The organism is Cucumibacter marinus DSM 18995 (assembly GCF_000429865.1).
Lineage (GTDB): Bacteria > Pseudomonadota > Alphaproteobacteria > Rhizobiales > Devosiaceae > Cucumibacter > Cucumibacter marinus.
Genome location: NZ_KE386977.1, coordinates 119393 through 350078 on the forward strand (window position 1 = coordinate 119393; position 230686 = coordinate 350078).

Sequence of the window (230686 nt, forward strand, 5' to 3'; positions counted from 1 at the left end):
TTCAGGTGAGAAGGCCATGAGAGCTACGCTCGAATGGCGGAAACACCACCCCCACCCGTTCCAGCACTACCAAGGTTCCACCGGAACCTCGGTTTGGGCTTCGCCCAACCGCTTGTCACCCCCCGTCAAGGGGGAGGTGACATTGGGGCCACTCATTGTTCCTTCAACTCCATTGGTGAAGCGGGCACCGCCCAAACCCTCCCCCCTTGCGGGGAGGGTGGACCGGCTAGCCGGGCCGGGTGGGGGTCCCAAGAGAGACTCAGTCACGTCTCGCGCGGAGTATGCAGGGTCACCCCCACCCTGTCTCGCGACGGATTTGGCAAGCCAAATCCTGCTCAACGTCCCTCCCCGCAAGGGGGAGGGAAAGGCAGATCACAGACGCTGTCACATTCAGCCCTCGCCCTTCGAGGCTCGGCTTCGTCTCTCACCTCAGGGTGAGGGCTTGGGGTCGCATCCTCCCGGGCCGCCCCGGCCTCCTTTCGCCTCGCGCCGGCTGGATGTGGGGCGAAGGGCGAGCCCGAGCATGACGGAGGTTGGCGCCTGCGCCACTTGCACGCGCTCGCGCTACTGCAACCGGTCGAGCAGCGGTGGCAGATCGCCAAGATGCGGAATTTCGTGAAAGCGGGGGTGGCCGGAGGGCGCATCGGCGTGTTCGGCCGCCCAGGTGAGGTCATGCGGCACGAAGACCCCCCATGCCCCGGCTTCGATTGCCGGAACGACGTCGGATTTGAGCGAATTCCCAACCATCATGCCGTGTTCGGGACCATCGCCATGCCGGGCAAAGACCGCATGATAGGTCTCGACGGTCTTGGCGGAGACGATCTCGACCCCGTCGAAATAGTCGCCAAGGCCTGACTGGGCGAGCTTGCGTTCCTGGTCGAGCAGATCGCCCTTGGTGACAAGGACGATGCGATAATTGTCGCGCACAGCTTCGAGCGCCGAGACCGCATGCGGCAGCGGTTCGACCGGATGGGTCATCAATTCGCGGCCTGCCGCGAGAATCTCGCTGATCACCCGGGTTGGCACATTGCCGCCGGTGATCGTCAGGGCGGTTTCGATCATCGAGAGAGTGAAGCTTTTGATGCCGAAGCCGTAGAATTCGAGATTGCGCAGATTGATCTTCATCAGCTCCGAACTGATGGTTTCCTCGGAGGCGTGATCGGCCAGGAGCGCGGCGAATTGTGCCTCGGTGAGCCGGTAGAATTCCTCGTTCTGCCACAAGGTATCATCGGCATCGAAGCCGATCGTGGTCAGCCTTGCCATTGGGTGCTCCTACTGGCTGGCCCAAAGGATACGGGCAATCCAGTCGATCTCGCTCATCGCCAGCACGCGCGGACCATGCTCGGGATTGAGCGAATGCAATTCGACAGTCTTGGCGGTTTGCCGGTGAAGGATCTTGGCCATCACTTCCCCTTCGAGCGTGCGCACCACCACACGGTCGCCCCGCCGCGGCGCATCTGAGGGGGAGACAATCAGAATGTCCCCGTCGCGGTAAAGCGGGAGCATGGATTCTCCGCTGACCTCGAGCGCATAGCTTGCTCCGTCAACACCGGAAGGAAAGCTGACTTCATCCCAACCCTGGCCGGCCGGGAAGCCGCCGGAATCGAAAAAGCCGCCGGCGCCGGCTTGCGCAAAACCCAGAAGCGGCACCAGCCGGCTGCCCGTGGCGTGACGAAAGACGCCGCCATGGGACAGGAAGGTCTCGAAGTCTTCCCCGGTCGCCGCCAGCACCTTGGCCAGGCTCTCTGTCGAAGGCCAGCGCTCGCGCCCAAGCTTGGAAACCCGTTTCGAGGGATTGAAGGCAGTGGGGTCGAGATGCGCCAGCCGGGCCAGCCCGGATGTCGACAGGCCATGCCGTACCGCCAGCGAATCAATCGCCTCCCAGATGGCCCGATGTGAAATCATGCGATTGGCCTAAGTGGGCTAGGAATATCATCCGATAAATCGGATAATCGTCCCATACTTCCTAATTTGCCTTAACCGTGTTGTAAAGCGTCTCTATAAGGAAAAACACTTATGGGTCAAAACCCTGAGGTGCCTGATAGGCAGAATGAGGTGGCAGTCGCCGATAATCCGCATTGGCGGCCACCGGAAGGAGCGGGGCGTGAACGCGCAGGAAAAACTGATCTACAAGGTCTGTGGCGAGGCAGACTGGGAAGAGGCTTTGGCAAAGGGCGAATTTTCAGGCGCCCCCGTCGACCTCTCGGATGGCTTTATCCATTTTTCGACCGGCGAGCAGCTTGCAGAAACCTTGAGGCGCCATTTCGCCGGCAAGAGCGAATTGATGCTGGTGGCGGTCGACCCTGGCGCGCTTGGTCCCTTGCTGCGCTGGGAGCCGTCGCGCGGCGGCGCATTGTTTCCTCACCTCTATGGGGCCTTGCCCCTGTCCGCCGTTCGGTGGCAAAAGCCCCTCAGCGCCGATGAGAAAGGCGAGTTCGTTTTACCCGAGGGCCTCTGAATGATCCGACAAGGACTGTCGAACTTCCTGCGTCTCGATGGCCCGCAGCGGCTGGCGCGGGAGCTTCTTCTGTCCATGGATCCGGAGCGCGCCCACGCCGCGACCCTGACCGCGCTCAAGCTCGGAGCCGTCCCGGCGCAGGCCGAACCCGATCCGCCGAGCCTTGCGGTGACCCTGGCCGGGCTTGAACTCCCCAATCCCGTCGGCATGGCCGCCGGTTTCGACAAGAATGCGGAAGTCCCCCGCCAGCTCTGCACTATCGGTTTCGGCTTCGCCGAGGTCGGCACCATCACCCCGCAGCCCCAGCCCGGCAATCCCAAGCCGCGCATCTTCCGGCTCGAAGACGATGAAGGGGTGATCAACCGCTATGGCTTCAACTCCGAAGGCCATGACGCTGCGCTCAAACGCCTTGAGGCCCCGCGTCACGGCGCCACCATCGGGGTCAATATCGGCGCCAACAAGCTGAGCGAAGATTTCGTCGCCGACTATGTGCTGGGCGTAAAGCGGTTCGCGCCGGTCGCCGATTACCTGACGGTCAACATATCCTCTCCCAACACGCCCGGCCTCAGGGATCTGCAGACCGACGAGGCGCTCAGGCGCTTGCTCGGTGAGGTGCTGGCCGAGCGCAGCCGCGCCGTAACCCGTGTGCCGTTGTTCCTGAAACTCGCCCCTGACCTTGACCGGAACGAGCTCGATGCCATCGCGGCGGTGGTCGCCTCGGTCGATCTCGACGGGCTGATCATGTCGAACACAACTCTGAGCCGGGAGACGGTCAAGGGGCATCGCCATGCGCATGAAGCGGGCGGGCTTTCGGGCGCACCGCTGTTCAATCTCGCAACGCAACGCCTTGCCCAGCTCCGGCAGCGGGTCGGCGACACCATGCCGATCATCGGTGTGGGTGGGGTGCATTCACCCGCTTCGGCAGTGGCCAAGCTCGCCGCGGGTGCCAACGCCATCCAGCTCTACACGGCGCTGGTCTATCGCGGCATGGAATTGATGACGACCATCAAGCAGGGGCTCGATGTCGCCGCGCGCGAAGCGGGGGCGAACTCTGTCACCGCCTTGACCGGCACCGCGGTCGAGGACTGGGCTGAAGGCAAGGCCCAGATTTAGCAAAGCCAGGGTCTAGGCCGTGGCGCCCGCTGTTCGGGCGCCGGGATCGGATGGAAACAGGTCTGGCTCACGCCGCTTCAAGAGCCAGTAGAAGACGACGCCGCGCAACACGAAGAAAAGGTTGAGCGCCACCCAGAGCCCGTGCACGCCCCACAAGGCCTGAAGCGGGAAGGTGAGGGCGAAAAAGGCTGCCGAGCAGATCAGCATGCCGTTGCGGATCTCGCGGCCCATGGTGGCACCGGCGGCCACCCCGTCAAAGACAAAGGCCGCGACCCCGGTGACGGGCGCAATCGCTGCCAGCACCAGGAACTCGCGCGCGGTAGCCCGGACGTCAGGAGCCGTCGTCATCAGGTCGACCAGCCAGCCGCCGGCAAGAAGAAAGAGCAGCGAAAGCCCGCCGGCAAGTACGAACCCCCCGGCCATCGCCTTGGCGACTGCCTGCCGGTAGGCGGGGCGGTAACGCGCACCCACGGCCTTGCCGCACAGGCGCTCGGAGGCGGTCGCCATGCCGTCGAGGAAGAAGGCGGTGACCATCATGAAATTGAGCAACACGGCGTTGGCGGCAAGCACTGCATCACCGGCCCGCGACCCGGCGGCTGTGAAATAGGCGAATACCGCCATCAACAAGACGGAGCGGATGGTCAGACCGGCAGAGAGGGAATAGAGCGCTTTAAGCGCATCGCGCGCGACCAGCAGGTCGAACGGCACGATCCGCGCAAAGGCGCGCCAGCCCTTGAAATGATACCAGACGAGTGCCAGCCCGGTGAGCGACGCGACGATCTGGGCACCAAGCGTGCCATAGGCGACCCCTTCAACGCCCATGCCCGCGCCATAGACCAGCGCGACGCTGAGACCGACATTGCCGAGATTGGCAACCACGGTCAGCACCAGGCTGGTGCGCGCCGCCCCGCGCCCATAGAGCCAGCCCAGAAGCGCGAAGTTGAGGAACACAAACGGCGTCGAGAGCATCCGGATGCCGAAATAGGCCTCGAACGGCGCGCGCACCGCCCCATCGACCGAGAACAGGGTAACCCCTGCCGATCTCAGCGGCACGGTCAGCGCGATGCAGGCGACGCCGAACAGTACGGCCAGAATGAAGGCCCGCATGGCATGGGCCGCGCTGGCCGGCGCATCCTCCGCCCCTTCGGCCTGCGCCACCAGTCCCGCGGTTGAAAGGCGCAGGAAAAAGAAGACCGACAGCAACGCCTCGAAGGCGACAGAGCCCACGACCACGCCACCGAGCAAGCCCGTCTCCCCGAGCCGGCCGATGACCGTGATGTCGGTGATCCCCACCAGCGGCTCGGTGATCAGCGCGATTGAGGCGGGAAGCGCAATGCGCCACACATCGGCATGAGAAACGGTGAAGGGACGAATGGGTTTGTTCATGGCGGGTCTGCCCGGAACGGGCGCTGGAAGGGGAAGCGGTGACCGCTGGGAGGGTTCTTTCATCCGGGATCGAGCCCGATTGATACGCGCCATACCGGCAAGCGGCAACGCACTAACGCGCATGGGGACCATGTTTTTCCGAATAGCCGGCTTGCGAAGATTCCCGATTTGTTCAGGATACACCGAAACGGGATTCCCTCATGCATGACGCGCCACCGCTGGATCGGGAGAACTGGGATCTGCCGCCCGTGGTGGCCGAATGGTTCCGCGACCGCGGCTGGGCGCCGCGCGAGCACCAGCTCGGCGTTTTGCGGGCCAGCCGCGCCGGCTCCTCGGCCCTGTTGATTGCCCCGACCGGCGCAGGCAAGACGCTCGCCGGGTTCCTGCCCTCGATCGACCAACTCATCTCGGAACCGCAAAAGGGCCTGCACACCCTTTACCTGTCGCCGCTGAAGGCGCTGGCCGTCGATGTGGCGCGCAACCTTACTGGCCCGATCAACGATATGGGGCTCGATATCCGGGTCGAAACCCGAACCGGCGACACGCCCTCCCACCGGCGCCAGCGCCAGCGTTACGACCCGCCCAATATCCTGATGACCACGCCCGAACAGCTCGCCCTGCTGCTTGCCCACCGCGATGCGCCGCGCCTGTTCGGCAATCTCAAACGCGTGGTGCTCGATGAATTGCATGCGCTGGTCACCTCAAAGCGCGGCGAATTGCTTTCGCTGGGTCTTGCACGGCTATCGACCCTGGCGCCCGATCTGACGGTCACCGCACTGTCGGCAACCGTCGCACAGCCGGACATGCTGGCCGACTGGATCAGGGCGCCGGCCCCCGAACGTACGGTCGAGATGGTGGTGATGAAGGGCGGGGCAAAGCCGGAGGTCGATATCCTTGCCAGCGAAGACCGGGTGCCCTGGGCCGGGCATTCGGCGGCTTATGCCATCCCCGAACTTTACGACATCATCAAGCAGAACGGCACGACCCTTCTTTTCGTCAACACGCGCTCACAGGCCGAGATGCTGTTCCAGCTTCTTTGGGCCGCGAATGACGACGCGCTGCCGATTGCGCTTCATCATGGCTCTTTGAGCGTTGAACAGCGGCGCAAGGTCGAAAGCGCCATGGTGGCGGGCAAGCTGCGCGCGGTCGTTTGCACCTCGACCCTTGATCTGGGCATCGACTGGGGCGATGTCGATCTCGTCGTGCAGATCGGGGCCCCGAAAGGCGCGAGCCGGCTGCTGCAGAGAATCGGGCGCGCCAATCACCGGCTCGACGATCCCTCCCGCGCGCTGCTGGTGCCCGCCAACCGCTTCGAGGTCCTCGAATGCGAGGCCGCCCAGCAGGCGGTCTTTGAAGGCGCACAGGACAGCGAGGACCCGGTCTCGGGCGGGCTCGACGTGCTCGCCCAGCATGTTCTCGGCATGGCCTGTGCCGAGCCATTCGATGCCACAAAACTCCATGACGAAATCCGCCGCGCCTGGCCCTATCGCGATCTCGACTGGGAGACCTTCGAGCGGGTGGTCGATTTCGTCGCGACCGGCGGCTATGCCCTGCGCGCCTATGAGCGCTACGCCCGGCTGCGGCTGACCAAGGAAGGGCTGTGGCGCATCGCCAACCCCCAGGTCGCCCAGCAATACCGGCTCAATATCGGCACCATCATCGAGGAGCCGATGGTCAAGGTGCGGCTCGTGAGGGGCAGGGGGCACCGGCGTGGTGCGACCACCGGGCCGATCAGCCGCGGCGGGCGGGTGCTCGGGGAGATGGAGGAATATTTCTTCACGACCCTGGTGCCCGGCGACACCTTTCTGTTCGGCGGCGAGATCGTCGCCTTCGAGGCCATGCGCGAGAACGAAGCCTATGTGTCGCGCGCCCAATCGACCTCGCCCAAGATCCCGAGCTATATGGGCGGCAAATTCCCGCTTTCGACCTATCTGGCCGAACGCGTGCGCGGCACCCTCGCCAATCCGCAAGAGTGGCGATTGCTGCCCGACCAGGTGCGCGAATGGCTGACGCTGCAACGCGATGTCTCGACCTTGCCGGGCGCGGACAGCCTGTTGGTCGAAACCTTCCCGCGCGCCGACAAGCACTACCTTGTCTGCTATCCGTTCGAGGGGCGGCTGGCCCACCAGACCCTCGGCATGCTGATGACCCGGCGGCTCGAGCGCATGCGCGCCAAGCCATTGGGGTTCGTGGCCTCGGAATACGCGCTGGCGATATGGTGCGCCGCCGATCTCAATCTGCTGATTGGCGGCAACAAGCTCTCTCTCGACCGCCTGTTCGACGAGGACATGCTGGGCGACGACCTTGAAAGCTGGCTGCTCGAATCGAGCCTGATGAAACGCACTTTCAGGAACTGCGCCATCATCGCCGGGCTGATCGAGCGCCGCCACCCGGGCAAGGAGAAGTCGGGCCGCCAGCTCACCATGTCCGCCGACCTGATCTACGACGTGCTTTATGAGCACGAGCCCGATCACATTCTGATCCAGGCGACGCGGCGCGATGCGGCGCGCGGGCTGCTTGATATCGAGCGGTTGGGGGAGTGCCTGAGACGTGTCTCACGGCATATTCAGCACAAACCCCTCGACCGAATCTCGCCCCTCGCGGTACCAGTTATGCTGGAGATCGGAAAAGAACCGGTCTTTGGCGAAGGGCGCGAAAGCGTCATGGCCGAAGCCGCAGACGATCTGATCCGCGAAGCGATGCAGAGATAGGCAACCCAGAACAGTGACCGGCGCGGCGCTCAGGCACATCGAAGAAGACCCGGCCCGGATCGGGCTCGATTTCGGTGGCCAGCATTTCGAGGCGCTACTTTCCGGCGCCCTTTACTGGCCCGAAGAAGAAACGCTGCTCGTCGCCGATTTACACCTCGAGAAGATGTCCAGCTTTGCCCGCTCGCGCCAGTTCCTGCCGCCCTATGATACCAGGGCGACCCTCAAGCGCCTTGCGGCCGATATCGCGGAAACACGCGCAAAGCGGGTGATTTGTCTCGGTGACAGCTTTCACCGCGACGAAGGCACCGAGACCCTGCTCGAACCCGACCGCGAAGCGCTGGATGATCTGACATCGGGCATCGACTGGGTCTGGCTCGCCGGCAATCACGACCCGGCTGCCCATGAGCTCGGCGGCACCTGCTGCGAGAACCTCGCCATGGCCGGGTTGACGCTCAGCCATATCCCGGAAGCGGCCACACCCAACCAGATCGCCGGGCATTTGCACCCGGCGGCCCGCATCCGTCGCAATGGCCGCTCGGTCAGGCGCGCCTGTTTCGCCTTCGATACGACCCGCCTGATCCTGCCCGCCTATGGCGTCTCGACAGGCTCGCTGAACATTTTGAGCCCGGCCTTTGACGGCTTGCTGAAACGCTCGGCGCTCAATGTGGTGATGCTCGGCCAGGGCCGCGTCTATGCCGTGGCCCCGCGATATCTGGTCGGGGGCTAGAGCGGTTCCAGGTGAAGCGGGCACCGGTTCACCGTTCGGAAACGCGACAAAACAAAAAACAGGCCCGATCGACGGCTCTGCTTAATGCGAAACGGGTTTAGAGCGCGGCCTGAATGCCCTTGATGGCAATGATGGCGATCAGCAGGATGCAAACGAGCCAGGTCAGCGTTGACCGTAGCCGCGCATAAGGTTTGGGCACCGTGCCGCGGAACCCGCCCCACACATCCCAGGCGCCCTGTGCGCCGAACCCTACCGTCAGCACGGCGAGCGCCAGCACATAGGGCATGAGCAGGGTGAAGAACCCCACAATCGCCCCGGCAATACCAACAAGATAGGTGAGATCGGACCCGGCGCCACCCTGCATGCGGATGCCCCACCTTACCCCGCCGAGAAAACCGAGGATCAGCGCGCCATAGCCGATGGTCGCGCGTTCGAGCACAACCGGATCCAGCAGGGCCGCGTCCGGAAACAGCGTCAGGATCAACGCCCCGGCAAACGGGATCAGTCCGGCAATGGCGGCAAAGGTGATGGTGCGTGACCAGAAGACGGGAACCTGACTCATGGCGAAGAGTCTATCTCAGCAAGCAGTGCTGTGAAAACGGCAATCTGCTCGTCCAAAGCATGGTGTGAAGTTGGACGGGAAAGCAAACGATCCCGTGAACCGTGTGCCCGCAAACCGGATACCGGTTCTTCGCCAGGCACAATGGGTCCGCAAAATAAATGGAGCGCCATCGCGATCTGGTGAAAACGCACAGCGCTCTAGCGCTTGAAAGCGACACCGCCGAGCCAGCCGGTGAACACCGCCAGCAGGACGCAAAACGCCCCATAGACCAGCGGATAGTCGCGCGCCGCATCGCCGACAAACCGCTCGAACCCTGCCGTGCGCACCACGAAACGGTCGACCCGGCGGGCAATCAGTTCCCCGTTCTGGAACAGATGGGTCTGGGCGAGATAAGTGCCGTTCGGTGCAAAGGCTGGCAAATCGATGCGTGTCGAGTAAAAACGCGGGGACAGGAAGGACACTCCGCCTTCATTGAGCGCGAACAGTCCGCGCTGCTCCTTGAGGCGCACAAGATTCTCGGAGAACACCGGCTGCACCGCGGCGGGTTCATCGATCCGGGCGAGCTCGGTCTGGGATTCGAAGGTCAGATAGAGGCTTTTGAGAAGCTCTTCGTCGGCAATCTTGTCGAGCGGGGCGCTGGAAACAATTGAAAAGAAATTCGGGAAATTCCGGTATTCCTGCTGTTCCCGGTTGATCCAGATGCCGAACACGCTGTCCTTGCGGCGCACGACGTGATTGGCCACGGGCCCGCGCACGGCAATGACCATGTCGTAGCGCTGGGGCGCCAACGGCTCGGTGGCGCCGGTCTCCGGCTCGATGGTGCCGAACAGGGTGATCGTATCCCCGGCAAAAGTCGAGGTGATCGAGACCTCCGGGTCCGAGGTCGAGGCGACGAGCCGCTGCGCCTTGGCTGCGGACAGGCCCAGAAGGCAAAGCGCCAGCACGGACAGGGCGAGGCGAACCATCATGCGCCCCTCCCCAGAATGGCCACCGAAAAGGGATCGGCAGGAGTAAGGAAAAGCGACAGTCCGAACCGAATTGCAACGGCCAGCACCAGGATGCCGAGCAGTGCGCGCAGTTGATCGCCGCGCAGCCGCCGGCCCGCCGACGCGCCGAACTGTGCCCCGACGACCGAACCGATCATCAGCGTGAAGGCGAGAAGGATATCGACGGTCTGGCTGTTGACCGCATGCAGCACCGTGGTCGCGGCCATGATGCACAGCACCTGCAGAAGCGAGGTGCCGATGACGATCGAGCCGGGAACCCGCAGCAGATAGACCAGCGCCGGCACCAGGATGAAGCCGCCGCCGACCCCGAGCAGCGAGCCCAGAAACCCGATGGAAGAACCGATCATGACGACGGGAATGATCGACACATAGAGCCGGGACCGTTTGAACCGGACACGAAGCGGCAAACCGTGCACCCAGTTGTGCTGGCCGGGGAGGCGGGTCGGCACGGCCTGGCCCGAGCGGTGGCGCATCATGGTGCGGGCCGCCTCGATCAACATCAGCGAACCGATCGACCCCAGAAAGATCAGATAACCGAGCGAAATCGTGAGATCGAGTTGGCCCGCCGCGCGCAGCAGCCCGAAGGTCCATACCCCGGCAAAGGCGCCGAGCACCCCTGAAACGATCAGGAAGGAGGCAAGCTTGAGGTCGATCCCGCCGCGCCGGTAATAGCTCAGAGCGCCGGAGGTCGAGGCCGCCACGACCTGTCCGGTGACCGAGGCGACGGCGACCGGTGCGGGGATGCCGGAGAAGATCAACAGAGGGGTAAGAAGGAAACCGCCGCCGACCCCGAAAAGACCGGACAGAAAACCCACCGCGCCGCCCATTCCGATCAGGAGAAACAGATTGAGCGAAAGCTCGGCGATGGGCAGATAAAGCTGCACGGCTGTGCGTCCATATGGTGGGTTCGTGGGCAGTGCTTACGCCCCGCCCCCGAGGAGAGTCAATTCGCCCTGCCGGGCTAAATCTCTAAACCGGCTGACTGCCCAGAACCGCCAACAGCCGCGGATTGATCGCGCCGCTCGGATTCATGCCGATCGATTGCTCGAATGAAGAGATGGCATCGGCGGTTTTCGGGCCGATCAGCCCGTCCGCCTGGCCGGCATCATAGCCGAGCTTGTTGAGGATATCCTGCACCTGGGAGACGATGGTCGGCTCCTTGATGTTCGGGCCGGGATCGAAGCTCTCGTTCCAGGTGCCGATCGGCGCGTAATTGGCCGCCATGTCGAGCCCGGCCATGCCCCAGGCATCGACCAGGGTCTGGACATTCTGCAGTGCCTCGGGGTCGAGCGAACGGGCGATGTCGTCCCGAGCCTGTTCGGCATCCTTGTCGCCATCAAGCGCGGCAATGGCAAACCATTGATACGACTTGGAGAAATCCTGTTCGACACCCAAGCCGCGCGCATAAAGCATGCCGAGGTTGAACTGGCTGTCCTTGACCCCGAGCTGGGCGGCGGATTCGAACCAGTGGGCGGCCTTGGTGAAGTCCTGGCTGTCGAGCGCACCGCTGGCGAACAGCGACGCCAGATTGTGCATGGCCATGCGGTTGCCGGCTTCGGCGGCCCGTTCGTACCAGAGCCGGGCCTGTTCGAGGTCCTTGGCAACGCCGCGACCGTTTTCATAAAGCGAACCGAGGCGGTACTGGGCCGGGGCAAAGCCCGCGGTTGCGGCCCGCTCATACCATTTGAAGGCTTCGTCGAGATCCTGCTCGACAGTCTGGCCCTCGGTATAGATGGCGCCGATTTCAAACTGCGCGCGCGCATCGCCCGAAGCGGCCGCCTGCCGCAGCGCCTCGGGGCCGGTATCGACCGGGGGCGGCGGCACTTCGGCCGATGCGGTAATCATCGGGGCCGCACGGTTCGGCACCGGAGCCGCGGCATCGGCGGCATCATCGGGAATGCTGGCGGTGGTGATCGTGCGGTCGATGCCGAGATCCTGCGTGCCGGCTTCAGGCGCGGTGAAGGGATCGGCGATCATGTCCGCGATCGGGGTCGAAGCGTAAGTCGCCTCATTCATCACTTCGCCATCCATCACCATGTCCGGGCCGACGGCGCGGGCATTGCGCGGCGCGGGCTGCGCTTCGGTCGAGAGCTGGCTGATGTTTTCGGCTTCCGGCGTGGTGGAGGCGCGCTGGACGCCGCTGCGGCTCGCGCCGATACGTTCGTCGATCAGATTAAGCGTCATCAGCGAGATCGCGATGACAGAAGCCCCCAGCAGCAGCGCCTTGCGGTGCCGCATCAGGAAGCTTTCTTTTTCGCCTTCCTCGTCCGAATGCTCTTCGAATTCGAGCGGCTCTTCGTCGTCAGCGTTGAAAATGCTGTCAGGCTCGGGCGGCACATCGTGCTCGTCCACATGCGGTGCGCTGTGTTCTGGCTGTTCGGCTTCGCCCCTGTCGGCGGCGGCTTCAAATGCCGCGTCGTCGTCTTCCTCGACCCTTTTCTTGCCCCTCAGTCGCGAGAGCGCGCGCCCGAACAGCCCGCCTGCGGCCTGTTCTTCCTGTTCTTCGCCTGCCCGTTGCGCCGCGCGGCGCGCGGCGGCGATGAAGCTTTCGCGGCTGAAGGCGGTCGAAGACCCTTCGTCATCCTCGTCATCTTCATGATCGGAGAGCACCGACCGACGGCGCGGTTCGGATTCAGGCGCCCATTGGGTGGCGCGCTGGAGGATGTCTTCGGCCTCCCGGCCAAGCGAGGAGACCGGCTTGGGCGGGCGTTCACCGGCAAGATCGGGCGCGGGCATATCATCGCCCTCGGCGGATGCGGTCTCCCAGTCATCCTGCGCGTTCATATCGGAATAGGCGGATTGCGGCTCCGGGTCGGGCAGCCGATCGGAGGGACGCGAGGCCCCTGCGGCATAACCGCTATCCTCGGCGTTTTCCGCAGCCCAATCATCGCCTGCATGGGCGGTGGTGCCGAGACCCGCAGCGGCAAAACTGGGGGCGGGGCCTGCCTGGCCATGATCGTCCTGGTCATGATCGTCGCCAGCCGGATCGTCCTGCGCGTCATCTTCACCGAAGGCGTGAAGGTCAAGGTCGGCGGGGTCGTCGTTCAATGCGCCGGTCTGCCAGTCTGACGCAGCGCCAAGCTCGGCATGCGCCGGGGCGTCCTCGCCAGTAAGGGGCTGGCTGGCGGGCGATACGGCAAGGCCATGCGCGGTGGGCTCATCTTCCCAGCCGGTGTCGCTGTGGGCCGAGGAGGAGCCGGCGGCATCCGCAACCGGGCCCGAGGCGATCCGCGACAGGCTTTGTTCGAGCCGTTCGAGGCGGGTGTCGACCTGATCAATGCCCGAGCGCATAGCGTCGAGAGCATCATGATCGATGATCGTTGGCTGCCGGTCTTCGGTCAGCGCCGCGATCCGGCCCTCAAGGGCGGAGAGCGCATTGCGCAGGGCGCCGGTGCCTTCGCCGCCTTCAGCCAGAACGGCACCGTCGGCGCCGCCAATGCCGCGAACTTCTGCCGCCGTGCGGGTGGCGATCAGGTCGACGAGCCCGGTCAGGTCAGGGATTTCGAGTGTTTCGCGCACTTCAACGGCAGTGCGATGGGCGATCTCGCCCGCGAGGCCCTCAATATCGCGGTCGAGGCCGCTGGGCTGGTTGGCAGCCAGGGTGTCGATCCGCTCGGCAATAGCGTTGAGCCGGTCTTCGAGTGCCGGCGGCAGGCCGACCCCGGCATCGTCCAACCGGTCGCCCAGCGTGGCGATCTGTGCCTGTACCGCATCGAGGCGGCCGTCGACGATCCCGGCCAGATGACTGCGCATCGCTTCCACATCGGCGCGGATGCTGTCGGACTGGTTGGCTTCGCCTGCGATCAGCGCGACCCGCTCTGACAATTCGTCGAGCCGGTTCATCAGTGCGGCGCCGTCCAGGCCCGAATCCCGGCTCTGGTCGACACCCCGCGCCAGGGCGGCGATGGCATCGAGTACCCGCTCCATGTCCTGGGCGGAGGCGGTGCCTTCCATGCGGTCGATCTTGTCATAGAGCGCGCGCACGGATTTCTCGATCTGGCGCGTCGCGTCGCGCTGTTCGAGCGTTGCTTCGCGCACACCGTTGCGTTCGTCTTCGCGCGCCTGGTTGACCTGGAAATCCGCCAGCTTGCGAATCGTGGTGTTGAGCAGTTCCACCCGCTCGGTCAGGGCGTGAAAATCCTGGGATGCTTCGCCGGGGCGTTTCTCGCTGAGCTGCGCCAGCCGCTCCATGGCACTCCCGAGCGCATCGAGCTTGTCGCCGACAGCTGCAATCGCCGCATCGGCCGACCGGCCGGAGCGTTCCGCGATCTCGGCGACCCGGCGTTCAAGCGTGGAAGTGTCGCCGGCGCGGCTCACGACCCGGGCGAGCTGGTCGACCGTGTCGGTCAACGCCTCGATCTGGCGATGGGTCGAGACGCTGCTGCCCGCTTCGCGCGAATGGCGTTCGATATCGTTGAGCCGCTGAGACATGCGGTCGGTCATCGCCACGATCTCGGTGAGGTCGTGATCGTGCGGACGGCTGTCGCGCCGGGTGACCCCGGCCCGGATCTGCGCAATTGCATCCTCAAGCGGATCACCGGCGCGGCGGTCACTCCGGCTTGGGCGCCCGGCTTCGCGGTCGCGGATGTTCCGGGGGGCGGCATCGCGGCTGCCATGGCGGTCGAGCGCATCCTGTACATTGCGCAGCGCCTGGCGGCGGCGGGCGCTCATGCGCGGGGCCGGTGCTTCCTCGACGCGTGAAGCGGAGGAAAGGCGGGCCTTGAGCGCGTCGATCTGGTCGATGAAGTCGTCAGTGTCCCCGGTCTGGCGCCGGCTTACGCTGTCACTGTCCATATACGCGTCGATCTGGTCCTGAATCTGGTTGAGAAGCACCTCAAGGTCTTCACGCACATCCAGCCAGTCATCCGGCCGTCCCGCGCCCTGATGGAGCTGGGGCGCTGAAGATGCGGGGGAGGCTGAGCGGCGATAGGGCATGGCTGGTGTCCATATCCGGCGCGTCGCCAAGGCCTGAGGCGGTCGCGCCCATAAGGGTTCGAACCGGTCCAATCTCCGATGAACATAGTAAAGAAGCCGTTAATAGCGTTGCAAAATGGGGCAGGCAGAGTGCCCTTTTGCTTGTGCTGCACGGCCCGCCATGGCCTGATAATCGCTGGTGGAACCCGGCCAGGCCAGGCCGGTGCCGGGGGCTGCTGTTCCACAATCGGGAGTCCCGTTCATGTTCAAGGAATTCAAGGAATTCGCCATCAAGGGCAATATGGTCGACATGGCGATCGGTATCATTATCGGCGCTGCGTTCGGTGCCATCGTCTCATCACTGGTCGATGATATTTTCATGCCGGTGATCGGGCTGCTCTTGGGCGGCCTCGATTTTTCCAACTGGTTCATCCTCCTGTCCGACGCTGGAGGGCAGACCTTCGCCTCGGTCGCCGCGGCCAAGGAAGCGGGCATCGCCACGCTCAATATCGGCTTGTTCATCAATGCGATCGTCAAGTTCGTGATTATCGCTTTCGCCTTGTTCCTCGTGGTCAAGGGCATCAACTCGATGCGCCGCAAGCAAGAGGAAAAGCCCGCCGCGCCGCCGGCGCCGCCCAAGGAAGAAGTGCTGCTCACCGAGATTCGCGATCTGCTGGCCAAGCGCCCTGCCTGATCAAGGCTTCTTGCCAAGCAAAGCATAAGTAAAACGAGTAATCGGGTCGTGTCGTCCGCCAGGCGGATGCGCGGCCCTTTTTGTGTGCTGGATGGGGAGATGACCGGATCCGGGTAGCAAATGCAGCTTGCAAAATGCAACTTATAGTTGTAGAAAGCTACCTAAGTGAGAACACCTGGATTCTACGTTCAATTGCCTAGAGTTCAATACGCTGTACGAAAAATCGCCAATCAATCCATAATGTTCGTGAACTTGCGGCGGGCCCTAGAGGCAAACACAGACCAGCGAAATGCAACTCTGACGTGCTGGAAACGGACGGATTCGAGGTTGGCGCGCCAACCCGCATTGCGGGCCGGCGTTCCGGGGTGGATACGATGGCGATCGGGGAACAGGACCATCATGAACGGGATATACTATCACAATGCTTTCAATCGTGACCGGCTTGTTTATATCGTTGATTCAGAGCGCGCCAATTGTGATGCGCTCAGCGTGTTGTTCCGGCTCGAAGGCTTTCAGACAGCCTATTTCCTGACCATCGACGAACTTCTTGCCGGGCTCGAGTTCCGGCGCCCGGATGTGGTGATTGCGGATCTGACCGTTGATGGTGAGGACAGCCTGCCCGCCATCCGCCGGGTCAAGAACCTCCGGCTCGGCATTCCCATCTTCATGACGACCGGCGAAGCCGATTTGCATCGGGCCGTGGAGGCGATGCGCGAGGGCGTGCATGACGTGCTGCACAAGCCCGTCGATACAGAAAAGCTTCTGGGCGGGGTGCGCGATGCACTCCGCCGCGACGTTCATATCGGCGCGGTGCAGGGTGGGCGCCGTCCCATCGAAATCCGTGGCTTCAACCAGCTCACCCCTCGCGAACGCGAAGTTCTGCAGCTGATCACCAATGGCCAGTCGAACAAGGAAGCCGGTCGCGTGCTGGGGATTTCTCCACGGACAATCGAGGTGCACCGCGCCCGGGTGATGGAAAAGCTCGGTGCGCGTAACACGGCCGATCTGGTGAGGATTGTTCTGACCAGTTGATTGCGGGTCGCAGGGCAGCCCCGGCAACAGTGATCGGTCGTTATGATATAACGTAACCCATTGTAATGATGTAACTTATTGACTTCAGCTGCTGACGCGCCGACATAAGGGGCACCTTCCCGGCGCATACCGATCTGCGCCTGAACCCGATTTTTGGAGGCGCAGATGAGCGCCGATCATTCTCACAGTCATTCGGATCATGATCACGCGGATCATGACCATGCGGGACACGATCATTCGAGCCACAACCATGCTGCCCACGCCAGTGGCGCGCGCCTCGGCATTGCAGCGCTGCTCACCGGTGGCTTCATGGTCGCAGAAATCGTCGGTGGCCTGATCTCCGGATCGCTGGCCCTGCTGGCCGATGCGGGGCACATGTTCACCGACTTTGCATCGCTTGCACTGGCCTGGTTCGCGGTCCGGGTCGCAGCGCGCCCGGCGGACTGGAAACGCACCTACGGATTTGACCGCTTCTCCGTGCTCGTGGCCTTCGTCAACGGGTTGGCGCTTTTCGTGATTGCCGCCTTCATCATGTGGGAGGCAGTCGATCGGCTGATGAGCCCGGTCGAGGTGATGGGCCCGGTCATGCTTGGGGTGGCCATAGCAGGCCTTCTGGTCAATATCCTCGCCTTCCGGGTGCTGCATGGTGCAGACAACGACAACCTGAACGTGAAGGGCGCCATGCTGCATGTCATGGGCGATTTGCTGGGGTCGGTCGCGGCGATCGCCGGCGCGCTGATCATCATGGCAACCGGCTGGACCATCGCAGACCCGATCCTGTCAGTGCTGGTGGTGTTGCTGATCCTGCGAAGCGCCTGGTTCGTCGTGAAAGAATCCGGCCATATCCTTCTCGAAGGGGCGCCGCGCGACATCGATAATCGTGAAGTCGCTGCCGATCTGGTCGAAAACATCGAGGCCCTCGAAGATGTGCACCACGTACATGCCTGGTCGATCTCCCAGGAACGCCGGATGATGACCTTGCATGCCTGCCTTGGTGCGGCTGCGGAAGCGGACCCGCAATCGGTCATCACCGCGATCAAGGCGCGGGTGAAGGACGAGTTCGGAATCGGACATGTGACGGTCGAAATCGAGACTGGTCGGTGCGCGGATGAAGAGGCGGGGCACGGCCATGCGCATTGATGCGGCTGGATGGGGTCCGGCGTTTTGCCTCACGCAGGCGGGCTGGTCGGGAACGACGAGGGATTTGAGAAGGCGGGAGCCCCAATCTCTGGCCTCATCCTGAGCTCGTCGAAGGATGGCCACGTTCTTCGCCCTCGTGGTTCGACAAGCTCACCATGAGGGCTCAGGGTGAGGGGGCTTTCACATCCGGGCCGGGACGGCACGGTGGATGTGGCAACCGGTATCCACAACCACCGACGTCATTCCCGCGCAGGCGGGAATCCAACTGAATATGCTCAGAAATACTGGTGACCATGTTTCACATGCACTGTCGACACCATTGCCACCAGCTCTAATCCGCTGATTCACATGGATTCCCGATCAGGTCGGGAATGACGGGGGAGGGTGGGCGAGGCCCCGCCTCAATCTCTGACCTCATCCTGGGCCTCCAGAGCTTGTCGAAGGGCGAAGGATACTTACCCTCAACGCAAAAAGGGCGCCCCTGGGACGCCCTTTTTCATTCTATTGCGGTTCTGACCAGCCCTAGCCGCCGGTGGTCGGCAGGGTCAAATCCCCGGACGACAGGGCATCGACCGTCAGCCGCTCGGCGGGAATGTGGGTCGGCAGACCCAGCGTTTCCCAAACACTCAGCAGCGCGTCGCGCAGCGCGAAGATCATCTCTTCATCGTGCAACGGCGTTGGGGTGATCCGCAGTCGCTCGGTCCCCTTCGGCACGGTCGGGTAGTTGATCGGCTGAATGTAGATATTGTGCTTTTCCAAAAGCAGGTCGCTCGCCGCCTTGCAGGCGCGTGCATCGCCCACGATGACGGGCACGATATGGGTCTCGGTCGGCATCACCGGCAGGCCGGCCTCTTGCAGCACTTCCTTGGTGCGTGCGGCCTGGGCCTGGTGGGCGCGGCGTTCAACATCCGAAGATTTGAGGTGCTCGATCGAGGCCCGCGCCGCAGCGCAAAGGGCCGGGGGGAGGGCGGTTGTAAAGATGAACTCGGGCGCGTAGGAGCGGATCGCGTCGATGATCGGACGCGAGGCGGTCACATAGCCGCCCATCACGCCGAACCCCTTGGCGAGCGTGCCTTCGATGATGTCGATACGGTCCATCAGGCCGTCGCGTTCACAAATTCCACCGCCACGCGGGCCATACATGCCCACCGCATGCACTTCGTCGATATAGGTGAGCGCATTGTACTCGTCAGCGAGATCGGCGATTTCCTCGATCGGCGCCTGGTCGCCGTCCATCGAATAGACCGATTCGAAAATGATCAGCTTCGGCCGCTGCTTGCCTGCCGCTTCAAGCAGCTCGCGCAGATGCGCCATATCGTTGTGGCGGAAGATCTTCTTTTCCATGCCAGAATGCCGGACCCCGGCAATCATCGAGGCATGGTTGAGCTGGTCCGACAGGATAAGGCAATTCGGAATCAGGCGCGCAATGGTCGAGATCGCGGCTTCGTTCGAAACGAACCCGGACGTGAAGACCAGCGCGGCCTCCTTGCGGTGCAAATCGGCGAGCGAACGCTCGAGCCTGACCAGCGGGCGGTTGGTGCCCGAAATATTACGCGTGCCGCCGGCGCCGGTGCCCAGCGCGCCCGCGGTTTCCTGCATGGCGGCGACGACCTTGTCGTTCTGCCCCATGCCCAGATAGTCGTTCGAACACCAGATGGTGATTTCACGCGCATTGTCGGCGTCGTCACGATAGACTGCGCGCGGGAACTTCCCCGCAATCCGTTCGAGGTCGGCAAAAACGCGATAGCGCTTTTCCTGCCGCAAAACATCGACCGCGTCTTCGAAGATGCCGCGATAATCCATTATGCCAGTCCTGTTTCTGAAGCGGGGAGGGCGTCAGCTGATGTGCAAACTAGGCTGATCATACGCAAGGGGCGACCCGGCAACATGACGCAGATCAATTCGTGCAACATCAATGCTATCCTTTTGACAGCGGACAGGGTCTGCGCGCTAACATCACTTTAAGCATGGGGAGCGCATGCGCCAAGCGATGGACGTTTCAACATCGATAACAGACCTTCAAAGTCTGGTCACCAGCGGGCGGTTGCGCATCGCCTATGTCCTTGCCGTACCCCGGTCGAATTCGACCCTGGTGTGCCGGCTTCTGGGCGCCAGGCTCGACGGTGCCGTTTATGAACCCGCCATGCCCAATTCGCGCGATCCCATGGAGCATTACGGGCGCACCATCCTGACTGCCTATGAACAGGCGCGCGCGCGGATCGAAGAGGACCGCCCGGTAACCCTGGTGGTCAAGGATCTCGACGGCTTCATCGAGCAGGGCCATCTCGATTTCATCGCCGAGAACGCGCATGAGGTGATCTTCACCATCCGCGATCCGGGACCCCAGCACCTTTCGCTGGTCAACCAGTTCATTCATGAATTCTCGCCGCTGCAGCGGCTCTATGCCCACACCCGTTATCCGGTCGAGCATTTCTGGTTCACCATTCACACCCTGTCCTGGGTCAAGCGGTATTGGCGGCTTGCCGGGCGTGAACTGGGCAATATCTGGCGCCACCCCTGGCGTGCCGCGGTGGCCGGGTTCAACTTTTCCTCATGGCGGAATCAGTCGAACCATCTCGAGACATTGCGCGAGCGGCTCGGCAAGGATCGCATCACCATCTTCGATGCAGGCGTGATGCGGCTGATGCCAAAGGAAACCGAGCAGATGATCGATGATATCGCTCACCGGTTGTCCAACCATGCCCATCCCCCCGGCGAAATACTCGAAGTGGCGGGACATTCGCGCATGAAACGCGGCTCGAAATGGGCCGCCGAGGCGCGCTCTGCCCATGCGGTCAAACCGTTCCGGCCCGACAGGCAGGGCGTTGGCCGGGCGCGGCCCAACGCCTATGCATTGGCGGTCGCCGATGCGCTTTACCCGCAATATCTCGACACCTTTTTCGATCCGGCCCACACCCAGCGGCGTATCGCCCATGAGCGCGAATTCTCGGGCACTATCCAGCCCGAGCTGGCGCGGCTGATCGAGGCCGACCGGGCCGAGGACATCGCCGGGGACATCCACAGCCCTGCGGGACAGCCCGGGGAGCCCGCCGGCGCTTGAACCGGGTGGCACGCGCCACTAGCATGGCGGGCCGGCCAGAAGGGATCATTTGTGAAGAGCTTTTCCACCAAGACCTACACCATCGGCGACAATGCGGTGCGCGAACACGCGCCCGATCCGCTCCAGTCCTTCTCGGCGATGCAGTGGTATTTCCACTCGGCACGCAACACGGTCTATTACACCGCCTTTCTGACCAAGGAATACACGCCCCAGGTGCTCGCCGAGACGGTGCGCGAACTGGTGGCGCTCGCCCCCCAGCTCACCGAAGGCTATCGCGGCGCCATGCCCGGCCACCTCTCGGATGCCCAGCTCGAGGCGGTGACCGATCTGACCGAAGTCGACGAGTTTGACGGCTACCCGCACGCCTGGCTGCAATCTGGCATCGAGATGTATGACGAGGTCGGGGTGCCCCTGTTCCGGGTCAAGGCCCTCAGGCGCAAAGGCGGCCCGGACAGCGAGGGCCGCACCTCGATGGTGCTGGTGATTTGTTCGCACGCGCTGATGGAGGGGTCGGATTCGGCGCTTTTGGCCAGCTCGCGCGATTCGAGCCATGGTGCCATGCGCGCCGAGGAAAGGCGGTTGCCCTTTTTCGAGGCGGCGCTGGTCAAGCTTGGCGGCGTCGGCATGGCCGTTGGCCATCTCGCGCTTGCCCATGTCATGGCGCCCTCGAAGACCACCATGGCTTTCGATGCCCAGGTCTTCGCCCGGCATGATCTCAGAAAGATCGCCAATTCACTGGGCGTGGGACAGAAGGCGGTGATGTTCGGGGTCGTTCTCTATGCCCTGTTCGCCGACAAGCAGCGCAAGATCCCCGCGCTCTACACGATGCTGGGCGGATCGCGCTCGGAGGCCGACGACAACTTCTTTCGCGTTCGTTCGATCTACGCCAAGTTCCGCGCCAGCAAGGATGTCGGCGAGTTCATCAAGCATGTCGAGACCGAATCCAAACGCCTGGAATCCCTGAGCGACACCCGCAACCAGTTCGTGCTCAATGCCATGCTGGAAGTGCATCGCTCGCTGTCCAAGGTCTTTCCCTGGCTCTATTCGCGGCGGTTCTTCCGCTTCAAGGGTCAGTATGACGCGGTCCTCACCATGACCCCGCCGCACCGGATGTATGGCCCGTTGATGGATGGTGTGCTCGAGCCGGTTTATTGCGGCTCCTATCACGAAGGCACGACGCTGATCACTTATGTGCCGGCGCGCAAGACGGTGACCTTCAACTACACCATGCCGGCCGAGCATATGCCCCAGGCCGGACGTGTGCCCGAGTTGATCGCCGAATTGCTCGACAAGACCGGGAGTTAACCGCCCCGGCTTTAACTGCAAGCTGCATTGCTCAGTTGCGCCTCTTTTTCATCGCCGCTAGGCTTTACTTGCGGGGAGTGGGAGAGAGGACGAGGGTACAGTGAAGAGTTTGCCGTCGGCCGCCGCACTGGCGGACCAGACCAAGGTCGTTGAGGGAACGACCCCACCGAAGCGCGGAATCCTGGCGCGGTTCACCGATTTTCAGTGGTTTTTGTACCGGGCGCGGAACACGGTGTATTTCACGGCCTTTTCCAAGCGCCGGTTCGACGAAGAGGGGTTGATGGCGCTGGTCGAGCGGCTGGTGCTGCTCGCGCCTCAGCTTGGCGACGGGTATCAGGGCGCACGCCCCGGCGAGCCGCTGCCACGCCATATCCTCGAAGCGATTACAGACATCAAATATGTCGATGAGCTCGACAATTATCCCGATGCTTTCATGGATCCGGGGGAGGATCTGTTTGAAACTCCCGATCTGCCGCTGTTCCGCGTGTATGCGGTGGTGCGAAAGGACGGGCCTGATGCCGAGGGCCGGCAGTCCGCCGTAATGGTGCGCTCGTCCCACGCCCTGATGGAAGGCGCGGATTCGGCCTTGCTGACGCGTTCGCAGTCGGCAGCGCACACCGCCCCGCAGGTCAAGCGCAAGGTCTCGAAGCTCAAGAAACTCAGCTACGCCATGATCGCGGCGACGGCGGCACCGTTCCATCTCACGGCGGCCCATATCCTTGCGCCCGATGTGCGGGAAATGGCCTTCAAGACCACCCAGTTCAGCCGTGACCGCATCCGATCGATCGCGACCGCGCTCGGGGTCCGGCAACGGTCCTTGATGTTCGGGCTGGTGGTCTATGCCCTCTATCGGGACCATCCGCCCAAGGGCAAGGTCCGCAGCGCCTACACAACCCTTGGCGACGACAAGACCGATGCCGATGATGCCTTTTTCAGGGTCAGGACGCTCGACGCCAGTTACGTTTTCGATCCCGACCCGATCCGGTTCGTACAGCATGTCGATTCGATCATCGAGGATGCGGAAAGCCAGGATCTTTATCGACGGCAGTCGATCCTCAACGCTATGTTCGGCGCCCACCGGTTCATGTCACGCATCCTGCCCTTCGCCTATAGCCGGCGTTTCTTCCGCTATGCCGGCCCATATGATCTGGTGCTGACGCTGGTGCCGCCGCACCGGCTTTATGGCAATCTGACCGCGATGATGAAGGAACCGATCTATTGCGGCTCCTATCATTCGGGCACCAGCCTCTGTACCTTCGTGCCGGCCCGGCGCAGCGTGACCTTCAACTTCGTCATGCCGGCGCCGATGATCGAACGGCTCGAGGAAATCGAAGCGCTGATGGACCGGATCGAGGCCGATGCGCCGGCCCGGACCGGAGGCGACGAGGCCGATCTCTAGCCGGACCCGCCGGCAAGTGATCTCCGGTGCCGGTTGCCGCCATCCGAGGGAGGAGCCGTGGACGCGTTGAACGAGCAGATTGCCGAGTTCTGGACCGGGCTTCTCGCCGCGCTTGAAAGCCAGGGATTGCGGTTCGACGGCAGTTTTCTCGGCTGGACCATCGTCCAGCTCGCCATCATCGTTCTTTGCGTCGCGCTTGCGCTGGTGGCGTCGCGCCTGTTCACCCCGCGTTTCGAGACCTGGATCCGGTCGCTCACCCTCGGCCCGCGGCGGCTGCGGTTTCTCGCCACCGTGCTCAGACGGGTGCACCTCATCTTCCTGACCGTCTTCTTGTGGCTCGGCGTTGTCGCGATGCAGGCCTACACCTGGTCCTCACGCAGCTATTTTCTGTCGCTGGTGACGAGCCTCGTCACCGCCTGGCTCGTGATCTCGATCTCCTCGCGCATCATCCGCTCGCGCACGCTCGCGCGGCTGGTAGCGGTGGTCGCATGGACGCTCGCCGCGCTCAACATTCTGGGGATCTACCCCCAGACCATGGTCTTCCTTGATTCCCTCGCCATCCAGTTCAACGAGTTCCGTCTCTCCGCCCTGATGGCCATCCAGGCGGCGATCGTCTTCTCGCTTCTGGCCTGGCTTGCAACGCTGTTGAGCCGCTTTGTCGAGCAGCAGATCCAGGGCATCGACGAACTCACCCCGACCATGCGCGTGTTGCTGGGCAAGCTCGTGCGCGTGGCGATCCTCATCCTGGCCGGGCTTATCGGGCTCAGCCTGATCGGGCTCGACTTCACCGTCTTGACCGTGCTTTCGGGCGCCATCGGTCTCGGGCTCGGCTTCGGCCTGCAAAAGGTCGTCTCGAACCTTGTCTCCGGCGTCATCCTGTTGCTCGACAAGTCGATCAAGCCCGGCGACGTCATCTCGGTCGGCGACACCTTTGGCTGGATCACCTCGCTCAATGCCCGCTACGTCTCGGTGACCATGCGGGACGGGCGCGAATTCCTGATCCCCAATGAAGACCTGATCACTCAGCAGGTGCAGAACTGGTCCTTCGCCAACCAGTATGTCCGCCTCGATATCAATTTCGGCGTCAGCTATGAGGCCGACCCGCATGAGGTCAAACGCCTGGCGGTTGAAGCGGCCCGCAAGCACAAGCGCGTGGTGTCGATCGAAGGCCGCTACAATGCGGTCTGCCACGTGGTGGGTTTTGGCGATTCCTCGGTCGATTTCGTCCTGAGGTTCTGGATCAAGGACCCGGCGGGCGGGCTCACCAATGTGCGCGGCGACATTTTCCTGAACCTGTGGGACACCTTCAAGGAGAACGGGATCGCCATTCCCTATCCGCATCGCGAGGTGTTCGTGCATCAGGCCGCGGACAAATCGTCGGGACCAATCGACTAGCCTGCCACACTTAGCCTGCCACACTGTCACTTTGTGACCGGCTTGGCCGCTGCATCCGCGCGCGACTGTTTGCGTTCGCGATAAAAGACGTAGAGCCCCGAGCCCAGGATAATGGCTGTGCCGAGCCAGGTCATCGCGTCAGGGAAATCGCCAAACAGCACGAAGCCGAGCACCGTGGCGCCAATGATCTCGAGATATTGGAACGGCGCCAGAATGCCCGCCGGCGCGCGCAGGAACGCTTCCGAGATGAACAGGAAGGTGCCGACGGCGACGATGGCCAGCAGGCCGAACAGGCTCCAGCCCCACAAGGGCATTGTCTCGATGGTCGACGGCAGCAGGCCCAGCGGCTTGCCGATCACGAAGGCAAGGCCCAGAAAAATCGCTGCGAACCCGCTCGACCAGCCCTGGATTGACAGGCCCGGCAGGGAGCGACCGAGCCAGCGCATATTGATGAGATAGCCCGAAAACGAGAAGGCTGCGATCAGCGGCAGGATCGAAACCGGCCCGAAAGTCTCCCAACTCGGCCGGATGACGATCAGCGCACCGATCAGGCCGACAAAGACCGCCACATAGCGCCGCCAGCCGGTCGGTTCCTTCAGGATCACCGCGGCCATGACGGTCAGGATCAGCGGCTCGACGAAAAAGATCGCGATGGCGGTGGCGATCGGCATGACAGACACGGCTCCGATGATCCCCACCAGGGTGATCGAGACCAAAAGGCCCGCCAGCGCCAGGCGCGGCAATTGTCCCTTGTGCCCCAGCGGCATGCCGCGCAGTGTCATCACCGCGAACAGGATTGCTGTCTGCAGGATGAACCGGCCGGCACCGACTTCCACCGGATGCAGCCATTCGGTGAGTATCTTCGACAGGCTGTCGCTGACCGGAGCGAACATCACCCCGATCGCCATCATCGCCATGCCCATTTGGACATTATCCTGACGAACGCCGGCCGAAGCCTGGGTGGATGCGGTGGTGTCGGAAGTGCTGGTCATGGTGGCAACGCGGAAAACGGGGCGGAACGGAAACAGGAGCAAAGAAAATGAAGTAACGCTAAACGCTTATCACGACATGACCTTTGCGTCATCACCGTGCGGAACCGGAACGCGGTGTCTGGCGTTAGGCTTTCACCAGCCACTTTCCGGGAGACTTCAAGTCATGCTGAAATGGATCCTGATCCTTCTGATTGTTGCCGCGATCGCCAGTCTTCTCGGTTTTCGCGGCGTTGCCGGCGCAGCCGCCATGGGCGCGCGCATTCTCATTTTCATCGTCCTTCTGGGGCTGGCCCTGCTGTTGCTGTTCGGGGTGTTGGCTATCGCCTGACCGCTCAAACCGGTATCGGGCCCGGCGTGATGCGCATGCTGTCGCACCCGTTTACCCCCAGGCAGTGAATCCCCATATTGTATCGAGGCGAGGCGGCTCCGTCCCGGAGCCGCCCGCAATCAGCGGAGGGTCCCATGGAAAAGCCCGACTTCAAGCTTGAGCATGATTGCTGGGTTCTGGTTGCCGATGGCCAGAAAGCCCTGATCCTGACCAATGAGGGTGACGAGCGCTTCTTGAATCTCAAGGTGGTTCGCGAACTCGAGCAGGAAAATCCCCCCACCCGTGAGCAGGGCACCGACCGGCCCGGACGCTTCAATGATGGCGGGGGTGCGCATCGCTCGGCGGTGGCGGAAACAGACTGGCACCAATTGGCCGAAGAGCGCTTTGCCAAGGATGCCGCGGATCTGTTGTACCGCAATGTTCATCGCGGCGATTTCAAACAGGTGGTTCTGGTCGCGGCGCCGGAAGTCCTGGGTGAAATCCGCAAGAATCTTCACAAGGAGGTTGCGGCAAAGGTGGTGGGCGAAATCCCCAAGACCCTCACCAATCACCCCATTGGCGAGATCGAAAAGCATCTGGGCAGCCGCTGACGCGGCCGCCCCGGGCCTTCAAGGCCTAGTGCAAGGCTTACTGACTGCCATATCCGCCCAGATACTGCGCGACCAGCAGGATGAAGATCAGCACCCCGAGAGCCACAAGGCCCATGCGCCGCCAGCGCATGGGCGACCAGCTTTCAAGCTCGTGCTCGATTTCCTTTTCAAGAGAATCATTGCCTTTCGACGGCCCGGCGGCCTGTGTGTCCTCGTCAGTCGGCTTCTTGTCTTCTGCCATGGCCGATGCCTCCCTTTCATGCTTGCCGGGGGCAGCCTGCCCCATCGGGTTGCGAAACAGTGTAACGTATTCTCGAAATTGATGTTCCCCGATTGACCGGCCTGTGCGCAAGGGGCGCAGGGCCGGCTGCAATCTTGTGGCGCGGGTCTCGAGCGCCTGCTAGCGTTTGCAGGCGGGCGAGAGGAGAGGACGGATGCCGGGGACGATGATCTTGAAACTGAAGGGCCTTCTGGCCGCAGCGGCGTTTCTGGCGCTTGGCGGATGCTATACCGCCGATACCCCAATTCTGACCGCCGAGAATGGGGAACGGCACCCGACGCTCTCCGAGGGCGTCTATTGCCATGCGGAAAATCGCCTGCTGCCGCCAACGGTCAGCGTCTCACCCCAGATCTCCGAGGCACTGGGCGCCAATAAATGCAGGGACATCAGCTTCGATTCTGCCGAAGGCCGCTATGTCGATGCAAGGTCGTCGAGCACGGTGATGCGCTACGCACCCTTTGCCGATCTGCCGCTCGGAATCCTGCAATACCAGACCGGGCGCACTGCCCCGGCGCGATATTTGCCCGTGGCGGCGGTCGAGGGCATGGTGCTGGCCTATGACGGGCAGGGCACCTGGCCTGGCGATCTGGTCGCCGATCTCGGCCTGACGCTGAGCGATGACGGCACCTTGACCGGTGCCTCGCCCAAACAGGTCCGGGCGCTGCTATATGCGCTCAACAAGCGCCTGATCGAGACGGTGCGCGCCGATGTGGCCTTTGTCGAGGACGCGGATGGGCCGCGGCTCGAATTCCGCAACATCGATGCGTCCTATCGCTATCTCGTGCATTTCCGCGAGGACTGGTCGGGCGACACGGAAAAAATGCGCGGCGCCATGCTGGCGCTGACCGAACTGCTCGGTCTCTCAAGGCACACCGAGATGTGGACCGAAGCGCGGCCGGACTGACCGGCCAAAGGCCCATGGGGCTTGCCTTTTGTCCGGTTGCGTCCCATATCGGGCGCAGCCAGAAGGAGGCTCTAATGACACGGAAAACAAGTCGGCGAACGCCAAAACGTCCGCCCAATCCAGAAGCCCGCGCCCTGCGCTCAGGCGCCTATCGCGCAACCCGCATCAGTGACAAGAAGCGCGAAACCAGCCGCAACTGGTGCCGGGACAAACCGCGATACCGCCGGGTTCTTGCCGCCTAAATCAGGTGCGAACGAGAATCCCGCCGTGTCGCGGCTTTGGCATTCAAACGGCGATGTCGATGAAAAATGGTGCTGCCGGTCGAGCCGCTTTGGCTCGGCAGCACTAACCGTGACTGCCCGCCCCCACGGAGGCATGGAGCGAAGCGAAACTGGCGTGAACGAAAAGATGGTGCTGCTGGAGTGATTTGAACACTCGACCTCTCCCTTACCAAGGGAGTGCTCTACCCCTGAGCTACAGCAGCATACTGTGCCTTGATGGCGCCGGTCACCGTCGGGTTGACGGCTTGCGCCGGCGCGGCGCTGGCGTTACTGCCACAGGGTCATGACCGACGCAAGGCCAAACATGCCCTGCCGGTGCAAAATCGATGGGTGGCCGCCTGAGCGGGGCAAAAGTGGAGGGTCGCATGGGCACGATGAAAGGCAAATCCGAGGATCGCGCCGCCCGGCTGGCGGCGCGTCTGCGCGACAATCTCAAGCGCCGCAAGCAGCAGGCCCGTGCCCGCGCCGACGACGCCAAAGACACGGGCGCACATTCGGATAGCGCCGATTCGCCCGAAGGGGAGGCCGGGGACAAGTCCCGGCCATAACCGTGCCGCAATAGACCGTATCGTAAAACAAAAGGGCTGCGATCGAGGCCCCGCGTGCCCGCCTTTGCGGGCCTTCTTGCGGGGCGTCTCCGCTTGAGATACCAACGCTGCGCCGGGCGGCCCACGCCGCACCGGGCTCCAGAAAGGAAACCGGCATGGACCGCATCCGTCTCGTCGGCGGTAATCCGCTCAATGGCGAACTGCCCATCTCCGGCGCCAAGAACGCCGCGCTGCCCTTGATGATCGCCTCGCTGCTGACCGACGAGCCGTTGACGCTGACCAATGTGCCGCGCCTGGCCGATGTCACCCAGCTCCAGCGCATCCTCGTCAATCACGGGGTCGGCGTGGCGCTTGAAGGCCGCCGCCGTGGCGAGGACGACATGCTCGGTCAGCGCATCACCTTCACCGCAACCGACATCGTCGATACCCGTGCGCCCTATGAACTGGTGTCCAAGATGCGCGCCAGCTTCTGGGTCATCGGCCCGCTTCTCTCCCGGGAAGGGCAGGCGCAAGTTTCCTTGCCCGGCGGCTGCGCCATCGGCACGCGCCCGGTCGATTTCTATCTCGACGGGCTGCGCGCGCTTGGCGCCGACATCGAGATCGATGCTGGCTATGTCCATGCCCGCGCGCCGGGCGGCCGCCTCAAGGGCGCGACCGTCCATTTCCCCCGCGTCTCGGTGGGTGCCACCCACACCATCCTGATGGCCGCCGTGTTGGCTGAAGGGCGCACCGTGATCGAGAACGCGGCCTGCGAACCCGAAGTCGGCGATCTGGCCCGCTGCCTCGTCGCCATGGGCGCGAAGATCGAAGGCATCGACACCCATACATTGACCGTTGACGGGGTCGAAAAGCTGCATGGCGCCAAGCACGCCGTGCTGCCTGACCGTATCGAAACCGGAACCTACGCCATGGCGACCGCCATGGCGGGCGGCAATGTGCTCTTGAAGGGTGGCCGCGCCGATCTGTTGCAGGCCGCGCTCGATGTGCTCGGCGAAACCGGAGCGCATATCACCCAGGAAGAGGCGGGCATCCGCGTCACCCAGAACGGCAATGGCATCCGCCCCGTCGATGTCGAGACCGATCCGTTCCCTGGCTTCCCGACGGATCTGCAGGCGCAATACATGGCGCTGATGACCCGCGCCGAAGGGGTGACCCATATCCGCGAGACGATTTTCGAGAACCGCTTCATGCATGTGGGCGAGCTCGCCCGTTTTGGCGCCGACATCAAGATCGACGGGCAGGTGGCGACCGTGACAGGTGTGCCCGAACTGACCGGCGCCGAGGTGATGGCGACCGATCTGCGCGCTTCCGTCTCGCTGGTGATTGCCGGGCTTGTGGCCAAGGGCGAAACCCTTGTCTCGCGCATCTACCATCTCGACCGCGGTTTCGAACGCCTTGAGGACAAGCTCGGGCGCTGCGGCGCCGAGATCGAGCGCCTCGCCGGCTGACGATATTCGGGCAGGGCTATTGTGTCCGGCTCCCGGGCGCATTAGGTAGCTGAGGCACCGGGGCAGCTTCGCTGCCCGAATGTTACTCAGTTCCGGATCGAGAATGAGCGAACTCAAACTCCTCGCAATGGACGCCGAAGACCTCGAAGTGGTCTCCGCCTACACCCAGGATGCGGTTGTCCGCGTCGGCGATATGGGCTTCGTCCCCGCCGACCGCCGCTTCGCCTTTTTGATGAACCGCTATGCCTGGGAGGGCGAAAAGCCCGGCAGCCGGCCCGGCAAGGGCGAGCGCCACCGCGCGGCGATGCATTTCGACAGGGTGCTCTCGGCCAAGGTGTCCGGCATCGACCAGAACGCCAAGGACGGCGTATTGAACCTGCTCTCGATCACCTTCGATGAAGGCGAGGCGCCGGCCGGCACCGTGTTGCTGTCCTTTGCGGGCGGTGGCACCGTTCAGCTCGAAGTCGAATGTATCGAGGCTCGGTTGCAGGATCTCGGCGCCGCCTGGCGCGCCAAGGGCCGCCCGGCACACGACATTGATCAAAAGGACGCCTGACCGTGCCGGTGACCCTGTCGACCCGCGAGGCGGATTTTGCCGCCCGCTTTGAATCGCTGTTGGGCGCCAAGCGCGAATCCTCGGTCGAAGTCGGCGAAACCGTTGCCGCCATCATCGACCGGGTGAAGACCGAAGGCGATGCCGCGCTGATCGCGCTGTCGAAACAGTTCGACCGGCTCGATCTGACGCCCCAGACCCTGGCCTTCTCGCAAGACGAGATCGAAGCCGGGTATCGCGACACCGACCCGGCCATCGTTAAGGCGCTGGAGGTCGCGGCCAGCCGCATCCGCGCCTACCACGAGAAGCAGAAGCCCGCGGACCAGCTCTATACCGATGCGACCGGGGTGACGCTCGGCGCCAAATGGACCGCGGTCGAAGGCGCCGGCATCTATGTGCCCGGCGGCACCGCGAGCTACCCGTCCTCCGTCTTGATGAACGCCATCCCCGCCCGCGTGGCTGGGGTCGAGCGCATCGCCATGGTCGTGCCGACCCCCGATGGCGCGGTGAACCCCGCCGTGCTGGCGGCCGCCAAAATCGCCGGCATCACCGAGATCTATCGCATTGGCGGGGCGCAGGCGATTGCCGCGCTCGCCTTTGGCACCCAGACGGTGAAACCGGTGACCAAGATTGTCGGTCCGGGCAATGCCTATGTCGCCGCCGCCAAGCGCCAGGTCTATGGCCAGGTCGGTATCGACATGATCGCCGGCCCTTCCGAAGTGCTGGTGATCGCTGACAGCTCCGCCAACCCGGCCTGGATCGCGGCGGACCTTTTGGCGCAGGCCGAGCATGACGCCGCCGCCCAGTCGGTGCTGGTGACGCCCGATGCCGATCTCGCTGACGCCGTGGCGAGGGAAGTCGAACGCCAATTGGCGCTGTTGCCCCGCGCACAGATCGCGGGCGCGAGCTGGGCCGATTTCGGTGCCCTGATCGTAACCAGCGATCTTGACGAGGCACTTGCCATCGCCAATCGCATGGCGCCCGAACACCTTGAACTCTCGGTTGAGAATCCCGAAGCGCTGCTGGCTGGCGTACGCCATGCCGGCGCGGTGTTTATGGGACATCATACGCCCGAGGCGATCGGGGACTATGTCGGGGGCACCAATCATGTGCTCCCCACCGCCCGTTCGGCGCGCTTTGCCTCCGGGCTCGGGGTCTATGATTTCCTCAAGCGGGTTTCGATCCTGGGGTGCACGCCCTCGGCGCTTGCCGAACTGGCCGGCCCCGCGGAGACGCTGGCCGCCGCCGAAGGGCTCGATGCCCATGGCCGTTCGGTCGCGATCCGGCGGAACTGACCAAGCCCTGTGCACCACGCGCCTTGATGCTTTCACTGAAGGCAAAAACCAAGCACACTGCACCCGCCGGGGTTCCCCGTAACGAGCGGGCCGGCAAACCGTGCTGGTGGATCCCGGAGGGCCGATGACGGAGTTCGACCCGAAAACCGACAAGGTGGTGGCGGTCACCCTCGACCCCAACACCATCACGACCATTGACCCCGACGAGGTGCATGAGCGCCGCGTCGCGATCTATGACCTTCTCGAGGAAAATGCGCTGGTCCCCTATAAGGGCGGGGAACGCGGCAAGGGTCCCTTCGCACTTCACCTGTCGATTCTGGGTAATCACCTGGTTCTCGAAATTCGCGATCCCAGGAACTACGCCCCGCTGGTGGCACATCTCCTTTCGCTGGGGCCGTTCCGCGCGCTGATCCGCGATTATTTCCGCGTTCGGGAAAGCTACTATGAGGCCATCCGCTCGGCCTCACCCTACCAGATCGAAGCCGTTGATATGGGCCGGCGCGGCCTGCACAACCAGGCCGCCGAACTGCTGCGCGACCGGCTCAAGGGTAAGCTGGAGATGGACGCGAATACCGCGAGGCGGCTGTTCACCCTCATCTGCGCTATCCAGCCCAACGCGGTGAGAACCGCCGAAGGGGAGGGCGATGTCCTCACTGTCCTGTTCGTGTGTTCGATGAACTCGGTGCGCTCTCCAATCGCCGCCGCGCTGGCGCGCAAGATGTTTCCCGGCCGTATCATCGCCCGCTCTGCCGGGGTGCGCGCCGGCAAGGTGGATGCGTTCGCCCAGGAGGTGATGGAGGAGATCGGCATCGATATGTCGGTGCATTCGCCTCACTCCCTTTCCGAGCTCATCGCGTCGAGATTCGATCTTGTCGTCACCCTCTCGGATGATGCGCCCGAAGCGCTCGAAAAATGCAACTTTGCCATTGGTGCTCAGGAGCATTGGGAGATCGACGACCCGACCGAAACCGAAGGCAATCGCGACCAGCGGCGCGCCGCTTATGTGCGGGTTCGCGACGAGCTGGAAGGTCGGGTGCGGAATTCGCTTGAAGCCCTCATCGCCAAAGGTTCACAAGTCAATTGAATTTGTATAGGTTGCGCGCCGTTCCGGCCTCTGCCGTCACGCCGGCGCAGCAATGGCGCGCGGGCGGCGCAGGCCCAATTCAGGAGAAAGAATGGCAAAGGAAGAAGTGCTCGAATTTCCGGGCGTGGTCATGGAATTGCTGCCGAATGCGACCTTCCGCGTGAAACTGGAAAACGACCACGAAATCATCGCACACACCGCCGGGCGCATGCGCAAGAACCGCATTCGCGTGCTGGCTGGTGACAAGGTTCTGGTCGAAATGACCCCTTATGATCTGACCAAAGGCCGGATCACTTACCGTTTTCGCTGATCGGCCGTACCGGGCCGCGCCCTTTCCCGGAGTTATCCTTCGATCATGGCACGCCGTCCCGAACTGATCCTCGCCTCCGCATCGCCGCGCCGGCTGGCCCTTTTGAACCAGATCGGTATCGAGCCGGAACACATGGTGCCGGCCCAGATCGACGAGACCCCGGAGAAAGGCGAGCTGCCGCGCAAGCTGGCGGTGCGTCTCGCCCAGACCAAGGCGCTGACCGCCGCCCACAAGGCGCGGCAGATGGGCATTGAGGAAAACGCGCTGGTGCTCGCCGCCGACACGGTGGTGGCTGTCGGCCGCCGTATTCAGCCCAAGGCCGAGACCATGGAAGAGGCGGCGGACTGTCTGCGTCTTCTGTCGGGGCGCAATCACCGCGTCTTCACGGGGGTTTGCCTGCTTTCGGTCAATGGCCACGCCAAAAAACGCCTGGTGGAAAGCCGCGTCCGGTTCAAGCGCCTGTCGACCCAGGATATCGAGGCCTATCTCGCCAGCGCCGAATGGCGCGGCAAGGCGGGCGGCTATGGCATTCAGGGTATTGCCGGGGCGTTTGTGGTCAAACTGCAGGGGTCCTATTCTTCTGTTGTCGGCCTGCCGCTTTATGAGACCGCCAATCTCTTGCAGGCGGAGCATTATCCGCTGCATTTCAATTGGCTTAACCAGGCCAATGCCGGGAGTGCCTGATGAATGACGACAAGGTCACACCCCTAAGGCCGACCAAACCCTGCCCGATTTGCTCCAAGCCCTCGGTGAGGGCGTTCCATCCCTTCTGCTCCAAGCGCTGCGCGGATATCGATCTCAACCGCTGGCTGACCGGCGCCTATGCCATTCCCGCCAGCAGCGACGAGGATGACGAGGAAACCCCCGATTTCTCCGGTGGAGAGAACTGATATAGGTTTTTCCTAAAGCTCAATCGATTGGCTAAGCGCCGGGGTAAGCCCTGGCTGTCAGCCTGCCCGAATGAGCATGGGAGAACTGCCATGAAGTCGCCCGCCCCGCGCCGCCTTGTGCTGGCCGACCGCTTGCCTGACAAATCACTGGGGCGGCTGCTCTATCGCCCCTATACCCCGCACAAGGCCGCCCGCGGCGGCACCCAGCCCGCGCTTCTTGGCCGAATGCCGGATGGCGGGTTCACTACCCTCGGTATCGGCGGAACCAGTTTTGATGGGCAACCCATCACTCGCCGACTCGCCAAATCCCTGGTGAAGGGCGAACTGCTCGGCTGGGGTCCGCTCGCCTCCGGTGAAACCCGGGGCCGGGTTCCCGTCTATCTCGACGGCTATATCTGGATTGCCGAACAGAAGGGCGAGACCGTCAGGCTTCTGTTCATTTCCGAGGCGCGCACGGAAAGACAGCGCGGCAACCGCAAGGGCTATACCGTGTTCCTGCGCCTCAACACCGTCAGCGCCACGAGCTGGACCGAGGCCAGGGGGCTAAGGACCGAAGTTGTCACCCGCATCAATGGCGATATGGCCATGCTGATGACCGGCCGGCCTGCGGCCGTCCCCGCCGGGCGGCATGCACGGGCCGACGGACCCGGCATTGGTGTCGAGCTTGCACCTGCCGGTTTCACTCATCTCGGCCGCATCGAGCAATGGGTGCGCTACAAGCCGCGTCACGGCGATACCCCCACCCTGTTCAGAGGCGGCATAAGGTCCTACGACCGGGCCGGGGAACTGATCGAAAGCGAGGTCTATCCCCTTGAACTGCCGGTCGTCCCCTATGCCAGCACTGCCGCGCAGCAATTCGGTCGGTCCGTGGAGAGCTATATCGCGGGCAATTTCGTCGCCTCGAGCCAGCCGCCGAAATTCCTCCTGACATTTCTCGGCATTGTTCTGGGAGTTGGTGCCGCTTTCCCCAAGGATCCGTTCGCAACCGGCCTGCTGGCTGTTCTGAGCGGCGTGTCTTTCCTGATGGCATTGCTGATCGATGTGGCCCAGTGGCTGATGACCACTTACATCGCACCCGGAATTGGCTATCTGGCTCAGGAGGCTTATGACTGGTACTACCCGCCCAACGCTCCGAGCCCGCCGGGCCAGGGACCCGGCGCCCCGGCGGGATCGCTCAACAATATTCTCGACACGGTATCGGAAGCCGAGGGCGCCGGATTCGGTCAGAGCGAGTTGTGGGAGTTCATGGAAGACGCGATGAGCGATGACGGCCTGCCCTCGCTGGAATGGCCGATGAGCGGCGAGCCGAAACAGCCTCCGCCCCATCCATATCCCTGGCCCTGGCCGTCGCCGGGACCTGACGATGGGGGAGACGGGGATGGAGACGACGGCGGTGGAGATGAGCAGGAGCCGCCCCCCGATGATGACGGTGACGGTCCGATCACGGTCAGCGCGGGCCGTCGCCCGGCCATTGTGATGCTCGGCCCGGACCCGGCGCTACGGCGCTGATCCGGGGCCTGAACCCGCGCCCGGGAAAAGCTTGTGAGGAATGGGAGAAATCCTCGCAGATTTTTGCGCTTACCCGCTGGACAGCCCTCAACCATCGCCCTATAAACCCGCCACCAGATCGCCGCGTCCGCGGCAGCGCCCAGGTAGCTCAGTTGGTAGAGCAGCGGATTGAAAATCCGCGTGTCGGTGGTTCGATTCCGCCCCTGGGCACCACTTCCCTCCGCGCATTGCAGATTGATGTCCCTCGTGACCTCACGGGCGCCGGCCGGTCTTCCCTGTGATCTTGCGCAAAAGGTCCGAGGGGACTTCGCTGCCGTCATAGAGTCCCAAAAACACACCCTTGCCGAAGGCCTTGCCGCGCATGGCCTTGATCTCAGCTTCGGACAGCGCGGTGCGCTGGGACATCCGGCGCGCCCATCGGCCCAGCCGCTCATACATCAGCTCGATGATCTGCTCGTGTCCCGGTTGACCGCCGAGATCGTGCAGTTCGTCCGGATCGTTGGCGAGGTCGAACAGCATGGGCCTGAAGCCGCCTTCGGCGTGCACCAATTTCCAGTTCCGGTCCGCGACCATGAACAACCGGCACTGCCGCGGTTCGAGGCCTAATGTCTGGGCGGCACCGGTGGTTGAATAATCGTATTCGGAGATGACGAAGTCGCGCCCGGTGTCTCTGGCTTCGCCACGAAGCAGGGGCAGGAGCGAATGGCCTTCAAGAATGTGATCGGGCACATCCCCGCCCAGCCATTCGAGGAAGGTGGGTGCCAGGTCGATCGCCTCGATGAGCGCATCCGACACAGTGCCGCGCGTCGCGTCGGCAGCCGAGTCCGGATCATGGACGATCAGCGGAATCTTGACCGAGCAATCGTGGAACAAATCCTTTTCGCCCATCCAGTGATCGCCGAGATAATCGCCGTGATCGGACGTGACCACGATAAGGGTATTCTCCATCTGCCCGGTCGCTTCGAGATGGGCGAACAGGCGTCCGAGCTGGTCGTCGGCCTGCTTGATGAGCCCCATATAGGCCGGGATCACCTTTTCGCGGACCTCGTCGCGCGAGAAGGTTTTCGAAACCAGGCTGTCCATATAGGCGCCATAGACCGGATGAGGGTCGTCGCGTTCCTTCGGGTCCCGATTGACGGGCAGAATGTCGTCAGGTCCGTAAAGGGCGTGGTAGGGCGCCGGCACGATATAGGGCCAGTGGGGCTTGATGTAGGAGAGATGGCACAGCCAGGGGCGGGCGGCATCCTTGTGCGCATCGAGAAATTCGATGCAGCGCGTGGTCAGCCAGACTGTTTCCGAATCTTCGTCTTCGATATTGGCTGGCTGGTCGGCATTGGCCATCAGCCAGCCCGACGCGATCTCCCCGTCGTCGGTCGCTGCCGCATTGGCATAGACGTGCCAGGGATTGTCGGCCTCGTAGCCGCGCTGCTTGAGGTATTCATTATAGGGCGAGCGGCGGGTGTCGTAGATTCCCTCATTGCCTTCCGCCCATAATCCGTCATCGCGCAGCACGACATCGAAGCCGCACTCGGCCTGGCGCGCGCCGATGACGCTGTCAGGGGCAATGCCGAGCCGTTCGAGCCCTTTGGCGTCGGCCTGCATATGCGTCTTGCCGATCAGGTAGCAATCGGCGCCGATGGCGCGCAGATGATCGCCCAGCGTGTGTTCGCCGACCTTGAGCGGGAAATTGTTGCGCTGGGCGCCGTGGCTATGGACGTAGCGGCCGGTGTAAAAACTCATGCGCGACGACCCGCAAATCGGGGATTGCACATAGGCACGGTCAAAACGGACGCCCTTCTGGGCCAGCCGGTCGATATTGGGGGTGTGCAGCGCCGGGTGGCCGGCGCAGCTCAAGTAATCAAACCGCAGCTGGTCGAACATGATGAACAGGATGTTCTTGCGCGCGGCGGTCACGAGGCATCTCCAGCAGCTGCGCGGCGGCGGGACAGGCCAAACCGCCACAGGGAAATCAGGGATACAAGAATCAACAGGATCGCCACCGGGTGATCGATGAGGGCCGAGGGTTCGCCATTGGTGATCACCAGGGCCTGCGACAGGGAGCGCTCGAACCGGTCGCCGAGGAAGAAGGCGATGATGAAGATCACCACCGAATAGCCGAAACTCGTCATCGCATAGCCTAATGCGGCAAAGATCAGCATGATCGCCACGCCGAACAGCCCGCCGGTCGAAAGCGCCACCCCTGCGATGCACAACAGGATGGCCGAGGAAAAGACCACGGCTTCGGGGGCCCGAACCACCCGGGTCCACAGCCGCAGGCCGAGCTGGCCGACGATGAGGTTCATCACATTGGCCATGATCATCGCGCCGAACAGCCCATAGACCAGCCGGCCCTGTTGCTCGAACAGCAAGGGCCCGGGCTGAATGCCGTGAATGACCAGGGCGCTGATGATCAGCGCGGCGCCGATGCTGCCGGGAATGCCAAGGGTCAGAAGCGGAATGAGATTGGCACCCATCACCGCCGAGTTGGCGCTTTCGGCGGCGGCAATGCCCTTGAGATTGCCTTTGCCGAAGCTGTCGGGGTCCTTGTCGGCGCGTTTGGCCGCCGCATAGGACATGAAGGCCGCCGCGGTCGAGCCGATGCCTGGCAGTGCGCCCAGCGCCGTGCCGATGGCTGCGCCACGCGCCATGACGTAGCGGCAGGCCCAGTATTCGGCAAAGCTGACCCGCCGGTCAGCCCGATCCTGATCCCTCGGGATCTCGATGGCCGGGCGTGCAATGCCGCGGCTGGCAATAATCCGCCGGATGATCTCGGAAAAGGCCAGCATCCCGATGGCCACCGCGGCGAGGGGCAACCCGTCATAGAGTTCGAACCAGCCGAAATAAAAGCGTGGCGTGGCGTGTTCCGGGTCGAGCCCGACGGTTGCGCAAAGCAGGCCAAGCGCTGCAGCGATAACCCCCTTGGTCACCGAATTGCCGATGAGACCGGCAATCACGGTGAAGGCAAAAATCATCAGGGCCAGCACTTCGACCGGTCCCATGCGCAAGGCCAGCACAGCCAGCGGCGCGGAGACGGTGATCAGGACGATATCGCTGACCGTGTCACCGGTCACCGAGGCAAACAGGGCCATCTTGGTGGCTTTTTCGGGCTTGCCCTGCTTGGCGAGCGGATGCCCGTCCAGTGCGGTGGCAGCGGCATCGGGCGTGCCGGGCGTGTTGATCAGCACGGCTGGTACTGCACCGCCGACCAGCCCGCCCTTGTTGATACCCATCAGGAACGCGATGGCGGCGAGCGGCGACAGCGCAAAGGTGAAGGGGATGGCGATCGCCATAGCCATGACCGGTCCGATACCGGGAATGGCGCCCACCAACTGCCCCAACGCCACGCCGGCGAAAACGAACAGCAGATTGGTCAGGGTGAACGCATCGGCAAAGCCGGCAAGAATAACGGACAAATCAACCATGACGAAGCCTCACGGCAGGGGGCGGCCCAGAAGGACCTCAGCCGCGAGCCAGATGACAAACGGAACGCCGAGCGCTCCTACCGCCAGCCAGAGCCATGATCGCATGCCCATCCAGAGCATGACAGCAAGCGCCAGAACCGGCGCCACGATGACAAAGCCGGTCCAGTCGATGGCAAGGCAGCCAAGGGCAACCAGAGCGAATAACAGGGCAGCGCGTACGAAGGCCGGGCCGTCGGGCGCGATCCCTTCCTCGGGGCGCAGCGCGATCCCCAACCCGCCGATCAGGATCACCCAGGCCATGGCGGTGGGGACGGTTTGCGGCTTCACCCAGCCATAACTCACCTGTTCGGTGGCGGTTGGAATGATCCAGAAAAGCAGCGCGGCACCGAAAGCGGCGCAGGCCAGCCCGGATAGCCGGTTGGCAGAACGATCAAGTAAAATCATGGTCCACCCTGAATGGGAGGCCCGCAGCGTCTGGACGCTGCGGGCAGGCTCTGCCTAGTTGGCGCCGAACAGCGTGCCGACATTCACAAGGCCTTCGTCGAGCATGGTCGCAGTCCCTTCGGGCCCCAGATTGTTCACCGAGGTGATAAGCGCGTTCTCGACAATCTCGCGGACCGGGTCGGAGGCGATGGCATTGGCCAACGCTTCGGACAGGGCGGCGCGGGCATCCTCTGGCAGGCCGGCAGGCGCGGCGAAGTAGAAATAAGGGTCAACATAGAGGTTGTAACCCTGTTCGCGCAGAGTGGGGACATCCGGCGCGTAGGAATGGCGGTCGGCATTCGCACTCGCCAAAAGCTTCAGATCACCGGATTCGAGATAGGGCAGATGCGCCCCGGCCGAGAACGATGCCAGCACCTGGTCACCCAACACGAATTGAACCATTTCCGCCGAGCTTTCGGTGGAGACAGGCCTCAGACCCGCATCGTCCTGCGCGTTGATGGCCAGCACCAACAGCTCCTGCGGTTTGGCATCAAAGGCAATGGCCGCGCCGTCATTGGCCTTGGCGTAGTCGACCAGGCCCGGAATGTCGTCGAAAGGCTGGTCGGCCTTGGCGACGATGGCGAGCTGGGCGCGGGTAACCGTTCCGAGATAGTCGAAGCTGTCGAGATCGAAGGGCAGCTCGTCGCCGCGCAAGACCAGATTGATCAGAACCGGCATCGACACGCCGAGACCGATGACCGACCCGTCCGCCGGGGCGTTGACCAGACCCGTAAACATGGCGATGCCGCCGCCGCCCGGCTTGTTTTGCGGGACCACGGTCCAGCCGGTCTGCTCTTCCATCTGGTTGGCGATGACACGGCCGAGCGTGTCTGTTTCACCGCCGGCCCCGAAGCCGATCTGCAATTCGATCGAGCCGGGCGGGCTCCAGTCCTGTGCGGTGGCCGAAACGGTGAGCAAGGCGGTGGCGGCCAATGCGCCGGCGAGATGTTTGATGGTCATGGTTTCCTCCCTTTTGGGCTTTGCCGGCGTCCTCCTGTCCGGCAGCCCGGTTTATCCGGCCCGCTCCTTATCGTTTTCGAGCGGTTGACCGGCTTGACTGGCCGCAGCGGTGATGCGGCCGAGCATATCGAGAAACTGGCGTTGTTCGTCCGGGGTGAGCGCCGCGTCGATCCGCGCGCCATAAGCGCTGACAACGGGCCGCAGCGCTTCGAACCAGGCACGGCCCTGCCCGGTCATGGCAAAAAGCCGGACGCGGCGATCTTTGTCGCTCTGGCGTGCCGTCAACAGGCCCCGGTCTTCCATGCGTGCAAGGGCGCGGCTGACCTGCCCCTGTTCCATGCCCGAAAAGTCCACCAGCGCCTTTTGAGTCTGTTCTTCGTCACGCGCCAGGCACAGGCAGATGCGCCAATCCACGAGGCTGAGGGTGCCGGCCCCGGCAAGCACTTCAGCCAGCCGACCGCGCAACAGCCGCGCGGCGCGCTGGGTTGCGACCGAGACCAGGCTGGCACCAGGCGGCACCGTGTGAAGCCGCAGCAGCGCCAGACCTTCCTGGCCGGCAGCGGTGGGTTCAGTGCGTACATGCGAGCGGGATGCCGCGCTGGCATGGCGCGTTGGTGTGTGTCCGGCAGTCAGTTGATCTCTGGCGCCCATTCCACCCTCATTCCATGACCAAACATAGAATGACTAGTCATATAACTCAAGAGGAGGAAAGGGGCGCTCTGCGCATGGGCGAAGCGGGACCGTCGAACAGGGTCGGCGCGTGAAAGCGGAACGCGGGCAAGTGGCTGCCGCTCAGCCTTGCAGATCCTCGGGCAACAGGCTCTCCGGCATGTTCTGATAGCTGACGGGCCGCAGAAACCGCCGGATCGCCATGGTGCCAACCGAGGTGGCGCCAAAATTGGTCGAGGCCGGGTAGGGTCCGCCATGGACCATGGCGTCACACACCTCGACACCGGTCGGATAGCCATTGACCAGCAAACGCCCGGCCTTGCGTTCGACGATCGGCATCAGCCTTCGCGCCATGGCGGTGTCGCCTTCATCAAGATGCAGCGTACAGGTCAGCTGACCTTCGAGCGAACGCGCGACCGCCAGCATCTCATCTACGCCGGAGACCCGAACGATCAGGCCCAGCGGCCCGAACACCTCGTCACCAAGTGCCTTGTTGCCCAACCAGTCAGCCCCGCTGGTCTCGAACAGATAGGGCGTGGCCTGGCGCAGATCGCAGGTGCTGGTTAGCAATTGACGGACGCCTTGCGAACCGGCGACACGGTCGCGCCCGTTGCGGTAAGCTTTAGCGATCCCGTCGGTCAGCATGGTCTGGGGCCCGGTCGTCGAAAGCGCGTCCGTTGCGGCTCTGGAAAAACCATCGGCTTCCGGTCCGTCGACGAGAATGGCGATGCCGGGATTGGTGCAGAACTGCCCGGCTCCCATGGTGAGGGACGCGGCCCAGCCCTTCGCAATGGTGTCGCCCCGCGCAGCCACGGCTTCGGGCAGCAGGAACATCGGATTGACCGACCCCAGCTCCCCGAAAAACGGTATCGGCTGGTCCCGGCCCGAGCAGAGATCGAACAGGGCACGTCCGGCGCGGAACGAGCCGGTGAACCCGACAGCCCGGATCAGTTCATGGGTCACGAGGGCCTCGCCGACCTCGATGCCGTCCGACTGGATGAGCGAGAACACGCCCGGGTGCTGGCTGGTCGCCCTGATCGCGGCGTCTATCGCCTGGGCGACGATTTCGCCAGTGCCGGGATGAGCGGGGTGGCCTTTGACAACGACTGGGCAACCCGCGGCAAGCGCGCTGGCGGTGTCACCGCCGGCTGTCGAGAAGGCGAGCGGAAAATTCGAGGCGCCGAAAACCGCAACCGGCCCGATCGGGCGCTGCATCAGACGAATGTCCGGCCGGGGCAAGGGGCTGCGGTCGGGCAGGGCCTTGTCATGCCGCTGGTCCAGATAGGCGCCGTAAAGGATATGGCTGGCAAACAGGCGCAGTTGGCCGGTGGTGCGGCCGCGTTCGCCGTCAAGCCGCGCCTCGGGCAGGCCGGTTTCAGCGGCGCCGATACGGGTAATGGCAGCGCCGCGCTGCTCGATCTCGTCTGCAATCGCGTTGAGGAACGCAGCCCTGTCCGCACGGCTCGAATAGCCGTAGGACCAGAAGGCCTCCTCGGCGGCACGCACCGCAGCGTCCACATCCGCGGGCGTGCCGGCGGAGAAAGTCTGAGTTTCTCCGCGGGCCGGGGCGTTCGAGAACTGTTTGCCGCCTGCAACCCAGTCCCCGGCGATCAGGTGTTTTCCTGTCAGCATGAAGTCTCTCTCCTGTTCGCGGTGTCAGTATCCGGCGGGCAGCCGGAATTCGGGCTCGGCCTTGCCTTCGAAGGCGCCATCGATCAGGTAGCAAAATCCTGCACCCGGATCGGCGGCCCGCGCGGCCTCGTCCTGCCCTTCCCAGGCAGTGGTAACGGCCAGCCGGTCAAGCCGAGGCCCGACAAAGGCCGGGCAGCTGGTCTGCGCGGCAGGCACTTCATAGGTGGCGATCAATTGGCCGCCTGGCGAAAATCCCGAAACGGATCCGCCGCCCCAGGCCGCGTTCCACAGGTTTCCCTCCGCGTCGGTGACCGAACCGTCGAAGCGCCCGCCCAGCGGCAGATCATCCCCGGTCAGAAAGATGTCGCGTTCTTCAAGCGGAAGGCCGGTCTGCGGATCGAGCCGCACCCGCCACAGGATATTGAGCGCCGTGTCGGCGAAATAGCCCCATCGCCCATCGGGGGAAAAGCAGATCGAATTCGGAATGGTGATCCGGTCGAACAGGGCGCGCGCCCTGCCACCGGCGCAGTGATAGATCGCACCCGCCTGATGCTGCGCCGACTTCCCCATCGTGCCCACCCACATCGCACCCGAAGGATGGACCCGTGCATCATTCGAGCGCGTATCGGGGCGGGCGGCCTCAATCGGGGTCAGGCGTGTGAGGGTTCCGGTGGCGATGCGGCGCAGATAGAGCCCGTCCTCCATGACCAGCACGTGCCGGTCGCCATCGACCAACGCCAGCGCCGAGGCCATGCGAGGAAGGGTGTGGTGCCGCGTCGTCGCGGTCGCAAAGCGGTGCTCGAACAGGGTGTGGCCCAGAATGTCGAACCACCATAGCGTGTCGCTGTCCGGGTCATAGACCGGACCTTCGCCGAGCTCGCAGCATTCCGCGCTCAGTCTCTGGGGCGTTGCCATGGCTATCGACACCGGGGTCACCATTTTGCCTATTGGCCCCAGCGCAGGGCGAGAATGTCGAGCTCGCGCGCAAGCTGCAGGAGCCGGGTCCGAGTACGGTCCGTGATGGGCTTGAGCGGGTGGCGCACGGTGTCGCTGCCGATCACGCCGCCCTCCATCATCACGGTCTTGGCCGCCCGCAATCCGCATTGGCGGTTTTCGTGGTTGATCAGCGGCAGGCATCGCCGCCAGTGCTCGAGGGCGGCATCGGTGTTCCCGGCGCGGTATTCGGTGACAATCGGCCGGATCTGGTCGGGAAACAGGGCCGAGGTCATGGTGCCGGTCGCCCCGGCATCCAGATCGGCCAACAGCGTGACGGCTTCCTCGCCATCGAACGGGCCGACAATGTCGGGGCCGCCTGCTTCGATCAGCGCCGCTATCTTGTCGGCGGCAAAGGGGACCTCGATCTTGAAATAGGAGACCTGTTCGAGTTCACGCGCCATGCGCACCAGCAGATCGATTGGCAAGGAAATCCCGGAAAGGGGGGCGTCCTGTACCATGATCGGAATCGAGATCGTTTCGCTGACGGCCGCAAAATGCTCGAAAATGCCCTCGTGTGCCGGCACCAGACCCACGCCGTGATAGGGCGCCATCATCATCACCATGGCGGCCCCCATCGCCTCGGCAGCCCGGGCTCTGGCAGTCACCACGCCGGTCGAGAAATGGCTGATCGTCACAATCACCGGCACCCGCCCCGCCGCGTGTTCGAGGCTCAGCCGCATGAGTGTGGCGCGCTCCTCGTCCGACAGCAGGAATTGCTCTGAATAGTTCGCGAGGATGCAGATCGCGTCCACCCCCTGATCGATCATGCAATCGATCACCCGCCGCATGCCGTCTTCATCCACGGTGCCATCGGTATGAAACGGGGTCGGCGCCACGGGCAGGATGCCGGTAAGCGGAAATTTCATGGCTTGTCCTTTCAGTGGATCGCGCGGCGCGCGCCAAACTGGAATTCGCTCACCTGGCGATAAGTCTCGCCGGGGCGCAGGGTGATCGAGGGAAAATCGGTGTGGTGGGGCGCGTCGGGCCAGTGCTGGGGTTCGAGGGCGACCCCGGCATGCGCACCGAAAGGCGTCACCGCTTCCATGGCACCGTCATAGACCTGCAGGCCCGGCGCCGTCGTCAAAACCCCGAGGGAGAGGTTGCCCGCCTCAAGCCGTGCCACCTCGCGCAGATCTGTGGGCGCGTCTGACAGGCAGAAATTATGGTCGAGCGGTTCCTGGCCCGGCGCCAGAAGGGGCCGGGGAGCGCGCAGATCGAACCGCGTGCTCCCGACCGGCTCAGGCCCGCCGCAGGGAATCCGGTGTGCATCGACCGGCAGATACCGATCGGTGTGAACGCAAAGCGTGTGACCGGAAAGATCCGGTGCGCCGTCGAGCGTCCAATAGGCGTGATGGGCAAAATTGCACAGGGTCGGCGCGTCGGTCACGGCCTCGATCTCGAGCCGGAGCGCCTCATCGCCGGTTACGCAATAGGTGGCCGTAATATCAAGCGTGCCGGGAAAGCCGTCCGCACGGTGGGGGAGGCGAAGGCCGAACCGGCACGCAGATGCTGTTGCCTCGATCAGCGCCCAGTTCCGGGCGGCGCTGCCCGTCGTGCCGCCATGCAGGGTGGTGCGATTGTTTTCGTTGCGGTCGAGCGCATACACTTCGCCATCGATCTCGACACTGCCGCCGGCGATCCGGTTGGCGACGCGGCCGACAATCGCGCCGTAATAGCGTAGCGGGCCGAGATAAGCCTTTAAATCCGAACTGCCCAGAACCAACGAATGATCATGGCCTTCAATGCGTAAATCGCACAGGCTCGCACCCCAGCTCATCAGCCTTGCGCTGAGAGCGCCGCGCCCGATCTGCACCAGCGCGATCGCGCTGCCATCGGGCGCAGGTCCGAAGCTGTCGGTCGCGGCGGCAGCCGGCATAGCGCGCTCCTATTCGATGAAGGGCTCGACGCTGACCCGGCGGCCGAGCATGAAGGCGTCGGCGACATGCAGGAGAGGCGAGAGATCCATATCGGTTTCGCCACTCGCCAGCAGCCGGGCGAAATTGGCATAGAGCCGGTGATATTCGCCACCCAGCGGCGCCTTGTCCTCCCCGCCCTCATCTGCCGTTTCGTGCAGTACGGCATCGCTGGCAAGCGTTTCGCCATCGATGGCAAGCCTTGCCCCGCCATCCGAGAGCACGAGATCACCCTCGGTGGTCCGAATGTCCATCGACCAGGTCTGCTCGCCTTCCTGGCGGAAATCGAAATCGGCGGAGACCGCAGCTCCATCGGGATGGGCAAAGGTGAGGTCCGCCGCGATCGGTGTGTCGCAATTCTCGGGCACGAACAGGGTCGCCGCGCGCATATGCACCGGCACCGGCAGGATTTCGGTCAGTATCGACAGGGCATTGATCCCGGGATCGAACACGCCGAGCCCGCCCGACTTCCAGATCCAGGTCTGACCCGGGTGCCAGCGCCGCACATCCTCTTTCCAGGTGATGGTCAGCGAGGTGAGACGCTTGTTGCGCAGCCACGCCCTGGCATTGGCCACTTGTGCGGCCTCACGCGAATGCCAGGTGGCATAGATCGACAGGTCGGCCTGTTTCGCCATCGCCTCGAGTTCGCGGCATTCGCTCACCGACGCACCGGGGGGCTTTTCGAGCATGACATGACGGCCCGACCTCAGCGCCTGGGCCGCGACTTCGAAACGGGGAACCGGCGGAATACAGATGGAGACGGCGGTGACTTCGGGATGGGCGGCAAACAGCGCGTCAAGGGATTGAAAGCCCGGCACCCCCTCGACAGCACCCTCGAGCGAGGCGGTGGCCACCAGTTCGAAATCCGGTGATGCGCTGAGGGCGGGGACATGCTGGTCACGGGCGATCTTGCCGACCCCCACCAGGGCGATTTTCGTGGTCATCAGTGCGAATCCCGGCCTACGGGCGCACCTCGGCACCCTTTGAGAAAGCTCAGATCTGCCCCTGTATCCGCGCCCTCGACATATTGCTGATGCAACCAGGGATAACCCGATTGCGCCAGTTCGACCGCCGGCTTGTAGTCTGCGAGGCGCCTGGCGATCTCTTCCTCGGAAACGTCGAGCCGGATGCTGCGCGCCTCGACATCGATCTCGATCATGTCGCCATTGCGCACTGCCGCCAGCGGACCGCCGACTGCCGCCTCGGGTGAAGTGTGCAGGATCACGGTGCCATAGGCGGTGCCGGACATGCGTGCATCGGAAATCCGCACCATGTCGGTAATGCCCTTTTTGAGGATCTTGGGCGGCAGGCCCATATTGCCCACCTCGGCCATGCCCGGATAGCCGCGCGGGCCGCAATTCTTCAGCACCATCACGCAGTTCTCATCGATGTCGAGACTGTCGTCGGTGATCAGCGCCTTGTACTCGTCGATGCTTTCGAACACGACAGCCCGGCCCCGGTGCTTCATCAGATGTGCCGAGGCCGCGGAGGGTTTGATCACCGCGCCATTGGGCGCAAGATTGCCCTTGAGAACCGCGATGCCGCCATTCTGGGTGAGCGCCTTTTCGACCGGCAGGATGACGTCTTCATTGTGGTTGACCGCATCGCGGACCTCGTCCCAGATCGGGCCGCCGGAGACTGTCAGGGCATCCTTGTTCAGCAATCCCGCTTCGCCAAGATGGCGCAACACCACCGGCAACCCGCCGGCATAAAAGAACTCTTCCATCAGGTATTTGCCTGAGGGCATCAGGTTGACGATGGTCGCCACATCGCGCCCGCAGCGGTCCCAGTCGTCGAGCGTGAGATCGATGCCGACCCGGCCCGCAATGGCGAGCAGATGCACCACGGCATTGGTCGACCCGCCAATCGCCCCGTTTGTACGGATGGCATTCTCGAAGGCGGATTTGGTCAGGATGTCGGAAGGCTTGAGGTCGTCTTTGACCATCTGCACGATCCGCCGGCCTGACATCTGCGCCATGGCCCGGCGACGGCTGTCGACCGCGGGAATGGCCGCATTGCCTGACAGCGCCATGCCAAGCGCCTCGACCATCGAGGCCATGCTGGAGGCGGTGCCCATGGTGTTGCACGAACCCGCCGAGCGCGACATCGAGGCCTCGGCCTCAACGAATTCCTCGGGTTTCATCTCGCCGGCTTTTACCGCCTCGGAGAACTTCCACAAATGGGTTCCCGAGCCGACCCGCTCTCCCCGGAAATAGCCATTGAGCATCGGGCCGCCGGTCACAACGATCGAGGGCATGTCGGTCGATGCGGCGCCCATCAGCAGGCTCGGCGTGGTCTTGTCGCAACCGACCAGCAGCACCGCGCCGTCCATGGGTTGGCCCCGCATGGCTTCTTCCACCGCCATGGCGGCGAGGTTTCGGAACATCATCGCCGTCGGCCGGAACGAGCTCTCCGCCGCCGAGAACACGGGCACCTCGACGGGGAATCCGCCAGCCTCATAGATCCCGTTCTTCACCCGGTCGGCCAGTTCGCGCAGATGCGCATTGCAGGGGGTCAGTTCCGACCATGTGTTGAGGATACCGATCACCGGCCGCCCGTCGAACATGTCGTGCGGGAAACCCTGGTTCTTCATCCAGCCACGGTGATAGATCTGATCACGACCGGTACCGCCGAACCACTCCTGGGATCGCAATTTGCGGGGCCATTTGGCCGGCTGGAAACTCATGACACTTCCTCGGGTTGGAGGGCGCCGGCGAGGGCTCTTAGCCCTGCTTGCGCTTGTTGTAGACGTCGAACACCACGGCTGCGAGCAGCACCAGGCCCTTGATCATCTGCTGGTAGTCGATGCCGATGCCCATGATCGACATGCCGTTGTTGAGAACCCCCATCAGGAAGGCCCCGACCACGGCACCGATGATGCGACCGACCCCGCCCGACATCGACGCGCCGCCGATGAACACCGCTGCGATGACGTCGAGTTCGAGCGCGAAGCCGGCCTTGGGCGTGGCTGTGTTGAGCCGCGCGGCAAACACGAGGCCGGCAGCGGCGGCGAGGAAGCCCATATTCATGAAGGCAAGGAAGGTCAGCCGCTCGGTCTTGATGCCGGAAAGCTTGGCCGCCTTCTCATTCCCCCCGAGGGCATAGACCCGCCGGCCGATGGTCGTGTTCTGGGTCAGGAACGCATAGACGACAGTCAGGACACCCATGGTGATCAGCACATTGGGCAGGCCGCGGAAGGTCGAAAGCTTGTAGGTGATGAAGATGATGGCGGCGGCAACGATCGCATTGCGGGCGATAAAAAAGCCGCGCGGCTCATCGACGATGCCATAGGCGCGGTTGCGAGCTCGCTGGCGAAGACCGATCCAGACCAGCGAGGCCGCGGCCAGGATCCCGGCGGCGAGCGCCAGCGTGTTGACCTGCCGTTCGGCAAAGATCCCTGCAATCGTCTCCCCGATCACGGGCGGGAAGATGTCCGGCACGAAGCCGTTGGCGATGACCTGGAACTCGCGCGGGAAGGGGCCGACCGACTGACCTTCAAGCAGCCACAAGGAGAGGCCGCGGAACACCAGCATGCCGGCAAGGGTGACGATGAAGGACGGGATTTTCCAGTAAGCGACCCAATAACCCTGCGCCGCCCCGATCAGCGCGCCCGTGATCAGGCACACCACCACGGTCACATACATGGGTTGGTCGAAATGCACCATCATCACCGCCGCCAGGGCGCCGATGAAGCCCATCACCGAGCCGACCGAGAGGTCGATATTGCCCGAGACGATGACCACCAGCATGCCCAGCGCCATAATGATGATGTAGCTGTTCTGCAGGAGGAGGTTGGTGATGTTGACCGCGCGCAGCAGCGTGCCATCCGTCACAACCTGGAAGAACACCATGATCGCGATCAGGGCGAACAGGAGGCCGTATTCGCGAAGGTGCGAAGACAGGTATTCCCTTACGCTTTTGCCCGAATCGGACTGTTTTTCAGCGATGTCATCGCTTTGAGCCAATGCCACCGTTCCTCTCCCTATTCATTGACGATGAGCGACATGATCTTTTCCTGACTGGCCTCGCCGGCGGCGAGTTCGCCCACCAGCGCGCCTTCGTTCATGACGTAGATCCGGTCACACATGCCGATCAGCTCGGGCATTTCCGATGAGATCATGACGACCCCTTTTCCCTCTGCCGCGAGCTCGTTGATGATGGTGTAGATTTCGTATTTCGCCCCCACATCGATGCCGCGCGTCGGCTCATCGAGAATGAGGACCTCGGGGGCCGTGTTCAGCCATTTGGCCAGAACGACCTTTTGCTGGTTTCCGCCCGACAGATTGATCGTCTTCTGGAAAACCGATGGTGTGCGGATGTTCAACGCGTCCCGGTATCGCTCGGCGACCCGGGTTTCTTCATTGCGGTTGAGAATGCCGCCCGAGGACACCCCCTCGAGATGGGCGAGGGTGGTGTTGAATCGGATGGTTTCATCGAGCACCAGTCCGAGCGACTTGCGGTCCTCTGTGACATAGGAGATGCCCGCATGGATCGCCTTGTCGACGCTGCTGACATCGACCGGCTTGCCGCCGAGCTTCACCTCGCCGGAAATGTTGCGGCCATAGCTCTGCCCGAAGATCGACATGGCGAGCTCGGTGCGGCCCGACCCCATGACCCCGGCAATACCGACAACCTCGCCCCGCCGGACAGTGAAACTGGCGTTCTTGATCACCTGCCGTTCCGCGTGTTGGGGATGCCAGGCATTCCAGCCGGAGACCTCCATCAGCACTTCGGCCGGCTTGCGATGGTGTTCGGGGAAGCGGTGGGTCATATCGCGGCCCACCATATCGCGCACGATCCGGTCCTCGCTCAGCCCCTCAGAGGCATCAAGGGTCGAAACGGTCATGCCGTCGCGGATCACGGTCACGGTGTCGGCGACATAGCGCACCTCGCCCAGCTTGTGAGAGATGATGATGCAGGTGACGCCTTGCGCCTTGAGTTCGAGCATCAGGTCCAAAAGCTTGCGGCTGTCATTTTCCTGCAGCGCCGCGGTCGGCTCATCGAGGATGAGCAGCTTCACGTCCTTCGACAGCGCCTTGGCGATCTCGACGAGCTGCTGTTTGCCCACACCGATGGCATCGACCTTGGTCGTCGGCGGTTCCTTGAGACCAACCTTGGCCAGAAGCTCTTCGGTGCGTGTGTTCGTTTCGCGCCAGTCGATCACCCCGCGCTTGGCGCGCTCATTGCCCAGAAAGATGTTCTCGGCAATGGAGAGCTGGGGCACGAGGGCCAGCTCCTGGTGGATGATGATGATGCCGCGCGCCTCGCTGTCCGAGATGTCGCGGAAGGCGATGGGTTCGCCCTCGAAGGTCATTTCACCTTCATAGCTGCCGGTGGGGTAAACGCCGGAAAGAACCTTCATCAGCGTCGATTTGCCGGCGCCGTTCTCCCCGCAAATGGCGTGGATTTCGCCCTGTTTGACCGCGATGCTCACCCGGTCGAGCGCCCGGACCCCGGGAAACTCCTTGGTGATTTCGCGCATTTCGAGAAGCGTTGTCATGACGACGATCCGTTACCGGTCCCGGTTTGGTGTGCTCCTCCCCGCACTATAGCGCAGCGGGGAGGAACAGGCTTTGTCGGGAGGAGTTACTGGATCTGGTCCATGGTGTAGTAGCCGCTGCCAATCAGGATCTCTTCCCAATTGGAGGCATCCACCGACACAGGCTCGAGCAGGTAGGACGGCACAACCTTGACACCATTGTCATAGGTCGAGGTGTCGTTGATTTCCGGCTCGCTGCCTTGGAGCAGCGCATCGACCATGCCCACGGTGACTCGGGCAAGTTCACGGGTGTCCTTGAACACGGTCGAATATTGCTCGCCCGCCAGGATCGACTTGACCGAGGGGACTTCCGCGTCCTGGCCGGTCACGATCGGCATCTTCAGGTCGCCCGAGCCATAACCGACGCCTTTCAGCGAGGACAGAATGCCGATGGACAGCCCGTCATAAGGCGACAGCACACCATGCACGTTCTGGTCGGTGTAATGGGCCGACAGAAGGTTGTCCATGCGGGCCTGGGCCACAGCACCGTCCCAGCGCAGGGTTCCGACTGTGTCCATGCCCATCTGGCCGGAGGCCACATTGATCGAACCATCATCGATCAGCGGCTGCAGCACGCTCATGGCGCCGTCATAGAAGAAGTAGGCATTGTTGTCGTCCGGCGAACCGCCGAACAGTTCGACATTCCAGGTGTCCGCATCGGGGAAGCGCTCCTTGAGGCCTGCCACGAGCGAGCTGGCCTGCTGAACGCCAACCTTGAAATTGTCGAAGGTCGCATAATAGTCGACATTGCCGCTGTCGCGGATCAGGCGGTCATAGGCGATGACGCGGATGCCCGAGGCGGCTGCATTTTCGAGCGCATTCGACAGCGTCGTGCCATCGATTGCGGCGATCACCAGCACATCTACGCCCTTGGTGATCATGTTTTCGATCTGGGCCAGCTGGTTGGGAATGTCGTCTTCGGCATATTGCAGGTCGGTGCCATAACCGGCAGCCTCGAACTGCTCGACCATCGAGTTGCCGTCGGAAATCCAGCGCGCCGAGGATTTGGTCGGCATGGCGATGCCGACGGTGCCTTTTTCCTGCGCCGCAGCGGGCACGGTTGCGAGACCGGCGCCAAGGGCGAGCACGGCCATCAGGGAAACAAGTTTCTTCATGAATTCCTCCCATTGAAGCCGCACCGTCACTTCCGTTCCCTGTGACCGCACGGCAGATAAGGGCCTGAAGGACCCGGCGAGACGTTAGGGGGCGCCGAACATGCCGTTCAATTAATTAAATTGACAATCTGCATATCAGGATTGATATGTCGTCAATGCCCAATCTGGCCAACCGATTGCAGTTGCGCGACTTCCGGCTGATCCAGGCTATTGCCGAGACCGGCCAGCTGGCCCTGGCCGCCGAACGGCTGGCGATTTCCCAGCCCGCAGCATCACGCTTACTCACAGGCATCGAGCGCCAGGTCGGCGTGCCGCTGTTCGACCGGCATCCCAAGGGCATGACCCCGACCAATATCGGGCAAACGCTGGCCCGCAACGCGGCCAACCTGCTGCATGGTTATGATCATGCCATCGCGGAAACCGAGGCCACCATGTCGGGCCGCGCCGGCTCGGTCCGCGTCGGGGCCGTAACCGGCGGGGCGGTGGGTTTTGTCGTGCCCGCGGTTCAGGCGCTCAAGAAGGAGACTTCGGGTGCCGACATCCATATTGATGTCGCGCCCAGCGATATGCTGATCCCGGGTCTGCAGCGTGGCGACTACGAGTTTGTTCTCTCGCGTATCCCGCCGGGGGTCGATGCCCGCCAGTTCGACGTGCGCCGGGGGCGGGTGGAAGTGATCCGCTTTCTGGTGCGCAAGGGACACCCGCTGATCGGCAAGTCGCCCATCAGTCCGCAGGAGCTGGCGCAGTTCGAATGGGTGATCCAGGCGCCGCACACCCCGTTGCGTCAGGCGGTGGACGAGGCGTTCTTCACTTTTGGTGTCGAATTGCCGGGGGAAATCGTCAACACCACCTCGCTTCTGGTGATGATGGCGTACCTCGATTCAACAGACGCGATTGCCCCGGCCAGCCACGAGGTGGCCGACCTTGTCGCACCTGAAGGCGGTGAAAGTCAGCTCGTTGCGCTCGAACTGGCAGATCCGATCATCGTCAATCCCTATCACCTGATATCGATGCGCCATCAGGCTCTGAGCCCGCTGGCCATCAGGCTGCGCGACCTCATCCACAAAGGTCTTTCGGATTTCGGCTGAGAGCGGTGCCTATGCGCCCGGTGCTTGTGCGCCTTCGTCGGGCACCACGATGATATGGGCGTTGGCCGCGGCCCAGCGCTGGTCGCGCAAGGGACGATAGGCTTCCGAATTGTACCAGGCGAGCGCCGCCGACTTGTCTGGAAACTCGAGGATCACAACGCGCTCATAATCCGCTTCACCTTCCAGCGCCTCGAAGCTGCCTGTGCGAGCGAGATATTTTCCACCATGGGCGAACACCGTTTCCGGCGCGCCGGCCATGTAGTCGGCCATCGATTGAGCGTCTTCGATGGTTACCCGCGACACGATATAAGCAGGCATTCTCTCCTCCTTGTGCCCGGGAAACCGGACCTTGTCAGCGTTTCAAAATGTCAGCGATGGCCGCCAGAACGGCGTCATTGTCATCTTCGAGCCCGATGGTGATCCGAAACGCCGGCGTGCCGTCAGCCATGGCAAAGCCCGTCACCAGGATGCCCCGTTGAGCCAGGGCGGTCTTCATGTCGGGCACGGCCGAGGGGCTCGGCATGGCGATGAAATTGGCCGCTGTATCGAAAGGCGTGAGGCCGAGCGCACTCAACCCTCGGGCCAGCCTGTCGCGTTCGCGGGCGATGGCCGCGACATTCGCTTCCATGATTTCGCGATGTTGCAGCGCCGCGATGCCTGCGGCCTGCGCGGCAGCATTGACCGAGAAATTGGGGCGCCTGAGCCGGCAGTGCTCGGCCAGTGCTTCATCGCTGGCAATGCCATAGCCGAGCCGCAACCCCGCCAGCCCGAAGGCCTTGGAGAAGCTGCGCGTCGTCAGCCAGTTGCCCGGACGCTTTTCGAGAAGCGGCAGGGTCTCCGGACCACCGGCTTCGCGCCCGAACTCGTAATAGGCCTCATCGAGATGCAGGAGAATGTGTGCAGGCACACCGGCGATCAGTTTCTCGAGCGCGTCGGCGGAGAGCAGCCCGCCGGTGGGGTTATTGGGGCTCGGCACGCAGACCATCTTCGTCCTGGGCCCGATCGCGGCAAGCACCCCGTCGATATCCGGCACGCCATTGGCCAGCACCGGCACTGTGACGACCTTGAACCCCACATGCCTGGCGACCTTCTGATAGGTCGGGAAGCTGGGGTCCGGCACGACGATCTCATCGTCTGGCCGTAAAACGTCGCCGATCACCGGGATCAGATGTAGGATCTCATTGGTGCCTGCTGAGACGAAGACCCGGCTTTCCGGTGCCCCGGCATAGGCTGCGATTTCGGTTACGAGGGCCGGCCCGAAATCGGAAGGATACCGATTGACCGTCGCTGCCGCCTGGGCGATGGCGGCCTGCACGGGTTCGGGCACCGGAAAGGGGCTTTCATTGAGATGCATCCGCCGCGGCGCGGCGGCACGGGCCTTATCTGTGGGACCAGTCATCGGGGTCGTCCGAATTATTGGGCGAAAGCCCCAGAACATCACCATCCGTATTCACACCCAGCCCGAGCACCGTGCGGTTGGCATAGGAGAAATAGGCCGCCACCTGATTGATTTCGAGGATCTGGCCGTCATCGAACCCGGCCTCGCGGAGCGCATCGATATGCTTGGGGCCGATGGCGGAGGGATCGCGGGTCAGCCAGCGGGCATAATCGAGGGCTGCGGCCTGGCTTTCATCGAAAGCGGTGTCGAACTCACCCGAAACCAGCGCTCGGCGCATATTGTTGGCCCGCAGATCGTCGCCCAGCAGCCGTTTCATCCCGGCGAAATGATGCTCGACGCAATAAGCGCAGGCATTGAGATGGCTGACCAGCACGCCAATGGCTTCGAGGAACCATTTCGGTACGGTGTTGGCCGAATGGTGCAGCACATATTTGTAGATCGCCATGTGGCCATCCATGGTGTGCGGCCTCAGGCTATGCGCCATCATGATATTGTCGACATTGTCGTCCGGCCCCTTCACCCGGTCATAGAGCTGCTTCAGCCGGCCGGTGGCCTCGGCGTAGGGAACGGTCTTGATATAGGTCATGAGGCATCCTGTGGGGCATGAGTGGAGCCGATGGGCGAGGTGACGAGACCGGACAGCGCGCCGTCTCGCACAAGTGTCCGGGCTGTCTCGATATCGGGGGCAAAGAACCGATCCTTGTCAAAGGCCGGGACAGCATCGCGCAGGCGTGTCATGGCGGCTTCGAGCGGGGCTGAGCTTTGCATCGGGCGGTGGAATTCAAGACCCTGCGCCGCGGCCAGCCATTCGATCGCAAGGACCGCCTCGAGATTGCCGGCCATCTGGGTGAGGCGCCGGGCCGCGTAAGTTGCCATCGACACATGGTCTTCCTGATTGGCGGACGTCGGAATGGAATCGACCGAGGAGGGCGTCGCCAGCGCCTTGTTCTCCGAGACCAGCGCAGCAGCGGTCACCTGCGGCATCATGAAACCGGAATTGAGCCCCGAATTGACGATCAGAAAGGGCGGCAGGCCCGACTGGTTGGTGTCGACCAGCAAGGCTTGCCGCCTTTCCGACAGGGAACCGGTTTCAGCAATGGCAAGGGCGATGATATCGGCGGCAAAAGCCACCGGCTGGGCGTGGAAATTTCCACCCGACAGCACGTCACCGTCCTCGGGGAAGATCAGCGGATTGTCCGAGACCGAATTGGCCTCGTTTTCAAGGATTTGCGCCGCATGGGTGAGCTGGTCGAGGCATGCGCCCATGACCTGGGGCTGGCATCTGAGGCAATAGGGGTCCTGCACCCGGGTACATTCGCGATGGCTTTCACGGATCGTCGAACCGGCCATCAGGGCCCTGAGCGCACCGGCTACCGCGATCTGGCCAGGCTGGCGGCGAATGGCCGAGATCCGAGCATCGAACGGGGTGTCGGAACCCTTGGCGGCGTCGGTGGTCAACGCGCCGGCCACCAGCGATGTGCGCAAAAGGTCCTCGGCGAGGAACAGCCCCTTGAGCGCCAGCGCCGTCGAGACCTGGGTGCCGTTGATCAGCGCCACGCCTTCCTTCGCCGCGAGTTCGAACGGCGGGATGCCGGCGCGCGACAGCGCCTCGGCTGCATCGAGCGTTTCGCCATCGAGTCGGGCCTTGCCGATCCCCATCATCCCGGCAGCCATGTGAGACAGCGGGGCGAGATCACCCGAAGCACCGACCGAGCCTTTCTCGGGGATGACCGGGGTCACCCCGGCTTCGATCATCTTCATCAGTGTGTCGACAACCACCCAGCGCACCCCGGAATGGCCTTGCGCCAGCGAGGCGGCCTTGAGCGCCATCACGAGACGCACGACATCGTCGGGCAACGGGTCGCCCGTGCCGACCGAATGCGAGGCAATGAGATTGCGCTGCAGGGTGACGAGATCGGCGGGGTCGATGCGGACCGAGGCCAGTTTGCCGAACCCGGTATTGACCGCATACATCACGCGGCCATCCTCGATCATACCTTCAAGCGCCGTGCGGCAGGTCTCGACCGCCTCGCGCGCGCCGTCTGCCAGGACAACCGGCGCGCCCTCAAAGACACGCTGCCAGTCTGCAAGGCCGGTTTCACCGGGCGCAATGATTACGGTATCGCTCATAAGATCCTCGACAACGGGGAGAAACGCGGGCGGCGGAGAGAGCCGTCCGCGCGGTCCTCAGGACAGCAACAGGCTGTCGTCGGCGAGTTCTTCGCCCTGGGTCTTCTGGAACAGATCGAGCAGGTCCTTGACTTCCATGCCCTCGCGTTCCGAGCCGGCCACATCGAAGATGATCCGCCCGCGGTGGAACATGATCGTTCGCTCGCCCGTATCGAGGGCCTGCGCCATCGAATGGGTCACCATCAGCGCCGTCAGCCCGAGGCTTTCGACGATCTCCTTGGTGAGCGAAAGCACGAAGTCGGCTGTCTTGGGGTCGAGCGCTGCGGTGTGCTCGTCAAGCAGCAGGATGCGGGATTCGCCCGTCGTCGCCATCAATAGCGAAACCGCCTGACGCTGGCCGCCCGAAAGCAGGCCGACCTTGTCATCGAGCCGGTTTTCGAGCCCGAGCCCGAGCACCTTGAGCCGCTCGGCGGTGGCCTCGCGCATCGAGCGGTCGATCGCCGACCCGAAGCCGCGCGGCTTGGTGCGGCCATGGGCGAGGGCGAAGTTCTCGATGATCGTCAGGTCTTCGCAGGTGCCCATTTTGGGATCCTGGAAGACGCGGGAAACAAGCTTTGCGCGCTTGTGAACCGGCCATCTGGTGACATCGGTTTCGTGCAGCTTGACCGAGCCCTGCTCGGTGGGCGCGAGGCCTGCCAGCACGTTGAGGGCGGTGGATTTGCCGGCCCCGTTCGACCCGATCACGGTGAGGAATTCGCCCTTGGGCACCGACAGGGTGACCCCGCGCAGGGCCTCGGTCTCGAGTGGCGTACCCTTGTTGAAGGTGACGTGAATGTCGTTGAGTTCGATCATTTCTTGTCTCCCTCGCTCTTGTCTCCCTCACTCTTGGCGCCCTTGCGGCGCGACCGTCCGAAAGACGAGCCCGAATACTGGGCGATCAGCGCCAGCGCGACGATGATGGCGGTGACGAGCTGCACGTCGGAGGCCTGCAGGCCGAGTTGGTCGGCATTGAGGGCCAGTGCCACGGCGGCGCGATAGAGGATCGCCCCGATCACACAGGCGATGGTGGCGATCAGGATGGTGCGCGAGGGAATGAGGCTCATGCCGACGATCACCGAGGCGAGCCCGACAATGATCACCCCGATGCCCATATAGGCGTCGGCGGCACCGAAGATCTGGGCGAACAGCGCGCCCGCGAGGGCGGTCAGGGCATTGGCCAGCCCCACGCCCATCAGCCGCTGGCGGCCAACATTGATGCCATTGGCCTCCGCCATGGCCGGGTTGGCGCCGGCAGCCCGCATCGAAATGCCATTGCCCGTGTTGAGGAACCAGTTGACCGCCGCCAAGACCGCAACGATCACGAGGCCCAGGAAGATCGGGTTGAGCCAGATGCCGGGCAGGGGCACGAAGTCGAGCGTGTCGAAAACGGTGTCGACGCGCAGCAGCGGCTTGTTCGGCCCACCCATGATTCGAAGGTTGATCGAATAAAGCGCGATGGCGACCAGGATACCGGCAAGGATGTGCAGGATCTTGAACTGGACATTGAGGAGCGCGGTCACGAATCCGGCACCAAAGCCGACAATCGCGGCGCACACCGTGGCCAGCCAGGGGTTCATGCCGAGCCCGACCATCAGGCTCGCGGCAACGGCCGCGCCCAGCGGAAAACTGCCTTCGACCGTGAGGTCGGGAAAATCGAGAATGCGGAAGGTGAGATAGGCGCCGAGCGCGACCAGACCGAAGATGAAGCCGGTTTCGAACGTGCCGCCCAACTCGTAGGGAGAGAGGGGGAACCAGCCGAAGAACCAGGCAAAGAAGCTATCGAGAGACATTGAAGTGTTCGCCATTTCCGGTGGGCATGAGTGCCGGGATGATGGAGCAGGGGCGAGGCACCAGCGCGATTGGCCGGTGCACCGCGCCCGGAGTGTGCCCAGGCGCGGCGAAAGTTGCGATTATTCGATGACCGAGGTTGCCCGGTCGATCACCGACTGCGGCACGGTCACGCCCATCTCGGCAGCGGCGTCGAGATTGATGAGGACGTTGAAGTCGGTAAGGACTTCATAGCCGATCACCGCGTCGATCTCGCCGGGGTTCTCGCCATTGAGGATGCGCGCGGCCATTTCGCCCGCGATCCGGCCAATGCCGACATAGTCAAGTCCGACCGAGCCGATCACGCCACGTTCCACGGCGCCGGTTTCACCGGCAAACACCGGCGTGTCAGTGTCCTGTGCGATCTTCACGATCGCTTCGAGTGCGGCCACGATGGTGGTGTCGTTCGGCACATAGATCGCATCGACTTCGCCGATCAGCTTCTGTGTCGCCAGCACCACCTCATTGGTCGTGGGCGAGGGGCTTTCGACCACGGTGATGCCGCGAGCTTCCGCCTCTTCCTTGATCCAGCCCAGGGTCGCGAGCGCATTGTCGAGCCCCGGATTGTAGATGAAGCCGATGGTCTTCATGTCCGGCAGGATTTCCTGGAACAGGTCCATCTGCTGCTTGATCGGTGCCGCATCGGACACGCCGGTGACATTCCCGCCGGGCTGCTTGTATTGCGGGATCAGGCTCGCCTTGATCGGGTCGGTCACGGTCGCGAACACCACCGGAATGGTGTCAGTCGCCCCGATAATGGCCTGCGAGGTCGGGGTGGTGATCGGAATGATCACGGCCGGATCGTCACCAATGAATTTCTTCGCGATCTGCTGCTGGGTCGGCATGTTGCCGTTGGCGTTCTGGTAATCGATGGTGATGTTCTCCCCATCGACGAAGCCGGCATCTGCCAGCCCTTCAATGATGCCGCGCTTGGTGTCGAGCAGAGCCGGCACCTCGACAATGGTCGAAATCGCGACGTGCTTCATGTCCTGCGCCTGGACCGCGGAGACAGCGCCAAGGCTGCCGGCGGTCGCAAGGAGGGCGAAGCCCAGACGGGTAATCGAGTTCATGTTCTTTCTCCCTGTGCGCGCCTTTGCGGCGCTGTGAACCGTCATTTGCGGTGCACCCGGGCTGGCCATCTCTCCATCTTCAAAGACCCTTGACGGAGACCCGGTCAGTCCGGATAGTAGCTCCTACATTGTAGGACACTATGCCACATTATGAGAACATGACCACCGAGCTTGTCAATACCGAGAATGATCCTGCGCTGCGCGGCGTTGGCCTCCTGCACAAGGCGATGACCGTGCTTGAGCTGTTCTCGGCCGAACGCCCGACCTGGACCCAGGGCGAAATCGTGCGGGCAGCGGATCTGCCGCGCTCGACCGTCAGCCGGTTGGTGAGATATTTCGTGTCCCGCGGCTATCTCACCCTCAATGAACGCACCGCCCGATACTCGCTTGGCTTTGCAGCCATCGAGCTCGGGCGGCGGGCGCAGCTGCAGTTTGACCTGTCGGCCATCGCCATGGATGTGGTTGAGGATCTTGCCCGCCGCACCAGGGAAACGGTGATGCTCACCGGCTTCAATCCCGCGGCGTTGGAGGTTGTCTGCCTCGACCAGATTCCCGCCCAGCATGGCGGCCTGCGCGTCTATGAGAATATCGGCGCCACCTTCCCGCTCTATTCGGGCGCCTCGGCCAAGCCCGTGCTCGCCCATTTGCCCGACACCATGGCCCAGCGGGTGATCGATGCGCCGATGCCCCCGATCAATCCTGCTGTGCCCATGCGCCCGGCGGCGCTGGTCGAGGATCTCGATGCGATTCGGGCTCGCGGTTATGCCACATCGCGGGAAGAAACCTATCCCGGTGTGGCCGGTGTCGGTGCCGCCATTCTCGATCCCGGCGGATTTCCGCTTGGTTCGATCGCCATTGCCGCCCCCATCCAGCGCATGGGCGAAGAGGCCATGGCCGGCTACGGCACCATGGTTGCCGAGGCGGTCAAGCGCCTGACCGAAAGACTGACCGGCGAGAACGCCGACGCCATCGACCGGGAGGCGCGGGCGTGAGTGAAACGACGATCACGCGTTGGCAGTCCGACAAACCGGGTCGCGATGCGATCGGGCTCGTGACGGTGCAAGCGCCGACGCCTGGACCGGGCGAATTGCTGGTGGGCGTGAAGGCTGCAGCGCTCAACTTCTCGGACCTCTTAATGCTCGAGGACAAATACCAGGTGCGCCCGCCGCGCCCCTTCACGCCGGGGCAGGAGATTGCCGGTGAAGTGATCGCTGCAGGCGAAGGAACCGGCTTCAGAACCGGCGACCGCATCGCCGCCAAGGTCGATTGGGGCGGGTTCGCTGAAGAGGCCATTGTGCGCGCCGATATGGCGCTGAGGCTGCCTGCCGATATCGGTTTCGTCACAGGCGCGGCGATCCCGGTCTCTTTCACTACCGCCATGGTCGCGCTGACCGAATGCACAAGGCTAAAGCCCGGCGAACATATCGTCATCCATGCGGCCGCCGGCGGCGTGGGGCTGGCGGCGGTTCAGCTTGCCAAATCCATGGGTGCTGTCGTGATCGGCACTGCCGGTTCTGAGGAAAAGCGCGATCTGGTGCGTGCCAGCGGGGCGGACTACTGCCTCGATTACCGCGATGAGGGCTGGCTCGACGAACTCTTCGCCATTACCGGGCCCGACCGGGCTCAGGTTGTGCTCGACCCGGTGGGGGGCGAGACGACGCTGCAAAGCCTCAGAGCCCTCGGACTCGATGGCCGGCTGCTGATTGTCGGCTTTGCCTCGGGCACCATTCCGCAAATCCCGGCCCATCGTCTGCTGCTGCGGCGCATCGCAGCGATCGGGGTCTATTGGAACCACGACAAGGACGCCGCCATGCTGCGCCGCGTGGCCCAGCGGATTACCGATGGGCTCGAGGCCGGCACCATCAAACCGGTTGTCGAAACCCGGGCGGGGCTCACCGCGCTCCCCGCCGCGCTCGACGATCTCGCCAATCGCCGCTCCCGCGGCAAACTCGTTCTCGATCTGACGGCAAGGGAGGCTGCGCATGGCTGATCGCAACCTGCTTGAAGGTGTCCGCATTCTCGATCTGACGCGCGTGATGTCGGGACCCTATTGCACGGCCATGCTGGGCGATCTCGGCGCCGAGATCACCAAGATCGAGATGCCTGGTTTTGGCGAGGAAGGCCGCCATTTCGCGCCTTACAAAGAGGGCGAGAGCACCTATTTCATGCTGCTCAATCGCGGCAAGCGCTCGATTGCGATCGACCTCAAATCGGAAGAAGGCGTGGCGCTTGTCAAAAAGCTCGCCCGCGACAGCGATGTGGTGGTCGAGAATTTCCGCCCCGGCGTCGCGAAAAGGCTGGGTCTCGACCATGAGACGTTGCGCGCAGAGAACCCCAAGCTGATCTACGCCTCGATTTCCGGCTTCGGCCAGGACGGGCCCTACGCCAAGTGGCCGGCTTTCGACCTTGTCATTCAGGCGATGAGCGGATTGATGTCGATCACCGGCGAGCCCGAGGGCCGCGCCAACGCCGTGGGCGAGAGCATCGCCGATGTCGCCACCGGCATGTTCGCGAGCTGGGGCATTCTGGCTGCCCTGTTCGACCGCGAAAAGACCGGCGAAGGGCGCTATCTCGAAGTCGCCATGCTCGATGCGGTCTTTTCGATGCTGCTGACGGGGCTCAGCCGGGAGATGTTCACCGACAAGCCGGTGCGCCGGGTCGGCAATCGCCACCCCGAGACCTATCCGGTCGACAGTTTCGCCACCCGCGACGGCGATGTGGTGCTGGTCGGGTTCACCGACCGCATCTTTGCCGGTATCTGCGCTGCCATCGGGCGGCCCGAACTGGCTCAAGACCCGCGCTTCATCGACAATCAGGCGCGCAACGACCACGAAAACGAACTGCGTGGGATCATCGCCGACTGGGCCAAGGCCCAAACCCGTGCCGAGGCTGTCGAAGCCCTGCAACAGGCCGGCGTGCCTGCCGGACCGGTCTGGTCGCTCGGCGATGTGTTGGCCTCCGACCACAGCGCTGCGCGCGGCCTCGTTGCTTCGGGCACCAATGCGGTGCTGGGCGACATTCCCCTCATCCCCCAACCGGTGCATTTCGCCGGCGCGCCAAGGCCCCACGGCCAGCGCGCACCCACCCTTGGCGAAGACACCGATGCCGTGCTGGCCGAAAGACTGGGTCTGACGGCAGACGACATCGCGTCCCTGCGCGAAAAAAAGGTAATTGCATGAGTAACAGATCCAATACCCGCACTGTCCGGTCGCCGACCGGTTCGGACCTGAATGCACAGTCCTGGGCGACCGAAGCGCCCATGCGGCTCCTCATGAACAATCTCGATCCCGACGTGGCCGAACGTCCGGGCGAACTCGTCGTCTATGGCGGCATTGGCCGCGCCGCCCGCAACTGGGAGAGCTTCGACAAGATCGTCGAGGTTCTCAAAAAACTCACTGACGAGCAGACGCTTCTGGTGCAGTCCGGCAAGCCTGTCGGTGTCTTCCCCACCCACAAGGGTGCCCCTCGCGTGATCATCGCCAACGGCAATCTCGTGCCCAAATGGGCCGACTGGACGAATTTCAATGCCCTGGAGCGGCGCGGCCTGATGATGTATGGCCAGATGACTGCCGGGTCCTGGATCTACATCGGGTCCCAGGGGATCGTGCAGGGCACCTATGAAACCTTCTCCGAGATCGGTCGCCGGCATTTTGGCGGCAAGCTGGGCGGGCACTGGATCCTGACGGCGGGCCTTGGCGGGATGGGCGGCGCCCAGCCGCTCGCCGCAACCATGGCCGGCGCGTCGATCCTGGCGGTGGAGTGCGATCCCGACCGCATCGCTTTCCGCCAGCGCACGGGCTATCTCGACCTCTCCGCCCGCACCCTCGACGAGGCGCTGGAGATCATCGCCGAGGCGACAAGGAATCGCCGCGCGGTCTCGGTGGGCCTGTTGGGCAATGCCGCCGAAATCTTTCCCGAAATCGAGGCGCGCGGACTGGTGCCCGATGTGGTGACCGACCAGACCTCGGCCCATGACCCGGTCAATGGATATCTGCCGGCAGGCTGGTCCGTCCGAGAATGGGAAGAGCGGCGCGAGACCGATCCCGAAGGGGTCGCCGAGGCTGCCAAGCGTTCCATGGCGACCGAGGTTCGCGCCATTCTCGATTTCAAGGAGAAAGGCTCGATCGTCCTCGACTACGGCAACAATATCCGCGCCATGGCCAAGGAAAAGGGCGTCAAGGACGCCTTCTCCTATCCCGGCTTCGTCGAGGCCTATGTCCGGCCCCTGTTCTGCACCGGCAAGGGGCCCTTCCGCTGGGTGGCGCTTTCGGGCGACCCCGAGGACATCTACAAGACCGATGCCAAGGTCCGCGAACTGATCCCCGACGATCCCTATCTGCACAACTGGCTCGACAAGGCGCGCGAACACATCCGCTTCCAGGGCCTGCCCGCCCGCATCTGCTGGATCGGACTGGGGTTGCGTGACAAGATTGGCCTCGCCTTTAATGAGATGGTCGCCAATGGCGAGCTTTCCGCACCCGTCGTCATCGGTCGTGACCATATGGATTCGGGTTCTGTCGCCAGCCCCAATCGCGAGACCGAAGGCATGGCCGACGGCTCGGATGCGGTCTCCGACTGGCCGATCCTCAACGCCATGCTCAACTCCGCATGCGGCGCGACCTGGGTCTCCTTCCATCACGGGGGCGGGGTCGGTATGGGTTACTCTCAGCACTCGGGCATCGCGCTCATCGCCGACGGGTCCCCTGAAGCGGCCGAAAAGATCGGCCGCGTGCTGTGGAACGACCCGGCGACAGGCGTCATGCGCCATGCCGATGCGGGATATGAAACGGCCATCGACTGCGCCCGTGAGAACGGGCTGTGGTTGCCCATGCTCGACGGCGCGTGAGCCGCGATCAGGCGAATCGACCTGACTTTGGTGAGCGTGCTAAAGAGGGGAGGTCCAACTCCCTTTCGGCCCTTTTTATGCTCGATCCCACACCCCCGGCCAAGCGCTTCGCTGCCCTCGCGCAGCAGGCCCGGCCACAGATGCGGCTCCATACCGACGCCTTCACGCGTTTTGCCTATTCCGCCGATGCGAGCTTTTTCCGGCTGGTGCCGGCGGCCATCGCCTTCGTCAATGACGAGGACGATGTGCGCGCCGCTTTGACCGCGGCGCGGGACGCCGGATTGCCGGTCACGTTCAGGGCTGCAGGGACATCGTTATCGGGCCAGGCCGTGACCGAAGGCGTGCTGGCGGTGCTGGGCGATGGCTGGCGCCATTGGCGGATAGACGATGAGCGCGGCGAGCAAATTACGCTCGGGCCGGGCATGATCGTCGCCGAGGTCAATCGGCATCTTGCGCCCTATCACCGGCGGCTGGGCCCGGACCCGGCCAGCCAGGCAAGCTGCAAGATCGGCGGCGTTGTCGCCAATAATTCCTCCGGCATGTGCTGCGGGGTTGCCCAGAACACCTATCACACCATGAGCCGGCTCAAACTGGTGCTGGCAGACGGCAAGACGCTTGATTCCGGCGATCCCGCCTCGCGCGCAGCCTTCGCTTCATCGCGCGCGGACCTGCTGGAAGGGCTCGATGCCCTGGCCGCCAAGGTCAAGGCCGACAAGGTGCTGACCGATCTGATCCGGCGTAAATACGCGATCAAGAACACCGTCGGATATGCGCTGAACGCCCTGGTCGATTTCACCGACCCCATCGACATTCTGACCCATCTGGTCGTGGGCTCCGAGGGCACGCTCGGCTTCGTTTCGGAAGTCACCTATGAGACCGTCCCCGATTACCCCCACAAGGCCACGGCGCTGATTGTGTTCCCCGATGCGCATAGCGCGGCCACGGGGGTGATGGCGCTTGAAAGGCTGGGTGTCGCGGCCGCCGAATTCATGGAGCGGTTGGCGCTGCGCGCGGTCGAGGCCAAGCCGGCCATGGCCCCGTTCCGCCCGGTGCTGACCGACACCTCGCCCGCCGTGCTGGTCGAGATCGTGGCCGAGAGCGCCGAGGCGCTGGATATTGCGATCGCCGGCGCCGGAGAAACGCTCGATGGTCTGGGGGAGGGGGCACCGCTTTCCGGGGTCGAATTCAGCCGCGACGCCGAAGTCCAGGCCGCGTTGTGGGACGTCCGCAAGGGTCTGATCCCGGCTGCCGGTGGCATGCGGCCCGCCGGCACATCGATGCTGACCGAAGACGTGGCGGTGCCCATCGACCGGCTCGCCGATGCGGTGGGCGATCTGCGTGCCCTGCTGGACCGGCATGGCTATACCGAAGCGATCATCTTCGGCCACGCGCTTGCGGGAAACCTGCATTTCCAGATGGCCGAGGACTTTTCCCGGCCCGGTGCTGCCGAAACCTTCGATGCCTTCAACAATGACCTCGCCCAGATGGTCTCGGTCGATTACGCCGGTTCGCTCAAGGCCGAGCACGGCACGGGACGCGCGATCTCGGCCTTTGTCGAGAAGGAGTGGGGCGAGGCGGCCTATCAGGTGATGCGCCGCATCAAGGATCTGTTCGATCCAGAAGACCTGCTTAACCCGGGCGTCCTTTTGAACAGCGACGCCAAAGCGCATGCCCACGATCTCAAACCCATGCCGGTCACCGATACGGCCATGGATCTTTGCATTGAATGCGGGTTCTGCGAGCCGGCCTGTCCTTCGGCAGGACTGACCCTGTCACCGCGCCAGCGCATTGTGCTGGCCCGCGAAATCGAGCGGCTCGAACGCACGGGCGACGATCCGGTCCGGCTGGCGGACTTTGAGCGCAATTATGCCTATGCCGGTCTCGATACCTGCGCCGCCTGCAATCTGTGCGCGCTGCGTTGCCCGGTCGGCATTGAGACCGGCACAAACATGATCGCCAAGCGGGGGGAGGTTCATTCCGGCTTTGCGAACGGTGTTGCCAACACCCTGTCTGGCCACACCGGCATCGTGGAATCGGGGTTGAAGCTTGGTCTGGGTGCTGCTGCGGCGGCGCGGTCGGTGTTGGGCGACGACCTCGTCGACAGCCTCAACAAGACAGCCCGCAAGGTCAGTGGCAACCGGCTGCCCATGACCAGCCCTTCCGTGCGGCCTGGCCCCGGCCGGCCCAGGCGCGGCCGCAAGCGGGCCCCAGGCGCGCCGCGAGGCCGCATCGTCTATTTCCCGTCCTGCCCGTCGCGCATGTTTGCCGAACCGCGAACGCCTGACGATCTGTTGCCATTGCCCGAGGCCATGGCGGCCCTGCTTCGCCGCGCCGGTTTTGACGTGGTCCTCCCGGAAAAGAGCGGGCTGTGCTGTGGCCGTGCCTTTTCCTCTCAGGGCTATGCTGACGCCGCGGAGAACGTGCGGACCCGTTGGTACAGCGAAATGCGCGCCCTTTCACGCGATGGCGAATTGCCGATCGTGGCGGACACCTCGTCGTGTGTCGTCGGCTCGGCGAAGCAGGAGGGGTTGCCCCTCGACCTTGCCGACAGTGCCGAGTTTCTCGCCGCACAGGTTCTGCCGCATCTGGAGATCACCGCCCGCCTGCCGGTTCTGGCTGTGCATCACAATTGCTCGGCGCAGCGCATGGGCGAGCAAAAGGCAACCGAAGCGGTGGCCCGTGCCTGCGCGGATGACATCGCGGTTCTGACTTCGGTGACGTGTTGCGGCTATGCCGGCGATCGCGGCATGGTGGTGCCTGAACTCAACACCCACGCGCTGCGCTTCGCCGGTCAGGACCTGCCGACAGGGTGCACGCGCGGGGTGACGACGGTGACCACATGCGGTATCGGGCTCACCGATCATCTCGGCATTCCCTTTGTGCATCTGGCAAGCCAGCTCGAATGGGCGAGCCGCCCGCGTTGATCCGGTTCGGGAACTAGAGGCTCGAGAGCGACAGCCGGCTCAACAGCAGCAGCAATTCGCTTTGCCGGCGAGTGCCGGTCTTGCGCATGACGCCGACAAGCTGGTTGCGGACGGTCTGCTTGGAGACCTCGCGCTCCTTGGCAAAATCCCCAAGCGTGGCGCCGCTCAGCAGTGCCTCAGCCAGATTGGCCTCGGCATCGGTAAATCCGAAAAGCCGCCACAGCATGTCGCTCGAGATGACCGCGTCGTCGTGATCGTGATGCAGCGCCAGGATGACAAGCGGGCCGGTGCCCAGCACCGCGTCATGCAATCCGCCGGCATGCGCTTCGGAATCGGCACGGCGGGCAATGGCAAAACTGCGGCCCCCGGACGGCTCGGAAAGCTGCAACGCGGCGCTGACCGGACGTTTCGAACCGGCGGCTCTGCTGATGAGCTGCCGCAGGGCATCGTCGCCTTCCTGTTCGCAGATCCGCAGTGAATTATCCGCCGTCAAAAAGTAGTTGCTGGCCGATATCGAACGGGCAGGACCGTTCGCATACTGAATGCGCATATCCTCGGTCAGGGTGAAAACGGCGAAAGGCAAGGTTTCGACGAGGTCCTCAAGCGGTCCCGGCCGGTCGCTGCGGTGCCGCCGGACGATCTCGAAGGCGCGGGCAAAATGCGCAGTCGCTTCCGAGAGCAGACGTGTTGCCCGGTCGCGCAACTCAGGGTTGGCCTGGGAATCGAAACGGATATCGATGGTCAACTGGCGCGATCCCTCGCGCAGGATTACGGCGCCGACGCCGGCATCAAAGCGTCCCTGCTTGCCGAGCCAGTCCTTGTAGAAGGCCGAAGCAGCGAGTTCGGCCCGCTCGAGTATCTGCTCGTCCTGATAGACTTGGCAGACCGGCATTTCTGCCTGCGCGTCGTGCCAGGGGTTCTGCGCTGAATAAGTGCTCATATAAGCGGGGATCGCCTGGCTGGCCAAACCGCGATGGGCGAAAGCCAGATTGCGGCCGCTTGCAAGATCGTCGCCCGAGACCATGACAAGGCATTCCGGGCAGGTGGCCGACAATGTATCGAGAATTGAGTCCCAGCTCGCCCGGCCCAATGCCAGGTCGTAGATGCTTCCGATCAGGGCATTGTGACTGCCCACAAAGCTGCTCAGATTGATACCCATGCCTGTCAACTCCTCCCGCCGGACACATGCCGGCCGGTACTTGATCTGCCCCCTGTCTGAAAACCAAAACACCGCCCTGTCAGGCAGACGCCGTCCACGGATCCGGCATTCGCTGGGCTGTCATCCATGAATAGTCCGAATGGACTAGCCGGATGAACATGCCCGCAGCTGAACTTTTGTTCTTTTTCCCGACATGCTGCGTGCGCGCCGATCCACGATTAACAAAATACTAATTGATCGGCGCCGAAGCAATGTAAACCGTTGGAATTCAGGGCCTTGATTGCGCGTAAGGTTAACTCGCAGGTCCTTGTGATGTGGTGCTGACTGCCGCCTATTCGCGCTAGTGACAAGTAAAACCACGTATCTTTGGCTTTTTGCATTTCACCCGGACGCGCAAGGCGCGCGAAACGGCGCTGGCGCCGAATTTTGACTCAGCGCCGGATGACGTCCTCGGGAAAGGCGGAGCAGCGATGGTGCGTATATACCGGAATATGTCGCAAATTCCGTTTTGCTGTGATGCAAATGGATCGGCAAGCACCATAATCAGCAACTACATTAGTTAATGTCACTCAATTGTTGGTCAATGGGTGGAAAATTCAATTATGTTAGAGCTGTGTATGGTTAATGCTTTATTAATTCGCGCTGTTGACAACAATAAACCTACACATATTCATTTGCCGCTTTGCTTAAATAATATTTCCCTAAGCACTGGAAGGACGTGTTGTTTCTTCCTCGAGACAAGTCATTGTGCACGGGGAGTATCATGTACAAGAAAGTTTTCGTCGCTGCGGTTGCAGCAACTGCCATCGCCTTCGCTGCCGCGCCTGCCCAGGCCGGCATGTGGAACTACGCCAAGATCTACCAGGGCGGTCACGGCCATCAGGTCGCCGGTATCGATCAGGAGCACGCTTACAAGAGCAGCTCGGTTATCCGTCAGCACGGCAAGAAGCAGATCGCTGGCAGCTTCCAGGCTGGCGTCCACAACCGCCAGTACACCAGCCAGAAAGGCTACAAGCAGATCACCGGTACGGCTCAGCTCGGCCACGGCAACAGCGCCCGCACCAAGCAGAAGGGTGCGTTCCAGGCTGCTGGCACTCTGCAGCTCGGCCACAAGAACTCGTCTGACATCCATCAGCACGGCAAGTTCCAGGCTGCTGGTGTCGTTCAGGCTGGTAGCCACAACGACGCCGAAGTAACCCAGCATGGCCATGAGCAGCTCGCCATTGTGGTTCAGGACGGTCATGGCAACACTGCCGGCATCAGCCAGAACGGCCATGAGCAGGTTGCGATCATCAAGCAGTAAGTACTGCCGACCTCTAGGTCCTGAGGGCGCCTCCGGGCGCCCTTTTTTGTGTCTCCTCCCTCCCAGTGGCGACCGGAAGAGGTCTGCCTCGTGCGGGCGGGCTGGTCGGGACGGCACAATGGGTTGAGCACCAGATCATCAACTCCTTCCGTCACCAGCCGACTTGTTCGGGTGGTCCATCTGGCCACCTCACATGGATCAACCGGACGCTTTTTGCCTCGCGCCGGCGGGCTGAACCGGTTGATGACGAAGGAGAGTGTGGCAGCGCACCAGCTCGAGGCTCAAACCTCATCATGAGTATCCTGAGCTTGTCGAAGGGCAAAGGATGGGCCACTTAGGTTTGCCGTGCCCAAGCCGACCGCCCACGCCCTTCGACAAGCTCAGGGTGAGGGCTTGGGAAGTGTTGCAGGGAGCGATCCCTCTCCCCGGGGGAAGAGGTGGGCGCCGCGCCCAAGAGAGGGCACTCCTTGCCCCGCGCCGGTGGCTTGGTCGGGAATGGCACGAAGGGCAGAGGAGTGAGTTGACCAATTAATCGATGTCTTTCCCGCGGAGGCGGGAGTCTGTGTGGATCGATTCTTTGGGGTTAGGTAGCGATGCGGCCTATTGCGTCCACAAACACAAAAACGCCGGGCACGTGGGGCCCGGCGCATAAGTCATCAACGGGTACTGTCGATCAGAACTGGCCGGTCCAGGACACGGTACCCGACACATTGAACATTTCGCCGAAGCTGAGCATCGGCGTGTCGCTGGTTTCGGGGCCGGTGTAGTCGGCATCGTCAGTGGTGCCGCCGAAGTTCGAGCCAAGATAGCTGCGAGTCAAAGTCGGGACGCTCGAAAGATACTCACCGCCCAGACCGAAGCTGATCTGGCGGTTTTCAGCCGTCGGCTTGGTCCAAACTGCCTGACCGCGCAGGGCATAGGCAATGCCGCTGTCGCTGTCGGTGAGCGTGGTCGAGTTTGTCACCGTCTGATCGCCTTCGACCAGCGCGGGAACCCCGCCCGAAAGCGTGTAGCTCTGCATGCCTTCGAAGTCCGTCATCCGATTGTAGACGCCGACTTCACCCCCGAAAGAGAAGGTGTTGCCATCCTCGCTTGCAGCGACATAGCTGATGCCTGCCGCACCGCCGAGATAGTGCGAAGTCATCACTTCGTTGGTGGACTGCGTGTAGTCTGCAAAGGTTGTATCGGGCGGGACATCCGTCTCAAGCATGTTGATCATGATGTCGGAGGTGTAATCCTGTTTCAGGTAACGGTAGCTCGGCCCGACATAACCCTGGATATTGCCTTCGCCAGCCCGGGCAATACTCAAGTCGATCCCGCCATAAACGACGGTAGAATCGAGTGAGGAAGTAATCTCAACGCCCGTCAGGTCGCCGGTCGCGAGGAATACGCCGCCTTCGGTCGACGCAATCGCACCGAATGCAAACGCGAGGTCGTCAATGTCGGCGGGGTCGTTAAAGGTACCGCCACCAAACAGTGTGAATGCACTCCCTGATTGATTGGCGCCCCAACCGTCCTGAGCACCGCTGCCAGCGTTATCCAGATCTGAGCTGCCGTCGCCACCTGTGCCCGAAATAACTGCGTCCGAAGTCACGGTGCCGCCACCCGTGTAGCTCGCATTCACCTCAATCGTGCCGGTGGGGGTGGTGTAGCCCGGCAGGAAAAGGGTGCCTTGACCATCAAGCGTCACATTCATCGTGGAATTGCCGACGCCAATGGCCATGAAACCGGACTTGCCCAGGAGGGTGCGGCCATCATCACTAAGCGGGGTTGCCCAGCTGCCTGCCAGCACGCCGCCAAAAAGCATGACCTGATGGGTTGCTTCGACACCGCCGACACCGTCGGTGATCACGCCTGGCGCCTCATAGTCCGGCATCAGGAACCCTATGCCGCCTACAGTGAAACCGGCGCTATATCCCGAACCGTCCTGTGCCACCGCAGCGGTGCTGCACATCAGACCGGCGACAAGACCGCCGATGACTGCTCCGTGAAGTCTCATGAACCACCCCTCATAGACCAAATCCCGACCTGTCCCTCAGGTAGGATATTATGGTTAACGTCTCGTTAGTCGAAAGTTGGCGTGATTCACAAACAAAGTCTAGGTCGATGTGGTGTGGTCGGATTACTTGAGAGGCCCGGATTGCAAGGGGTTGGCCGCAAGAATTGCTTGCGCTTCGCGGGTAAGCGGCTGCAATTTAAAGAAAATTTGAAATGCAGTGTGTCACTGCTCTGGCCGAGCGTGCCGGAATTTCGTCACAATTTCCACAGGCTGTGACGAAATAACCACACAGGATTCAAGCGTTTCCCGGGGATTGAGCGTTTAAGGCGCGAATGTGGCAAAGTCGTTTGGCGCCGGCGGGTAGGCGGGGACCCCGCGCCAGAAGTTAAGCGCGGGATTGCCAGAGGTAACCCCCTGGACGTTTTTCTTGCGCTTCTCTTAGATGAATTCTTGGAATTCCCGAGTAAAAAGAGGCTATTCCGGGCCCGTCGCGGTCAAGCGAGGTTCGGCCACGTATCGGCGATCCGATAGCCGCCGGGCCAGGGGTCATCCGGATCGAGAAGCAAGGTTGAACGCCCGGTAATCCACGCCCGTCCCGAGATTTGCGGTACGATGGCGGGCTTGCCGCCGAGGGCAGTCAGCCCCGCGATCCGGCAGTCGAACCGAGATCCGATGATCGACAGCCCCGCAAAGGCCTCGCCCTCGGCCAGTTCGCCCTTTGCGTGCAGCACCGCCATGCGCGCCGAGCAGCCGGTGCCTGTCGGCGAGCGGTCGAGCTTGCCAGGCCGGATGGCAACGGTGTTGCGACCGGTCTTGACCCCGTCGATTTCTTCGATGGGCAGGGTGAACTGGCAAAAGGAGATATGGTCCCATTCCGGATTTTCGGGATGGGTGAAGCCAAGCTGTTCATTCGCCGCGCGGGTGATTTTCACGCCCGTCTCGGCCAGCTCGCGCGCCTCATCAGGCGAAAGCGCAAAGCCCAGTGTCCGGGCGTCCGTGAGGACAAAACTGTCCCCGCCATACGCCGTATCGACGGCCAGTGTGCCGAGGCCTTCCACCTCGAGATTGGCGTCGAGCCGGTCGGCAAAGCTCGGCACATTGGTGACCGTGATCCGCTCGGCCTTGCCGTGCCGGCAGTCGGCCAGAACCTCGATCAGCCCGCCCGGCGCTTCAAGTGTCATCCGGGTCTGCGGTTCGGACATCGGGACGATGCCGGTATCGAGCAACACCGTTGAAACACATATGGAATTCGAGCCCGACATGGGCGGCGTGTCCGCCGGTTCCATGATGATGAACCCCATCTGCGCGCGCGGGTCTTTCGGCGGCACCAACAGGTTCACATGCCGGAATACCCCGCCGCGCGGTTCGTTGAGGACAAGGTTTCGAAGGGTCTCGTCCTCGGCGATGAAGCTGCGTTGCGCCCACACCGTGTCTCCGGGAGGCGGCGCGACGCCACCAATGATCACATCGCCCACTTCACCTTCGGCATGGCATTGCACGATCTCGATATTGACGCTCGAACGCATGATCGGCCTCAGGCAAAAGTGAGAACAGGGTCGCCCAGCGCAGCCATATCCGGCGTGACGCCAAGACCGGGGCCGGTGGGGGCCTTCATGGCCCCGTTTTCCCGTTTCGGCGCGCCGCTCGCAATGTCCCGGGTGACATAGGAATTGAAGTCGGTCGCCGAGAACACGAACTCGCTTGGGGTCGATTGCGCCAGATGCGCGATAGTGGCGGTCACGATATCCCCGCCCCAGGTGTCTTCAATGGTCATCGGAATGCCGGCATTGACGCAGACATCACGCATTGTCCGGGCCTTGGTCAGCCCGCCGACCTTGGAGATCTTGAGGTTGATCACGTCCATCGCGTCTTCGGCGAGCCCGCGCACCAGCATGTCGAGCCCGTCGATATTCTCGTCCATCACGAAGGGCCGCGCGGTGCGCCGCCGGATCGAAAGGCATTCTTCATAAGTCATGCAGGGCTGCTCGATATAGACGTCGAGATTACCGACCGCATCGACCACCCGCGCCGCCTCATGCCGCGTCCAGCCGGTATTGGCATCGGCAACCAGAATGTCGCTTGGCTCGAGAATGTCACGGCAGGCGCGGATACGGGCGATATCGTCATCCGCATCCCCGCCCACCTTGAGCTGGAACTTGGTGTAGCCCTCGGCCTTGTAGCCGGCGATCTTTTTCGCCATCGCCTCCGGGTCTTCCTGGGAGATCGCGCGATAGAGCTTCACGTCCGGCTGCGCCAGTCCGCCCAAGAGCTTATGGACCGGCATCCCCGCCGCCTTGCCCAACAGGTCCCAGCACGCAATATCGATCGGTGCCTTCACATAGGGGTGCCCGCGCAAGGCGGCATCCATGGCCCGATTGATGGCACCCAGATCGGTGGGATCCATGCCGATGAGGTGAGGGGCGATCTCCTCGAGCCCTGCGCGAACGCCCCGCGCATAGGCCGGCAAATAGGCCGAACCAAGCGGGCAGCATTCGGCCACGCCCTGCAAGCCCTTGTCGGTGTCGATGATCACCACTGTTGAATCAAAGACTTCGACAAAATTGCCGTTCGACCAGGAATATCGGCCTTCCTTCAGCGGAAGATCGACCTGATAGACAGTAATGCCTGTGATTTTCATCTGGCGTTCCTCCCGCCTCAAATTACGACAAAGCCATGCGCGAACGGGTCGCGGTCATCGATCAGAATGGTGTTGTAGCCGGTCACCCGCGCCCAGCCGGCAACCGAGGGGATAATGGCGGGGGTGTCGCCCACCGTGGTCTCAGCCTCGACCCGGCCTTCGAACAGCGACCCGATAATGCTTTCGTGCACGAACGGATCGCCGGGTTTGAGATCGCCGCGCGCCGCCAGATGCGCCATACGGGCCGAGGTGCCGGTGCCGCAAGGCGAGCGATCGATCGCCTTGTCGCCATAATAGACGGCGTTGCGGGCATGGGCGCCGGCTTGTGTCGGTGCGCCGGTCCACTGGATATGGCTGATCCCCTTGATCTCCGGGTGCTCGGGGTGGGCCACCGTATACTTTTCGTTGAGCGCCGTCCGCAGCTTGCGCGCCATCCCGATCAGCTCGCCCGCGGTGAAGTCGGCCATGTCGCGATAGCCGGCCTGCGGCTCGACAATGGCATAGAAATTCCCGCCATAGGCGACATCGACCGTGACCTCTCCCAGTTCCGGGATTTCGGCGGTGAGCCCGCGCGCCGCAACGAATGAGGGCACATTGGTCAGTTTGACTTTTTCGACGAACCGGTCGCGTTGCTCATATTCGACCACAACCAGCCCTGCCGGCGTGTCGAGCCGCACCGTGCCGGGCACCCTGGGGCGGATGAGCCCGTTCTCGATGCCGATGGTGATCGCGCCGATGGTTCCATGTCCGCACATGGGCAGGCAGCCCGATGTCTCGATGAACAGGATTGCGATATCGCAATCTTCCCGCGTCGGCGGATAGAAGATGGCGCCGCTCATCATGTCGTGTCCGCGCGGCTCGAACATCAGTCCGGTGCGGATCCAGTCATAGTCGGCCAGAAAATGGGCGCGCAGCTCCAGCATAGTCGCGCCGTCGAGCAACGGTCCGCCGCCGGCAACGACCCGAACCGGATTGCCGCAAGTGTGTCCATCGATACAGGTGAAGGTACTGACAGCCATGATCCGCAAAACTCCTAGAACCGGTCTGCGCGGAAAGGGTTGATATCGATTTCGAGCGCGCCCCCGGTGATGAGCCCGGCGATGAGCTCCGCCGTGCCACTCGACTGGGTGAGGCCGAGATGACCGTGCCCGAACCCATAGACCACGCGGCGCGACGCATTTGATCGAGAAATCACGGGTAGCGTGTCGGGCAGGGAAGGGCGAAAGCCCATCCATTGCCGGCCGCCCTCGGTCACCAGCCCCGGCATATAACGCTGCGCCTGCTTCAGCATGGCGTTGGCCCGGCGGAAATCCGGCTTGCGCTTGAGCCCGCCCAGTTCCACCGCGCCGCCGATCCGCACGCCATCATCAAGCGGGCTGATGACAAACCCGTGCCCGACCGGGATCAGCATCGTCCTGAGGTCAAAAGCGGTTTTGGGCAGGGTGGTGTTGTATCCGCGCTCGGTCTCGAGCGGGATCGTGTCGCCAAGCGCCGTCGCCAGCGGCTTCGACCACGCGCCGCAGGCAATAACGGCGTGCTCGGCCGTGAGCGCTCGCCCGTCGGACAAGGTGAGCGTCACGCGATGATCGTCGGCATCGATCCCTTCGACCGCACCGGTTTCCAGTACGCCGCCCTTTTTCACAAACGCCTCGCCGAGCGCCAGCGCGTAATCAAGCGGATCGGAAATCGTCGCCCAGTCCCGGGTGAAGGTCGCCGCGACGACGTTTTCGCCGAGCCCGGGCTGGTATTTGGCGACCTCCGCCGGGTTGTCGAGATGCTGGCCGCGATACCCGTATTTTTCCTTTTCGAGCCAGGCCTTCTTGCCGCGCTCGAAAAGTGCCTTGCTTTCATAGGCTTCGAGTTGGCCCGACCAGCGCAACATGCGCTTGGTTCCGGTGTTTGCCATCAAGTCGGCCAGTGTTTCCCGGCTGAGCGCCATCAGGTTGGCTTGTGCGCGGGTCCCGGCTTCGAACTTCGAGCGGCTGGCCGAAAGAAAGAAGCGCCACAGCCACGGCGCGATTTTGAGTGAATAAGAGGGCGGTACCGACAGGGGGCCGAGCGGGTCGAACAGCCATTTCGGCGCCTGCAGGATGATGCCTGGCGAGGCGAGGGGTTCGATATCGGCGAAGGCGAAGGCCGCCGCATTGCCTGAGGAGGCTTCCGCGGCGACGCCTTTGCGGTCGATGATTGTCACCCCGCGCCCGCGTTTGAGTAGCGCGAGCCCCGCCGTGATCCCGATAATGCCGGCCCCGACGATGACAACATCATGAGGGCTTTTCGCATCGCGCGTCATAAGCGTCCTAAGGCTGGGTGTAGGCGGTCTTGACCACGGTATAGAACTCGGCGGCGTAACGCCCCTGTTCGCGCGAGCCGAAACTCGAGGCCTTGGTGCCGCCGAACGGCACGTGATAGTCGACCCCCGCAGTTGGCAGATTGACCATCACCATGCCGGCCTGTGCGTGGGCGCGAAAATGGCTCGCATGCTTGAGCGAAGTCGTGGCGATCCCCGCCGACAGGCCGAACTCGGTATCGTTGGCAACACTGAGCGCTTCCTCGTAGTCGCGCACCCGGATAACCGAGGCAACGGGCCCGAAAACCTCTTCGCGGTTGATCCGCATATGGTTGGTGGTTTCGGTCACCAGCGCCGGGCTGAGATAATGGCCCGGCGTCTGCCGGTTGAGCCGCTGCCCGCCACTCACCGCCCCGCCTTCGCGGGCAGCGATGTCGATATAGTCGAGGTCCTTGTTGAGCTGCGCCTCGTTGATCACCGGTCCCATCTGGGTCGCTTCATCGAGCGCATCGCCGACAACAAGCGCGGATGCCTTCTCGGCGAGCGCGGCAACGAAACGGTCATGAATGCCCTCGGTCACGATCAGCCGCGAACTCGCGGTACAGCGCTGCCCGGTCGAAAAGAATGCCCCATTGAGGGCTGCGCCCACGGCCACATCGAGATCGGCATCGTCGAGCACGACAAAGGGGTTCTTCCCACCCATCTCGAGCTGCAGTTTCTTGAGCGATCTCCCGCATTCCGCAGCGATCAGGCGCCCCGTCGCCACCGACCCGGTGAACGAGATTGCCTTGACGTCGTCATGCGCCACCAGCGCCGCACCCACATCGGGCCCGGTGCCGATCACCATGTTGAAAACGCCTTCGGGCAGGCCGGAGCGGGCAATGATTTCGGCAAGAGCATGGGCAGACGCCGGCACGATCTCGCTCGGCTTGAGGATCACCGCATTGCCGCAGGCGAGCGCCGGCGCGGTTTTCCAGGCCGGGATCGCGATGGGGAAGTTCCATGGCGTGATCAGACCGACGATCCCGACAGGGCTGCGGGTCACCTCGATTTCGACACCCGGGCGCACCGAGGCCAGCCGGTCGCCGGTCTGGCGCAGGGCCTCGCCGGCAAAGAACTTGAAGATCTGACCGGCCCGCGCTGCTTCGCCGATCCCCTCGGCCAGCGTTTTGCCTTCCTCACGCGACAACAGCCGCCCCAGCTCGGCCTTGCGGGCGAGAATCTCGGTGCCGATGAAATCGAGAACGTCAAAACGCTGTTGCGGGGTCGAATTGGCCCAACCCGGCGCGGCAGCTTTCGCTGCCGCCACCGCGTCGTTCACATCCTCTGCCGTTCCGAGCGCCGCCTCGCCGACAATGTCGCCGGTGTTCGAGGGGTTGATATCGGCAATCGCCTCATCGGCCCCGCGCCACTCACCGGCGATCCAGTTCCTGAAATCCATCAGGCAGCACCCTTGAGCGCCTTGAGGTCGGGACGGTTGGCAATCGCATCACGCACGACTTTTTCGACCCGCGCGCGGTGTTCGCCCGCCAGCGGCAGCCGCGGCCCGCGGACCCGGTCGTTGGATTTGAGTTCGATTGCCTCGGCCAGTTTGATCTGCTGAACGAGATAGGTCGAAACATCGAGATCGAGCACCGGGCGGAACCACCGATAGATGTCGAGGGCGTCTTCGAACCGGCCGTCCTGCACCGCTTCATAGATCGCTACCGTCTCGCGTGGGAAGGCGACGACCAGCCCCGCGACCCAGCCGACGGCGCCCATCATCAGCGCTTCGAGGCCGAGATTGTCGACCCCGGTGAAGATGTCGAACCGGTCGCCGCATTCATTGACCATCTCGGTCGTGCGTCGAATGTCGTCCGAGCTTTCCTTGATCGCCACGATCCGCTTCTCGTCGGCCATCTCGTTCATCATCGCCGGGGTCACATCGACCCGGTATCCGATCCGGTTCGAATAGATCATCACCGGCAGATCGGCGGCCTCGGTGATCGCACGGATATTGGCGATGGTTTCGCGCTCATCGGTGAAATAGATCGGGGAGGGGACGACCATCAGCCCGTCCGCGCCTGCACCGGCGGCCTTTTTCGCCAGTTCGCAGGCTTCTCGCGTTCCGGCTTCGGAGATCGTCAGCAACGCCGGCTTGTTGCCGGTCGCGCCCTTGACGAGCTTCAGCACGTCGAGCCGTTCCTCGGGCGAAAGCATATTGCCTTCCCCCAGCGTGCCGCAGGCGATCAGCCCGTGGCAGCCCGCCTCCATCTGGTAGGCGAAGCACCGTTCCATCTCGGCGTGATCAAGGCTGCCATCTTCTTTGAACTTGGTCGTGACGGCGGGGAATACACCTTGCCACATCGTAAAACTTCCTTTCTGCCGCTCAGCGGACATTGGCCAAAAATTTCTTTGTGTTGTCGGAATGGGGCGCGTCGAAAATCTGTTCGGGTGGCCCGATCTCTTCCATCTTGCCCTGGTTGAAGAACGCCACGCGGTCCGAAACCTCGCGGGCGAACTGCATCTCATGGGTGACCACGATCATGGTCATGCCTTCCTCAGCAAGCAACCGCATGGTGTCGAGAACTTCGCCGACGAGCTGCGGGTCGAGCGCCGAGGTGACCTCGTCGAACAGCATGTAGCGCGGGGACATGGCGAGCGCCCGGGCGATGGCCATGCGTTGCTGCTGCCCGCCCGATAGCTTGCCCGGATAGGTGGTCAACTTGTCGCCGAGCCCCACATGTTTGAGCTGCTTGACCGCGATGTCCTCGGCCTCGGACCTGGATTTCTTGAGCACCTTGCGCAACGCTAGGGTGACATTTTCAAGCACGGTGAGGTGCGGAAACGCGTTCCATTGCTGGAAGACGATGCCGATATTGCGCCGCAAGGCATTGAGGTCGGTGCCCTTGGCATGCACTTCTGTGCCATCGATGAGGATGCGCCCGCCCTGGATCGGTTCGAGCCCGTTAATGCACATCAGCAAGGTCGACTTGCCCGAACCCGAGCCGCCGATGATCGACAGCACTTCGCCGGTGTTCACCGTCAGGCTGACATCGTCGAGCACCTTGAGCGAGCCAAAGGATTTGTGAACGTGTTCGATCTCGATCATAGGTCCTGCCACTTCTTTTCGAGATGCCGGCCGAGCCGCGAAATCGGGAAACTCATCAAAAAGTAGATGAGGCCGGCGATGCTCAGCACGAAGAGGGGTTCCTGGATGCGGGTCACGATGATCTGCGAAGAGCGCAGCAATTCGATGATCCCCAGCCAGGTGATGAGGGCGGTGTCTTTCATCACACCGAGGGTGAGCCCGATCCAGCTCGGCAGCATGACCCTGAGCGCCAGCGGAAACACGATTTCGCGCATATCCTGGCCCCAGGTCATGCCGAGCGAGCGGGCCGCCCGGCGGGTTGTCACCGGCACCGCGTCGATGCCACCGCGCACGATCTCCGAGCAATAGGAGGACGTGTAGAGCGCCAGCACCACACAGCTCACCACGAAGGCCGACATTTGCAGGCCCGCGATCGCCTGGAAGGCATTGGCGAGAATGAGCTGGATCAGCAGCGGCACCGAGCGGAAGATGTCGAGCACGAACGCCAACGGCCAACCGACCCAGCGTGGAGCCGTGGCACGGATCGTGCCGAACACGACACCCATCAGCGTGCCGCCGGCCATCGCCCAGAACGTAACCAGCAGCGTCACCCCGGCGCCCTTGAGCAGAAAGATGATGTCGTTGAATGACAAGGCTGTTTCAAACATCGCTCACCCCCCTCAATACTTGAACAGGCGCCAGGCGATGCCTCGCGCGCCGAGAGTGACGATCTTCGCGATGATGTAATAGAGCACAGCCGCGATGGCGAAATATTCAAAGGTCCTGAAGGTGCGGACATTGAGTTCCTGCGTGACACCCGTCAGATCGGTATTGAGCCCCACAATCACCCCGAGCGAGGTCATCAGGATCGCCCAGACCATCTGGTTGGTCATCGGGTGGAACACGGCCCGGAACATTTGCGGCATCACGATCAGCCGGAATGCATCGAATGCCCCAAAGCCGAGCGAACGTGCCGCGCGCACCTGGGTCCGGGGCACCGCGCGCAACCCGCCGCGGAAGGTCTCGGCAAGGTAACCCGCATTGTTGAAGGTGATGCCGGCGAGCAGCGCCACAAAACTGTCGAGATGGATGCCGAGCTGGCCGAGCCCGAAATAGGCCATGTAAATCTGAAAAAGCGCCGGCGTGTTGCGTGCGACTTCGACCCAGGCCGAGGCGATGCCGCGAAACACCCTGAAACGCGAACCCTGCATCACCGCCAGCACCACCCCGATGGCGATGCCGATGATCATCGAGAGGACGGCGATCTGCAGGGTAACGACCGCGCCTTCGAGCATTTGCGGCAGCGCGTTGAGCGCCGGCCGCCAATGAAAAGTGTAATTGAACATTGCCGCCTCTGTCCCTGTGTTGAGGCCGGACGGGGCGCTGGCGCCCCGCCCGTCAGTTCAGCGGTACCGGCTTAGTAGTAGACGCCGGGTACGGTGAGGTTCGGCAATTCGCCTTCGCCGATCCACTTGCGGTAGAGCTCTTCATAGCGCCCGGTGCGGATCTGCTGGTTGACGAACAGATTGAGGTAGTTGAGCAGGCCGTATTCGTTGCGCAGCGTGATCAGCCCCACATAGTCGACGAGATAGGGGGCATCGCCACCAACCTTGAGCCCGTCATAGGCCCCCGATTTGACGGTTGCCGAAGCCACGGTCGAAGTCACGACGGTCGCGTCGATCTGGCCCTGGGCAAGGGCGAGGAACACATCGGCCTGGCTCTGGTAGGAGCGGAAGGACCCGTCGGGGTCGTTCCATTCGTTCACGCTGGCCTCGAGCGCGATGCCTTCGAACACGCCGGCAACCGAGCCGACCTTGTGGCCCTTGAGGCTCTCATAGCTGTCGATGCCGGTGCCTTCGCGGGTCAGCACCACATTGGTGAAGGCGAAATAGGGGATCGAGAAGCCCACGGTCTTGGCCCGCTCGAGCGTGTCCGATGTCGAGGCGACACCCACATCCACACGGCCCGAAACCAGCGCCGGGATACGGTCGGGGAAGGGGGTCTCGACGATTTCCGCCTCAACACCCAGCACACCGGCAAGGTCGTTACAAACATCGACATCGTAGCCGATCGGCTCGTTGTTCTCGTCCCGCGAGCCCATGGGCGGGAAGTCGAGCACAACCGCACAACGCAGTTTGCCCGAGGCGATGATGTCGTCGAGTTTGTCGGCGAAGGCGGGGGTGGTGAGCGGTGCTGCCATCACGGCAAAAGCCAGCCCGGCGAGCGCAAGTTTTCTGATCATGGATAGTCCTCCCTGTAGACCGGTCCGGCGGCCGTACACCGGCGCGCCTTCTGGAACCGCGTCAGATCGTCCGTTCCGGGATGACTCCTGGCTCGGCCGCATTAGGCCGGCACTTCGCGATCACCACCGGTTGGCCGTAGCGGCCCGGCAGGCACGCCTCGCGAAGGGGTGTAGCGGATGAAGCCCTGTCGAACCGCCCCGGAAACTCCGCTGGCGGCGATCGACCGTCCGTTGGAGCACAAGGACCATAATCAGTATTGTATCCAATATGCAATATAAAATATGCTTGCGGTGAAATCGGCTAATCTCACCGCCTGCCCTTGTGGGTTGGCGGGGGATTGACTAGGCATTCAGCGCCGGAGGCATGCGTGAAACTACGGGCCGTTGACATCTCCAAGACCGCGTCCGCGTCCTCGATCGTTTTCGAGGCGCTGCGCAAGGCGATCATCGAAGGTGAACTCAAGGACGGCGAACCGCTGCGCCAGGACGAGATCGCCCAGATTTTTAACACCAGCCGCATACCGGTGCGCGAGGCGATCACCCGGCTGGAGCAGCAAGGCCTCGTCACCCAGCAGCGTTACAAGGGGGCCGTGGTCGCGGCCATGGAGCCCGATGATGTCGGGGAAATCTTCGATTTCCGCGCGCTGGTCGAGGGCGAGGTGATCGCGCAGGCCGTGCCCAAAATGCGTCCGGAAACCCTCAAAAAGGCCCGGAAATACTGCGAGAGCTTCTCTGAATCCGACGACCCGATGGATTGGGGGACGCTTAACCGCGACTTCCACTTCACGCTGTATCGCGATTCAAGTCTCGAGTTTCATCTCTCCATTGTCTCGAATACGCTCGACCGGATCGACCGCTATCTGCGCGCCCAACTCGTCCTGTCCAACGGCATGCCGCGGGCCAATACCGAGCATTTCGCGATTCTCGAAGCCTGCGAGGCAGGCGACGCGCAAAAGGCCGCCGAACTGACCCGGGCCCATATCCTGGGCGCCAAGTCGAGCCTGATCGAACATCTGAAGTCCGACTGACGGCGGGTGGTCTCAGCCTCGCGCACTGTCCCTGAACCGGCCCGGTGCCTCACCGGTTGCGCGGGCGAAGACCCGCGAGAAATAAGCCGGATCGTCATAGCCGAGGACGATTGCGATCTGTTTGACGGTGAGCGGTGAAAACATCAGGTAGCGCTTGGCCTCCAGCATCACCCGCCGCTCGATGGCCTCGCGCGCCGACATGCCCAGCACCTGCCGGCACACCCGGTTTAGATGCGCCGCAGTGATTCCGAGCGCGCTGGCATAATCGCCGACCGGCAGATGCTCGCGATAATCCTGGTCGATTTTTTGCAGGAAACCGAGCGTATGGCGCATAGCCGGATCGCGGGGCAGTGTCGGCGCCAGCTTCTCAGCCTGTACCGCACGGTGCAGCGTGACCATCAGCAACAGGATGCGCGCCCGCATCGCTGCGGCATGGCCGGGGCTTTGCCACCGGCTTTCCGCGATCAACGCCTCGATTTCCGTGCTCACCGCCGTCAGCGCCCGTCCGCGCTCGGTCAACACGAAGGCGCCGCGCAATGCCGCGCTGATCTCGGGTTCATCCGCCAGGGCATCACGCACATCGCGTTCGAACAGGGTAACGACGACACCCTCGACATCCGGCGAGAACGAAAAGCCGTGCACGATCGGGGCGGGGACGACGATCACGGCCGGCGGATAGACAAGCCTTGATTGTCCATCAAGGGTGACTTCTGCCTCTCCCCCGGAGAGCATCAACACTTGAAATAGCTGGTCATGCCGGTGCGGAGCGATCCGGTAATCGTAGAGCCGTGAGCGCGACAGCAGAGTCTCCCAATGCAGCCAGCCCGGCGCAGCATCGAGCTCGTTCTCCCCGTAAAGCGCAAAGATCGGAATCGTGGTGGCGGTGCTCTCCATGTTCGGATTGTCCAATCTATTGCCAGCCATGTCCATTGGCGGATGACGCTGTGGTCGCCATGATCGCTTCGTCACTGGAGACGTTGGGAAAGGCGAAGTCACCGTCATGCGGACACAGATCGCCATCATCGGTGCCGGCCCGGCAGGCCTCCTGCTCGGTCATTTGCTCCACCGGGCCGGCATCGACACCATCATCATCGAACGTCAGAGCGCGGACTACGTGCTCGGGCGTATTCGCGCCGGCGTCATCGAACAGGAAGCAGCCGAACTGCTCGACGCATCCGGGCTCGGCAAGCGCATGCATGCCGAAGGCCTGGTCCATCACGGCATCGAACTGGCCTTTGACGGGGATACCTACCGCGTCGACTTCAAAAAGCTCATCGGCAAGCATGTCGTGGTCTATGGCCAGACCGAGGTGACCCGCGACCTGATGGAGGCCCGGGAGGGTTTTGGGGGTCAGTCTGTCTACAGCGCCGCTAATGTGGCCATCCACGATATCGACGGCGCCAGCCCTTCCATCACCTATGAGAAGGATGGCGTCACCCACACCGTCGAGTGCGACTACATCGCCGGCTGCGACGGCTATCACGGCGTGTCGCGCAAATCCGTTTCCAAATCCGCTATCACCGAGTTCGAGCGAGTCTACCCCTTCGGGTGGCTGGGGCTACTGGTCGATCAGCCGCCCGTGACCGAAGAGATCCACTACGCCCATCACGAGCGCGGCTTTGCCCTGTGCTCCCTGCGCTCGCCCAGCCGGGCCCGCTATTATGTGCAGGTCGAAAACGGTGAAAAGGTCGAAGACTGGTCCGATGAACGCTTCTGGGACGAGCTGCGCGCCAGGCTCGATCCCGAAATCGCCGGGAACCTCAAGACCGGCCCTTCGCTCGAAAAGTCCATTGCGCCCTTGCGCAGTTTCGTCGCCGAGCCCTTGCGCTTCGGCCGGCTGTTCCTGGCCGGTGACGCGGCCCATATCGTGCCGCCCACCGGTGCCAAGGGACTGAACCTCGCCATCGGCGACGTCAAGCTCCTGTCAGAGGCGATGATCGAGCACTATGCCGACAAATCCGAGGCAAGCCTCGGGGTCTATTCCGAAAAGGCGCTCGAGCGGATCTGGAAGGCAGAACGCTTCTCCTGGTGGATGACCTCGTTCCTGCATACCTTCCCCGAAACCGGTCCCTTTGGCCGACGCATCCAGCGCGCGGATTTCGAATATCTGATCGGCTCGACCGCCGCCCAGCAATCACTGGCCGAGAACTATGTCGGTCTGCCCTTCGCCTGATCGCACCGGTCAATCAATCGGTCGCCGCAACATCGTCTTCGAACAGTTCGGGGAAATAGGCCTTGGCTCGATAGCAGGCGTCATCGCGCTCGCTCTGCTCTGCCGTCTCGTCCTTGCAGGTCCTGACATAGGCATTGGTCGATGAGCCTTCGCGCAGTGTCGCAAACATCTCGAGCGGTAGACCGGCGGCAAGCATGTTTTCAGGATGGTCGGTGCCGGCCTCCCGTATTCCGAGCATGGTCATCCCGTATTCGGGGGAATAGGCAAGCACGCCGAGATCGTCGTCGCTGCCAAGGTCACCCATGGGCAACTCGGCCACCAACGCGCCGGAACGATCGAACTGGGCCAGCCAGACATCCTGATCGCCGGTGGAGCCGTCGCGTGCCATGATCCGTCCGCCGACCATGGCTCCCCCATCTGGCAGCGCAGCGACTTTGGTCGCCCATTCGAGGTCGAGCAGATCATGGGTGACACTGGCGATGAGTTCACCCTGCGGGCTGACGCGAGCGACCCAGAAATCGACATTGCCGGGATCGTCCGATTGCGCCCCGGCGATCACGAGATCGCCATTGGCGGCCACAGCCATGCTTTCGGCACCATGGCTCGATCCTTCCGGTGAGATCTGGCGATTGCCCAAGAACTGGCCGTCATGGTCATAGCTTGCGAGCCATGTTGTCCAATTGCCGACCTCCTCGTCGGACTTGGAGTAGGTCACAAAAACGCGGTCGGCGCTAACCGCCATGTCGGCCAGTCGCACTGTTGGGCCGCCGTCGACGCCCTGAGCCCAGATCGACCTGCCGGCACCATCGAAGCGGAAGACCGACATATAGGCGCTTGATTTGTCCAAAAGGTCGCTGGCGGCGAGCGCAGTAAAGAAGAAACCGCCACCCGCTGCGGGTTGAATGACAGCCTTGGCTTCCCGATCGCCGGTCGCGGCCATTTCCCACTGGATAATAGGATTGCCGTCCCCATCGACAACCCATATCCAGAACGACCGAATGAAGGTCTCACCATCATTACTGGGCTCTTCAGATCCCAGGAGATAGAACCCGCCTTCCTCTCGCTTAATGGCGGAAATGCCGTCGCTGTGGCCTTCATCGGCCGCGAATGTCCGGCTCCATTGCAAGTTACCCTTCGGGTCGAGCTGCCCGATCCAGGCCTTTCGGTTTCCTTTCTCGGGCCCTTCGGTCCCGCTGAGAATGAACCCACCCTCGGGCAGCGCGGTAGCACTACTCACTTGCAGGGCGGTGCCTTCAAGCGTCTTGTCGAAAGGCTCGAACCGGGGTTCGGGCACCCGTTGACCGGGCAGAGCCGGCGGGTCGGCGAGGTTGATAATCGGTTCCGGCGCCTCCGGCAGCAGATAGACATCGCTGCGCAGGGACGACTGCACCCAGGGGATCTGCTGGCCGCCAGTGGCTTCCTCGACATCGACCAGCACCCGGCGGAAGACCTGTTCGATCACAAGCCCGGGCTCCTGCATCGCCTCGGCGAGCGCGATGGCATAGGGCGAATTGACCCCGGTGCCGTCGGCGGCGGTCTGTCCGGGCGCCGCGGCAAAGGCGATAATCGCCCCGCCTTCGGCGCGGGCCGGCGCCAGCCCGCGGCTTGCAGAACGCGTGGTGCCAGCGAGCGGATTGTTCCGGCAGGCATCGAGGATCAGGATATTGGTGGCATTCCCCGCATCCTGCATTTGCCGCAGAATGCTGGCGAGGGTTATCGCCTCGAACTCGAGATCGGATTCCACTTCGATCTGCGCTTCGAGGGGAATGAGGTAGTTTTCGCCGCGCGACTGGACGCCGTGCCCGGCATAATAGAACAGCCCCATCGCGGCCTCGCCGGCGCCGCGCAGCCGCGAACCGAACTCCTGCACCGCCCGGCTCATGCCGCGACGGTCGGCATCGATGGCCTCCACCACCTCGAAACCCAGTTTTTCAAGCGTCTCGCGCATCAGCCGGGCGTCGTTGCGCGTGTTGCGCAGGGCCGTCATCGAGCTGTAATTGCCATTGCCGATGATCAGCGCCAGGCGCGCCTCGGCGCGCGCAGGCGCGATACCCACAATAACGCTCAACAGCGCCGCGATCAGAACCGTCGGCCAGATGATGGTGCGGTGGGTCAAGCTGCGTCTCCTCCCCCTGCACGACAAGATTAGCGCCTGCCTGGTGGCCGATCAATGTTGGCTGGGGAACTGGACCTGTGGGAGAGGGGAGTGAAGGCGGTCATTCCGCCGCGCGGGCGACATAGATTTCGGTGACGGCATCGCTGTCCTCCTGCCGGTCATGCCCGCTGACATAAACCTCCCAGGCCACGCCGCCGCTTTCGAAGCCGCGCTCGGCGGTTTCCTTCTGCAGCCCGGCATAGGCGTCAGGCATCTGATCATAGGGGCCGACAACCACCGCCCTGAGCGCCGGACCGCCCGGCGCATAGTCGGCCTGCATCTCGCCGCCGCTCTTGGCATGGTCGGCAGCTGTGACCGGGAACGCTGCCGCAAAGGTGATTTCCGCCACGCTCCAGTTCTTGAAGATGGTCAGGGGCGGGCCCGCCGCCTCGATCCGGCGTTCATCCATCAACGCCCGCAGATCCTCGAATGCGCGCTCTATGGACCGGGCCACAACACTCGGCACCAGCGCGCACTGGTTGACCACCGTGACAATGGGATAGGGACGGGTTTCAACCTCCTCGATATCAATCCGCAATCTCTGCCCGTCCTCCGGTTATGCTGCGTTGATTGGGCGCATTCCGGTAAACAAGGCGGTCCCCGGGCGTCCGTATCGTTTTGGATTGAAGGGCACCGGGGTGCGTCATGCCTTGATTCAGGTCAATCAAGGCATTTGCGTTTACCCCCGTAAAACAATCCCGACACCCTTCTGTCCGCATGGAGGCACGCCCCGCCAAAGGGCAAGGAAAGGTCCCGCGCGGGGTGACAGCGGGGGCTGAGGGGCATGCCCCGCCAAGAACCAGGAAAAGGTCCCGCAAGACGGGCAGGCGTGTGACAGCGGGGCAAAGAACCAAAACCCTGGGGCATGCCCCGCCAAAGGGCAAGGAAAGGTCCCGCGCGGGGTGACAGCGGGGGCTGAGGGGCATGCCCCGCGCGGGCAGCCGCATTGAGCGACCGATTCATTGTCGTTCCGCGCGGCTTTTTTGTCCATCCGGTAAAAATTGCGCTTCACAGGGACGTTTGCATTGCCCATTGTGTCATCCGGCAACGCACAGAGGGAGGATGAGCGTGGTCGATAAAACCCGCCCCGGCCGGCTGACGACACATGTGCTCGACACCATGAACGGGCATCCCGCATCCGGCATGCGGATCGATCTCAAAAGGCTCACGCCGGAGCCCGGCGAAACCGTCACCTTTGTCACCAATCATGACGGGCGGGTGGACACCCCGCTGCTCGAAGGCGCGGCATTTTCCGCCGGCTCCTATGAACTCACCTTCCATGTCGGCAGCTATTTCGCGGGCCATGAAGCCAGCGGAGCCGGGACTTTTCTCGATCTGGTGCCGGTGCGCTTCGTGATCGCGGATGAGGGCGCGCATTACCATGTGCCCTTGCTGGTCTCGCCCTTTGCCTATTCAACCTATCGGGGGAGCTGATGGCGAGCGGTGACACGATCCGGTTCCTTCTCAATGGCGAAACCGTCGAGCACCGTCCCGGTGCCGCGCATGAGACCCTGCTCGATTTCTTGCGCCTCAATCGCCGCCTGACCGGCACCAAGGAGGGCTGTGCCGAAGGCGATTGCGGCGCCTGCACCGTGCTGATCGGCCGGCTCAGCCGCGGCGAACTGGTTTATGAAACCGTCAACGCCTGCATCCGTTTTCTGGCGTCGGTTCACGGTTGCCATGTGGTGACCATCGAACATCTGCGCGGCGCCGATGGCGGCCCGCACCCGGTGCAACAGGCCATGGTCGCCCATCATGGCGCGCAATGCGGCTTTTGCACCCCGGGCATCGTCATGTCGCTCTATGGCTTGCTGATGCAGAACCCCGCACCCACCGACATCGATATCGACCGGGCCCTGCAGGGCAATCTGTGCCGCTGCACCGGCTACGCCCCCATCGCCCGCGCCGCCAAGGCCGCCGGTGCCGAAATGACAAAGGACGATCCGCTGGCATCAGAGCGCGCCGCGGTGACCGAGGCCCTGGCGGGGATGCAGACGGACGAAACGCTGTCGGTCGAGACACCGGAAGGCACGATCCATATTCCCGCAAATGCCGACGGGCTTGCCGACATCCTCGCCGACAACCCGGACGCCACCATCGTCGCCGGGGCGACAGATGTTGGGCTGTGGGTCACCAAGTTCATGCGCGATATCTCTCCGGTCGTATTCATCGGCCATCTCGACGATCTCAAGATGATCGAGGAAACCGGCGACGCCATCACATTCGGGGCAGGGGTCTCGTACACCGATGCCGCCCCGGTTCTGGCCCGGCGTATTCCGGCGTTGACCGAACTCTGGGACCGGATCGGCGGCACGCAGATCCGCAATATGGGCACCATTGGCGGCAACATCGCCAACGGGTCACCGATCGGCGACACGCCGCCGCCCTTCATCGCGCTCGGGGCCGAACTGACGCTTCGAAAGGGTGGCGACCGCCGCACCATTCCGCTCGAAAGCTTCTTCATCGACTATGGCAAGCAGGATCGGTCGCCCGGCGAGTTCGTCGAGAGCATCACCGTTCCGGTGCCGGCAGAGGGCACACATCTGGCGGCTTACAAGATCTCCAAGCGCTTCGATGAGGATATCTCTGCCCTGCTCGGCGCCTTCGCGCTCGCCCTTGCCGGCGACGGGACGGTCGAGGATATCCGCATCGCTTTTGGCGGCATGGCCGCGACCCCGAAGCGCGCCAGTTCGGTCGAGGATGCCTTGCGCGGCAAGCCCTGGACCGAGGCCTCCGTGATGGCTGCGCTATCGGCCTTTGAAACCGACTTCACCCCGATCTCGGATATGCGCGCCTCCGCCGACTATCGCATGCGCAGCGCCAAAAACCTCTTGCGGCGTCTTTGGCACGAGACCGAAGGCACGCCGGTCCGCATCGACAGGGGCGTGGCATGACCATCGAGAAGCGGCGCATCGCCGGTTCACCCGAATGGCAGGCCCGCATCAGCCCGCATGACTCCGCGCTCAAGCACGTTTCGGGCCTGGCCGAATACACCGACGATATCGTCAGCCCCGAGGGTACGCTTCACGCCTATCTTGGCCTCGCCGAACGCGCCCATGCGCGGATCACCGCGATGGATCTCGACGCGGTGCGTGCAGCGTCCGGTGTCGTCGGCGTCCTGACCGCCAGCGACATTCCTGGCGCCAATGATGTCTCCTCGACCGGTGCTCATGACGAGCCGGTGTTTGCCGAAACCGAAGTGCTGTTCCACGGCATGCCGGTCTTCGCCGTCATCGCCACGACCCGGGACGCGGCCCGCCGCGCTGCCCGCCTGGCCAGGATCGAATATGAAGACCTCCCCGCCGACCTTACGGTTGAGGCTGCCAGGGCTTCTGGCGGCGATCTCGTCACCGAACCGCTGACTCTCGAACGCGGCAAGGTCGAAGCGGCGCTCGCCTCGGCCCCGCGCCGTCTCTCAGGCTCCATGCAGATCGGCGGGCAGGACCATTTCTACCTTGAAGGCCAGATTTCGCTCGCCATCCCCGGTGAAGACGACGATGTCACGGTCTTCGCCTCCACCCAGCATCCAAGCGAAATCCAGCACATTGTCGGCCATGTGCTGGGCGTGCCCTCCAACGCCGTCACCGTGAATGTGCGGCGCATGGGCGGCGGCTTCGGCGGCAAGGAGACGCAGGGCAATCTCTTTGCCGCCGTAGCCGCTGTTGCGGCCAAGCGCTTCAACCGCGCCGTCAAGATCAGGCCGGACCGCGATGACGACATGATCGCGACGGGCAAGCGCCATGATTTCCGCGCCGACTATGAGGTCGGGTTCGATGATCAGGGCCGTATCCATGCGCTCGATGCGGTCTTTGCCGCGCGTTGCGGCTTTGCGGCCGACCTCTCGGGCCCGGTCACCGACCGCGCGCTGTTTCACGCCGACAATTGCTACTTTCTGCCCGCTGTCCGGCTGAAATCCGAGCCCTTGCGGACCCACACTGTCTCCAACACCGCCTTTCGCGGTTTCGGCGGCCCGCAGGGCATGATCGGCGGCGAACGGGTGATCGAGGAGATCGCTTATGCGCTCGGTCTCGATCCGCTCGAGGTGCGAAAACGCAACCTTTACGGCGGGGAAGGGCGGAACCTCACGCCTTACCACCAGACCGTCACCGACAATATCGCGCTTAGGATCATCGAGGAGCTGGAAGAGACCGCCGACTATCAGGCGCGCCGCAAGGCCGTGCTTGATTTCAATACCAAAAGTCCGGTCCTCAAGCGCGGCATCGCCCTGACCCCAGTCAAATTCGGCATCTCCTTCACCGCTACCTGGTTCAATCAGGCGGGCGCGTTGCTGCATATCTACCGGGACGGGTCGATCCACCTCAATCATGGTGGCACCGAGATGGGGCAGGGGCTCAATATCAAGGTTGCCCAGGTCGTCGCGGCGGAGTTCGGCGTGCCGCTCGACACCATCAAGATCACTGCCACCTCGACAGGCAAGGTGCCCAACACCTCGGCCACGGCTGCGTCGTCGGGCTCCGATCTCAACGGCATGGCCGCAGCCAATGCCGCCGACCAGATCAAGGACCGGCTGATCGACTTCGCAATCGAAACCTATGATGTCCCCAGGGACCAGATCGCCTTCGAGGAAGGCGAGGTCCGGGTCGGCAATCAGCGCTTCGTGTTCGCGGATTTCGTCGAACAGGCCTATCAGGCCCGGATCCAGCTTTCCGCCGCCGGCTTCTACAAGACCCCGGACATCTCCTGGGACCGCAAGGCCGGCAAGGGCAGCCCGTTCTATTATTTCGCCTATGGTGCCGCGGTCTCCGAGGTCGAAATCGACACCCTGACCGGCGAGTATGTCGTCAGGCGCGTTGATATCCTCCATGATGTCGGCTCCTCGCTCAATCCGGCCATCGACCTCGGCCAGGTCGAAGGCGGCTTCATTCAGGGCATGGGCTGGCTGACCACCGAAGAGCTGGTCTGGGACGACAAGGGTAGGCTGAGAACCCACGCGCCTTCGACCTACAAGATCCCCGTCTCCTCGGACCGCCCCAGGGAGTTCAACGTCACCCTCGCGGAATGGTCGAAGAACACCCGGCCCACCATCCGCCGGTCCAAGGCCGTGGGCGAGCCGCCTTTCATGCTGGCCATCTCGGTCCTCGAAGCACTGTCCATGGCTGTGGCTTCGGTGGCGGACTACAGCATTTGCCCGCGCCTTGACGCCCCGGCCACGCCTGAGCGCATCCTGATGGCGGTCGAACGGCTTCAGGCGGAGCAGGCCTTGAAATGACAGCCACCCCGCGCGAGATCGAGACGATATTGTCGGAAGACCCCGGCGCCATCCTCATCGAGATCACCCGGGCCGACGGCTCCACCCCGCGCGAAGTCGGCGCCTTCATGCTGGTCTCCGAAAACCGTGTCTGTGGCACGATCGGTGGCGGGCAGCTCGAATATCTCGCCATCGACGAGGCGCGCCGCCTGATCCGCAACGGCGATCCGGCCGCGGACCTGACCATCCCCTTGGGACCCGACATCGGCCAGTGCTGCGGTGGGCGCGTGACCTTGGGGCTGCGTCGCATGGATGCGCGGCGCGCCGGAGATCTCAAGGCCCGGGCCATGCGCATCGAAGCGGAATATCCCTCTGTTCTGATCTTTGGGGCAGGGCATACCGGCCGGGCACTGGCTGAAGCGCTGGTTCCTCTGCCGCTCAAGACCTGCCTGATCGACACACGCCGCGCCGAACTCGAAAGCGCCACCAGACAGATCCGCCGTGTCGAGACCCCGATTCCCGAAGCCTCGGTGCGCGAGGCGCCTTCGGGCAGCGCCTTTGTCGTCATGACCCATGATCACGCGCTCGATTTCCTGATTACCGCTGAAGCGCTCAATCGCGGCGATGCCGCCTATGTCGGCATGATCGGTTCGGCAACCAAGCGGGCCAAATTCGCCAGCTGGTACCGCGAGGAAGGTTTCGATCCGTCGCACCTTCCCGCGCTGGTCTGCCCGATCGGAGGCAATATGGTCAGGGACAAGCGTCCACCGATAATTGCGGCTTTGGTTGCCGCCGAGCTTGTCGCCGCCCTTGCGGGCGTTAATCTGGCAGCTGACAACGCTCACCGTCTGGGGGATACGGATTGAACGAGCCAATCACGTCAGATGCCGCTCCACCGCGCCTCGAGCTTCAGGGGATCACCAAGCAGTTTCCCGGCGTGCTCGCCAATGACCGGGTCACCTTTGCTGTCAAACCCGGCGAAATTCACGCCCTGCTGGGCGAGAATGGTGCCGGCAAATCGACCCTCGTCAAGATGATCTACGGCATCATGGCGCCAGATTCCGGCGCCATGCGGTTCGACGGCGAGGTGATGGAAAACACCAGTCCCCGTGCCGCCCGACGCCGCGGTATCGGCATGGTTTTCCAGCATTTTTCGCTGTTCGAGGCGCTCTCGGTGCTCGAGAATATCGCGCTCGGCCTCGACGAAAAACTCTCGCATCAGCGGCTTGAGGCGCGCATCCGCGAGGTGCTCGATCAATACGGGCTGACGCTCGATCCGCACCGCATCGTCTCGACCTTGTCGGTGGGCGAGCGCCAGCGCATCGAGATCGTGCGGGCGCTGCTGCTCAATCCACGGCTCCTGATCATGGACGAGCCGACCTCGGTGCTCACACCGCAAGAGGTCGAGGCGCTGTTCGAAGTGTTGCGCCAGCTCGCTGCCGAAGGCTGTTCGATTCTCTACATTTCCCACAAGCTTGATGAGATCAAAGCGCTTTGCCAGACCGCCACCATCCTGCGCGGCGGGCAGGTCGTTGGCGAATGCGATCCGCGTCAGGAAACCAAGCGCTCCATGGCCGAGAAGATGATCGGCGCAGGCCTGCGCGACGTCGACAAGGACCGCAATCGCTCCTTCGGCGAACCGCGTCTGGTGGTGAAAGGCCTCTCGACACGCGCAGAGGACGAATTCGGGGTGGCAATCACCGATATTGGCTTCACCGTCCGCGCCGGCGAATTCTTCGGTGTTGCGGGGGTGGCCGGCAATGGCCAGAACGCGCTCGTGGAAGCCCTTTCCGGTGAGGTCGCCGGCACCAGCGCCGAAGCGATCATGCTCAACGGTGAGCCGATTGGCCTCCTCTCGCCCAGTGCCCGCCGCCGGGCCGGACTGTGTACCGTTCCCGAGGAACGCAATGGCCATGCAGCGATCAGCGATTTCACTTTGTCCGACAACACGGTCCTCACGGCCCGCGACCGCATGCACCTGGCCGGGGGCGGATTGCTGCGGCCCGCCGCCGCCCGCGACTACGCGGCCCGGGTAATCGGCGAGTTCTCGGTCAAGGCGCTGGGTCCCGGCGCAGTCGCGGGGGCCCTTTCGGGCGGTAATCTGCAGAAGTTCATCATGGGCCGCGAGATCTTGCAGCGGCCCGACGTTCTGGTCGTCTCCCAGCCCACCTGGGGGGTCGATGCGGGTGCCGCCGCCGCCATCCATCGGGCCCTGGTGGAGCTCGCTGCGGCCGGTTCGGCCGTGGTGCTGATTTCTCAGGATCTCGATGAACTGCTGGCGCTCAGCGATACGCTCGCCGTGATCAATCTCGGCCGGTTGTCGGATCCGCGGCCGGTTTCAGAATTCTCGATCGAGGAGATCGGGCTGTTGATGGGCGGGGTGCATGGCGACCCCGAGGCGACCCGTGAGATGACGGAGGTGCTCCATGCTCATCAAGCTTGAGAAGCGCCCCACACCCAGCCGGCGGATGCTCTACATCACGCCGGTTCTCGCGGTGATCGTCACCATGGCGCTGGGCGCCATCATTTTCTCTCTCATCGGGTTCGACGGCCTGCGCGCCGTCCGCGAGATCTTTCTGACCCCGCTCCTCAATCCGCTCAAATGGCAGGATCTGGCGGTCAAGGCTTCGCCGCTGATCATCATCGCGGTGGGCCTGTCGATCGGCTATCGCGGCAATGTCTGGAACATCGGCGCCGAGGGGCAATATGTTCTCGGGGGACTGGCCGCAACCGGCGTCGCGCTTTGGACCCATCAGATGTCGGGGCCCTGGATCCTGCCATTGATGGGCCTTGCGGGCATCCTCGGCGGCATGGCCTGGGCGGTGATCCCGGCCTTTTTGCGCACCCGCTACAAGGTCAACGAGATCCTGACCACGCTGATGCTGACCTATGTGTCGGTCTATCTGCTCAACTTTCTCGTCTTCGGCCCATGGAAAAGTCCGACCTCCTTCGGTCAGCCGCAGACAGTGCGCTTCTCCGCCGATCAGAGCCTGCCCGATATCATCCCCGGCACCATCGTCCATGGCGGCACACTGGTGGCGGTCGTGGTCGCGGTGCTGGCCTGGTTCGTGATGAGCCGGACAATCTTCGGCTATCAGGTCAAGACCGTCGGCACGGCGCCCGCCGCTGCACGCTATGGCGGCTTCTCGGGCAATCGCACCATCTGGCTGGTGCTGATGACCAGTGCGGGCCTTGCCGGTCTCGCCGGCATGCTGGAGGTTTCGGGGCCCTATGGCCGCATGGTTCCGCAGTTCCCGGTCAATTACGGTTTCACTGCCATCATCGTTGCCTTCCTCGGGCGGCTGCATCCCATCGGCATCGTGTTTGCAGGGCTGGTTCTTTCGATCGTGGTCGTCGGCGGTGAAGTGGCCCAGACCACCATCGGCCTGCCCTTTCCGGCGGTCGGCATCTTCCAGTCGATGATGCTGTTCTTCCTGCTCGCCTCCGATGTGCTGGTGCGCTATCGCGTCCGCAGGGTCAACACCAGTCCGCCGGCGGCACCTGCTCCCGCGCGCACCGAGGCAGCGCCCGACGCGGGAGCGGCCTCATGAGCATCGAACTCACCATCGCCATCATCATCACCCTGGTCGGGGCATCGACCCCGATCCTGTTCGCTGCCCTTGGTGAACTGGTGGTCGAAAAATCGGGCGTTCTCAATCTCGGGGTCGAAGGCATGATGCTGACCGGCGCCGTGGTCGGCTTTGCGGTCACCTTCGAGACCGGCAGCCCCTGGCTCGGGGTTGTCGCCGCTGCCTTCGCCGGGGCTGCGGCCTCGATGATCTTTGCCGTCGTCACCCTCACCCTGTCCGCCAACCAGGTGGCCACGGGCCTGGCGCTGACAATTTTCGGCACCGGGTTCTCGGCCCTGTTCGGCAAGGCGTATACCGGCAAGCCGCTGGCCTTGTTCCGTTCGGTGTTTCCCCCTGAACTCGCCACCCACCCCTACCTCAAGGTGATCTTCGGCTATTCGCCGCTGGTCTATTTTTCCTTCATCATGGTGGTCGCGGTCTGGTGGTTATTGCGGCGGACGCGCCCCGGTTTGATCCTGCGCGCCGTGGGTGAGAACGATCTTTCCGCTCATTCCATTGGCTATCCGGTAATCGCCGTCCGTTATGCGGCTGTGGCATTCGGTGGCGCCATGGCCGGCATTGGCGGCGCCTGTTTCCCGCTGGTCCTCACCCCGCAATGGGTCGAGGGTCTGACCGCGGGGCGCGGCTGGATCGCACTGGCGCTGGTCGTTTTCGCCGCCTGGCGGCCCTATCGCCTTCTGGCCGGCGCCTATCTGTTCGGGCTAGTCGGCACCATGGAGCTTTATGCCAAGGCGGCGGGCGGCCCCTTCCGGATTTTGCCGTCCGAACTCTGGGCGTCCATGCCCTATCTCGCTACAATATTGGTGCTCGTGCTGATCTCGATCCGCCGTAACTCGAATACGAGTGCGCCGGCCTGTCTCGGCAAGCCCTTTGTCCCCACCAGCTAACCCGTTCACAGGAGACTTCGTCATGACCCTCAAGAACACAAGACCCATGATTTCCCGCCGCGGTGCCCTCAAGCTCGGCGCCGGCGCCGCCGCTCTGCCACTGCTTGGCAGCCGCGCCTTTGCCCAGAAGGAAAAGGTCAAGGTCGGCTTCGTGCTGATCGGCACGCCCGACGACAATGGCTGGAATTACGGCCATGATCAGGGCCGCCTCTACATGCTCGACGAGCTGGGGGCAGACCGTGTGGAGACCACCGTGGTCACCAATGTCGAGGAAGGCCCGGACGCCGAACGTGTCTTCCGCGAACTCGCCCAGCAGGGTCACGACATCATCTACGGCACCAGCTTCGGCTTCGGCGAATACATGATGAACGTTGCCCCGCAATTCCCGGACATCAAGTTCGAATGGGCAACCGGCTATACCACCCTGCCTAACATGTCGATCTACAACGCCAAGTTCCACGAGGGACGGACGGTCATCGGTACCATTGCCGGCATGATGTCCGAGACCGGCATCGGCGCCTATATCGGCTCCATTCCCGTGCCCGAAGTGTTCATGGGCGCCAATGCCTTCCATCTTGCCGCCCGCAAGCAGAACCCGGACTTCATCACCAAGGTGGTCTATGTGGATTCCTGGTTCGATCCGGCCAAGGAAGCCGACGCGGCCCGGGCGCTGATCGACCAGGGTGTCGACATCATCACCCAGCACACCGATGGCCCGGCAGCCCTGCAGGTGGCAGAGGAACGCGGCATCATCGGCGGCTTCGGCCAGGGTGCGGATATGAGCGCCTTCGCCCCCAATGCTCATCTGAGCGCGATCATCGACCATTGGGGTCCGTACTATACCAAGTCTGTCAAGAGCGTGCTCGACGGTACCTGGGAAGAGTCGAGCTTCTGGGGTGGTATCGCTGATGGCGAAGTCATCATCGGCGACTATAACGAAAAGATCCCGGCCGATGTGGTGGCCGAGGCCGAGCGTGTCCGCAAGGGCATCATCGACGGTTCGATCCACCCCTATGCCGGCCCGATTGTAGACACCAATGGCAATGTCCAGGCCGAGGAAGGCGACATTATCGATGATGGCGAGTTCTGGGCCCAGGAAGCCTGGTACGCCGAAGGCATCGAGGCCTGACCTGACGGTCACACCGTGATTGAGGGGGCGGGCCGCACCGGCGGACCCGCCCTTCTCATGCCAACCGGGCAACGGGCAGAGAAAAGGAGCCGCAATGTTCGCTGAAGACCTCGCAGTCATGTGGGAGTGGCTCGCCTTCGGTGTGCGCTGGCTGCATGTCATCGTCGGCATCGCCTGGATCGGATCGAGCTTTTATTTCATTGCCCTCGATCTCGGGCTGAAGAAGCGTCCCGGCCTGCCCGAAGGCGTCTCCGGCGAGGAATGGCAGGTGCATGGCGGTGGCTTCTACCGCATGCAGAAATACCTGGTCGCGCCGCCCGAGCTGCCCGAGCACATGACCTGGTTCAAATGGGAGAGCTATTCGACCTGGCTAACCGGCTTCGCCATGCTCGCCATCGTCTACTACGCCGGTGCCAATCTCTACCTTATCGACCCCAATGTCATGGACCTGCCGGTCTGGGGCGGCATTGCCCTGTCGATGGCCTCGATCGGGGTCGGCTGGGTGCTCTACGACCTGTTGTGCAAATCCCCGGTCGGCAAGTCCCAGAACGGATTGATGATCGTTCTGTTCGCCATCCTGGTGGCCATGGCCTGGGGCTACACCCAGGTCTTTACCGGCCGCGCCGCGCTCCTGCACCTCGGCGCCTTCACCGCCACGATCATGACGGCGAACGTCTTTTTCATCATCATCCCGAACCAGAAGATCGTCGTCGCCGATCTGCTGGCGGGCAAGACCCCTGACCCCAGGCTCGGTCAACAGGCCAAGCAGCGCTCGCTGCACAACAACTACCTGACCCTGCCAGTCCTGTTCCTGATGCTGTCGAACCACTATCCGCTGGCCTTCGCCACCGAATACAACTGGGTCATCGCCGCGCTGATCTTCCTGATCGGCGTTCTCATCCGGCACTATTTCAATACCCTGCATGGCGGCGGCGGACATCTGGCCTGGCCCTGGGCTTTGTCGGCGGCGCTGTTCATTGCCATCATGTGGCTGTCGACCGCCGGGCGCGTGCCCGCCAGCGGGGAAGGGGATCAGGCCAGCCTTGCCGCCGCGCAACCCATGATGGCCGTCGAGAGCTTTGCCGAGGCGCGCGATGTTGTGCTGACCCGATGCTCCATGTGCCACACTGCCGAGCCAGTCTGGGAAGGTGTGCACAGGACCCCGAAAAACGTGGTGCTCGACAATGACGCCACCATCGCGCTCAACGCCCGCCGGATTGTCATGCAGGCCGGGCTCAGCCACGCCATGCCGCCGGCAAATGTCACCGAAATCACCGACACGGAGCGCCAGGCCCTTGTGCGCTGGTATGACGAGGCGCGCGCCGCCTCTGGATTGGCACTATGACCACAAAGACGCTTTTGCGCGGCCGCGTTCTGACGTTCGATCGCCGCCCCGAAACGGATGAAGACACGAGCGCCTATACCTATCTCACCGATGGCGGCATCCTGATCGGCGCTGACGGCCTGGTGGAGACGGTCGGTGATTTCGACAGCATCGACGCCGGCGATGCGAAGATTGTCGACCACCGTCCGCACCTCATCATACCTGGGCTGATCGATCCGCATCTGCATTTCGTGCAGATGCAGGTGGTCGGGTCCTATGCTGCCAACCTGCTCGAATGGCTGACCAACTACACCTTTGTCGAAGAACAGAAATTCGCCGATCCGTTCCACGCGGCGCGCATCGCGGCGTCCTTCTTCGATGAATTGATCCGGCACGGCACCACCACTGCCGGCGCCTATTGCTCGGTGCATCCTGCCTCCGCCGAAGCGTTTTTCGCGGAAGCGGAAGAGCGCAACATGCTCATGGTAGGCGGCAAGGTGATGATGGACCGCAATGCGCCCTCCGCACTGACCGACACGCCGCAATCGGGCTACGATGAGTCAAAGGCTTTGATCGAGGAGTGGCACAACAAGGGGCGTTGCCGATACGCCATCACCCCTCGCTTCGCGATCACTTCGAGCGACGAACAGCTCGAAATGGCGGATGCGCTGGCGAGCGAATACCCCGATTGCCCGATCCAGACTCATCTGTCCGAAAACCATGGCGAGATCGAATTCACCCGTGAACTCTATCCGCGGCACGAGGACTATACCTCGATCTATGCCCATTACGGTCTGTTGCGGCCCGGCGCGCTGATGGGGCACGCGATCCATCTCTCGGACCGCGAACTGGGGCTCCTTGCCGAAACGGGTGCGGCGGCGGTTTCCTGCCCGACATCGAACCTGTTTCTCGGCTCCGGGTTGTTCGATCTCGATCGCACCGAAGGGGCGGGCGTACTGCCTGCGGTCGCCACCGATATCGGCGGTGGCACGTCCTATTCGATGTTCGAGACCATGGACGAATTCTACAAGATCCAGCAGCTGCACGCGAACCGGCTCGATCCGCTCCTGTCCTTCTATCTGATGACCCTCGGCAATGCCCGGGCCATGCGGCTCGATGCCGAGATCGGGCGCATCGCGCCGGGCTACGCCGCCGACTTCGCGGTTCTCAATGCCGGCGCAACCCCGGCCATGCTGTTGCGGATGGAGACCGTCGAGACCCTCGCCGAGGAGCTTTTTTTGCTGCAGACCATGGGCGATGACCGGGCCGTATCTGCGGTCTATGTTGCTGGCACGGAACGCAAATCCGAGATCACGCGTTGATCCGTCATGCGCCTCGCGCATCGCCTCTTCCCGCGTGAGGTGATTGACGCGCGCGGCGCTCCCCGCGCTATAGTCCACCGAACCCGCCTCAACCGGAATACCTTATGCCTGCTGCAACAGCCTCCTTCGACCTCGCGATCATCGGCGGCGGCGTCAATGGTTGCGGCATTGCCCGCGACGCTGCCGGGCGGGGCCTCAAGGTCCTGCTCGCCGAACAGGCCGATCTCGGCGGCGCCACATCCTCCTCCTCGACAAAACTGATTCATGGCGGATTGCGCTATCTCGAGCAGTTCGAGTTTTCTCTCGTCAGGGAATCGCTCGAAGAGCGTGAGCGGCTATGGTCCATCGCTCCTCACATCATCTGGCCTTTGCGTTTCGTGTTGCCGGTCACCAGGGGGCAACGTCCCGGCTGGATGCTGCGCGCCGGCCTGTTCCTTTACGATCACATCGGCGGGCGTGATCGCCTGCCGCCGACCCGCGCCTTCGATCTGGGCGACGACCCCGCCGGCAAGCCCCTCAAGCAAGGCAAGGGGCAGGCCTTCGAATACTCGGATTGCTGGGTGCAGGATAATCGCCTTGTCGTGCTCAACGCCCGCGACGCTGCCGCCCGCGGCGCCGATATCCGCGTGCGCACCAAGGTCGAAAAGGCGCGCCGGACAGATGACGGCTGGGAGGTGCAGCTTTCAGACGGCTCGACGATAAACGCCCGGATCCTTGTGAATGCCGCCGGTCCCTGGGTCGATATCGTCGAGGACGAATCCGTTTCCATCGACATGCCCGGCACGGTGCGCCTCGTCAAAGGCAGCCACATCGTCGTGCCGCGCCTTTATGGCCATACGCGCTGCTACTTCTTCCAGAACCCCGACAAGCGCATCTTTTTCGCCATTCCCTATGAGCGCGATTACACGCTGATCGGCACGACCGAGGAAGACTACACCGGCGACCCTGCCACCCCGCATGCGAGCAGCGAAGAGATTGCCTATCTCTGCCAGTCGGCGAACCGGTATTTCGAAAAATCGCTGACACCCGAAGACGTCGTCTGGACCTATTCCGGCGTGCGGCCGCTCTACAGCGATGGGCGTGCCAATGCCCGCGAGACCTCGCGCGATTTCGAACTCCAGCTTGATGCTGGACCGGGCAAGGCGCCTTTCCTTTCGATCTATGGCGGCAAGATCACCACCTATCGCCGTTTGGCCGAAGCGGTGCTCGAAAGGCTTGCCGATCATCTGCCGGCAACCCAGAAGCAACGGGGCTGGACCGCCAGGGAGCCTTTGCCGGGTGGCGAATTCGGCGTCGATGAGGTCGAAAAAATGCGCGGGCGGCTCGCCGGCGACTTCCCCTTTCTCGATGCGCCGGCGGTCGATCATTTCCTGCGCCACTATGGAACCAAGGCCTGGCATATCCTCGAGGGTGCGAAGGACTGGAGTGATCTCGGACGCGATTTCGGCGGCGGGCTGACCGAGGCCGAGGCTGCCTATCTGCGCGACTGGGAATGGGCTCGCACCGCCGAAGATATCGTCTGGCACCGCACCAAATACGGCCTGCGCATGAGCGAGGCCGCGATCACAGAACTCAACCAGTGGCTCGGCAACTGATCGCCTGCCACCCGCCCGTCCGGGGTCACCAATGATCTTTCTTCTCGGCGTCGTGGCGCCGGTCTTCGCTATTGTGGCACTCGGCTATGGCGCGGTGCGCTTCAAGCTCTATCCGGCGGCCGGGGTGGGCGGGATCATCGCCTTCGTCAACAATTTCGCCGCGCCGTGCCTGTTGTTCCGGGCCATGCAGCGGGTCGATTTCCGCGAAACCTTCGACCCGGTGCTGATCGCGCCCTATTACATCGCGGCGTTCACCTGCTTTGCTCTTGGCATCATCCTGGCGCGCATGTGGTTCAAGCGGCGTCCCGGCGAATCCGTGGTCTTCGGCTTCGCCGCCTTCTTCTCGAACACGGTACTGCTGGGCATTCCGATCATCAACCGCGCCTATGGCGATGCGGCCATGCCGCTGGTCTTCTCGATCATTTCGATCCACGGGCTGATCCTGTTCAACACCGGCCTGATCTCGATGGAAGTGGCGCGGCGTGACGGCGCTTCGTTCGGGCAGACCGCCAAGCGCGCCGTCAATTCGATCATCCACAACCCGCTTTTATGGGGCGTGTTCCTGGGACTGATGGTCAACATCTTCGCTGTACCGATCCCCGAGGTCGTCGATACCACGACCGAGATGATGGCCGCCGCGGTCATTCCCGCGGCCCTGTTCGGCCTCGGTGGGGCGCTCAACGAATACAAGGTCTCCGAGAACTGGCAGGCCGCGCTGCCGATCTCGATGATCAAGGCTTTCGGCCTGCCGGCGCTTGTCTATCTGATGATGGTCCCGCTGCTCGGCATCGCCGTCGAGGTGGCCCGGCCCGCCATATTGCTGGCGGCGATGCCGGCGGGCATCAACGCCTATATCTTTTCCACCTTCTACAAGCGCGCGACCGGGGTGGCGGCGAATACCGTGCTGTTCACCACCTTTGGCGGTATCGTCTCAATCTCGTTCTGGCTCTGGTTCCTCGGAACCGTCTGACACGCAAGGGGCTGAAAATGGCCATCACCGTCCTGACCAACGCGCCGCTCATTCCCTGGCTCGAGACCTGGCTCGACGAGACCTACGAAGTGATCCGTCTGCATCAAGCCGATGATCCTGCCACCGTGTTGGCCGAACGCGCGGGAGACATACGCGCGGTTGTCAGCGGGGCGGTCGATGCGGCGCTGATCGAGGCACTGCCCGGGCTCGAGATCATCGCCATTCCCGGCGTCGGTCATGACGGAATCGACCTCGGTGCCGCCAAGCACAGAGAAATCCGCGTCGGGAACACGGCGGATGTGCTCAACGATGCCGTGGCTGAACTCGCCATCGGGCTGATGATCGCGCTCGCCCGCCGCATTCCACAGGCCGATGTCTATGTCCGGGAAGGCCGCTGGGCCGCGGAAGGCAATTATCCCCTGACCGGTGAGTTGACCGGTTCAACCGTCGGCATTATCGGGCTCGGGCGGATCGGCAAGGAGATCGCCGCGCGCTGCCTCGCCATGAAGATGCGCGTGATCTATCACGGCCGCACCCGGCAGGATCACGTCCCCTACGTGCATTATGACAAGCTCGGGGACATGGCGCGCGATGCCAACTGGCTCGTCAATGTCGCGCCGGGCGGGGCGGGGACCGAGAAGCTGATTTCACGGCCCGTGCTGGAGGCGCTCGGACCCGAAGGGTGTCTTGTCAATCTTGGCCGAGGCACCACTGTCGACGAGGCCGCGATGATCGAACTCCTGCAATCGGGCGGTCTCGGCGGCGCCGCGCTCGATGTGTTCGAGGACGAGCCCGATGTCCCCGACCTTCTGCGCACGCTCGACAATGTCGTGCTGTCTCCGCATCAGGGCAGCGCGACCGTCAAGACCCGCCGCGCCATGGGGTGGCGGGTGATGGAAAACCTGGCCGCCCATTTCGAGGGCCGTCCGCTTTTGAGTTCGGTGCTTTAATCCGTTTCCGGTGATGCCGCGCGGCCTATGCGTCGCCGGACCATGGCCACCAGCAGCGGCACCGTGACACCCAGCAGGAATAGCCTTGTGGCGTGATGCGCCATGAAGAAGGCGGGGTCATAACCAAGCGCCAGCCCCATCACGGCCATGGCTTCAAGGCCGCCGGGCGCCAGCGCAATCCAGATCTGGCCATAGGGAAAGCCCAAGAACCAGGAGGCGATCAGGGCCGCCAGCGCCGAGACCCCGATGGCAATCGCGGTCAGCGCCACCCCGCCCAGCGCCGAGCGCCGCAGCGTTTCGGCCCGGATCCCCGAAAAGCGCGACCCGATCAGCGTGCCCATGATGATGAAACTCGGAATGACCAGCACCGTCGGCACGCTGCCTTCGGTATAGCCCATCAGCCGCATCACGGTTGCCGCCGCCATCGCGCCAATGATGAATCCAGCTGGCACCTTCAGTCGCAGCATCACCCAGCCGACAAGCGCGCAGAACCCCGCCAGCCAGCCGACCGTGATCCAGTCCATTTGCACCTGGCCTTCGATGGCGTGGATCGCCTCCGGTGCCGCGACCTGGATAACAAGCGGCACCACCATTGTCAGGAAAAGCACCCGGATCGACTGGGCGACCGCGATTTGAGCCGGATCGCCGAGCCCCGACATCGCCAACCCCTGGATGAAGGAAGCGTGGCCGGGCGTCGCGGCCAGCACCGCGGTCGAGGCGTCGAACCCGAACCAGCGGTAAAGCACCTGCGTCGTCACATAAATCATCACGATCAGCGAGACGACGAGCGCGGCAATCGTCACCGGCCATTGCGCGATCAGGTTGAGCGTATCACGGGCGACCGAACTGCCCATGCTCATGCCGATGACCACAAAGGCGTAATTGCGCAGCGGGCCGGGCACATCGATCGGCAGGCCCGCGAGGGCGGCGACCGTGACGAAGAAGACTCCGCCCACCAGGAACGGCGCGGGCAGGCCGGCCAGCAGGGCGAGTGTGCCTCCAAGTGCCGACAGGGCCAGCGCGATCGCGGCGCCCGCAAGCGGATTGGTGCCGAACCGCGCCAAAGGCCTCATCTCAAGCGCCTCATTGGCGAGGCCTCATTTCAGCGGCATCGCCGTTTCAACAAGGGTCGCCCAATAAGAGCAGCCATGGGGAATGACCTCGTCGTTGAAGTCATAGGTGTCCTGATGCAGGTCTGCAGTGTCGCCCTGACCCAGAAACACGAAGGCGCCCGGCCGTGCCTGCAGCATATAGGAGAAATCTTCGCCCCCCATCGATGGGGGATAGTTGGCATCGACCCGGTCTTCGCCCGCCACCTTGGCGGCGATCGATGCCGCGAACGCGGTCTGCTCGGTCCAGTTCGAAGTCACGGGATAGCCGCGGTGATAGGTGACCTTGGCGGTTGCACCGAAGCTTTGCGCCATGGCCGGAACCAGTTCGGCGATGCGCTTTTCCACCTGGTCCCGGATGTTCTCGTCGAGCGTGCGGACCGTGCCGCCCAGCTTGGCGGTGCGTGCGATGACGTTGAACGCGTCGCCGGCATTGATCGTTGTGACCGTCAGCACTGCGGATTCAACCGGATCGACATTGCGTGAGACGATGGTCTGCAATCCGATCACCAGATGCGCGGCAACGACCACCGGATCGACCGCCACATGCGGCCGCGCGGCATGCCCGCCAACGCCTTCAATCTCGATGGTGAACTCGTCCGTCGCCGCCATCAGCCCGCCGGGCCGGGTCTGGAACGAGCCCAGTTCCTCGCCGGGGAAATTGTGCATCCCGTAGACTTCCTGAATGCCGAAGCGGTCCATCAGCCCGTCTTCGACCATCGCCTTGCCACCGGCCCCGCCTTCCTCGGCGGGCTGGAAGATCACAACGACCGTGCCGTCGAAATTCCGCGTCTCTGCCAGATAGCGGGCCGCACCCAGCAGCATGGCCATGTGCCCGTCATGGCCACAGGCATGCATCTTGCCGGTATTGGTCGAGGCCCAGGGCTTGTTGGTCTGTTCATGGATCGGCAGCGCGTCCATGTCCGAGCGCAGCCCGATCACCTTGCCGGAGCCGTTCTTGTTGCCTTTGATCACCCCGACAACACCGGTGCGCCCGATTCCGGTCACCACTTCGTCGACCCCGAATCCGCGCAGCAATTCGGCGACCTTGTCCGCCGTGCGATGCACCTCGTACATCAGTTCGGGATGGGCATGGAAATCGCGTCGCCATTCGGCGATCTCGTCGTGGAATTCGGCAAAGCGGTTGATGACGGGCATGAGACATCCTTCGCAAAGAAAACGGACACACCCGGCGTCCGGCGCGCAGTAAGGCTGTGCTGGGGCGGGGTGCGGGCCTAGGGGGAGAACCCCTCTAGCGTGAGGACGCCAACCTGTCCGTTTTGAAAGGGCACGTCAAGCCGGTAGCCATCCCCCGCACGGCGGAGCCGGAAGTCGCCTGCAGCAGGCGATTTGAGTGCAAAATGCGCCGCCTCCTGCAAGGTTCCACCGCGATAGGTCAACACGCGGATGGTCCGCCGGTCGCCTGACGGAACGATCAGCTTCGCCCGCCCGTCCTGGTCGAGATCGGCACTCGCCGCCATGCCCAGGAACCGCATCCCGAAGCCATGGTTCGAGACGCCGCCGATCTGGGCGATCCGGGCCAGCCGCCCGCCCCGATAGCGATAGACATCGAGCCGTTTGACCAGATGTGGCATGGCGACAAATGCGATCTCGAGCCGTCCGTCCCCTGTCATATCGGCAATGGCCGCCGGCGCCAGCCAGCGATTGGGCCGGCCGATATGGGCGGTTTGCGCCAATGCCGCGATCGCCCCGTCGCGAACGCCGTATACGGCCAGTGCCGCACCTGTATCGAGCCGGGTTAGCACCAGAACGATTTCGTCGCGCCCGTCACCATCAAGATCGGCAAGCCGCGGCTGCCGATCCTCGAACACATGCAGCGGGCCGAGCGTGAGGGTCAGCAACGTCCCGTCTCGCAGCCGCACCGCCAGCCCGCCGGCCTCATAGGGCTGGCCGAACACCCCGTGCCGGTATCGCGTCACCGGTTCGGTCAGCCAGGCTTCGGCAATATCGTGGTCGCCCTTGGCAACGCGAAGATCGCCGATCGCGTTCGGATACGGGGCGGTCTGCGCCCATGCGGGTGAGGCAAGGGTGCCGGCCACCAGTGTGTTGGCCATCAGGATGATGAGGATCAATCGTGCCATGAGGATCAAACGTGCCATGAGGATCAATTGTGCCATTCGGTTCGACGGGCGAGAGCCCTTAGATTGCCCGGGCTTCGGGGGCGCTCCAACCAACGCTTCATCACAATCGGGTGCGGTCGGCGCCCGGTTTGGTTGAAAGCCGACTTGCCGCATCGCACATGCCTGTGAGACAACAACGCGCAAACGAGATTCCCGTCCAGGTTGTTTCCGATCGGGCGGACCAAGGAGAGGCGAAATGAAGTTTTTCGTAGATACCGCAGAAGTCGATGAGATCCGGGCGCTGAATGAGACCGGCATGCTCGACGGGGTGACCACCAACCCCTCGCTGATTGCCAAGTCGGGCCGTGATTTCAAGGAAGCGGTCGCCGAGATCTGCGAAGTTGTCGACGGCCCCGTTTCCGCCGAAGTCGCTGCCACCGATTACGAAACCATGAGCAAGGAAGCCAAAGTTCTTGCCAAGATCGCCGACAATATCGCGGTCAAGGTGCCGCTGACCGTCGACGGGCTCAAGGTCTGCCGCGAACTGCGTGCGCAGGGCACCATGGTCAATGTCACCTTGTGCTTCTCGGCCAATCAGGCGCTTCTCGCTGCCAAGGCTGGTGCCAGCTTCATCTCGCCCTTTATCGGCCGGCTCGACGACATCAATCTCGAGGGCTCCGACCTGATCGCCGATATCCGCACCATCTATGACAATTTCGATTTCGACACCGAGATCCTCGCCGCCTCGATCCGCTCTGTGAACCACGTATCCCAGGCCGCCCTGATCGGCGCCGATGTAGCGACCGTGCCCTCGAGTGTGTTGTGGAAGCTTTACGAGCATCCGCTGACCGACAAGGGCCTCGCGGCCTTCGTCAAGGATTGGAAATCGACCGGCCAGTCGATCCTCTAAAAGGGGCCGGATATGGCGGATAAAGCCCTCGCAGACGAGGTGCGCGCGGCGCTCGCCGGGATATCCATTCCCGGCGGCGGCATGCTCGATACCTATCAGGGTCTGAGTGAGATCATCGTTACAGAGAACGCGGTCGCCTTTGCCATCGCGGTGCAGCCGGGCATGGAGGCCGCCTTCGGCCCCGTGCGCGATGCAGCAGTTCAGAAGATCAACGAGATCGCACCGGCAAAGAAGGCGCTCGTCTCGCTGACCGGCGACCGCCCACAGGGCCAGGGACAATCAGCCGACGCTTCCACCCCGCCTCCCGGCGCAGGTGGCATGCCCGGCCGCAACCCGGGCCCGCCGCCCAAGGAAGCGGTGAAGGGCATTCGCCACATCATCACAGTAGCCTCGGGCAAGGGCGGCGTCGGCAAATCGACGACTGCCGTCAACCTGGCGCTCGCGCTCGCCGCAACCGGCAAGCGGGTCGGCATTCTCGATGCCGATATTTACGGTCCTTCGCTGCCCAAGCTGATGGGAATCGAGGGTAAGCCCGCCATGCGCGAAGATGGCATCTTCCAGCCGCATGAGGCGCACGGGCTCAAGATCATGTCGATCGGCTCGATGCTCGAAGGCGATCAGGCCGTCGTCTGGCGTGGGCCCATGGCAACCTCGGCGCTCCGGCAATTGCTGCGGGAGACCGATTGGGGCGAGCTCGACATTCTCGTTGTTGACCTGCCGCCCGGCACCGGCGACGTGCATATCTCGATCTGCCAGCAGGTGCCTCTCACCGGCGCCGTGGTCGTCTCGACCCCACAGGATCTGGCGCTCATCGATGCACGCAAGGCCGTCGACATGTTCGCTCGGCTGCAGATTCCGATCCTCGGCCTGATCGAGAATATGAGCACATTTGTCTGCCCGCATTGCGGGGAAACCACCGATATCTTCGGGCATGGGGGCGCCGAGCGCACTGCGCCCGAGATCGGCGCGCCGTTCCTTGGCGCGGTTCCCCTGCATATGGACATCCGCTTGACCTCGGACGCGGGGACCCCCGTTATGGTGTCCGCGCCTGATGGTCCGCATGCCGAAGCCTATCGGCACATCGCCAGCGGCGTACTGGCCCACCCCGCCTTCACCTGAGCCGGGGTGGCCTTCAAACAGGGAGAAGGCCATGTTCACTCACAAGCGCGCCGATTTCGGCGACGGGTTCGTGTTCGGAACCGCAACCGCCAGCTACCAGATTGAAGGCGGGCAGACCGATGGCCGCGGCCCTTCCATCTGGGACAGTTTCTCGCGCACGCCGGGCAATGTTCATAACGGCGAGACCGGCGAGATTGCCTGCGATCATTACAATCGCTGGGCCGAGGACCTCGACCTGCTGCGCGAAGGCGGGTTTGATGCCTATCGCTTTTCTTTCGCCTGGCCACGCCTGATTCCCGAAGGCACGGGCCGCGTCAATCAGGCCGGTATCGACTATTATGACCGGGTGATCGACGGCATGCTGGCTCGCGGGCTCAAGCCCTTTGCCACGCTTTATCACTGGGATCTGCCCAGCGCCCTGCAGGACGAGGGCGGCTGGATGAACCGCGATATCGCGGACTGGTTCACCGACTACGCGCTGCTGATCCACAAGCATTTCGGCGATCGACTGCACGCCGTCGCCACCATCAACGAACCCTGGTGCGTGGCCTGGCTCAGTCATTTCTGGGGTGCGCATGCACCAGGCTATCGCGACATCCGCGCCACCGCCCGCGCCATGCATCACGTTCTTTTGTCCCATGGTCGCGCCGTCAATGCGCTGCGTGCCGAGGGGCAAGGCAATCTCGGCATTGTGGTCAATCTGCAAAAGGCCGAACCGGCCACCGACAGCCCCGAGGACGTGGCCGCCAATCACCTGTTCGACGGGATCTTCAACCGCTGGTATCTCGGCGGCGTGACCCAGGGCGAATACCCCGCCGATGTCGTCGAATGGCTGGGCGCAAACCTGCCCGATTCGGTCCCTGGCGACATGAATACCGTTGGGGCCGATCTCGACTGGCTGGGCATCAACTATTATTCGCGTTCCTTGATGGCTCATGACCCGCAAAGCCCCTATTTCCCGGTGAAGGACGTGCCCGGGCCGCTCGAAAAGACCGAGATGGGCTGGGAAATCTATCCCAAGGGCCTGACCGACCTCGTGACCCGGGTGGCGAACGACTATTTCAAGGGGCCGATCTACATCACCGAGAACGGCATGGCCGAGGTGAGGGGGACCGACGACCCGCGCCGCATCAAATTCTATGACGAGCATTTTGCCGCCTTGTTGAAGGCAAAGCAGAACGGTGCCGATATCCGGGGCTATTTCGCCTGGTCGCTTCTCGATAACTACGAATGGGCGGAAGGCTACGCCAAGCGTTTCGGGATCGTCGATGTCGACTACAGAACCCAGAAAAGAGCGCCAAAACAGTCCTTTAACGCGTTCAAGGCGATGCTTTCCGATTGACCGCCCCATGTGAGCGGTCGATACGCAAAGCTCCGTATCCGCCGCGCGAAACACTCTTGGCAAGCTTTCAGCTTTGTGCCACGGTCAAAATCGTCAACGCACTCAAAACGTTTTGGAACCCGATGGGGCCTGAAAGTTCCGCTGTTTCCGAAAACGTTTTGGAGAGGAGGCGTTGATCACCGTTTCACACTGGGAACCGTCCTTGGCCGGTGACCCCGTGTACTGACGAGCAAGACCGGAGCGATGAACGCTCCACATGCGATGGGAGGAATGCATGCGTAAACTCATGATGGCGGGAATCTCCGCCAGCATTCTCACTGCGGTGGCCGCCTCTGGCGCGTCGGCGCAGGACTTGATTTTTCCAAAAGGCGAAGGCGCGTTCAGCTGGGATGCGCTTGAAGAATTCGCGGCCGCCCATCAGGGCATGGAAGGCCAGTCGCTTTCCATCTGGGGTCCCTGGCGCGAAGGCGGTGACCAGGAGCAGTTCGTGACTGTGCTCGCCTATTTCGAGGACGCCACCGGCATTGACGTGCAATACGGCTCCTCGGAAAACTACGAGCAGCAGGCTCAGATCGACGCTGCTGCGGGCAGCCCGGCCAACATCACCATTCTGCCCCAGCCCGGCCTTCTGGCCGATATGGCTTCCAAGGGCTATCTGGTGCCGCTTGGCGACGATATGCGCCAGTTCGTGTCCGAAGCCCACGCAGCAGGCGACAGCCTTGTGTCGCTCGGCACCTATGACGATCCTGACGGCAATGCGACCTTCTATGCCGTGCCCTACAAGTCGGACCTGAAGTCCCTCGTCTGGTATTCCCCGGACAATTTCGCCGATGCCGGCTATGAAGTGCCGACCACCCTTGAAGAGCTTTTCGCGCTTCAGGACCAGATGGTCGCTGACGGGAACACCCCGTGGTGCATCGGGCTCGGTTCGGGCGGTGCGACCGGCTGGCCGGCCACCGACTGGATGGAAGACCTGATGCTGCGCACCCATTCGCCCGAAGACTATGACGCCTGGGTGTCCAACGATCTTAAGTTCAACGATCCCAAGATCATCGAGGTGATGGAACTGTTCGGTTCGATCGCAAAGAACGACGAGATGGTTGCCGGCGGCGCCGCCGCTGTGGGCACCACCGACTTCCGCGAAAGCCCGCTCGGGCTCTTCTCGGTCCCGGCCGAGTGCTACATGCACCACCAGGCTTCGTTCATTCCCTCCTTCTTCCCCGAAGGCACGGAACTGGGCGTTGATGCCGACTTCTTCTACTTCCCGGCCTATGAAGGCAAGGACCTCGGCAAGCCGGTGCTTGGCGCTGGTACCCTCGCCACCATCACCAAGGACAGCGAAGCGGCACGTGCCTTTATCGAGTTCCTGGGGAACCCGATCTCGAACGAGATCTGGATGGCGCAGTCGGGCTTCCTGTCCACGCTGAAGGCCGCCAACACCGAAACCTACGGCAACGAAACGCTCAAGGGTGAAGGTGAAATCCTCCTGCAGGCGACCACCTTCCGCTTCGACGCATCCGATCTGATGCCCGCCGCGGTTGGTCAGGGCAGCTTCTGGTCTGGTATGGTCGACTTTGTCGGCGGTGCCTCGGCTGAGGAAGTGGCCAACGACATCCAGAACAGCTGGGACGCGATCCGCTAACCTGCTGAGGCCGGGGCGCGCTGCGCCCCCGCCAACCGGATTACCGCCGGCGCCTGGGGTGAAAGCCTTCAGGCGCCGGGGGAACCAAGGACTGGAACACCAAGATCAAGACTTCCGCCACAAGGAAGCACAGATACTGACCCGTCACCGGGTCCCCGGGGGAAATCGGCACCAAGACACGAACTCCGGGTTGAGAACGGCAGTAGCGACGCTTGGAGGAGGCGCTGATGACCGATGTTCTGCAACAGATACTGGGAGCCGCAGTGGCGGTGGCCGTCGCCCTTTTGGCCGCTGTCGCCTATTTCTGGGTTTCGAACTGGCTGCTCGACAAGACTTTCGGAACCGCGGCGGATACCGGTACGGGCTCGGCGCGGAACGATGCCATCCGTGGCCACATCCGGCCCTGGCTGTTCATGTTTCCCGCGCTTCTGTTTCTCTCGATCTACCTGGTTTATCCGGTGATCGAGACGGTCAGGCTCAGCCTGCTCGACAATGCCAGCGTCGGGTTCGTCGGGCTCGACAACTACATCTGGGCCATCGGTGACGATGGTTTCCAGCGCTCGGTGTTTAACAACATCATGTGGCTGATCATCGTGCCCTCGCTGTCGACCGGCTTCGGGCTGGTGATCGCGGTGCTTGCCGACAGGCTGTGGTGGGGCCAGATCGCCAAGTCGCTGGTGTTCATGCCCATGGCGATCTCGTTCGTCGGTGCCTCGGTGATCTGGAAATTCGTTTATGACTTCCGCTCCGAAGGCTCCGAACAGATCGGTGCGCTCAACGCCATCGTCACCGGCCTCGGCTTGCCGCCACAGGCCTGGATCACGCTGCCGGTGTGGAACTCGATCTTCTTGATGGTCATCCTCATCTGGATCCAGACGGGTTTCGCGATGGTGATCCTCTCGGCCGCCCTGCGCGGCATCCCCGAGGAAACCCTCGAGGCCGCCCGCATCGACGGCGCCAACGATGTCCGTATCTTCTTTGACATCATGATCCCCCAGATCTGGGGCACCATCGTTGTCGTGTGGACCACCATCACCATCGTGGTGCTCAAGGTCTTCGACATCATCTTCGCCATGACCAACGGGCAGTGGGACACCGAGGTGCTCGCCAACCTCATGTTCAAGTGGATGTTCGTCAATTTCGACTATGGCCGCGGCTCGGCCATCGCCGTGGTGATCATGCTCTCCGTGCTGCCGATCATGATCTGGAACATTCGCCGCGCTAATGCCGAGGAGGGGACACGCTGATGACCGATGTTGCTGACACCCGCGTCGAGGCCCGCCCGCAATCGGGCATCCCCGAATTTCTCTCGCGCATCAATACCGGCAAGCTGCTGACCCATGCGGCCCTGCTGTTCCTGGTGATCCTGTGGACCTTTCCCACTGCAGGGCTGTTGATTTCGTCGCTGCGCGACAAGGACCAACTCGCCGTCTCCGGCTGGTGGACGGCGCTCACCACCGCCACCGTGCAGGAGGTGACCCGGCTCGGCACCGCCGAAGACCAGATTGAGGAGAACGGTCAGTTCGTCATCCGCGGCAATCTGTTCGGTGAAGGGGACAACAAGACCCTTCAGAACTTCGGGCTGACCGCCAACACCCTGGCCGAAGCCTCCCCGGGCGACTCCCTCGAAATGCGCGATGGCGGGGCGATCACGGTTGAGGCCTCTGGCGATTTCGCCTGGGTCTCGGACACCGAATTCACCCACACCCGTGGGCCGCGCGTCTTCTATATCGCGGCCATTCCGCCCCGTTTCACCCTTGAGAACTACGCCGAGGTGTTGAGCGCCAACGGGGTCGGGCGGTCCTTCATCAACTCGCTGACGGTGACGATCCCCGCCACTATCATCCCGATCCTGATGGCGGCCTTCGCCGCCTATGCGCTGGCCTGGATGCGGTTCCCCTTCCGGGGGCTGATCGTGGCGCTGGTGGTCGGGTTGCTGGTCGTGCCCCTGCAGATGTCGCTCATTCCGCTGCTCAGAATGTATAATGGCATCGCCAATGTGTTCGGCGCCGAGGACGGCAAGACCTATCTCGGCATCTGGCTTGCCCATACCGCCTTCGGCCTGCCGCTCGCCATCTATCTGCTGCGCAACTATATGGCCGGCCTGCCCAAGGAAGTGATGGAATCCGCCCGCATGGACGGGGCCTCCCACTTCAAGATCTTCACCACCATGGTGTTGCCGCTGAGCTTCCCGGCACTCGCCTCCTTCTCGATCTTCCAGTTCCTCTGGGTCTGGAACGATCTGCTGGTGGCGATGGTGTTCCTGGGCGCGCAGGAGGACAAGCTGGTCCTGACCGGCAAACTCGTCAGCCTGCTCGGCTCGCGCGGCAATAACTGGGAGATCCTGACATCGGGTGCCTTCATCACCATTGTGGTGCCGCTGATCGTGTTCTTCTCCCTTCAGCGCTACTTCGTGCGCGGCCTTCTGGCCGGCTCGGTCAAGGGCGGCTGATCACTCCGACTTCATGACGCAGAGGTCGAGGGGCGCGGGTCACACCGCGCCCTTTCGCTTGCTGACCTGGATGAACGGCTCGGAGCCGCGGGGCCATACTCCTCAGGCCCTCGCCCTTCGAGGCTCAGCTTCGCTTCGCGCCTCAGGGTGAGGGCATCGATTTAGTCTCACGGCGCGCACCGCTCCGGTCACGACGCTGGTCGCTGTGACCTCCGCTGCGCCTGCGACGCCGCGGCGCAAAAGTGCGCCGGGGTCCTCATTCGGGCTGCGCCCTCTCTCGTCCTCCTTTTCCCTCGCCAGGTATTTCGGGCCGCCCCGGACTTGATCCGGGGCCCAGACATTGCACGAGGTCCCGGCTCTCTCTTTGTCTCACGGCGGAGGACTGGCCGGGACAGCGCGGTATGGGTGCAAGCGTTCACCCGAACACGCCCGGCAGGCTTTCACCTCCAGGGTTTGCGATAGAGCGGGAGAGAGGCGCAGGGCGTCTCGTCGCAAAACTAAAACAATGAGACGGCCAGCGCCTCTCTCACCCGGGGTTTTGGGCTTGGACTGCGTCAACGGGCTGGGGTCAATCCCCGCCACCTTTCCAAAGTACACCGCCGCCTTGACGGCAGCCGGCTCCGGCGCAGTTTTGGCCTTCCCTGAGGCGACCCTCAAGGAACCCGGACCCTTTCCGGCAGAAGGCTCGTATGCATCCTCGCTCCGTGCCGGCAGGTGAGTGGATGATAATCGGGTGGGAGGGGGCGGGGATAAGTTTTTCGAAAGAGGCTGCTCCAACTCGCTCGTCACCCTCGGACTTGATCCGAGGGTCCATGAGGCGCTGCAGCAGGTTCAGCGGTCGCGAACCATCCATACCGTTTGCTGAATGGCACCTCGTCATGGATTCTCGGGTCGAGCCCGAGAATGACGAAGGAGAAACAGGCTAGACTGTGGCCGGATAGCTGGCTTCAGCCCCACCCGTTCCAGCACTACCAAGGTTCCACCGGAACCTCGGTTTGGGCTTCGCCCAACCGCTTCTCACTCCCTCACGCCGCTTTTGCCGGCCGCCACTTCTTGGGCAACCCGGCCGAATCGAGGCCTTGAGCGATGTGAAAGGTCACATCCATCTCCTTGCCGCTGGGCGGTTCGTCCCGCTCGCAGCGCGCGACCAGGGCATCCACCAGCCTTTCACCGGCATCGCGCAAAGGCGAACGCGCAAAGGTGAAGAGGTCCTCATAAGGGCTGAGATCGACGTGCCGCAGCCCGTCATCCATGGTGGCAACGGCAAGGTCGCCGCCGGCCACGCGTCCGGCGCGGGAGACGGCGGCCTGACCCTCCATCGCCATGATCGACGATGAATAAAGGATCGCGGTGACGCTCGGGTCGGCCAGCGCCTGTTCGGTGAGCTGATAGCCGGCCAGCCCCATCGGGTGGGTTGTCGACAGATAGGTCACGCAATCGGCGGGCAGACCGCGCTGCCGGATGGCGGCGTTTACACCCTTGCGCCGCTCGATCGCATAGGCGAAATGCTCATCGCCATTCACGAGTGCGATACGCCGATGGCCATTGTCGAACATCAGCCCAGCCAGCGCCTTGAAGATCCCGGCATTATCGATATCGACCCAGCTGTACTGGCTGCTGCGGCTCTCCCGGCCATGCACCACAAAGGGCACGTCGGCATCGAGCAGAAACGAAATGCGTGGATCGCGCGGCTGCGGCAGATCGACGATGAACCCGTCGACGCTGTGCTCGCGGATAGACCGGTCATAAGCGCTGGTCTGGGAAGAATGGTGTCCGGCGGCAAAGACGAGGTCGTAATTTTCGGTCCGGCAGGCGCGCAGAACCCCGGCAAACACCTCGACGAAGTGCGGATCCGCGATCGCGCCGGCACGCTCATCCTTGATCCAGCCGAGCGAATGGGTGCGCTGGGTCACCAGCCGCTGGGCGCTGCGATTGGGCTGATAACCGGATTCGCGCACGGCTTCGACAACGCGCAGCCGGGTCTTCTCGCTGACATCGGAATATCCGTTCAACGCCCGGGAGATCGTTGTGATCGACAAACCGAGATCGCGCGCCAGATCCTTGATCGTGACCCGATTTTCCCTCCGGCCGCCCCTCGCCTTGCTTCTTCTTATTCTCGTTTGTTTTTCAAGCATTTGCTGTCGCGCATTGGTTGCGCATAACGACTACAATCTATTGACCTGATCAAGCCGTCTCGGCTAACTTTAGCCAGCCAAAACGTTTTGGTAAACAGTTTCGGGCCGCTTCGGCCCTCGCGGGCCGGACACCGGAACTGTCGAGGCGCCGGTGACGCGGTTACGGCAGGGTGATGCGCGTCACCGCGCTTTTCTCTGTGACGGGCTGGAACCCGACCGCATGATGGATTGCGAGGCGGGCCGTCGAACACAACGCGAATTACTGGCGCCGGGAAAACCGCGCCGGGGAGGGGATATGAGCTCGAGCACCATGACCACAGCGCCGCAGGGCGTATCGGATCGCGCCACCGATCCGGACTGGTGGCGCGGGGCGGTAATCTACCAGATCTATCCCCGCTCGTTTCAGGATTCCAATGGCGACGGGATCGGTGATCTCGTCGGCATCACACAGCGGCTCGATTATGTCGCCGATCTCGGGGTCGATGCCATCTGGCTGTCGCCATTCTTTACCTCGCCGATGAAGGATTTCGGCTACGACGTGTCCGACTATCGCGGCGTCGACCCGATCTTCGGCACGCTCGATGATTTCGACCGGCTGACCGAGCGTGCCCATTCCCTCGGTCTCAAGGTGGTCATCGACCAGGTCATTTCCCACACCTCGGATCAGCATGCCTGGTTTGCCGAAAGCCGGCACTCGCGCACCAATGAGCGCTCTGACTGGTATTGCTGGTCGGATCCGCGGCCAGATGGCTCACCACCCAACAATTGGTTGTCGATCTTTGGCGGTTCGGCCTGGACCTGGGATCCCCGGCGTTGCCAGTACTACCTTCACAACTTCCTGGCCAGCCAGCCGGACCTCAACTTCCACAATGCGGATGTGCGCAAGGCGCTGCTGTCCGAATGCCGCTTCTGGCTCGAGCGCGGCGTAGATGGCTTCCGCCTCGACACGGTGAATTTCTATTATCATTCACAAGGGCTGGAATCGAACCCGCCCGTCGACCCCGAGGAATACAACGCCTCGATCGCGCCGGCGGTGAATCCCTACAATCTGCAGGATCATCTCTACGACAAGAGCCAGCCCGAGAATCTGCCTTTCCTGATGCAGCTCAGGGCCCTGCTCGACGAATATCCGGGCACCACCACGGTCGGCGAGGTGGGCGATGCACAGCGCCAGCTCGAGATCATGTCGGCCTATACCTCGGGCCACAACAAGCTGCACATGGCGTATACCTTCGACTTTCTCGGTGGTGAATATGACGCCGGCTATTTTCATGACCGCATCGCCGATCTCGAAGAGATGGTGGGCGATGGCTGGCCGTGCTGGGCGTTTTCCAACCACGACGTCATGCGCCATATTTCGCGCTGGCAGGTTGCCCATGGTTACGAGCTGCGCTTCGCCAAACAGGCCGCCATGCTGATGCTGTGCCTGCGCGGCTCGGTCTGCGTTTATCAGGGTGAGGAACTCGGTCTCACCGAGGCCGAATTGTCATTCGACGATCTCGTCGATCCCTATGGCATTGAGTTCTGGCCCAATTACAAGGGCCGCGATGGCTGCCGAACCCCGATGGTCTGGCAGGCCGCATCTCATCTCGGGGCGTTCTCCGCCGCACCCAAGGCGTGGCTGCCGGTGCCGGCAGACCACCTGGTGCATGCGGTCGACCGCCTCGAGGAAGACCCGGAATCCATTCTCAATTTCTATCGCGCCTTCATCGCCGAGCGCCGCCAGCGCCCGGAACTGGTGAAAGGCGATATCGAACTGCTCGATTCAGGCACCGGTGTGCTGGCCTTTATCCGCCGTCACGGTAATGCGGAAACACTATGCGTGTTCAACATGACGTCAGATGAACGGGACTTTGAGTTGCCGTCCGGCCTCGATATCGAGCAGAATGACTGGCACGGTGATCTTGTCCCGCGGCAAGGCGGCCATCTCAATCTGGACGCTTATATCGGGCTAATGGTACGCATTGTGTAGAAAATATGTAGTAACACTGCAAATCTGATTGTGGCATAGGCCTGCATCGCAGGCGCCAGAATGGCAGACGCAGCGTGGCAACGGTTAGGGGAGGAACCATGGCTGACCTCAAGATATCAAATCTCTACAAGCGTTACGGGCCTGTGGAGGTGCTCAAGGACATCAATCTCGACATCAGGTCGGGCGAGTTCATCGTTTTTGTCGGGCCATCTGGTTGCGGCAAGTCGACCCTGCTCCGCACGATCTCGGGGCTCGAGTCGATTTCGAGCGGCTCGCTCGAGATTGATGGCCGCGTGGTCAATGACGTGGCACCGTCGAAGCGCGGCATCGCCATGGTGTTCCAGTCCTATGCGCTCTATCCGCATATGACCGTGTTCGACAACATGGCCTATTCGCTCAAGCTGCTGAACACACCAAAGGACGAGATCCGCAAGAAGGTCGAAGCAGCCGCCGAGAAGCTGCAATTGACCCAATATCTCGATCGCCTGCCCAAGGCGCTGTCCGGCGGTCAGCGTCAGCGCGTCGCCATCGGCCGGGCCATCGTGCGCGATCCGCGCGTCTTCCTGTTCGATGAGCCGCTCTCCAACCTCGATGCAGCCCTGCGCGTGCAGATGCGCATCGAGATCGCCGAGCTGCATGAATCCCTGCCCAACACCACCATGATCTATGTGACGCACGACCAGGTCGAGGCCATGACCATGGCCGACCGCATCGTTGTGCTCAAGGATGGTGAAGTGCAGCAGGTCGGCACGCCGATCGAACTTTATGAGCGCCCCAACTCGCTCTTCGTCGCCGGTTTTATCGGCTCGCCGAAGATGAACTTCCTCACCGGGCAGTTCGCCGAGAAGTACAAGGCCCACACCGTCGGCGTACGCCCTGAGCATATCGAGCTCGCCAATGGCGATGCCGTCTGGCACGGCAAGGTCATCCATACCGAGGCGCTGGGATCGGATACCTTTATCTATGCCGATATCGGTTCTGGCGAACCCATTGTCGTGCGCCAGCGCGGCAATGCGCCGATCACGCCGGGGTCGGAGATCGGCTTCTCTCCGGAAGGCGACCACTTCCACCGGTTCGACCAGAACGGCCGGCCCATGGCTAACTGAGGATGGCCAACTGAGGATGGCCAACTGAGGATGGCCAATGAGGAACGGTCACCAAGGTTCAGCACTGAATACGAGGCCGGGCATTGCCCGGCCTTTTTGCTATCGGCTGCTCGCCTGCAGCCGGCCCGCTAGCAAGACGGGCACCAGTCCGACCATGACGATCAGCACCGCGGGCACGGCCGCGGCTTCGAACAGTTCGGCGCTGGCCTGCGAATAGACATAGGTCGCCAGCGTCTCGACCCCGAGCGGGCGTAACAACAGCGTGGCCGGCAATTCCTTGATGCACTCGACAAAGACCAGCACCCCTGCGGCCGCCAGCGCCGGGCGCAGGGTCGGCAATTCGACCCGGAAGAAGATCTGGGCCCGGCTGGCGCCCAGCACCTTGCCGGCATCGATGATGCTGTCGCCGCGCTTCTTGAGCGCGCTGTCGAGGCCGTTATGGCTCACCGCCAGGAACCGGACCGCATAGGCATAGATCAGCGCGAACACCGAGCCCGAAAGCACCAGGCCCACCGAGCCGCCCCATAAGGCGCGGCTCGCATCGTTGAGCCAGCCATCCATGACGCCGAGCGGTAGCGCCAGCCCGAGCGCCAGCACCGTGCCGGGCACGGCATAGCCGAGAACCGCGAGCCGGATCAGTGGTGCCCCGCCAGACCGCGCGCGCCGGGCGGTGAAATAGCCCAGCATCACGCAGACCAGCGCGCCGGCCAGGGCCAGCCAGACGGTCTGAATGAGTGCGGCCCACACCCCTTCTGGCACCGAACCGCGCACAAACCGGCCGAAGGCGGTCGACATCAGTTCCCCGAACGGCACCGCGAAGCCAAGCCCGATAACCAGCACCGAGAACAGGACCGCCAGCGCCGCCCGGCCACCCGACAGCGGGGTGCGCGGCGGAGGCGTGCGGCTGTCCCGCGGCATCAGATAGCCCCGGCGCCGGCGCGCATGCTGTTCGAGCCAGATCAGCACCCCGATCACCAGCACCAGGGTCAGGGCCATCTGCGCGGCGCCCGGCAGATCGGCCCGGTTGATCCAGGTGGCGTAGATCACGGCGGTCAGGCTCTTCACCCCGAAGAATTCGACGGCGCCGAGATCGTTGACCACTTCCATCATTGCGAGCGTCGCCCCCACGATCACCGCCGGCCGCGCCAGCGGCAGGATGACAGCGAAGAACGTTCGGCTTCCCGAAGCCCCCAGCGCCCGCGAGGCGGCGGTCACCGTCCCCGATTGCATCAGGAAGAATGCCCGGCAGCTGAGATAGACATAAGGGTAGAGCACAAGGCTCATCACAAAAGCCGCGCCCGGCACGTTGCGGATATCGGGGAACCAGTAATCCCTGAGCGTTTGTGCGCCGGTTGCGGCGCGCACCATTTCCTGCACCGGTCCGGTGAAGCTCATGAACTCGACCCAGGCATAGGCCGACAGATAGGTCGGAATAGCGAGCGGCAGGATGAACGCCCATTCGAAGACCCGCCGCAGCGGAAATTCGAAATTGGAGACGAGCCAGGCCGCGACAAGGCCCATCAGCGATGTGGCGATGCCCACCAGCAAAAGCAGCGAACCCGTCTCCCGGAGGGCCGCCGGCAGGATCGTGGCGCCGAACCCGCCACTCGGACTGCCCGTCAGGGCGACCGCCAGCAGCGCCAGGATCGGCAGCCCCGCAAGCAGCGCCAGAACGAGATTGGCCGCCGGCGGCATACGCCACCGGCGGCTTGTCGGTTCACTGATCTCGCTGGATCTCGCGCCGGCGATGGCCGTTCTCCGTCAAAAGGGGATTACCCCTAGTTTTGCGGTCCTTCGTCGAACCGTGTTTCGTCCACCAGCCGGCTGGCGGCGTCGCGCAACGCGGCAATCTCGGTCAGTGGCGTGTCGTCTGCCTTGAGCTCACCCCAGCTTGCCACCGTCTCGGATAGCGGAACACCCGGCACAACGGGGAATTCGTGGTTGGTGCTGGCATAAATCTCCTGCGCTTCCTCGGAAAGCAGGAATTCGATGAGTTTCTCCGCGTTGTCCTTGTTCGGTGCGTGCTTGGCAAGGATAGCGCCGGATACGTTCACATGCGTGCCGGTGCCATCGGCATCTGGATAGATGATCCGCACCGAGGCGGCCCAGTCCTTCTGCTCGGGCTCTTCCTCATTATTGAGCATCAGCCCCATATAATAGGTATTGCCGATGGCGAGGTCGCATTCACCCGAATAGATCGACTTCACCTGCGCCCGGTCATTGCCGGTCGGGGCGCCGGTCAGATTGTCCCGCACACCTTCGAGCCAGGTCCGCGCGCCGTCTTCGCCCATATGCGCGATCCGCGAGGCGATCAGACCGATATTGTAGACATGCTGGCCCGATCGGGTGCACACGCGGCCCTTCCATTCGGGATCGGCAATGTCGGCATAGCTCAGCGCCTGGGCATCGACCCGGTCCTTGGAGACATAGAAGACCCGGGCGCGCAGCGACAGCGCGGTCCAGTGCCCTTCGGCATCGCGATAGGCATCCGGCACATTCTCCAGCGCGGCTTCGGGGATCGGCTGGGTCACACCTTCGGATTTGGCAAGCGCCAGGTTGCCGATATCGACGGTCAGGATCAGGTCGGCGGGCGAATTCTCGCCTTCCGCCGCGGCCCGTTCGATCAGGCCGTTATTGGCGAACAGCACCACCGGCTTGATGCCGGTTTCTTCTTCGAACCGGTCGAGAAGCGGGGCGATCAGGTCGGGCGAGCGATAGCTGTAGATGTTGACGCTGCCATTCTGGGCGGCGGCAAATCCGGTGAGTGAAAGGCCGAAAAGCGCGGCGAGTGCCGCGCGGCGAAGCGCTGTGGGCATGAAGGTCTCCTTTCAGCGGGGTCAAATTCCCGGATAGGGCTGACCTGTTCTCACCATTTGCAGCCGCCAAGTCAAATAGCGTTACAAAAACAGCGCGTTAGTTACATTTCGCAGTTTACACCCGTTCCAAACTCCCGAAAAAACCCTTTGTTTTCCGGGCCAGTAGATGGATCTCGGTGTCTGGGTTGATGCGACAGTCTGCCACACAGGGCCAGGCCGGCCTGCGCCAGCGTCAGCCCTGCGACAGGCGGCGGATGACCTTGTTTGCGGGCACGATCAGCGACATCAGCGTCCCGGCGTCGTCCTGCCGGTCGATGCTCAGCGTCAGGGCGTTGGCCCGCGCCATCGAGCGTGTTACCGCCAGCCCCATATGCGAACGGGGCACGCCGCCATCGAGCCCTTCGCCGTCGCTGTCCTTGTAGACCACGAAGCCTTCTTCGGCACTGCGCGAGCCACTGGGCCGGCCATGGTCGCGGATATGGATCAGCACCCCGCCGGTCGCCTCGCTCTGCGCGCTGAGAACCACATTGCCGCCGTCGGTGGAGATCGCCACGGCGCTCGCCAGCATGTTCATCACGGTCTGGTCCAGAAGCGTCTTGTCGGCGCGGATGACGGGCAGGGTCTGCGATACGGCACTGCGCAACACGATTCGGCGCGCATTGGCACGCGGGCGGATACGGCGGGCACAGCTTTCAAGCAGGGCGTTGAGCTCGATCTCGGTTTCCTCGAGCGTGAACGTGCCGCCCTCGAAGCGGGAAAGATCCGCGATCTCGTCGATCATGGCCTGGATTTCGCGCCCGGCCCGGTGAATGTCGCGACCATATTCGTTCAGCCGGTCAATGGTAAAATTGCCGAGCTCCTGCGAGGCGATGAGCTCGGAAAACCCGAGGATCGTATTGAGCGGCCCACGCAGTTCATGGCTGAGATGGGCGAGCAGCGGCGCCATATCGTCATGAGTGGGCACGACCGCCGAACCGGCCGCGGCGGCTTCCCGCGCGGGGCTGATCCGCACCAGCCCCAGATAGCCGTGATGGCGCAAGTTCTTGCGCCGATCACCACGGTCGACAAATAGGGAAACGTCCGCCGGTCCCGCACCCGCTTCCGCGGTGATCGTGAGCGTGTCCTCTCCGGCAAAATGCCCGGCCAGGAAACCCGCCAGCTTCTGCCGGCCCTTCTCGTCGAGATAGTCGAACAGCGGGCGGCCCAGCAGCACCGAACGCGCCGGACCGATGATCTGTGCCCCGAGGTCGGAGATGCCGGCGATCCGGCCTTCGCTCGTCAACTGGATGAAACCGCAATTCGACTGCGCCGCGATCAGTTCGACCGTCGCGCGCGTGGTCATGCCACCTTCGTCTTCTTCCTCGACCGGCGCGGCGTCGGCGGCGCGGGCGGAAAGCAGATAGGCGGGCCGCCCCTGCCAGGCGATCGTCTGCAGCCTTGCGACCACCGCCACCTTGTGCCCGTTGCGATGGGTGAGGTGGGTCACCGGTCCCACCGCATCGTCGTCATCGCTGACCTCGGGGAAGAGCGTGTCAAATCCGGCTTCCCTCAGCGCGGTGGAGGATCCGTAGCCGGTCAGTTCCGCCATGGCGCGGTTGGCGAACAACAGGGCCTGATCGCGGAAAACCAGCAGCCCCAGCGGCAACCGGTTGAGCACAAGTGTTTCGTCGCTCAGCGGCACCAGGTCGGCCCCGCCAGTCTCAGGCTCGCTTGCCGAATTGCGCTCGGTTACCGGCGGCTCGGTCTCGCCGCCTCCGATCCGGTCGTTCAACAGGCGGGACAGTTCGGTGAAATTGTACCGGCTCTTTTCATCGATCGGCCCGGTGTCGCCTGCGGGCTCTTCGCCAGCAGCGTTGTCCGCCGGTGTCTCTTCGCGTGGCGCCGCGTCTTCAGGAGCATCATCGGCCTCCGCCGCGCCGGCATCCGCTTCGGTCTGCGCGTCTTCCGAAGCTTCAGGCGAGTATTTTTCGATTTCCGCGTCGTAGCTGCCGCCATTTTCAACGGGCTCACGGGGCTCTGCTTCGCGGCGATCGGGCTCTGAATAAACATGCCAGCCATCAAAACCGCCCAGCCGCTCGAACAGCGGCACCATGCGCACCGGGCGTCCATCCGCCAGCGTCACCGAAAGCGGTTGCAGGCTCACACCCGCCATGGCTGCCTCGGCGAGGTCTTGGTCGAGCGGATCGATCATTTCGAGCACGGCATCGATGGTGTCACTTGCCGAAAAGCGATAGGGGCCGCCGCTCGTGCCATGCGGCCGGCCATGCCGGTCGAGCGAAAACAGGGCGCGGCCGCCCGAATCCGGCGCGCTGGGCGCGGGCGGGTTCAGCGGCACGGGCGGACCGAAATCCTCGCTGTCTTCATCAAGCGGCGCGAACAGCGCATCACTTCCGCCCAGCCGATCGATCAGCCCGGTTAACACCTGCGGTCCGGGGCCCGCTTCTTCGATCGGGGCCTGTTCGACCGGCTGTTCGCTTTCTGCGAAGTCCGCCGGCGCGCCATCATGCTCGGTCGCCCCGGCTTCGGTGTCGTCCCGGTTTTCGTTCGCCGGATCATCGACGGTTTCCGGCGCGGCGGTCACCGGCTCGGCAACCACTTCCACCGGCGTTTCATCAATCGGTATCTCCTGGCCTTCGACCGCGGTCTTCTCGACCTCGGCGTCCCCGGACACCGGCGGTGCAAGTTTTGCTGTTTCGGTTTTGGGCGTTTCGTTTTCGGGTGTCTCGGTGTCGTCTGGCGTGGCGGGCGGCTGGTCAGCCGCCGCGGAGGGCGGCGTCATGCCATAGGCCGGATCTTCGACATTCGGTGCGGGCGTGGCGTCGGTCTCGCGCCGCCAGATGACCATCAGCGTCTCGCCATCCGGCCCTGCGGGCAGGGCGGTACTCCCGACACCGCTGTCGGCTTCGATCGTGGCGCGATTGACCCCGCCATAGGGCTCGCTCAGCAGCGCCCGCGCCGCATCGGAGAGCGCGATCACTTCACCATGCCGGTCGGTCACGGCCTGGGCGGGGCTGTCTTCGAATTGCGGCAGCGCCAGCGCTTGCCGGAAGCTCTCGGGATCGGCATCGAGTTCCTGGGTGTCGATGATCAGCAGCACCCGCTGACCGTCGAGCACTTGCGGAATGCACAGGCAAGTGGCCGCCAGGGGCTTGCTACCGGCGAGAAACCGGAGCCGCGACAGCGAACCACGGCCATTGACGCCGATGCGCACCAGCCGGGCCACCTGGCCCTTGATCGGCACGGGCAGGGCGGCAGGCTTCAGCGCGCCATCCTTCTCCTTCGCCCGGTACAGCCATGCCGCAGCGTTGCGCCAGATCAGCGTTTCACCGTCACCCGACCACAACCAGGCGGGCCGCGGATCAAGCGCAAAGGCGCTGACCTCGCCTGCCGCTTCGCTGTTCATCCAGTCCCGCCCCATCAATACTCCGCGTCCGGGCACTTCGCGCGCACTTCACTCGATCCGCCGTCCCGCTCTGACACGAAGCGGCGTACCTGTTTAATCCTTTCTTAAATATAAGGCCGGGGCGTGACGGTCCAGCGCAACGGGCTTTCGCCCAACGATCTCGCCATTCATGGTTAAGGGGAAACCCTGATGGTGCAGCGTTCGGGCAGAAAGGTGAACGCGGCCTGAGGCGGCGCAGGCGCTGTGAGACAAGGTAACCTCTCGTGAGAGCGCCAAAGCCCTCTTGCGTTCAGCAAGGTGTTTGCATATGGTCCGCCCGCATTCGGGCAGCGTCCCGAACAGCCATGCCGGCTGGCATATGTCACAGGGCTCCCGGAGCCGGACAGCAAGCCGCAGCCGTGCCGCCTTAGCTCAGTAGGTTAGAGCGCTAGATTGTGGATCTAGAGGTCCCCCGTTCGATCCGGGGAGGCGGTACCATTTTCCCCCACCTCACCGATTCGAAACCGTTCGCCGCAGGCGTCTCGGCCTGTGCGGGTTACTGAGCAAGCCGCAGGTCGGTCAGCCGGTCGGCGATATCCTGGAACACGCTTGTCAATTCGCTGGGCGAATTCGGGAAATAGGCGTGTGAAGCATCGGTCGCGCAGGCCGTCAGCATGTTCTTGGTCGTATTGTTGGGCGGCTGCAGGCCGATCGTATAGATCTCGATGCCTGCATTCTTGGCATTGTTGCAGGTGGTGACCGTGCGGTTGTTCATCTCGGTTTCGAGCGCCGATTTGCCCCAGCCCGCTTCGCCCAGGCGTTCATTATACGGGAACCCGTAGGAGAGGTAGTACTGGGCACCATTCATGTTGCCTGAAGGGTAGTGGGTGTTTTCACCGTCTGTCATCACGATCAGCACCTTGCTGGCACCCTGGTCGTAATCGACGCCTTCGGTATAGGGCACGCCAGGCGACAGAGTGCGCCAGCCCCATGCCGTGCCGATGTGGATATTGGTGCCGCCATCCGCGACCATTGCGGTGATCGAGGACTTTGCCGTCGTCGCATTGTTGGTCAGCGGCAGGATCTCGGCGTTGAGGCATTCGCCATTCGGGGAGTCCTCACCCGAATAATAGCCGGTAACCCCGTCATATTTACACGCCCGTTCCTGCAATTGCCGGTCTGTCAGCGGCACATAACCGTCTTCGTAGTCGGTGCAGGACTGGCGGGTGATGTAGCCGTAGCGCCAGTCATACCAGGAGCTGGTGTAGACGGGCGATTCCCCGGCGCAGGAGCACACATTGGGGCCGGTCTGGTTCCAGCCGGTCGGCGGGTCCAGTTCGCAGGTCCCCCCTGCGCCATAGTAATACCCGCCGGTCCAGCTTGAGCACTCGCATTCGCCGAGGTTGCCGTCCGGCGGGCAGCTCCCGCCATAATCGTTGAGATAGCTGCTGCCAAACCCGGAATCGGGCTCGTCCGGCCGGAACACCGGCTGGAACAGCGTCACCGGATTGCTGGTCGTCGGGGTATCGTCGGTAGTGTCGTAGGGCGGCTCACGCGATTCGACACACCCTTCCCAGCTTTCATTGGTCATGCCGTCATACAGATCGAACCGCGAGAAATTACCCGTGAGGGGATTGCCCTCGTCGTCCGCGAAATTGTCTTTGGCGGTCGGCGACAGGCCGTTCTTGTCCATCCAGTTCGCTGTCTTCTTGTCCGATCCGACATTGACGAAAAACGCGAAGGGCACCACCGAGACGAAAACGTCCGGCTGGGTCGATTTGTTGTCGAACAGCACGTTGATGGCGTTGGTCGCAGCGGTCTTGAGGTTCGACATCCGCGAGTAGCTGCCCATCGACCCCGAATTGTCGAGCACGAAGGCGACTTCGAGCCGCTTTTTCTTCTGCGTCGCCTGGGAGACGATACGCACCTGCATTTCGGGAATATTGATGAGCCCGATAAACGGGGTCGGAATCGTCAACTGCGCCCGGAAGAACAGGCTGCCTTCATCTTCGTCTTTGGAGGCGATCTCCAGATTGACGGTGACGTCATCGTCGCCCAGCCGGTCGATGACCAGCGCCTGGGCTTCGGTTTTCAGCGTCGATTCGGATTTCGAATAGATGTCGGGCTGCAGCGCCAGCACCGCGGCATCGAGCGCGGTCTGTGCAGTGGCACGTTTTTGCTGAATGGTGACATAGTCGATGACCGCGCCGGCCATGGCGACCAGCACGATAGCCATCACGCCGAACAGCACCGCGAACGCGCCGCGGTCGTCGCGCGCAAAACGCCGGAACAAGGATAAACCTTTCGTCACGACAAACCCGTGCCAAACATGAACGTTCGGCACGGATTATGTCGATGAAAGGTAAACTAAAGCACAATCACCTTCGCACCAATTGTGACGCGACCGTAAAGGTCTATGACATCCTGATTGGTCAGTCTGATGCAGCCCGAGGACACATTGTGCCCGATGGTTTGCGGTTCGGTGGTGCCGTGAATGCGATAGAGCGTCGCGCCGATATAGAGCGCCCGCGCGCCCAGAGGATTATTGATCCCGCCCGGCATGAATGTGGGTAGTTCGGGCTGGCGCTGGCGCATCTCCGCCGGCGGCGTCCAGCCCGGCCATTCCTTCTTGGCCGAAATCTTGTGGGTGCCCGACCATTCGAACCCGTCGCGCGCCACTCCGATACCGTAGCGCAGGGCCTTGCCCTCTGGCAGCACCAGGTAGAGGAAGTGCTCGCCCGTATTGATGATGATCGTGCCTGCCGCTTCCGAGGTGCGGAACGGCACCACCTGGCGCAGCAGCGCCGGGTGCTGACGATAGGTGTTCTGCACCGCAAGCCCGTTTTGCGGGCGATTGGTGGTCACCGTCATCCCCGGCGGCACCAGCAGTGTCTGGCCCCAGCGGTCCTGCACCCGCACAAGGTTCTGCCCGGCCATGGCCTGAGCCATGGGCACAAGGGCGAACACGGTGGCGGCAAGTGCTGTCATCAGCGCGCCACGGGCGGCTTTCTTGAAATCCCGATTCATGGAAAAACCTACTCCGAACTCAGTACCGAACGCGGGTGCCGCCATTGGCGGCGTGGTTATGCTTTCCCAAGGGTAACCAGAACCCACCAAATTTCAGTGAAACGGCATGGTTAGCGCCGCCTCAACAAGCGCGGTTAACCGCCGGTAAAATCGAGCGAGGGCAAGCATGGCTGACGGCGGGGAACAGGTGCGCTGCGCATGGGCGGGCGATGACGCCCTCTACCAGCACTATCACGACACCGAATGGGGCTGGCCGGTCGACAGTGACCGGACCCTTTTCGAAAAGATCTGCCTCGAAGGCTTCCAGTCGGGCCTGTCCTGGCTGACGATCTTGAGAAAGCGGGAAAACTTCCGCGCCGCCTTCGCCAATTTCGAACCGGCAAAGGTCGCGCTGTTCGACGAGGGCGATGTCGAGCGGCTATTGGGCGACGCCGGTATTATCCGTCATCGCGGCAAGATCGAAGCCACCATCAACAATGCCCGGCGCGCCCTCGAAATGCAGGCCGAGTTCGGCTCCATTGCGGCTTATGTCTGGCAATATGAGCCGGGCAGGGAGGAGCGCCCGGACGATCTGTCATGGGAACATCTCAAGACGGTCGCCACCGTGCCCAGTTCCCACCGGCTCTCGAAAGACCTCAAGAAGCGGGGCTGGAAATTCGTCGGTCCCACCACCTGTTACGCCTTCATGCAGGCCATGGGCATGGTCAACGATCACACCGAGGATTGTTTCTGCCGCGGGGAAGTGGAAACGGCGCGGGCCGGTTTTCGCCGGCCCGGCGCCTGAGGGAGATCACCGGTAATCCCAGTGGTTCCGCCGGTCCTGCTCGGGCGGCAGCCCGAGATCGCGGCGCATGTGGTCGGTCAGGTCGGGCAGGCCCTGAAGCCCCGATGCACCGCTCATCAACGAACGGAAGCTGGCGCCGGCCTGCCAGAAGTGAATAAAGAACCGCCAATAGGCATTGGGCCTGCGGGCGGAGAAACCGGCGTGGTCACCACGCCGGCTCCGGGGTGCAAGAAGAGTCATCTTTACAGCCCGGCGTCAGTAAGAACGCCGGTCCCTGAAGTATAATGAGAGTGATGGTCGCAATCCGCACGCCAAATGACGCCGGAAACGGCCGATTACGTTAGGTATGAAAGGAAGCCGAAAGACCTTCGGCAGGTGGGAATTTCAGCGCTTAAGAAACGCTATCGCGCAAGGCGATGAAATCCGACACGCGCCATGGAACGGCTGGAAACGAATTCTGATACTGTCATGTAATACGCCTCCTGTTAGTGTGTCGGACGGTGGCCTTCTATGCCGATTTGCGTGAAGCGGCAACAGCCTATGTCGGGGGATTGCGTCAGCCTGTCGCATCTGTTGCAAAAATGCCACATCGCGATCCCGCGCCCTTCAACCATAGCGGCAGGCAAACGCCCGCGCTGCCTTGTTTCCCATAGGGTGATCGGCTAACAACGCCACGGCGCGAACGCGCCTGCTATCCCAGTTTCCAACTCGAAATACCGGCCGCGACATGTCCAAGAAAAAACCGTCTCGAATCACCGCCCGCCTGCCGCGCGGATTCGTCGATCGCGGCCCGGGCGAAATCCGCGCCTTTGACGGCATGATTGCCAAGATCCGCGAAGTCTATGATCAATACGGCTTCGATCCGGTCGAAACCCCGCTGTTCGAATATACCGAGGCGCTCGGCAAGTTCCTGCCCGATACCGACCGGCCCAATGCCGGCGTGTTCTCGCTGCAGGACGATGATGAGCAGTGGATGAGCCTGCGCTACGATCTCACCGCGCCGCTCGCCCGCTATTTCGCCGAAAACTACAATGATCTGCCCAAGCCCTACCGCTCCTATCGCGTGGGCTATGTGTTCCGGAACGAAAAGCCCGGGCCGGGCCGCTTCCGCCAGTTCATGCAGTTCGATGCCGATACGGTCGGCGCGCCGGGTCCCGCCGCCGACGCCGAAATGTGCATGATGATGGCCGATGTCATGGATGCGCTGGGGCTTGAGGGCAAATACGTCATCCGCGTCAACAACCGCAAGGTGCTCGACGGGGTGCTGGAAGTGACGGGCGTTGAAGGCGGCGATCAAAGACTGACGGTGATGAGAGCCTTAGACAAGCTCGACAAGTTTGGAATTGCTGGGGTTGAAGAACTCTTGGGTGCCGGGCGGAAAGACCAAAGTGGCGACTTCACGCCTGGAGCGGCCCTGAAGCCCTGGCAGATATCAACGATCATCAAGTTCATTGGCGTAAAGCCCGGCGAGAAGTTGGGTGAATTTGTCGGCGGGTTTCTGTCTGAGATGGTTGAGAAGTCTGAACTCCTTAGATCGGGATTTAGTGAGTTGGGAGAGATGCAGGCGCTATTCGATGCCGCCGGCTATGGCGCCGATCGCATCAAGATCGACCCCTCGGTCGTGCGCGGGCTGGAATACTACACCGGCCCGGTCTTTGAGGCCGAACTGACCTTCCCGGTCACCAACGAAAAGGGCCAGGAAGTGGTCTTCGGCTCGGTCGGCGGGGGTGGCCGCTATGACGGCCTTGTCTCCCGCTTCCGTCCCGAACCCGTGCCCGCCACCGGCTTTTCCATCGGCGTCAGCCGTCTCGCCCAGGCGCTCAAGCTGACCGGCAATCTTGATACCGGCACCGATCGCGGCCCCGTGGTCGTCGTGGTGCAGGACAAGGACCAGATCGCCTCCTACCAGGCCATGGTCGCCGAGTTGCGCCAGGCCGGCATCCGCGCCGAGATGTTCCTGGGCAATCCCAAGAACATGGGCAAGCAATTCGCCTATGCCGACCAGCGCAACGCCCCGGCGGTGATCATCGAAGGCTCGGACGAGCGCGAGAAGGGCGAGATCCAGATCAAGGATCTGATCGCCGGCAAACGCGCCTCCGAGGAAATCGAAGACAACGCCGCCTGGCGCGCAGAGCGCCCCGGCCAGTTCGCGGTCAAGCGCACCGAGCTTGTCGCGGCCATTGAAAAGCTCATCGCCGAGCAGGAAGCGGAAGGCAACTGAGATGGACGCCCGGGCCCGGCGCGACGCGCTCGACAGGCTGATCGATCAGGCGACCGACCGGCGCGTCAGCCCCGGCATCCTGCAGCCGGCCGAACTCTATTTCGACCTGGCGGGTGAAGAGATTGGCCGCCGCCTGATGCTGACCGCAGCCGACGATGGCACCGAATACTGCCTGAGGCCCGAATTCACCCTCGCGGTTGCCGCCGATTTCCTCGCCGATGACGACGCAACCCCCATGCGCGCGGGCTATCTCGGCCCGGTTTTCCGCAAGCGCCAGGCCGGCCCCGCCGAGTTTGACCAGGGCGGCATCGAAATTCTCTCTCCCGAAGACGGGGAGGCGGCCTTTTCCGAAATCGTCGCCTTCGCGCTTGAAGCCGCGAAGATCTACGGCGTTGAGGCCCCGCGCCTGCATCTTGGTGCCGTCGATCTGTTCGAGGCGTTGATCGACCGGCTCGACATGCCCGATGTCTGGCGCCCGCGCATCCGCCACCGGCTCGGTCATCCCGATGCCATGGCGCAATTGCTCGACCGGCTGACTTCGCCCGAGGGCGTCTCTCGCGCCGCGACCTTTCCGAGCCAGCGCGTAAAGCTGATCGAGGTCGTGGCCGCCGAGATGTCCGCTGCCGGTCTCAGCCCAATCTCCGGCCGCCAGGCCGAGGAGGTCGCCGACCGCTATCTCGAAAAGCGCGCGCTGGCCGAGGCCCGGGTACCAGAAGAGACCGTGGCCTGTCTGCGCCGCTATCTTGCGATGGCCGGTCCCGCCGCCGAGCAGCTTGAGGCTATCGGCGCCTTTGCCAGCGAGATCGGCATCGATCTCGGGGCCGGGATCGACCGGCTGGCCGCCCGCATCGCGGCGGCAAACGCCGCCAATGGCCAAATCGGTATCAGCTTCGATGCCGGGTTTTCCCCGCGCCTCGATTATTACACCGGCCATGTCTTCGAATTGTTGGCGCCGGGCTCCGGCGATGTGCTTGCGTCGGGCGGGCGCTATGACCGGTTGCTCGAGCGCCTTGGTGCGCCCGAACCGATGAAAGCCGTTGGCTGCGCGGTCTGGGTCGACCGGCTTGAGGGGGCCGTTCAATGAGTGATGTGTTGCTCGCCGTGCCTTCCAAGGGCCGGCTTGAACAGGCCACGCGTGAAACGCTGGCCGAATTCGGCCTCGTCATCACCCGGCCGGGCGGCGACCGCTCTTATCTCGGCGCCATCGAAGGGCTCGACGGCGTCACCGTCCGCTTCATCTCCGCCTCCGAGATTGCCCGCGAGCTCGTGCGTGGCCGCATCGATATCGGGGTCACCGGGCTCGACGTGCTGCACGAGGCAGCCCCCGCCGCCCCCGATCAGGTGATCACCGCCAAAGCCCTTGGCTTCGGCCATGCCGATGTCGTGGTGGCAGCGCCCGCGAGCTGGATCGATGTCGAAACCATGAGCGATCTCGCCGACGTCGCTTCCGACTTCCGCCACCGGCACGGCCGCTGGCTGCGGGTGGCGACCAAGTTCGTCAATCTGACCCGGCGCTTCTTTGCCGATCACGGCATTGCCGAATACCGCATTGTCGAAAGCCTCGGTTCGACCGAGGCTGCGCCCTCGGCAGGCGCGGCGGACCTGATCGTCGATATCACCTCGACCGGCTCGACGCTCAAGGCCAATGGCCTGCGGGTGCCGTCGGACGGGCTGATCCTGCCGTCCCAGGCGAGCCTCATCGTTTCCAGACAGGCCGCATGGGATGCCGGCCGCCGCGCCATCGTCGAGGCCTTCCTCGACAAGGTCGAACAGGGCCTCGGCGCCTCCGTCGCCGCCGAGCTGCGCTGAACCTAGTTTCCACCCATCCTCCCCCGTCAAGGGGAGGTGACATTGGTGCCGGCTCAACGTTCCTCGTCTCCGTCACCACCCGGTTTACCCGGGTGGTCCATGCTGGATTGCCCGAACAAGTCGGGCAATGACGTCAAGTCGGGCAATGACGTGGAGACTGTCTCTGGGCGGCACCCCCACCCTCCGCCGTCACCCCGTTGTCACGGGAATGACCTGGAGCTTGTGGCACGACCCGAACCCTCACCCTTGCGGGGAGGGACGTCGAGCAGGATTTGGTCCAGGCCAAATCCGTTGCGAGACAGGGTGGGGGTTCTGCGGGGTTTAGGCATCCCGAGCAGGCGAATTGCCTTCAACCCCTGCCCTTCGACAAGCTCAGGACGAGGGCCTGAGAGCGTGCCCCCAACTCGGGCCGCCCCGGCCTTGATCCGGGGCCTCTTCGTGTGGGCTATCGGGTCCCGGCTCAAGGCCGGGACAGCGCGGAGGATATGGCACCACCCATTTCCCCCAGCCCGCCCCTATGCCGAAGCGCGCTTGTCGAGGGCGAATGCGCCTGCACCATTCGCGGTGACCAGCAACAGCCCGCCGGCAACCGCGAGGTTCTTGAGGAACATCGTCATCTGCATCTGGTCGGCGAAATTGTTGTGCGCCAGCAGTGCGGCGGCGATTGAAAAGACCGCCAGCGCGATGGCGGCGATCCGGGCCTGGAACCCGGCAATCAGCGCCAGCCCGCCGATCAGCTCGAACAGGCCGACGACATAGACCAGGATACCCGGTGCGGGCAGGCCGAGGAATTCGAAATACCCGGCATTGCTCGCCGGGTCCATCAGCTTGGCCACGCCCGCAAGCACGAACATGAGGGCGAGAAGAATGCGCGCAACCAGCGGCGCGGCTTTGGTGATTGTGTCCATTATGACTCTCTCCAGATCATCGAATGGCGGCCATATGGGCGTTTCCCCGGGTGTGAGAAACACTTCATGTTTCGACAGACTGTTGAAAGATTCCGACCGATTGGGCTGAATTCGCCTTCTTTGTTGAGGAATTGGAGACAAAGTGCGCAGCGGCCATAAACCCGCTGGCAATCTCTGGCGCCTATTTTGCCTTTGAAACAAAAGCGGTCTTTCTCTGCCAAAGGCGCCCCGCGTGACCGAGCTGACCATTCTCATGCCCTGCCTCAACGAGGCCGAAACCCTTGCGGTTTGCATCCGCAAGGCGCGTGGCTTCCTCGCCGAACACGATGTCCAGGGCGAAGTGCTGATCGCCGATAATGGCTCGACCGACGGGTCGCAGCAGATTGCCGAGGCCGAGGGTGCACGCGTGGTGCCGGTTCCGCGAAAGGGTTATGGCGCCGCCCTCGCCGGTGGCATCGCCGCCGCGAAAGGCCGCTTCGTGATCATGGGCGACGCCGATGATTCCTATGATTTCTCGGATCTGATGCCGTTCCTGGAAAAGCTGAGGGAAGGGGCGCAGCTCGTCATGGGCAACCGCTTCGATGGCGGCATTGCCCCGGGCGCCATGCCGCCGCTTCACCGCTTTCTCGGCAATCCGGTGCTCTCCTTTGCGGGACGCTTGTTCTTCCGCACTGATATCGGTGATTTCCACTGCGGGCTGCGCGGCTTCGACCGGGATGCGATCCGCGCTCTCAATCTGCGCACCTCGGGCATGGAGTTCGCATCCGAGATGGTGGTCAAGGCTACGCTCGAGAAGCTGCGCATTGCCGAGGTGCCGACCACGCTGTCTCCTGATGGCCGCACCCGCGCACCGCATCTGCGTTCCTGGCGCGATGGCTGGCGGCATTTGCGCTTCCTGCTGCTCTACAGCCCGCGCTGGCTGTTCCTCTATCCCGGCCTCATCCTGATGGCCCTGGGCACGGTATCGACGCTCTATTTGCTGCCTGGGCCTGTCCAGATTGCGCCGGATGTCGAGATCGATATCCATACCCTGCTGGTCGGCGCCATGTGCGTCATTGTCGGCCTGCAGGCGATTTCGTTCGCCATCATCGCCCGGTCCTTTGCCACCCGCTACGGCTTCATCCCGCGTTCGGCCACTTTCGGGCGCCTGCTCGATGCGATCAGCCTCGAGCGCATCCTGTTCGTCGCCGTACCGATCGCCGTGCTCGGCATAGGCGGGATCGCCTGGTCGGTCATCAACTGGGCATCGACCGGATTCGGGCCGCTCAGCTATTCCGGCACCATGCGCGTCATGATCATATCCATGACGGCGGTGGTCGCGGGTATCCAGCTTGCCATGACCGGTTTTCTGTCCTCTATGATGAACATTCCCATGCGCGAATCCGGGTCGAGCGAAACCTGATCCGGTCTCACCCGCGCGACCCAGCTGCTGCGCGGACCGCCCATGCTCGTCACACCGGACCTGTTTCTGTCTGTTGAAGTTCTGGCCCTGCTGGCCTTTGTCGGCCTGGCCGCGGGCTTTGTCGATGCCATCGCCGGGGGCGGAGGGCTCATTGCCCTGCCGGCCATGCTCGCGGTCGGCATCCCGCCTGTCGGGGCGTTGGCCACCAACAAGGCGCAGGGTGTCATCGGCACCCTGATGGCCGTGTGGACTTATGCCCGGGGCGGTTATGTACGCTTTGGCGCCCTGGTGATCGCCATCGCCACGACATTTGCCGGTTCCTACACCGGGGCCTTCGTCGTCAAGCAGCTCGACACCAGCGTGCTCGAGATTGGCGTGCCTGTGTTGCTGATCGGCGTTGCCACCTATTTTACCCTCGCCCCACGCCTGTCCGATGTCGACCGCGCCGCGCGCCTTTCCTTCGCCGCCTTCGTGCCGGTCATGGGCTTTCTGCTCGGCTTTTACGACGGCATTTTCGGGCCGGGCACGGGTTCCTTCTTCACCATGGGGTTCATCGTTCTGTTCGGCCTCGGGGTCACCCGCGCCGCCGCCAATACCAAGGTGCTCAATGCCGCCTCCAATCTTGGAGCACTGGCGCTGTTCATGCTGGCGGGCGACGTGTTGTGGCCGGTCGTCATCGTGATGGCCATCGGCCAGATCGCCGGCGGCTATCTCGGCGCGCGCACCGGCATCCGTTTCGGTGCCCGCCTCATCAAGCCCATGGTGGTGGTGATCTCAGTCGTCCTCGCCCTCAAACTCCTTTGGGACCAGATCGGCGCTTTCTGATCCCGCATAGAAAAGGCGGCCCGAGCGGGCCGCCTTCACGGGGAGGGGAGTATCGAGAAGTCTTATTTGGGCAGCAGAACCGTGTCGATCACATGGATCACACCATTGTCCGCCTGGATGTCGGCAGAGACCACATTCGCGGTGGTCGAACCGGCGACGGTCACGGCCTGGGTCGAGGCGGTCTTGGTCACGGCCAGCATCTGGTCGCCATTGAGCGTCTTGACGTGGATCGAGCGGCCCGGCAGCTCATTCGACATCAGTTCGCGCGGCAGCACATGCATGGTCAGGATCGCGATCAGCTGATCCTTGTTTTCAGGCTTCAAAAGGCTTTCGACCGTTCCTTCGGGCAGGGCGGCAAAGGCATCGTCGGTCGGCGCGAAAACGGTGATGTTGTCGGTGGTGGCGAGCGTGTCGGCAAGACCCGCCGCTTCGGCGGCCGCCAGCAGCGTGCCGAACGAGCCGGCGCCTGCAGCCGTCTCGACGATATTGTCGGCAAAGGCCGGCGTGGCCATGAGGGTGGCACCGAGAACGGCAGCACCAATGAACTTTTTCCCGCGATTGAACATTTGTTCCTCCAACTGTGTTTGGGGCCGTCAGGCGACGGCTTGAAAAATGAACGGGGCTGGAGGTGAACCGGATGACGGTAATCGGCCGCGGAAAAAACCTTGCCGGGCGGGTGATCCGAAATTGACGCGTCTTTTAAAGGGGTTGACCACGATTGAGGGTGTGAATCCCGGTATATAAACAAAAAGTGAAGCGCGGCCCGGATGCTGAACTTCACCTCAAAGGGCAATAAAAAAAAGGGCGGTCCGGGGACCGCCCTCTTCGTCGATGAGACCGTGTGGTCGGGTCGGCTGGCTTAGAAGCCCATGCCGCCCATGCCACCCATGCCGCCCATATCGGGGGCGCCGGCAGCCGGAGCTTCTTCCTTCGGAATCTCGGCAACCATGGCTTCGGTGGTGATCAGCAGCGATGCGACCGAGGCGGCGTCCTGCAGCGCAGTGCGCACGACCTTGACCGGGTCGACAATGCCCATTTCGATCATGTCGCCATATTCGCCGGTCTGGGCGTTGTAGCCGTAAAGCACCGAGCTTTCGTCGAGGATCTTGCCAACGACCACGGAGCCTTCGGCACCCGCGTTCTGAGCAATCTGGCGAACCGGGGCCTGCAGCGCGCGGCGCACGATGGCGATGCCCGCTTCCTGGTCGGCGTTTTCGCCCTTGACAGTCAGCGAGGCAGAAGCGCGCAGCAGCGACACGCCGCCGCCGGCCACGATGCCTTCTTCAACCGCGGCGCGGGTCGCGTTGAGCGCGTCCTCGACGCGGTCCTTGCGTTCCTTCACCTCGACTTCGGTGGCGCCGCCGACCTTGATCACGGCAACACCGCCAGCCAGCTTGGCCAGGCGTTCCTGCAGCTTCTCGCGGTCGTAGTCCGAGGTGGTTTCCTCGATCTGCGCCTTGATCTGGCCGACACGGCCTTCGATGTCTTCCTTGGAACCCGCACCATCGACGATGGTGGTGTTTTCCTTGGTGATCTCGACCTTCTTGGCGGTGCCCAGCATGTCGAGGGTGACATTTTCGAGCTTGATGCCGAGGTCTTCGGAGATGACCTGGCCGCCGGTCAGGATGGCGATGTCTTCGAGCATGGCCTTGCGGCGATCGCCGAAGCCCGGTGCCTTGACGGCAGCAACCTTGAGGCCGCCGCGCAGACGGTTGACCACCAGGGTCGCCAGCGCTTCGCCTTCAACGTCTTCCGCGATGATCATCAGCGGACGGTTGGACTGCACGACCGATTCGAGAACCGGCAGCATGGCCTGAAGGTTGGAGAGCTTCTTTTCGTGCAGAAGGATGTAGGGATCTTCGAGATCCGCAATCATCTTCTCGGTGTTGGTCACAAAATAGGGCGAGAGGTAGCCGCGGTCGAACTGCATGCCTTCGACGACTTCCAGCTCGGTGTCGAGGGACTTGGCTTCCTCGACGGTGATCACGCCTTCATTGCCGACCTTCTGCATGGCTTCGGCAATCTGGTCGCCGATCGACTTTTCGCCGTTCGCCGAGATGGTGCCGACCTGGGCGACTTCGCCGGAGGTCGAGATCTTCTTGGCCGACTTGGCGAGATTGCTGACGACTTCGGTCACGGCGGAATCGATGCCGCGCTTCAGGTCCATCGGGTTCATGCCGGCCGCAACGGCCTTCACGCCTTCATTGACGATCGACTGGGCCAGCACGGTGGCCGAAGTGGTGCCGTCGCCGGCAATGTCGTTGGTCTTGGAGGCAACCGAGCGCACCATCTGCGCGCCCATGTTCTCGAACTTGTCTTCGAGTTCGATTTCCTTGGCGACGGTCACGCCGTCCTTGGTGATGCGCGGGGCGCCGAACGACTTGTCGATCACCACATTGCGGCCCTTCGGACCGAGCGTCACCTTCACCGCATTGGCGAGGATGTTGACGCCGCGCACCATCTTGTCGCGCGCATCGGTCGAGAACTTGACTTCCTTGGCAGCCATTTAAATGCTCCTTGAATGACTTGGATGGGCTGATGTGCGAGGCTGGTTAGCCTTCGATCACGCCCATGATGTCGGACTCTTTCATGATCAACAGGTCTTTGCCGTCGACCTTGACTTCGGTGCCCGACCACTTGCCGAACAGCACACGGTCACCGGCCTTCACGTCGAGCGCGCGGACATTGCCGCTGTCGTCGCGGGCGCCAGGGCCAACCGAGACCACGAGGCCTTCAGAGGGCTTTTCCTTGGCGGTGTCGGGAATGATGATGCCGCCGGCGGTCTTTTCTTCGGAATCGACGCGCTCGACAACGACGCGGTCGTGCAGGGGACGAAAGCTCATTGCTTCATACCTTCATCTGTCTGGTGAATTTGCCCCATGTTAGCACTCCCTGAATGTGAGTGCTAACACTCGAAGGGGAGATTTAGGGAAGGGGGTGACGGGAGTCAAGAAATCAGCCGTCGGGTATGACGAAAAAATCTTGTCCCCGCCATGTTTCCCTATGATCGGGGCACTTGATCGGGCCAAGCGCCGTGAAGATTGCCAAGCCGATCCCGAGCCGGTAAGGGGGACGCACACCAATTCCGGGCCGGCAAATGGATCACCCCGCCAACACCGTGCAAGACGCACCTCAGAAGCAGGCCGCTTCCGCCGGGCCGATCCTTTCGATCGTGATCCCGACGCTTGATGAGGCGGGCAATATACTGGGGCTGATCGACAAGCTCGATGCCGCCCTTGTCGGTATTCCCTTCGAGATCATCGTGGTTGACGATGACAGCCGCGACGGCACCGCCGAGCTCGTCAAACAGGCAGCGCTCGCCCGCGCGGACCTGCGCTGCATCCATCGCTTCGGCCGCCGGGGCCTGTCCTCGGCCTGCATCGAAGGCATGGCCGCCAGCGCCGCCCCTTATGTCGCCGTGATCGATGCCGATCATCAACATGACGAGACGGTTCTCCCGCGCATGCTGGAAAAGGCGCGCAGCGAAGGCCTCGACATCGTCGTTGCCAGCCGCTTTGCCGAAGCCGGCAGCGCCGAGGGCGGTCTTTCCTCGATCCGCCAGAAGGGCTCGAAGCTCGCCAACGCCATCGCCGGACTGGTTGCCGGCACGAGACTTTCCGATCCGATGAGCGGCTTCTTTGTCGTGCGCCGCGCGCTGTTCGACAAGGTCGCACGCGAACTCTCGCCGGACGGGTTCAAGATCCTGCTCGATATCGTCGTCTCGGCCAATTCCGCGGCCGAGCGGATCGGCGGTAAACCCAGGATCGGCGAGGTCGGCTTCGAGTTCCGTGAGCGCAATGCCGGCGAGAGCAAGATGAGCCTCACCGTCGCGGTGCATTTCCTGGGGCTGGTTCTGTCAAAGCTCACTGGTGGACTGTTGCCGTCGAGCTTCCTCATGTTCGCCATGATCGGCTTTACCGGCGTCTTCGTGCACCTGATCGCGCTCGGGCTGATCCACGCGCTGCCCGATTTCAATTTCACCAACTCCCAGCTTCTGGCCACCATCGTCGCGATGACCTGGAACTTTGTGTTGAACAACCGTCTGACCTACGCGGCCCAGCGCTTGAAGGGCCTCAGCTTCTGGCTGGGCCTGTTCACGTTCTATGTGGTGTGCAGTTTCGGCACGCTGGCCAATATCTCGGTGGCGAGCTGGATCTATGACTGGCAGCCCCAGCTCTATCTTGCCGGATTTGCAGGTGCCTTGATGAGCGTGGTGTTCAATTACGCGGTCACCCGCGTGGTCACCTGGCGGAAGCGCTAGCCAGGAGCGCGCCCAAGAAAGCGTGTTCCCGGCTTGAACGGGGATGTGAAGCGGTTTTCCGGTTCGGGCGCGTGACCACTGGAAACAAGGCGGCGAAGCGTGCTCGACGCGCTCGGAGCAAGAGCCTCCGCCGTCGACATAGGCCCGTCTGTGCTTGACCGGTCACTTCACTGTCCCGTTTAATTCCTTGAACACAGAGGGAATATGATGGCTCAGGTTGCGGCAACCGTTTTCACTGCATTCACCATCGGCCTGGCGCTGTTTCAGGCTGCCTTGGCAGCCGGTATGCCACTCGGGCGTTTCGCCTGGGGTGGCGAGCATGAACGGCTTCCGATGCGGTTGCGCATCTCCAGCCTGGTGGTCATTCCGGTTTATGCGTTTCTTGCTCTTATCGTCCTGGACAAGGCGGGCCTGACGGCAATCTTCGGCGGGGCTGGATGGATCGGCCCGGCAAGCTGGGTTGTGGCAGTGCTTTGCGGCCTGGGCGTTGTCCCCAACGCGATGTCGCGGAGCCGTGCAGAGCGCTTCACCATGACACCGGTTTCCGCGGTGCTTTTCGTTTCGGCTGTGATCGTGGCGCTGGCGGGCTAGCTGGCCTCCGCCATCTCCAGCGTCTCCCAGCTCTGCTTCTTGCGGTAGATCGTCGAGGGTGAGATTTCGAGCGCGGCAGCGGCTTGCGAAATATTGCCGTTGAACGCAGCAAGTGCGCTTTCGATGATCCGCTTCTCTTCGAGCCAGAGCGGCCTGATCCGGGGTTCTGCGCTGCGGAAGCGCTTGGGTGTGTTCGCCGAGAGAATGCTCGCCCGGCCCGAGGCGCTCTCATGGTCGGCCTCGGCCACCACTTCGGGCACAACCAGCCCGCCATCCTGCATCACAACGATGCGGCGGATGAGGTTCTGGAGCTGGCGCACATTGCCCGGCCAGTCGTGATTGAGGAACAGCGCCGCCGTCCGCGGGTCGAACCCGTCGAACCGCTTGCCTTCCTCGCTGGCATATTGATGCAGAAAGCTTTCGGCCAGCGACAGGATGTCCGCCGGGCGCTGCCGCAGGGGCGGCAGATGGATCGGCAGCACATGCAGCCGATAGAACAGGTCTTCGCGGAAATGGCCCTTGGCCGTGAGTTCGATCGGGTTGCGGTTGGTGGCGCAGATGATGCGCACATTGACGGGCCGCGACACGGTCTCACCGATGCGGGTAATGGTGCCGGTCTGCAGGAACCGCAACAGCTTGGCCTGCAGCGAGAGGTCGAGTTCGCCGATCTCGTCAAGGAACAGCGTGCCCCCTTCGGCCGCTTCCGCCGCCCCCTTGCGATCATCGACAGCGCCCGTATAGGCACCGCGCACCGCACCGAACAATTCGGCTTCCATCAAATCGCGCGGGATCGCCCCGCAATTGATTGCGATGAAGGGCGCATCGCCCCGGGGCGAGCGCGCATGCACCGCTTCGGCACACAGTTCCTTGCCGGTGCCGCTTTGCCCGGTGATGAAGACCGGCGCCGCTGACGGCGCGATCCGTTCGATCTGTTCATAGACAACCCGCATTTGCGGCGAGCTGCCGATAAAGCTGGCGAAGTCCCGTCCGCCCGCACCAAGGCTTGCCGGCTCATGCGGCCGCGCCAGCCCGTGCCGGGCGCTCAATTCGTTGAGCCGTTCGATCAGCGCGTCTATGCCGACCGGCAGCGCCACATAGTCATGCGCTCCGGCCTGCATGGCGGTCACCGCGGCGGAAACCGATCCGCCCTCGGACAAGGCCAGCACCAGCGCGCCTTCGGCCAGCTTCACCAGACGCGATAGCCCATGCTCGACGGAAACCCGGTCATCGCCCAGTGCGTTCAGTCCGGCCAGGACCACATTGTATCCGCCCTCGCGCACGGTTTGCACGGCCTCTCCATAGCTGGCGGCCGCATGATGGCTGGCAAGGGTGCCGTCTTTTTCGGCGGCGCACAGGGTGCCGGTCAATACCGGGCCTGCTCCGACCGACAGGACGCGATAGCGCGCTTGCAGATCCCTTTCGGACGTCATCGGGCAGGACTCCCTGTTCTCGGGGGGTGATAACCGTTCTGGTTGACCTGATTGTTGGGCAATTAGGGTAAACAAACGGTTTGCAGCCCTTGCCTATTTCGCCAAACGGTTGGATTCTGTTCCCAACTCTGCGTCACATCGGGCGTAGAATTGTATTTGCACCGAGGCCGCGGGGAGCATGCATTGCGCTCCATAATCTACCTGTTCATCGCCATCGTCAGCGTTTGCCTTGGCATCGCGGCCTATTTTCTGGTGGCCTTCACGCCCATCGAGGCGGGGCTTCTGGGCCTGTCGATCGCGCTGGCCTGCCTGCTCGCCTTCGAGGTCGGCACTCGCCGCCGCGAGATCGCCCGGCTCGATCAGGAAATCTCTGACCTGTCCCGGCTCCATGCCCGCGAGGCCGCGTCCAACCAGGATCTCTGGGTCCGGGTCGACAAGATCACCGATCTCGACCTCGGTAACCGCACCGAGGTGATCGAAGCCGACATGTCGGTTTTAGGCACGGTCGTGCGCCAGGTCGCCGAGGCGACTGCCGACATGGAAGAGCGTCTGGCGCGGCAGGACCAGATGCCCGAAACCTTCATCGACGAACGCGAAGCGGGGCAAAAGCCCGAAACCTACCGTCCCGAGCCGGTGATACCGCCCGAAATGGTGCGCCAGGCGGTGGAGGAGGGTCGGCTGGTCTTCCACCTGCAACCCATCGTCACCCTGCCGCAGCGCCGCACCGAGTGCTACGATCTCGTGCCCCGCCTGGTGCTTGAGGACGGGGAATGGGCCGACATGCCCGATTTCCTGCCGCGCCGTGGAGAGACCCAGCTTGTCTGCCGCATCGAACGGCTGATCATGCAGGCCGCCATTGCCATCGTGCGCCGCGCCAGCACCCGCGAACAGCCGATGACGCTTCTGGTGCCACTCACCCGGGCCTCGCTGACCGACCGCGACGCCCGCGCCGAACTCGTGGCGGCGCTCGACGCCAATCGCATCGTTGCCCAGAACATCGTCTTCGCCATCGATCACCAGCAATTCGTCGCGATCGAGCCGGATGAGCGCGACGCGCTCGATGCACTGGTCGCCAAGGGCGCGCATCTGTGTATCGACAATGCCTATTCGCTCAGGCTCGAAATCCCCGCGCTTGCCGGCATCGGCGTGCGCTTCGTCAAGGTGCCGGCCCGCACCTTTATCAACGATCCCGGCGCGCTCACCGATTTCCACACCGGCGATGTCGCCGCCTATCTTGAGCGGGGCGGCATCTCGCTGATTGCTCGTGACATCACCGCTGAAGACCAGATTCTTGCCTTGCTTGACGACGGCGTTCCTTTGGCGCAAGGGGACCACATTGCGCCGCCGGCCCCCACCGAAACCGATATCGGGGATGGGGAGAGCGACCCTGCCAATTCAGAGACCGTGCATCAGTTGCGCCGCTGATCCCCGTCCGGTCGATCCCTGCCCGAGGAGTTCTTTGTGACCGATCTTGTCCCCGCCTTGCAGGGCCTCTCACCCATTGCGTCGGAATACGACGTCATCCTGTCCGATGTCTGGGGCGTTTTGCATGACGGCCGCCGCGCCCGGCCTCGGGCCGGCGAAGCGCTGACGAAATATCGCGAAGCCGGCGGCAAGGTGGTGCTGATCACCAATTCCCCGCGACCGTCCCCCCCGATCCATGAGGAACTGGCTGCCCTTGGCGTCCCGCGCAGCGCCTATGACGACATGGTGACGTCGGGAGACGTCACCCGCATGGCGATCGCCGAGCATGCCGGCACGGATGTGCACTGGGTCGGTCCGCGGGGCGATGCTCCCCTGTTCGAAGGGCTCGATGTCGGGTTCTCCGATGCCGATACCGCCACCGCGATCGTTGTCACCGACATGAATGACGACGATGACGAGCCCGGCGACTATGAAGACGAAATGGCGCTCTGGCTCGAGCGCAAGCTGCCGCTGATCTGCGCCAATCCCGATCTCATCGTCGAACAGGGCGACCGCATCATTTATTGCGCCGGCGCGCTGGCCGAGGCCTATCGCGCCAAGGGTGGCGAGGTGATCATGGCCGGCAAGCCCTACCGTCCGATCTATCGCGATGCCTTGCGGCTGGCCGGGCGCGATCCGGGGGAGGGGGCGGACCGTTCCCGCATCCTCGCCATCGGCGATTCGGCCCGCACCGATGCCGCGGGCGCGGCCCGGATCGGTATCGAGTTCCTGTTCATCACCGGGGCCATCCATGCCGCCGAGCTGGGACCGGTCGACGAACCCGATCCGGCACTGGTGACCCGGCTGCTGGGACAGAGCGCTTCTGCGGCGCGCGGCTTCATGCCCCGGCTGTTCTGGTGATGTGAGGCCCACCAATCGCCCGCCGCTTCCCCCGTCTTGCCAATCGCTGGCGATCAAGGCAGGTTGCGCCACCGCGGGTTTCGATGCCCTTCAACACTGAGGCTCATCATGGCATTTCACGTTCTTGACGGATTGGGGCCGGTTCCGGACGCCGTGAAGGGTGCCGTCATTGCCATCGGCAATTTCGATGGCTGTCATCGTGGCCATCAGACCGTGTTCCGTCACGCTATCGACCGCGCAAAGGCACTCGGTGCCCCGGCGCTGATGCTGACCTTCGAGCCGCATCCGCGCGATGTCTTTGCGCCCGAGCCATTCATGTTCCGCCTGACAGAAGGCGGTATGAAAGCCCGGTTGGCCGAGGCATTGGGCTTCAACGGCATCGTCGTCATGCCCTTCACCCGCGACCTGTCCCAGGTCTCTGCCGAAGACTTCGTCGATCAGCGATTGGTGGGCGCGTTGGCGCTCAAGGGCGCGGTGGTCGGTGCCGATTTCCATTTCGGCCGCAAGCGCGCCGGCACCCCGCAATTCCTGAAAGAGAGCGGCGACGCCAAGGGCTTCGAAGTCACCATCATGGACATGCTCGATGAAGGCGATGCACCGGTCTCTTCTTCGCGCATCCGCGAGGCGCTGACCGAGGGCCGGGTGGAAGATGCCAACGCCCTGCTGGGCTATCATCATCTGCTCGCCGGCCGCGTCATTCACGGCGACAAGCGGGGCCGCGAACTCGGCTATCCCACGGCCAATATCGCCCAGTCCCTGCGCTGCAATATGAAACACGGGGTCTATGCGGTGAAGGTCCGTCACGCCGGACGGATCCATGACGCGGTCGCCAGCTATGGCCGCCGGCCGATGTTCGACAATGGCGAGGCCCTGCTCGAAGTGCATGTCTTCGACTTCAAGGGCGACCTTTACGGCTCGACTCTCGAAGTGGCGCTGATCGATTATCTGCGCGACGAAGAGAAGTTTGCCTCGCTCGAAGACCTGATCGCAGCCATGGACCGTGACAGCGCCAATGCCAGGGCTGCGATCGCGGCGGCGCGACCGATTTCGCCGCTGGACGAAAAGCTCGGTATCATTACCACCTGATTCATCCCTGGCACGTCGCCGGGGCATCGGCCAAAAGGCGCTGGTCATGCGCTTTTGCCCTTGCTACAAGCCGTGCCGAACGCGACAGCCTGGCGGTTGCGGCCGCGAACAACCGATTGATTGCCCCATGAGCGACAAGTCCAACGGCGCCGATAACGCCGCCGAGACCGACTATACCGATACCCTTTACATGCCGCGCACCGATTTCCCGATGCGCGCCGGCCTGCCGCAGCGCGAGCCCGAATGGCTCGAGCGCTGGGCCAAAATGGACATCTACAAGCGGCAGCGCGAGATCGCGAAGGGCCGGGACAAGTTCATCCTGCATGACGGCCCGCCCTATGCGAACGGCAACATCCATATCGGTCATGCGCTCAACAAGGTGATCAAGGACTTCATCGTCCGCTCGGCCCAGATGCGCGGCTATGATGCGCCCTATATCCCGGGCTGGGACTGTCACGGCCTGCCCATCGAGTGGAAGGTCGAGGAACAGTACCGCGCCAAGGGCAAGAACAAGGACGACGTGCCGATCAACGAGTTCCGGCGCGAATGCCGCGACTTTGCCGACAAGTGGATCGACACCCAGCGCACCGAGTTCAAGCGGTTGGGCGTCAATGGCGACTGGGACAATCCCTATACCACCATGGCCTATTCAGCTGAGGCGACGATTGCCGCCGAACTGATGAAATTTGCCACCTCCGGCCAGCTCTATCGCGGCTCGAAGCCCGTCATGTGGTCGGTCGTCGAACGCACCGCGCTGGCCGAAGCCGAGATCGAATATCACGACCATGAATCGGACGTGATCTGGGTGAAGTTTCCTCTGAGGAACTACGGTTCCTCCGGTGGAACGGGCGACGAACAGGAAAGAATGAACGACCTGCTCCAAGGCGCCTCCGTTCTGATCTGGACGACGACTCCCTGGACGATCCCCGCCAACCGGGCGATCTCCTTTTCTTCGCGCATCGAATACGGGCTCTACGAGGTCACCCAGCCGGACGACGCGGAAGCCCCGCGCTGGGCGTCCCAGGGCCAGAAATACATCATTGCCGACAAGCTCGCTGCCGAGGTCTTCGCCAAGGCCAAGGTTGCCGAGAATGGCTATACCCGCCTCGGTGGCGTCTCTGCTGACGAGCTGGCCGCGATCACCTGCGCCCACCCGCTCAAGGGGTTTGGCGGCGGCTACGAGTTCGATGTTCCCTTGTTCGACGGCGAACATGTCACCGACGATGCGGGCACAGGCTTCGTGCATACCGCGCCGGGCCATGGCCGGGACGACTTCGAGGTCTGGATGGCCAATGGCCGCAATCTCGAATCCCGCGGCATCGACACCACCATCCCCTTCTGCGTCGATGGTGACGGCTATTACACCGAGGATGCCGCCGGTTTCGGCCCGTCATCCGAAGGCGGCGCCGCCCGCGTGATCGACGACAAGGGCAAGAAGGGCGACGCCAACAAGCGCGTCATCGATGCGCTGGTCGCTGCCGGCGCCATGGTCGCCCGTGGCCGGGTCAAGCACCAGTACCCCCATTCCTGGCGCTCGAAAAAGCCGATCATCTTCCGCAACACCCCGCAATGGTTCGTTTATATGGACCGCGATATCGAGGGGAAAGAGGGCGACACCCTGCGCACCCGCGCGCTGAATTCGATCGATGCGACGCGCTTCGTGCCCGAACAGGGCCGCAACCGCCTGCGCGCAATGATCGAGGATCGGCCCGACTGGGTGCTGTCGCGCCAGCGCGCCTGGGGCGTGCCGATCACCGTCTTCGTTCACAATGAGACCGGCATTGTTCTTTGCAATCCCGCCGTCAATAAACGCATTGTCGAGGCCTTCCGGGAGGAGGGCGCCGATGCCTGGTTCGACGATGGCGCGAAGGCCCGCTTCCTTGGCTCAGACTATGATCCGGCTGACTATGAGAAGGTCACCGACATTCTCGATGTCTGGTTCGATTCCGGATCGACCCACGCTTATGTGCTCGAACAGAACCCGGACATGAAATGGCCGGCAGATGTCTATTTCGAAGGCTCCGACCAGCATCGCGGCTGGTTCCAGTCCTCGCTTCTCGAAGGTTCGGGCACACGTGGTCGTGCGCCCTATGATGCGGTGGTGACCCACGGCTTCACGCTCGACGAGAAGGGCTACAAGATGTCCAAATCCCTGGGCAACACCATCGTGCCCCAGGAATTGATCAAGCAATATGGCGCCGACATCGTCCGGCTCTGGGCCGCCTCCGTCGATTTCACCGAAGACCAGCGGCTGGGCGACAAGGTCATCAAGTCGACCGTCGACAGCTACCGCAAGATGCGCAACACCCTGCGCTGGCTGTTGGGCAGTCTCGCTCACTACCAGCCTGCCGAGGCCGTCGATTTCGCCGACATGCCCGAGCTCGAGCGCTATGTCTTGCACCGGCTGACCGAGCTCGATGCGCTGGTCAAGAAGAGCTACGAGGATTTCGACTACAAGCGGATCGTCTCGGCCCTGTTCAACTTCATGACCGTCGATCTCTCCGCCATCTATTTCGACATCCGCAAGGACGCGCTTTACTGCGATCCGGCCTCGAGCGTGCGCCGCCGCGCCGCCCTGACCGTGCTCGACAAGCTGTTCGATTGCCTCACCGCCTGGCTCGCCCCGATCCTGTGCTTCACCATGGAAGAAGTCTGGACCTCGCGGCACCCCGAGGCTGACTCTTCGGTCCATCTGCGCACCTTCCCTCAGGTGCCGGCCGAATGGCGCAATGACGAGCTGGCCGACAAATGGCACAAGATCCGCACCGTCCGCCGTGTCGTCACCGGCGCGCTCGAGATCGAGCGGCGGGAGAAAACCATAGGCTCCTCGCTTGAGGCGGCGCCCGACATCTATGTCGCCGACACCGATCTCTATGTTGCCCTGCACGGTGAGGACATGGCCGAGATCGCCATCACCTCGGCGGCCAATGTCATCCAGGGCGAAGGCCCTGCCGAGGCCTTCCGTCTCGATGAGGTCAAGGGCGTCTCGGTGGTGTTCAAGAAAGCCGAGGGCAAGCGCTGCGCCCGCTCCTGGAAGATTCTGCCCGAGGTCGGTTCTGACCCCGATTACCCCGATCTCAGCCCGCGCGACGCCCAGGCCATGCGCGAACTGACCGCCAAAGCGGCCGAATAGATCATGACCGGGGCCGGGATGGCACGCGTGAACTCGACGGGGCGCTGGCTGCCGGCCCTGGTGCTGCTGCTCGTGTTCGCCATCGACCGGGCGCACAAGACCATCATGCTGCATGTGCTCGATTGGCAGGGCGGCGAGGCGATCATCGTCACTCCCAATTTCGACTATGTGTTGGTGTGGAACACCGGGGTGTCCTACGGGCTGTTGTCCACCATTCCGGCCATCTGGCTGAGCGTTGCCATGATCATGGTCATCCTGGCGCTGGCGATCTGGTGGTGGCGGGCCGATAATGGCCTTACCCGCTGGGGGCTGTCCCTGGCGCTCGGGGGGGCGCTGGGCAATGTTTTCGACCGCCTTGCCTATGGCGCGGTGGCCGACTTCTTTTCCCTTCATGCGGGGAATTATTACTTCTACATTTTCAATATCGCCGATGTCGGGATCACCTTTGGCGTGATATTTCTCATCGCCGATATGGTCCTGCCGAGAAGGCGGATCGCAAAATAGCCGAATTCTGGCCTTACCCGGCTGAATTCGTTAGTGTGACGCCACTGCCGGTGAGCGGGCATCGGACAGAAGCGTTTCCAGGTGAAGTGGATGCCGGTTCACCGTCCGGAAACGCGGCAAAACAAGAGCGTTTCCAGGTGAAGTGGATGCCGGTTCACCGTCCGGAAACGCGGTAAAACAAGAGCTTGAATCGGGTCAGCGATTCCGTGAAACGCTGAACTGGTTTAAAAGGTCACTTTCCGGACGGGAAGAGCCGAGCGCGGAGTAGGTCATTGCGTATGAAATTCCTCATGGGAGGCGCGCCCAGCATGCGCCTTTTTGCCCTTGCGGGCGGTCTGGCAGCTGCCATGGCGGTCTCAGCCTGCACCACCACCGAAGGCACCAATGCCTTCTCCCAGAGCCTTGTGCCCGGGGAAGACGTGCTGCTCGAAACCCTTGAGGGAATCGGCATCATCGAAGAGCGCTCGACCAAGGATCCGATCCGGTCGGCCCGTGGCCCGCTGGTCATGCCGCGCGATCCCAACAATCTGCCGCCCCCGTCTCAGAGCCTGGCCGCCGGCCTGCCTGAGGATTCCAACGTGCCCGAGGTCGACGGCACCGGTCTTTCGCGCAGGGATATCGACCGCATCCGCGTCGCCCGTGTTATCGACCAGCGTTCCGGCAAAATCCGCGACCTGACGATGGAAGAGCAGTCCAAACAGCTTCTGTCGCCGCCGAAACGGCTTTTGACCCGTGTGGGCAACCGCGACTATGTCTGCCTCGCCAATAATGGCGATCTCGTCTCGCTCGATGATCCGGCCTGCCCGCCGGCGATTCGCGAGGCGCTGCTCGCCGCCCAGTAAGCGGGCACACAGTAACATTGCGGGCGATTTCGCCCGCAAAACACATATCGAGATAAAATGGCTGAACCCAATTCGGGCCCGATGAGCGGCGACCGCCTTGCAAAGGTGATGTCCCGCTACGGGCTTTGTTCGCGTCGTACTGCCGAAAGCTGGATCGCTGCCGGCCGCGTGGCGGTCAACGGCAAGATCGTGCGCACGCCCGCCTTCACTGTCACCCCCAGGGACCGCGTCGAAGTCGATGGAACCCCGCTTGGTCCCAAGGGCGCAACCCGCCTCTGGCTCTATCACAAGCCGGCCGGCAAGGTCGTCACCGAGAGCGATCCTGAAGGGCGCCCGACCGTCTTTGACGCCTTTGACGAAATGGGCCTGCCCCGCGTCGTTACCGTTGGCCGTCTCGACATCAACACTGAGGGCTTGCTGCTTCTGACCAATGATGGCGGGCTCAAGCGCGTGCTCGAACTGCCGGAGACCGGCTGGGCCCGGCGCTATCGCGTGCGGGCCTATGGTTCGGTCGATCAGGTCACGCTTGACGAGCTCAAGCACGGCATCACCATCGACAAGGTCCATTATGGCCCCATCGAGGCGACGCTTGAGCGCGTGCAGGGCGGCAATGTCTGGCTGCTGGTTTCGCTGCGCGAAGGCAAGAACCGCGAAGTGAAGAACGTTCTCGGCGCGCTGGGTCTCGAGGTCAACCGCCTGATCCGCGTGTCCTACGGTCCCTTCCAACTCGGCGACATCAAGCCGGGCGAAGCCGAACTCGTCAAACAAAAGGTCCTCAAGGACCAGCTTGGCGCCCGCCTCGCGGCCGCCGCCCAGGTCGATTTCGATGGCCCGCTACCCGATCAGGAGCAGGCCCCTGCGCCCCGCCATTCGCAAGATCGCGGACAAGATCGCGGGCACGACCGGGGACAAGATCGCAATCAGGACCGGCCCCGCCGCGACGGCCCACCCCGTTCCGCGTCCGACCGGCCCCGCCGCTTTGAAGATGATGACCGCCGTGGCGGTCCGCGCCGAGATGACCGAGGCGGCCGACCGGAAAGAGGTGGCCGCGATGGCGGCAAGCGCCCCTTCGACAAGGACAAGCGGCCCGCCCGCACGGCCCGTATCCATTTCACCGATGGCCGTGAAACCGAGACTTTCGCACCCGGCACCAAATCATCCCGTGCCATCGAGTCAGAACCGGATACGCGCCCTTCCCGAGACGGTGATCGTCCGCGCTTCCGAAAGGATGGCGAGGGGCCGCGCTTCCGCAAGGATGGGGACCGGGACACTCGTCGCGACGACCGTCAAGCCGGTGATCGTCCTCGTTTCCGCAAGGACGGGGACCGACCTTCCCGTGATGGCGATCGCCCGCGCTTCCGTCGAGACGACGATCGCGGCGCCCGCGATGACCGTGGTGCAAGACCTGACCGTGGTGCAAGACCTGACCGTGGGGACCGGCCGAACCGCGGCGAGCGTTCGGAGAGGGGCGACCGGCCGTTCAGAAGCGACCGTCCGCAGCGGCGCGACGATAGATCAAGTGGGCCGTCCAGGCCCCACGATAGACAGAGTGGGCCGTCCAGGCCCCACGGCAAAGAAAGTGGGCCGTCCAGGCCCCACGACAGATCAAGTGGACCGTCCAGGCCCCACGACCAAAAATCCGGACCAGACAGGTCCGGCGATAGGCCGTTCAGAAGTGATCGTCCCTCTGGCCCGCGCGGCCCGCGTTCGGGTCCCGGTGGACGATCCTCCAGCGCCGGCGCACCGCGTGGCGGCAAGCCGGGTGGTGGGTTCGGTGCAAAACCCGGTCCTCGTGGTACAAAACCCGGAGGGCGCCCCGCAGGCAAGTTTGGCGGCAAACCCGGGAGTAAACCCGGCGGCAAGCCTGCCGGCAGGCCATCTGGCCCGAAAAAGCGGACCTGATCGGCCATGCGCGTCGTGGCCGGCCGCTTTCGCGGCAAGACCCTTCATACCCCTCCTGACGGCAGCATTCGGCCCACAAGCGATCGGGTGCGCGAGGCGGTGTTCTCTTCGCTGGCGAGCCGCCTCGGTCCGGATCTTGGCGGCGCGCAGGTGCTCGATCTCTTCGCCGGCACCGGCGCCATGGGCATCGAGGCCCTGTCGCGTGGCGCCACCCACTGTGCCTTTGTCGATAATGGCATCGCCGCCCGCGCCGTGCTGCGGGAGAACACCCAGACCTTCGGTATTGCCGGGCAGATGAAGATGCTCAAGCGCGATGCCACCGATCTTGGCCCCCGCCTCCGCATTGAGCCTGCCGATCTCGTCTTCCTTGATCCGCCCTATGGCAAGGGCTTGGGAGAGAAGGCCCTCATCGCCGCCCGCGATGGCGACTGGCTTGCCCCCGGCGCCGTCGTGGTGTTCGAAGAGGCGAAATCCGCCGCCGTCGAAATCCCCGCAGGCTTCGACCTGCTCGATGAACGTCACTATGGCGACACCACTATCCGCTATCTGGAATTCGTCGGGGGTTGAGCGGCTTGTCAGATTGGGGTCCGATCCAATCACTCCCCGTCATTCCCGCGCAGGCGGGAATCCAACCGAACCCGCACAGCGGGACTGCTGGAAATGATAGAAACGCAAATGGCGGAACCGCCACCACCAGTACTAAACGGCTGATTCACATAGATTCCCGCCTGCGCGGGAATAACAATCGGGCATGTTTCCAGCGCCGCACAAATCTCGCGCCCGCGTCCTGAGCGCCCCGATGCCCTCACCCTGAGGTGCGAGGTGAAACCGAGCCTCGAAGGGCGAGGGCAAAGAGTTCTGCACCCGCCTCACACCACTCCACCCCAATCCCTCACCGCCGGCCAAACAGCTTCTCGATATCGGCCTTGCTCAATTCGACATAGGTCGGGCGGCCGTGGATGCATTGGCCCGAATGGGGGGTCGCCTCCATCTGCCGCAAAAGCTGGTTCATCTCCTCGGCGCGCAATCGCCGCCCCGAGCGCACCGACCCGTGGCACGCCATACGTGCAGCGACCGCCTCGAGCCGGTGCGAGATGGTCTCGATACTGTCCCACTCGGCCAGTTCATCGGCGATGTCCTTGACGAGCCCGATCACGTCCGGCTTGCCCAGCAGCGCCGGGGTCTCATGCACGGCCACGGCGCGCGGTCCGAACCGCTCGATACCCAGCCCCAGCGGCGAGAGCGCGTCTGCCGCAGCTTCGAGCCGCGAGCAATCCTCTTCCGACAGGTCAACGACAACCGGGATCAGATGCCGTTGTGCCGCCACTTGACCCGCGCCGATTTCGGCCTTGAATTTCTCATAGACGAGGCGCTCATGGGCCGCATGCTGATCGACCAGGATCAGCGCTTCCCCGCTCTGTGCGACGATATAGTTCTCGAACATCTGCGCCCGGGCTACCCCGAGCGGATAGTCCCCGACGGGAGCATCTTGATCGATTTCCTCAACCCGCCCGCTGGGCGTCACCCCGGCAAATCCGCCCTGGCTGGGCATGGCAGGAGCAGGTGAGGGCGCATAGCCGGACTGTGCCTGCTCGGCAAAGCCCGGCGGCGCGGAATAGCGATAGGCATCCTGCGCTGCGGCGGTACCACCGGCGGGGTAGGGGGCGTGCCCGTGCCCGCCATAGCCCGGTCCCGGTTGCGGTGCGCCCCCGCCAAACCCGCCCGGCTTGAAGGCGGCAAGGGTGGCTTCCCCGACCGTCGCCGAGGCGCGATATCCCGCCTCCGCCAAGGCTTCGGCAATCGCCTTGATCAAGGCGGCGCGCACATTGCCCCCGTCCCGGAACCGCACTTCGGCCTTGGCCGGGTGCACATTCACATCGAGATCTTCGGACGGCACATCGATAAAGGCCACCACCACCGGGTAACGGTCGCGATGAAGGAAATCGGCATAGGCCGCGCGCAGCGCGCCCATCAACACCTTGTCGCGCACCGGGCGGCCATTGACGAAATAGAACTGGTTGAGCGAATTCGCCTTGGTATAGGTCGGCAGACCGGCAAGCCCGGTCACCGTAACCGGTCCGCGCCGATGCGAGAGCGATACGGCATTGTCCGCGAAGTCCCGGCCAAGGATCTGCGCCAGCCGTTTGGCCGTCGCGCCGTCCCCCGTCTGGGCCGGCCAGTTGCTGGTCGAGCGGTCCGACCCTGACAGGATGAAATGCACCTGCGGTTCGGCCATCGCCAGCCGTTTGACCACATCGGTGATCGCATTGGCTTCGGCCCGGTCGGTCTTGAGGAATTTGCGCCGCGCCGGCACCTTGTCGAACAAATCGCGCACCTCAACGACCGTGCCTTGCGGCACCCCGGCCGGCGTCACCTCGCTCACACGGCCATTGTCGACCGCAATCCCGTGCCCGATCTCAGAGCCCTTTTCCCGCGACGTGATCGCAAGCTGTGCCACCGAGCCGATCGAAGCCAGTGCCTCACCACGGAACCCCAGCGTTCCGATCATGTCGAGCCGGTCTGCGTCGAGTTTCGAGGTCGCGTGCCGCTCGACACTCAGCCGCAAATCCCCGGGGCCCATTCCTGTGCCATTATCTTCGATCCGGATCAGCGCCTTGCCGCCCGACGCGGTCGTGATCGCGATTCGGGTGGCGCCGGCATCGATGGCGTTCTCGACCAATTCCTTGACGACACTCGCCGGCCGCTCGACGACTTCGCCGGCAGCGATCTGATTGGCAAGATTTTCAGGCAGGCGGCGAATAGGCATAAATGAACGCGCTGGATTTACGGCTGATTCTGGGGTGATTCTGACCCCGCGTCACTCTATCGGGCAATCCGGCGCTTTGCATCCGCGCCGCCTTGTGGCACCCAGTAACCCACACGCAAAATGCCGGAACCGACATGACCGAGACTCCCATGCAGCGCGCGCTGGCCCTGGCGCAAAAGGCCGCCGAGGCCGGCGAAGTCCCTGTGGGTGCTGTCATTTTTCGCGATGGTGAGCTGATCGCCGAAGCCGAAAACGAGATGCGGCGGCTCGGCGATCCGACCGCTCATGCCGAGATGGTGGCCATCCGCCGCGCCATCGCCGCAACCGGGCAGGAGCGGCTAACTGATTGTGATCTCTACGTAACTCTGGAACCCTGCACCATGTGCGCCGGTGCCATCGCCCATGCAAGGCTGCGCCGGCTCTACTACGCGGCGGAGGATTTGAAGGGCGGAGCGGTCGATAATGGCGTGCGTTTCTTCGCTCAGCCAACCTGCCATCACGCGCCAGAAGTCATTGGTGGTATTGAAGAAAATCGGGCTGCCGAGATGCTCAGGCAGTTCTTTCTTTCCCGGCGATGAACCCTTCGACCGCCACATCGACCTGGCGCTTGAACGCGTCTTTTTCCTTGTCGGCGGCGTCGAGCATCTCGCGCACCCGCCAATATTCGAAGGCACCGAATCCGCCCACCGGCATCCGCGCATAAACATCTGGTGGATAAGCAGCAATCGTATTGACGATCAGCGCATGCATCATGATCTGCGCCGACCCGAACCCTACATCGATCGCTGTCGGCGTGCGCGCCGGATCATAGTCCGAGGGGTCGCCATTCACATCGAGCCCGATCAACAGATCCGTGTTCGTCGAGGCTACGTCCAGCGGCAGCGGATTGACCACCCCGCCATCGACCAGCAGCCGGTCGGAATGCTTCACCGGTCGGAAGAAGCTCGGAATCGCCACGGAACCGGCGATAGCCGGGATCAGCGGCCCGGCATGGAACACGATCTGGTGCCAGGAATTGAAGTCGGTCGCGATGACATAGAGCGGGATCTTCAATCCCTCGAATTCAAGCGGCAGTTCATCCGGCGAAAAAGCCTCGATGACACGCACGGCATCGAACTGCACCGCTAGCCCTTCGCGGAAGATGTTCTTGAGCCCCTCCATCTGGGTCGACCACAACCGGCTCATGATCGCATTCATCGAACCGAGCACGGCAATGGAATGCTCCCGGATTTCCGCGCCGGTCATGCCCGCGGCCCATCCCGCGCCGATAAACGAGCCGATCGAGGACCCCGCGATCACGGAAGGCTTGAGTCCCAGTTCGTCGATCGCCTCGATATAGGGAATAAGGGTCAGCCCGCGCGCGGAACCGCTGCCCATCGCCACCCCGATACGGGGTGCGTCGGTCGGTTTCGGCTGTGTCTCCATGGGCTTGTTCATCGTCAGGCGTCCCGTGGCCCGGCAGTGGCCATCAGGTCAAGTCTAGGACACGCGCGCGGTGATTTGAAGCGTTGCGGCGCTCTAGTCGTTCTCGCGTGCCAGCGCACGCCAGCCGATATCGCGGCGGCAAAACCCTTCCGGCCAGTCAATCGCATCGACCGCCGCATAAGCCCTTGCCTGCGCCTCTGCGACCGTGTTGCCGAGCGCGGTAACGTTCAGCACACGCCCGCCATTGGCGACAAGCTGGGTACCATTCCGTTTCGTACCGGCATGAAAGACATGCAAGTCTTCAGTGTTGAGATCGTCGGCCCCGTTAATCGGTGTTCCCTTCTCATAGGACCCCGGATAGCCCTTGGCCGCCATCACGACGGTGAGGGCAGGGCGGGAGTCCCAGCGCGGCGAAGCATTTGAAAGATCCCCGAGCGCTGCCCCTTCGAGCAGGTCGAGAACGTCCGAGGTCAGCCGCATCATCAGCACCTGGCATTCGGGGTCGCCGAACCGCACATTGTGTTCGATGAGCTTCGGGCCGGAGGCGGTGATCATCAGCCCGGCGAACAGCACGCCCTTGAACGGGGTGCCGGCCTCGGCCATGCCGGCAATGGTGGGGATGATGATCTCGGTCTCGACCCGCGCCATCATCGCCGGATCCATCACCGGTGCGGGCGAGTAGGCGCCCATGCCGCCGGTGTTCGGGCCGGTATCGCCATCACCGACACGCTTGTGGTCCTGCGCCGAGGCCAGCAGCACGGCGCGATGACCGTCGCTGATCGCAAAGACGCTCGCTTCCTCGCCGACCAGGCATTCTTCGATCACAACCGAGGAGCCCGCCGCTCCAAACGCGCCCGAAAAACACTCGCGCACGGCGGCCTCGGCATCCGGCAAAGACTCGGCGACAGTCACGCCCTTGCCGGCGGCCAGCCCGTCCGCCTTGATGACGATCGGCGCGCCCTGTGAGCGCACATACGCTATGGCCTCGTCTTCATTCTCGAACCGGCCATAGGCGGCGGTGGGAATGCCCATGCGATCGCACAGCGCCTTGGTGAAGGCCTTCGACCCTTCGAGCTGGGCTGCGGCCGCGGACGGACCGAACGTGGGGATCCCGGCAGCTTCAAGAGCATCGGCAATGCCGTCGACCAGCGGCGCCTCGGGGCCGACAACCACCAGGCCGATGGCCTTGTCCCGGCAAAACGCGATTACCGCGTCATGATCGGCAATTTCGAGATCGGCGATATCTGCGACAGCGGCGATACCGGCGTTGCCCGGCGCGGCATAAAGGGTTTCGCAACGCGGCGACTTCGCAATGGCCCAGCCAAGGGCGTGCTCGCGCCCGCCACTGCCGATCAGAAGAATGTTCATGGATGTGTCCTGGCCCCGGTTATCCGATGTTTGCGCCCCGATTGGCGCGGCTTCTAGCACCCCCTTGCGCGATCGTCACCCTTGACGGCGCGCGCCTGCCGGGGCACGGCTTTGCCAACACATCAAGGCATGACTATGAGCCAGCAATGAGCAACGAACCCCCGCGCACCAACGCCGCTGAATATACGGTCTCCGAAATCTCCCAGGCGGTCAAACGTACCATGGAGGACACCTTCGGTTTTGTGCGGGTGCGCGGCGAGGTGTCCAAGGTCGCCCGGCCCGGATCGGGGCATGTCTATTTCGATCTTAAGGATGAACGCGCCGTCCTCGCCGCGGTTGCCTGGAAGGGCACGGTCGGACGCTGGCGGTTCCAGCCCGAACAGGGGCTCGAGGTCATCGTCACCGGACGGATGACCACCTTCCCCGGCCAGTCGAAATACCAGATCGTTGTCGACAATGTGGAGCCGGCAGGCGTTGGCGCGCTCATGGCGCTCATCGAAGAGCGCCGCAAGAAACTGCTCGCAGAGGGCCTGTTCGATCCGGCCCGCAAACAGGAACTGCCATACCTGCCACAGGTCATCGGGGTCATCACTTCGCCGACCGGCGCGGTAATCCGCGACATCCTGCACCGGCTCGATGATCGCTTTCCGACCCATGTCATGGTCTGGCCGGTGCGGGTGCAGGGCGAGAACTGCGCGCCTGAAGTAACGGCCGCCATCGAAGGCTTCAACGCCTTGCCGTTGGACGGCCCCATGCCGCGGCCCGACCTGCTGATCGTCGCGCGCGGCGGGGGGTCGATCGAGGATTTGTGGGGCTTCAACGAGGAATCGGTGGTCCGCGCCGCGGCTGCCAGCAACATACCGCTGATCTCGGCGGTGGGGCACGAGACTGATATCACCCTCATCGACTATGCCGCCGACAAGCGCGCACCCACGCCGACCGGTGCCGCCGAAATGGCCGTGCCGGTACGCGGCGAGCTGATCGCTTATGTCGATGATCTCGGCCAGCGCGTGCGGAACGCCGAGCGCCGCCTGATCGGGGGCAATCGCGACCGCTTCCGCGCTGTCTCCGCCGGCCTGCCGCGTCCTGCTGAACTGCTCAATCAGGCGCGCCAGCGACAGGACCTGGCGGCCATGCGGCTGACGTCGGGACTTGTTTCTCTCGCCCGCGCCAAACGCGCCGGGTTCGACGGCATCGCACCGCGCCTTTCCCGCGGGGCGCTTGTCCGCCGGCTCAGTGCCGATGCTGACCGGCTGGGCAATGCCGGAGAACGGCTCGCAGCGGGCAGGGGGCAGCATCTGCGCGCTCTGCGGCGCGAGCTCGACAGTGTCGGAAACCGCCTCTTGCCCGTCTCCCTGAAGCATCGCATTGCCGACCGGCAGGACCGCCTCGACCGCACGGCCGAACGGCTGGTGCCCGGCTTCGGGCGTCGGCTCGAAAAGGCGGCCAGCCGGCTCGATGCGGTCGGCAAGCTGCTCGATGCCTTGAGTTACAAGGCCGTGCTCGAGCGCGGTTTTGCGCTGGTCCTGGATGAGGACGAGCGTCTTGTGCGGTCGGCATCGGGGGTTGAAACTGGCCAGCCTCTTGCGGTCCGGCTGGCTGATGGCGATATTCAGGTGCGTGTCGAGAATGGCGACGCGCCCAAGCGCAAGCCGAAAAAGGCGCCAGCCAAAACCTCGCCCAAAAAGCCTGGCCCCACGGGTCAGGAAAGCTTGTTTTGATTTTCTCAGCGATCGGGCATAGACAGGACCGATGAATATCTTCGACCAGAAATTCGGCTCTTCAGAAGCGGTGGTCCGTTATCTTGATGCGGACTTCGTGATCCTTCGTCCGGGCAATTTCGTGCGTTGCGCCGTCACCGGCAAACCGATCCCGATCGACGAGTTGACTTATTGGAGCGTCGACCGGCAGGAGCCCTATTTCGACGCCCAGACTGCCTTCGAGGCTTATTCCGCCCATCGCGGCTGAGGCGTCGATGCGCCTTTTGTTCATCTCCAACGGCCATGGCGAAGACTCGATGGCCCGCGAGATGATCGCCCGTCTTCCCGGTTCTGTCACAGCTCATGCCTATCCAACGCTCGGCGATGGCCATGCCTTTGCGGGCGTGTGCGATGTCGTCGGCCCGCGTGCCCATATTGCCAGCGAGGGCTGGCGCACCGAGGGGTCGATCCGCGCCGACCTCAAGGGCGGCATCGTCGCGACCTTCTGGCCGGCCCTTTCTTTCCTGCGCCGGGCTCGGCACGACTATGATCACGTCGTGGTCGTCGGCGATCTGGTCGGTGTGGGGGCCTGTTTCCTCTCGGGCATTCGCGGCATCACCTGGGTCGATGCCTACCGCACTGGCCATGGCCGGCTCTATGCCGCGCCCGAGCGCTGGCTGATCAAGGCGACATGCAGACGCGTTTTCTGCCGCAGCGAGAAACTGGCAAAGGCGCTTGCCGCGAGTGGCATCGATGCGCGGGCCGCGGGCAACGTCCTCATCGATACCGTCACTTATGGCGACTTTGATCCCCAACCCGATCGGCATCGGGCTCAGGCAATCACGCTTCTGCCCGGCAGTCGCAAGTCGGCCTCGGAGAACTTTGCGCTGCAAGTGTCCGCGCTACGCCAACTGCCGCCAGACCGAAGACCCGACCTGTTCCTGGCGCTGGCGCCGGGTCTCGATCCTGCCGCTCTTGCCGAGGCGGCAGACCTGACATTCGATCTTGCGGAGGCAAGCGATTTGCGGCTCGGTCACCTGTCTGGCGACGGTTTCATCATCGTCGTCGTGCGCGGGGCGACGGGCAATCTGATCGAGGCTGCTGACATCGTCCTGTCCCAGGCCGGCACCGCGACTATTCAGGCATTGGGGCTCGGCAAGCCGGTTGTCTCGTTCCGGATGAGCCAGGAGCGCGAAAGCCGGGTAAAGGCGGAATCGGCCCTGTTCGGTGACGGCAGGATGATGACCGAAGCTGACCCGGCGGCGCTCGCCACGGCCGTCACCGCATTGTTGAACGATCCTGATGAAATCAGGCGTCGCGGCGCAGCAGGGCAGGCGAGGGTCGGTGGGCCTGGTGCCATCGAGGCGATCCTCGCTTCGGTTCTGGACGGGAGCTAGTCTTCCGCCTTCGCAGGCTCTGCCTTGCCGTCGGCCAGCGCAAAGGCGCGTTCCAACGCCCCGTCAAGTCGCCGCGCGAACTCTTCCGCATACTCCTCATCGCTGATCGCATCATCATTGAGCACCAGTGGCTCGCCGAGCACATAGGCGATGCGTGAGAAGGGGAAGTTGATCTGCATCTTGTCCCAATTATCGAGCATCTTGCGGCGCGAACTTGCCGTTGCGAGCGGAACAAGGGGACAGCCTGTGCGCCGGGCCGCGGCCATCAGGCCGGGGCTGACCTTGCGGCCGGGGATCGGCGGTGTGTCGGCGGTCAGAAACAGCGAATGCCCGTCCTTGACCGCGCGCAGCATTGCCCTGAAGGCGGCGAGCCCGCCCGTGCCGCGGCGCTGCCGCTCGCTGCTGCCCGACCCGTCGATAATCGTATAGCCGAACCCCTTGGCCATTGCCGCGGCCATGCGCCCGTCGGGGTGGTTCGAGGCGAGGATCGCGTAATGCGGGCGGATCGGGGTGTAGAGATAGGCGAGATTGCTCTGGCCGTGCCAGGAGGCATAGATCTCCGGCGTCTTCGAGGACAGCCGCTCCATCACGTCGGGCGGATCGACCACCAGACGCGATGTCAGCCGGATCAGGCGCAGATAGCCGCCGATGACTACGGCGCCCAGAAACCAGCGAATCCACGGCTTGTCGATGAACCAGCCGCGTTCTGTCTCGTCGTCCTGGGCGTTGGTGTCCCCGCTCACCGGGCTCAGCCGTCCGGGTCGAGCATCCGGTGCAGGTGGACGATGAAATAGCGCATATGCGCATTATCGACCGTTTCCTGCGCCTTCTTCTTCCACACCGCGTAGGCGCTGGCGTAGTTCGGGTAGATTCCGACAATGTCGACCTCTTGGAGGTCGCGGAAGGTCACATCGTCCAGATCTTCAAGCTCGCCGCCAATGACGAGATGAAGAAGCTGTTTGGACTTGTGCTCGGTGGGGGGCTGATCGCTCATATGATGTCCTTGTCCGCCTTGGCATGAATACTGGCATCAACAGCACTGTCGTCAGGGCACCCATAGACCTGTTTGAGCGCTTCGCGCAATGGCCCGGCGAGACCATCGACGGCGCTTACCATCAGGGCGCCATGACGCGGGTCCGCTCCGTTGAACCGCAACGGTCCGGCGCAGACGTCTTCCATGATGACTCCGCTTTCCGACAGGATCAAAGCTGCCGCCGCGATATCCCAGTCCTGCGCGCCACGTCTTGCGGCGGTGGCGTCGAACACGCCGGTCGCGACCTGAACCAGCCGGTAGGCGAGGGAGGGGGTGTGCGGTCCGCGCACATAGTCGAGTCCGGCTTCGGCAAGCGCCCGGTGCACGGCGCCCGGCGCAGGGATAACGGGTTCGGTCACGTGATGCTGGCGCCGCTCGAGCGGGTGCCCGTTGATCAAGACGCCATCGCCGATGATCGCCTCATAAAGTTCGTCGCGGATCGGGACATAGACAAGCCCGGCGATGGGTTCGCCGTTCTCGACCACCGCCATCGAGATGCTCCAGTTGTCGTCCCCGCGCATGAAGCCGCGCGTTCCGTCGATCGGATCGACGATGAAAACCCGCTCCGCGTCGAGCCGCTGCGGGTCGTCCGCGGTCTCTTCGCTCAACCAGCCATAATCGGGCCGCGCATGGGTCAGGGTCTTTTCAAGGTAACGATCGACCGCCAGATCCGCCTCGGTCACCGGGGAGGCATTGTCCTTGGTCCAGTGCTTGACGTCGCGCCGGAAGAAGCTGGTCGCCAGAATGCCTGCTGCGACTGCCGCATTGCGCATCAGTTCCATGTCTTCGCGTGGATCGGGCAGCGGCATTGTCTCGGGCTTGCGTTGCGGGCGTTTTCGCCCCGTTTGCGTATTGGTTCTGCGCTCTATCGGAGCGGACGGGTGGGCGCAAGCACCCCCATGAGGTTAATTGCCTCTTACGCCCGGTGACTCACTGCTAACCCTCTTCAAAACAACAAAAACTTAACCCAGTTTTTTAAGCCGATCCCAAACGGCCCGCGCCTAGATTGCGATCAACACGAGAGACAAAGAAGCTCTCAGAAGTGAGCAGTGAGGCTAAGGTTATGTTGCGCAACGAGGCGTTTGAGCGATTGGGGGTCAGTATCCTGAACGCGAAAGCGGGCACATTCGGTTCACCCCCCAAAGCGGCGAATGACAATCGCTCGGGGGACTTCAAGACCGTCACTGTGCGCAAGACGCTGAAAAAGAGCGGCGTGACCATCAAGATCAAGGTGCCGGTGGCCGACTATCACGGTGTCGCCATCGCCACCACGATCAATGACGAGGGGATGTTGTTCAGCACCATCGAACTCGTGCATTCCGACGAGGCGCTCAACTACCGGGTGTTCTCCGAGGAGGGCAACAACACCGTTGTCGCCGAATGGCAGAACTGGGGCCGGCATCTGGGGCTGCCGCTCTACATTCGGGCCGGCAATGGCGAACTGATTTCCTATTCGCAGCAGGTTGGCGGCGTTCTTCTGGGCGACACTACCATGCGTCGCAAACTCGGCCCCGATGCCGACCGGCGCCCGCGCTTCCTCAACCGGCGCAAGCTGGGGCTGGTCTCCAACGACAGGCCCTAGAAACTGGTTTGAGCCAGATAGGCGATCCACAGACTGAGCGTGAAGGCAAGGCCAACCCAGTGGTTGGCCTTGAACCGTTTGAGGCACCCCGGATGATCGGCAGGGTCGAGGGTGGCGAGCTGCCAGACGAGGATTGCCGGCGCCACCCACGCGGTGGCGAAGAACGCCCAGCCCGCGCCTGACAAGAAGGCCGCGGCGAGCCAAAGCGCTATCCCCACGGCATAGAAACCGGCAACGATCGGGCGGGCCCTGTCGCCGAACAGCCGCGCGGTGGACTTCACCCCGATCAGCACATCGTCCTCGATATCCTGCAGCGCATAGATCGTGTCGTAGCCGATCACCCAGCAGATCGAACCGAGATACAGCAGCACCGGCGGCCAGCCCAGGCTGCCCATATGGGCGGCCCAGCCCATCAGCGCCCCCCAGGAGAAGGCGAGGCCGAGAAACAGCTGCGGCCAGTAGGTGATCCGCTTCATGAACGGGTAGATCGCCACCAGGACGAGTGAGGCGATGCCGAGCCCGATGGTGAAGGGATTGAACTGGACGAGAACCAGCAGCCCGACCAGCGCCAGCAGCACCATGAAACCGGCAGCCTGCGTCACCGACACCCGGCCCGAGGGGATGGGACGTGATCTTGTACGGGCGACCTTGCCGTCGATATCGCGGTCGACAATGTCATTGAAAACGCATCCCGCCCCGCGCATCACATAGGCGCCGATGAAGAACAGGATAATCGCCAGATAGGGAAAGGGCGCTTCGGGCCGGGCAATCGCTGCCATGGCCGAAGAGATGGCGCAGGGCCAGAACAACAGCTGATAGCCGATCGGCCGGTCGAACCGTGCCATGCGGAAATAGGGCTTGAGCGCCTCGGGGGCATACCGGTCGACCCAATTACCTTTGGGCGCATCCGCAACCCGTCCGTCGCCGGCGTCCTGCTTCGGTGGTGTTTGCATTCGCGCCCATCCTCATTTATGCGGCGTCACACGATCATTTGCGCCGGACCCCGTCATGCCGCGAAGCCACCAGCACCTGCCGCGCCTGTTCGTCAATCACGATCTCGGCCCGGGCACAACCGTCACCCTCGACAAACCCCAGGCGCATTACCTCGTCAATGTCATGCGGCGGCGGCCTGGTGACGCGGTGATCCTTTTCAATGGCCGCGATGGTGCCTGGCGAACCGAACTGGTGGCCGCGGACCGCAAGCGTGCCGAGCTCGAGCCGGTCGAGCAGATCGCGGCCCAGCCAGAGCACCCGGACCTTTGGTACCTGTTCGCGCCACTCAAGACGGGCCGGCTCGACTATATGGTGCAAAAGGCGGTGGAAATGGGGGTTGGCCACATCCAGCCGGTCAAGACCCAGCACACCCAGTTCCCCAAGCTCAACAAAGACAAGCTGGCCGCCAATACCGTGGAGGCTGCCGAGCAATGCGAAGTGCTGGCAGTGCCTGAACTGCACCCCATCATCCCGCTCGAGACCCTGATTGCAAACTGGGCCGAGGATCATCCCGGCCGGCAGATCATCTTCGCGGATGAAAGCGAGGCTTCCGGCTCGCCGCAGGCTGTATTCGAAACATTGGCTGGTCGGCCCTTGGCCCTGTTGATCGGGCCGGAGGGTGGATTTTCCGAGGAGGAGCGCAGGATGCTGCACGGCTGCGAATTTGTGCATCCCGTCTCGCTCGGGCCGCGAATCCTGCGTGCGGACACGGCGGCGGTGGCCGCTCTGGGGGCTCTGCAATCAATCATCGGCGATTGGCGATAAAGCGTTTGAACTTCGCTTTGAAGCGGCTATGGTCGCGCCGAGTCCAAAATCGGGTTGACGCGCAGCCCGTCCGTTTCACGAAAGGCTGAGCCATGGCTGATAGTGGCACATCCGCACCGATCGAGTCGAAAGCCGACCTCATCGAGGCGCTGTCTTCCGGCTCGAAGCCCAAATCGGATTGGCGCGTGGGCACCGAGCACGAGAAGTTCGTGTTCTATGCGGACAGCCTCGGGCCCGTCCCCTATGAAGGCGAGAACGGCATTGGTGCGCTGCTCGACGGTGTGGCGAAAAAGACCGGTTGGTCACCCCTCTACGACCGCGACAAGGTCATCGGGCTGACCGACACGCGCACCGGCGCTTCAATCTCGCTCGAACCGGGGGGCCAGTTCGAACTGTCCGGCGCTGCCCTGTCCAACCTGCACGACACCTGTTCGGAAACCCATCGCCACCTCACCGTTCTACGTGAAGTCGCCGATCCCATGGGCATCAAGTTTCTCGGTATCGGTGTGACCCCGGATTGGGCTGTCACCGATATCCCGGTCATGCCCAAGTCCCGCTACGGCATCATGGCGCCTTATATGCGCGAGGTCGGTACGCTGGGCACCTCAATGATGTTCCGCTCCTGCACCGTTCAGGCCAATCTCGATTTTTCGAGCGAAGCGGACATGGTCAAGAAACTGCGCGTGTCCCTGGCCCTGCAACCCATCGCCACGGCCCTGTTCGCCAATTCACCCTTTGTCGACGGCAAGCCTTCGGGCTTTTTGTCCTTCCGCTCGCAGATCTGGCTGCACACCGACCCTGACCGCACCGGCATGCTGCCCTTTGCCTTTGAAGAGGGCATGAGCTTCGAGCGCTATGTCGATTATGCCCTCGATGTGCCGATGTATTTCGTCATCCGCAACGGTCAGTACGTCAATTGTGCCGGCGAGAGCTTCCGCGCCTTTTTGAGGGGCGAACTGCCCCAGTTGCCCGGAGAAAAGCCGCTCAAGCGCGACTGGGAAGATCATCTCTCCACCATCTTCCCCGAAGTGCGCCTCAAGCGCTTCCTGGAGATGCGCGGCGCCGATTGCGGCCCATGGGAAGAGATCTGCGCGCTGCCCGCGCTATGGACCGGCCTGCTTTATGACGAGGACAGCCTTGAAGGCGCATGGGACCTCGTCAAGGACTGGACGGCGGAAGAGCGCTGGCAGTTGCGAAAGGACGTGCCGGTCAAGGCGCTCGAGACCGAATTCCGGGACGGCACTGTCCATGATCTGACCCGCCTTGTCCTGCCGCTTGCCCAGGCAGGCCTCGAACGCCGCAATCTGCGAAATTGGGAAGACATGGACGAAACCATGCACCTGGCGCCTCTCCGCCGCGTGGTCGAAACCGGCAAGACCCAGGCCGAGCGCCTTCTGGATTGCTATCACGGTCCCTGGGAAGGCGACATCAAGCGCGTTTACGCCGTCGCTGCCTATTAGTGCCGTTCCGGGTGAAGTGGATGCCGGTTCACCCTTCGGAAATGCAAAAAGGCAAAAAAGCTAGATCTGTTCAGTATTTGTTTGGCGCCGAACCCATCTGAAGGACGCCGAGCCCATAGCCCGGCGCCGCCATTGCTTGTGAAGCGGACCAGCTTGGTCTTTCAGTCCTACTTGGTCTGGTTGGCAAAGCTTCTGGTGCCGACAAAGGCAGCAATCAGTACCAGCGCGATCGCAATCCCGACGCCAAGACCCACTTCGCCTGTCACGATCTCATTGCGGAACACCGCTCGGATCGCCGTCACCACATGCTTGAATGGATTGATGTCGGACAGGGTCTGCAGCCAGACCGGCGCCAGCGACATCGGCAGCAAGATGCCGGACAGCAAGAGGATCGGCAGCGCGATCGAATTGACGATCGGGGCAAAGGCGTCTTCGCTTTTGACCGCCAGGGCCATCGCATAGGAGAAGAACGAGGCCGACGCCCCGAGCATGGCAATAATGATCAGCCCCAGGACAATGGCGATGAAAGGCACGCTGAGCCCGAAAAACATTGCGCAAACAACCAGAATGATAGCCTGAACGATCAGCACGATGACGTCGCGCAGCACCCGCCCGGCAATCAGTGCCGTCCGGCTGGCCGGTGAGACCAGCATGCGCTCGATCACCCCGGCACGCCACTCCGCGATAATGCCGAAGCCGACGAAGAAGCCGCCGAAGACGCCGAGTTGGACCAAGAGGCCGGGTACGAAGATCTGCCAGGCATCGCCGGGCGGAAAGCCGGGTGCACCGGCAATGGCCTGCAAGAGCGGTCCGAACAGGGCGAGATAGAGAATTGGCTGGGAAATCCCGATGATCACCCAAAGGGGGTTCTGCAACGAGAGCCGCATCGCCCGGGAAAAAACGATCCAGGTGTCTTTGAAGAACGTCATGATGAAACCTCTTGAATGAATGCTGTTCAGTCGCGCAGCGACCGGCCGGTCAGGGTCAGGAAAACGTCATCCAGCGTGGGACGGGCAACTTCGAGACCGATCGCGTCGACCCCGGCCTTGTCGAGTGCCCTCAGAAGCTGGGGCAGGGCGGTGCTGCCATCCGGCAGATGGGCCCGCACCACGTTGCCGTCGACATTCGGCGTATCGGCGCCTTCGAACCCGCCAATGATTTCGCTGGCCTGGGCCGTGTCCTTGCGCCCGCGCAGGGTGAGGGTGATCGCATCGCCCGAAACGCGTTGCTTGAGCTCCTGCGGCGTGCCTTGGGCCACCACCTTGCCGCCATCAACGATCAGGATGCGATCGGAGAGCGAATCCGCTTCGTCCATATAATGGGTGGTCAGGAATATCGTGGTGCCGAGCCGATCCCTCAGATCACGGATATGATGCCACAGATTGGCACGCGCCTGCGGGTCGAGCCCCGTCGTCGGTTCATCGAGAAATACCAGCTTGGGCTCATGCACCAACCCCATCACGATATCGAGCCGCCGGCGCTGGCCGCCGGAGAGCGAGCCGCATTTGCGGTCCCAGATGCCGTCGAGATCGAGCGACTTCAACAGCGCCTTGCCGCGCTCGGTCGCCGTTTTCCGATCTATGCCGTAAAGCTGGGCCTGCGAGACGATCTCCTGCCCGGCGACGGCCTCCCCGGTGGTGGTACCTGATTGGGCGACATAGCCGATGCGGCGGCGCACGCCCACCGGGTCGTCCCTGAGATCGCAGCCCACGACCGTCGCGGTGCCGTCGGTCGGTGCCAGCAGGGTGCACAACATTCTCAGCGTTGTCGTCTTGCCGGCCCCGTTCGGGCCGAGAAACCCGACGATCTCGCCCGGCTGAACCGTGAGGTCGATGCCCTTGACGGCCTCGACTGTACCTTTTCGGATTTTGAATGTGCGCTTGAGGCCCCTGGCTTCGATAATCGGGCCGTCTGCAATCGCTGGCATGCTGAAATTCCTTGACAATATGAGGGTATTTCGATATTCAAATATCTTATGAATCAAGATAATGAATTGTCAAGCGAAAATCGCGGACGGCTGATTGCACGGCTTGTAGCGGCGCAGCGTTCCTCCCAGAATGCATCGGATATGCTCGATGAGGCTTACGCCCGTCTTCTGGGTGTCAATCGCACCGATGCACTCTGCCTCGATATCATTCAGCGCTTCGGCAAGGTGACCGCCGGTCAGTTGGCCGAGCGCTCAGGATTAACGACCGGCGCCGTAACGACCCTGGTCGACAGGCTCGAAAAGCGGGGTTATGTCCGCCGCGAACGCGACCCCGTGGACCGCCGGCGGGTGTTCATTGAACTCAGCGAATCCTCGAAAGAGTTCGGCGCAATGGTCTACTCACCGATCGGCGAGCTGTTCGAACCCTATTGTTCGCGCATGACCGATGCGGAATTCGCCATCGTCGCTGGCTATCTCGAAGCATCCGACCGCATCAATCGTGAACTTGCGGCTGTGATCGCCGGCTTCGTGCCGGCGAGCGACGCTGGCGCCGAAGAGCGCTGGGCGCAGGCCGAAGCCATGAACAGGGCCGCCTCGGGGCTGATCGAGATGTTCCGCACCGACCCCGACGCCTACCGCATGCGCGACGAGGATCTCGTGCCGGGCAAGGGGGCCGTTGAAGTCGAAACCTGCAGGGACGATGAGCCGGCCTGATCAGGCTGCGGTGATCACCAGCTTGTCTTCGCCGTAGAGGTTCCCCAACTCATCAAGAATATGACAGGCGAGCGCATCATAGATGCCGCCATAGCCATGCGACGCGCGCATCAGCGCAATCTCGGCATTTGGAAGCCGCGGAAATCCGTCATCCACACCCAGCACCCGCATGTCTGGCATGATCGCGCTTTCGGGCAGCACGCCGACCGCCAGACCTGCCATCACCGCGCTGGTGACGGCCATCGCCGAGGATGAGGTATAGGCGACCCGGAAATCACGCCCGATCGAATTGAGCGCGGCCTCCGCGCTCGCCCGCCAGCAGCACACATGTGATCCGCAGGCGAGGGGAAGCTGTTCGCAATCGAGCACCCTGATCTCGGGTCCAGCCACGAAATGCATGGGCTCGGTCCTGAACATTTCACCAAACTCATGGCTTGTGCCCTGGGTGAACACGATCATGTCGAACCGGCCCTGCTGAATGCCTTCAAGCAGCAGTTCGGAAGGCTGGCAGGTCACCTCGACGAGGATCTTGGGGTGCGATTCCTGAAATGATGTCAGGATCTTGGGCAGGAGCCGAACGGCATAGTCATCCGGCACGCCGAAGCGCACGGTACCCGACAGGTCCTCCTGGGAGAAATAGTCGAGGATCTCGGCGTTGATCCGCAACAGCCGCCGCGAGCGCGAATAGAGCTCATCACCTTCCGGCGTCAGCGTGATGCGCCGGCCCTCGCGCACGAATAGCGGATGTCCGAGCCGTTCTTCCAGCCGTTTGATCTGCATCGAGACGGCGGACTGGGTCTTGTGCACCCGTCGGGCGGCTTCCGTGAAGCTGCCGCAATCGGCAATGGCGGCAAAAGTCTGGAGCTGATCGAGGTCGAGAGGCGCGGGCATAGCGATCACTGGAATTGATGGGGTAGATAAAATCTATTTGTTTGATTGATTGATGGCAACCCCCTAACTCTGGTCATGGCCGGCAACGACGCGGCCGCCCTGCCTTCCCTCGGGGCCCGCGTCCTCCTCCCATTTGCCGGCTGCTGAAACAGGAGCATGAAGATGGCTTACGTGCATTCAGGCGCGCGCCCCGCCGGCGCGGCTTTTGACCGGTTCTTGACGATTATCGCTCGCTGGCGCGATGGGCGCCACGATCGCGCCACCATGCGGCGCACGCTCAAAAGTCTTGATTGCCTCGATGCTGAGCAGCTTGCGGATCTGGGGCTGGAGCGCCAGGACCTCAAGGACGCGCGCGGCCTGCAGTCAGGAATCGGCATCGGTCTTCTTTATCGCCGCCGCTTCCGCGCGGCCGATCTCGAACTGGGCTGAGGGGTTTATGGTCTAACCCTGACGGAACTGAACTCCCCAAATCGGTTCCGCGACTGGCCGGGCGAAAGCCCGGCCTTTTTGCGTCCGCTCAGCAGGCGTCCTTCGCTCAGGCTGTGGCGGGAGCGACGGCCTGCTGGGCCCGGGTCAACCGGCCCACCAGCCAGAACGCGGTGGCCACCGCGGTCACGCCGAAAAACACGCTGCCGGCTGTAACGCCCCAGGCAATCCCTTCGAGTCCGCCCCAGGCAGCCCCAATTGTGATGAAGGGCAGAACGCCGATGGTCTGGCGCGACCAGTTGAAGGCCGTTGCCATCAGCGGCCAGCCGAGATTGTTGAACGCGGCATTGGTGACGAAGATCAGCCCGTTGAAGATGAACGAGGCGGCAATGATCGTGCAGAACAGCCGGATCATCAGCGCCATGTCACCATCGGCATTGTAGAGGGCGACCAGCCCGTCCTGGAACACGAACAGCAGCGCCCACACGAGGCTGACATAGCCGAGCGCGAAGATTACGCCGTCGATCAAGGTGCGTCTGACGCGATCCATTTGCCCGGCACCAAAATTCTGACCGATCACCGGACCGACAGCACCGGACAGTGCGAACACCACGCCGAAGGCGACCGGGATCAGCCGGTCGACAACCGCTTGGCCCGCAATTGCCGAATCCCCGTAATTCGCCACGGCCTGCGCGATCAGGATCGCGCCGACCGGCGTCGCCAGATTGGTGAGAACCGTGGGCACGGTCTGCTTGGCCAGCGCCCGCAAATGGCCACCGACAGCCGACATGTCGGGCATGTGGAACAGCCCGTGCACGCCGATCACGTAATAGAGACCGAGCGCGGCCACGCTGACCCGGACAATCAACTGGACGATCGCGGCACCGGTAACTTCAAGTCCGAATGTGAAGATGAACAAGGGGTCGAGCAGGGCCGTCGCTATCCCGCCAACCAGCGTGATCATCATCGAGCGCCGGGCATCGCCCCGGGCGCGGATCAGGCCGATCGAGGCGACGCCGATAACGAAGAACGGTGTCGAGGGCAGGATGATGTAGAGATAGAGTCGGGCCTGGTTGAGCGCTTCGCCTTCGGCTTCGAGCAGCGAAAGCACGGGTTCTGTCACCGCAAAGGCGGTGATCGCCAAAACCGTTCCCCCGAGCGCGGCAATGATCAACGCAATGGTTGAGAGTTCCTGCGCCCTTTGTTCTTCGCGGGCGCCGATGGCCCGCGCCACCAGCGCGGACGTGCCGACCATGAAGCCGACCGAGATGCCGATGATGAAGCCGATGATATAGCTGGCGCGGCCAACTGCGGCCGTCATCGCCGCATCGTTGAGCTGGCTGATATAGAACAGCGAAATGGCATCGACCAGGAACATCGCCATCAGCCCGATGGCGGCGGCGACCGTCATGATCGCCACATGGCGCATGGTCGAACCGCTGAGAAAAACCGGATCGCGGCCCTGGGCCGGCATATGGCGCGACATCTGAACTCCCGTCATGACCCGCTATTAACGGCGGCGGGCGCTCGGACGGCAGCGGTATAGGGCGAAGCGCCCGGCTTGGAAAGCCCACACTGTGTCACAGCGCCGGGCAAAGCCTCGGCAATCAGGGGAGGGCGTCGAACCCGGCTTTGAACCCTTCGAGCGAAACAGGAATGCCGATGCCCTCTTCGGGTGTCTTGAACACTACGAACAGCGCGGTGTCGCCATTCGAAAGCGTGTTGATCAGGTTTTCGTCCATCACCACTTCCGCCACGCAGCCATTGGGCAGACAACGCACGAAACCGACTTTGCCGAGATCCTGCTGATCGACGAACAGCCCGAGCCCGTTGGGCAGCAATACCCCGAGCGGGGCGAGAACGCGCAAGAGTTGTGCCTGCCGGTCCGCGGTTTTCAGAACGATGACGCTGAGCGCCACATTGGGCTGGTCTTCCGCGGTCACGTTCTGGATCAGCGCACACTGCTCGAAACTGGCGCCCGGCGGCGTGTCGCAGGACATCTGCCAGTCGCCATGCTCGGATTTCACCACCCCTTGCGCATGTGCGGCGGCACCGAACCCGGTCGCAAACAGGATACCGCCAAGGGCGGCGAGGAAAAGACGCTTCATACTATGCACCGGGCGAATCTCCGCGGTTCGGATCGAGTGGGTTTATCTTGTGGCCCGCTGCCCGAGTCCAAGTCAAATCTCGTTGGTGGAATGTCAAATCTCCACGGTCGAGTGACGGCCCTTCACAGGCGGGCAAGAAGCCCTTCTGCTAGACATTGTCAAACAATGGCGAGGTTATGGCGAGGAGGCCTGGCCGGGCTCCCAGTCGCATAATTCCGCGCACATTTGCCGCATGTGGGGGGCCTGCGGGTGAATTGCCTAAACCGGCAGGATGTGGTTTAGGTCTGAGCAACAAAAATGCCTGGCCGTGAGTCGCCGGAACCTCCGGGGGCGGGCCGCTGGGCATTTTGGTCATGATCTCAGGGGGAACGTGGTGACCTCACTTCTAAAGCGGTTTTTGATTATCCTTTCGGCGCTCGGCGCGACCTTCGGTTTGGGGGCGCTTCCTGCCCTCGCACAGGCCGGTCAACCGGTTGACGGGCAGATCCATTTCCAAGAGTCCGTGACCCCCGTCATGGACTCAATCGTGGCCTTCCATGATGGGCTGCTCCTTTGGATCATCACGATTATCACGCTTTTCGTGCTTGCTCTCTTGATCTGGGTCATTGTCCGCTACAATGCGAAGGCCAATCCGACCCCGTCCAAGACCACGCACAACACGATTGTCGAGTTCGTCTGGACCGTGGTGCCGATCATCATTCTGATCGTCATCGCCATCCCCTCTTTCGGGGTGCTGTCGGATGAAATGCTGGTCCCCGATGGGGAGCGCGCCTATCTCGGTTCCTCGATTTTCGACCGCAATGGCGGCGAAAAGGTCCCGGCGCCGGAACTGACCGTCAAGGCCACCGGTGCCCAGTGGTACTGGGATTACGAATATGTCGACACCGAAGAATCGGTGAGCTTCTCCTCAGTTATGCTGACCGACGAACAGATTGCCGAACAGAAGCCTGACCAGCCGCGCCTTCTGGCCGTTGACAACGAGCTCGTTGTCCCGGTCGACACCACGGTGCGCATGCAGGTGACCGCCGCTGACGTGATCCACGCCTTTGCGGTGCCCTCCTTCGGCATCAAGACGGATGCGGTGCCCGGCCGGCTGTCCGAAACCTGGTTCCATGCCCGCAAGACCGGCATGTATTATGGCCAGTGCTCGGAGCTGTGCGGCAAGGACCATGCCTTCATGCCGATCGCCGTCCGCGTCGTCACCAAGGACGAGTTCGCCGCATGGCTGGCAAAGCTCGAGGAAACCGGCGGCGACGCTGCCACCGCCAGCCTCGAATTGGCGGACCTCTAGGAACGCCCGACCGGGCAGGAGTGATTGTTCGCGCCGGATACTGGCCGCTGAACAAGGGTTGAGACTTAAGGAACCGAGCAATGGCAAACGCAGACGCCGCCCATAACCACGAGGCTCACGACCACCCCACAGGGTGGAAGCGATACGCGTATTCGACCAACCACAAGGACATCGGCATGATGTACCTTGTCTTCGCGATCTTCGCGGGGTTTGTGGGCGGTATCCTTTCCGGCCTGATGCGCTGGGAACTGGCTGAGCCCGGTATCCAGATCTTCCACGGTCTGGCCGCCATGGTTTACGGCGTCGATGCAGGCTCTCAGGCGGCCCTCGATGCGGGCAAGCACATGTACAATGTGTTCACCACCGCTCACGGGCTGATCATGATCTTCTTCATGGTCATGCCGGCCATGATCGGTGGTTTCGCCAACTGGTTCGTGCCGATCATGATCGGTGCGCCGGACATGGCGTTCCCGCGTATGAACAACATCTCGTTCTGGCTGCTGCCTCCGGCATTCCTGCTGCTCGTGATTTCCATGTTTGTTGAAGGCCAGGCCGGCTTCCTCGGTCTCGGCGGCGGCTGGACGATCTATCCGCCCCTGTCTGCGCAGGGCGGCACGTCGACCACCTTCGCCATTCTGGCCCTGCACATCGCGGGTGCATCCTCGATCCTCGGGGCGATCAACTTCATCACCACAATCTTCAACATGCGGGCGCCGGGCATGACCCTGCACAAGATGCCGCTGTTCCCCTGGTCGGTGCTCGTGACCGCCTTCTTGCTGCTGCTGTCGCTGCCCGTTCTGGCCGGCGCCATCACCATGCTGCTGACAGACGTCAACTTCGGCACCACTTTCTTCGCACCTGAAGGCGGCGGCGATCCGCTTCTGTTCCAGCACCTGTTCTGGTTCTTCGGCCATCCCGAAGTGTACATTCTGATCCTGCCGGGCTTCGGCATCGTCTCGCACATCGTGTCGACCTTCTCCAGGAAGCCGATCTTCGGTTATCTGGGCATGGTCTACGCCATGGTCGCCATCGGGTTTGTCGGCTTCATCGTGTGGGCGCACCACATGTACACCACCGGCATTTCGCTCGATACGCAGCGCTACTTCGTGGCCGCCACCATGGTCATCGCGGTGCCCACCGGTGTGAAGATCTTCTCCTGGATCGCCACCATGTGGGGTGGGTCGATCACCTTCCGTACCCCGATGCTTTGGGCGCTGGGCTTCATCTTCCTGTTCACCGTCGGCGGTGTGACAGGCGTGGTGCTGGCCAATGCCGGCGTCGACCGCTCGCTGCATGACACCTATTACGTCGTGGCGCACTTCCACTACGTGCTGTCGCTCGGTGCCGTGTTCGCCATCTTCGCGGGCTGGTACTTCTGGTACCCGAAAATGTTCGGCTACATGTATTCGAGCGTGATCGCCAAGACCCACTTCTGGATGACCTTCATCGGCGTGAACCTGATCTTCTTCCCGCAGCACTTCCTAGGTCTGGCCGGCATGCCGCGCCGTTACATCGACTACCCGGATGCGTTCGCGACCTGGAACATGGTTTCCTCGATCGGCTACGCCATTACCGGTCTCGCAACCCTGGTGTTCCTGTGGGGCGTTTTCGAAGGCTTCTCGCGCAAGCGTGTCGCCGGCGACAATCCCTGGGGCGAAGGCGCCACCACTCTCGAGTGGACCCTGCCGTCCCCGCCGCCGTTCCACCAGTTCGAAACCCTGCCGCGCATCAAGTAAGCGGACAGGATCAAAGGCAAACCCATGGCACTGGCCGCGGATACCGATCACGAAGCGCTCGAGCGCACGCCTTCTCAGGTGGGTGACTATGTCACCCTCCTGAAGCCGCGCGTCATGTCGCTGGTGATTTTCACCGCTCTGGTCGGTCTGTTCGTGGCACCGGGTGGTCTTCACCCGGTTCTTGCGGGCACGGCCATCCTTGCCATTGCCATCGGGGCCGGCGCGTCCGGCGCGCTCAACATGTGGTACGATCGCGATATCGACCGCATCATGAGCCGGACCCAGAACCGTCCGCTGCCGCGCGGCCGGATCACGGAAGAAGAAGTGCTGGTTTTCGGCCTCACGCTCTCCGCGATGTCGGTGGCAACGCTCGGGCTGGCCACCAACTGGCTGGCCGCCGGACTTCTGGCCTTCACGATCTTTTTCTATGCCGTCATCTACACGGTCTGGCTCAAGCGCTCTACGCCGCAAAACATCGTCATTGGCGGTGCTGCCGGCGCGTTTCCGCCGATGATCGGATGGGCGGCTGTGACTGGCCAGGTCGGCATCGAAGCCTGGGTCATGTTCGCGATTATCTTCCTCTGGACGCCGCCCCATTTCTGGGCGCTGGCGCTGTTCAAGAAGAGTGACTACGAGGCGGCCGGCGTGCCGATGCTGCCCAATGTCGCCGGTGAGCGCGCAACCCAGAACCACATCCTCATCTATTCCGTGGTCCTGGTGGCCTCGGGCATCGCCCCGCTGATTGTGGGCATGGCCGGCTGGCTGTATGGCGCGGTGGCTGTCGGGCTCGGCGCCTGGTTCCTCTGGCTCGCCTTCGATCTCTGGCGCACCAGCGAAAAGGACCAGATGAAGAAGGTCGCCCGGTCGCTATTCCGCTTCTCGCTCTATTATCTGTTCGTTCTGTTCGTGGCCCTGGCTGCCGATCATGCGCTCGGACTTTACCTCGGAGCTGCCCAGTGACCGCCGAACGCGATGAAGACGAAATGAAACGCATCCGCCGCCGGCGTTCGGTCGCCCTCGGCATTGCCCTCGCGGTTTTTGCCGCGCTGTTCTATGCGATCACCATCGTCAAGATGGGCCCCGCCATCATGAACCGGCCGTTGTGAGGGTGCGATGACGTTTGCCGATTTCGCCGATCGCCATCTGCCGGGCAATCCCAATGCGCGCCTCGCCGTGATCCTTCTGGGGATCGTCATCGGCATGGTCGGCATGTCCTTTGCCGCGGTGCCGCTCTACCAGATCTTCTGCCAGGTCACCGGCTATGGTGGCACCACCCAGCGCGCTGCAGCCAATGGTTCGCAGATTATCGACCGTGTGGTCACCGTCCGCTTCGATTCCAACATCGCCAGCGGACTGCCCTGGAAGGTCAAGCCGGCCCACGCCATCGAGCAGAATATCGGCGAGACCTCGCTGATCAATTTCACGGCGACCAATCTGGCCGACAAGACCGTGAAAGGGCAGGCGGGCTTCAATGTGACCCCCGAACGCGCCGCGCTCTACTTCAACAAGATCGAATGTTTTTGCTTCACCGAGCAGACGCTGGCACCGGGTGAGACGGTTGAAATGCCGGTCACCTTCTTTGTGGATCCCGAGATCGACGACGATCCCGAGCTCGACACGGTGCGCGAAATCACGCTCTCTTACACCTTCTATCCTCTTAACTAGGGAGAGGCCCGAACCATGGCTGCCCACGCCAAGAACCACGATTACCATCTCGTCGATCCGAGCCCCTGGCCGTTCATCGGCTCGATCTCGGCCTTCATCATGGCCGTTGGCGGCGCGATCTTCATGCGCGGCGGCACCTACTGGATCCTGCTGATCGGCCTGGTCGGTGTGCTCTACACCATGTTCGGCTGGTGGCGCGACGTCGTGCGCGAATCCTCCGCCGGTGACCACACCCCGGTCGTGCAGATGCACCACCGTTACGGCATGATCCTGTTCATCGCTTCGGAAGTGATGTTCTTCGTGGCGTGGTTCTGGGCCTATTTCGATGCCTTCTTCTATTATGACGAGGCCGTTCAGGTTGCCCGTGCCGCCCATACCGGCGGTGTCTGGCCGCCTGCCGGCGTCGAGGTGTTCAATCCTTGGCATCTGCCGATTTTCAACACCATCATCCTTCTGACCTCCGGCACTACGGTGACCTGGGCGCACCACGCGCTGCTGCACAATGACCGTGAGGGCCTCAAATGGGGTCTGTTGCTGACCATTCTGCTTGGTGCGCTGTTCACCACTGTCCAGATCATCGAATACGCCTCGGCCGGCTTCTCCTTCTCGGGCAACATCTACGGCGCCACCTTCTTCATGGCGACCGGCTTCCACGGCTTCCACGTGTTTGTCGGCACCGTGTTCCTGATCGTCTGCCTGTTCCGCGCCCTGGCCGGTCAGTTCACCCCGGACAAGCATCTCGGTTTCGAGTTTGCCGCCTGGTATTGGCACTTCGTCGACGTGGTGTGGTTGTTCCTGTTTGCCTGCATTTATGTGTGGGGCAGCTGGGGCGTCGTCTACACCCACTAAGTCTACGGCGCGGCCCATCGGGCCGCGCCTTTTCCTTTCGGGGGACCCATGAGCGAACCCCAGGCCTCTCCTTTCGCCGCCGGTCTCAAATGCCGGTGCCCGCGCTGCGGGGAAGGGGACCTCTACGCCGGCTATCTCAAACTTGCTGACCGCTGCCAGAGCTGCGGCCTCGACTACGACTTCGCCGATGCGGGCGACGGCCCTGCCATTTTCATCATGCTGATCGTGGGCTTCATCGTGGTGGGCATGGCGCTGATCGTCGAGGTGGCTTTCTCGCCTGCCATCTGGGTGCATCTCATCCTCTGGATCCCGGCGGCGGTCCTTTTGTCCCTTTGGCTCCTCAGGCCGTTCAAGGCGACCATGATCGCGCTTCAGTTCGCCAATGATGCCCGTGAGGGGCGGCGCTAGGAATTGTCCAACACCCCCAAAAAATCATCCTCGGCCCGTTTGGGCCGCGCGGCCATCGGGTTCATCGTCTTCATGGCGCTGCTGACGGCGTTGTTTGCAACGCTCGGCTTCTGGCAGCTCGACCGTCTGCACTGGAAGACCGGCCTGCTCGATGCCATCGAACAGCGGGCCGAGAACCCGCCTGTCCCATTGCCATCCGCCGGAGAATGGGATGCATTCGATGCCGATGCGCTTGACTACACCCCGGTTGCCTTCACCGCGCGGTATCTCGATCAGCCGCCCGTCCTGGTTTTCGATTCCCTGGCAGACCCGCGTGGCGTACTCAGCGGTCCGGGCTATTGGGTCATGCAGACCGCCGCTGTCGATGGCGGTGTGGTCTGGATCAATCGCGGCTTCATCACCCAGGCCATGGCGGATGCGGGCGAGGTGCCCGTGGCGCCGCCCGGCAACGTCGAACTCGACGGCCTGCTGCGCCGCCCGGAACGCGCCGGTGCCTTTACGCCGGAGGCCGATCTGTCTTCAGGCCGTGCATGGGTTCGCGACCCCGCCACTTTGCCAGCGCCCGAGGCGGGGCAGGGGCCGCTCGCGCCCTTCTATGTCGATCTCAGCGCAACAGCAGAGACCGGCGACCTGCCACAAGGCGGCGAGACCCATCTGGCGATCACCAACAACCACCTCGATTATGCCCTGACCTGGTTCGGTCTGGCCGTTCTCACCCCCGTCATGGTCGTCATCTGGCTGTGGCGTCGCCGCCGCGCCACCTCAACGGTTGCGCCGCCAAAACCCTAGGCTTAGGGTGCGCCCCACCATCACACCGGAAACCCTCCATGCGTTACGTCAGCACCCGTTCTTCCGCGCCGTCGCTCGGCTTCTGCGACGCGCTTCTGGCCGGCCTTGCCCGCGATGGCGGCCTGTATTTGCCGGAGAGCTGGCCGACATTCACAGCGGATGAGATCGCGGATTTCGCCAATCGGCCTTTCGCCGATATCGCCTTTGCTGTGATTTCGAAATTCACCGGCGACGAAGTGCCTGACACCGTGCTGCGGGAGATCGTCGACAGTGCTTACGCCACCTTCCGGCATCCAAGCACGGCACCGGTCACCGAGCTCGAGCCCGGACATTTCGTCCTTGAGCTTTTCCATGGTCCCACGCTCGCTTTCAAGGACGTGGCCATGCAGTTTCTCGCACGGATGATGGATCACATCCTCGCCGAACGCGGCCAGCGCGCGACCATTGTCGGCGCGACCTCCGGCGACACCGGCTCCGCCGCCATCGAGGCGTTCAGGGGCCGGGACAACATCGATATCTTCATCCTGCATCCGCATGGCCGGGTGTCGCCCGTCCAGCGCCGCCAGATGACGACGGTCCTCGATGCCAATGTCCACAATATCGCGCTCGAAGGCACCTTTGATGACTGCCAGGCGGCGGTCAAACAGATGTTCAACAATCACCGGTTCCGCGACGAGGTGGCGCTTTCGGGCGTCAACTCGATCAATTGGGGCCGGATCGTCGCCCAGATCACCTACTACTTTACGGCGGCCGCTGCGCTCGGTGCACCGCACCGCAAGCTGTCCTTCACGGTGCCGACCGGCAATTTCGGCGACATCTTCGCAGGCTATGCCGCGGCCCGCATGGGCCTGCCCATCGAAAAACTGATCATCGCCACCAATGAGAACGACATTCTGCGGCGCACGCTCGAGTCCGGTCATTACGAGACCCGCGGCGTCTCCGCCACCCAGAGCCCCTCGATGGACATCCAGATTTCCTCGAATTTCGAGCGGCTGCTGTTCGAGGCTTTGGAGCGCGACGGCGAACAGGTGACCCAGCTCATGGAGCGGCTCAAGCAATCCGGTTCTTTCACCGTGCCTGAAAACGCACTTGCCGCCATGAAGGGTCAGTTCGCCGCCGGCACCACCGATGAGGACGCCACCGCAGCCACCATTGCTGATGCCTGGGCGCGCTCGGGCTATCTGGCCGATCCGCATACCGCGGTCGGCCTGTCGGTCGCCCGCAAGCTGAAGACCGAGGATGCCGCCATGATCACGCTGTCGACCGCCCATCCCGCCAAGTTCCCGGCGGCGGTGAAAGCGGCATCCGGCGTCGATCCGGCTCTGCCCGAATGGCTGGCCGATTTACACGAACGCGAAGAGCGCGTTACCGTTCTGAACAACGATCAAGACGCGGTAGAGGCCTTTGTCAGGGCACATAGCCGCGCCGGGGAGGTTTGAGTGAGCGTACAATCGACGACACTGTCCAACGGCATGACCGTATTGAGCCATGCCATGCCGCATCTCGAAAGCGCCTCTTTGGGTGTCTGGGTCAAGGCCGGCTCGCGCTGCGAATATGAGCACGAACACGGCATCTCGCATCTGCTCGAGCATATGGCGTTCAAGGGCACCAAGACCCGCACCGCGCGGCGCATTGCCGAAGAGGTCGAGACCGTCGGCGGCGACATGAATGCCGCAACCTCGATCGAACAGACCGGCTATTTCGTCCGCGTGCTCAAGGAGGACGTGCCGCTCGCTGCCGACATTCTCTCCGACATCCTGTTGAATTCCCTGTTCGATGAAAACGAGCTGCGCCGCGAACAGCAGGTGATCGTTCAGGAGATCGGCGCCTCCCACGACGATCCCGACAGCTATGTCTTCGATCTGTTCCAGGATGCGGCCTATCCCGGCCAGCCGATCGGGCGCACCATTCTGGGCACCGTCGATTCCGTGCGTGGCTTCGATTCCGAGGCGTTGCGGAGCTATATGGACCGCAATTATGTCGGCGATCGCATGGTGTTGGCCGCGGCCGGCAATGTGAACCACGACGAACTGGTCAGCATGGTCTCGGACAAATTCGGTGGCCTCAAGGCCAACGGCGCCCCCGAGCCGGTGCAGGCCACCTTCCATGGCGGCGAACAGCGCCTGGTGCGCGACCATGAACAGGCTCATCTGGTGATGGGCATCGAAGGCCGGCCCTATAATTCGGACGGCTTCTACGCCACCCAGATTCTCGCCTCGATCCTGGGCGGGGGCATGTCCTCGCGCCTGTTCCAGGAAGTGCGCGAAAAACGTGGCCTTTGCTATTCCATCTACGCCTTCCACTTCGCCTTTGCCGATAGTGGCCTGTTCGGCGTTGCGGCGGCGACCGGCGGCGACGAGCTCACCGATCTCGTCCCGGTGATCCTCGATGAGCTGCGCAAGGCAACACAAGACATCACCGAGGAAGAAGTGGTTCGCGTCCGTAACCAGATACGGGCCGGGCTGTTGATGTCGCTTGAAAGCCCCTCCGCCCGCGCCGGCCAGCTCGCGCGCCAGCAGATCCTGTGGGGTCGCCCGATCGCGCTCGAGGAAACCGTCGAGCGTATCAACCGGATCGACGCGGAACGCGTGAAACATGTCGCCGCCCAGCTCTTCTCCGACGCCAAGCCGGCCATCGCCGGCATCGGCCCGGTTGCCGACCTGCCTGATCACGCGGAAATCGCATCCCGGTTGCGGGGCTGAGGACGGCCATGCTCGGTCCGTTCTTCGGTCGCGAACACATTCTCGAACTGTCCGACGGCGCCCTGCTGCTGCGCCCGCCGCGCCAGGCCGATTTCAACGAGTGGCGCAGGGTCCGGCTCGCAAGCCGTGCCTTTCTGAAGCCTTTTGAGCCGGTCTGGGCCGAAACCGAACTGACCCAGGGCTCCTTCCGCGCCCGCATCCGGCGCTATGCCCGTGAAATCGCCGAAGAAACCGGCTTCACCTTTTTCCTCTACGCGCTTGAGGAAGATGAAGATCCGCGCCTCATCGGTGGCATCACCCTGTCGAACATCCGCCGCCGCGTGGCCCAGGCAGGTACCATCGGCTACTGGATGGCAGCGGACGAGGCCGGCAAGGGCTGGATGACACGCGCAGTCGGGCTGCTCCTGCCTTTCTCCTTCCATAAACTCGGTCTACATCGCGTCGAGGCGGCATGCCTGCCGCACAACAAAGCCTCAATCCGTGTGCTAGAAAAGAATGGGTTCCGACAGGAAGGCCTGGCGGAGAAATACCTGTTGATCGACGGCAAATGGCAGGACCACCTGCTGTTCGGATTGACGGTCGAGCGATATGAGGACGGATGGTCCAATTAACAACGCACGCCATCAGTGCTTGTGACAGTGCATTTACCCGGCTAGGACAGATCGCCGGGGAGTTAGACCTATGATGTCATTGCGCCTGCGCCGCGGTCTCGTTGCCGCGATCATGATGCTGCTGACCCTTGTGGCCGGCGGCAGCGCCATGGCGTTCGAGGTCATAACCGTTCCTGAAAACGTCAATGCGGTCAATTTGAGCTCGGCCATCGAGGTGCGCCAGGGCGAGGGCGGCCGTATCCAGCTCTCCACGGCCCCCGGCGAAGACGGCATTATCCGCCGCATCGAGGTGCAGGCCTCGGAAGACGGCACAAATCCCCATTGGGCCCTGTTCGCGCTCTCCAATCCCGGTGACGTTCAGATCGAACGCCTGCTGGTCGCCCCCTATTTCCGCTTGCCCGGTTCCGGCGTGTTCGCCCCCGATCTCGGCTCGCAGCGCATCGGCTTCCTCACGCCCAACCAGGGTTTCCGCCCCCAGCGCGTTCAGGATGCCGAAGCGGACGTGTTCTCCGTCACCCTCGACCCCGGTGCGACCATTACCTTTGTGGCGGAGCTGACGGGCGACAAGCTACCCGAACTCTATATGTGGGAGCCCTCGGCCTATCGGGACTATGTGAACTCCTTCACCCTGTTCCGGGGCACCGTGCTTGGCGTGTCGAGCCTGCTGGCAGTGTTTCTCACCATCATGTTCGTGGTGAAGGGCAGGGGCGTCTTTCCCGCAACCGCGGCGCTGGCCTGGGCTGTGTTGTTCTATCTCACCGTCGATTTCGGCCTGTTGGGCACGCTGCTGGGCATTTCGAACACCTCATTGCAGAATTTCCGGGCCGCAGCGGAGGCGGCGCTGGCGACCACGCTGTTCGGCTTCCTGTTCGTCTATCTCAACCTGCACCGATGGCATCTGCGTTTCGTCCATCTTGCGCTCGCGCTCGGCGCGGTACTGCTGGCGTTGCTCGTGCTCGCCTTCGTGCAGCCGGTGATCGCTGCCGGCATCGGGCGCACAATGCTGGCCATGATCGGCATTTTCGGTGTCGTCATCATTCTCATGCTGGCCTTGCGCGGCTATGACCGCGCGGTGATGATCCTGCCGACCGCCGTCATCTTCCTCGCCTGGCTGGTCTACGCCTTCCTCGTTATCATCGGGCAGGTTTCCAATGACATCGCTCAATCCGCTGTTGCCGGCGGGCTCGTGCTGATCGTGATGTTGTTGGGCTTCACCGCCATTCAGCAGGCTTTTTCCGAGGGACAGGTGTCCATCGGCGCCCTGTCCGAAGTCGAGCGCCGCGCGCTCGCCATGACCGGTTCGGGCGATTTCGTCTTCGACTGGAATATCGACCGCGACCGCGTCACCGTCTCCGAAGAATTGAACGCCCGCCTGGGCGAGCGAAGGGGGCACCTGCGCGGTTCGATCAAATCATGGCTCGACCGCATCCACCCCGAAGACGCAGACCGGTTCCGAACCGGGCTCGACACGCTCATTGAGCTCAGGCGTGGCAAGATCAACGCCGATTACCGCATCGCCGCGCGCGATGGCAGCTACCGCAGTTTCCGCATGCGCATCAAACCGGTCCTGTCGGGCGACGGGCAGGTCTCGCGCTGCGTCGGCACCCTGCAGGATGTCACGGACGACCGTGCCGCCCGGGAACGCCTGCTGCATGACGCGGTCGGCGACAGCCTCACCGGCCTGCCCGGCAAGGCACTGTTCCTCGACCGGCTCGAGCGTGCCCTGGTGCGCTCGCGCGAATACAATGAGGTCAAGCCTGCCGTCTTCCTCATCGATCTCGACCGCTTCTCCGAGATCGACGAACAGATCGGCCATGCTGCAGCGGATTCTGTTCTGCTGGCCGTCTCACGCCGCCTCTCGCGTGTTCTCAAGCCCCTCGACACCCTTTCGCGGATTCACGGGGACCAGTTCGCCGTTATCCTTGTTTCCGAGCAGAATGCCGCCAAGATTGCCGCAACCGCTGAACAGCTGCGCAAGGCCATGCGCACCCCGTTCAATTTCGGGGAGCGCGACCTGGCGATCTCCGCCTCCATCGGCGTGACGATCTATGACAACAAGCCGGCCACCGCCGAAGGCGTGTTGCGCGATGCCGAACTGGCGATGATGTATGCCAAGCGTATGGGCGGCGACCGGATCGAAGCCTACCGCGTCCACGCACGGCAGATTGCCGAGGCGGGCAAGCTGATGCAGGCGGATCTCGAGCGCGCCATCGAGAAGCGCGAACTGAGCATGCTGTACCAGCCGATCGTCGACATCCATACCGACGCGATTGCCGGCGCCGAAGCGCTGATGCGCTGGAACCACCCCAATCGCGGCACCATCAGCCCGTCCGAGTTCATACCGCTCGCGGAACGCACCGGCCTGATCGACAGGCTCGGTCAGCTTGCATTCGAGCAGGCCGCCCGCCAGGTCCAGACCTGGGTGTCATCCTATGATCTGGGGCCGGATTTCTTCGTTTCTGTGAATATTTCGACCCGGCAGCTCGCCAGTGAAGGGCTTCTGGCCGAATTGCGGGCGCTGCTGTCGGATCAGCCGCAGATCGCCCGGCACATCAAGCTCGAACTGACCGAGAGCCAGATCATGACCAATCCGGAGCAGTCGGCCTATGTGCTCGACGCGGTCAAGAAGCTGGGCCTTGGTCTGGCGCTCGATGATTTCGGCACCGGCCATTCATCGCTGAGCTATCTGCACCGTTTCCCATTCGACACACTCAAGATCCCCGCGCAGTTCGTTCGAACCGGTGAAGACCGCACAGCCATACATACCCAGATGCCGATTCTGCGCTCGATTCTGCAGCTATCCGCCGAACTGGGTCTCGATGTGATTGCCGAGGGGATTGAAAGCGACGGTGAACTCGCCCGCATCCGCGAGCTCAATTGCCGCTACGGCCAGGGCTATATGTTCGGCGCCGCGATGGCGCCCGACGCCCTGCAGCAGCAGTTCACCGCCGGGACCGACGAACGCCAGCTCGAAAGCGCGCAATAGTCGCGATAGATGATGGGGGTCAGGCGTGTCCCATATCCGGAGACAGCCGTGCCCTGTTAATACCGAGTTCGGCCAGCGCCGCCTCGTAGCGGCTGGGGACCTCGGCTTCGAAAATGAGGTCGAGCGTCGCCGGCACCGTCAGCCAGCCATTGGCCTTGATCTCGCCTTCGAGCTGCCCCGCGCTCCACGAGCAATATCCCATCGCCAGCAGTGATTCCTGCGGCCCCTGCCCGAGGGCAATGGCCCGCAACACATCGACGGTCGCCGTCAGGCTGACCTCGTCATTGATGCGCAGGGAACTGTCGACGGTGTGATAGTCCGAGCTGTGCAGGACAAAACCGCGATTGGTCTCCACCGGGCCGCCGATATGGATGGTCTTGTTCATCACATGGCGCGGCATGACGATCGAATCCTCGCGCCCGCCCAGTTCGAACTGGTCCATGAGATCGGTGAACTGAAGGTCTGGCAGTTCGCGATTGATGACCAGACCCATCGCGCCGTCTTCGCCATGCGCACACATGTAGATGACGGTTTCCGAGAACCGCTCATCTTCCATGCTCGGCATGGCCACCAGGAATTGTCCGGTCAGGGTCGTCTGCAAGGGGCCTGTGTCCTTTCACGCCTTAGTTTAGCGCTCGCTGATACGTTCCGCAAATAGACCAAATGGCCGCTGGCACCGCACCGCGCGATTGTTCACACAAGCCTGAACAGATGTTGCTTTTTCTGTCCGCCGCTTCGCGCTAGGGAGCATCATGACCAGAACACGGATCTTCGGGGCCCTTGTCGGCCTGAGCATGTCACTCTTGGCCGCCATGCCCGCAGCGGCGGCCACCACTGGCTGGATCGAGCTGGGGGAGGGCGCGCGCATCCGCTTGATCGCCGACAATCAGCTTGATGATACCGGTCATACGCGCCTTGGGCTCGAGATCGAGATGCCCCCGACCGTCAAGACCTATTGGCAGCAGCCCGGAGAAGCCGGCTTGCCCCTGGCGCTTGACTGGAAAGACACGAGTGGCATCGCAACGACCGAAGTCCTCTGGCCCTATCCCCTGCGCGAAAAGGACAAGGGGTTCCTCGAATATGTCTATTACGGGGACACGACCTTGCCGATTTTGGTGGAGCTCGAACCCGGCACCACCCGTCTCGATGTCGATCTGGCGATTACCATGGGCGTCTGTTCGGAAGTGTGCATTCCCGCCCAGGCCGCGTTCAGCACAACACTCGATTTCGGCAAGCCCGACCGCGCCTCCGCCTTCCGCCTCGACCGCGCTACCAATCTTGTCCCCAAACCCGCTCAGGAAGACCCCGCCTTTGCACAACTCGGCATTGCGCCTTCGGGGGAGGCGGTTTGGGTGAAAACCACGGCGGGCCGGTCGGTTAACGCCTCATTAGTCATTTCAGCGCAATCCAACGAATTCCTGTTTGGAACGCCCCAAAATGGCCCGCATTCCGACATACTCGAAGTACCGTTCCTCGGTTATGGCAAGCTGGAGGATCTCATCGGTCAGCCGCTTGGTCTCACCTATCTGGGGACAGACGGGCCGCTGGTGGTGACCCGGCCGCTCGGCCGCGCAACCATGATCGACACTGTTGTGCGGTTCGACTAAGACCGGTTTCGAGTTCAATGCCATTGAGTGAGTTAGCATGATTGCGATTGGGGACAGAGTACCGTCGGTGACCGTGAAGCGCGTCACGGCGGACGGGGCCGAAGACATCGACACCGCTGCATGGTTCGGTAAAGGCATCACCGCCTTTTTTGCCGTGCCCGGTGCCTTTACACCGACCTGTCACTTCAATCATTTGCCCGGCTATGTTGCCAAAGCCGACGAAATTCTCGCCGCAGGCGCCGATCGGATCGTGTGCGCCTCAGTGAACGACCACCACGTCATGCGTGCTTGGGGCGAGGCGACCAATGCCTTTCCCAAGATCGAGATGCTGTCCGACTTCGATGCCCGTTTCGCGCGTGCCATCGGGCTCGACAAAGATCTGAGTCAGGGCGGGCTTGGCTTGCGTTTCCGCCGTTCTTCGGCGTTAATTATCGATGGCGTGTTCGAGAATATCACGCTCGAGGAGGGGACTGGCGGATATCTGACCACCGGTGCTGACTCGATGCTGGTGCAACTTGAGCGCGCCAACTGCCGCGAAAACGCGTAAGGTTTGATGCGATGAACAGGACGGACGTGAAAATGAGTGCGGCAAAATCCTTGTTTCTGGCGGGCGTCGCCGCCATCGCCCTTTCGGGCTGCGGCGTCGGTTCGCTGATGGGCGGCAATGGCGATGCCTCTCTGTCCAACACCTCGGCCAGTCAGACCCAAATCAATCAGACCGCGACCTCGGCTCTGCCCGCGATCGCCTATGAATGCCCGCCGATCCGCGTCATCGATGGCGGTGGCGTCTATAGCCTTTACGCACCCGGCCGTAACGGTCAGGCCAATGGCCTGCGTTACCAGGCCGTGCTCGACAAGCAATCACGCAACTGCGTGGTTTCTGCTGGCCTCATCACCGTGAAGATGGGCGCCGTCGGCCGCGTCCTTGCCGGCCCGCAGGGCTCGTCCGGCACCGTCAACGTGCCGCTTCGCTTTGCCGTCGTGCGTGACGAACTGACCGTATTCTCCCAGAAATATGACATTCCGGTATCAATCACCCCGACCAATCAGGGGCAGGAATTCATCAAGGTCGTGGAAGACGTGACCGTGCCCTATGTGGGCGGCGAAGACATTGTCTTCTATGTCGGCTTCGATCCCAACGGCTAGGGTCCAGACCCTGCCGGACCGAGTTCACGAAAGCCCCGCTTTGGCGGGGCTTTTTGCTGTTGGAGCCTGTGGACCAAAAGGAAACGCCCGCGAGTGAAATCACCCACGGGCGTCTGAACTTTTGCGATCGGACCTGAGGCCGATGTCCGCCTCAGTTGAGACGAGCGCTGACGTCGCGGATCGCCTGATCGACCAGCGAATTGCCCTTGTCGCCTTCAAGCTGCTCGGAGAGCACCCGGCGAGCCGCTTCGACCGCGATGTCCGCGGAGCGTGCCCGCACATCGGCCACGGCATGTGCCTCGGCCTGGGCGATCTTCTCTTCGACCGCGCGGGTCCGGCGGGCGATCAGCTCTTCGAGGGCAGCACTGGCTTCCTCCGACATCCGCTCGGCATCTTCTCGAGCAGCCGCAACGATATCGGCGGCTTCGTCTTCGGCGGCCTTGCGCTTGCGCTCATATTCGGCCAGCAGGGCCTGGGCTTCTTCGCGCAGACGCTTGGCTTCGTCGAGATCGTCCGCGATCTTCTTGATGCGATCATCGAGCATCTTGACGATGGCCTGAGGCACCTTGAGGTAGACAACCACCCCAAGGAACAGGATGAGGGCAATCGTGGCCCAGAATGTCGCGTCAATTGCCATTCTGCGTCTCCTTGATCACCGCCGACACCGCCGAATTGACCGATTTGGCCGGCACGGTGCCCAGAAGCTGGCTGACCAGGCTGGTTGCCGTGTCGCTCGCGATCTCATCAACGTGAGACATGGCGCTGGTCTTGGTCTCCTGGATGCGGGCTTCGGCAGCGGCCATCTTCTTGGAAAGATCGGCCTCGACCTTGGCGCGCTGGCCGTCGAGATCCTTGCGGATTTCGTCACGGGTGCTCTCGGCAATGCCATGCGCCTTGGCGCGGGCATCGGCAAGATCCTGCTCATAAGCCTCGATGGCCTGGTCGGTCTTCTGACGCAGGCGGTCGGCTTCGGCCAGGTCGCCTTCGACCCGGTCACGGCGCACTTCGAGGATTTCACCGATCCGCGGCAGTGCGAAACGGCTCATCAGCAGGTAAAGCACACCGAAGGTGAGCGCCAGCCACAGGATCTGCGACCCGAAAGTCGCCGGATTGAAGGGCGGAAAGACTGCAGGAGCCGCATGGCCACCGGCCTCGGTCCCTTCATGCAGTGCCGCATCTTCGTGCCCTGCGGCTTCGGTGCCGTGATCGGTCGCCGCGCCTTGTTCGGTCGCTGCGCCGTGATCGGCTTCCGTGGCCGCATCGCCGCCCTCGCCCTCATGGGTGAGGTCGGTTTCGGCCTGGGCCAGGGTGATGGTTTCGGACAATTCGCCCGCCATTGGACACCTTCCCCTTTGTCACACGGCTCCGCGGACCGGATTGGCCGCAGGAGCCGCGTAATCGGTTATCGACTGAATTAGACCGCGTACAGCAGCAGGAAGGCGATAACCAGCGAGAAGATCCCGAGAGCTTCGGTCACCGCGAAGCCGAAGATCAGGTTACCGAACTGGCTGGCAGCCGCGGCCGGGTTGCGCAGGGCGCCGGAAAGGTAGTTACCGAAGATCACGCCCACGCCGACACCGGCGCCGCCCATGCCGATGCACGCAATGCCCGCACCGATCAGTTTTGCTGCATCTGCTTCCATTTTCGTCTCCTTGGGGAAAGCAACTTTGAAAGGGTTTGGCCGGTCGACCTCGTTAGTGACCGGGATGGATGGCGTCGTTGAGATAGACGCATGTCAGAACGGCGAACACGAAGGCCTGCAGGGCAGCCACAAGGAACTCGAGTCCCGTCAGCGCCACCGCCATACCGAAAGGCAGGATCGCCAGCGGCGCCCATGCACCTGCGGCCAGAAGCGCGACGACCATGCCGCCGAACACCTTGAGCACGATGTGCCCCGCCAGAATGTTACCGAAAAGTCGAAGCGAATGGCTCAGGGGGCGCGACAGGAACGAGATGAACTCGATCGGCACCACCAGCCACATCACGTACCAGGGGATACCCGAGGGTACGAAGAGCTTGAAGAACCCGAAGCCATTGCGCATGAACCCGTAGACCACAACGGTGATGAACACCATCAGCGCCAGCATCACCGCCACGATCAGATGGCTGGTGACGGTGAAGAAATAGGGGAACATGCCAAACAGATTGGCGATCAGGATGAACATGAACAGCGAGAAAACGAAGGGGAAGAAGCGCATCCCTTCGGTGCCGGCGGACGTTCTCACCATGTTGGCGATGAACTCGTAGCACATCTCCGCCAAGAGCTGCATCCGACCCGGAACGAGGCCGCGACCGCGGGTCGAGAGGATCAGGAAGCCGGCGATCACGAGAACCGTGAGCACCATGAAAAGAGCCGAGTTCGTGAATGCGATCTCGACGCCGGAACCTTCCGTGCCGTCACCCCCGATGGTGCCGAAGGTGAAGAAGTTCGAAATCTCGAACTGGTGGATCGGTTCAATCGGATTTGCGTTATCGGCCACGTGCCAACCCTTGCCCGTCAGTCGTCTTCGTCATCGGTAACGGCCGGCACGCCTTTTGCCGTGTCGGCCGTCATCCGGTTCAACTCACTGGTTGCCCTGACAACATTGAGAACGCCAGCGGCAAATCCCAACAAGAGCAGCGCAACCAAAAACCACGGGCGTGTGCCGAACAAGGCATCAAGCCCAAATCCCAACGCAGCGCCCATAATGATCGCCGCGATGAACTCGGAAGCAAGCCGGAAAGCCCGACCAACTCCCGTCATTTCATTGCGCCGCAACGCGCGCGCGGCCCTGACCGAAATACGCTCGGACTGGGCCTTGCTGATCCGCGAGGCGAGGTCTCCGGTTTCGGCACGTTTGTCGTCTTGCGCCATTCCGAATTTCGCCCTTTGCGAACCGCAATGAAACAAGGGGGCACCCCCCTCGAAGTCGCGCGCACCATAGAGGCACCCCGAAAAGGTGTCAAGCAACCCGATTTCATTATAAACTGTTGAAATATATGATGTTTTTTGCCCGCAAGAGGGATGCGGCATTGAGTCCACGCATCCGGCCCCTGTTTGGCCGGGAATCTCAGCTCGCTTCGCGGAATGACTCGGCGGTCGTCAGGTCGACCGAAACCAGCTGGCTGACGCCCTTTTCCGCCATGGTGACGCCGAACAGCCGATCCATGCGCGCCATGGTGATCGGATTGTGGGTAATCACCATGAAACGGGTCTCGGTTTGCTCGCGCATGGAATCGAGCAGATCGCAGAACCGTTCGACATTGGCATCGTCGAGCGGTGCATCCACTTCGTCGAGCACGCAGATTGGCGCCGGGTTGGTCAGGAACACCGCAAAGATCAGGCTCATCGCCGTCAACGCCTGCTCGCCGCCCGACAGCAAGGTCATGGTCTGCGGTTTTTTGCCCGGCGGGCGGGCGATGATTTCGAGCCCGGCCTCGAGCGGGTCGTCGCTCTCGACAAAGGTCAGCTCTGCTGTGCCGCCCCCGAACAGGCGGGTGAACAGCGCCTTGAAATGTCCGTTCACCCGATCGAAGGCCTCGGTCAGCCGCGCCCGGCCTTCGCGGTTGAGGCTCTGTATCCCGTGCCGCAATTTGGCAATGGCCGCGATCAGGTCTTCGCGGTCATTGACCATGGTCTCGAGCTTTTCCCCGACTTCCTCGGCTTCGCGTTCGGCGCGCAGATTGACCCCGCCCAGCCTCTCGCGCTCGCGCTTGAGCCGTTCGAGCCGCGCCTCGAGCTGACCTTCATCGGGCAATTGCGCTTCGGGCTTGAATCCGGCCACCTCGGCGGTCTGGCGTGGCGAGATCTCGAGATTTTCCTCGATCTGCTTCTCGACCTGCTGGCGCTGGACGATATGCGATTTCAGCCGTTCCTCGATCCGCGCCATGGCCTCGCGCGCGCCGCTTAGCGCTTCGCCAGCCTGGCGGGCGGCCATGTCCTCGCTGCGTTGCTCGGTCTCGGCTTCCGCCAGCTTGTCTGCAGCCCGCTTGCGCAGGTGCTCCGCATCGATGATCTGACCGTCGAGCTTGTCCGCCCTTTCTGCAAAGGCATCGGGTGCCGAGGCGAGTTGTTCGAGCTGGCTTTCAATGTCCTGCTGCCGGTTCGACAGGGTTTCGAGATGGCTGCGCGCATCCCGTAGCCGCCCGTCCCAGGAGGCAGCGTCCCGCGCGATCTGCTCGAGCCTTTGGGCCCGCATCTTGGCTGCATTATCGAATCCGCCCAGCGTCAGCCGCGCCCGGTCCGCGGTCTCCCGGGCTTCATCGAGGGCGATTTGCGAGGTGGCGATCTTTTGGCCAAGCGCTGTTTCGTCTTCAAGCCCGGCCTTGGCGTCGACCGCTTCCTGGTGCAGACCGCGGGCCTCTTCCAGGCTTGATTCGAGCCGCACCCGCGCTTCTTCGAGCGCCGAGCGGCGGGAATTGAGTTCACTCAGATCCTGCTGGGCTTCGTCGAGCGCTGCCTGCGCTGCAGAAATCGTGTGCTGGGCCTGCCGCCAATTGGCGCGAGCCTCCGATTCGGCTTGCCGTCTGGTGTCACGCTCGGCTGACAGCGCCTGGACCTTTTCGGCCTGCGCGGTGGCCGCGGCCCGTGTTTCGTTCATTTCCCGGTCGATCTCGGCCAGCCGATTTCGCTGACTCAAGCGCTGCGCGGCGGCAGTCGGCGCATCGCCACGCGCGGTAAACCCGTCCCAGCGCCACACGTCGCCGTCAAGCGTCACCAGCACCTGTCCGGGCTTCAGCAAGGCTTGCAGCGCCTTGCCCGCCGATCCATCGACAATGCCGATCTGGTCGAGCCGGCGCTTGAGCACCGGGGCGCCTGACACATGGGCCGAAAGCGGTTCGGCACCGGCGGGCAATTGGGGGTCGTCCATCGCGCCCGGCGCCTGCCAATAGAGCGGAGCGCCGGTATCGGTGGAAGCGTCGAGATCATCGCCGAACACGGCGCCCAGCGCGGTTTCATAACCAGATGCCACCTTGATCGCGTCGACAATCGGCGGCCAAAGCGCGCTGTCCTGCACATTGAGAAGTTTCGCGATGGTGGCCGCCTCGGCTTCGAGCCGTCCCAGCGCCTGTTCGATCTCGCCAAGCTTCGGGCGTTCGGCCTCGAATGCCTCGGCTGCCTTTGCTGCGCCGGCCTCCGCTTCAAGCGCCGCCTGCTCGGCGGCTTCTGCTGCCTGCTGGGCACTGGCCAGCGCCGCGCGCCGATCGCTCAACGTCTTGTTCTCGGAGAGCTCTTTGGCAATCGCAGCGGCTTCGTCGGCTACATCTCTCCTCTGGGCCTCGAGCCGGGTGACGCGCTGCTCGGCATCGGCGAGATTGCGTTCGATCTGGCTGCGGCGGGCCTTGAGCTGCGCCATCTGATCATTGAGCGCCATCAGCGCTGCCTGCGCCTCTTCAAAGCGGCCACGGGCAACCTCGGCTTCCTCGCGGGCGCGTTCGGTGGCGCCGGCCTCGTCCCGTGCAGCCTCCTCCAGCCCTTCGCGCTCTTCGGTCAGCCGCTCGACCGAGGTCGCCGCCTCGGCGATCAGCTTGTCGTCGCGTTCGGCGTCCGCCCGGATCTGGGTCAGCCGCGCCTCGAGCTCGCGCCGGCGCGAATCTGCCTGCCGCGCCTCGTTTGTCAGGTGTTCACGCTCGATCTTGAGCCGCTGCAGTGCTGCCGCCGCTTCGGCTTCCGCCTTGCGCAAGGGCGCCAGCGCCTCGAGCGAGGTTTCGAGCTGTTTCTTAGCCGCCTGATCGGCGTGATGCGCATCGGCGAGCGTTTTCACCATCTGTGCCTGTTCGGCTTCGGCCTGCTTTTCCGCATGCCGCGCCGCCACCCAGCGCAGATGATAGAGCCCGGCCTCGGCCCGCCGGATATCGCCCGAGATTGCACGGTAGCGCACGGCCTGCCGCGCCTGGCGCTTGAGCGTATCCAGCTGGGTTTCGACCTGCGCGATGATGTCGTCGACGCGCTCGAGATTCTGTTCGGCGGCCCGCAGCCGCAACTCGGCTTCGTGCCGGCGGGAGTGAAGCCCCGATATGCCTGCCGCTTCTTCCAGCAGCGCTCGGCGCTGAACCGGCTTGGCTGCGATCAGCTCCCCGATCTGGCCCTGGCGCACCAGCGCCGGCGAACGGGCGCCGGTCGAGGCGTCGGCGAACAGAAGCTGCACGTCGCGGGCGCGAACATCCTTGGCATTCAACCGGTAGATGGAACCGGCTTCCCGTTCGATGCGGCGTGTGACTTCCAGCGTGTCCGCATTGTTGAAGGCGTTCGGCGCCGTGCGATCCGTATTGTCGAGCACACAGGTCACTTCGGCACTGTTGCGCGCCGGGCGGTTGCCCGAACCCGAAAAGATCACATCGTCCATGCCCGAAGCGCGCATGTTCTTGTACGAGCTTTCGCCCATCACCCAGCGCAGCGCCTCGACAAGGTTCGACTTGCCGCAGCCATTGGGGCCGACAATCCCGGTCAGCCCGGTCTCGATATGCAATTCGGTGGGGTCGACGAAGCTCTTGAAGCCGACGATTTTGAGACGCGTGAATTTCACAGGCGAACCCCGTTGAGGGTTCCGCGCGGCATCTCATACCCGGAACTGTGGCGATACCAGATCGCCGCCGTGGTCAGCTTCAACGCGTGTACTCCAACCCGCTCCGATGTTCCCGCCGTGACGAGCGGAAATTGGAAGCGGTTAACATACTCTTTATTCGGGGGGTGGGGACATTGATTCGTCAAGCGCAAAGCCCCGGGTTTCCGCAGTTTTGACGCCCAGCGAAAAGGGCCCGCAGCGTCTCCGCCACGGGCCCATCGGCATTCGGTTCGATGGCGCTGCCTAGAGCAGCGGATCGATATCTTCGGCCATCTGTTCGATGCTCTTGGCGCCGGCGCGCTGCAAGCCATTGATGTAGAAGGTCGGTGTTGCATCGAGCGCAAAGTTGTCGCGTGCCTGGTTCGAAGCGGCTTCGATCTTGGCAAACAGCTCTTCATCCGCAAGGCAGGCATCGAAGCTCTCGGCGGTGAAGTCGTGATCCTCGGCCACCGCCAGCAGCCCGGCCTTGGGGCTTTCCGCGGTCATCCACTCCATCTGGCGATTGAAGTAATCGTCGAGGACCTCGTAATAGCTGTCTTCCGAGCATTCGGCGACCATGAACACCACCGCGTCCTGCACATTGCGGATCAAGGGGCGCAGGATGAACTGGATCTTGCCGGTGTCGATATACTGCTCCTTGAGCGCGGGCAGCGTGTTCACATGAAAGCTGGCGCAATGCGGGCAGGTCGGGGAGGCATATTCGATCACGGTCACCTTGGCGTCGGCAGGGCCGAGCGGACGATCGGTGATGCCTTCGGGGTTCATCAGCGCATTGGCGTCGTGACGGTCGCCATCCTCGGCAAAGGCGAGGCTGGGCAGGCCCGTGGTGCCGAGGGCAGCCATGGCACTCATGGTCAGGGCGGTCCGGCGGTTAATGATCACTATGCTTCTCCTGAAACGCTTTTGTGTCTTCGGTGGCGACAATAGAGTTGCCAATCTTGGCCGCAAGAGGGCTCGCGATTATTTCACCGCCTGCCTAGCCATCCGAACGCTTGGGATCGGGGTTGCGGCGGGCAATGCCTTCGCCCAGTCTTTGCAGCGCATCGCGCAGCTCTTCGTCGCTTGTGCCTTCGGTTTGTCGTTGCACTCTTTCGCGAACGGCCTTGTCCGTCGCGATGGGCCGATCCTGGGTCTTGGCGGCTGAACCGGCAATGAACGGCGTTCGCGAAGGTTTGATCTCCGCAATCAGGTAGAATCCAAAATAGCGGTTGATGGCATCGCGCAGCGCCGGGATCTCGTGGTTGAATTGCAACGCGACCGCCGGGCTGACCCTGACCTGCAGCACTGCGCCCGCCGCTTCGCGCTCGCCATGAGCGTTTTTGGGCCAGACCAGCTTGTCCGGCATCACCGCCTCGCCATAGGGCGGCGGCACGATCGCCTTCCAGTGGGTGAGGATATCCGCGCTGGCGAAGCCGCGCTTGCGCAAGACCGGTTCGACCGCCTTCATGGCGACGTCACCGACCGAGACCGAGCGGTTGAGCCGGCGGAATTCCTTTTGCGATTTGGCTGCCAATTTTCCCGGACCGGTTGGGGGCATCGCGGTAGTGGCGCTCAATTGCACTTGCGCCGGCGCGATGCATGTTGTTTCGATCCCATCATGCCCGAACCCGCCGCCCCGATAAAGCCTAACCCCATCGATGCCGACGCCCTTCTCGCCTGGTATGACCGCCACGCCCGCGAGATGCCCTGGCGCGTCGCTCCTGCGGACAAGGTTGCGGGCGAGCGGCCCGATCCCTACCGGGTCTGGCTGTCCGAGGTCATGCTGCAACAGACAACCGTTGTCACCGTCCGGCGCTATTTCGAGGACTTCACCAACCGCTGGCCAACAGTAGCCGATCTCGCTGCCGCTCCGCGCGAGGAGGTGCTCGCCGCCTGGGCCGGGCTCGGCTATTACGCCCGCGCCCGAAACCTGCATGCCTGCGCGCAGGCGGTCGTCGCCGACCATGGTGGTGCGTTCCCAACCTCCGCAGAAGGCCTCAAAACCCTGCCCGGGATCGGTGCCTATACCTCGGCCGCGATTGCCGCGATCTGTTTCGACGAGCAAGTCGCAGTGGTCGATGGCAATGTCGAGCGGGTTGTCGCGCGCCTCACCCGACTGTCGGATCCGGTCCGCAATGCCAAGCCCCTGATCGGCGAGATCGTGGGCGAGGCAGTGCCCGAAAGGGCGGGCGATTTCGCCCAGGCGATGATGGATCTCGGTGCAACCATCTGCGCGCCCAAATCGGCCAATTGTCTCGTCTGTCCGCTGCGTCCGGGCTGCGCGGGTGCTGCTGCCGGGGACGCACTCGATTTTCCCGTGGCCCCGCCGAAGAAGAAGCGCCCGGCCCGGGTCGGCCATGCTTATGTCCTCGAACGGCCCGATGGCGCTATTTGGCTGAGGCGCCGCGCCGACAAGGGCATGCTGGCGGAAATGACAGAGGTGCCCGGCAGCGCCTGGACCGACGACCAGGAGGCGCCGGATTTCCCGATGGATACCGAGTGGCGCGAGGCCGGTGAAGTCGAGCACGTCTTCACTCATTTCTCACTGCGTCTGACCGTCTGGCAGGCGCGTGCGGGGGAAGAGCCGCCCGGCGAAGGCTGGTGGTCAAAGCCGGGCGCGCTGTCCCGGGAAGCCTTGCCGACTCTCTACAAGAAGGTGCTCAAATCCGCCGGTATCGACGTCAAGCCACCCCGTCTCTGAACAGTGAAAAGAAAAGGCCGCCGACCACTTTCGTGGAAGGCGGCCTGTTGATGACCTGGAGGTCCGGTCAAGCTGAGAGTTTGTCGATCCGCATGCGGTAGTCGGCGCGAAGATCGTCGATAACGGTGAGGGTCTTGCCGTTCTTGATGTGCCAGAACGTCCAGCCATTGCAGGCGTCAAACCCCTGCACCAGCGCCCCCACCTTGTGGATCGAACCTTCATGGCGATCCGATTTCAAAGAGCCGTCGGCCCGCACCACGGCCTCGAACCGGCCCTTGGTGTCGGTCAGCACGGTGCCCGGATTGACCATGCCGGCCTCGACCAGAGCGCCGAAGGCAACGCGCGGCGCGGCGCGCTTGGGCTTGATGGTCTCGAGCGCCACCCGGTCATGCGGCTTGATCGCGGCAATGCGCTTGAGCGCGGCATTCACATAGCTGCTTTCGCGCTCGACGCCGATGAAATGCCGGCCGAGCTTCTTGGCCACGGCCCCGGTGGTGCCGGTGCCGAAAAAGGGGTCGAGCACCACATCGCCGGGCTTGGTGGTCGCGATCATCACCCGGTGCAGCAGCGCTTCGGGCTTTTGCGTCGGGTGTACCTTGGCGTCGTCATCGTCTTTGAGCCGCTCATGGCCAGTGCAGATCGGCATCAGCCAATCGGAGCGCATCTGCGTGTCGTCATTGGCCTGTTTGAGTGCTTCATAATTGAAGCAGGGCTTGGACTTTTCCGAGCGCGACGCCCAGATCAGCGTCTCATGCGCATTGGTGAACCGTGTGCCGCGGAAATTCGGCATCGGGTTCGTCTTGCGCCAAATGACGTCGTTGAGCATCCAGTAGCCGAGATCCTGCAGGATCGCGCCGACCCGGAAGATGTTGTGGTACGAGCCGATCACCCAGATCGCCCCATCGGGCTTCAGGACCCGGCGCGCCGCCAGAAGCCAGGCGCGGGTGAAGGCGTCGTAATGGGCGAAGTCGTCGAACTTGTCCCAGGCATCGTCGACCCCGTCGACATGCGATTGGTCGGGGCGGGTCAGTCCTTCGGACAGCTGCAGGTTATAGGGCGGATCGGCGAAGACGAGGTCCACCGAACCGGCGGGCAGCTTTTCCATCTCGGCGATGCTGTCGCCCACAAGGATCGTGTCGATCGGCAAATGGGCGTCGGATGACGCGGTGGAGGCCAGCTCGGCCCGGGATTGTGCGTTACGCAACATGCACTCTACTCAACCGGATTTTGCAGTAATTCCGGTTGTAGAATCTTAAGCTTAAGAGCTGGCTAAGCGGTGTGGTTAACGCTTCCTTTCGAGCCGTTCGCGCACCGGCGCATAGCTCGTGCGGTGATGCGGCGTCACTCCGTGCCCGTCGAGCGTCATGAGGTGCGCAGGCGAGGGATAGCCCTTGTGCTTGTCCATGCCGTGATCGGGATGCGCGCAATGAATGATGGCGCACATCCGGTCCCGCGTGACCTTGGCAATGATCGAGGCCGCGGCAATCGACAGCGACCGTGCATCACCCTTGATCACGGCGGCGCCGGGGCAGGGCAGTTCAGGCGGCACGTCCCGGCCGTCAATCAGCGCCATGCCGGGCGCGCGGGGCAGGGCGGCCACGGCCCGGGCCATGGCCCACAGCGTTGCGCCGCGGATATTGCGCCTGTCGATCACCATCGGCGGGGCGGCGGCGATGCTGACATCGGCAACCGCCATGATCTCGAGAAACAGTGCTTCGCGCGCCTTCTCGGTCAGCTTCTTGGAATCATTGAGCCCTTCAGGCACCCGCATCGGGTCGAGCACTACGGCCGCGGTCACCACCGGGCCGGCCAGCGGCCCCCGTCCGGCCTCATCGACACCGCATACCAGCCCCGCCTCGGCATAGCGGGCCTCGATGGTGAAATCCGGCGTGTCGTGAATCGGCAATTGCCGCGAATCGAACAGCATGCCGGCACCATGCCACGCCGTGCGCGCAAAGGCAGCCCGAACCGCCCGGCAGACGGATGTCTCCAAGGTTTCAAATCAGCAGAGCGGGAGTGGGACGCGGAACGTCTCATCCGTAACGTAAAGTAATAGCGAGGCGCACAGCGTCCCACTCATCCGGGATTTTGGGCTTGGACTGCGTCAATGGGCTGGGGTCAATCCCCGCCATGTTTCCACGGTGCGCTGCCGCCTTGACGGCAGCCGGCTCCGGCGCAGTTTTGGCCTTCCCTGAGGCGACCCTCATGGAACCCGGACCCAGACCTGCCTGACCGTTCGTCGCGACCACGCTCAATTGCAGGTTGGTTCGGGGATGATAATCGGGTGTCAGAGGGCGGGGATAACTTTCGAGCGTTTGCCGATGGCAACGCAAAGCTCCGGTGGAGCTTTGCGAGCGAAGAACGACCATGAGAGCTACGCTCGAATGGCTGAAACACCACCCCCACCCGTTCCAGCACTACCAAGGTTCCAAAGGAACCTCGGTTTGGGCTTCGCCCAACCGCTTGTCACCCCCCGTCAAGGGGGAGGTGACATTGGGGCCAGCTCATTGTTCCTTCAACTCCATCGGTAAAGCGGGCACCACCCAAACCCTCCCCGCAAGGGGAGGGAAAGGCACGTCACAGGCGCCTTCACATTCCGGCCTCGCCCTTCGAGGCTCGGTTTCACCTCGCACCTCAGGGTGAGGCTTGGGGTTGCATCTCCACCCACCTCGTCACCCCCGGACTTGATCCGAGGGTCCATGAGGCACTTCGGCACTTCTCATCGGTAGTGCAGTAATCAGTACTGGTTCCCGCGCGTCATCTCATCATGGATGCTCGGGAATCTGACTGCCTCACGCCGGCAAGCTGCCCGAGCATGACGACGATGGGGTGATGGGTCACAACCAAAACCAATAGCGTCACCCCGATGAAAATCGGGGTCCATTCGCATTCGCCGGAAACTGAAGCGCTGACGATGTGTCGTGAGGCCTAAGCGAGTAGATCCCGGATCAGGTCCAGGACGGCACGGTGTGTGGCACTGCGCGTCACGCTCCCTCTCCCCGCCGGGGGAGAGGGTTGGGGTGAGGGGCTCTGTTCTACCTCAGCCAGGGCCCCCTCAGCCAAGGCCCTCTCACCTGATCCTTCGGATCGACCTCTCCCCCCAAGGGAGAGGTGAAGTCCTCGCACCTGCTTGCACGGCGCCGCTACACACACTGTCCTCATCCTGAGGCGGGAGCGCCACCGGCGCGACCCTCGAAGGACGGCCACGCTCTCCGTCCTCGCCCTTCGTGGTTCGCCCTTCGAGGCTCGGCTTCACCTCGCGCCTCAAGGTGAGGCTTGGGGTTGCATCCTCCCGGGCCGCCCCGGACCTGATCCGGGGCCTAGTCATTATCTGGTGAGGTCCCGGCTCAAGGCCGGGACAGCGTGAAGGGACATAGCGGCGCACCCAAAAAAGAAAAGGGGCGTCCCGATCACATCGGGACGCCCTCCAATGTCGATACCTGCCGACCGACGCCTAGTCCTCGGCCTTGGCGCCGCCTATCCGCTCGGGGATCAACCCTTGCGGCGCATAGCGCAGCGCAATGGTGATGACGAGGCCGAGCACGAAGACGCGCATCTGCAGGGCGCGGGATTGCACATCGGGGATCGCACCCCAACCCATGCCGTCGCTGAACTCGGAAAGGTTGCGGAAGATGAACTCGGCAATCGGATCGGAGATCGTCCATACGATATAGATGAACACCCCGCCGAACAGCGCGCCGAGATTGTTCCCTGCCCCGCCGACAATGATCATCACCCACACGATGAAGGTGTGGTTGATCGGCTGATATCCGCCCGGATCGAAAATCTGCACATAGGTGGTCAGGATCGAGCCGCCAATGCCCATGAGCGCGGCGCCGAGCACGAAGATCTCGATCTGGCGACGCTTGACGTCCTTGCCCATCGATCCGGCGGCAATGTGATTGTCGCGGATCGCCCGCATCATCCGCCCCCAGGGCCCGTAATAGGCGCGCTGCAGCAACAGGAAGATGACGACGATGACCAGCAGCGTCAGCACCAGATACATCGAGCGTGCGGTGATCAGCGACAGATCTTCCAACCCCGACGCCGCCAGATCGGCCTGGGTCGGCACCGGCCAGGGCACCGGCGACACGGTAAGCGTGCCGCGGGTCAGCCAGTCCATATTCTTGATCAGCGCGCGGATGATCTCGGCGATCCCGATGGTGGCGATCGCAAGATAGTCGGTTCTCAGCCCCAGACAGATCTTGCCGATCACATAGGCCACCGCACCGGCGAAAACCCCGCCCAGCGCCCAGCCGAAAATCGCATGCAGCCCGAGCCCGCCGACAAAGCCCTGCTCGACCTCGCCCTCGATATAGGCGACGGCCGGATCGATCTGCGAACGGTAGACGATATAGGCAACCGCCCAGGCCACGACCAGCGCGAACATGCGCGAACGCTTGCCGAGACCGAATTTCTCGCTTTTGGCCGCCGCGATGATGATCACCGCGCCGAAGGCCGCCGCGATCGCAGCCCGCCCGAGCAGCATCGGGCCATCCGACCCCCAGAAGCTCTCATTGATCGGGTAGGAGGCGAAGACGACGCCGAACCCGCCCAGCATCAAAAAGCCCATGACACCGAAATTGAACAGCCCGCCATAGCCCCACTGCACGTTGAGCCCCAGAGCGATCAGCGCATAGGCAGACGCCAGCGCCAGGATCTGGATCGTGCCGACCGGGCTCAGCCACAGAACGAGGATGCCGATGAGAACGGCCAGAACCCCGAACAGGATGAATTCGCGGATATGCGTCATGTCGAGGCCCCCTTGAAGATACCGGTGGGTCTGACGAGCAGCACCACCACAAGGATCACGAAGGCGACGGTGAGCTTGTATTCGGTCGGCACCAGCGACAGGTCAGCCGGGAACGGCAGCCAGTCGGGCCAGCTCTGACGGAAGGGCCGCAACAGGATCGACCAGTTGAAGACCGCCATGGTCTCGGCGAACCCGATCAGGAACCCGCCGGCGATGGCGCCATAGGCCTGCCCCAGCCCGCCGACAATGGCGGCGGCGAAGATCGGCAGCACGATGTTGAAGGCAAGGTCGGGCTTGAGGGTCACATCGAGCGCCAGCATGGTGCCGGCCATGCAGGCGAGCCCGCCGGCAATCACCCAGGTCGCGCGGATCACCTGCCGCGTGTTGATGCCCGATACCTTTGCCAGATCGGCATTGTCGGCCATGGCCCGCATGCCCTTGCCGAGCCGCGAGCGGGTGAGGAACAGATGCAGCGCCACGACCGCGATGACGGTGGTCACGATCAAAAGGATCTGCGGCTCGGAAATCACGATGGGCCGGACCCCTTCGAACGGCACTTCGATCCGGATGAGATCCTTGGGCTCATTGGCGAAGAAGCTGCGCGCCTCGACGCCCCAGAACAGCCGGATCAGCCCCTGGATCATCAGGGTCACACCGATCGAAGCGATCAGCAGGGTCACCGGTTTGGCGCCGCGTTGCCGCAAGGGCTGGTAGAAGGCCCTGTCGATCCCGAGCGCCAGCCCCGCCGCAATCGCCATGGCGAAGGGCAGAACGATGAAGCCGGTGGGCCAGAAGGTCTGGATGCCCATCGAGGCGGCGATGGACGCAAGCACGAAAGTGACGAACGCCCCCATGGTCATCATGTCGCCATGGGCAAAATGGGCGAACCGCAGAATGCCGAAAATCAGGGTGACGCCAACCGCCCCAAGGGCGTAGATCGAGCCCAGCACAGTGCCGGAAACCAGGACCTTGTTGACGAAGAAGATCAGTTCGTTCATGGCCCTATCCCCCGAGGAAACTCTGGGCGACTTCGGGATCGTCGAGCAGTTCGCGCCCCGAGCCGGTAAACCGGTTCTTGCCGCCGGCGAGCACGAAGCCCTTTGAGGCGAACTCGAGCGCCTGACGGGCGTTCTGTTCGACCATCAGGATGCCGACGCCGGATTTGTTGATCTTGATCACCTGCTCGAAGATCTCGAGCATGTAGCGCGGGCTGAGCCCCGCCGACGGCTCGTCAAGCAGCAGGAGCTTGGGCTGGCTCATCAGCGCCCGGCCCATCGCCACCATCTGGCGCTGGCCGCCCGAGAGCTCGCCCGCCTTTTGCCGGCGCTTTTCCTTGAGCGGCGGAAACATCTCATAGACCGAGGCCAGCGTGTCCGAGAAATCGTCGCGCCGGACAAAGGCCCCCATTTCGAGATTTTCCTCGACAGTCATCGAGGTGAAAACGTTGAATTCCTGCGGCACGAAGCTGAGCCCCATGGGCACCAGCTTGTCGGCCTCCGCATTGGTGATGTCGCGGCCATTGAGCAGCACCGCGCCCTCGCTCACCCTGAGCAGCCCGAAGATCGCCTTGAGCGTCGTCGACTTGCCCGCGCCATTCGGCCCCACGATCACCCCGATATCGGTGCTTTCGATGGCCAGGTTCACGCCATTCAGGATCGGGGTACCGCCATAGCCGGCGGACACATTGCTAACCTCGATCAGACTCACGCCACATCCTCCACCGCGGTGCCGAAATAGGCTTCGACGATCTCGGGATTGTTGCGCAGCTCTTCCATCGGCCCTTCCGCGATGACTTCGCCCTGGGCCATCACGATCACCGGATCGCACAGCTCGGCGATCAGGTCCATGTCATGCTCGATGACGAAGAAGGTGTAACCCAGCTCGGTGTTCATCCGCTTGATATTGGCCGCCAGATCCTTGAGCAGCGTGCGATTCACCCCCGCCGCCACCTCGTCGAGCAGCACCGCCTTGGCATCGACCATCATGGTGCGGCCCAATTCGAGGAGCTTTTTCTGCCCGCCCGAGAGATTGCCCGCCAGCTCGTGCTTGACGTGACCGAGATGCAGGAACTCGATCACCTCATTGGCCTTCTTGCGCACTTCAGCCTCGACCCTGGCAGTCTTGCCCGGCCGGAACCACGCATCGATGAGGCGTTCGCCCGGCTGACCGGGCGGCACCATCATCAGGTTCTCGAGCGCCGTCATGTGCGAAAATTCATGCGCGATCTGGAAGGTGCGCAGCAGCCCCTCGGCGAACCGCTCATGCGGCTGCAGATGCGTGACATCCTTGCCGTCGAACAGGATCTGCCCGCTATCCGGCATCAAGGTGCCTGCGACCATGTTGAAAAGCGTTGTCTTGCCGGCCCCGTTCGGACCGATGAGCCCGGTGATCGAGCCCTTTGCAACCGACAGCGAACAGTTCGATACAGCCTTGAGACCGCCGAACCCCTTGTTCACCGCCTTGACGTCGATAATTGCCTGTTTCTCCACCCTGTAACCCGTGCCTTTATTGCCCTGTTTTCGCCGCGGGTGCGCGGCATCTGTTCAAAACCGGCCTCCCCTGTCAATAACCGCTCACCCGATTGTCGCGATCAGCGCGTTGGCCGTCGAACGGTTGACTGCGATCGGCAGGTCCTCGAGCACCGCAAGCCGGATCAGCGCCTTGACGTCGACATCATGCGGCATGGCGGTCAGCGGATCGATGAAAAATACAAGCATATCAAGGCGATCTTCAACGATCATGGCACCGATCTGGGCATCGCCGCCCAGCGGCCCGCTCTTGAGAAGCGTCGGGGAAAGCCCCGTATGGCGCACGATTTCGCTGCCCGTCGTGCCGGTTGCAAAAAGTGTGTGTATTTCAAGAATTGCGCGATGAGTTTGCACCCATTCGACCAGATCGGCCTTCTTCTTATCGTGTGCAACCAATCCAATGCGCGCCACAAGCACTCTCCATCCGTCCGTTCAAGGCGCTACCAGCGTAGCGCAATCGCCTCGGCAATATACTCGGAAATCGCCCCTTCGGGCAGGTCGGAGGGCGCGCCATCACCAGGGCGGAAGCGGATAGAGCGGATCCGCTTCTGAGCGCCTTCCAGAAGACCATACGGATCGATAAATTCGCGCCCGCGCTCAAGCAGCGGGGGAGACCCGGACAAGAAAAAAGCGGCGCTCGACACGCCGCTCCATTCACTCTGCCGACGGCTCATGTCCCCGGGTGGAGAGCCTAGGCCAGCGTGCCGATCACCGCCTCGATCTTCTTCTTCATCGTGCCCGCATCGAACGGCTTGATGACGTAGTTGTTGACCCCGCAGGAAATCGCTTCGCGCACCTGGTCCTGGTCCGACCGCCCGGTCGCCATGATGAAAGGCAGCTTGGCGGTGCGCGGGTGCTTGCGCACGACCTTCAGAAGCGTGAGGCCGTCGACATCATCCATGTTCCAGTCGGAGATGATGAGATCGACGTGATTGCGCTCGAGCTTGCCCAGCGCATCGCGGCCATTCTTGGCCTCGATCACTTCCTTGAATCCGAGCTGGGTCAGAATGTATTTGCAAATGCCACGCATGGACTGCTGGTCGTCAACGATCATCACGCTGACCTGACTGGCTTTGGGCATAGCTGATAGCCTCTTCAACACTTCCCGGACAGTGAGCCGTGGGCCCACTCTAGGGATAAACTCTTACTAATTTACAACCCGGATCAGGCGGCCCGCCGGCGCTTGATGAGCTGGGACAACAGACGCGGACCGATCTCCTCGACCGGCAGTTCCTCGGTCACCGCACCGATATCGAAGGCCGCTTTGGGCATGCCATAGATGAGCGCGGACCCTTCGGCCTGCCCGATCGTATATGCACCGGCATCGCGCATTGCCTTGAGCCCCACCGCTCCGTCCTTGCCCATGCCGGTCAAGATCGCCCCGACCGCATGATCGCCGACATATTTGGCAACGGAATCGAACAGCACATCGACCGACGGCCGGTGACCGGAAACAACCGTGTCGCTGCCGAGCCGGCACTTGAGGAAGCCCGAGCTCTTCTCGATCCGCAAATGCCAGTCGCCCGGCGCGATATAGGCGTGTCCGTCTTCGAGCGGCATGCGGTCGACCGCCTCGATCACCTTGAGCGGCGTGACTTCCGACAGGCGATGCGCAAAGCGCTCGGTGAAACCCTTGGGCATGTGCTGGGCGATAACGATCGGCGGGCAGTCGGACGGCAAAGTGCAAAGAACCGATTTGATGGCGTCGACCCCGCCGGTCGAGGCCCCCAGCGCGATCAGCGAGCCCTTGGGCGCATCGCGCCCGGAAAGCACCGGCGTCTTGGGCTTGGCCTGAACCCGCGGATGGCTGTGCACCCGGCTCTGGGCGGCGGCGCGAACCTTGCGCCGCACTTCACCGGCAAACGCATCGAGCCCGCCGCTGAGATCGTGACCCGGCTTGGCAACGAAATCGACCGCACCCAGTTCAAGCGCCAGCAGCGTGGCTTCCGCCCCCTTGGTAGTGATCGTGGAAACCATGACGACGGGGGTCGGCTTCAGCCGCATCAGCTTTTCGAGAAACGCCAGCCCGTTCATGTTCGGCATTTCGACATCGAGGGTCACGACGTCGGGATTGGTGACCCGGATCTTCTCGCGCGCATCCAGCGGATCGTGAGCGGTGCCGATCACCTCCATATCGGGTTCGGCCCCGATAATCTTGCTCATCACCTCGCGGATCAGCGCGGAATCGTCAACGATCAATACGCGTATTGTCATGCCGCACTCCTGCCCATGGCAGTTTTGGGTCGATAGATGGTCTTGCCCACCCGATCGAACCGGGAATTGACTGAATTGAGGTTTTCCGAGTGCCCGATATAGAGGAACCCGGAAGGGCTCAGCACGCTGGCCATGCGCTCGAACAGCTTCTCCTGGGTCGGGCGGTCGAAATAGATCACCACGTTCCGGCAGAAGATCACATCGAACGGTCCCTTGAACGGCCATTCGGTGATCAGATTGAGCGGCTTGAAGGCGATCAGTTCACGGATGGCGCGGGGAATGGCGACCGTATCCGGTCCCGCATTCTCGAAGAACGCCATGCGTTGCGCCGAAAGGCCGGCGAGATCGGTCTTCTTGTAGATACCGGCCGAGGCCGTCTTGAGCACATTGGTGTCGATATCGGTGGCCAGGATCCGGAAGTCCCAGCGCTTGAGCTGCGGATAGGCGTCAATCAGCGCCAACGCGATGGTGTAAGGCTCCTGCCCGGTCGAACAGCCTGCCGACCAGATGCGCAGCCGCGGCTTGCCGCCAGCTCCCCGCCGTGGCGGGTTTTCGATCAGCGTGCCGACATAGTCGACCAGGTGCGCAAAGTGATGCTCTTCGCGATAGAACCGCGTCAGATTGGTGGTCAGTGCATTGACGAAAGTCTGGACCTGATCCGCGTCCGCGCCCCGGTCGAGGAAATCGACATAGTCACTGAACGAGCGCAGGCCAAGCCCGCGCACCACCTTGGTCAGACGGGAAATGACCAGGGTGCGTTTGGCATCCGACAGGGAAATCCCCGCAATCTTGTAGACCCGCTGCTTGATGGCCACAAACTCTTCGTCAGACAGCGGTATTTCGAGGTTTTCCAACCGTACTCTCCACACAAAACACGCCGGCAAATGCCGCGGCTAGAACAACTCGATGTCGTCCTCGACAGGTTTGATCGACTGGTTGGCGTGCGCCAGTTCTTCGCGCATCAGGCCTTCGTTGATCGTGCTGTCGAGACGCTTGACGAAAGCGCGCCCGGTAAAAGGCTGAAACAACACCCGGCGGGCGAACGCACCCCCCAGATCCTCGGATGTTGCGACATAACCTTCATCGGCCATGAAGGCCCTGACAAAGGCGGCATTGGCTGCGCCGACATCGGTAATCGAGGCGTTGATATTGCCGCCACCAAACACCTTGATCTCGAGATTGGACTTGCGCCCGGTGCCCTTGGTCAGCACCAGGTTGATCAGCTGTTCCATGGCATAGGCGCCATAACGCGCCGATTCACCGAACCGGTCGCGGGCGCTCGAGGACTGCACGGCCAAAAGGAAATGGTTCATGCCCCCGACCTGCGCCTTGGTATCGCGCACACAGGCGCTGATGCACGAGCCGAGCACCGTCGAATAGGTCACGTCGGGGCTGTCGGTGACCAGGCAGTCTCCCTGGTGAACCGTTACCGCTCCGACACGGTCGAGCATTTGCCCTTTTTGAGAAGCGATCGCCGTCATAAACCCGCCATCTGTAAACCGGGGGTCATTCTAGCGTTGTACTTCTTAGTGAATTGCTAACCAACAGAGCAGCGATTCACAATTCATGGGATGGGAAAACAAGGCTTTAGGGAATTCGGGCTAGCTTGACCGGATGAGACGGCAAGAAAAGCTGCGTCAGGGGGAAAATTAGCCGATGTCCTTGTCTAAACTCGCATCCGAGCTCGAAGAAACGGCCCGCCAGACGGCCGAGATGGTCGAGCGCATCAATGATGGACTGGCCATCTTGATGGATGCGGCCCAACCGGCCGAACAGGCGCGCGGCATGGCCGTGACCAAGATCATCATGGCTCTGCAGATGCAGGACCGGATCGAGCAGCGCGTGGCCGACATGGTCAAGGCCGCCTCCCAGATTGCCATGATTGACCGGTCGAGCGAGACCGAGGCCGATCTTGATGCGGTTTGGGAATCCCTGACCCTGGATGAACTCCGCCGTCCCGAACTTTCCGGTGTTGCCAAACGCACCGGCACCGACGACATCGAACTGTTCTAGTTCCTCATTGCCGAATGACCACCGTCCTGCCCGCTTGAATGGCAGACAGGACGGCGAACGTGATGCGTCTCGTTCTCAGAGCGAGAGAGCGGCCTGATAGACAAGCCCCGCGATAAATGAACCCCCAAGCGAAAGCGCAATGTAGAGCCCGAAGACCTTCGGCTTGACCAGCGCCCAGACCGCCATCGCCGCGGGGATCGACGTCACCCCACCGGCCACAAGGAAGGCGAGCCCGGCGCCCGGCGCCATCCCCTGATCAATCAGGCCGGCAACCAGAGGCAGCGCGGCATAGCCATTGAGATAGGCCGGCACGCCGACCAGCGTGGCGATGGCAACGGGCGCGAAGCCCTCTCCACCCAGCAGCGCGGTCACGGTCTCGGCCGGAATGAACGCCACCATCAGGCTCTCGAGCAGAAAGGCAAGGATCAGCCATTTGCCGAGAAACAGACCGGTCTTGAGCGCTTCACTGCCGAATTTGGCGCGGCGTTCTTGCTCGGCCCAGATCTGCCACACGACCGGCTTGGGATCGCGGATCCTGGCGCCGCCGCAGCCGCCATTGCCGATCCCGGCGCGCAAGGGTTCGGCCAGCAAACCGCGCTGGACCAGAAACAGGGTGGAAAACCCGCCGCCGGCGCCCAGCGCCAGCGCAGCGACGGTTTTGACAAGGGCGAAATCGACCCCCAGCACACCGCTGGTGAGCGCAAACATGGAGGGGTCCATGATCGGGGAGGCGAGCCAGAAAGCCATCACCGCGTAAAGCGGCACGCCCATCGACAACAGGGCCGCGATAAGGGGAATGACCCCGCAGGAGCAGAACGGTGAAAACGCGCCGGCGAGTGCCGCCAGCGCAATCATCATCGCCGGCGAACCGGTGAAGGCCCGCGCGATCAGATTGTCCGCACCCGAGGCCGCCGCCCAGGCCGCGATCACCACAGAGAGGACCAGGAACGGGCCGGTCGTCGACAAGGCATCGCCGACAAAGACAAGGCTGTCTGCGGCCTGTCCGGGCGAGAGAATGGCAACGAGCACAAGGATGGCGGCAATGGCCAGCCACACCGAATGGCGCCGGGCCTGCCTGAGAAGGGATTGCGGCGCGAAGCCGCTGGAGAGATCCGTCATTTCGATATCACCGGTTTTATCGTTTTGTTTGGCAAAAAAGAGAGGCGCTCAGGCCGGCTCTTCCGCCCGTTCAAGGGTAACGCCCATGCAGCATTCGGACGTCAGGAACTGAAGCGTCTGTTCGATCCGCGCATAGTCGGCCCGGTTGCGCACTTCCCGGCCCTGCTTTTCCTGCAGCACCAGCCCGGCATCGACCAGCGCACGCAAATGATGCGCAAGCGTGGACGCGGGCAAGCCCATATGTTCGCCGATCTCCCCGACCGTCAGGCCACTCTCGCCCGCCCGCACGAGCAGGCGAAACACCCCCAGACGGGCGTCATGGCCGAGGGCGGCAAGGGCTTTGGCGGTGGGTGATGTTGTCGTCATGAAACGATATAACCAGATTTATAGTTTTATTGCAAGGCCGTTTAATGCGCACCACCCGCACGGCAAAGGGCGGCCCCGGGGCCGCCCTCACAACCGATTGCCGGAATCCGAAGAGACTAGGCTTCTTCAGTGCTTCTGCCGACCACGTTCTCGAGGTCGATCAGGCCGACCATGGTGTTCTCGTGGGTCACGATGCCGCCGAGCAGTTCGGAATCCATCGAATTGCCTTCCGGCACCGCATGGATATCGTCCTTGTTGACGGTCAGGATATCGGAGACCTTGTCGACCAGCATGCCGACCCATTTGTCGCCAACCGAAAGCACCACAACCACATGGGTCTTGGTCGCCTCGGTCTTGCCCGAGCCGAACCGGGCGCGCAGATCGAAGATCGGGACGATGGTGCCGCGCAGATTGATGACGCCGCGCACGAATTCGCGGGTATTGGGCAGCGGGGTCGCCCCGTTCCACGCCCGGATTTCGCGCACCGTTGTGATTTCCACGCCATAGACCTGATCATCGAGCGAAAACGCGATGAGCTGGATCATCTTGCTGGAATCCACGTGACCGTCCTGGTCGATGCTGTCGCGGGTATCAAGCGCATCCATTGCCACAGCCATATTATTCTCCTGTCAGATTATGCCGCATTTTGTCTTGTGGGCGACGCCTTGATGCCCTGGACATCAACGATGAGGGCCACCGACCCGTCGCCGAGAATGGTGCCGCCGGCGATGCCGTCGATGCTTTCGTAGTTTTCTTCAAGGCTCTTGATGACGACCTGCTGCTGGCCGACGATATCGTCGACAATCAGCGCGACCTTCACCCCGCCTTCCGCTTCGCAAAGCACCACGAAGCGGTGTTCGTCATCTGTGATGCTGTTCATGTCGAACCGGTCGGCCAGATCGACCACCTGCACATATTCGCCGCGCACCTTCAAAAGCCGCGATCCGGACGGCACCGAACCGAAGTCCGAGCGCGAGGTCTGGATCGTCTCGACGATCGAGGAAAGCGGGATCACATAGTGGCAGTCGGCAACCTTGACGAGCATGACGTCGAGCACGGCCAGCGTCAGCGGAAGCCTGAGCGTCATGCGGGTGCCGAAGCCGGGCCGCGACTTGACGTTCACCGAACCGCCGATCTTCTTGATGTTGGACAGCACCACATCCATGCCGACGCCGCGGCCGGAGATATCGGAAACCTCCGACGCGGTCGAAAAACCGGGCGCAAAGATCAGATTGTCGATCTGGTCTTCGGTCAACTGGGTATCGGGGGGCACGACGCCGCGTTCGCGCGCGATCTCGAGCACCCGCTCGCGATTGATACCGGCGCCGTCGTCTTCGACAACGATCAGGATCGAACCGCCGGCCTGTTCGGCTGAAAGCTTGATCACCCCGGTTTCGGGCTTGCCCTTGTCGGTGCGTTTCTCGATCGTTTCGATCCCGTGATCGGCGCTGTTGCGGATCATGTGGGTCAGGGGATCGGAAAGCTGTTCGATGACCGTCTTGTCGATTTCGGTGTTTTCACCGACCATTTCGAGACGGATCTTCTTGCCGGTCTTCGCGCTCAGTTCGCGCACCAGGCGCGGCATGCGCGAGAACACGGATTTGACCGGTTGCGCGCGGATCGCCATGACCGAATCCTGCAGGCCGCGCGTGGTTTGCGCCAGAACCTCGATGCCGCGCACCAGCTCCTGGTATTTGTCGCGCAGCGTGTCGTCCATCTGCTGGTTGAGCATCGACTGGGTGATGACCAGTTCGCCGACCATGTTGACCACGCGATCGACCTTGTCGAGATCCACCCGGATCGACTGCATGGCCGGCTTGCGGGTCTCGGTTGCTGCCGGTTTGGTGTAGCCGGCGGCCGCCGGTGCTGGCGCTGCCGCGGGTTTTGCAGCGGCCTCGGTCTTGGCGATGGCGGCATCAGCCGCGTCTTCATCCTCGTCCCCGGCATCAAGGCCGGTCACGCCAAGTTCGCCAGCGAGATCGGCAAAGCTCGGTTGGCTTTTCGCAGCCGGCTTGTCTTCTGCAACGGGCTCCCCATCGGACTTGTTCGCCGCAGAGGCTTCTTCGACCGCCTGGTCTTCGGACACCGGCTCTTCGCTGATGGCATCCTCGTCCATTTCGGCCCCGGCGTTGAGACTGGCGGCAAGGTCGGCAAAGCTGGTCTCTTCTTCGGCCTCGGCGACCGGGGCGCTGGCCGCGGCGGCACTGCCGTCAATGGCCGCGATCGCGATCTCGCAATCGCCTTCGACGAACTCGAAGACTTCGCGGATATCGGCTTCACTGGCGCTGGTATCGGTCAGCGTGATGACCCAGGAACAATAGACCCCGAAGGGCTCGAAATCGTGCAGCAAGGGCAGCTCGGTCAGCCGTGCCTCGATGGTGGACGTCCCGAGCCCGGCCAACTCGCGCAGCAGCAAGAGCGGGTCATTGGCACGCTCATAAAGCGCGGGCAGCGGCGTGAACTCGACCCGCCAGCCGCGGGCCGCATCGTCAACCTTGTCGGTCTCGAGCGCGATTTCCGCCAGATCCGCCGCCGCGCCGTCGCTCAACGGGGCCTCGTCGAAGCTGTCCGAAGCCGGCTCATCCTCGAGGTCGACCATGACCGGCGTGAACTCGATCTCGTCGAAATCTTCCTGCGTCGGACCATCGTCTTCATCCTCGGCGTCGCCGTTGCAAAGGGCCTCGAATTGCGCCTTCTCTTCGGCGCCGAAATCCGCGCCCAGATCCTCTTCGACGCGGGCTGCGGCCACGAAGTCGGCCACGATGTCATTGGCGCGAATACACAGCGCGACCACATCATCGCTGAGCTCGACCCGGCCATCGCGGACATAGTCGAGAAGGGTCTCGAAAGAGTGTGCGAACTCGACAAGGCGCTGAAACCCGAAGGCACCCGCCCCGCCCTTGATCGAATGGATGGCGCGGAACACGGCATGCATCCGGTCGGATTCGCGGTCACCTTCTTCGATAGCGGCGAATTGCTCCTCGAGCTCACCAAGCAGCTCGCTGCATTCGTCGAAATATGTCGCTTTGAATTCGTCGAGATCACTCATGAGCTATTCGACCCGAAACCCCTGGGCGGCCGCCCGTATCTAGTGACTAACTTTGCGGATGACCGAGACCAGCTTGTCCGGATCGAACGGCTTCACGATCCAGCCCGTGCCCCCTGCGGCGCGGCCCAGATCCCGTTTCTCCTGGCTGGTTTCAGTCGTCAGAATGAGAATGGGAAGGTTGTGGTGCTGACCGCCGGCACGGACCTGGCGGATAAACTCGATCCCGTCCATGACGGGCATGTTCACGTCGGTAATCACCACATCGACGTTTTCCTGACCCAGCATGTCGAGCCCCTGTTGGCCGTTTTCGGCCTGCAGAACCTCATATCCCGCATCGGTCAGCGTATGCTTGAGCATCGCCAGAATGGTACGGGAATCATCGACCGTGAGTACGCGCATTTCTTAACCCTCTTGTTCCAGTAGCGGCGCGAACGCCTCACCCAGCCCCAAAGTCTCGATCGCCGCCGAAACCTGTTCGGACGGGCGGACCAGTTTCATCTCTCCACCGGCCTGGGCAGTAGTTCTGGCCGCGCTGAGCAGCATCAGCAGGGCATTGGTCGATATCCGCTGAACGTCCTTGAGGCCGATCGCGAACTGTGCCGAGTCCAGCTGCGCGGAGATCTGCTCACGCACATCCTCGAGTGCGTGCAAATCGGCAACGGCGGGCAAATCGATGGCGACGAGGCCTTCGGACATAGCAGAACAACTCCCTTCACGGACCAGTCCGCAGCGAGTTTTGCCTCTAAGACTTTAAGAATTCATAACCATAAGCAGCTGCCCCGCACGAAAATGCCGTTTTGCGCATTGACGTCCCGCGGGCGCGGGAATCAGGGGCATGACACCGGTCCGGGCACACCATGGCATTGACAGGCCGCGCCCAAGTCATTTACTTCGCCAAATGGCAAAGTATCATCACGCAACGATCGACCGCACATTCTTCGCGCTGTCGGACCCCATAAGGCGGCAAATCCTCGAACGCCTGAAACAAGAGCCCGGGCTTTCAGTGAGCGAACTGACGAGGCCCTTGCCGATCAAGATGCCGGGAATGATGAAGCACCTGACCGTGCTGTCCGAGGCCGGCCTGATCGCGCGAAAGAAGACCGGACGCACCGTTTCGGTCAGCCTCGCGGCAGCGCCCATGAAGGAAGCGATGGAGTGGCTCGACCAGTATCAGCACTTCTGGACCGTCAGTCTCGATCGCCTGACGGCACTGGTGGAAGAGGAGGAACCGAAATGAATGAAGCGGTTCCCAGCGTCCAGATCATCCGCCGGCTGAAAGCGACACCGGCACGGATATTCGCCGCCATCACCAAGCCCGAACAGATCATATTGTGGTGGGGTCCCGACGCCGGCCAGACCGTCAGCGCCGAGAACGACCTGCGCCCCAGCGGGCGCTACAGCATCGTTTTCCGGACCCTTGACGGCGCCGAACACAATCCGCGCGGCCGCTATCTCGAGATCGTTCCGGACGAAAAGCTCGTCTTTACCTGGGAATGGCCCGGCCATCCGGAATGGGAGTCCCGGGTCACATTCACCCTGCGCCCGATCGAGATCGGTACCGAACTGACCCTTATTCATGAACGCCTGCCCGATATCGGGGCGGTTGAGAGCCATACCGCAGGCTGGTCCGGCTGGTTCGATGAACTGCAGGCCTTCCTGTCATTTGCGCCCGGAGACGCCCGATGAGCGAAATCGTTCTCACCACCTATGACTGGGTACCCGACACACCACGCGGCTATGTGCGCGACTTGCGGGTGCGCTGGGCGCTCGAGGAAGCGGGATTGCCATATCGGGTTGAAAGCACGCCCTTTCACGACCGCGGCCCCGAACACTTTGTCCGCCAGCCCTTCGGGCAGGCGCCCTGGCTGACAGACGGCACCACAACGGTTTTCGAGAGCGGGGCGATGGTGTTGCACATCGCCGAAAAGAGCGATGTCCTGATGCCGGCTTCGCCCGAAGGCCGCAGCGCGGTCATCAACTGGATCTTTGCCGCGCTAAACTCTGTCGAAATGGCGTCCCTGCCCTATTCGATCTTCAAGTTCACGGGAGACGAAGAATCTTCGCCTGGTCGAAGTGCCCTTGACGGTTTCCTGGCCATGCGGCTGGGCCATATGCAGCAGGTGCTGACCCAACGCGACTGGCTGGTGGGTGCCTTTTCCGCAGCCGACATCCTGATGGCCGATGTCCTTCGGCTCGTTGACCGCTTCGACGGTCTTGCCGACTATCCCGCGTGCCGCGACTATGTCGAACGCGCCACCGCCAGACCGGCATTCCGGATCGCCTTTGACGGTCAGATGGAGCACTTCGCGCAGGCCGATTGACTGGCGGCCGCCGCGCTCACTCCCCGGCGATGGCCGCGGCAATCGCCGGGCCATCCACGCCCGAAAGATCGGCAGGAGACCAGGCCGGGGAATGATCCTTGTCGACGAGCACGGCCCGGACCCCTTCGGCAAAGTCGCTGCGCCTGGTGAGATAGACGGCGAGCCGGTAGTCGAGAGCCAGGACCTCTCGGGCGGACTTCATCGACCGGCTGGCATCGAGTGCCTGACGGTTTGCATCGAGAGAGGTCGGACACCTTTTGCCAATGACCTCGTGCAGATGCGCCGCAAATTCATCCTCCGCCGCCCGCGCCTTCAACGCGTGCAGCATCTGGCCGACATCCTCTACGGCAAAGCAATTCGCCAGCCGATCGACCCCCTCGCAGAACGGGATCGGCCCGATATCCCCCGCATGCGGGGTGAGAACCCCGGCAATGGCGTGTTCGGGGTCCTTGTCGGCAGCCGCCAGCGCGATCTCGTCGGTCAGGGCATCGAGCGAGGCGCTGGACACAACGATATCGGTGAGCCTCAGCATCACCGCATCTGCGGCGCCAACCGGTTCGCCGGCAAACTCGAAAGCCAGGGCGCGGTGTCGGGCCTGCCGGGAAAGAATGAAATTCGATCCCACATCGCAAAAGAAGCCGATCGCCGCCTCGGGCATGGCAAAGCGCGAGCGCTCGGTGGCGATGCGGAACCGCGCATGTCCGGAAAGCCCGATCCCGCCGCCCATCACGATCCCGTCCTGAAACGCGATGATCGGCTTGGGATAGGCCGCGATCAGCCCATCGACCCGGTATTCGAGGTCGAAAAAGCGGGCGGCGTCTTCGAACCGCTCGGAAAGCATCAGGTTGCGGGTGGCCCGGACATCACCGCCCGCGCAAAATCCCTTTTCGCCAGCGCCACGGAAAAGAACCGCCCGGATACTCTCATCGTCACGCCATGCATCGAGCGTTTTCTCGATGGCTTCGAACATCGGCACTGTCAGCGCATTGATGGCGCGAGGCCGGTTCAACTCGACAATTCCAAGCTGTCCTGCTTTCGAAATCAGGATTTCTTCGGTCATGGCCAGCGCCTTTCACAGAATATCGTCGACAAATTCTCCTTTTTTGAGCGATTATTCTCGCCCCACCTCAGTTCGTCAGCGAATTGTAAGCAACGAAATCGCATAATTCTCTGACGCGCGGGACCTGGTCGGCCTCGCAGGAAAAGAAAAGGAGTGTGCCGTTCTCATGTCATTGCATGTCGTCATAATGGGGGTCAGCGGCAGCGGCAAGACCACGCTCGCCCGCCTGATGGCAGCCCAGCTCGGTGTGACCTACATCGATGGAGACGATCTGCATGGTTCGCGCAATATCGAAAAGATGCGCGCCGGCACACCGTTGACCGATGCAGATCGCTGGCCGTGGTTCGACCGGATCGCGATGGAAGCCAATTCCCTGCCCGGAGGAACAGTGATCGCCTGTTCCGCGCTCAAGTCGATCTATCGTGACCGGCTGCGCAAGGGCCTTGGCGAAGCCGCCTTTGTCTATCTGCGCGGCACGCGGGATCTTTTTCAGCGCCGCATGAGCCGTCGGCCCGGTCATCACATGCCGGTCGGCCTGCTCGACAGCCAGCTCGAGACCCTTGAAGAGCCTGTCGGCGAACCCATGACCATCATTCTCGATGCCAATGACAGCCCCGAGCGCTGGATGGAGCGGCTGTTGGCCGACCGGATGCTGTGCCGCGGGGTGACCGAGGTTTCTGCGGCCGCCCGATAGTACATCGCGCGACTTGGCGGGCGTGGCGCTTCCTCAAAAACAACGTGGGCACAAAGACATAGTATGCCACCACGCATGCAGGTGAACGCATACGCTTTCAAAAAATTTCACGCTCCGGCTATTTGCAACCGGGTCCAATTGCGCGCAATATGCGGACCGCGACATAGACTTACGCGCCAGCGGCATCCGGAGATTATATGACTGGCTCTACCGCCGAAGGCCACGGCGACATGGTCAAGGCGATCTGCCAGAGGCACGGCAACGACCCCGCCTCGCTGATCGAGATTTTCCACGACATCCAGGCCGAACTCGGGTTCATCCCCGAACCGGCGCTTACGGATATCGCCCAGGCGATCAATCGTTCGCGCGCCGAAGTTCATGGCGTCATGAGCTTCTATCACGATTTCCGCCGCCAGCCCGGTGGGACGGTAACGGTCAAACTCTGCCGCGCGGAAGCCTGTCAGTCGATGGGCGCGCTCGAGCTGATCGAAAAGGTCTGCGCCCGGCACGGGGTGACCCTGGGCGGCACTTCCGCCGGCGGGGTGACCATCGAACCGGTCTACTGTCTTGGCAATTGCGCCCTGTCACCGGCAGCACTGGTCAATGACAGGCTTGTAGGCCGGGTGACGCCCGACCGGCTCGACAAGGCCATTACGGAGGCTGCGTCATGACCCAAAGCCCGACAATTGTCTGGATCCCGCGCGATGCCGCCGCCAGATCGGTAGGCGCCGATGATGTGGCTGCCGCCATCGCCCGCGAGGCGGAGTTGCGCGGCGAAACCGTCACCATCAAGCGCAACGGGTCACGCGGCATGCTCTGGCTCGAGCCGCTTGTTGAAGTTGAGACAGCCGAAGGCCGGATCGCTTATGGCCCTGTCGGCGAGGACGATGTCGCAGGGCTGTTCGATGCCGGTTTTGTGACCGGCGGTGCCCATGCGCTGCACCACGGGCCGACCGAGAGCGTTCCCTATTTCGCCAATCAGGAACGGCTGACCTTCGCGCGGGTCGGGCTGATCGACCCGCTCGATCTGGCAGATTATGAAGCCCATGGCGGGCTCAAGGGCCTCAGGGCCGCGCTGGCCATGACCACCGATCATATCATCGAGCAAGTCACCGAATCCGGCCTGAGAGGTCGGGGCGGGGCGGGCTTTCCCACCGGCATCAAATGGCGAACGGTCGCCGACCAGCCGGATGGCGAGAAATACATTGCCTGCAACGCCGATGAAGGCGATAGCGGGACCTTTGCCGACCGCATGCTGATGGAAGGCGACCCCTTCACCCTCATTGAGGGCATGATCATCGCGGCCCGCGCCGTTGGCGCGACCAAAGGCTACATCTATCTGCGCTCCGAATATCCCGATGCCATCGCCACCATGAACGCGGCCATCGCCATCATGGAAGATGCCGGCTGGCTGGGCACCGACATTCAGGGCTCGGGGACCGATTTCGACCTCAAGGTCCGCCGTGGTGCCGGCGCCTATATCTGCGGCGAAGAATCCTCGATGCTCGACAGCCTCGAAGGACTGCGCGGGGAGGTTCGAGCCAAGCCGCCGATTCCGGCGATTGCCGGACTGTTCGGCAAGCCGACAGTCGTGAACAACGTCCTGTCCTTTGGCACGGTGCCGGTGATCCTCGCGGAGGGTGCGGCGCACTACAAGGATTTCGGCATGGGCCGCTCACGCGGCACCCAGCCCTTCCAGATCGCCGGCAATGTCAAACAGGGCGGACTCGTCGAAAAGGCCTTCGGGGTGACGATCCGCGAACTGATCGAGGATTTCGGCGGCGGCACGGCATCTGGCCGGCCCTTCCGCACGGCCCAGCTTGGGGGACCCCTCGGCGCCTATGTCAGCGAGGCGATGCTGGACACCCCCATGGACTATGAGGCTCTGGCCGAACATCAGGCCATGCTCGGGCATGGCGGAATAGTGGTCTTTGATGATACAGTCGACATGATGGAGATGGCGAGGTTCGCTTTCGAATTCTGCGCCATCGAGAGCTGCGGCAAGTGCACCCCGTGCCGGGTGGGCGCGGTCCGTGGCAGAGAGACCATCGAGAAGATCATGCGCGGCGATAATGCCGCTGAAAACCTCGTTCTGATCGAGGATCTCTGCGAACTGATGACCGACGGCTCGCTCTGCGCCATGGGGGGACTGACCCCCATGCCGGTGCGCTCCGCGATCCGGCTGTTCCCCGGCGATTTCGAACGCGCCGGGCGCACAGCCGCGCAATAATCGGGAGGATGGATCAATGAACAAGATCCGCCAGAAGGATTTCGGGACCCCGAAAAAGGAAACCGAAAAGCTGATCACCCTCACCATCGACGGCGTCGAGGTGACCGTGCCCGAGGGCTCCTCGGTCATGCGCGCCGCCGCCGAGGTCGAGCGCCCGATCCCCAAGCTCTGCGCCACCGACACGCTGGAGCCCTTCGGCTCGTGCCGGCTCTGCCTGGTCGAGATCGAAGGCATGAAGGGCACACCCGCCTCCTGCACGACGCCTGTGAGAGACGGCATGGTGGTGCACACCGAAACCGCAAGGCTCGAAAAGCTGAGGCGCGGGGTGATGGAGCTTTATATCTCCGACCACCCGCTCGACTGCCTGACCTGTAGCGCCAATGGTGACTGCGAGCTGCAGGACATGGCCGGCACGGTCGGCCTGAGGGATGTGCGCTACGGCATGGAAGGGGAAAACCATTTCGCCCCCGACGTCCGCGATCCGGTCGACAATTCCACCCCCTATTTCCAGTTCGATCCTTCGAAATGCATTGCCTGCTCGCGCTGCATTCGCGCCTGCGAGGAGACCCAGGGCACATTCGCGCTGACCATGGAAGGACGCGGCTTCGAATCGAAGATTTCCGCCGGCACGCTGAGCGATGATTTCTTCTCGTCCGAATGCGTGAGCTGCGGCGCCTGCGTGGCCGCCTGCCCCACCGCGACGCTCGAGGAAACCGCCATCGTCAAGCATGGCGTGCCCAACCGCGTGGTCGAAACCACCTGCGCCTATTGCGGGGTCGGTTGCTCGTTCCAGGCGGAACTCAAGGGCAATGAAGTCATCCGCATGACGCCCTCCAAACAGGGCGGCGCCAATGAGGGCCATAGCTGCGTCAAGGGCCGCTTCGCCTTCGGCTATGCGACCCACAAGGATCGCATCACCACCCCGATGATCCGCAATGCGATCACCGATCCCTGGCGCCCTGTAAGCTGGGACGAGGCGATCCAGTTTGCCGCTGACAAGTTCAGCGCGATCAAGGCCAGGCATGGTGCAACGGCGATTGGCGGCATCACCTCCTCGCGCTGCACCAATGAAGAGGTCTTTGCCGTCCAGAAGATGGTGCGCGGCGCCTTCGGTTCGAACAATGTCGACACCTGCGCCCGCGTCTGCCATTCCCCAACCGGCTACGGCCTCAAGACCACGTTTGGCACCTCTGCGGGCACCCAGACCTTCAAATCGGTCGAAAAGGCCGACACGATCCTGCTGATCGGCGCCAACCCGACCGACGCCCATCCTGTCTTTGCTTCGCGCATGAAGCGCCGGTTGCGCGAGGGTGCGCAGATCGTCGTCGTCGACCCGCGCCGCATCGACCTGGTGCGCTCACCGCATGTCGAGGCGGCCCAGCACATTCCCCTTCAGCCCGGCACCAATGTCGCGGTGATGAACGCCTTTGCCCATGTCATCGTCACCGAGGGCCTGGCCGACGACACCTTCATCGCCGAACGCTGCGAGGACAAGGATTTCGAACGCTGGAAGGCCTTCATCGCCGAAGAGCGTAATTCTCCCGAGGCGCTGGCTGAGACCATCGGCGTCGACGCCGAAACCATTCGCGCGGCCGCCCGGGCCTATGGGTCGGCGCCCAATGGCGCGATCTATTACGGGCTCGGGGTGACCGAGCATTCGCAGGGCTCGACCATGGTCATGGCCATGGCGAATCTCGCCATGCTGACCGGCAATATCGGGCGCGAAGGCGTCGGGGTGAACCCGCTGCGCGGTCAGAACAATGTCCAGGGCTCCTGCGACATGGGCTCCTTCCCGCATGAGCTTTCCGGCTATCGCCACATCTCCGACGACGGTGCCCGCCAGCTGTTCGAAAGCGATTGGGGCGTCGCCCTCAATGACGAGCCTGGCCTGCGCATTCCCAACATGTTCTCGGCCGCCATCGATGGGTCCTTCCTCGGGCTGTTCGTCCAGGGCGAGGACATCGCCCAGTCCGACCCCAATACCCAGCATGTGACCGAGGCGCTTTCGAGCCTTGAATGCCTTGTCGTGCAGGACCTGTTCCTCAACGAGACCGCGGCCTTTGCCCATGTCTTTTTGCCCGGCACCTCCTTCCTTGAGAAGGACGGCACCTTCACCAATGCCGAACGCCGCATCAACCGCGTGCGCCCGGTCCTGCCGGAAGCCAACGGCCTCTCCGAATGGGAAACCGTGGCAAGGCTCGCACGGGCGATGGGCTATGAAATGGGCTGGGAAACCGCCGCCGATATCATGGACGAAATCGCCCGGCTGACCCCGACCTTCAAGGGCGTGTCCTTCGAGCGGCTCGATCGCGACGGCTCCTTGCAATGGCCGGTCAACGATGCCGCACCCGACGGCACCCCGATCATGCATGTCGGCGGCTTCGTGCGCGGCAAGGGCCGGTTCATGATCACCGAATATGTGCCGACCGAGGAGCGCGCCAACCGCCGCTATCCGCTCATTCTCACGACCGGGCGGATCCTGAGCCAGTATAATGTCGGCGCCCAGACCCGCCGAACCGAGAACTCGCGCTGGCATGACGAAGACACGCTGGAGATCCATCCCCACGACGCCGAAACCAGGGGCATCCGCACCGGAACGCGCGTCTCGGTGCAGTCGCGCATGGGCGCCACGACACTGACCGCCTTGGTCACCGACCGGGTGCCGCAAGGCGTGATCTACACGACCTTCCATCACCCGGAATCGGGCGCCAACGTCATCACCACCGACTATTCGGACTGGGCCACAAACTGCCCTGAATACAAGGTGACAGCCGTCGAAGTCCGGCCGGCCAACGAGCCTTCTCGCTGGCAGGAAGACCATGAACGCCGCCGCGAGGACAATTATGTGGTCGGCCTACCGGCTGCCGAGTAATGGCCGCCCCGGCGGATAAATCGGGACCGACCGGTTACTCGCCAATGGCCGCGGGCCATCGCGTCTCGCGCGATGGCACCCGTCAGCCGGCGCAATGGGCGGTGCCCGCGGAACGGCCGGTCGCGCTTTTGTACAATGGCGAACAGTTCGGGGTGATGATGCTCACCCCGGCAGACCTTGAAGACTTCGCGCTTGGGTTTTCGCTGACCGAGGGGATTGCCACATCGAAGACGGACATCGAGGCGGTCCGGCTCGAACGAACCCGGGACGGGCACCTCGTCAATGTCATCATGGCCGCCGACAAGGTCGCCAATGCCGGTGACCGGCGGCGCTCGATCCTTGCCGGTTCGGCCTGCGGCATCTGCGGGGCGCAGACCATCGAGGCCGCCCTGCCCCGCCTGCCAAAGGTTGCCGGCGTCCGGCCCGAACCCGCTGCGATCCTTGACGCGATGGCCGCGCTGCCCGCTCACCAGCCGATGAATGCCGAGAACCGCTCGACCCATGCTGCCGCCTTTTGCGCCCGCGACGGACGCATCGAACTGGTGCGCGAGGATATCGGCCGGCACAACGCCCTCGACAAGCTGGCCGGCGCCTTGGCCCGAGCCGGGCTTGACCCCGAAGCCGGCTTCATCCTGTTGTCGAGCCGGCTGAGTGTTGAAATGGCGACCAAGGCCGCGCGGATTGGCGTGCCGCTTGTCGCCTCGATTTCCGCCCCTTCCGATCTGGCGCTCGTGCGCGCCAGGCAGGCCGGGCTGAGCGTAGCCGCCCGGTCGGGCGACGAACTGATGATCTTTGAAGGAGCCCCCGGACCATGAATGCCGGTGAACTTGTCCGCATGGCCAACCAGATTTCCGATTTCTTTGCCGCCTACCCCCATGACGAAGCGGTCGCCGGGATTGCCGACCATATCGTCAAATTCTGGGATCCGCGCATGCGGGTGGCGTTGAGCGACTATCTGAAAACCGGCGGCGACGGGCTCAACGATCTGGCGTTCGAAGCCGCGCAATCGCTCGAACAAAACGCTTCTGCCTGATCATTCGCCCGACGGCAGCGGGGCAAAGAACGTCACCAGATTCCCGTCCGGATCGAGCACCGCAAATTCGCGCATGCCGTAATCCTTGTCCGCAAGCGGGCCATTGGGATGGATAATGGCCGGGTCAACCGATGCGTGAAACGCATCGATGGCGTGCACCAGCACCCGGCAGCTCGCCGTCCCGGCAATGAAGCTTTCGGCACCGGATTGAACCGGGTTATCCGCCCGGCCCCGCCATCTCTCATCACCGGCGAGCCACAAATGGATCTCGACGCGATCGCGGCCGAGGATCGCAATGCGCGGTTCCCGGTGCAGCGCCGTCATGCCGAGCCGGGACTCATAAAAACCGATCGCCCGCTCCAGATCGGAAACCGGAAGAGCCGGCACCGCCGCCCCCCAGATCACGTCGTCCCCCGCCATCATCCACCCTCCCTGACCAGAATCTTGCGCACCCCTAGCTGGATGGCATCGCCGGCTTCCGGCGAAACCCCGAAGCGGCTGGCAATGCCCCCGGCGGCGCCGATGGCCGTGCGGGCCAGCAGGCCGGGCTGGTCATAACCTTCCGACGCGAGCCGCGCGGTGAACATCGCTTCGATCTCGGCTTCGAGCCCGGCGACCTGTGTGCCCGACCGCCGGCTCTGCTCGCCCATCAGTTCTTCGGCAAAGGGCGACTGGAACAGGACCGAATTCATCATTGCGTATTTGGCCGCCAGCGCCCGCGCGATCACTTCCGCAGCCGATCCGTCGGTGTCCATGGTCTCCACCACGAGCTGGCGCATGGTAGCCAGCATGTTGCTTGCCACCCCGTCGAACACGGCATCTTTATCGGGAAAATGAGCATAAAGCGTCGGCTTGGCGACATGCGCCTCACGCGCGATCGCCTCCATGGTCGTGCCCGCAAACCCCTGCCGCAAAAACAGGAATTGCGCCGCCTCGATGATGGCGCTGCGCTTGTCCCGCTTCCTTGCCGGTGCCGGTCTGACGTCGGTCGACACAAAAAACTCCTCGCCGCTATTGAACGAAATGAACGATACACGTATATATCGTTCAATTCAACGCGAATGCAACCCGCCTCTCAGAGGAGATTATCATGTCGGATCGTGTTCTTGTCACCGGTATAACCGGCTTCGTCGGCGGCCATGTCGCCCTTGATCTGCTCAAGCGCGGTTACGCCGTGCGTGGCAGCCTGCGGTCGATGAAAAAGGCCGATCATGTCCGCGACACGCTCGCCCGCCACGGCGCGCCCGTCGACAAGCTCGAATTCATCGAGCTTGACCTTTTGAGCGACAAGGGCTGGGACGAGGCCGTAAAGGACTGCCGCTATGTCCAGCACATCGCCTCGCCTTTCGTCACCTCGATGCCGGACGATGAGATGGAGCTGATCCGCCCCGCCGTCGAAGGCACGGAGCGGGCGCTCAACGCCGCCTTCAGTGCCGATGTCGAGCGGGTGATCATCACTTCTTCCGCGGCGGCTGTGATGTATGGCCATTCAAGGGACCGCAAGGCTCCCTTCACCGCCAATGACTGGACCAACACCGAGGGTGGCGATGTCACCGCTTATGTGAAGTCCAAGACGCTGGCCGAACGCCGGGCCTGGGAGATTGCCGAGGCCGCCGGGCGCCGCAACGACATCGCGACCGTCAATCCCACCGGCATCTTCGGCCCGCTGCTCGACACCGACCCCGGCACATCGGGCGCAATCATCGTGGACGTTCTCAAGGGACAGTACCCGGCGGTGCCGCGCTTCGCGATGGGCGTTGTCGATGTCCGAGACGTTGCCGCAGTGCACGTGGCGGCCATGGAAACGCCCGAAGCCGGCGGCCACCGCTATCCGGTCTCGGCGGAAACCATCTGGATGAAGCGCATGGCCGAAACCCTCGCGACCGCGTTCCCGCAATATCGGGGCAAACTGCCCAAATTCACCCTGCCGGACTGGGCGGTGAAGCTCTATGCCAATTTCAACGCCGACATCAAAGGCATTCTCGGTGAGCTGGGCACGTTCAAGGTCGTTGAATCAACCGATGCCGAGGCGCTGATCAACCGCAAGCTGATCCCCGCCGACGAAGCAGTGATTGCCACAGCAAAAACAATCATCGATCAAGGACTTCTGGCAGAGCAGAAGAAGGCGGCCTGACGCCACCTTCCGCACCCGCCGCTGATTAATCGAGGGTCTGCCGGTAGCGCATCAGCGCAATGAAGGTAATGACGGCGAGGATGATGCCGAGCGCGAGCATCTCCCCGCCGATATCGCCCATGCCGGCGCCCTTGAGCATCACCTTTCGCGTGATCCTCAAAAAATGGGTTGCCGGCAGCGCCGTGCCGACGGCTTGCGCCCAGCCGGGCATGCCGGAAAACGGAAACATGAACCCTGACAGCAGGATCGAGGGCAGCAGCGTGAAGAATGAAAGCTGCATCGCCTGCATCTGGGACCGCACCGCCGTCGAGATCAGGAACCCCAACGCCAGATTGACGATGACGAACAGGTTGAACCCCCAGAAGAACGCCATCACCGCCCCGTCGAACGGCACGTCAAACAACAGCCTTGCCGCGAACAGGAACACCCCGGTCTGCACATAGCCGACCAGCACATAGGGCAGGATCTTGCCCACCATCACCTCGAGCGGGCGCACGGGCGTCGAGATCAGGGTCTCCATTGTGCCGCGCTCGGTCTCCTTGACGATGGCAACGGCGGTGATCATGACCATGGTCATCGACAGGATGATCGCCAGAAGACCCGGCACGATATTGGTTGCCGTCTCCCCGGCCGGGTTGAACGCCCGGTGCACCGTGATCGAAAAGGGCGGGGGCCCTTGCGCCAGCCCGGCAAGAGGCCCGGTCAGGGTTTCGCCGACTGCCTGGGAGACGATCGCATTGAGTGCGCCGACCGCCCCGCCGGCGGCCGTCGGATCCGAGGCATCGGCAGTGAGCAACAGATCAGGCCGGTCGCCGCGCACCACGCGCCGTTCGAAGCCGGCCGGGATGGAAATGACAAACAGCGCTTCGCCGCTGCGAAGGGCCTGATCGGCCTCTTCCGGCCCGCTCACCGTGCCGAGAAAATCGAAATAGGACGAGTTCTTCATGCCGGACAGCACTGCCCGGCTGACCGGTCCGGCATCTCCCATCATCACCAGCGTGGGCAGATGGCGCGGATTGGTATTGATGGCATAGCCGAAAAGAATGAGCTGCATGATCGGAATGCCGATCATCATCGCAAAGGTCAGCCGGTCCCGCCGCATCTGGATGAATTCCTTGGTCAGGACGGCCAGAAAGCGTGACAGCGAGATCATGGGCTTTCTCCGGGCTTTGCTCCCGGCGCAGCGAAGTTGTCAAAGCTCTGCGCCATGAGGTGGATGAACACCTCTTCGAGGCCCGCCCGTTGCCGCTGCCAGGTCACCCCTTCGCGGTTCCGATAAGGCGCAATGGCTGCCTCGAGCTCGGTTTCGTCCATCCCGGAGATATGAAGCGCCGAACCGAAGCGCGCGATCTGCTCGACCCCCGGCTTGCCATCCAGTTCGCGCGAAAGCTCCACCAGGTGATCGCCCTCGACCCGATAGGTGATCAGCCCGACTTGCTCCGGGATCTTGGCGGCAGGCGCATCGATCAGCTTTTTGCCATAGGCGATATAGGCGATGTAATCGCACTGCACCGCCTCATCCATATAGTGGGTGGAAACCAGCACCGTGACCCCGCGGTCGGACAGCCGGTGTATCTCGTCCCAGAAGTCGCGCCGCGCCTTGGGGTCGACCCCCGCCGTCGGCTCGTCGAGCAACAACAGGTCTGGCTCGTGCAGCATCGCCGCGCCGAGCGCCAGCCGCTGCTTCCAGCCGCCCGACAATTGCCCGGCCAATTGATGGGACCGGTCCTTGAGCCCCAGATCCTCGAGCGCCGCATCGACCCGCTGCCGGCGCTTGTCGAGCCGGTACATGCGCGCCATGAAATCGAGATTCTCGCGGATCGTCAGGTCTTCATAAAGCGAGAAGCGCTGGGTCATATACCCGACCCGCTCCTTGATCTGCCGCGACTGTTTGACGATGTCGAAGCCAAGGCATGTCCCGCTGCCGCCATTCGGCGTCAACAGCCCGCACATCATGCGTATGGTTGTCGTCTTGCCTGACCCGTTCGGCCCGAGAAACCCGTAGATCGCGCCGCGCGGCACGCTCATGTCGAACCCGTCAACGACGGTCTTGTCGCCAAAGCTCTTGGTCAGCCCCTCGACCCGGATGACAGGCTCGGCCCCCTGCGCGTGGCCCTCATCGGCAATCGGCTTTTCTTCGGTCACGGCAGGCTTTTGTTCGGTCACGGCAGCAGACCCACGCTCACCGGCTGGCCGGGCCTCAGATCCGGCGCCTCGGGAAAGCGCGCCTTGACCAGATAGACGAGATCCGCCCGTTCCTCGCGCGAATAGATCACGGGCGGGGTATGCTGCGCTTCGTTCGCAATCCGCGTGACAACGGCGGTCAGCCCGTCGCCGCACCCGTCGCATTCCACGATCACCGGTGTCCCTGGCGAGAACGTGGCCCTAACCGGTTCGGGCACGAAAAACCGGGCCTCCAACCGATCGGGTTCATAGAGCGCCACCACCGGCTGGCCGCTGCCCACCACTTCACCGGCCTCGAAATTGACCCGGTCGACGATCGCCGAAGCCTTCGCTTTGCCGCGCCGCTGATCGAGCAGCAAGGCCTGCCGTTCGCGCTCTGCCCGCGCCACTTGCACTTCGGCCCGCGCTGCCTCGATCATCGCCGAACG

General features: G+C 63.0%; 212 protein-coding genes, 3 tRNA genes and 1 pseudogene (1 of these 216 only partly in view). 109 read left to right on the forward strand and 107 right to left on the reverse strand.

The features are described from left to right. Positions 1–564: 564 nt before the first annotated feature. Together G489_RS0111425 and G489_RS0111430 are read right to left on the reverse strand one after the other, a co-directional pair. Positions 565–1263: an HAD family hydrolase gene (locus G489_RS0111425; protein ID WP_029041638.1), complete on the reverse strand. Its 699-nt coding sequence runs from the start codon at positions 1261–1263 to the stop codon at positions 565–567. A 9-nt stretch (positions 1264–1272) separates the two neighbouring features. Further along, positions 1273–1905, reverse strand: coding sequence for a S24 family peptidase (locus tag G489_RS0111430; RefSeq protein ID WP_029041639.1), 633 nt, complete (start codon positions 1903–1905; stop codon positions 1273–1275). Positions 1906–2104: 199 nt separating this feature from the next. Here G489_RS0111430 and G489_RS0111435 point away from each other — a divergent pair, with 199 nt between their 5' ends. Both G489_RS0111435 and G489_RS0111440 read left to right on the forward strand, forming a co-directional pair. Continuing rightward, positions 2105–2458, forward strand: a complete 354-nt coding sequence (locus G489_RS0111435) for a DUF952 domain-containing protein (RefSeq protein ID WP_029041640.1) — start codon at positions 2105–2107, stop codon at positions 2456–2458. After that, on the forward strand, positions 2459–3571 hold the full coding sequence (locus G489_RS0111440) for a quinone-dependent dihydroorotate dehydrogenase (protein ID WP_035872518.1): 1113 nt from the start codon (positions 2459–2461) through the stop codon (positions 3569–3571). A 12-nt stretch (positions 3572–3583) separates the two neighbouring features. Here the strand turns inward: G489_RS0111440 and G489_RS20280 are convergent, their stop codons facing one another. Beyond that, positions 3584–4957 carry an MATE family efflux transporter gene (locus G489_RS20280; protein ID WP_051332568.1) on the reverse strand — a complete coding sequence of 458 codons (1374 nt, stop codon included), beginning with the start codon at positions 4955–4957 and terminating at the stop codon, positions 3584–3586. A gap of 200 nt (positions 4958–5157) precedes the next feature. Here G489_RS20280 and G489_RS0111450 point away from each other — a divergent pair, with 200 nt between their 5' ends. Beyond that, positions 5158–7668, forward strand: a complete 2511-nt coding sequence (locus G489_RS0111450; protein WP_051332569.1) for a ligase-associated DNA damage response DEXH box helicase — start codon at positions 5158–5160, stop codon at positions 7666–7668. A gap of 13 nt (positions 7669–7681) precedes the next feature. Then, positions 7682–8395 (forward strand): ligase-associated DNA damage response endonuclease PdeM, encoded by a 714-nt coding sequence (gene pdeM / locus G489_RS0111455; RefSeq protein ID WP_029041643.1) that lies wholly within the window; start codon positions 7682–7684, stop codon positions 8393–8395. 97 nt (positions 8396–8492) lie between these two features. Here the strand turns inward: pdeM and G489_RS21900 are convergent, their stop codons facing one another. From G489_RS21900 to G489_RS0111475, 4 genes are all read right to left on the reverse strand, one after another. Further along, complete coding sequence (locus tag G489_RS21900; protein WP_051332570.1) at positions 8493–8957, reverse strand: DUF3429 domain-containing protein; 465 nt, start codon at positions 8955–8957, stop codon at positions 8493–8495. A 197-nt stretch (positions 8958–9154) separates the two neighbouring features. Next, a complete protein-coding gene (locus tag G489_RS0111465) occupies positions 9155–9925 on the reverse strand; it encodes a TIGR02186 family protein (protein WP_029041644.1) in 771 nt (256 codons plus the stop codon). Then, positions 9922–10848, reverse strand: a complete 927-nt coding sequence (locus G489_RS0111470; protein ID WP_029041645.1) for a sulfite exporter TauE/SafE family protein — start codon at positions 10846–10848, stop codon at positions 9922–9924. The genes G489_RS0111465 and G489_RS0111470 overlap by 4 nt, the downstream gene beginning before the upstream one ends. An 85-nt stretch (positions 10849–10933) precedes the next feature. After that, entirely contained in the window at positions 10934–14899 is a 3966-nt protein-coding gene (locus G489_RS0111475; RefSeq protein WP_029041646.1) for a peptidoglycan-binding protein, read from the reverse strand. A 241-nt stretch (positions 14900–15140) separates the two neighbouring features. Here G489_RS0111475 and mscL point away from each other — a divergent pair, with 241 nt between their 5' ends. From mscL to G489_RS0111490, 3 genes are all read left to right on the forward strand, one after another. Beyond that, the gene (mscL, locus tag G489_RS0111480) at positions 15141–15572 is read left to right on the forward strand and encodes a large conductance mechanosensitive channel protein MscL (RefSeq protein WP_029041647.1); all 432 of its coding nucleotides are present in this window, start codon (positions 15141–15143) and stop codon (positions 15570–15572) included. Positions 15573–15971: 399 nt separating this feature from the next. Beyond that, entirely contained in the window at positions 15972–16604 is a 633-nt protein-coding gene (locus G489_RS0111485; protein ID WP_035872520.1) for a response regulator transcription factor, read from the forward strand. Between the two features lie 165 nt (positions 16605–16769). Further along, positions 16770–17744: a cation diffusion facilitator family transporter gene (locus G489_RS0111490; RefSeq protein ID WP_029041649.1), complete on the forward strand. Its 975-nt coding sequence runs from the start codon at positions 16770–16772 to the stop codon at positions 17742–17744. Between the two features lie 522 nt (positions 17745–18266). Here the strand turns inward: G489_RS0111490 and hemA are convergent. Beyond that, positions 18267–19547: a 5-aminolevulinate synthase gene (hemA, locus tag G489_RS0111495; RefSeq protein ID WP_029041650.1), complete on the reverse strand. Its 1281-nt coding sequence runs from the start codon at positions 19545–19547 to the stop codon at positions 18267–18269. A gap of 175 nt (positions 19548–19722) precedes the next feature. On the opposite strand from hemA, the gene G489_RS0111500 reads away from it, so the two are divergent. The 4 genes from G489_RS0111500 to G489_RS20290 all read left to right on the forward strand — a co-directional run bounded on the left by G489_RS0111500 (position 19723) and on the right by G489_RS20290 (position 24904). Then, positions 19723–20805, forward strand: a complete 1083-nt coding sequence (locus tag G489_RS0111500) for a hypothetical protein (RefSeq protein WP_035872521.1) — start codon at positions 19723–19725, stop codon at positions 20803–20805. Positions 20806–20856: 51 nt separating this feature from the next. Continuing rightward, complete coding sequence (locus tag G489_RS0111505; protein ID WP_029041652.1) at positions 20857–22110, forward strand: hypothetical protein; 1254 nt, start codon at positions 20857–20859, stop codon at positions 22108–22110. Between the two features lie 100 nt (positions 22111–22210). Continuing rightward, on the forward strand, positions 22211–23509 hold the full coding sequence (locus G489_RS0111510) for a hypothetical protein (RefSeq protein ID WP_035872522.1): 1299 nt from the start codon (positions 22211–22213) through the stop codon (positions 23507–23509). 57 nt (positions 23510–23566) lie between these two features. Then, positions 23567–24904 (forward strand): mechanosensitive ion channel family protein, encoded by a 1338-nt coding sequence (locus G489_RS20290; protein WP_155889376.1) that lies wholly within the window; start codon positions 23567–23569, stop codon positions 24902–24904. Positions 24905–24930: 26 nt separating this feature from the next. Here the strand turns inward: G489_RS20290 and G489_RS20295 are convergent, their stop codons facing one another. Continuing rightward, a complete protein-coding gene (locus G489_RS20295; RefSeq protein WP_035872666.1) occupies positions 24931–25896 on the reverse strand; it encodes a DMT family transporter in 966 nt (321 codons plus the stop codon). A 163-nt stretch (positions 25897–26059) separates the two neighbouring features. Here G489_RS20295 and G489_RS22280 point away from each other — a divergent pair, with 163 nt between their 5' ends. Beyond that, positions 26060–26224: a DUF1328 family protein gene (locus tag G489_RS22280; protein WP_029041654.1), complete on the forward strand. Its 165-nt coding sequence runs from the start codon at positions 26060–26062 to the stop codon at positions 26222–26224. Positions 26225–26358: 134 nt separating this feature from the next. Continuing rightward, positions 26359–26814 (forward strand): host attachment family protein, encoded by a 456-nt coding sequence (locus G489_RS0111530; RefSeq protein WP_029041655.1) that lies wholly within the window; start codon positions 26359–26361, stop codon positions 26812–26814. Positions 26815–26851: 37 nt separating this feature from the next. On the opposite strand, the gene G489_RS0111535 is transcribed toward G489_RS0111530, so the two are convergent. Continuing rightward, positions 26852–27055, reverse strand: coding sequence for a hypothetical protein (locus G489_RS0111535; RefSeq protein ID WP_035872524.1), 204 nt, complete (start codon positions 27053–27055; stop codon positions 26852–26854). Between the two features lie 205 nt (positions 27056–27260). Between G489_RS0111535 and G489_RS0111540 the strand changes: the two genes are divergently transcribed. Together G489_RS0111540 and G489_RS22435 are read left to right on the forward strand one after the other, a co-directional pair. Next, positions 27261–27998 (forward strand): hypothetical protein, encoded by a 738-nt coding sequence (locus tag G489_RS0111540; protein WP_155889377.1) that lies wholly within the window; start codon positions 27261–27263, stop codon positions 27996–27998. Between the two features lie 74 nt (positions 27999–28072). Further along, positions 28073–28240 carry a hypothetical protein gene (locus G489_RS22435; protein WP_155889378.1) on the forward strand — a complete coding sequence of 56 codons (168 nt, stop codon included), beginning with the start codon at positions 28073–28075 and terminating at the stop codon, positions 28238–28240. A gap of 167 nt (positions 28241–28407) precedes the next feature. On the opposite strand, the gene G489_RS0111545 is transcribed toward G489_RS22435, so the two are convergent. Beyond that, positions 28408–28482, reverse strand: a tRNA-Thr gene (locus G489_RS0111545). Positions 28483–28644: 162 nt separating this feature from the next. Here G489_RS0111545 and G489_RS20300 point away from each other — a divergent pair. The 11 genes and pseudogenes from G489_RS20300 (at position 28645) to G489_RS0111595 (ending at position 36129) form a co-directional block, all read left to right on the forward strand. Then, on the forward strand, positions 28645–28827 hold the full coding sequence (locus G489_RS20300) for a hypothetical protein (protein ID WP_035872526.1): 183 nt from the start codon (positions 28645–28647) through the stop codon (positions 28825–28827). 155 nt (positions 28828–28982) lie between these two features. Further along, complete coding sequence (murA, locus tag G489_RS0111555) at positions 28983–30275, forward strand: UDP-N-acetylglucosamine 1-carboxyvinyltransferase (protein WP_029041658.1); 1293 nt, start codon at positions 28983–28985, stop codon at positions 30273–30275. A gap of 103 nt (positions 30276–30378) precedes the next feature. Beyond that, positions 30379–30831 (forward strand): DUF2948 family protein, encoded by a 453-nt coding sequence (locus G489_RS0111560; RefSeq protein ID WP_029041659.1) that lies wholly within the window; start codon positions 30379–30381, stop codon positions 30829–30831. A 2-nt stretch (positions 30832–30833) separates the two neighbouring features. Continuing rightward, positions 30834–32123 (forward strand): histidinol dehydrogenase, encoded by a 1290-nt coding sequence (gene hisD / locus G489_RS0111565; protein ID WP_029041660.1) that lies wholly within the window; start codon positions 30834–30836, stop codon positions 32121–32123. Positions 32124–32247: 124 nt separating this feature from the next. After that, positions 32248–32730, forward strand: a pseudogene (locus G489_RS22770) (UPF0262 family protein); the annotation flags it as partial. Positions 32731–32787: 57 nt separating this feature from the next. Then, entirely contained in the window at positions 32788–33207 is a 420-nt protein-coding gene (locus G489_RS22775) for an arsenate reductase ArsC (RefSeq protein WP_281173315.1), read from the forward strand. A 91-nt stretch (positions 33208–33298) separates the two neighbouring features. Then, positions 33299–33517, forward strand: coding sequence for a translation initiation factor IF-1 (infA, locus tag G489_RS0111575; protein ID WP_029041661.1), 219 nt, complete (start codon positions 33299–33301; stop codon positions 33515–33517). A 45-nt stretch (positions 33518–33562) separates the two neighbouring features. Next, positions 33563–34201, forward strand: coding sequence for a Maf family nucleotide pyrophosphatase (locus tag G489_RS0111580; RefSeq protein ID WP_029041662.1), 639 nt, complete (start codon positions 33563–33565; stop codon positions 34199–34201). Beyond that, entirely contained in the window at positions 34201–34407 is a 207-nt protein-coding gene (gene yacG, locus G489_RS0111585; RefSeq protein ID WP_029041663.1) for a DNA gyrase inhibitor YacG, read from the forward strand. Before G489_RS0111580 ends, yacG begins: the two co-directional genes overlap by 1 nt. 90 nt (positions 34408–34497) lie before the next feature. Further along, positions 34498–35916, forward strand: a complete 1419-nt coding sequence (locus G489_RS0111590; RefSeq protein ID WP_029041664.1) for a hypothetical protein — start codon at positions 34498–34500, stop codon at positions 35914–35916. A 137-nt stretch (positions 35917–36053) separates the two neighbouring features. Beyond that, positions 36054–36129 (forward strand) — tRNA-Phe (locus G489_RS0111595). A 39-nt stretch (positions 36130–36168) separates the two neighbouring features. On the opposite strand, the gene G489_RS0111600 is transcribed toward G489_RS0111595, so the two are convergent. The 14 genes from G489_RS0111600 to chvE form a co-directional block, all read right to left on the reverse strand. After that, positions 36169–37830: an alkaline phosphatase family protein gene (locus G489_RS0111600; protein ID WP_029041665.1), complete on the reverse strand. Its 1662-nt coding sequence runs from the start codon at positions 37828–37830 to the stop codon at positions 36169–36171. Then, on the reverse strand, positions 37827–39338 hold the full coding sequence (locus G489_RS0111605; RefSeq protein WP_029041666.1) for a tripartite tricarboxylate transporter permease: 1512 nt from the start codon (positions 39336–39338) through the stop codon (positions 37827–37829). Before G489_RS0111605 ends, G489_RS0111600 begins: the two co-directional genes overlap by 4 nt. Before the next feature lie 9 nt (positions 39339–39347). Beyond that, the gene (locus G489_RS0111610) at positions 39348–39782 is read right to left on the reverse strand and encodes a tripartite tricarboxylate transporter TctB family protein (RefSeq protein WP_029041667.1); all 435 of its coding nucleotides are present in this window, start codon (positions 39780–39782) and stop codon (positions 39348–39350) included. 54 nt (positions 39783–39836) lie between these two features. Then, on the reverse strand, positions 39837–40781 hold the full coding sequence (locus G489_RS0111615; RefSeq protein ID WP_029041668.1) for a tripartite tricarboxylate transporter substrate binding protein: 945 nt from the start codon (positions 40779–40781) through the stop codon (positions 39837–39839). Between the two features lie 51 nt (positions 40782–40832). Continuing rightward, positions 40833–41432 (reverse strand): MarR family winged helix-turn-helix transcriptional regulator, encoded by a 600-nt coding sequence (locus tag G489_RS0111620; RefSeq protein ID WP_029041669.1) that lies wholly within the window; start codon positions 41430–41432, stop codon positions 40833–40835. A 141-nt stretch (positions 41433–41573) separates the two neighbouring features. Further along, the gene (locus tag G489_RS0111625; RefSeq protein WP_029041670.1) at positions 41574–43082 is read right to left on the reverse strand and encodes an aldehyde dehydrogenase (NADP(+)); all 1509 of its coding nucleotides are present in this window, start codon (positions 43080–43082) and stop codon (positions 41574–41576) included. Between the two features lie 24 nt (positions 43083–43106). Further along, a complete protein-coding gene (locus G489_RS0111630) occupies positions 43107–43997 on the reverse strand; it encodes an SMP-30/gluconolactonase/LRE family protein (RefSeq protein WP_035872673.1) in 891 nt (296 codons plus the stop codon). A 29-nt stretch (positions 43998–44026) separates the two neighbouring features. Beyond that, complete coding sequence (locus G489_RS0111635) at positions 44027–44944, reverse strand: dihydrodipicolinate synthase family protein (RefSeq protein WP_029041672.1); 918 nt, start codon at positions 44942–44944, stop codon at positions 44027–44029. 11 nt (positions 44945–44955) lie between these two features. Continuing rightward, complete coding sequence (locus tag G489_RS0111640; RefSeq protein WP_029041673.1) at positions 44956–45954, reverse strand: aldose epimerase family protein; 999 nt, start codon at positions 45952–45954, stop codon at positions 44956–44958. A 9-nt stretch (positions 45955–45963) separates the two neighbouring features. Continuing rightward, positions 45964–46938: a Gfo/Idh/MocA family protein gene (locus tag G489_RS0111645; protein WP_407059831.1), complete on the reverse strand. Its 975-nt coding sequence runs from the start codon at positions 46936–46938 to the stop codon at positions 45964–45966. Next, on the reverse strand, positions 46935–48677 hold the full coding sequence (gene araD, locus G489_RS0111650; RefSeq protein ID WP_029041675.1) for an L-arabinonate dehydratase: 1743 nt from the start codon (positions 48675–48677) through the stop codon (positions 46935–46937). Before araD ends, G489_RS0111645 begins: the two co-directional genes overlap by 4 nt. A 37-nt stretch (positions 48678–48714) precedes the next feature. Continuing rightward, the gene (gene mmsB / locus G489_RS0111655) at positions 48715–49956 is read right to left on the reverse strand and encodes a multiple monosaccharide ABC transporter permease (protein WP_281173316.1); all 1242 of its coding nucleotides are present in this window, start codon (positions 49954–49956) and stop codon (positions 48715–48717) included. A gap of 17 nt (positions 49957–49973) precedes the next feature. Further along, the gene (gene mmsA, locus G489_RS0111660) at positions 49974–51491 is read right to left on the reverse strand and encodes a multiple monosaccharide ABC transporter ATP-binding protein (protein ID WP_029041677.1); all 1518 of its coding nucleotides are present in this window, start codon (positions 51489–51491) and stop codon (positions 49974–49976) included. A gap of 86 nt (positions 51492–51577) precedes the next feature. After that, the gene (gene chvE / locus G489_RS0111665) at positions 51578–52645 is read right to left on the reverse strand and encodes a multiple monosaccharide ABC transporter substrate-binding protein (RefSeq protein ID WP_029041678.1); all 1068 of its coding nucleotides are present in this window, start codon (positions 52643–52645) and stop codon (positions 51578–51580) included. Between the two features lie 155 nt (positions 52646–52800). Between chvE and G489_RS0111670 the strand changes: the two genes are divergently transcribed. After that, positions 52801–53733, forward strand: a complete 933-nt coding sequence (locus tag G489_RS0111670) for a LysR family transcriptional regulator (RefSeq protein ID WP_035872528.1) — start codon at positions 52801–52803, stop codon at positions 53731–53733. Positions 53734–53742: 9 nt separating this feature from the next. Here the strand turns inward: G489_RS0111670 and G489_RS0111675 are convergent, their stop codons facing one another. The 7 genes from G489_RS0111675 to G489_RS0111705 all read right to left on the reverse strand — a co-directional run bounded on the left by G489_RS0111675 (position 53743) and on the right by G489_RS0111705 (position 60198). Then, positions 53743–54051, reverse strand: coding sequence for a DUF1330 domain-containing protein (locus G489_RS0111675; protein ID WP_029041680.1), 309 nt, complete (start codon positions 54049–54051; stop codon positions 53743–53745). 34 nt (positions 54052–54085) lie between these two features. After that, a complete protein-coding gene (locus G489_RS20310) occupies positions 54086–55132 on the reverse strand; it encodes a pyridoxal phosphate-dependent aminotransferase (RefSeq protein WP_162142428.1) in 1047 nt (348 codons plus the stop codon). Next, positions 55113–55718, reverse strand: a complete 606-nt coding sequence (locus G489_RS0111685) for a carboxymuconolactone decarboxylase family protein (protein WP_029041681.1) — start codon at positions 55716–55718, stop codon at positions 55113–55115. Before G489_RS0111685 ends, G489_RS20310 begins: the two co-directional genes overlap by 20 nt. Next, positions 55715–57262, reverse strand: coding sequence for a histidine ammonia-lyase (hutH, locus tag G489_RS0111690; protein WP_029041682.1), 1548 nt, complete (start codon positions 57260–57262; stop codon positions 55715–55717). Before hutH ends, G489_RS0111685 begins: the two co-directional genes overlap by 4 nt. 57 nt (positions 57263–57319) lie before the next feature. Next, positions 57320–58114: an ABC transporter ATP-binding protein gene (locus G489_RS0111695; RefSeq protein ID WP_029041683.1), complete on the reverse strand. Its 795-nt coding sequence runs from the start codon at positions 58112–58114 to the stop codon at positions 57320–57322. Continuing rightward, positions 58111–59091, reverse strand: coding sequence for an ABC transporter permease (locus G489_RS0111700; protein WP_081691545.1), 981 nt, complete (start codon positions 59089–59091; stop codon positions 58111–58113). Before G489_RS0111700 ends, G489_RS0111695 begins: the two co-directional genes overlap by 4 nt. A gap of 120 nt (positions 59092–59211) precedes the next feature. Beyond that, the gene (locus G489_RS0111705) at positions 59212–60198 is read right to left on the reverse strand and encodes an ABC transporter substrate-binding protein (RefSeq protein ID WP_029041685.1); all 987 of its coding nucleotides are present in this window, start codon (positions 60196–60198) and stop codon (positions 59212–59214) included. 158 nt (positions 60199–60356) lie between these two features. Between G489_RS0111705 and G489_RS0111710 the strand changes: the two genes are divergently transcribed. The 5 genes from G489_RS0111710 (at position 60357) to G489_RS0111730 (ending at position 67968) form a co-directional block, all read left to right on the forward strand. Then, positions 60357–61190, forward strand: a complete 834-nt coding sequence (locus G489_RS0111710; RefSeq protein WP_029041686.1) for an IclR family transcriptional regulator — start codon at positions 60357–60359, stop codon at positions 61188–61190. After that, a complete protein-coding gene (locus G489_RS0111715; protein ID WP_051332573.1) occupies positions 61187–62188 on the forward strand; it encodes an NADPH:quinone oxidoreductase family protein in 1002 nt (333 codons plus the stop codon). The genes G489_RS0111710 and G489_RS0111715 overlap by 4 nt, the downstream gene beginning before the upstream one ends. Further along, a complete protein-coding gene (locus G489_RS0111720) occupies positions 62181–63377 on the forward strand; it encodes a CaiB/BaiF CoA transferase family protein (protein ID WP_035872531.1) in 1197 nt (398 codons plus the stop codon). The genes G489_RS0111715 and G489_RS0111720 overlap by 8 nt, the downstream gene beginning before the upstream one ends. After that, positions 63374–65044, forward strand: a complete 1671-nt coding sequence (gene hutU, locus G489_RS0111725) for a urocanate hydratase (protein WP_029041689.1) — start codon at positions 63374–63376, stop codon at positions 65042–65044. Before G489_RS0111720 ends, hutU begins: the two co-directional genes overlap by 4 nt. Before the next feature lie 77 nt (positions 65045–65121). Beyond that, a complete protein-coding gene (locus G489_RS0111730) occupies positions 65122–67968 on the forward strand; it encodes an FAD-binding and (Fe-S)-binding domain-containing protein (protein ID WP_029041690.1) in 2847 nt (948 codons plus the stop codon). 13 nt (positions 67969–67981) lie between these two features. On the opposite strand, the gene G489_RS0111735 is transcribed toward G489_RS0111730, so the two are convergent. Then, a complete protein-coding gene (locus G489_RS0111735) occupies positions 67982–69127 on the reverse strand; it encodes a helix-turn-helix transcriptional regulator (RefSeq protein ID WP_029041691.1) in 1146 nt (381 codons plus the stop codon). 763 nt (positions 69128–69890) lie between these two features. On the opposite strand from G489_RS0111735, the gene G489_RS21905 reads away from it, so the two are divergent. Next, on the forward strand, positions 69891–70430 hold the full coding sequence (locus G489_RS21905) for a hypothetical protein (protein ID WP_051332574.1): 540 nt from the start codon (positions 69891–69893) through the stop codon (positions 70428–70430). Between the two features lie 673 nt (positions 70431–71103). Here G489_RS21905 and G489_RS0111745 read toward each other — a convergent pair. From G489_RS0111745 to G489_RS0111795, 11 genes are all read right to left on the reverse strand, one after another. Continuing rightward, complete coding sequence (locus G489_RS0111745) at positions 71104–72429, reverse strand: hypothetical protein (RefSeq protein WP_029041692.1); 1326 nt, start codon at positions 72427–72429, stop codon at positions 71104–71106. Between the two features lie 494 nt (positions 72430–72923). Next, positions 72924–73955: a trans-3-hydroxy-L-proline dehydratase gene (locus tag G489_RS0111750; RefSeq protein ID WP_029041693.1), complete on the reverse strand. Its 1032-nt coding sequence runs from the start codon at positions 73953–73955 to the stop codon at positions 72924–72926. 8 nt (positions 73956–73963) lie between these two features. Further along, positions 73964–75067 (reverse strand): cis-3-hydroxy-L-proline dehydratase, encoded by a 1104-nt coding sequence (locus G489_RS0111755; protein WP_029041694.1) that lies wholly within the window; start codon positions 75065–75067, stop codon positions 73964–73966. A 17-nt stretch (positions 75068–75084) separates the two neighbouring features. Next, positions 75085–76086: a 4-hydroxyproline epimerase gene (locus tag G489_RS0111760; RefSeq protein WP_029041695.1), complete on the reverse strand. Its 1002-nt coding sequence runs from the start codon at positions 76084–76086 to the stop codon at positions 75085–75087. Between the two features lie 14 nt (positions 76087–76100). Next, positions 76101–77360, reverse strand: coding sequence for an NAD(P)/FAD-dependent oxidoreductase (locus tag G489_RS0111765; protein WP_029041696.1), 1260 nt, complete (start codon positions 77358–77360; stop codon positions 76101–76103). A gap of 7 nt (positions 77361–77367) precedes the next feature. Then, positions 77368–78798 (reverse strand): aldehyde dehydrogenase family protein, encoded by a 1431-nt coding sequence (locus G489_RS0111770; protein WP_029041697.1) that lies wholly within the window; start codon positions 78796–78798, stop codon positions 77368–77370. Further along, a complete protein-coding gene (locus G489_RS0111775; RefSeq protein WP_029041698.1) occupies positions 78798–79703 on the reverse strand; it encodes a dihydrodipicolinate synthase family protein in 906 nt (301 codons plus the stop codon). The genes G489_RS0111770 and G489_RS0111775 overlap by 1 nt, the downstream gene beginning before the upstream one ends. A 22-nt stretch (positions 79704–79725) precedes the next feature. Continuing rightward, the gene (locus tag G489_RS0111780) at positions 79726–80448 is read right to left on the reverse strand and encodes an amino acid ABC transporter ATP-binding protein (RefSeq protein ID WP_029041699.1); all 723 of its coding nucleotides are present in this window, start codon (positions 80446–80448) and stop codon (positions 79726–79728) included. Continuing rightward, a complete protein-coding gene (locus G489_RS0111785) occupies positions 80445–81095 on the reverse strand; it encodes an amino acid ABC transporter permease (protein WP_029041700.1) in 651 nt (216 codons plus the stop codon). Before G489_RS0111785 ends, G489_RS0111780 begins: the two co-directional genes overlap by 4 nt. Positions 81096–81107: 12 nt before the next feature. Then, the gene (locus tag G489_RS0111790) at positions 81108–81773 is read right to left on the reverse strand and encodes an amino acid ABC transporter permease (RefSeq protein WP_029041701.1); all 666 of its coding nucleotides are present in this window, start codon (positions 81771–81773) and stop codon (positions 81108–81110) included. Positions 81774–81844: 71 nt separating this feature from the next. Continuing rightward, on the reverse strand, positions 81845–82669 hold the full coding sequence (locus G489_RS0111795) for an ABC transporter substrate-binding protein (RefSeq protein WP_035872535.1): 825 nt from the start codon (positions 82667–82669) through the stop codon (positions 81845–81847). A gap of 368 nt (positions 82670–83037) precedes the next feature. Between G489_RS0111795 and G489_RS0111800 the strand changes: the two genes are divergently transcribed. Next, the gene (locus tag G489_RS0111800; RefSeq protein ID WP_029041703.1) at positions 83038–83697 is read left to right on the forward strand and encodes a GntR family transcriptional regulator; all 660 of its coding nucleotides are present in this window, start codon (positions 83038–83040) and stop codon (positions 83695–83697) included. A gap of 12 nt (positions 83698–83709) precedes the next feature. Here the strand turns inward: G489_RS0111800 and G489_RS0111805 are convergent, their stop codons facing one another. After that, positions 83710–84591, reverse strand: coding sequence for a helix-turn-helix domain-containing protein (locus G489_RS0111805; RefSeq protein ID WP_029041704.1), 882 nt, complete (start codon positions 84589–84591; stop codon positions 83710–83712). A gap of 106 nt (positions 84592–84697) precedes the next feature. Between G489_RS0111805 and pobA the strand changes: the two genes are divergently transcribed. Continuing rightward, complete coding sequence (pobA, locus tag G489_RS0111810; RefSeq protein ID WP_029041705.1) at positions 84698–85870, forward strand: 4-hydroxybenzoate 3-monooxygenase; 1173 nt, start codon at positions 84698–84700, stop codon at positions 85868–85870. Between the two features lie 13 nt (positions 85871–85883). Here pobA and G489_RS21910 read toward each other — a convergent pair whose 3' ends face one another. Further along, positions 85884–87986: a caspase family protein gene (locus G489_RS21910; RefSeq protein ID WP_051332575.1), complete on the reverse strand. Its 2103-nt coding sequence runs from the start codon at positions 87984–87986 to the stop codon at positions 85884–85886. A 100-nt stretch (positions 87987–88086) separates the two neighbouring features. Next, complete coding sequence (locus tag G489_RS0111820; protein WP_029041706.1) at positions 88087–88563, reverse strand: GyrI-like domain-containing protein; 477 nt, start codon at positions 88561–88563, stop codon at positions 88087–88089. Positions 88564–89087: 524 nt separating this feature from the next. Here G489_RS0111820 and uraH point away from each other — a divergent pair. The 13 genes from uraH (at position 89088) to G489_RS0111885 (ending at position 105001) form a co-directional block, all read left to right on the forward strand. Beyond that, positions 89088–89459 carry a hydroxyisourate hydrolase gene (gene uraH, locus G489_RS0111825; protein WP_029041707.1) on the forward strand — a complete coding sequence of 124 codons (372 nt, stop codon included), beginning with the start codon at positions 89088–89090 and terminating at the stop codon, positions 89457–89459. Then, complete coding sequence (gene xdhA / locus G489_RS0111830; RefSeq protein ID WP_029041708.1) at positions 89459–90919, forward strand: xanthine dehydrogenase small subunit; 1461 nt, start codon at positions 89459–89461, stop codon at positions 90917–90919. Before uraH ends, xdhA begins: the two co-directional genes overlap by 1 nt. Next, a complete protein-coding gene (gene xdhB / locus G489_RS0111835; protein ID WP_029041709.1) occupies positions 90916–93255 on the forward strand; it encodes a xanthine dehydrogenase molybdopterin binding subunit in 2340 nt (779 codons plus the stop codon). The genes xdhA and xdhB overlap by 4 nt, the downstream gene beginning before the upstream one ends. Next, complete coding sequence (xdhC, locus tag G489_RS0111840; RefSeq protein ID WP_029041710.1) at positions 93252–94100, forward strand: xanthine dehydrogenase accessory protein XdhC; 849 nt, start codon at positions 93252–93254, stop codon at positions 94098–94100. The genes xdhB and xdhC overlap by 4 nt, the downstream gene beginning before the upstream one ends. Beyond that, a complete protein-coding gene (locus G489_RS0111845; RefSeq protein WP_245578896.1) occupies positions 94097–95677 on the forward strand; it encodes an ABC transporter ATP-binding protein in 1581 nt (526 codons plus the stop codon). The genes xdhC and G489_RS0111845 overlap by 4 nt, the downstream gene beginning before the upstream one ends. Next, positions 95661–96785, forward strand: coding sequence for an ABC transporter permease (locus G489_RS20325; RefSeq protein WP_035872536.1), 1125 nt, complete (start codon positions 95661–95663; stop codon positions 96783–96785). Before G489_RS0111845 ends, G489_RS20325 begins: the two co-directional genes overlap by 17 nt. A gap of 2 nt (positions 96786–96787) precedes the next feature. Next, a complete protein-coding gene (locus G489_RS0111855) occupies positions 96788–97711 on the forward strand; it encodes an ABC transporter permease (RefSeq protein ID WP_210162608.1) in 924 nt (307 codons plus the stop codon). A gap of 46 nt (positions 97712–97757) precedes the next feature. Next, on the forward strand, positions 97758–98840 hold the full coding sequence (locus G489_RS0111860) for a BMP family ABC transporter substrate-binding protein (RefSeq protein WP_035872681.1): 1083 nt from the start codon (positions 97758–97760) through the stop codon (positions 98838–98840). 94 nt (positions 98841–98934) lie between these two features. After that, the gene (locus G489_RS0111865) at positions 98935–100185 is read left to right on the forward strand and encodes a urate hydroxylase PuuD (protein ID WP_029041714.1); all 1251 of its coding nucleotides are present in this window, start codon (positions 98935–98937) and stop codon (positions 100183–100185) included. After that, a complete protein-coding gene (gene guaD / locus G489_RS0111870) occupies positions 100182–101486 on the forward strand; it encodes a guanine deaminase (protein ID WP_029041715.1) in 1305 nt (434 codons plus the stop codon). Before G489_RS0111865 ends, guaD begins: the two co-directional genes overlap by 4 nt. A 104-nt stretch (positions 101487–101590) precedes the next feature. Further along, a complete protein-coding gene (gene glpD / locus G489_RS0111875) occupies positions 101591–103081 on the forward strand; it encodes a glycerol-3-phosphate dehydrogenase (RefSeq protein WP_029041716.1) in 1491 nt (496 codons plus the stop codon). Positions 103082–103112: 31 nt separating this feature from the next. Next, positions 103113–104051, forward strand: coding sequence for an AEC family transporter (locus tag G489_RS0111880; RefSeq protein WP_029041717.1), 939 nt, complete (start codon positions 103113–103115; stop codon positions 104049–104051). 17 nt (positions 104052–104068) lie between these two features. Beyond that, positions 104069–105001, forward strand: a complete 933-nt coding sequence (locus G489_RS0111885) for a 2-hydroxyacid dehydrogenase (protein WP_029041718.1) — start codon at positions 104069–104071, stop codon at positions 104999–105001. Here the strand turns inward: G489_RS0111885 and G489_RS0111890 are convergent. The 3 genes from G489_RS0111890 to G489_RS21915 form a co-directional block, all read right to left on the reverse strand. Continuing rightward, positions 104998–106074 (reverse strand): AbrB family transcriptional regulator, encoded by a 1077-nt coding sequence (locus tag G489_RS0111890; RefSeq protein ID WP_035872537.1) that lies wholly within the window; start codon positions 106072–106074, stop codon positions 104998–105000. The two genes, G489_RS0111885 and G489_RS0111890, sit on opposite strands and share 4 nt — an antisense overlap. Before the next feature lie 24 nt (positions 106075–106098). Then, positions 106099–107268 carry a M20 aminoacylase family protein gene (locus G489_RS0111895; protein WP_029041720.1) on the reverse strand — a complete coding sequence of 390 codons (1170 nt, stop codon included), beginning with the start codon at positions 107266–107268 and terminating at the stop codon, positions 106099–106101. Between the two features lie 77 nt (positions 107269–107345). Further along, positions 107346–108230 (reverse strand): FG-GAP repeat domain-containing protein, encoded by an 885-nt coding sequence (locus G489_RS21915; RefSeq protein ID WP_162142429.1) that lies wholly within the window; start codon positions 108228–108230, stop codon positions 107346–107348. Positions 108231–108447: 217 nt separating this feature from the next. Between G489_RS21915 and fsa the strand changes: the two genes are divergently transcribed. From fsa to G489_RS0111930, 6 genes are all read left to right on the forward strand, one after another. Next, a complete protein-coding gene (gene fsa / locus G489_RS0111905; protein WP_029041721.1) occupies positions 108448–109101 on the forward strand; it encodes a fructose-6-phosphate aldolase in 654 nt (217 codons plus the stop codon). Positions 109102–109113: 12 nt separating this feature from the next. Next, on the forward strand, positions 109114–110220 hold the full coding sequence (locus G489_RS0111910; protein WP_029041722.1) for an Mrp/NBP35 family ATP-binding protein: 1107 nt from the start codon (positions 109114–109116) through the stop codon (positions 110218–110220). Positions 110221–110251: 31 nt separating this feature from the next. Next, positions 110252–111562, forward strand: coding sequence for a GH1 family beta-glucosidase (locus G489_RS0111915; RefSeq protein ID WP_029041723.1), 1311 nt, complete (start codon positions 110252–110254; stop codon positions 111560–111562). 274 nt (positions 111563–111836) lie between these two features. Further along, positions 111837–113204, forward strand: coding sequence for an ABC transporter substrate-binding protein (locus G489_RS0111920; RefSeq protein ID WP_029041724.1), 1368 nt, complete (start codon positions 111837–111839; stop codon positions 113202–113204). Positions 113205–113443: 239 nt separating this feature from the next. Further along, positions 113444–114451 (forward strand): carbohydrate ABC transporter permease, encoded by a 1008-nt coding sequence (locus G489_RS0111925; protein WP_029041725.1) that lies wholly within the window; start codon positions 113444–113446, stop codon positions 114449–114451. After that, positions 114451–115656, forward strand: a complete 1206-nt coding sequence (locus tag G489_RS0111930) for a carbohydrate ABC transporter permease (RefSeq protein ID WP_081691547.1) — start codon at positions 114451–114453, stop codon at positions 115654–115656. The genes G489_RS0111925 and G489_RS0111930 overlap by 1 nt, the downstream gene beginning before the upstream one ends. Positions 115657–116681: 1025 nt before the next feature. Here G489_RS0111930 and G489_RS0111935 read toward each other — a convergent pair. After that, complete coding sequence (locus G489_RS0111935) at positions 116682–117791, reverse strand: LacI family DNA-binding transcriptional regulator (RefSeq protein ID WP_029041727.1); 1110 nt, start codon at positions 117789–117791, stop codon at positions 116682–116684. Between the two features lie 295 nt (positions 117792–118086). Here G489_RS0111935 and G489_RS20335 point away from each other — a divergent pair, with 295 nt between their 5' ends. Continuing rightward, positions 118087–119763: an alpha-glucosidase gene (locus G489_RS20335; RefSeq protein WP_051332577.1), complete on the forward strand. Its 1677-nt coding sequence runs from the start codon at positions 118087–118089 to the stop codon at positions 119761–119763. 98 nt (positions 119764–119861) lie between these two features. Beyond that, entirely contained in the window at positions 119862–120869 is a 1008-nt protein-coding gene (locus tag G489_RS0111945) for an ABC transporter ATP-binding protein (RefSeq protein ID WP_029041728.1), read from the forward strand. Between the two features lie 99 nt (positions 120870–120968). Here G489_RS0111945 and G489_RS0111950 read toward each other — a convergent pair whose 3' ends face one another. From G489_RS0111950 to G489_RS0111960, 3 genes are all read right to left on the reverse strand, one after another. After that, positions 120969–122564 (reverse strand): ABC transporter permease, encoded by a 1596-nt coding sequence (locus tag G489_RS0111950; RefSeq protein ID WP_035872538.1) that lies wholly within the window; start codon positions 122562–122564, stop codon positions 120969–120971. 83 nt (positions 122565–122647) lie between these two features. Then, entirely contained in the window at positions 122648–123685 is a 1038-nt protein-coding gene (locus tag G489_RS0111955; protein WP_029041730.1) for an extracellular solute-binding protein, read from the reverse strand. Between the two features lie 232 nt (positions 123686–123917). Then, on the reverse strand, positions 123918–127088 hold the full coding sequence (locus G489_RS0111960) for a sensor histidine kinase (protein WP_029041731.1): 3171 nt from the start codon (positions 127086–127088) through the stop codon (positions 123918–123920). Positions 127089–127488: 400 nt separating this feature from the next. Here G489_RS0111960 and G489_RS0111965 point away from each other — a divergent pair. Then, positions 127489–127565, forward strand: a tRNA-His gene (locus tag G489_RS0111965). Positions 127566–127623: 58 nt separating this feature from the next. On the opposite strand, the gene G489_RS0111970 is transcribed toward G489_RS0111965, so the two are convergent. Beyond that, entirely contained in the window at positions 127624–129378 is a 1755-nt protein-coding gene (locus G489_RS0111970) for a TadE/TadG family type IV pilus assembly protein (RefSeq protein WP_155889382.1), read from the reverse strand. A gap of 56 nt (positions 129379–129434) precedes the next feature. Beyond that, the gene (locus G489_RS20340) at positions 129435–130094 is read right to left on the reverse strand and encodes a L,D-transpeptidase (RefSeq protein WP_245578898.1); all 660 of its coding nucleotides are present in this window, start codon (positions 130092–130094) and stop codon (positions 129435–129437) included. Positions 130095–130260: 166 nt separating this feature from the next. On the opposite strand from G489_RS20340, the gene G489_RS0111980 reads away from it, so the two are divergent. After that, positions 130261–130878 (forward strand): DNA-3-methyladenine glycosylase I, encoded by a 618-nt coding sequence (locus G489_RS0111980; RefSeq protein ID WP_029041733.1) that lies wholly within the window; start codon positions 130261–130263, stop codon positions 130876–130878. 6 nt (positions 130879–130884) lie between these two features. Here the strand turns inward: G489_RS0111980 and G489_RS0111985 are convergent, their stop codons facing one another. Beyond that, positions 130885–131118 carry a hypothetical protein gene (locus G489_RS0111985; RefSeq protein WP_029041734.1) on the reverse strand — a complete coding sequence of 78 codons (234 nt, stop codon included), beginning with the start codon at positions 131116–131118 and terminating at the stop codon, positions 130885–130887. 487 nt (positions 131119–131605) lie between these two features. On the opposite strand from G489_RS0111985, the gene hisS reads away from it, so the two are divergent. From hisS to hisG, 3 genes are read left to right on the forward strand one after another with little or no spacing between them, the layout of a single operon-like run. Beyond that, positions 131606–133099 carry a histidine--tRNA ligase gene (gene hisS / locus G489_RS0111990; RefSeq protein WP_029041735.1) on the forward strand — a complete coding sequence of 498 codons (1494 nt, stop codon included), beginning with the start codon at positions 131606–131608 and terminating at the stop codon, positions 133097–133099. Position 133100: 1 nt separating this feature from the next. Further along, positions 133101–134183: an ATP phosphoribosyltransferase regulatory subunit gene (locus tag G489_RS0111995; RefSeq protein ID WP_029041736.1), complete on the forward strand. Its 1083-nt coding sequence runs from the start codon at positions 133101–133103 to the stop codon at positions 134181–134183. Further along, complete coding sequence (hisG, locus tag G489_RS0112000; protein ID WP_029041737.1) at positions 134180–134908, forward strand: ATP phosphoribosyltransferase; 729 nt, start codon at positions 134180–134182, stop codon at positions 134906–134908. Before G489_RS0111995 ends, hisG begins: the two co-directional genes overlap by 4 nt. Before the next feature lie 515 nt (positions 134909–135423). Here hisG and G489_RS0112005 read toward each other — a convergent pair. Next, positions 135424–135816, reverse strand: a complete 393-nt coding sequence (locus tag G489_RS0112005; protein ID WP_029041738.1) for a DoxX family protein — start codon at positions 135814–135816, stop codon at positions 135424–135426. 232 nt (positions 135817–136048) lie between these two features. Here G489_RS0112005 and G489_RS20345 point away from each other — a divergent pair, with 232 nt between their 5' ends. Together G489_RS20345 and G489_RS0112015 are read left to right on the forward strand one after the other, a co-directional pair. Next, a complete protein-coding gene (locus G489_RS20345; protein WP_245578899.1) occupies positions 136049–137218 on the forward strand; it encodes a glycosyltransferase family 2 protein in 1170 nt (389 codons plus the stop codon). A 42-nt stretch (positions 137219–137260) separates the two neighbouring features. Beyond that, complete coding sequence (locus tag G489_RS0112015; protein ID WP_029041739.1) at positions 137261–138043, forward strand: TSUP family transporter; 783 nt, start codon at positions 137261–137263, stop codon at positions 138041–138043. Positions 138044–138105: 62 nt separating this feature from the next. Here the strand turns inward: G489_RS0112015 and G489_RS0112020 are convergent, their stop codons facing one another. The 3 genes from G489_RS0112020 to G489_RS0112035 all read right to left on the reverse strand — a co-directional run bounded on the left by G489_RS0112020 (position 138106) and on the right by G489_RS0112035 (position 140886). Then, the gene (locus tag G489_RS0112020) at positions 138106–138609 is read right to left on the reverse strand and encodes a fasciclin domain-containing protein (protein WP_029041740.1); all 504 of its coding nucleotides are present in this window, start codon (positions 138607–138609) and stop codon (positions 138106–138108) included. Positions 138610–138902: 293 nt separating this feature from the next. Continuing rightward, complete coding sequence (gene groL, locus G489_RS0112030) at positions 138903–140549, reverse strand: chaperonin GroEL (protein ID WP_029041741.1); 1647 nt, start codon at positions 140547–140549, stop codon at positions 138903–138905. Positions 140550–140595: 46 nt separating this feature from the next. Continuing rightward, entirely contained in the window at positions 140596–140886 is a 291-nt protein-coding gene (locus tag G489_RS0112035; RefSeq protein ID WP_029041742.1) for a co-chaperone GroES, read from the reverse strand. Between the two features lie 254 nt (positions 140887–141140). Between G489_RS0112035 and G489_RS0112040 the strand changes: the two genes are divergently transcribed. Both G489_RS0112040 and G489_RS0112045 read left to right on the forward strand, forming a co-directional pair. Further along, on the forward strand, positions 141141–142304 hold the full coding sequence (locus G489_RS0112040; RefSeq protein WP_029041743.1) for a glycosyltransferase: 1164 nt from the start codon (positions 141141–141143) through the stop codon (positions 142302–142304). Positions 142305–142508: 204 nt separating this feature from the next. Continuing rightward, positions 142509–142895, forward strand: coding sequence for a hypothetical protein (locus tag G489_RS0112045; protein ID WP_051332578.1), 387 nt, complete (start codon positions 142509–142511; stop codon positions 142893–142895). Here G489_RS0112045 and G489_RS0112050 read toward each other — a convergent pair. After that, the gene (locus tag G489_RS0112050) at positions 142892–144325 is read right to left on the reverse strand and encodes a sigma-54 dependent transcriptional regulator (RefSeq protein WP_029041745.1); all 1434 of its coding nucleotides are present in this window, start codon (positions 144323–144325) and stop codon (positions 142892–142894) included. The two genes, G489_RS0112045 and G489_RS0112050, sit on opposite strands and share 4 nt — an antisense overlap. 183 nt (positions 144326–144508) lie before the next feature. Here G489_RS0112050 and G489_RS0112055 point away from each other — a divergent pair, with 183 nt between their 5' ends. The 8 genes from G489_RS0112055 to rsmD all read left to right on the forward strand — a co-directional run bounded on the left by G489_RS0112055 (position 144509) and on the right by rsmD (position 154684). Further along, positions 144509–145750, forward strand: coding sequence for an EAL domain-containing protein (locus G489_RS0112055; RefSeq protein WP_029041746.1), 1242 nt, complete (start codon positions 144509–144511; stop codon positions 145748–145750). Positions 145751–145786: 36 nt separating this feature from the next. After that, the gene (locus G489_RS0112060) at positions 145787–146650 is read left to right on the forward strand and encodes a TIGR01459 family HAD-type hydrolase (protein ID WP_029041747.1); all 864 of its coding nucleotides are present in this window, start codon (positions 145787–145789) and stop codon (positions 146648–146650) included. A 108-nt stretch (positions 146651–146758) separates the two neighbouring features. Further along, the gene (locus tag G489_RS0112065; RefSeq protein WP_051332579.1) at positions 146759–147736 is read left to right on the forward strand and encodes a bifunctional riboflavin kinase/FAD synthetase; all 978 of its coding nucleotides are present in this window, start codon (positions 146759–146761) and stop codon (positions 147734–147736) included. Between the two features lie 127 nt (positions 147737–147863). After that, positions 147864–150869 (forward strand): isoleucine--tRNA ligase, encoded by a 3006-nt coding sequence (gene ileS, locus G489_RS0112070; protein WP_029041749.1) that lies wholly within the window; start codon positions 147864–147866, stop codon positions 150867–150869. An 18-nt stretch (positions 150870–150887) separates the two neighbouring features. After that, the gene (gene lspA, locus G489_RS0112075) at positions 150888–151373 is read left to right on the forward strand and encodes a signal peptidase II (protein ID WP_162142430.1); all 486 of its coding nucleotides are present in this window, start codon (positions 150888–150890) and stop codon (positions 151371–151373) included. 308 nt (positions 151374–151681) lie between these two features. Further along, positions 151682–152215: a hypothetical protein gene (locus G489_RS0112080; protein ID WP_155889383.1), complete on the forward strand. Its 534-nt coding sequence runs from the start codon at positions 151682–151684 to the stop codon at positions 152213–152215. A 57-nt stretch (positions 152216–152272) separates the two neighbouring features. Further along, complete coding sequence (locus G489_RS20350; protein WP_051332580.1) at positions 152273–154117, forward strand: pseudouridine synthase; 1845 nt, start codon at positions 152273–152275, stop codon at positions 154115–154117. A gap of 6 nt (positions 154118–154123) precedes the next feature. Further along, positions 154124–154684, forward strand: a complete 561-nt coding sequence (gene rsmD, locus G489_RS0112090; RefSeq protein WP_029041752.1) for a 16S rRNA (guanine(966)-N(2))-methyltransferase RsmD — start codon at positions 154124–154126, stop codon at positions 154682–154684. Positions 154685–155009: 325 nt separating this feature from the next. On the opposite strand, the gene mutL is transcribed toward rsmD, so the two are convergent. After that, the gene (gene mutL / locus G489_RS0112095; protein WP_029041753.1) at positions 155010–156884 is read right to left on the reverse strand and encodes a DNA mismatch repair endonuclease MutL; all 1875 of its coding nucleotides are present in this window, start codon (positions 156882–156884) and stop codon (positions 155010–155012) included. A gap of 134 nt (positions 156885–157018) precedes the next feature. Here mutL and G489_RS0112100 point away from each other — a divergent pair, with 134 nt between their 5' ends. Next, the gene (locus tag G489_RS0112100) at positions 157019–157462 is read left to right on the forward strand and encodes a nucleoside deaminase (RefSeq protein WP_029041754.1); all 444 of its coding nucleotides are present in this window, start codon (positions 157019–157021) and stop codon (positions 157460–157462) included. Here G489_RS0112100 and G489_RS20355 read toward each other — a convergent pair. Both G489_RS20355 and purD read right to left on the reverse strand, forming a co-directional pair. Further along, entirely contained in the window at positions 157434–158321 is an 888-nt protein-coding gene (locus tag G489_RS20355) for a patatin-like phospholipase family protein (RefSeq protein ID WP_051332581.1), read from the reverse strand. The genes G489_RS0112100 and G489_RS20355 overlap by 29 nt on opposite strands. Before the next feature lie 81 nt (positions 158322–158402). Beyond that, on the reverse strand, positions 158403–159677 hold the full coding sequence (gene purD, locus G489_RS0112110) for a phosphoribosylamine--glycine ligase (RefSeq protein ID WP_029041755.1): 1275 nt from the start codon (positions 159675–159677) through the stop codon (positions 158403–158405). Positions 159678–159823: 146 nt separating this feature from the next. Here purD and xseA point away from each other — a divergent pair, with 146 nt between their 5' ends. From xseA to G489_RS0112125, 3 genes are read left to right on the forward strand one after another with little or no spacing between them, the layout of a single operon-like run. Beyond that, entirely contained in the window at positions 159824–161398 is a 1575-nt protein-coding gene (gene xseA / locus G489_RS0112115; RefSeq protein ID WP_029041756.1) for an exodeoxyribonuclease VII large subunit, read from the forward strand. 31 nt (positions 161399–161429) lie between these two features. After that, positions 161430–161645, forward strand: coding sequence for a DUF2093 domain-containing protein (locus G489_RS0112120; protein WP_029041757.1), 216 nt, complete (start codon positions 161430–161432; stop codon positions 161643–161645). A gap of 7 nt (positions 161646–161652) precedes the next feature. Further along, positions 161653–162774, forward strand: a complete 1122-nt coding sequence (locus tag G489_RS0112125; RefSeq protein WP_029041758.1) for a glycosyltransferase family protein — start codon at positions 161653–161655, stop codon at positions 162772–162774. Here G489_RS0112125 and G489_RS0112130 read toward each other — a convergent pair. From G489_RS0112130 to G489_RS20360, 3 genes are read right to left on the reverse strand one after another with little or no spacing between them, the layout of a single operon-like run. Further along, positions 162771–163517: a lysophospholipid acyltransferase family protein gene (locus tag G489_RS0112130; RefSeq protein WP_029041759.1), complete on the reverse strand. Its 747-nt coding sequence runs from the start codon at positions 163515–163517 to the stop codon at positions 162771–162773. The genes G489_RS0112125 and G489_RS0112130 overlap by 4 nt on opposite strands. A gap of 5 nt (positions 163518–163522) precedes the next feature. Beyond that, positions 163523–163768: a DUF4170 domain-containing protein gene (locus tag G489_RS0112135; protein ID WP_029041760.1), complete on the reverse strand. Its 246-nt coding sequence runs from the start codon at positions 163766–163768 to the stop codon at positions 163523–163525. Next, positions 163765–164616 carry a 3'(2'),5'-bisphosphate nucleotidase CysQ gene (locus G489_RS20360; protein WP_051332582.1) on the reverse strand — a complete coding sequence of 284 codons (852 nt, stop codon included), beginning with the start codon at positions 164614–164616 and terminating at the stop codon, positions 163765–163767. Before G489_RS20360 ends, G489_RS0112135 begins: the two co-directional genes overlap by 4 nt. Positions 164617–164870: 254 nt before the next feature. Between G489_RS20360 and G489_RS21920 the strand changes: the two genes are divergently transcribed. Then, on the forward strand, positions 164871–165389 hold the full coding sequence (locus tag G489_RS21920; protein WP_029041761.1) for a DUF6101 family protein: 519 nt from the start codon (positions 164871–164873) through the stop codon (positions 165387–165389). On the opposite strand, the gene ubiA is transcribed toward G489_RS21920, so the two are convergent. Then, positions 165386–166342: a 4-hydroxybenzoate octaprenyltransferase gene (gene ubiA, locus G489_RS0112150; RefSeq protein WP_029041762.1), complete on the reverse strand. Its 957-nt coding sequence runs from the start codon at positions 166340–166342 to the stop codon at positions 165386–165388. The genes G489_RS21920 and ubiA overlap by 4 nt on opposite strands. A gap of 55 nt (positions 166343–166397) precedes the next feature. On the opposite strand from ubiA, the gene G489_RS0112155 reads away from it, so the two are divergent. Both G489_RS0112155 and G489_RS0112160 read left to right on the forward strand, forming a co-directional pair. Then, positions 166398–167147 carry a 16S rRNA (uracil(1498)-N(3))-methyltransferase gene (locus G489_RS0112155; protein ID WP_029041763.1) on the forward strand — a complete coding sequence of 250 codons (750 nt, stop codon included), beginning with the start codon at positions 166398–166400 and terminating at the stop codon, positions 167145–167147. Between the two features lie 92 nt (positions 167148–167239). Then, on the forward strand, positions 167240–168607 hold the full coding sequence (locus G489_RS0112160) for a glutamate--cysteine ligase (protein ID WP_029041764.1): 1368 nt from the start codon (positions 167240–167242) through the stop codon (positions 168605–168607). Between the two features lie 167 nt (positions 168608–168774). Here G489_RS0112160 and G489_RS0112165 read toward each other — a convergent pair whose 3' ends face one another. Both G489_RS0112165 and G489_RS0112170 read right to left on the reverse strand, forming a co-directional pair. Beyond that, complete coding sequence (locus G489_RS0112165) at positions 168775–169536, reverse strand: ABC transporter permease (protein ID WP_029041765.1); 762 nt, start codon at positions 169534–169536, stop codon at positions 168775–168777. Between the two features lie 26 nt (positions 169537–169562). After that, complete coding sequence (locus G489_RS0112170; protein WP_210162605.1) at positions 169563–170534, reverse strand: ABC transporter ATP-binding protein; 972 nt, start codon at positions 170532–170534, stop codon at positions 169563–169565. Positions 170535–170600: 66 nt separating this feature from the next. On the opposite strand from G489_RS0112170, the gene G489_RS21925 reads away from it, so the two are divergent. Then, on the forward strand, positions 170601–171248 hold the full coding sequence (locus tag G489_RS21925; RefSeq protein ID WP_245578900.1) for a MarR family transcriptional regulator: 648 nt from the start codon (positions 170601–170603) through the stop codon (positions 171246–171248). Here G489_RS21925 and G489_RS0112180 read toward each other — a convergent pair whose 3' ends face one another. Beyond that, positions 171249–172139 (reverse strand): LysR substrate-binding domain-containing protein, encoded by an 891-nt coding sequence (locus G489_RS0112180; RefSeq protein WP_029041767.1) that lies wholly within the window; start codon positions 172137–172139, stop codon positions 171249–171251. Positions 172140–172301: 162 nt separating this feature from the next. On the opposite strand from G489_RS0112180, the gene G489_RS0112185 reads away from it, so the two are divergent. Then, on the forward strand, positions 172302–172568 hold the full coding sequence (locus G489_RS0112185) for a hypothetical protein (protein WP_155889384.1): 267 nt from the start codon (positions 172302–172304) through the stop codon (positions 172566–172568). 106 nt (positions 172569–172674) lie between these two features. On the opposite strand, the gene G489_RS20375 is transcribed toward G489_RS0112185, so the two are convergent. Both G489_RS20375 and G489_RS0112195 read right to left on the reverse strand, forming a co-directional pair. Next, complete coding sequence (locus G489_RS20375; RefSeq protein ID WP_051332584.1) at positions 172675–174051, reverse strand: MATE family efflux transporter; 1377 nt, start codon at positions 174049–174051, stop codon at positions 172675–172677. Between the two features lie 121 nt (positions 174052–174172). Next, complete coding sequence (locus tag G489_RS0112195) at positions 174173–174673, reverse strand: invasion associated locus B family protein (protein WP_035872545.1); 501 nt, start codon at positions 174671–174673, stop codon at positions 174173–174175. 373 nt (positions 174674–175046) lie between these two features. On the opposite strand from G489_RS0112195, the gene coxB reads away from it, so the two are divergent. The 12 genes from coxB (at position 175047) to G489_RS0112255 (ending at position 187710) form a co-directional block, all read left to right on the forward strand. Then, positions 175047–175964 (forward strand): cytochrome c oxidase subunit II, encoded by a 918-nt coding sequence (gene coxB / locus G489_RS0112200; RefSeq protein ID WP_407059829.1) that lies wholly within the window; start codon positions 175047–175049, stop codon positions 175962–175964. Positions 175965–176044: 80 nt separating this feature from the next. Next, positions 176045–177700, forward strand: a complete 1656-nt coding sequence (ctaD, locus tag G489_RS0112205; protein ID WP_029041771.1) for a cytochrome c oxidase subunit I — start codon at positions 176045–176047, stop codon at positions 177698–177700. 30 nt (positions 177701–177730) lie between these two features. Then, positions 177731–178660 carry a heme o synthase gene (locus G489_RS0112210; RefSeq protein ID WP_407059832.1) on the forward strand — a complete coding sequence of 310 codons (930 nt, stop codon included), beginning with the start codon at positions 177731–177733 and terminating at the stop codon, positions 178658–178660. Beyond that, positions 178657–178806, forward strand: a complete 150-nt coding sequence (locus tag G489_RS22440) for a hypothetical protein (protein ID WP_155889385.1) — start codon at positions 178657–178659, stop codon at positions 178804–178806. The genes G489_RS0112210 and G489_RS22440 overlap by 4 nt, the downstream gene beginning before the upstream one ends. 7 nt (positions 178807–178813) lie before the next feature. Continuing rightward, positions 178814–179365, forward strand: coding sequence for a cytochrome c oxidase assembly protein (locus G489_RS20380; RefSeq protein WP_051332585.1), 552 nt, complete (start codon positions 178814–178816; stop codon positions 179363–179365). Positions 179366–179380: 15 nt separating this feature from the next. Continuing rightward, positions 179381–180214: a cytochrome c oxidase subunit 3 gene (locus G489_RS0112225; protein WP_029041773.1), complete on the forward strand. Its 834-nt coding sequence runs from the start codon at positions 179381–179383 to the stop codon at positions 180212–180214. Between the two features lie 48 nt (positions 180215–180262). Beyond that, the gene (locus tag G489_RS0112230; protein ID WP_029041774.1) at positions 180263–180622 is read left to right on the forward strand and encodes a DUF983 domain-containing protein; all 360 of its coding nucleotides are present in this window, start codon (positions 180263–180265) and stop codon (positions 180620–180622) included. 3 nt (positions 180623–180625) lie between these two features. Further along, the gene (locus G489_RS20385; protein WP_051332586.1) at positions 180626–181411 is read left to right on the forward strand and encodes an SURF1 family protein; all 786 of its coding nucleotides are present in this window, start codon (positions 180626–180628) and stop codon (positions 181409–181411) included. Positions 181412–181449: 38 nt separating this feature from the next. Then, positions 181450–182850 (forward strand): threonine synthase, encoded by a 1401-nt coding sequence (gene thrC / locus G489_RS0112240; protein ID WP_029041775.1) that lies wholly within the window; start codon positions 181450–181452, stop codon positions 182848–182850. Next, positions 182851–184113, forward strand: a complete 1263-nt coding sequence (locus G489_RS0112245; protein WP_029041776.1) for a M16 family metallopeptidase — start codon at positions 182851–182853, stop codon at positions 184111–184113. 8 nt (positions 184114–184121) lie between these two features. Next, positions 184122–184724 (forward strand): GNAT family N-acetyltransferase, encoded by a 603-nt coding sequence (locus G489_RS0112250; protein ID WP_035872547.1) that lies wholly within the window; start codon positions 184122–184124, stop codon positions 184722–184724. A gap of 70 nt (positions 184725–184794) precedes the next feature. Further along, positions 184795–187710, forward strand: coding sequence for an EAL domain-containing protein (locus G489_RS0112255; RefSeq protein ID WP_155889386.1), 2916 nt, complete (start codon positions 184795–184797; stop codon positions 187708–187710). Between the two features lie 19 nt (positions 187711–187729). Here G489_RS0112255 and G489_RS0112260 read toward each other — a convergent pair whose 3' ends face one another. Further along, positions 187730–188311, reverse strand: coding sequence for a YqgE/AlgH family protein (locus G489_RS0112260; RefSeq protein ID WP_029041779.1), 582 nt, complete (start codon positions 188309–188311; stop codon positions 187730–187732). A gap of 151 nt (positions 188312–188462) precedes the next feature. Here G489_RS0112260 and G489_RS0112265 point away from each other — a divergent pair, with 151 nt between their 5' ends. Genes G489_RS0112265 through G489_RS20390 form a run of 3 tightly spaced genes read left to right on the forward strand, consistent with a single transcriptional unit; the run spans position 188463 to position 190463 of the window. Next, on the forward strand, positions 188463–189317 hold the full coding sequence (locus G489_RS0112265; RefSeq protein WP_029041780.1) for a protein-disulfide reductase DsbD domain-containing protein: 855 nt from the start codon (positions 188463–188465) through the stop codon (positions 189315–189317). 37 nt (positions 189318–189354) lie between these two features. After that, positions 189355–189864 (forward strand): peroxiredoxin, encoded by a 510-nt coding sequence (locus G489_RS0112270; RefSeq protein WP_029041781.1) that lies wholly within the window; start codon positions 189355–189357, stop codon positions 189862–189864. Between the two features lie 32 nt (positions 189865–189896). Next, positions 189897–190463, forward strand: coding sequence for a hypothetical protein (locus tag G489_RS20390; protein WP_029041782.1), 567 nt, complete (start codon positions 189897–189899; stop codon positions 190461–190463). Between the two features lie 151 nt (positions 190464–190614). Here the strand turns inward: G489_RS20390 and G489_RS0112280 are convergent, their stop codons facing one another. The 8 genes from G489_RS0112280 to G489_RS21935 form a co-directional block, all read right to left on the reverse strand. Beyond that, entirely contained in the window at positions 190615–191100 is a 486-nt protein-coding gene (locus G489_RS0112280) for a F0F1 ATP synthase subunit B family protein (protein WP_029041783.1), read from the reverse strand. After that, positions 191090–191800, reverse strand: a complete 711-nt coding sequence (locus tag G489_RS20395) for a F0F1 ATP synthase subunit B (RefSeq protein ID WP_081691550.1) — start codon at positions 191798–191800, stop codon at positions 191090–191092. Before G489_RS20395 ends, G489_RS0112280 begins: the two co-directional genes overlap by 11 nt. A 77-nt stretch (positions 191801–191877) precedes the next feature. Beyond that, complete coding sequence (locus G489_RS0112290; protein ID WP_029041784.1) at positions 191878–192105, reverse strand: F0F1 ATP synthase subunit C; 228 nt, start codon at positions 192103–192105, stop codon at positions 191878–191880. Between the two features lie 52 nt (positions 192106–192157). Beyond that, positions 192158–192943, reverse strand: a complete 786-nt coding sequence (locus G489_RS0112295) for a F0F1 ATP synthase subunit A (protein ID WP_029041785.1) — start codon at positions 192941–192943, stop codon at positions 192158–192160. A gap of 17 nt (positions 192944–192960) precedes the next feature. Further along, positions 192961–193317 (reverse strand): AtpZ/AtpI family protein, encoded by a 357-nt coding sequence (locus G489_RS21930; RefSeq protein WP_081691575.1) that lies wholly within the window; start codon positions 193315–193317, stop codon positions 192961–192963. Between the two features lie 196 nt (positions 193318–193513). Beyond that, the gene (gene smc / locus G489_RS0112305) at positions 193514–196969 is read right to left on the reverse strand and encodes a chromosome segregation protein SMC (protein ID WP_029041786.1); all 3456 of its coding nucleotides are present in this window, start codon (positions 196967–196969) and stop codon (positions 193514–193516) included. Between the two features lie 282 nt (positions 196970–197251). Further along, positions 197252–197890 (reverse strand): thioredoxin domain-containing protein, encoded by a 639-nt coding sequence (locus tag G489_RS0112310; RefSeq protein ID WP_081691551.1) that lies wholly within the window; start codon positions 197888–197890, stop codon positions 197252–197254. A 94-nt stretch (positions 197891–197984) separates the two neighbouring features. Next, complete coding sequence (locus G489_RS21935) at positions 197985–198521, reverse strand: DUF721 domain-containing protein (protein WP_051332588.1); 537 nt, start codon at positions 198519–198521, stop codon at positions 197985–197987. 84 nt (positions 198522–198605) lie between these two features. Between G489_RS21935 and G489_RS0112320 the strand changes: the two genes are divergently transcribed. Continuing rightward, positions 198606–199688 carry an A/G-specific adenine glycosylase gene (locus tag G489_RS0112320; protein WP_051332589.1) on the forward strand — a complete coding sequence of 361 codons (1083 nt, stop codon included), beginning with the start codon at positions 198606–198608 and terminating at the stop codon, positions 199686–199688. Positions 199689–199755: 67 nt separating this feature from the next. Here G489_RS0112320 and G489_RS0112325 read toward each other — a convergent pair whose 3' ends face one another. From G489_RS0112325 to G489_RS0112380, 12 genes are all read right to left on the reverse strand, one after another. Continuing rightward, entirely contained in the window at positions 199756–200895 is a 1140-nt protein-coding gene (locus G489_RS0112325; RefSeq protein ID WP_029041789.1) for a site-specific DNA-methyltransferase, read from the reverse strand. A gap of 75 nt (positions 200896–200970) precedes the next feature. Then, positions 200971–201615, reverse strand: a complete 645-nt coding sequence (locus G489_RS0112330; protein WP_051332590.1) for a ribonuclease HII — start codon at positions 201613–201615, stop codon at positions 200971–200973. A gap of 1527 nt (positions 201616–203142) precedes the next feature. After that, a complete protein-coding gene (locus tag G489_RS0112335; RefSeq protein WP_029041791.1) occupies positions 203143–204441 on the reverse strand; it encodes a branched-chain amino acid ABC transporter permease in 1299 nt (432 codons plus the stop codon). Further along, entirely contained in the window at positions 204438–205439 is a 1002-nt protein-coding gene (locus G489_RS0112340; RefSeq protein WP_029041792.1) for a branched-chain amino acid ABC transporter permease, read from the reverse strand. The genes G489_RS0112335 and G489_RS0112340 overlap by 4 nt, the downstream gene beginning before the upstream one ends. A 4-nt stretch (positions 205440–205443) precedes the next feature. Continuing rightward, on the reverse strand, positions 205444–206148 hold the full coding sequence (locus tag G489_RS0112345; RefSeq protein WP_029041793.1) for an ABC transporter ATP-binding protein: 705 nt from the start codon (positions 206146–206148) through the stop codon (positions 205444–205446). After that, a complete protein-coding gene (locus G489_RS0112350) occupies positions 206145–206915 on the reverse strand; it encodes an ABC transporter ATP-binding protein (RefSeq protein ID WP_029041794.1) in 771 nt (256 codons plus the stop codon). The genes G489_RS0112345 and G489_RS0112350 overlap by 4 nt, the downstream gene beginning before the upstream one ends. A gap of 99 nt (positions 206916–207014) precedes the next feature. Further along, complete coding sequence (locus G489_RS20410; RefSeq protein ID WP_245578913.1) at positions 207015–207371, reverse strand: methylglyoxal synthase; 357 nt, start codon at positions 207369–207371, stop codon at positions 207015–207017. 38 nt (positions 207372–207409) lie between these two features. Next, positions 207410–207613, reverse strand: coding sequence for a hypothetical protein (locus tag G489_RS0112360; protein ID WP_029041795.1), 204 nt, complete (start codon positions 207611–207613; stop codon positions 207410–207412). A gap of 47 nt (positions 207614–207660) precedes the next feature. Further along, the gene (locus G489_RS0112365; protein ID WP_029041796.1) at positions 207661–208050 is read right to left on the reverse strand and encodes a response regulator; all 390 of its coding nucleotides are present in this window, start codon (positions 208048–208050) and stop codon (positions 207661–207663) included. Positions 208051–208133: 83 nt separating this feature from the next. After that, entirely contained in the window at positions 208134–209183 is a 1050-nt protein-coding gene (locus tag G489_RS0112370; protein ID WP_029041797.1) for a protein-glutamate methylesterase/protein-glutamine glutaminase, read from the reverse strand. After that, positions 209180–210037 (reverse strand): CheR family methyltransferase, encoded by an 858-nt coding sequence (locus G489_RS0112375; RefSeq protein WP_029041798.1) that lies wholly within the window; start codon positions 210035–210037, stop codon positions 209180–209182. Before G489_RS0112375 ends, G489_RS0112370 begins: the two co-directional genes overlap by 4 nt. A 39-nt stretch (positions 210038–210076) precedes the next feature. Then, positions 210077–210634 (reverse strand): hypothetical protein, encoded by a 558-nt coding sequence (locus G489_RS0112380; RefSeq protein ID WP_029041799.1) that lies wholly within the window; start codon positions 210632–210634, stop codon positions 210077–210079. 205 nt (positions 210635–210839) lie between these two features. On the opposite strand from G489_RS0112380, the gene G489_RS0112385 reads away from it, so the two are divergent. Further along, the gene (locus G489_RS0112385; protein ID WP_029041800.1) at positions 210840–211196 is read left to right on the forward strand and encodes a hypothetical protein; all 357 of its coding nucleotides are present in this window, start codon (positions 210840–210842) and stop codon (positions 211194–211196) included. A 75-nt stretch (positions 211197–211271) separates the two neighbouring features. Here the strand turns inward: G489_RS0112385 and G489_RS0112390 are convergent, their stop codons facing one another. The 6 genes from G489_RS0112390 to G489_RS0112415 all read right to left on the reverse strand — a co-directional run bounded on the left by G489_RS0112390 (position 211272) and on the right by G489_RS0112415 (position 216426). Continuing rightward, a complete protein-coding gene (locus G489_RS0112390; RefSeq protein ID WP_029041801.1) occupies positions 211272–212315 on the reverse strand; it encodes a permease in 1044 nt (347 codons plus the stop codon). A gap of 48 nt (positions 212316–212363) precedes the next feature. Further along, a complete protein-coding gene (locus G489_RS0112395; RefSeq protein WP_029041802.1) occupies positions 212364–212681 on the reverse strand; it encodes an ArsR/SmtB family transcription factor in 318 nt (105 codons plus the stop codon). A gap of 116 nt (positions 212682–212797) precedes the next feature. Continuing rightward, entirely contained in the window at positions 212798–213298 is a 501-nt protein-coding gene (locus G489_RS0112400; protein WP_245578902.1) for a chemotaxis protein CheW, read from the reverse strand. Between the two features lie 17 nt (positions 213299–213315). After that, positions 213316–215730: a chemotaxis protein CheA gene (locus G489_RS0112405; protein WP_029041804.1), complete on the reverse strand. Its 2415-nt coding sequence runs from the start codon at positions 215728–215730 to the stop codon at positions 213316–213318. Positions 215731–215769: 39 nt separating this feature from the next. Beyond that, positions 215770–216129, reverse strand: coding sequence for a response regulator (locus tag G489_RS0112410; protein ID WP_029041805.1), 360 nt, complete (start codon positions 216127–216129; stop codon positions 215770–215772). Between the two features lie 3 nt (positions 216130–216132). Then, positions 216133–216426, reverse strand: a complete 294-nt coding sequence (locus G489_RS0112415) for an STAS domain-containing protein (RefSeq protein WP_029041806.1) — start codon at positions 216424–216426, stop codon at positions 216133–216135. Positions 216427–216565: 139 nt separating this feature from the next. On the opposite strand from G489_RS0112415, the gene G489_RS0112420 reads away from it, so the two are divergent. From G489_RS0112420 to G489_RS0112430, 3 genes are read left to right on the forward strand one after another with little or no spacing between them, the layout of a single operon-like run. Further along, on the forward strand, positions 216566–216967 hold the full coding sequence (locus tag G489_RS0112420) for an ArsR/SmtB family transcription factor (protein WP_210162606.1): 402 nt from the start codon (positions 216566–216568) through the stop codon (positions 216965–216967). Continuing rightward, the gene (locus G489_RS0112425) at positions 216964–217416 is read left to right on the forward strand and encodes an SRPBCC family protein (RefSeq protein ID WP_029041808.1); all 453 of its coding nucleotides are present in this window, start codon (positions 216964–216966) and stop codon (positions 217414–217416) included. The genes G489_RS0112420 and G489_RS0112425 overlap by 4 nt, the downstream gene beginning before the upstream one ends. Further along, positions 217413–218051 carry a glutathione S-transferase family protein gene (locus G489_RS0112430; RefSeq protein ID WP_029041809.1) on the forward strand — a complete coding sequence of 213 codons (639 nt, stop codon included), beginning with the start codon at positions 217413–217415 and terminating at the stop codon, positions 218049–218051. Before G489_RS0112425 ends, G489_RS0112430 begins: the two co-directional genes overlap by 4 nt. A gap of 16 nt (positions 218052–218067) precedes the next feature. Here G489_RS0112430 and G489_RS0112435 read toward each other — a convergent pair whose 3' ends face one another. Continuing rightward, a complete protein-coding gene (locus G489_RS0112435; protein WP_035872559.1) occupies positions 218068–219111 on the reverse strand; it encodes an enoyl-CoA hydratase/isomerase family protein in 1044 nt (347 codons plus the stop codon). A gap of 166 nt (positions 219112–219277) precedes the next feature. Between G489_RS0112435 and G489_RS20415 the strand changes: the two genes are divergently transcribed. The 6 genes from G489_RS20415 to G489_RS0112465 all read left to right on the forward strand — a co-directional run bounded on the left by G489_RS20415 (position 219278) and on the right by G489_RS0112465 (position 225940). Then, positions 219278–219805: a gluconokinase gene (locus G489_RS20415; RefSeq protein WP_029041811.1), complete on the forward strand. Its 528-nt coding sequence runs from the start codon at positions 219278–219280 to the stop codon at positions 219803–219805. A gap of 197 nt (positions 219806–220002) precedes the next feature. Next, complete coding sequence (locus G489_RS20420) at positions 220003–220476, forward strand: NAD(P)H-dependent oxidoreductase subunit E (RefSeq protein ID WP_051332591.1); 474 nt, start codon at positions 220003–220005, stop codon at positions 220474–220476. Then, positions 220473–222035 (forward strand): formate dehydrogenase beta subunit, encoded by a 1563-nt coding sequence (locus G489_RS0112450; RefSeq protein ID WP_029041812.1) that lies wholly within the window; start codon positions 220473–220475, stop codon positions 222033–222035. The genes G489_RS20420 and G489_RS0112450 overlap by 4 nt, the downstream gene beginning before the upstream one ends. A 16-nt stretch (positions 222036–222051) precedes the next feature. Next, positions 222052–224907: a formate dehydrogenase subunit alpha gene (fdhF, locus tag G489_RS0112455; protein ID WP_029041813.1), complete on the forward strand. Its 2856-nt coding sequence runs from the start codon at positions 222052–222054 to the stop codon at positions 224905–224907. Positions 224908–224951: 44 nt separating this feature from the next. Further along, positions 224952–225722 carry a formate dehydrogenase accessory sulfurtransferase FdhD gene (gene fdhD, locus G489_RS0112460; RefSeq protein WP_029041814.1) on the forward strand — a complete coding sequence of 257 codons (771 nt, stop codon included), beginning with the start codon at positions 224952–224954 and terminating at the stop codon, positions 225720–225722. Continuing rightward, positions 225719–225940 (forward strand): formate dehydrogenase subunit delta, encoded by a 222-nt coding sequence (locus G489_RS0112465; RefSeq protein WP_029041815.1) that lies wholly within the window; start codon positions 225719–225721, stop codon positions 225938–225940. Before fdhD ends, G489_RS0112465 begins: the two co-directional genes overlap by 4 nt. Here G489_RS0112465 and G489_RS0112470 read toward each other — a convergent pair whose 3' ends face one another. Both G489_RS0112470 and G489_RS21940 read right to left on the reverse strand, forming a co-directional pair. Then, positions 225941–226360: a bleomycin resistance protein gene (locus tag G489_RS0112470; protein ID WP_035872714.1), complete on the reverse strand. Its 420-nt coding sequence runs from the start codon at positions 226358–226360 to the stop codon at positions 225941–225943. Next, positions 226360–226935 (reverse strand): TetR/AcrR family transcriptional regulator, encoded by a 576-nt coding sequence (locus tag G489_RS21940; protein ID WP_029041817.1) that lies wholly within the window; start codon positions 226933–226935, stop codon positions 226360–226362. Before G489_RS21940 ends, G489_RS0112470 begins: the two co-directional genes overlap by 1 nt. Before the next feature lie 95 nt (positions 226936–227030). Here G489_RS21940 and G489_RS0112480 point away from each other — a divergent pair, with 95 nt between their 5' ends. Next, complete coding sequence (locus tag G489_RS0112480) at positions 227031–228074, forward strand: NAD-dependent epimerase/dehydratase family protein (protein ID WP_029041818.1); 1044 nt, start codon at positions 227031–227033, stop codon at positions 228072–228074. A gap of 25 nt (positions 228075–228099) precedes the next feature. On the opposite strand, the gene G489_RS0112485 is transcribed toward G489_RS0112480, so the two are convergent. The 3 genes in view from G489_RS0112485 to G489_RS20435 are tightly spaced (at most 35 nt apart) and all read right to left on the reverse strand, a layout consistent with a single transcriptional unit that may run on beyond the window. Then, entirely contained in the window at positions 228100–229227 is a 1128-nt protein-coding gene (locus G489_RS0112485) for an ABC transporter permease (protein WP_029041819.1), read from the reverse strand. Beyond that, positions 229224–230201, reverse strand: a complete 978-nt coding sequence (locus tag G489_RS20430) for an ABC transporter ATP-binding protein (RefSeq protein ID WP_051332631.1) — start codon at positions 230199–230201, stop codon at positions 229224–229226. Before G489_RS20430 ends, G489_RS0112485 begins: the two co-directional genes overlap by 4 nt. 35 nt (positions 230202–230236) lie before the next feature. Next, on the reverse strand, positions 230237–230686 hold the final stretch of the coding sequence (locus tag G489_RS20435) for an HlyD family secretion protein (protein ID WP_035872561.1). The gene runs 498 nt beyond the window's last position; only the last 450 of its 948 coding nucleotides appear in the window; its start codon lies off the right edge, out of view; the stop codon is at positions 230237–230239.

Bases quoted from the DNA above. Each gene is read 5' to 3' on its own strand.
- G489_RS0111425 (WP_029041638.1), bottom strand. From the start codon at position 1,263: ATGGCAAGGCTGACCACGATCGGCTTCGATGCCGATGATACCTTGTGG.
- G489_RS0111430 (WP_029041639.1), bottom strand. From the start codon at position 1,905: ATGATTTCACATCGGGCCATCTGGGAGGCGATTGATTCGCTGGCGGTA.
- G489_RS0111440 (WP_035872518.1), top strand. From the start codon at position 2,459: ATGATCCGACAAGGACTGTCGAACTTCCTGCGTCTCGATGGCCCGCAG.
- G489_RS20280 (WP_051332568.1), bottom strand. From the start codon at position 4,957: ATGAACAAACCCATTCGTCCCTTCACCGTTTCTCATGCCGATGTGTGG.
- G489_RS0111450 (WP_051332569.1), top strand. From the start codon at position 5,158: ATGCATGACGCGCCACCGCTGGATCGGGAGAACTGGGATCTGCCGCCC.
- G489_RS21900 (WP_051332570.1), bottom strand. From the start codon at position 8,957: ATGAGTCAGGTTCCCGTCTTCTGGTCACGCACCATCACCTTTGCCGCC.
- G489_RS0111465 (WP_029041644.1), bottom strand. From the start codon at position 9,925: ATGATGGTTCGCCTCGCCCTGTCCGTGCTGGCGCTTTGCCTTCTGGGC.
- G489_RS0111475 (WP_029041646.1), bottom strand. From the start codon at position 14,899: ATGCCCTATCGCCGCTCAGCCTCCCCCGCATCTTCAGCGCCCCAGCTC.
- mscL (WP_029041647.1), top strand. From the start codon at position 15,141: ATGTTCAAGGAATTCAAGGAATTCGCCATCAAGGGCAATATGGTCGAC.
- G489_RS0111485 (WP_035872520.1), top strand. From the start codon at position 15,972: ATGAACGGGATATACTATCACAATGCTTTCAATCGTGACCGGCTTGTT.
- G489_RS0111490 (WP_029041649.1), top strand. From the start codon at position 16,770: ATGAGCGCCGATCATTCTCACAGTCATTCGGATCATGATCACGCGGAT.
- hemA (WP_029041650.1), bottom strand. From the start codon at position 19,547: ATGGATTATCGCGGCATCTTCGAAGACGCGGTCGATGTTTTGCGGCAG.
- G489_RS0111500 (WP_035872521.1), top strand. From the start codon at position 19,723: ATGCGCCAAGCGATGGACGTTTCAACATCGATAACAGACCTTCAAAGT.
- G489_RS20295 (WP_035872666.1), bottom strand. From the start codon at position 25,896: ATGACCAGCACTTCCGACACCACCGCATCCACCCAGGCTTCGGCCGGC.
- G489_RS22280 (WP_029041654.1), top strand. From the start codon at position 26,060: ATGCTGAAATGGATCCTGATCCTTCTGATTGTTGCCGCGATCGCCAGT.
- G489_RS0111530 (WP_029041655.1), top strand. From the start codon at position 26,359: ATGGAAAAGCCCGACTTCAAGCTTGAGCATGATTGCTGGGTTCTGGTT.
- G489_RS0111535 (WP_035872524.1), bottom strand. From the start codon at position 27,055: ATGGCAGAAGACAAGAAGCCGACTGACGAGGACACACAGGCCGCCGGG.
- G489_RS0111540 (WP_155889377.1), top strand. From the start codon at position 27,261: ATGATCTTGAAACTGAAGGGCCTTCTGGCCGCAGCGGCGTTTCTGGCG.
- G489_RS22435 (WP_155889378.1), top strand. From the start codon at position 28,073: ATGACACGGAAAACAAGTCGGCGAACGCCAAAACGTCCGCCCAATCCA.
- G489_RS20300 (WP_035872526.1), top strand. From the start codon at position 28,645: ATGGGCACGATGAAAGGCAAATCCGAGGATCGCGCCGCCCGGCTGGCG.
- murA (WP_029041658.1), top strand. From the start codon at position 28,983: ATGGACCGCATCCGTCTCGTCGGCGGTAATCCGCTCAATGGCGAACTG.
- G489_RS0111560 (WP_029041659.1), top strand. From the start codon at position 30,379: ATGAGCGAACTCAAACTCCTCGCAATGGACGCCGAAGACCTCGAAGTG.
- infA (WP_029041661.1), top strand. From the start codon at position 33,299: ATGGCAAAGGAAGAAGTGCTCGAATTTCCGGGCGTGGTCATGGAATTG.
- G489_RS0111580 (WP_029041662.1), top strand. From the start codon at position 33,563: ATGGCACGCCGTCCCGAACTGATCCTCGCCTCCGCATCGCCGCGCCGG.
- yacG (WP_029041663.1), top strand. From the start codon at position 34,201: ATGAATGACGACAAGGTCACACCCCTAAGGCCGACCAAACCCTGCCCG.
- G489_RS0111590 (WP_029041664.1), top strand. From the start codon at position 34,498: ATGAAGTCGCCCGCCCCGCGCCGCCTTGTGCTGGCCGACCGCTTGCCT.
- G489_RS0111605 (WP_029041666.1), bottom strand. From the start codon at position 39,338: ATGGTTGATTTGTCCGTTATTCTTGCCGGCTTTGCCGATGCGTTCACC.
- G489_RS0111610 (WP_029041667.1), bottom strand. From the start codon at position 39,782: ATGATTTTACTTGATCGTTCTGCCAACCGGCTATCCGGGCTGGCCTGC.
- G489_RS0111615 (WP_029041668.1), bottom strand. From the start codon at position 40,781: ATGACCATCAAACATCTCGCCGGCGCATTGGCCGCCACCGCCTTGCTC.
- G489_RS0111620 (WP_029041669.1), bottom strand. From the start codon at position 41,432: ATGGGCGCCAGAGATCAACTGACTGCCGGACACACACCAACGCGCCAT.
- G489_RS0111625 (WP_029041670.1), bottom strand. From the start codon at position 43,082: ATGCTGACAGGAAAACACCTGATCGCCGGGGACTGGGTTGCAGGCGGC.
- G489_RS0111630 (WP_035872673.1), bottom strand. From the start codon at position 43,997: ATGGCAACGCCCCAGAGACTGAGCGCGGAATGCTGCGAGCTCGGCGAA.
- G489_RS0111635 (WP_029041672.1), bottom strand. From the start codon at position 44,944: ATGAAATTTCCGCTTACCGGCATCCTGCCCGTGGCGCCGACCCCGTTT.
- G489_RS0111640 (WP_029041673.1), bottom strand. From the start codon at position 45,954: ATGCCGGCTGCCGCCGCGACCGACAGCTTCGGACCTGCGCCCGATGGC.
- araD (WP_029041675.1), bottom strand. From the start codon at position 48,677: ATGAGTTTCCAGCCGGCCAAATGGCCCCGCAAATTGCGATCCCAGGAG.
- mmsA (WP_029041677.1), bottom strand. From the start codon at position 51,491: ATGACAACGCTTCTCGAAATGCGCGAAATCACCAAGGAGTTTCCCGGG.
- chvE (WP_029041678.1), bottom strand. From the start codon at position 52,645: ATGAAGAAACTTGTTTCCCTGATGGCCGTGCTCGCCCTTGGCGCCGGT.
- G489_RS0111670 (WP_035872528.1), top strand. From the start codon at position 52,801: ATGCCCAATCTGGCCAACCGATTGCAGTTGCGCGACTTCCGGCTGATC.
- G489_RS0111675 (WP_029041680.1), bottom strand. From the start codon at position 54,051: ATGCCTGCTTATATCGTGTCGCGGGTAACCATCGAAGACGCTCAATCG.
- G489_RS20310 (WP_162142428.1), bottom strand. From the start codon at position 55,132: ATGACTGGTCCCACAGATAAGGCCCGTGCCGCCGCGCCGCGGCGGATG.
- G489_RS0111685 (WP_029041681.1), bottom strand. From the start codon at position 55,718: ATGACCTATATCAAGACCGTTCCCTACGCCGAGGCCACCGGCCGGCTG.
- hutH (WP_029041682.1), bottom strand. From the start codon at position 57,262: ATGAGCGATACCGTAATCATTGCGCCCGGTGAAACCGGCCTTGCAGAC.
- G489_RS0111695 (WP_029041683.1), bottom strand. From the start codon at position 58,114: ATGATCGAACTCAACGACATTCACGTCACCTTCAACAAGGGTACGCCA.
- G489_RS0111700 (WP_081691545.1), bottom strand. From the start codon at position 59,091: ATGTCTCTCGATAGCTTCTTTGCCTGGTTCTTCGGCTGGTTCCCCCTC.
- G489_RS0111705 (WP_029041685.1), bottom strand. From the start codon at position 60,198: ATGAACTCGATTACCCGTCTGGGCTTCGCCCTCCTTGCGACCGCCGGC.
- G489_RS0111710 (WP_029041686.1), top strand. From the start codon at position 60,357: ATGACCACCGAGCTTGTCAATACCGAGAATGATCCTGCGCTGCGCGGC.
- G489_RS0111720 (WP_035872531.1), top strand. From the start codon at position 62,181: ATGGCTGATCGCAACCTGCTTGAAGGTGTCCGCATTCTCGATCTGACG.
- hutU (WP_029041689.1), top strand. From the start codon at position 63,374: ATGAGTAACAGATCCAATACCCGCACTGTCCGGTCGCCGACCGGTTCG.
- G489_RS0111730 (WP_029041690.1), top strand. From the start codon at position 65,122: ATGCTCGATCCCACACCCCCGGCCAAGCGCTTCGCTGCCCTCGCGCAG.
- G489_RS0111735 (WP_029041691.1), bottom strand. From the start codon at position 69,127: ATGGGTATCAATCTGAGCAGCTTTGTGGGCAGTCACAATGCCCTGATC.
- G489_RS21905 (WP_051332574.1), top strand. From the start codon at position 69,891: ATGTACAAGAAAGTTTTCGTCGCTGCGGTTGCAGCAACTGCCATCGCC.
- G489_RS0111745 (WP_029041692.1), bottom strand. From the start codon at position 72,429: ATGAGACTTCACGGAGCAGTCATCGGCGGTCTTGTCGCCGGTCTGATG.
- G489_RS0111750 (WP_029041693.1), bottom strand. From the start codon at position 73,955: ATGCGTTCGAGCGTCAATATCGAGATCGTGCAATGCCATGCCGAAGGT.
- G489_RS0111755 (WP_029041694.1), bottom strand. From the start codon at position 75,067: ATGAAAATCACAGGCATTACTGTCTATCAGGTCGATCTTCCGCTGAAG.
- G489_RS0111760 (WP_029041695.1), bottom strand. From the start codon at position 76,086: ATGGCTGTCAGTACCTTCACCTGTATCGATGGACACACTTGCGGCAAT.
- G489_RS0111765 (WP_029041696.1), bottom strand. From the start codon at position 77,360: ATGACGCGCGATGCGAAAAGCCCTCATGATGTTGTCATCGTCGGGGCC.
- G489_RS0111770 (WP_029041697.1), bottom strand. From the start codon at position 78,798: ATGGATTTCAGGAACTGGATCGCCGGTGAGTGGCGCGGGGCCGATGAG.
- G489_RS0111775 (WP_029041698.1), bottom strand. From the start codon at position 79,703: ATGTGGCAAGGTGTATTCCCCGCCGTCACGACCAAGTTCAAAGAAGAT.
- G489_RS0111780 (WP_029041699.1), bottom strand. From the start codon at position 80,448: ATGATCGAGATCGAACACGTTCACAAATCCTTTGGCTCGCTCAAGGTG.
- G489_RS0111785 (WP_029041700.1), bottom strand. From the start codon at position 81,095: ATGTTTGAAACAGCCTTGTCATTCAACGACATCATCTTTCTGCTCAAG.
- G489_RS0111790 (WP_029041701.1), bottom strand. From the start codon at position 81,773: ATGTTCAATTACACTTTTCATTGGCGGCCGGCGCTCAACGCGCTGCCG.
- G489_RS0111795 (WP_035872535.1), bottom strand. From the start codon at position 82,669: ATGATCAGAAAACTTGCGCTCGCCGGGCTGGCTTTTGCCGTGATGGCA.
- G489_RS0111805 (WP_029041704.1), bottom strand. From the start codon at position 84,591: ATGGAGAGCACCGCCACCACGATTCCGATCTTTGCGCTTTACGGGGAG.
- pobA (WP_029041705.1), top strand. From the start codon at position 84,698: ATGCGGACACAGATCGCCATCATCGGTGCCGGCCCGGCAGGCCTCCTG.
- uraH (WP_029041707.1), top strand. From the start codon at position 89,088: ATGAGCGTGGTCGATAAAACCCGCCCCGGCCGGCTGACGACACATGTG.
- xdhA (WP_029041708.1), top strand. From the start codon at position 89,459: ATGGCGAGCGGTGACACGATCCGGTTCCTTCTCAATGGCGAAACCGTC.
- xdhB (WP_029041709.1), top strand. From the start codon at position 90,916: ATGACCATCGAGAAGCGGCGCATCGCCGGTTCACCCGAATGGCAGGCC.
- xdhC (WP_029041710.1), top strand. From the start codon at position 93,252: ATGACAGCCACCCCGCGCGAGATCGAGACGATATTGTCGGAAGACCCC.
- G489_RS20325 (WP_035872536.1), top strand. From the start codon at position 95,661: ATGCTCATCAAGCTTGAGAAGCGCCCCACACCCAGCCGGCGGATGCTC.
- G489_RS0111860 (WP_035872681.1), top strand. From the start codon at position 97,758: ATGATTTCCCGCCGCGGTGCCCTCAAGCTCGGCGCCGGCGCCGCCGCT.
- G489_RS0111865 (WP_029041714.1), top strand. From the start codon at position 98,935: ATGTTCGCTGAAGACCTCGCAGTCATGTGGGAGTGGCTCGCCTTCGGT.
- guaD (WP_029041715.1), top strand. From the start codon at position 100,182: ATGACCACAAAGACGCTTTTGCGCGGCCGCGTTCTGACGTTCGATCGC.
- glpD (WP_029041716.1), top strand. From the start codon at position 101,591: ATGCCTGCTGCAACAGCCTCCTTCGACCTCGCGATCATCGGCGGCGGC.
- G489_RS0111880 (WP_029041717.1), top strand. From the start codon at position 103,113: ATGATCTTTCTTCTCGGCGTCGTGGCGCCGGTCTTCGCTATTGTGGCA.
- G489_RS0111885 (WP_029041718.1), top strand. From the start codon at position 104,069: ATGGCCATCACCGTCCTGACCAACGCGCCGCTCATTCCCTGGCTCGAG.
- G489_RS0111890 (WP_035872537.1), bottom strand. From the start codon at position 106,074: ATGAGGCCTTTGGCGCGGTTCGGCACCAATCCGCTTGCGGGCGCCGCG.
- G489_RS0111895 (WP_029041720.1), bottom strand. From the start codon at position 107,268: ATGCCCGTCATCAACCGCTTTGCCGAATTCCACGACGAGATCGCCGAA.
- G489_RS21915 (WP_162142429.1), bottom strand. From the start codon at position 108,230: ATGGCACGTTTGATCCTCATGGCACGATTGATCCTCATCATCCTGATG.
- fsa (WP_029041721.1), top strand. From the start codon at position 108,448: ATGAAGTTTTTCGTAGATACCGCAGAAGTCGATGAGATCCGGGCGCTG.
- G489_RS0111910 (WP_029041722.1), top strand. From the start codon at position 109,114: ATGGCGGATAAAGCCCTCGCAGACGAGGTGCGCGCGGCGCTCGCCGGG.
- G489_RS0111915 (WP_029041723.1), top strand. From the start codon at position 110,252: ATGTTCACTCACAAGCGCGCCGATTTCGGCGACGGGTTCGTGTTCGGA.
- G489_RS0111920 (WP_029041724.1), top strand. From the start codon at position 111,837: ATGCGTAAACTCATGATGGCGGGAATCTCCGCCAGCATTCTCACTGCG.
- G489_RS0111930 (WP_081691547.1), top strand. From the start codon at position 114,451: ATGACCGATGTTGCTGACACCCGCGTCGAGGCCCGCCCGCAATCGGGC.
- G489_RS0111935 (WP_029041727.1), bottom strand. From the start codon at position 117,791: ATGCTTGAAAAACAAACGAGAATAAGAAGAAGCAAGGCGAGGGGCGGC.
- G489_RS20335 (WP_051332577.1), top strand. From the start codon at position 118,087: ATGAGCTCGAGCACCATGACCACAGCGCCGCAGGGCGTATCGGATCGC.
- G489_RS0111945 (WP_029041728.1), top strand. From the start codon at position 119,862: ATGGCTGACCTCAAGATATCAAATCTCTACAAGCGTTACGGGCCTGTG.
- G489_RS0111950 (WP_035872538.1), bottom strand. From the start codon at position 122,564: ATGCCGCCGGCGGCCAATCTCGTTCTGGCGCTGCTTGCGGGGCTGCCG.
- G489_RS0111955 (WP_029041730.1), bottom strand. From the start codon at position 123,685: ATGCCCACAGCGCTTCGCCGCGCGGCACTCGCCGCGCTTTTCGGCCTT.
- G489_RS0111960 (WP_029041731.1), bottom strand. From the start codon at position 127,088: ATGAACAGCGAAGCGGCAGGCGAGGTCAGCGCCTTTGCGCTTGATCCG.
- G489_RS20340 (WP_245578898.1), bottom strand. From the start codon at position 130,094: ATGAATCGGGATTTCAAGAAAGCCGCCCGTGGCGCGCTGATGACAGCA.
- G489_RS0111980 (WP_029041733.1), top strand. From the start codon at position 130,261: ATGGCTGACGGCGGGGAACAGGTGCGCTGCGCATGGGCGGGCGATGAC.
- G489_RS0111985 (WP_029041734.1), bottom strand. From the start codon at position 131,118: ATGACTCTTCTTGCACCCCGGAGCCGGCGTGGTGACCACGCCGGTTTC.
- hisS (WP_029041735.1), top strand. From the start codon at position 131,606: ATGTCCAAGAAAAAACCGTCTCGAATCACCGCCCGCCTGCCGCGCGGA.
- G489_RS0111995 (WP_029041736.1), top strand. From the start codon at position 133,101: ATGGACGCCCGGGCCCGGCGCGACGCGCTCGACAGGCTGATCGATCAG.
- hisG (WP_029041737.1), top strand. From the start codon at position 134,180: ATGAGTGATGTGTTGCTCGCCGTGCCTTCCAAGGGCCGGCTTGAACAG.
- G489_RS0112005 (WP_029041738.1), bottom strand. From the start codon at position 135,816: ATGGACACAATCACCAAAGCCGCGCCGCTGGTTGCGCGCATTCTTCTC.
- G489_RS0112015 (WP_029041739.1), top strand. From the start codon at position 137,261: ATGCTCGTCACACCGGACCTGTTTCTGTCTGTTGAAGTTCTGGCCCTG.
- G489_RS0112020 (WP_029041740.1), bottom strand. From the start codon at position 138,609: ATGTTCAATCGCGGGAAAAAGTTCATTGGTGCTGCCGTTCTCGGTGCC.
- groL (WP_029041741.1), bottom strand. From the start codon at position 140,549: ATGGCTGCCAAGGAAGTCAAGTTCTCGACCGATGCGCGCGACAAGATG.
- G489_RS0112035 (WP_029041742.1), bottom strand. From the start codon at position 140,886: ATGAGCTTTCGTCCCCTGCACGACCGCGTCGTTGTCGAGCGCGTCGAT.
- G489_RS0112040 (WP_029041743.1), top strand. From the start codon at position 141,141: ATGGATCACCCCGCCAACACCGTGCAAGACGCACCTCAGAAGCAGGCC.
- G489_RS0112045 (WP_051332578.1), top strand. From the start codon at position 142,509: ATGATGGCTCAGGTTGCGGCAACCGTTTTCACTGCATTCACCATCGGC.
- G489_RS0112050 (WP_029041745.1), bottom strand. From the start codon at position 144,325: ATGACGTCCGAAAGGGATCTGCAAGCGCGCTATCGCGTCCTGTCGGTC.
- G489_RS0112065 (WP_051332579.1), top strand. From the start codon at position 146,759: ATGGCATTTCACGTTCTTGACGGATTGGGGCCGGTTCCGGACGCCGTG.
- ileS (WP_029041749.1), top strand. From the start codon at position 147,864: ATGAGCGACAAGTCCAACGGCGCCGATAACGCCGCCGAGACCGACTAT.
- lspA (WP_162142430.1), top strand. From the start codon at position 150,888: ATGGCACGCGTGAACTCGACGGGGCGCTGGCTGCCGGCCCTGGTGCTG.
- G489_RS0112080 (WP_155889383.1), top strand. From the start codon at position 151,682: ATGCGCCTTTTTGCCCTTGCGGGCGGTCTGGCAGCTGCCATGGCGGTC.
- G489_RS20350 (WP_051332580.1), top strand. From the start codon at position 152,273: ATGGCTGAACCCAATTCGGGCCCGATGAGCGGCGACCGCCTTGCAAAG.
- rsmD (WP_029041752.1), top strand. From the start codon at position 154,124: ATGCGCGTCGTGGCCGGCCGCTTTCGCGGCAAGACCCTTCATACCCCT.
- mutL (WP_029041753.1), bottom strand. From the start codon at position 156,884: ATGCCTATTCGCCGCCTGCCTGAAAATCTTGCCAATCAGATCGCTGCC.
- G489_RS0112100 (WP_029041754.1), top strand. From the start codon at position 157,019: ATGACCGAGACTCCCATGCAGCGCGCGCTGGCCCTGGCGCAAAAGGCC.
- G489_RS20355 (WP_051332581.1), bottom strand. From the start codon at position 158,321: ATGAACAAGCCCATGGAGACACAGCCGAAACCGACCGACGCACCCCGT.
- purD (WP_029041755.1), bottom strand. From the start codon at position 159,677: ATGAACATTCTTCTGATCGGCAGTGGCGGGCGCGAGCACGCCCTTGGC.
- xseA (WP_029041756.1), top strand. From the start codon at position 159,824: ATGAGCAACGAACCCCCGCGCACCAACGCCGCTGAATATACGGTCTCC.
- G489_RS0112120 (WP_029041757.1), top strand. From the start codon at position 161,430: ATGAATATCTTCGACCAGAAATTCGGCTCTTCAGAAGCGGTGGTCCGT.
- G489_RS0112125 (WP_029041758.1), top strand. From the start codon at position 161,653: ATGCGCCTTTTGTTCATCTCCAACGGCCATGGCGAAGACTCGATGGCC.
- G489_RS0112135 (WP_029041760.1), bottom strand. From the start codon at position 163,768: ATGAGCGATCAGCCCCCCACCGAGCACAAGTCCAAACAGCTTCTTCAT.
- G489_RS20360 (WP_051332582.1), bottom strand. From the start codon at position 164,616: ATGCCGCTGCCCGATCCACGCGAAGACATGGAACTGATGCGCAATGCG.
- G489_RS21920 (WP_029041761.1), top strand. From the start codon at position 164,871: ATGTTGCGCAACGAGGCGTTTGAGCGATTGGGGGTCAGTATCCTGAAC.
- ubiA (WP_029041762.1), bottom strand. From the start codon at position 166,342: ATGCAAACACCACCGAAGCAGGACGCCGGCGACGGACGGGTTGCGGAT.
- G489_RS0112155 (WP_029041763.1), top strand. From the start codon at position 166,398: ATGCCGCGAAGCCACCAGCACCTGCCGCGCCTGTTCGTCAATCACGAT.
- G489_RS0112160 (WP_029041764.1), top strand. From the start codon at position 167,240: ATGGCTGATAGTGGCACATCCGCACCGATCGAGTCGAAAGCCGACCTC.
- G489_RS0112165 (WP_029041765.1), bottom strand. From the start codon at position 169,536: ATGACGTTCTTCAAAGACACCTGGATCGTTTTTTCCCGGGCGATGCGG.
- G489_RS0112170 (WP_210162605.1), bottom strand. From the start codon at position 170,534: ATGCCAGCGATTGCAGACGGCCCGATTATCGAAGCCAGGGGCCTCAAG.
- G489_RS0112180 (WP_029041767.1), bottom strand. From the start codon at position 172,139: ATGCCCGCGCCTCTCGACCTCGATCAGCTCCAGACTTTTGCCGCCATT.
- G489_RS0112185 (WP_155889384.1), top strand. From the start codon at position 172,302: ATGGCTTACGTGCATTCAGGCGCGCGCCCCGCCGGCGCGGCTTTTGAC.
- G489_RS20375 (WP_051332584.1), bottom strand. From the start codon at position 174,051: ATGTCGCGCCATATGCCGGCCCAGGGCCGCGATCCGGTTTTTCTCAGC.
- G489_RS0112195 (WP_035872545.1), bottom strand. From the start codon at position 174,673: ATGAAGCGTCTTTTCCTCGCCGCCCTTGGCGGTATCCTGTTTGCGACC.
- ctaD (WP_029041771.1), top strand. From the start codon at position 176,045: ATGGCAAACGCAGACGCCGCCCATAACCACGAGGCTCACGACCACCCC.
- G489_RS20380 (WP_051332585.1), top strand. From the start codon at position 178,814: ATGACGTTTGCCGATTTCGCCGATCGCCATCTGCCGGGCAATCCCAAT.
- G489_RS0112225 (WP_029041773.1), top strand. From the start codon at position 179,381: ATGGCTGCCCACGCCAAGAACCACGATTACCATCTCGTCGATCCGAGC.
- G489_RS0112230 (WP_029041774.1), top strand. From the start codon at position 180,263: ATGAGCGAACCCCAGGCCTCTCCTTTCGCCGCCGGTCTCAAATGCCGG.
- thrC (WP_029041775.1), top strand. From the start codon at position 181,450: ATGCGTTACGTCAGCACCCGTTCTTCCGCGCCGTCGCTCGGCTTCTGC.
- G489_RS0112250 (WP_035872547.1), top strand. From the start codon at position 184,122: ATGCTCGGTCCGTTCTTCGGTCGCGAACACATTCTCGAACTGTCCGAC.
- G489_RS0112255 (WP_155889386.1), top strand. From the start codon at position 184,795: ATGATGTCATTGCGCCTGCGCCGCGGTCTCGTTGCCGCGATCATGATG.
- G489_RS0112265 (WP_029041780.1), top strand. From the start codon at position 188,463: ATGACCAGAACACGGATCTTCGGGGCCCTTGTCGGCCTGAGCATGTCA.
- G489_RS0112270 (WP_029041781.1), top strand. From the start codon at position 189,355: ATGATTGCGATTGGGGACAGAGTACCGTCGGTGACCGTGAAGCGCGTC.
- G489_RS20390 (WP_029041782.1), top strand. From the start codon at position 189,897: ATGAGTGCGGCAAAATCCTTGTTTCTGGCGGGCGTCGCCGCCATCGCC.
- G489_RS0112280 (WP_029041783.1), bottom strand. From the start codon at position 191,100: ATGGCAATTGACGCGACATTCTGGGCCACGATTGCCCTCATCCTGTTC.
- G489_RS20395 (WP_081691550.1), bottom strand. From the start codon at position 191,800: ATGGCGGGCGAATTGTCCGAAACCATCACCCTGGCCCAGGCCGAAACC.
- G489_RS0112290 (WP_029041784.1), bottom strand. From the start codon at position 192,105: ATGGAAGCAGATGCAGCAAAACTGATCGGTGCGGGCATTGCGTGCATC.
- G489_RS21930 (WP_081691575.1), bottom strand. From the start codon at position 193,317: ATGGCGCAAGACGACAAACGTGCCGAAACCGGAGACCTCGCCTCGCGG.
- G489_RS0112320 (WP_051332589.1), top strand. From the start codon at position 198,606: ATGCCCGAACCCGCCGCCCCGATAAAGCCTAACCCCATCGATGCCGAC.
- G489_RS0112325 (WP_029041789.1), bottom strand. From the start codon at position 200,895: ATGTTGCGTAACGCACAATCCCGGGCCGAGCTGGCCTCCACCGCGTCA.
- G489_RS0112330 (WP_051332590.1), bottom strand. From the start codon at position 201,615: ATGCTGTTCGATTCGCGGCAATTGCCGATTCACGACACGCCGGATTTC.
- G489_RS0112335 (WP_029041791.1), bottom strand. From the start codon at position 204,441: ATGACGCATATCCGCGAATTCATCCTGTTCGGGGTTCTGGCCGTTCTC.
- G489_RS0112340 (WP_029041792.1), bottom strand. From the start codon at position 205,439: ATGAACGAACTGATCTTCTTCGTCAACAAGGTCCTGGTTTCCGGCACT.
- G489_RS0112365 (WP_029041796.1), bottom strand. From the start codon at position 208,050: ATGCCCAAAGCCAGTCAGGTCAGCGTGATGATCGTTGACGACCAGCAG.
- G489_RS0112370 (WP_029041797.1), bottom strand. From the start codon at position 209,183: ATGACAATACGCGTATTGATCGTTGACGATTCCGCGCTGATCCGCGAG.
- G489_RS0112380 (WP_029041799.1), bottom strand. From the start codon at position 210,634: ATGCTCGACCGTGTCGGAGCGGTAACGGTTCACCAGGGAGACTGCCTG.
- G489_RS0112385 (WP_029041800.1), top strand. From the start codon at position 210,840: ATGTCCTTGTCTAAACTCGCATCCGAGCTCGAAGAAACGGCCCGCCAG.
- G489_RS0112390 (WP_029041801.1), bottom strand. From the start codon at position 212,315: ATGACGGATCTCTCCAGCGGCTTCGCGCCGCAATCCCTTCTCAGGCAG.
- G489_RS0112395 (WP_029041802.1), bottom strand. From the start codon at position 212,681: ATGACGACAACATCACCCACCGCCAAAGCCCTTGCCGCCCTCGGCCAT.
- G489_RS0112400 (WP_245578902.1), bottom strand. From the start codon at position 213,298: ATGGCTGTGGCAATGGATGCGCTTGATACCCGCGACAGCATCGACCAG.
- G489_RS0112405 (WP_029041804.1), bottom strand. From the start codon at position 215,730: ATGAGTGATCTCGACGAATTCAAAGCGACATATTTCGACGAATGCAGC.
- G489_RS0112410 (WP_029041805.1), bottom strand. From the start codon at position 216,129: ATGCGCGTACTCACGGTCGATGATTCCCGTACCATTCTGGCGATGCTC.
- G489_RS0112415 (WP_029041806.1), bottom strand. From the start codon at position 216,426: ATGTCCGAAGGCCTCGTCGCCATCGATTTGCCCGCCGTTGCCGATTTG.
- G489_RS0112420 (WP_210162606.1), top strand. From the start codon at position 216,566: ATGACACCGGTCCGGGCACACCATGGCATTGACAGGCCGCGCCCAAGT.
- G489_RS0112425 (WP_029041808.1), top strand. From the start codon at position 216,964: ATGAATGAAGCGGTTCCCAGCGTCCAGATCATCCGCCGGCTGAAAGCG.
- G489_RS0112430 (WP_029041809.1), top strand. From the start codon at position 217,413: ATGAGCGAAATCGTTCTCACCACCTATGACTGGGTACCCGACACACCA.
- G489_RS0112435 (WP_035872559.1), bottom strand. From the start codon at position 219,111: ATGACCGAAGAAATCCTGATTTCGAAAGCAGGACAGCTTGGAATTGTC.
- G489_RS20415 (WP_029041811.1), top strand. From the start codon at position 219,278: ATGTCATTGCATGTCGTCATAATGGGGGTCAGCGGCAGCGGCAAGACC.
- G489_RS20420 (WP_051332591.1), top strand. From the start codon at position 220,003: ATGACTGGCTCTACCGCCGAAGGCCACGGCGACATGGTCAAGGCGATC.
- G489_RS0112450 (WP_029041812.1), top strand. From the start codon at position 220,473: ATGACCCAAAGCCCGACAATTGTCTGGATCCCGCGCGATGCCGCCGCC.
- fdhF (WP_029041813.1), top strand. From the start codon at position 222,052: ATGAACAAGATCCGCCAGAAGGATTTCGGGACCCCGAAAAAGGAAACC.
- fdhD (WP_029041814.1), top strand. From the start codon at position 224,952: ATGGCCGCGGGCCATCGCGTCTCGCGCGATGGCACCCGTCAGCCGGCG.
- G489_RS0112465 (WP_029041815.1), top strand. From the start codon at position 225,719: ATGAATGCCGGTGAACTTGTCCGCATGGCCAACCAGATTTCCGATTTC.
- G489_RS0112470 (WP_035872714.1), bottom strand. From the start codon at position 226,360: ATGGCGGGGGACGACGTGATCTGGGGGGCGGCGGTGCCGGCTCTTCCG.
- G489_RS0112480 (WP_029041818.1), top strand. From the start codon at position 227,031: ATGTCGGATCGTGTTCTTGTCACCGGTATAACCGGCTTCGTCGGCGGC.
- G489_RS0112485 (WP_029041819.1), bottom strand. From the start codon at position 229,227: ATGATCTCGCTGTCACGCTTTCTGGCCGTCCTGACCAAGGAATTCATC.